Origin of the sequence: Nonomuraea cavernae, from assembly GCF_040655715.1 — a bacterium.
In the GTDB taxonomy this organism is placed as follows: domain Bacteria; phylum Actinomycetota; class Actinomycetes; order Streptosporangiales; family Streptosporangiaceae; genus Nonomuraea; species Nonomuraea cavernae_A.
In genome coordinates this window covers 1-195,168 of the sequence record NZ_JBFAKL010000016.1, presented here as the reverse complement: position 1 = coordinate 195,168, position 195,168 = coordinate 1, and the positions used below count along the sequence as shown (strand labels likewise).

The following is a 195,168-nucleotide window of genomic DNA, read 5'->3' as shown; positions in this document are numbered from 1 at the left end:
CGTCTACCAGGAGCTTCTTTGCGTCATCGGCCGAACATCAGCATCGCGATCATGCTGTGATCAGGACACGCGTCCAGGAGGTTGAAAAACGTTCAGTGTGACGCCGAATGGGGTGGAAGCCGAAACACCCCGTAGAACCGCTGAATCCAGCGAATAGCGACGTTAGTCGGCTGCCCGCCGCGCAGCTCCTCTAGCGTTTCTCCATATGCTGATAGCGCGACATCCGACATTCATTTTCAAGGCTCTTTCCGGCATATGTCTGGGCGCGGTGATGATCGCGGGCTGTTCGGCCGGCGGGGCCGCCGAGCCCGTCGCCGATTCCACGCCCTCGACGCCCTCGACGCCCTCGACGCCCGCCACGCCGGTCGCTTCCTCGGCGCCTCCCGTCGAGGCGGGCCGGCTCCGCCTGGCGCTGCTGCCGGCGCCCCAGGGCATGCGCGTGGTCCATGGCCCCGAGACGGGGGCGTTCGGGTCGCTCGAATCGACGAAGAAGGGGCTGGCGGCCGCGCGCCAGGTCAGCCTGGCCCGGCCCGAGTGCGCCGGCGCCGCCCAGCTCGACGCCGGCGAGCCCGCCCTCGCCAACGCCCCGGCCGCCGTCGTCGCCTACGCCTCCGACCGGGGATCGATCACCCAGGCGCTGGTCGCGATGCCCTCGCCGGTCTTCCCGCCGCCGCTGCCCGCGCAGTGCGCCGACTACGCCGCCGACGTGGAGGGCACCCGGGTGACCTACGGCACGCGGCAGCTGACCATGCCCAAGCAGGGCGACGAGTCGCGTGCCTACCTCACCACGGCCGTGGGCGGCGGCCAGAACGCCCAGGTCGGGTCCGTGGTGATCAGGCGCGGCAACGTGATCCTGAGCCTGCTCGTCGTGGGCCGGAAGGTGAAGTCCGGGGGCCTGTTCGAGCTCGCCCAGGTGGCCGACCGGCAGCTGGCCAAGATCAGCCGGTAGCCGTCGGGCCGGCCGGTGGCCGTCGGGTCGGCCGGTGGCCGTCAGGCCGAACGGTTGCCGTGGGGTCGGCCGGTCGCCGTCAGGTCGGCCGGTGGCCGTCAGATCAGCACGTGGTCGTCGGGCCGGCCGACGAAGGAGAACTGCGCGTTCCTGGTCAGCTTGATGTGGTCGGCCTGCCAGGTGTGCATGCTCGCGTCCGCGCCGCGCCAGTAGACGAAGTTGAAGCGGTCGGCCGAGTAGATCTTGACGCTGTCCTCCTTCAACCTGCGCACGAGGTGGGTGTCCTCGCCGCGGGTGAGGTCGGGGAAGCCGTAGGACCGGAACATCTCCGCCTTGCCGAGGAACGTGCCGCCCTGGACGAGGAAGGAGTAGCGGTGCTCCAACCCGGGCAGGCGGAGCATCGTGGTGTTGCGGCCCTCGAAGTAGGCGTAGTGCGCGCCCTTGCCGACCAGCTCCGCGTCCGTGTAGTCGAAGGCCCGGGCCAGGTCCGACAGGTAGTGCTCGCCGTACAGGTTGTCGTCGTCCATCTTGGCGATCAGCTCGCCCTCGGCGGCGGCGATGCCGAGGTTCATGCAGGCGCCCAGAGACAGCTCGGCGGCGGCGGGCAGCACCACGACGTCGGAGATGCCTGCCATGCGGGCCTTGTCGGCCACCACGACGGGGTCGATGTCGAGCCCGTGCAGCACCATGACGAGCTGCAGCGGCCGGTGGATCTGCTTGGCCACCGAGGAGATCGCGTGCTCGATGTGGGAGGCGCGGTTGGTCGGCAGCACCACCGAGATCGAGCGTGAGCGAGGCTGCACCGGCCGGCCGAGCAACTGGAGGATCTGGTCCACCCGGTGCGAGAACAGGTGCTTGTCGAACACCTCGCGCATGGCCAGGTGGCCCATCCGGGCCCGCAGCTCGGGGCTGTTGATCAGGTGCAGCACCTGGTTGTACGACTCGACCGGCTCGCGGGCGATGGGCACCAGGTCGCCGAACGTCTCCTCGATCGCCCGCGACCAGCCCGAGACGACCGGGGTGGAGCAGGCCGACAGCTCGAAGACGCGGCGCGCGCACATGGTGGGCGAGTCGAGCACCGAGTTGACGTTGAGGAAGACCTTGTACATCCGGTAGGCGGCGAGCATCTGGTCGTAGGGGAGCTCGCCCACGACGTGCGGGCGGTACTTCTCGGGCCAGGCGTACTTCTCGTCGACCTCGCCGTTGCGGGCGAAGATGTGCAGGCCCAGCTCGCGCACCGGGTCGAGGACGACCTCCATCTGCTCGCGCCGCTCGGGGTGCTTGTCGCGGAAGTACATCCCGGCGAAGACCACGTCGTGCAGCCGGCCCTGCTTCTGCTGGATCGGGTTGTGCACGCGGGGCTGGGCGGCGAACTGCAGCACGTCCACCCGGTCGTGACCCAATATTTCCCGATATTTCGAGACCATGTCACCGTCGCAGGTGAACACGTAGTCGAACAGCTTGGCCGTGTCGATGAAGAAGTCGAAGTTGGGCGGGTCCTCCTTGTTCCAGAAGACCGTCGGGATGCCCTCGGCCCGGCACCAGGCCACCAGGTCGCGCAGCGGCTCCTTGGGCGCGTTGGTGCCGGTCATCTGGTAGCGCCAGCGGCCCTGGTTGCCGTGCCAGGCCGACTCGCAGAACAGCAGGTCGGGCCGCTTGTCGGCGAAGATCTCCGGCCAGTCCTTGAGCCCGAACTCGATCTGGTCCCACTCGTACCGGAAGGCCATCCGGGAGAAGTCGTCGAGGATCACCGCGACGCGCAGGCCGGGCCGGTTCACCGGGCCGGCCGGCCACTTCACCGCGGGCACCTCGACCGGCGGCGGCCGGTGATTGGCCACCTCGACCGCCTCGCTGACCGGGATGGGCGGCTTGGGCGCCTTGTCCTTGGACCGGACCGCCTCCAGCACCTTGGCGGGCTTCTTGGAGCCGATCGCCTCGCCGAGCTTGAACGTCCGCTTGGCCTGGGTGGCCTCCAGCTTCCAGGACGCGTAGGCGGCCCGCGCCTCGGAGATCTCCAGGCGCCGGCGCAGCTCCCTGATCTCCGCCTCGTACCTCTCGACGAGCTTGCGCTCCTCAGGCAGCCAGTTGACGGGGCCGAGCCGCTGGTACGTGGGCTCTTCGGGGGTTTCGGCCATGAGGATGCACGCCTATCGCTAGCGGAGGTATGTCATGGTACGGCGTGACCCGTACGGAATGGGGGGTTATTCGGAACGCGTGCCCTGGGCGGCCGGCGAGAGGTTGTCCCCCTTGAGCCAGGCCGAGATCACCCGGGCGATGCGCGGACCGGCGGCCCCGTCCCAGAGCGGCGGCAGGTCCCCGGACGGCGTCGAGGCCCCGTCGGCCAGCGCCTTCTCCGCGGCGGCGGGCAGCAGGGCGGGGGTGACCAAGCGGTTGGTCCCGTGCGTGATCGTGATCGGCCGCTCGGTGTTGGGCCGGACCGTGAGGCACGGCACGCCCAGCATGGTCGTCTCCTCCTGGACGCCGCCCGAGTCGGTCACGACCAGCGCGGCCCCGCGTACCAGCGACAGGAAGTCCACGTAGCCGAGCGGGTCCACCACCCTGACCGAGGCCCCGTCGACCAGCCCGGCCTCCGCCAGCCGGGTGCGCCCGCGGGGATGGATCGGCACCACGACCGGGATCTGCCGCGCGACCTCCAGCACCGACGAGACCAGCTCGCGCGCGGCCTCCGGGGTGTCCACGTTCGCCGGCCGGTGCAGCGTCGCCACGGCGTACCGGGCCGGTATGCCCAGCCGCGCCACCACGGGCGCCGGGTCCAGCGACGGCAGCGCCGAGACCAGGCTGTCGATCATGGGGTTGCCGACCAGGTGCACCTTGGCGGCCGGCACGCCCTCGGCCGCCAGGTGCGACAGGGCGTCGGGGGAGGTGGCGAAGAGCAGGTCGGACAGGGAGTCGGTGACGATCCTGTTGACCTCCTCGGGCATGCCCCGGTCGAACGAGCGCAGCCCCGCCTCCACGTGCGCGGTGCGGACGCCCAGCTTGGCGCAGACGAGGATGGCCGCCAGCGTGGAGTTGACGTCGCCGTAGACCACGACCAGGTCGGGGTCCTGCCCGAGGACGATCTCCTCCAGGCCGACCAGCAGGGCCGCGGTCTGCTTGGCGTGGGTGCCGGAGCCGACCCCCAGGTTCGCCACGGGCTCGGGCAGGCCGAGGTCGGCGAAGAAGACGTCGGACATCAGCGCGTCGTAGTGCTGACCGGTGTGGATGATGCCCTGCCGAACGCCGAGCTCGCCGAGGGCCCGCACCACCGGGGCCGCTTTCACGAAGTTGGGACGCGCTCCCAGCACGTGCAGGACCAGGGGGTTCTCCCTCATTGACCTCGCCTTTCAGAGCGGAAGGGAAAAAACGCTGCCTATGGTACGGTCACCGCGTGCCATCCGACGCCAGTCGTCCAGACTCCCCCAAGGTTTCCGCCAAGTCCGCGCGTGCCGGTGTCAGTGGGCTTCTGAAGGGCTTCGTCCAGCACCCGATCATCGTCTCCCGGGTGGTCTTCACCAAGGTGAAGTCCGATCCGGTGCGGGTCGCGCAGGCCGCCGCCGACGCCCTCCCGCCACGGCTCCGCCCGATCGTGGGCCGGGTCGCCTGGCCGGCCGCCCGCCAGGCGAGGCTCGTGGTCCGCAGGCTCGGCATGCGGGTGATCAAGGCGCCGTGGAACGAGGCCAAGGTGCACTGGGACGCCGGGCGGGTCAGCCAGGCGGCCGAGGTGCTCGACGCCCACGCCAAGTACCCGTTCGTCAAGCGCCGGGCCGCCTACTACCGCGGTGAGCTGGCCGCGATCAGCCCCGACCCCATCCCGCCCGGCCCCAAGGTGGCCGTCGGCGAGCGGGTCGAGGGCCGGGTGCTCCACTGCGTGACCAACGCCCTGCCCTACACCCAGGCGGGCTACACGGTCAGGACCCACCGCATCGTCACCGCGCAGCGGGCCCTCGGCCTCGATCCGCACGTGGTCACCAGCTGGGGCTGGCCGATGTTCCAGGGCCACGCCGACGCCCCGCCGTACGAGGAGATCGACGGCACCCCCTACCACCGGCTGCTGCCCGACGGGCACGGCGAGATGCCGTTCGAGATGCGCGGCCGGATGGTCAAGGGGGCCGAGGCGGTCACCAGGCTGGTCGCCGAGCTGCGGCCGCAGATCCTGCACGCGGCCACCGACCACCGCAACGGCTCCGTGGCCCACGCCGTGCGCGAACGCACCGGCACCCCCTTCGTCTACGAGGTCCGCGGCTTCCTGGAGGAGACGTGGGCCTCGCGCGACCCGGTCCGGGTCGGCAGCCAGCGGCACGTGCTGCAGCGCGAGCGCGAGGCGTTCCTGATGCGCGAGGCCGACGCGGTCGTCACGCTGGCCGAGACGATGGCCACCGAGATCGTCGAGCGGGGCGTGCCGAGGGAGCGGGTCTTCCTGGCGCCCAACGCGGTCGACGACACGCTGCTCACCGCCCACTACGACGGCGCGTCGTTCAGGTCGGCCATGGGCATCGGCGCCGACGAGATCGTGGTCGGCTCGGTGTCGAGCATCGTGGCGTACGAGGGGTTCGCGACGCTCCTGCGCGCGGCGGCGCTGCTGCGTGACGACGGCGCGCCGGTGCGGGTGCTCATCGTGGGCGACGGCACCGAGCGTGACAACCTGCTGGCCCTCGTCGAGGACCTGGGGCTGAAGACCGCCATCCTGCCGGGCCGGGTCGGCCCCGACGAGGCGCTGCAGGCACAGGAGGCCATCGACATCTTCGCCTGCCCGCGTGAGGACCTCCGTGTCTGCCGGCTCGTCACGCCGCTGAAGCCCGTCGAGGCGATGGCGCTCGGCAAGCCGGTGGTGCTCAGCGATCTGCCCGCGCTGTCCGAGCTGGTCGGTTCCGATGGTGCCGGCCTGCTGGTGGCGCCGGGTGACCCGGCCGCGCTCGCCAAGGCGATCGCGGGCCTGCGCGAGGACCCTGCCCGGCGCGCTGAGATGGGCGAGGCCGGACGGGCCGAAGTGGCGGCCAAGCGCACGTGGAGCCGCGTGGCCGAAACTTATCGATCCCTGTACCGGGACCTTGCCGAACGATGACCTCCTGTTTGGCTGTCTGTTGTGACATGTTCAGTCGCATTAGGCGTGAGCTAGGTGGACTTGAGATAACCTTTGCCACCATGAAGTGTTGTTTCCGGCCCTCCAAGGTACAGCTGTGACAGAAATCGACTTGGCTGTCATCGGCTTGGGGTACGTCGGCATGCCGCTCGCGAAGGAAGCGGTGGCCGCCGGACTCCGAGTCGTCGGCGTGGACGTCGACCCCCGCAAGGTCGACGCGCTCAACGCCGGGCAGTCCTACATCGATGACCTGACCGACGCCGACCTCGATCACATGCTGGTCAGCGGTTTCCGCGCCACGCTCGACGAGTCGGTGCTGGCCGCGAGCAACACGATCGTCATCTGTGTGCCGACCCCGCTGGACGAGGATCACCGACCGGACCTGTCCTCGGTCGAGGGGGCGACCTCCACCGTCGCCCGCAACCTGACCAAGGGCACGCTCGTCGTGCTCGAGTCCACCACCTGGCCCGGCACCACCGACGAGGTGGCCCGCCCGCTGCTCGAAGCCTCGGGCCTGGTCGCGGGCGTCGACTTCCACCTGGCCTTCTCGCCCGAGCGGATCGACCCGGGCAACCCCAAGTTCGGGCTGCGCAACACCCCCAAAGTGGTCGGCGGCTACACCGCGACCTGCCGCGACCGGGCGACCGCCTTCTACGGCCAGTTCATCGAGCAGGTCGTGCCCGTCAGCGGCACCCGCGAGGCCGAGATGGCCAAGCTGCTGGAGAACACCTACCGGCACGTCAACATCGCGCTCGTCAACGAGATGGCGATCTTCTGCGACGAGCTCGGGATAGACCTGTGGGAGTCGATCGAGGCCGCGGCCACCAAGCCGTTCGGGTTCCAGAAGTTCCTGCCCGGCCCCGGGGTCGGCGGGCACTGCATCCCCGTCGATCCGTCCTACCTGTCCTACACGGTGCGCAAGCTCGGCTACCCGTTCCGGTTCGTCGAGCTGGCCCAGGAGATCAACGAGCGGATGCCGTCCTACGTGGTGGCCCGCGTGCAACGATTGCTGAACAGGCATAAGAAGCCCGTGAACGGCGCCAGAGTCGTTATGCTCGGCGTTACCTACAAACCGGACATCGCCGACGAACGCGAGACCCCGGCCCTACCTGTGGCGCGTGCGCTGCTGGAACTGGGCGCCGATCTCTCGTTCGCCGACCCGCATGTCAAGGAGTGGTCGGTCGACGGCACACCAGTGCCGCGTGAAGACGATCTGGCCGAGGCCGTGGCCGGTGCCGACGTGACACTGCTGCTCCAGCAGCACGCCGCGTTCGACCTGGACATGGTGGAGGCAAAGGCCCGGCTCGTGCTCGACACCCGCGGTGTTCTCACCGAGGGTGAACGCGTCGAGCGGCTGTAGCGACGGAGGGCTGCGCGCAGTGCACGTGCTCGTCATGACGGTGGTGCATAACCCCGAGGATGCGAGGATCTTGCATCGGCAGATCCGCGCCCTCGTGGATGCCGGTCATGAGGTCACGTATGCCGCTTCTTTCACGGCTCACGGGGTCGTGCCCAGGCCGTGGGTCACCGGCGTCGATCTGCCCCGGGCCGCTCAGCGCAAGCGCGTCGCGGCCGTCCTGGCCGCCCGCCGGGTGTTCAAGCGGATGCGCGGCAAGGTCGACCTGGTGCTGATCCACGACCCGGAGCTGCTGTTCGCCGTCTGGGGCGTGCGCAACAGCCCGCCCGTGGTGTGGGACGTGCACGAGGACACTCCGGCGACGCTCTCGCTCAAGCCGTGGCTGCCCTCGCTGCTTCGCCCGCCCGTCCGCTTCCTGGCCCGCATGCTGGAAAGCACGGCCGAGCATCGCATGCACCTGCTGCTGGCCGAGACGGCCTACGCGGGCAGGTTCAAGCACGCCCACCTGATCGTGCCGAACGAGACGTGGGTGCCCGACTCGGTCACCCCGCCGGGCGACGACCGGGTGGTCTACCTGGGCTGGCTGTCACGGGCGCGGGGCGTGCTGGAGGCCATCGAGGTGGCCCGGCTGCTGCAGCCGTACCGGGTGGCGGTGGAGCTGATCGGCTACGCCGACCCGCAGAGCCGCCCGCTGCTCAACCAGGCGGTGGCCGAGGGCCTGCTGGAGTGGCGTGACTTCATGCCCAACGACGAGGCCCTGAAGCGGCTCGACGGCGCGCTGGCCGGGCTCTCCCTGCTGCACGACGAGCCCAACTACCGGCACTCCATGCCCACCAAGATCATCGAGTACATGGCGCACGGCATCCCCGTCATCACGACTCCGTCGCCCCGCGCGGTCGAGCTGGTCGAGCGATACGAAAGCGGCGTCGTGGTGCCCTGGGAGGACCCCAAGGCCGTGGCGCAGGCCGTGCTCACCCTGCGGGACGACGTACGGGAGCGGCGGGCGCAGGGCGCGCGCGGCTACGCGTCGGCACGTGCCAACCACCACTGGCCGAACTCGGCCAAGCGGTTCGTGGCCCAGCTCGAAGACTGGGCCGGGGTGCTGAAATAGCGGCTTATCTCCGGCAGATCCCGAGGGCGGTAGGTTCTTCAACGTGCGCTGGCTCTTTGTGTTCCTGGGCGCAGTGATCCTGGCCGCCGTAGCGGCCGTGATCGTCGTCCTTCCCGATGACCCCCCGTCCAAGCCCGTGAGCCGGCAGGTCAGCGCCACACCGACCCGCGACGACCCCACACCCCAGGTGAGTGAGTTCACCGACCCGTGCGGCACGTTCGACACCGGCGAGAAGGCCCCCTACGCCGTCACCGGCTACTGGGTCACCCCCAAGTCCAACCCCTGCACCTGGCGCAAGCAGATGCAGGAGATCCACAGCCTCGGCGGCGACACGGTGATCAGGATCGGGTACGGCCTGCAGTACCGGGAGCTCGACTCCCAGGGCCGCGTCCGGGCCAAGGACGGCAAGGTCGACTCGCTCTACGAGCCGTGCGAGGAGGACGGGCTCAGCTGCCACGACGCGGCCGAGCGCGACCTCAAGGCGGCCAACCCGGGCAACCGGATCGCCCGCACGTACGTCTACCGCACCGACGAGGCGTTCGGCCCCGACCTGTTCCGCTGCGCCCAGATGGAACGCTCGATTCCGGCGGGCAAGCGCGTCTACTACCGGGTGCTGGCGCCCATGGACGGCTCCGACGACGCCACCTGCGACTTCGGCAAGGCCAAGCCGTACGACCTGATCCTCATCGCGGGCGCGGCCAATGACAGCCTGACCGAGCTGCTCGACCTGGGCGACCGGTTCGGGCTGAGGGTCTTCCCCGCGCTGCCGCTCGCGCCGCGCGACCCGGAGGTGCCGATCCGGGCCAACCCCAAGCACCTCGGCACGCTGACCACGCTGACCCGCCGCATCCTGCAGGACTACGGCGTGCGCTTCGCCGACCGCGCCTCGCTCGGCGGCGTCTACCAGCCGTTCGAGGTGCAGATGTCGAGCACGCTGGTCTCCAACCCCACGCTGAGGGTCTACGCCGACCAGCACACGATCGTGGAGCAGGAGCTGCCCGACAAGCCCATCCTGATCAGCCCCTACCTCGACGCGCGCAAGCGGGTCCCCTTCGGCCAGACGCCCAAGCAGGTGGCCGAGGGCTTCAAGGCGCTGGCCCAGACCGGGGTCGGCATCATCGCGCCGCAGGACAGCCGCGGCACCGGCAAGGTGGGCCTGTTCTGGCCGGACGAGCGCGGCGAGGAGGTGGACGAGCGGCTCCGCCCGGTCGTGGGGGAGAGCACGTACGGCACCGCCTACCACGGCTCGACGCGCGACTACTACCGCGAGATGTCGCTGGTCCGCGAGGAGATGCTGGAAGCCGGCCACGAGGTGCAGCTGTGGGCCAACGTCGAGGCGTTCGAGCCGTCGGGCGACCAGCCGTGCGCCGCCAGCGGCACGCGCGGCAAGACCGACAAGAAGCGCCTCGACCAGGCCGTCACCATGGCCGGCCGATACGTCCAGAAGATCGTCTCGTACATGTGGAGCGACTTCATGACGTGCGGCTCGCCGTCCCTGGAGACCGAGGTCATGAAGGACTGGGGCCGGCCGATCGCGGTGGACGCGATCCGGCACGCGCGCGACGTCCAGGACGGCATCGAGGTGCGCGGCTACAACCTCACCGACGGCACGGTCACCGTCGAGTGGCCGGGCGGCTCCGTCGATCTCGACGTGGCCACCGCCGGCTGGCTGGACGAAGACCCGCTGGAGGAGCTGCCAGAGGGCATGCGGACCGCCTGGGTGCCGTTCGACTGGGGGCAGGCGAAGCCCGGCGACTGGCTCAGGATCGGCGTCCGGCTGCCCTCGGGGCAGGAGACCACGGAGCGGCTGCACGTCCGCGTCGGCGCGTGAGCGGCCGCTGAGTGTAACGTGCGTGCCATGGTTCCGTGCGTGCCGGTCAGCGTCGACCTGGTCGTGCTGACCGTGCGCGGACAGGCGCTCTGCGCCCTCGTCTGGCGGCGCGACAACCCGCCGTTCCTGCGGCGCTGGTCGCTGCCGGGCGGATTCGTCCAGCTCGACGAGGACCTCCCTGCCGCCGCCCACCGCCTCCTGGGCGAGCGGGCCGGCCTGCCGGGCGCCCCGGTGCACCTGGAGCAGCTCCAGACCTACGGCTACCCCGACCGCGACCCCCGCCAGCGGGTCGTGAGCGTCGCCTACCTCGGGCTCGCGCCCGACCTGCCCGCCTCCGAGCAGGCCCACATGAGCTGGCGCCCGCTCGACGAGCTGGCCGTGATGGCCTTCGACCACCGCCGCATCATGCTCGACGGCATCGAGCGGGCCCGGGCCAAGCTCGAATACACCCCGCTGGGCGCCGCCTTCTGCCCTCCGGAGTTCACGGTGGCCGACCTGCGCAGGGTGTACGAGATCGTCTGGGGCCGCTCTCTCGACCCGCGCAACTTCCACCGCAAGGTCACCAAGGCCGAGGGCTTCCTGGTGGAGACCGGCGCCACCACCACCCGCGACGGCGGCCGCCCCGCCAAGCTCTACCGCCGCGGCCCCGCCGACCTCCTCCACCCCCCGATGCTCCGCTCCCTCAAGGTCTGAGTTCCGCACCGCCACGACCCCCGCCACATCCAGATGCTCGTCCCGTGGGGCACGCTCGCCTTCCGTGAACGGCGTCGATGCGGCCGGGGTGAGGATGCCGCTGGGCCCGGCTTTTCATAAGGTGAGGACATGCCTCGTTTTCGTCCGATCCTCGACACGATGCCGGCCTACCAGCCGGGCAAGGCCGTCGCCGCCCCTGACGGTCGCTCGTACAAGCTCTCCTCCAACGAGTCGCCCTATGACCCGCTGCCGTCGGTGCTGGAGGCGATCGCCGAGGGGGCGCGGCAGATCCATCGCTACCCCGACCCCGGCGCGACCGGGCTGACCGAGGCCATCGCCGCGCGGTTCGGGGTGCCGTACGAGCACGTCGCGCTCGGCGCGGGCTCGGTGACCGTGGCTCAGCAGCTGTTCGAGACCGTGGGCGAGCCGGACGTCGAGGTGGTCTACGCCTGGCGGTCGTTCGAGGCCTACCCGCTGCTGGCCGACCTGGCCGGGGTGCGGTCCGTGCGGGTGCCGCTGGCCGGCGAGGACCACGACCTCGACGCCATGGCCGAGGCGATCACCGACCGGACGCGCATGGTGTTCGTGTGCAACCCCAACAACCCGACCGGCACCGCGATCCGCGGAGCGGAGCTGACGGCCTTCCTCGACCGGGTGCCCGGCGACGTGCTGGTGGTGCTCGACGAGGCCTATCGCGAGTACGTACGCGACGCGGACGTGCCCGACGGCCTCACCCTCTACCGCGACCGGCCCAACGTCTGCGTGCTGCGCACGTTCTCCAAGGCGTACGGGCTGGCGGGGCTGCGGGTCGGCTACCTGATCGGGCACGAGCCGGTGGCCGCGGCGGTGCGCAAGACGATCATTCCGTTCGCGGTCAACCACCTCGCCCAGGTCGCGGCCGTCGCCTCGCTGCGGGCCGAGGACGAGTTGCTGGAGCGGGTCGACCTCGTGGTCAAGGAGCGCACCCGGGTGCGTGAGGCGCTGATCGCGCAGGGCTGGACCGTCCCGCCCACCGAGGCCAACTTCGTCTGGCTCAGGCTGGGCGAGCGCACCCTCGACTTCGCCGCGGCCTGCGCGGTCGAGGGCGTTGCGGTGCGGCCGTTCGCGGGGGAGGGCGCCCGCGTCTCGATCGGCGACCCGGAGGCCAACGACACGTTCCTCGCCGCGGCGGCCGCCTTCCGCGGCTGACGACGCCTGTCTACACGCCGCGCTGTTCGATCACGGGCTCGGCACGCTGGCGCGCGGGCGGTGGTGTCCCTCCATCGCCCGCAGCGGCGTCGGGCGCACGCGTCGTTCCCTTGCGCTCGGTCGAGATCACCAGGGCGACGCCGACCAGGATGACGAGGCCGCCGACGATCACCTGGACGGTGATCGGCTCGCTCAGGACCAGCGCGCCGAGCGCGACGGCGACGGCCGGGTTGACGTACGCGTAGGTGGAGACCAGCGAGATGGGCGCGTTGCCCAGCAGCCACGAGAACGCGGTGAACCCGATCAGCGACCCCGCCACGATCAGGTAGGCCAGGGCCAGCCACGACCTGGTGGTGACGGCCGAGACGTCGAGCCGCTCGCCGAAGCCGGTGCCGAGCACCAGCAGCCCGGCGCCGCCGACGATCATCTCGACCGCGCTGGTGGCGAGCGCGTTGGCGGGCATCGCGATCCTGCCCGACACGAACGAGCCCACGGCCCACGACACCGACGCGAGCAGCACCACGACGATCCCGACCCCGCTGCCGTCCTCGGCGCCGGTCAGCGACAGCGCGCCGACCCCGCCGATCCCGACCAGCACGCCCGCGAGCGTGAGCGTCTTGGGACGGTCGCGCACGGCGAACCTGAACACGACCAGCCACAGCGGCACCGAGGCCACCAGCAGCGCCGCCAGGCCCGTGGAGATGTACTGCTCGGCCACGGTCAGCATCCCGTTTCCGGTGGTCAGCAGCAGCACGCCCACGAGGGCCGCGCCGAGGAACTGGCGGCGCGACATTCTGAAGGCCGCCGGCCCCGACCGCACCAGCAGGAACCCGGACAGCAGGGTGGCCGCGACGATGAACCGGATGGCCGCGCTGAGCATGGGCGGGATCGACTCGATCGCGATTCCGATGCCCAGATAGGTGGATCCCCACACCACGTACACGATGGCGAGGGCGCCCCAGACCATGAGGGAGGTCCGGCGGTCAGCAGTGTTCGGTCCCATGGCTAATGACAATAGTGGTCGGGTCCGACAGATTCCGGATAAGGGCCGACACTGCGAAGTTGGCGGAATCTTAGCGATGAGCGGCATTCGCCCCACTGTCCGCCTCACCAGCCGGATGTCACGATTTTTCCAGTCATCTCGTGAAGGGAGTCACATGTCCGCAGTTACCGACATCCCAGCCGCCGGCAACGCCGCCGCCCTCGCCCACTTCGCCGCCCGCCTGTCCTTCGGGGATCATCCACCACCCGAAGGACGCCCTGACGGCGCCGATTACCGACATCGCCTGCGCCTGTTGACGCAGGGAGAAGAATTGGTGCCCCCGTCCGAATCCCGTCGATCGGGGGCGAGGGAGAACATACCCCCTTCCACAAGGGCCAACCAAGAACTCGGCAGAACTGGTCGCGAAAGTTCACGCCAATCTTCCACCGAGTTCACATTTCGGACACTTGGTAGCGCTCCCAACGTCCGTAACGGAGAGCTACGGCCCGCCGCCCAAGAAAGGGAAGGGGGACGGCGGACCTGTACGGGGGATCAACGCGGGCCCAGCTTCTCCACGATGAGGCGGTAGAGCTGCCGTGGCCGACCGGGTTGGGGCGTGCGGTTCGGCGGAAGCGGCCACGCGAGTCCCTCGTCAACCAGCGTGCGCAGCAACCGCCGAGCCGTACGCGGCGTCACCCCGAGCATCTTCCCCGCGCCCTCCGCGTCGACCACCGTGTCACCTCCTTCGAGTTTGGCCGCCAGCCTGGCCAGCACCTCGACGCCCTTGGGCTTGAGCGCGCCGGAGCCGGTGGGCGGCATTCGGGGAGCGGGTACGAGGGTCCGGCCCTCGCGGTCCACGGCGAAACCCTGGGCCTGCTTGCCCGCCTGGGTGCGGGCCAGCGCGGCCCGCGCGTGCGACTCGGCGTCGTGCGTCGTGCGCCCCATCCCCACGCCCACCTCGACGGCCAGCCCCAGCTCGTCGCGGATTCTGGACGCGAACGGCAGCACCCGGAACCCGTCGGTGGCGGTCGCGATCGAGCCCCTGGTCGCGGTGACCAGATAGCTGTGATCGTCGATCGGCCACACGGTCGCGTTGATCCGGTTGGCCTCCTGGACCAGCAGCCGGTGCAGCGACAGCCGCAGCTCGTCGCGCCAGTAGCGCGGCGCGGCGCGTCGTACGGGCTCGCGGAGCGTCGGGACCTCCACCAGCACGACGGTGAGCTGTGACTCCTCCAGCCGGTGGTGCGCGCCCAGCAGCGCCGCGGTGTGCAGCGCGGTGCGCACCGCCCCCGAGGTCGGCCTGATCCTGATCACCGCCACCCCGGCCGCCTGAAGCCGCTCGGCGACCGCCGGCAGGCACGTCAGCGCGCCGGTGGTGGCGCCCTGGCGGGCCAGCCGCTCGTGGTAGGCCGCGATCGTGCCGGTGGCTCCCGGCTCGTCGCGGCTGTGCACGTCCGCGGCCGGGATGCCGAGATCTGTGTACGCCTCCTCGACGTCGGCACGTGACACCACGTCGACGCTGACCCGCTTGGGGTCGATGCGCGGATCCAGCGCAGCCTTGGCCAGCGCGGCGACCAGTGCGGCCCCGCCGAGCTGGACGTAGGTCGCCGGCATCGTCAACACGCCGGAACGCCGGGCCAGGTCGTAGGGGACCGGGCTGGCGAACAGGCACGCGTCGACGCCGGGACCGAGCCGGGTCACCTTGTCGGGCGCTTCCTGCTCGTCGCGGTACGCGGCCGCCACAAGGCGACAGGGCAAGGGCGCGGCGGCGTGCCCCATCAACATGACGCGCTCGACCAAATCGTGGGGTCCGACCACGCCGATGGTGAGGTCCGGTGTCATAGCGCCCGGGCGTGACACTCGGGTTGTTTCTTCGGCCCTCTCGACCAATGTTCGTCCCATCCTGCCGTAAGTTGCAGTGCTCTCTTTTGGAACGATCGCTCGCGAGGGCCGTAATGTCACGCCCGACTTTTCCGGAAAGCCGTTCTGGTTGGCCATCCGAGAAGTCATTTCAGCAGTTCAGATGGGTTTACCTGACGATTGTCAGCGTCTTGAAATCTCTCGTGTAATGTCCGCTCCGAGTGCCCGCATTCGGTCGGCGAGATGCGCGTGCCCGCGGTCGATCAGGTATCCCGACTCGATGACGGTCTCGCCCTCCGCGGCGAGTCCGGCGAGCACCAGAGCGATGCCCGAACGAAGATCGTGAGCGGTCACCTGGGTGCCGGTCAGCGGGGTGGCGCCGCGCACGATCGCTCGGCTGCCGTCGACCTCCACCTGGGCGCCCATCTTGTTCAGCTCGCCGGCCAGGGCGAAGCGGCCGTCGAAGATGCGCTCGTGGATGTAGCTGGGGCCGTCGGCCAGCGCCGCGACCGTCATCATGGGCGACTGCAGGTCGGTGGCGAAGCCGGGATAGGTGTCGGTGATGATGTTGATCGGCCGGAGCGTGCGGTCGCGGCGTACGTGCAGCACCGCGCCCTGCCGGGCGAAGTCGACGCCCATCTGCTCCAGCTTGTAGCGGACGACGCCGAGGTCGAGGCCGGTGCCGACGAGGCTGAGCTCGCCGCCGGTGATCGCCGCGGCCATCGCGAAGACGCCCGCGTCGAGCCGGTCGGGCATCACGGTGTGCTCGACGGCGTGCAGCTCGTCGACGCCCTCGACGGTGATGAACCCGGTGCCGCCGCCGCTGATGCGCGCGCCCATCTTGGTGAGCATGTCGATGACGTCGAGCACCTCGGGCTCGAGCGCGGCGTTCTCGATCACGGTGACGCCGTTGGCCAGCGCCGCGGCCATGATCAGGTTCTCGGTGCCGGTGTGGGACGGGGTGTCGAGGTAGAGGGTCGCCCCGGTCAGGCCGGAGGCCTTGACGTGGATGACGGTCTCGCCCTCGTCGACGACCGCGCCCAGCCGCTTGTAGCCCAGGTAGTGGAAGTCGAGGTTGCGGCTGCCCAGGTTGCAGCCGCCGACGCCTTCGACGATCGCCTCGCCCAGCCGGTGGAGCAGCGCGGGGGTGAAGAGCACCGAGCCGCGGAAGCGCCGGGCGATCTCGGCGGGCAGCACCGGGCTGTGCAGGCGCGAGGCGTCGATGACCAGCGTGCGCTCGGCCTCGTGCAGCTCGACGTAGGCGCCCACCGTCTCGGCGAGCTCGACCGCGCGGCGGACGTCCTCGATGATGGGGACGTTGCGCAGGACGGTGCGGCCCTTCGCGGCGAGCAGAGCGGCCCCGATCATCGGCAGCACGGCGTTCTTGGCGCCCTGGATGAAGGCGGTTCCACGTAGTGCGTTGCCACCGCGCACGCGGTAACGGACCATTCCTGGGGCTCCTCGGGGTTCGCGGTCTGGCTCGACCGGCCCAAGAGTAGTCGGTCATACCAACTGCCCCAGCCGAATCATCCGTTAAAGGATGCTCCAGTGAGGCGTTCGTAGGCCTCCAGATAACGGCGCCTGGTCTGTTCGACTACCTTGTCGGGCAGGCGGGGCGGGGGTGTTTCGGAGGATTTGTCCCACCCGGATGCTGGAGAAGTCAACCAATCCCGGACATATTGCTTATCGAAGGAGGGTTGCGGATGTCCCGGCTCCCAGGCGTCCGCCGGCCAAAATCGTGAGGAGTCGGGCGTAAGGACCTCGTCACCCAGGGTCAGCACTCCCTCGGAGTCCCAGCCCAGCTCGATCTTGGTGTCGGCCAGGATGATGCCCCGCTCCCGGGCGATCTCGGCGCCGCGAGTGTAGACGGCGAGCGTGACGCGCCGGAGAGCCTCGGCCGTCTCCGCGCCGACCTCCTCGATCACCCGTTCGTAGGGGATCGGCTCGTCGTGCTGCCCCACCGGTGCCTTGGTCGACGGGGTGAAGATCGGCTCGGGCAGCCGTGACCCGTCTTCGAGCCCGTCGGGCAGCCGGACACCGGAGACCGTACGGTCGCGCCGGTAGTCGGCCAGCCCCGACCCCGCCAGATAGCCGCGCGCCACGCACTCGATCGGCACCATCTTGAGCGGTTTGCACACCATGCTGCGCGCGTCGGGCCCCGGCGCCGCGATGTGGTTGGGCACCACGTCCGCCAGCTGGTCGAACCACCACAGCGACAGCTGCGTAAGGATGGCCCCCTTGTCGGGGATGCCGGGCTCCAGCGCGTGGTCGAAGGCCGAGATCCGGTCGGAGGCGACCATCAGCAGCAGGCCGTCGTCGGTCTCGTAGAGGTCGCGTACCTTGCCGGAGTGCAGGTGCTTCATCGGGCGATGTCCGTCCTGTGGAAGGAGCCGCGCAGCTCGACCCGTGCCACCAGCTCGTAGGCGTGGCGCCGGGCGCTCTCCTGGTCGGGCCCGGTCCCCACGACATCGAGCACCCGCCCGCCGTCGGAGACCACCTCGCCGTCGACCCGCCTGGTGCCGGCGTGGATCACGTAGGCGTCGGCGGTCGGCTCGATCCCCCTGATCACGTCGCCCTTGACCGGGGCGCCGGGATAGTCCTCGGCCGCGATCACCACGGTCACCGCGGAGCCGTCGCGGAAGACCGGCCGGTCGTGCTCGTCGAGCGTGCCGGTCGCGCAGGCCAGCAGCAGCCCGCCGAGCGGCGTCTCCAGCCGGTCGAGCAGCACCTGGGCCTCCGGGTCGCCGAAGCGCGCGTTGAACTCGATCACCTTGGGCCCCTTGGCGGTCAGCGCCAGGCCCACGTAGAGCACGCCCTGGTAGGGCAGGCCGCGCCGGGCCAGCTCGCCGATCGTCGGCTCCACGACCTCGCGCATGACCTGCTCGGTCAGCCCCTCGGGCGCCCAGGGCAGCGGGGTGTAGGCGCCCATTCCGCCCGTGTTGGGCCCCTCGCCGCCGTCGTAGGCGCGCTTGAAGTCCTGCGCCGGCTGCAGCGCCACGGCCGTGCGCCCGTCGCACAGCGCGAACAGCGACACCTCCGGGCCGTCGAGGAACTCCTCGATCACCACCCGCTCGCAGGCCCGCGCGTGCTCCAGCGCCGCGTCGCGGTCGTCGGTGACCACCACGCCCTTGCCCGCGGCCAGCCCGTCGTCCTTGACCACGTAGGGGGCGCCGAACTCGTCGAGCGCGGCGGCCGCCTCCTCCGGGGTCGTGCACGTCCTGGCCCGCGCGGTCGGCACGTCGGCGGCGGCCATGATCTCCTTGGCGAACGCCTTGGACCCCTCGATCATCGCCGCCTCGGCGGACGGCCCGAAGCACGGGATGCCGGCCGCCCGCACCGCGTCGGCCACCCCCGCCACCAGCGGCGCCTCCGGCCCCACGACGACCAGGTCGGCTCCGAGCCGCGTGGCCAGCTCGGTCACCTGCCCCGGGTCCGTGGGCGTGACGGCGTGCAGGGTCGCGATCTCCTCGATGCCCGGATTGCCCGGGGCGCAGTGGAGCTCGCCGACCCGAGGGTCGAGCTTGAGTGAACGGCACAGGGCGTGCTCACGCCCACCGGATCCGATGACTAGAACGCGCACGGGGCCCATTGTCGCAGCTCCCGCCACCCCGCCCCGCATCGGTGCCCGCACGCCTCACGGCACCACCGGAGGGCATTCCTTGGCGAACTACCAGCTGCAGCGGGTGCCGCTCTACGGGTATCGTCGGATAGGTTCACCCGCCTGTGATAACTTGAGGCGGCTTTGCGGCGTCTTGCGTGATTGGAGGTGGTCCGGGATGAAACCTGGTGATCCCAGCAGTACGTGCTCGCTCACGTACACCCCATATGCCCCCGACCACTCCAATCCGGCAGCCTGATCGTGCCTCCATGCATACGTGTTGATTGAGGTGACTTTTCATCGCGCATGGAGCGTGCCAGGTCGGGCGGAAAGGGACTGCCATGCGCTCGTCCACTATTTTCCGTCGTATCAACCGTCACCCCGTCCAGCCTCGGGCCACGCGTCAGCCGATCTGGCCGGCGCCTGAGGTCCGGGTGCCCGATTCCATCGTCGAGTACGGCGCCTACATCGAGGGCCGGCGAATCTCCGCCCAGGGCATCGCCGAGTCGCTCGACCTCGTCCGCAAGCACAACAGCGGATTCGAGGGCGCCAAGGCCTTCCTCTGGGTGGGGCTGCACGAGCCGGCGGCCCCCGAGGTCGAGTGGCTGGCCGAGGTGTTCGACCTGCACCCGCTGGCCGTCGAGGACGCCGTCAAGGCGCACCAGCGGCCCAAGGTCGAGCGCTACGGCGACTCCCTGTTCATGGTGCTCAAGACCATCGCCTACCTGGATCACGACGAGCTGACCGCCACCAGTGAGATCATCGCGGCGGGCGAGATCATGGTGTTCCTGGGTGCCGACTTCGTGGTGACCGTGCGCCACGGCGAGCACTGCCCGCTGACCGAGGTGCGCGAGCGGCTGGCGGACCAGCCCGAGTTGCTGGCCCGCGGTCCGGCCGGCGTGCTGCACGCCATCGCCGACCACGTCGTCGACCGCTACCTCCAGGTGGCCGACCTCATGCAGATGGAGCTGGAGGAGGTCGAGGCCACCGTCTTCGCCGACGTCAGCTCGCGCGACATCAACCGGATCTACCAGCTCAAGCGGGAGATGCTGGAGATGAAGCGGGCGATCACCCCGCTGCAGAGCCCGCTGGCCGCGCTGCCGCAACGCCGGGTGATCCCGTCCGAGATGCGCGAATACTTCCGTGACGTCGGCGACCATCTCTCCCGCGTGTGCGAGCAGGTCGAGTCGTCCAACGAGCTGTGCAGCTCGATCCTCCAGGCCGCCCTGGCCCGGTCGAACGCCCTGGCCAACGAGGACATGCGCAAGATCTCGTCCTGGGTCGCCATCCTGGCCGTGCCCACGATGATCGCCGGTGTCTACGGGATGAACTTCGACTTCATGCCCGAGACCAAACAGGTCTGGGGCTATCCGGCCGTGCTGGCCGTCATGGTCACGGCCTGCGTGCTGCTGCACCGCGGCTTCCGCCGTAACGGCTGGCTCTGACCGCTCCAGACACCGACCGCTCCGGTGGACCTTGCCGGTCTACCAGGAGTGAACCCTCAGGCGCATTCGGTGATCTCCACTTCGTGCGGATCTAGCCAAATTTGGCTATTGAGAAGGTTGGCGGTACTGTCCTCGAAAAGAAACCGGCGGCGGAATCCTCGGCGAGTGTCGGCGGTGGTCAGCCATAGAGACAGGACCTCGCCTACCGGCCCCAGGTGTCCAGATCGGTATCCGCGGGCAGGTGCGAGGTGACGCTCGCGCGCCACTCGTGCATCGCGCGGGCCCGCTCGCGCAGCATCCGCAGGGCACGCTCCCGGGTAAGGTCCTCGATCAGGCTGACGGCGGCGCCCAGCACGTCCAGGCTCGGCTCGCGGTCGGCGAGGGCCCGGCTCAGGAGCGTGAAGTACCACCGGCCCTGACGACGCCCGATCGCTTCGGACGCCGATCGCTTCGGACGCCGGCCGCTTCAGACGCCGACCGGCCTGAGCGGCTCGACGCGCGGGGGCAGTGCCAGCCCTCGCTCCCGCCACAGCTCGCGCATCCGGTCGGGGTAGTCGGTCACGACGCCGCTCACCCCGAGGTCGAGCATCCGCGCCGCGAGCCCGGTGTCGTTGACGGTCCACACGGCCACGTCCAGCCCCGCCGCGGCGGCCTGCTCCATCAGCAGGTCGTCCACCATCACGTGCTCGGGCGACAGCGTGGTGGCCCCGGCCTCGCGGGCGGCGGCCGGGATGTCGTCGCCCAGGCCCTCGTGCCAGTGGAGGGTGTCGAGCTCGATCAGCGCGAACCGTCGCGTACCGGGCGCCATCGTGGCGGCGTGAGCGATGATCCGCCAGTCGAAGCTGAGGAGCGCCACGTTGCCGAGCCGCTCGTGACGGTCGAGCTCGTCGACCACCAACTCGGTGAACAGCTCGGGATCGGGCGTCAGCTCCGGCCTGGTCGGGTCGGACTTCAGCTCGACGTGCAGCCGCACGCTCTCCGCCTCGTAGGCGTTGACCAGGCCGAGCACCGCGCCGAGCGTGGGCATCCGCGTCTCCGGCAGCGTGACCTGGGTCAGCGCGAACGGGTCGTCGGGGTGGCGCGGCAGGCGGGTGCCGACGTCCAGCATGCGCAGCTGCGCCAGGGTGAGGGAGTTGATCGGCTTGCCGACGTAGGGGAAGTGCGGATCATCCGGCTTGGCGGGCCGCGTGTCGGCGCTCGTCACGGCCGAGACCGTGAGGTCGTGCGTGAGCACGAGGCGCCGGTCGGCCGTGAGCGCGACGTCGAGCTCGAGCGCGTCCACGCCGAGCTCCATCGTGCGGCTCAGACCCGGCAGGGTGTTCTCGGGCCACAGGCCTCTCGCCCCCCGATGACCATGTATCTCAACGCGCACAACCGGGACCCTACCGGGCGCGCGTCACTATCCCGCACTCCCACGCCGTGCCCTTTTTGTGGGGGTACGCCCTAGAGCTGCCGATCGAGCGGCCCACACCGCTCCACATTGTCCGCTCGTGAACCTCTTGCACCCATATATGCCTCGATAAACGTAATCGTCTGGCAATAAACTGATCCCCATGAGGCAGGCTCTCACCACAGCCCGCCCGGAGACCGTGCGGGCATGGGTCGACGGATGGGTGATCTCACGCCAGGCCCCCGCCCCGGTGCCCGAGCCCTGGGGCCTCCGCGTCGACGTCGGGCTGCCGGACCACCGGGCCCGCCACATCCTCCCGGACCCCGCCCCCGCCACGCTCCGCCACCTGACGGCCTCGGTGACCACCCCGGGCACCTGGCTCAAGCTCTGCGCCCCCGTGGAAGCCGTCGCCCCCTGGCTGCCCGCGCCGTGGTCCGTCGAGGAACCGGAGTTCATGATGACCGTCGCGCTGGAGCGGGCGGCCTTCGCGGCGCCGCCCGGCTACACGATGGCCACGACGACCCGCGCCGGGGTCACGGTCGCCCGCCTGCTCACGATGGCCGGCGAGATGGCGGCACGCGGCCAGGTCGTCATCACCGGCCGCACCGCGGTCGTCGACCAGGTCGAGACCGCTCCCCAGCACCGTCGGCGCGGCCTGGGCAGCGTCGTCATGACGGCTCTGGCCGCCACGGCCGCCGCCTCCGGCGCCCGCACCGGTGTCCTGGTCGCCACCCCGGCCGGCCGGTCGCTCTACGAGAGCCTCGGCTGGGCCCTCCACACGCCCGTGACGGCCGCCGTACTGAGAGGCTGACGGCGGGCGTCACCGGCGAGGCGGACGGGTCAGATCAGCGGGCGCAGCACCAGCGTGGCGTCGCGGGCGGGGCCGACGCCGACGGCGGAGATCGGAGCCCCGCTCATCTCCTCCAGCGCCCGCACGTACGCCTGCGCGTTGGGCGGCAGGTCCTCGAAGGTCTTGGCCTCCGTGATGTCCTCCTGCCAGCCGGGCAGCTCCTCGTAGACGGGCTTGGCGTGGTGGAACTCGGTCTGCGTCATCGGGATCTCGTCGTGCCGCACCCCGTCGACCTCGTACGCCACGCAGACCGGGATCCGCTCCAGCCCGGACAGCACGTCCAGCTTGGTGAGGAAGAAGTCGGTCACCCCGTTGATCCGGGTCGCGTAGCGGGCGATGACGGCGTCGAACCAGCCGCAGCGGCGGTTGCGGCCGGTGGTGACGCCGTACTCGCCGCCCGTCTGCCGCAGCCACTCGCCCATCTCGTCCTCAAGCTCCGTCGGGAACGGCCCCGAGCCCACCCGCGTGGTGTAGGCCTTGAGGATGCCGATCACCCGAGTGAGCCGCGTCGGCGCGATGCCCGAGCCCGCGCAGGCGCCGCCCGAGGTGGGCGAGGAGGAGGTGACGAACGGGTAGGTGCCGTGGTCGATGTCCAGCAGCGTGCCCTGGCCGCCTTCGAGCAGCACGAACTTGCCTTCGTCCAGCGCCCGGTTGAGCACCAGCGAGGTGTCGGCGATGTGCGGCCGCAGGCGCTCCGCGTAGCCGAGGTACTCGTCGACGACGGCGGTGGTGTCGATGCCGCGCCGGTTGTAGACCTTGGTGAGCACCTGGTTCTTCTCGGTCAGCGCGACCTCGATCTTCTTGGCCAGGATGCCGGGGTCGAGCAGGTCCTGGACCCGTACGCCCATCCGGTAGATCTTGTCGCCGTAGGCCGGGCCGATGCCACGACCGGTCGTGCCGATCTTGGCCTTGCCCAGGTAGCGTTCGGTGACCTTGTCCAGGGCCTTGTGGTGGGGCATGATCAGATGCGCGTTGGCGGAGATCAGCAGCCGCTCGGCGGAGATGCCGCGCGCGGCCAGCCCCTCGATCTCCTTCAGCAGCACCGCGGGGTCGATCACCACGCCGTTGCCGATCACCGGCACGACGTCGGGCGACAGGATCCCGGTGGGCAGCAGGTGCAGAGCGTATTTCTGGTCGCCGATGACCACGGTGTGGCCCGCGTTGTTGCCACCCTGATAGCGGACGACGTAATCGACATCGCCACCGAGCAGGTCGGTGGCCTTGCCCTTGCCCTCATCGCCCCACTGGGCACCCACGAGAACGACAGCCGGCATGGTTCTAGTCTCCCGAGCACAAAACGAAACCCCTGGCGCAAGCGCGACAGGGGCTCTTGCGTGCAGAGACTACCTGAGTCGACCCATTCGTCCCAAGCGCTAGTTCTTGGTCAGCGCGTCATACGCCGCCTCGTCGCTGTCACGGAGGAACTGCATGCACCGCTCGGCCTCGTCCTTCTCGCCGATGGCCTGGGCCGCCCTGGCGAGGGAGTAGAGGCAACGCAGGAAGCCGCGGTTGGGCTCGTGGTCCCAGGGCACGGGCCCATGACCCTTCCAGCCGCTGCGGCGCAGCTGGTCGAGCCCGCGGTGATATCCGGTGCGGGCGAAAGCGTAGGAGGTGACGGCGTGACCCTGCGCGAAGTACTCCTCAGCGAGTGTCGCCCAGGCCGCCGGATAGGCGGGGAAACGGGCCGCGATGTCGGCGGCCTTGACCCCGGACTCGAGCGCCTCCCTGGCCTCGGGCAGGTCCGGCAGGTGAGTCGGGGGAGGCCCGGCGAGAAGGTTATCCATAGGACAAGTCATACCCGCCGGGCCCCGAGCGTGGCTAGGAGATCTTCGTCCCAGTGCTCTGGAGGTTGGCGCACGCCTCCACGATGCGGGCGGCCATCCCGGTCTCGGCCGCCTTGCCGTAGGCCCGGGGGTCGTAGGCCTTCTTGTTGCCCACGTCGCCGTCGACCTTGAGCACCCCGTCGTAGTTGCGGAACATGTGGTCGGCGATCGGCCGGGTGAAGGCGTACTGGGTGTCGGTGTCGATGTTCATCTTCACCACGCCGTAGGAGATCGCCTCGCGGATCTCCTCCAGCGTCGACCCGGAACCGCCGTGGAAGACCAGGTCGAACGGCTTGTCCTTGCCGTACTTGGCGCCGACCGCGTCTTGGATCTCCTTGAGCACGCTCGGCCGCAGCTTGACGTGGCCCGGCTTGTAGACGCCGTGCACGTTGCCGAACGTGGCGGCCAGCATGTAGCGGCCCTTGTCGCCGAGGCCGACCGCCTCCGCGGTGGCCAGGGCGTCGCCCGGCGTCGTGTAGAGCTTCTCGTTGATCTCGCCGACGACGCCGTCCTCCTCGCCGCCGACGACCCCGATCTCCATCTCCATGATGATCCGGGCGCGGGCGCACTTCTCGACGAGCTCCGCGGCGATCTCGAGATTCTCCTCCAGAGGTACGGCGGAGCCGTCCCACATGTGCGACTGGAAGAGCGGGTCGAGGCCCTTCGACACCCGCTCCAGCGAGATGTCGATCAGCGGCCGCATGAACCCGTCGAGCTTGTTCTTGGGACAGTGGTCGGTGTGGAGGGCGATCGTCACCGGATATTTGGCGGCCACCACCCTGGCGTACTCGGCCAGAGCCGTCGCGCCGATCACCATGTCCTTGACCGTGGTGCCGGACAGGAACTCGGCTCCACCGGTGGACACCTGGACGATGCCGTCGCTTTCGGCCTCGGCGAAGCCGCGCAGCGCGGCGTTGAGCGTCTGTGAGGAGGTCACGTTGATCGCCGGATAGGCGAATCCGCCGGCCTTGGCCCTGTCGAGCATCTCGGCGTAGACCTCTGGAGTAGCTATCGGCATGACTCATCTCCCTGAAGAGTGCGGGCTTCGCACAGCCCAGTATCCCGACTTCGCTACCCCAGACGGTAATGACGACGCGCCTTGACCCCGGTCGCCGCCCGCCTCTCCCTCCGCCGGCCCCACCTGATCCGGGTAGGCTCAGCCCGTGGACTGGCTCTTGAATCTCCTCGACCCGACATGGTGGCTCACCATCCTCGGCGCGTTCGCGACCGTCGGTGTGCTGGCCATCATCTTCGCCGAGACGGGTCTGTTGCTCGGTTTCTTCCTGCCGGGCGACTCGCTGCTGGTGGCCGCGGGGATCTTCAGCTCGGCCTCGGTGGCTAAGGGGATGGACATCGAGCCCCTCTCGCTGCCGGTGCTGCTGATCGGCACTCCTCTCTGCGCGATCGCCGGCGCCCAGCTCGGCCACTGGCTCGGTGCCAGGTTCGGCCGCAAGCTCTTCGACAAGCCCGACTCGCGGCTGTTCAAGAAGGAGCACGTCGTCCGGGCGGAGGTGTTCTTCGAGAAGTTCGGGCCGGCCAAGGCCGTGGTGCTCGCCCGGTTCGTGCCGATCGTCCGCACGTTCATGAACCCCGTCGCGGGCGTGCTGGAGATGTCGCCCAAGCGGTTCTTCCTCTGGAACGTCGTCGGCGCCGTGGTGTGGGTCGAGAGTCTGGTCCTGCTCGGCCACTTCCTCGGCAGCAGGGTCGATCCCAAGCAGATCGACAAGTACATCCTGCCGGGCGTCTTCCTCATCGTGCTGATCTCGCTGATCCCCATCTTCGTCGAGGTCATCAAGGGCCGCCGGACGGCCAAGGCCGTGCCCGTGCCCACCGGCAAGCATCACCGGGTCCGTCCGGGCGCTGACGGCCCGTAGCCGAGCACCGGCCGACCAGCGCGGTACCCTCCCTGTGTGGGACGCCACAGGTCAGATCCGATGGGCATCGCCCGCCTCGCGCTCGCCGTCCTGGCGGTCGTCGGCGTGGTCGGGCTCCTGGTCCTCGGCGGTCGCGCGCTGATCACCTCGTTCGACACGCCCCAGGAGCCGCCCGAGGCGCTGCGCGCCACCGCGAAGGCCTCGGCGAGCGTGCCGGTGCCGACCGTCCACATCGTGTGCGCGGCCGACACCTGCCCGCTGGTCACGGTCCGCGTGCCGGGCGGCGACGTGCTGCAATACCGCGACATGACGAGGGGCGAAGAGGTCAGCTACTTCGAACCCGAGCTGGACGTGGTGCTCACCGACGCCTCGTCGGTCCGCGTCACCGCCAACGGCGAGCCGCGCGCCCCGGGAGAGCCCGGCAAGCGGGAGGCGTTCACAGTCCGAGATCGGTGAGCGTGAAGGCGGTGCGGTAGGTCAGCCCTTCCTCGGCCAGGCGCGGGGCCGCCCCGCGCTCGACGATGGTGGCGACGCCCACCACCTCGGCGCCCGCCTCGCGCAGCGCCTCGACGGCGGTCATCACCGACCCGCCGGTGGTCGAGGTGTCCTCGACCGCGAGCACCCGGCGGCCCCGCACGTCGGGCCCCTCGACCCGGCGCTGCAGGCCGTGCTGCTTCTGCTCCTTGCGGACCACGAACGCGTCGAGCACGCGCCCGCCTGCCGCGGCGGCGTGCAGCATGGCGGCGGCCACCGGGTCGGCGCCCAGCGTCAGACCGCCCACGGCGTCGTAGTCGAGGTCGGCCGTGATGTCCAGCATCACCCTGCCGACCAGGGGTGCCGCCACGCCGTCGAGTGTGATCCGGCGCAGGTCGAGGTAGAAGTCGGCTTCCTGCCCGGAGGAGAGCACCACTTTGCCGTGAACGACGGCCTTCTTGTTGATCTCGGCCAGGAGGTTGTCGCGATCCGTCATGCCTTCCAGCCTAGGGGGCCTGATCAGGTGAGACTCGCGCCGCCCGGAGGTAAAGCCCGGCCATCGGTTTAGCCGGTGCGGTGGGTGCGGAATGATTGCGCCGGACAACTCTACGTAATGACGAGGTAACGATGAGTGCGCAGTCAGACCGGAGCGACGCGGATCTGCTCCATGCGGTCAAGGAAGGTGACGCCGCCGCCTACGGAGAGCTCTACCAGCGCCACGTCATGGCGGCCCGCTCGCTCGCCCGCCGGCTCGTCAGGGGTGAGGCGGAGGTCGAGGACGTGGTGGCCGAGTCGTTCACCAAGATCCTCGACCTGGTCGGCCGTGGGGGCGGGCCGACGGCGGGCTTCCGCACCTACCTGCTCACGGTGGTGCGGCGCACGGTCTACGACCGCACCCGGATAGAGAGCCGTCAGGTGACGACGGGCGAGATCGAGAGCTTCGACCCCGGCGTGCCGTTCGTCGATCCGGCGGTCGCCGGGCTCGAAAGATCGCTGATCGCGAGGGCGTACCAGTCCCTGCCGGAGCGGTGGCGGGCGGTCCTCTGGCACACCGAGGTCGAGCGCGCCAAGGCGGCCGAGGTCGCGCCGCTGCTCGGCCTGTCGCCCAACGGCGTCGCGGCGCTCGCCTGCCGGGCCCGTGAGGGGCTGCGCCAGGCCTACCTCCAGATGCACCTGGCCGTCCCGCCGCGGCCGGTCTGCCGGCCGGTGCTCGGCAAGATGGGCGCCCACGTCCGGGGCGGACTGGCCAGGCGCGACTCCAGGGTGGTGGCCCAGCACGTCAGCCACTGCCCCGACTGTCACGCGGTGATGACGGAGCTGTCCGGTGTCGACCAGGGGTTGCGCACGGTCATCGGGCCCCTGATGCTCGGCACGGCCTGCACCGGCTATGTCGAGGCCATGACCGGGGGCATCGCGCGCACGCGCGGCCGGACCCGGTGGCCGCCCGCGGGCCGGTCCGCGGCTCTGGCCGGCGGCACGGCCCTGGCCGTCGTCGCGGCCGTCGCGTTACTGCCGGTCTCCGGCGAGCAGCCGGAGGATCGGCTCGCCCAGCCCATGGCCGCCCTCCAGCCGCCGCCCATCCCCCGGGTCGCGGAGCTGGCCGAGACCACGCCGGTGCCGCCGCCCGCCCCCGGCGCGGAGGCGGCGAGGTCCGGCCGGCCCCGCCTGCGCGCGGCGGTCGGGCCGCTCGGCGCGCTGGTACGCGACCGGCCGGGCATCGTGGGCGTACGCCTGAGCAACACCGGCGAAGGGCCGAGCCAGGCGGTCGAGGCCGTGGTCGGCCTGCCCTCGGGCGTCACTCCGGTCCCGGCGGACAGGCGCGGCGGCGGGGCCGGTCTGCTCCAACCGGCGGGGCCGGCCGACGGCTGGAGGTGCCGCCCGGCGGCCGAGGGCGCCCGGTGCGTCAGGGGCCCGATCGAGGCCGGCCAGACCACGGCCGTGTTCCTGCGCGTCCAGGTCGCCGCCATCGCCCCGGCCGGCGCCGGGCCGTCCCTGTCCATACGGTCGGGTTCGCTGCGCGTCAGCGGGCAGAGCGCCTCGGGCGTGCGGTCCACCGGGGCGCCCGCCAGGTTCGCCGCCGACGGCCAGGTGACGGTCAGGGCGGTCGGCAACTCCCTGCTGAGCTGCCCCGCCGAGCTCTACGGCTGCGCGGAGGCCGCCGCCCGGCGCGGCGACCGGCGCGACGACGATCAGTGGCCGATGGCGGCGGTCGACCACGACGGGTCGGCCTCCACCGCGGCCTCCAGCGCCGCCACGCTGCGCCTGCCGGGGGCCGGGCGGGTGGCGTGGGCCGGGCTCTACTGGTCGGCGAGCGCCGCGGTCGCCGGGCCGATCAAGATCAGACCGCCGGGGCGCCGAGGCTACGTCCCGATCCGGCCCGACGAGGTGCTGGCCCGGGAGCTGCCCTCGGGGCCCGTCTACCAGGCGTTCGCCGACGTCACCGGGCTCGTGGGCGGCGCCGCGAAGGAAGGGGAGTGGTGGGCGGCCGACGTGCCGTCGCAGCCGGGGATCGCGCGTTACGCGGGGTGGAGCCTGGTGGTCGTCACGACGGATCCGGCCCAGCCCCACAGCCGGACCGTCGTGCTCGATCCGGCCACGGTGGCCGGCGGCGAGCAGCGGCTGGTGCGGATGCCGTTGAGCGGGCTGGGCCGGCCGGCGGCTCCCGTCCGGATCGAGCTGGTGGCCTGGGAGGGTGACGCCGGGCTCGGCGGCGAGGCCGTCTCAGTGGGGTCGGGGCCGCTCGTGCCTGCGGGCGGTGACCGCGATCCGGCCAACGTCTTCGACGGCTCGGCCAACGGCGCGCGGGGGATGGCGTTCGGTGTCGACGTCGACTCCTTCAGCGCCCGGTTGGGCCGGGCTCCCGCGCTGACGATCGCCACGAAGAAGGACGCGGTCCTGCTGGGGGTGGCCGCCATAAGCGTTCGGGTAGACCAGTGACTTTAAACGGGACAAACTGGTACGGTCCACCTAAATGGGCGGGCGTAATGTCAATCGTCGGGATTAACCCTCGCGCGATCACCCCCTTTCATTACTCTGAGAGAGGGCCGCCGAGTCCGGCTCTGACGGTGACAGAGCCAGTGAGGTCGGACCCATCAGGAAAGGGGCGGTGTCAGTGGATCGCTGCGCGCTGTTCGTGGACGCCGGCTATCTGCTGGCTGACGGCGCGATGGCCGTGCATGGGACCCGCCATCGCGAAGCCGTCGCCTGGGACTATCCCGGGCTGCTGCAGTTGATGACCAACCTGTCCCGCGAGCGCACCGGTCTGCCGCTGCTGCGCTGCTACTGGTACGAAGCGACGGTCGAAGCCCGTCGCACTCCCGAGCACGACGCGCTGGCCGACATCCCCGGCCTCAAACTGCGGCTCTCCCGCATCCGGCCCGGCCGCCGCGAGGGCGTCGACGCCCAGGTCCACCGCGACCTGATGACCCTGGCCCGCAACAACGCCATCTGCGACGCGGTCGTGGTCAGCGGCGACGAGGATCTCGCCCAGGTCGTCTGCGACGCGCAGGACCTCGGCATCCGGGTGACCGTCGTGCACGTCACGGCCGAGGGCGGCTGGGCGGTCTCGCGCACGTTGCGGCAGGAGGGCGACGACCTCATCGAGCTGGGCAGCGCCCAGCTGCGCCCCTACGTCAACCTGGTGACCGGTGTCACCGAGGTGTCCAACGGCCACCACCACCAGCCGCTCGGCAACGGCCATGCCACCCACTCACTGCCGCCGGCCCCCGCGCCCCAGCAGAGCACCGGCAGCCACGCCCTGCCTCCCGGATCGGGCTCGGCGACCCAGAGCAGGTCCTCGACCAACGGCTCGTCGCCCGACCGAGGCCAGGGGGCGCAGCCGCCCGCGCTGCCCACCTACACCAGCTACCAGATGGACATCCCGCCGTCGCAGCCCCCTCTGTCCCCGGCGACCGGCCCCCTCCCGCAGCAGCCACAGCCCCAGGCGCAGTCGCCGACCACCGGGCAGTTCGCCTCGCCGCCGTCCGGCGGCTCCTACCAGCAGTCCCAGCTCGGCGCCTTCACCGGCCCGCAGGCGGCGCCGGTCCCGCCGCCCTCCGCCGCCACCGCCGGGGCCACCACGCTGGCCGACGCCGTCAAGGCCGCCCACCGTGAGGGCCACGACTTCGGCGAGTCGGTCGCCCGCGACGCCCCGGCCCTCTGGCTGGAGGCCGTGCTCGCCCGCAAGCCCCGGATGCCGTCAGACCTGGAGGCCCGGCTGCTGCAGGGCTCCTCGCTGCCGATCGACTTCCTGCTGCACGACGAGGTCCGCCACGCGCTGCGCCGCGGCTTCTGGGACGCCCTCGAACGCGCCCGCCAGTAGGCGGTCACCAGCGCAGCAGTGCGGCCACGCCATCGTGTTCGGCCAGCTCGGCCGCTGCCTCGCGCTGCAGGATCGTGACCTCGGCGCTGCTCTCCAGGGCGCGCTCGATCATCCGCTCGCCGAGATCCGGCTCGTCCACGGCCTCGACGGCGGGCGGCACCTGCCCGGCGGGATAGAGCCGGCCGTCCGGGCCGCGGCCGCCGCGCCATGCGCCTGTCTCGTCGAGCAGCAGGCAGTCGACCCGGCCCTCGTTCAGCAGCGACAGGGTCTGGCCGAGCCCGAGCGAGCCGCGCCCGCCGGCGAGCGCGGCGTCCTTGGCGCGCTCGATCAGCGAGACGTCCCTGCGGACACGGACGTGGGTGAGGGCGTCGGAGATGTAGGTGACCACCTCGGGAGCCGTCAGCCCATCGATGATCTTGTCGATCTGGACCGCCTCCAGCGGGTGCAGCGCCTCGGCCAGCTTCGCGGTCACCTTCGGGTCGCCGACGAGGAGCACGTCGGTCCAGTGCAGGCTGAGGACCCGACCGCTGATCTCGGGGGCGACCGAGTGCAGGTAGCGGGTCAGGTTCTCCTCGACGCGACGCTGGAACTTGTCGACCTGCATCGACGACTGCTGGGCGGTGTTGGAGGCGCCCGGACCGCGCATCCGCCGCCAGTCGTCGGTGTCCAGGGCGAAGGTGGACTCGTAGACGTCCTCGGTCTGGCCGTACCTGTGGTCGATCAGGCGCACGCCGTCGCGTGAGACCACCGCGATGCCGGCGGGGGCGCTGGTGGCCATGGCACTGATCATGGGGCGTACGTACGCGGTCGACTCGAACACCGCGCTGGTGCCGACCGGCACCTGCAGCGTGGTGCGGTGGACCTCGTCGGTGCACACGGGCGCGAACAGTGCCCGGCCCAGCCCCGACAGGCTGGGATCGACGAGCTGCTCGATGTCCGGCTCCAGCCCTTCGAGATGCTCCAGCACGGTAGCGCGCCGCATCCGGTCCGGCCAGCCGGACACCTGCTCGCGCAGGGAGTCCAGCTCGTTGCGCAGCAGGATCTCCCAGCCGGGCTTGACCGAGGCCTCCAGACGAGGGTCGGCGGTCACGTACAGCGACACGACGCCAACCTCGTCCTTCACGGCTACGAGTTCCCGCAGGAAGGCATGATCGCGTATCACGATGTTCTCCTCTGTCGTCGGGCCACTACGACTCTAGAGAACCGGAAATACCCCAAATCACCCTCTTAATGGACAATGGCCCCAGTTTTACCTCCAAGGGGGCCGCGTCAGGAGAGGGCGTCGAACCCGGCGCGAAGGGCGGCCAGCCGTTCGTACAGCTCGGAGAGCGGGATCGACAGCGCCGGATCGGGCGACTTGCGCGCCAGCTCCCGCACCCGATCCAGCTCCTCCTCGACCGCGGCCAGCCGCCTCGACAGCTCCGGGAGCACCGACGCCTGGTCGCCCGAGCCGGGCGGCAGCTCGCCGGTCAGCCGGTCGCGCAGCAGCGCGGCCTGCTCGGTCAGCCGCCGGTTCATGTTGTAGAGCTCGGTGAACACCGACACCTTCGCCCGCAGCACCCACGGATCGAACGGCTTGGTCAGATAGTCGACGGCACCCGCCGCGTAGCCGCGGAAGGCGTAGTCGGGAGCGCTGTCGATCACGGTCAGGAAGATGATCGGGATGTTCTTGGTCCGCTCGCGCCGCTTGATGTGCGCGGCCGTCTCGAACCCGTCCATGCCCGGCATTCGCACGTCGAGCAGGATGAGCGCGAACTCCGTGTTGAGCAGTGCCTTGAGCGCCTCCTCGCCGGACCTGGCGCGCACCGGCACCAGGTCGAGCGAGCTCAGGATCGCCTCAAGAGCAATCAGGTTCTCCTCGCGATCGTCGACCAGGAGGATCTTGGCTCGGTCCGGCATTGATCACGCCCCTTCGGCTGATTCCGTCGTGGACACCCGCCCACGGCTCAGCCAGCCGCGCAGACGTTCGAGCAGACGGTCCACATCGACCGGCTTGGGCACGTAGTCCGACGCGCCCGAGGCGATGCTCTTCTCGCGATCGCCCCGCATGACCTTAGCGGTCAACGCGATGATCGGCAGATCGGCGAACTGAGGCATCCGGCGGATGGCCGAGGTCGTGGCCCAGCCGTCCATCTCCGGCATCATGATGTCCATCAGCACCAACGCGACGTCCTCGTTGCGTTCGAGCTGCTCGATGCCCTCACGGCCGTTCTCGGCGTAGACGACCGTCGCGCCGTGCCGTTCGAGCACGCTGGTCAGCGCGAACACGTTGCGGATGTCGTCGTCGACGATCAGGATCTTCGCGCCGTTGAGCGGGTCGTCGCCCTGCCACTGGGTGGCGGTCTCGGAGGAGGACTCGCCGAGCTCGGGCAGGTCCAGGTCGAGCGGCGGCTCGGCCGAGGGCTCCTCGACCGGCACGGCCATCAGCTGCCTGCGGGCCGCGCCGCCGTCGCTCGCCGCCAGCGGGCCGCTGTAGGTGGCCGGCAGGTAGAGGGTGAACGTGCTGCCCTTGCCCAGCTCGCTCTCGACGTGGATCTCGCCGCCCAGCAACCGGGCGATCTCGCGGCAGATGGACAGGCCCAGCCCGGTGCCGCCGTACTTGCGGCTGGTGGTGCCGTCGGCCTGCCGGAACGCCTCGAAGATGACCTCGCGCTTGTCGAGCGCGATGCCGATGCCGGTGTCGATGACCTGGAAGGCCAGCAGGTCATGGGCGTCGTGCAGGGTCTCGTCGTCGAACGCGACCCCGCGCGGCGCCGGGACGACGCGCAGCTTGACCTCGCCCTTCGGGGTGAACTTCACCGCGTTGGAGAGCAGGTTGCGCAGCACCTGCTGCAGACGTTGCTCGTCGGCCCGCAGCTCCAGGGGCACGGCGCTGTCGACGTCGACGGTGAACGCCAGGCCCTTGTCGGCGGCCAGTGGCGCGAACGCCGCCTCCACGAGATCGACCATCTTCGGCAGCGACACCTGGATCGGGTGGATGTCCATCCGGCCGGCCTCGACCTTGGACAGGTCGAGCATGTCGTTGATCAGCTGGAGCAGTGACGAGCCCGCGCTGTGGATCGTCCGGGCGAACTCGACCTGCTGTGAGGTCAGGTTGCCCTCGGCGTTCTCCGTCAGCAGTTTGGCCAGCACCAGCAGGCTGTTGAGCGGCGTGCGCAGCTCGTGGGACATGTTGGCGAGGAACTCGTTCTTGTAGCGGGAGGAGACGGCGAGCTGCTCGGCGCGCTCCTCCAGGGTGCGGCGGGCCTGCTCGATCTGGAAGTTCTGGATCTCGATCGCGCGGTTCTGCTTGGCCAGCAGCGCCGCCTTGTCCTCCAGCTCGGCGTTGGACCTGCGCAGCTCCTCCTGCTGGCGTTGCAGCTCGTCGGAGCGTTCCTGTAGCTCGCGGGTCAGGCGCTGCGACTCGGTCAGCAGGTCCTCGGTGCGCGAGTTGGCGATGATGGTGTTCATGGTGACGCCGATGGTCTCGACGAGCTGCGTCAGGAAGTCGAGGTGCACCTCGCCGAACGGCGTGAAGGAGGCCAGCTCCAGCACGCCGAGCACGCGGTGTTCGAACAGGATCGGCAGCACCACGATCTGCGCCGGCGTCGACTGGCTGAGCCCGCTGTCGATGGTGATGAACTTCGGCGGCACGTCGTCGAGGACGATGTGGCGGCCCTCGGCCGCGGCCTGCCCGACGATGCCCTCGCCGACCGCGAAGCGCTGGCGCGGCCCCCGGTCGGGGCGCACTCCGTAGCCGCCGATCAGCAGCAGCTCGTGGTCGCCCTCGGGATCGACGCCGTAGAAGGCGCCGTAGCGGGCCGACACCAGGGGCGTCAGCTCGCTCATCGTCAGCTTGGCCACCTCGAACAGGTCGCGGTGGCCCTGCATGAGCCGGGAGATGCGGGCCAGGTTGGACTTGAGCCAGTCCTGCTCCTGGTTGGCCTGGGTGGTCTCGCGGAGGTTGGCCACCATCGAGTTGATGTTGTCCTTCAGCTCCGCCAGCTCGCCCTGCGCCTCGACGGCGATCGAGCGGGTCAGGTCACCGCGCGCCACGCCGCTGGTCACGGTGGCGATGGCGCGCACCTGGGTGGTGAGGTTGCCGGCCAGCTCGTTGACGCTCTCGGTGAGCCGCTTCCAGGTGCCCTCGACGCCCTCGACGCGGGCCTGGCCGCCGAGCCGGCCCTCGGAGCCCACCTCCCGGGCGACCCGGGTCACCTCGGAGGCGAACGACGACAGCTGGTCGACCATCCGGTTGATGGTGGTCTTGAGCGCCAGGATCTCGCCCTGGGCGTCGACGTCGATCTTGCGGGTGAGGTCGCCGTTGGCGACCGCCGTGGTCACCTCGGCGATGTTGCGCACCTGGTACGTCAGGTTGTTGGCCATGAAGTTGACGTTGTCGGTCAGGTCCTTCCAGACCCCGGACACGCCCTGCACGCGGGCCTGGCCGCCGAGCTGGCCCTGCGTGCCGACCTCGCGGGCGACGCGGGTGACCTCGTCGGCGAAGGACGACAGCTGGTCGACCATCGTGTTGAGGGTGTCCTTGAGCTGGAGGATCTCGCCCTGCGCGTCGACGGTGATCTTCTTGGACAGGTTGCCCTGGGCCACGGCGGAGGAGACGGCGGCGATCTGGCGCACCTGACTGGTCAGGTTGTTGGCCATCGAGTTGACGTTGTCGGTGAGGTCCTTCCAGACCCCGGACACGCCGCGTACCTGTGCCTGGCCGCCGAGCTGGCCCTCGGTGCCCACCTCGCGGGCGACCCGGGTCACCTCGGAGGCGAACGACGACAGCTGCTCGACCATCGTGTTCATCGTCGACTTGAGCTCCAGGATCTCGCCCTGGGCGTCGACGTCGATCTTGCGGGTGAGGTCGCCGTTGGCGACGGCCGTGGTCACCTGGGCGATGTTGCGCACCTGGTAGGTGAGGTTGGCGGCCATCGAGTTGACGTTGTCGGTGAGGTCCTTCCAGACGCCCGACACGCCCTTGACCTCGGCCCGCCCACCCAGCTTGCCCTCGGTGCCGACCTCGCGGGCGACGCGGGTGACCTCGTCGGCGAAGGACGACAGCTGGTCGACCATCGTGTTGAGGGTGTCCTTGAGCTGGAGGATCTCGCCCTCGGCGTCGACCGTGATCTTCTTCGACAGATTGCCCTGGGCCACGGCGGTCGCCACGGTCGCGATGCTGCGCACCTGCGAGGTCAGGTTGTTGGCCATGAAGTTGACGTTGTCGGTGAGGTCCTTCCAGACGCCCGACACCCCGGTCACCTGTGCCTGGCCGCCCAGCTGGCCCTCGGTGCCCACCTCGCGGGCGACCCTGGTGACCTCCTCGGCGAACCCGGAGAGCTGGTCCACCATCGTGTTGACGGTGTTCTTCAGCTCGAACATCTCGCCCACGGCGTCGACCGTGACCTTGCGGCTCAGGTCGCCCTTGGCCACGGCGGTGGTCACGACGGCGATGTCACGCACCTGCGCCGCCACGCGCGAGGACATCGTGTTGACCGCCTCGGTGAGGTCGCGCCAGCTGCCCGACATGCCGCGCACGTTGGCCCCGCCGCCCAGCCGGCCCTCGGTGCCGGCCTCGCGCGCCACCCTGGTCACCTCGGAGTTGAACAGGGCGAGCTGGTCGACCATGCCGTTGATGGCCTTGCCCAGGCGGCGCACCTCGCCACGGGCCGAGCGGTCGAGGTCGATGCGCCGCGACAGATCGCCCTTGGCCACGGCGTCGATCACGTCGGCGGCGCCGCTCACCGGGCTCACCAGGGCGTCGATCAGGATGTTGACCGACTCGACGCTCTCGGCCCAGGCGCCCACACCGGGCCCGGGAGTCAGCCGCTCACCGAACCTGCCCTCCTTGACGACTTCCTTGCGTACCCTCACCAGCTCGTTGGCCAGGTGCTCGCGGCGGTCGGCCACCTCGTTGAGCAGCAGTCGGACCTCGCTGAGGATGCCCGGCGGCGCGTGGGGGACCCGGCGCCGGAAATCGCCGTCACGCCAGGAGAACAGAGTCTCGAGGATCGGGACGAGATCTGACTCGGTGTAGGTCCTCTCCTCGGAACCCGGCGCGGTCTTGGCCGATGGCATGGCCCCTCCTTCAACTCGCGGGGTACCGCCGTGAGTGCTTGAAGTCTGTCACGTTGTGTAGCTTGCAGTCCTGCCCTTGGATTTACCCCAAGTCAACGGAAGTGTGGTAGGCACGGTTGGATGACTGCTCCTCCTCACGCGGTGCTCGCCGCGACGTTCGCGCCTGGTGAGACCGCTGTGCCGGCTGCGATCAGGTTCACGCGCGAGGTGATGACCGCGTGGGCCGTCGGCGGCATGCTCCAGATCGCCGAGCAGGTGGCGGGCGATCTTACGGAACAGGTGGTGTACGAGCCGTTCGAAGTCATCTGGAAGCATTTCGGCGATGCCATACAGGTGGAGCTGAGGCAGCGGAACACCTCACACGGCGATCCGAAGGCTCCTTCCGTGGGCGTGGAGGAATGGGGAATCACCTATTCGGGCGACTCCCGTGTCCATTGGGCAAGACTCACGCTACCTGGCTCTGTGGACAGAGTCGTATCCGAATGGCAGGAGGAGACCTCCAGGGGCCCCCACTGGCTGGGGTTCCTCGCCGACGCGAGCGACCTGCTGGCGGGCACCCTCAACCCCGACATGGTGCCCGCGATCATCGCCCAGATCGTGGTGCCCCGGCTGGCCGGCTGGTGCGCCGTCTACACCGCCGACACCGTGTCCGGGCCGCTCCGCCTGGCCTATCTCTGGCACGCCGACGAGGCCAGGATCGACGGCCTGCGCCAGGAGCTGGCCGAGGTGGACGTGAACCCGGCCGACCACCAGATCACGTCCTCCATGCACCTGAGCGACTCGCAGGTGCTCGCGGTGCCGTTGACCGCCCGGGGGCGCGGCCTCGGCCTGATGTGCCTGGGCAGGTCCGACCGCTTCGGCGACGACGTCATCCAGTTCGCCGAGGACATCGCCCGGCGGGCCGCGCTCGCCATGGACAACGCCCGGCTCTACGCGCAGCAGGCCGCCGCCAACCGGGCGCTCCAGCGCAGCCTCCTGCCGCCGAACGAGCCGGAGGTGCCCGGTCTCGACTACGGCGTCGTCTACGATCCCGCCGGCGAGGCCAACGAGGTCGGCGGCGACTTCTACGACCTGTTCAAGGCGAGCGACGACTCGTGGCGGTTCGCGATCGGCGACGTCTGCGGCACCGGCCCCGAGGCCGCCGCCGTGACCGGCCTCGCCCGTCACACCCTGCGACTGCTCGCCCGAGAGGGGTACGGCGTCGCGGCCGTGCTCGGCCGGCTCAACCAGGCGATCCTGGAAGAGGGCGAGCGGGCCAGGTTCCTGACCCTGCTGCACGGCGACATCACGCCGGTGGAGACCGGCCTGGAGCTGCGGCTGGTGTCGGCGGGCCATCCCGAGGCGCTGCGCCTGAAGCCGAGCGGCGTGGTCGAGACGGTGACCACCCCGCAGTCGCTGCTCGGCGTCTTCACTGAGGTGGTGTTCGAGTCGGACACGGTCCACCTCGACCACGGTGACGTGCTGCTCGCGGTCACCGACGGGGTGACCGAGCGGCGGTCGGGCAGCAGGCTGCTCGACGACGACGGCGGGCTGGCCAAGCTGCTCGCCGAGTGCGTGGGGCTGTCGGCCCGCGCGGTCGCCGAGCGTATTCGCCGGGGTGTGGCCGACTACGCCCCCGAGCCCAGCGCCGACGACCTGGCGATCGTGGTGCTCCGCGCCCGCTGACCGACGCCCGCTGACTGCTGACCACCGCCCGCTGACTGCCGCCCGGCTGCCCGACGTTCGCTGACCGCCGCCTGACGACGATCGTCGGCGGGGGTCAGAAGGCGTAGACGTGCTTGCGGGCGAACTCGAGCTGCAGGGTGATCTGCGCGATCCGCTCGGCGACGACCAGGGAGCCGCGCACCGCGTCGTAGGTGTAGACCTCGTGCTCACGCCCGTGCTCGGCCAGCTGGGCGACGTACTTCTCGATCTGGCGCAGCGGGCAGCGGGTGTCGTTCTCCCCGGCCAGGATCAGCACGGGGCTCTCCACCTGGTGGACGTAGGTGATCGGGGAGCTGGCGGCGTAGCGCTCGGGCTGCTCGTCGGGCGAGCCGCCGAGCAGCGCCCGGTGGTAGGCGCGCAGGCTCTCGGCCTCGTCCTCGTAGGAGGTCTGGTGGCAGGCGATCGGCACGGCCGCGATGCCCGCGGCCCACAGCTCGGGCTGGGTGCCGAGGCCGAGCAGCGTGAGGTAGCCACCCCAGGCCGTGCCGGACAGCACGATGCGGTCGGGGTCGGCGATGCCCCGCTCGACCACCCACTCGCGTACGGCGGCGACGTCCGCGAGCTCGATGTGCCCGACCTCGCCGTGCAGCGCGTCGCGCCAGGCCGAGCCGTAGCCGGTGGAACCGCGGTAGTTGACGCGCACCACCGCGAAACCGGCGTCGACCCAGGCCGCGGCCTCGGGGGAGAAGGCGTCGCGGTCGTGCGCGGTCGGGCCGCCGTGCAGCAGGAAGACGGTGGGGAACGGCGCGGAGCCGGACTCGGGCCGCGAGACGAGCGCGTGGATGAGCCCGCCCGGGCCCGGCACGTCGAGGTCCTCGACGGGCACGCTGGGCGGCGCGGCCGGGCCGCCGGCGTTGAGCACGACCTGGCCGTTGCTCGACCGGATGACCGGCGGACGGGACGCGCTCGACCAGGAGTATTCGACGTGGCCGCTGGGGCGCGGCGCGGCCTCCTCGATCACGCCGTGCGGGGTGTCGATCAGGGTCAGCCCGCCGCCCCCGAGGTCGTAGCGGTGGAGGTAGCTGCGGGCGCGGTTGTCGCGCACCAGCATCAGGCCGCGGCCGTCGTGGTACCAGTCGGCCGCCAGGTCGCCGGAGTCGCGCAGCCAGATCTCGCGCTGCTCGCCGGTCATTGGGTCCCACACCAGCGGCTCCTGGCGGCGGCGGCGTTCGTGCAGGGCGAGCATCCGCCGGTCGCCGGTCACGGGAGCGAACCTGAGGCCGAGCACGCCGCGCTCAGGGCCGTCGTAGAGCTCGCCGACGGGCTCGCCGAACTGGCCGACGACCCGCAGGGCCGGGTGACGGAAGTCGCCGTACTCGCCGTGGTTGATGGCGATCAGCCGGCCGTCGAGGGACATGTCGGCCACCCAGGCCGCCTCGGCGTGCTCGTAGAGCAGGCGGGACGTCTCACCGGCGCGCGCCACGTGGATGCGGAACGTGCCCTCGCTGGCGAGGCTGATCGCCGCGGCGCCGTTGATGGACAGCGCGATGCCGCCCGGCTGGCCGGGCGGCAGATCGGGGGCGACGAGCTCGTCAGGGCCGCCGTTGAACGGCTGGCGCCACCACTCGCCGAACTCGTCACCCTCGGTGTCGGCGAACCAGTAGATCCACTGGCCGGTGGGGTCGATGGTGGCGTGGGCGGTGCCCTTGACCCGGTCGGTGACCTGGCGGGTGGAGCCGGTGGTGCGGTCCCAGGCGTAGACCTCCCACGTGCCGCTGGCGTTGGAGCGGTAGATGGAGCGGTTAGGGGCCTGGCGTGCCCAGAGCGGCAGCGTCATGCGCGACGCTCGGAACCTGGCTTGCCAGCGTTCCTCGGCCTTCATTCGGCGCGCTCCCTCCCTCTGAATCCCCGCCGCCGGGCGTGGGTTGTCGTCCAGTATTACGCCTGATTCGCGGAAATACTCGGGGAATGTGGGGGAATTTCGGGCCAAATGCCCCATCAATAACATCAGCCCCACCCGTCCGTCAAGGAACAACGCTTGATCGCGGCGATGCCTCAAAGATAGACAGGTGGAACGCGGCGCGCACTACCACTTTTTCCCGATTTTTCGTGACCCGTCGGGAGATATATCCCGAGATTTGCTTCTCCAGTTCGGATGCTTCAGTGTGCCACGCACTCGGCCCCATCCTCACGACCTCGACGATGTCGTCACGAGACAGATGGAGATCGAACGCGATGGTCCGCCGGTCGGCCTCGACGAACCCGTCCAGGCTGCGGGCCACCCGCCGCTCCTTCTCCTCGTCGACCGAGAGCAGGCCCAGCTCGCGCACCAGCGGGCTCAGATGGGACTGAGCCGGCGTGACGACGGCCACCACGCCTCCGGGCCGCAGAACGCGCCGGAACTCGGGCCCGTTCCTGGGCGCGAACACGTTCATCACCACGTCGGCCACCCCGGTCCGGATCGGCAGCGGACGCCACACGTCGGCCACGAACGCCCCGATCCGGGGATGCGCCCGCGCCGCCCGCCGGACGGCATGCTTGGACACGTCGAACGCCACCCCGACACCGTCGCCGATCGCCTCCAGCACGGTCGCCAGGTAGTGGCCGGTGCCCGTTCCCGCGTCGACGACCACCGGCGCGTGACCGGCCCGCGTCGCCACGCTCTCGGCCAGCGCCTCGGTGAGCGGCGCGTAGTGTCCGGCCTCCAGGAACCCGGCCCGCGCGGCCACCATCTCGGCGCTGTCGGCCGTGCCCGGCGCCCGCGACCCGACGAGCAGGCTCACGTATCCCTGCCTGGCGATGTCGAAGGCGTGGCCGTGCGCGCAGCGCAGCGCACCGCCCTCGATCGCGAGGTCGCCCTGGCAGACGGGGCAGGCGAGCAGGTCGACGATGTCAGCGAGCATGACCCCATTCTCCCGCCGGGCAACCGGCCGGGGGCCGATCAGCACAGCTCAAGGAAGGTAGTGGAAAGGGCTCAGGCTGCGGCAGCGTGCAGGAAATGAGCATTTGTCGGAGTCTCGCGGAGCTTGTCGACCAGGAGTTGCATCCCCTGCCGTCGATCCAGCGAGCCGAGCATGCGGCGCAGCCGCCACACCACCTGCCGCTCCTCGGCGGGCAGCAGGATCTCCTCGCGCCGGGTGCCCGACGCGTCGAGGTCCACGGCCGGGAACAACCGGCGTTCGGCCAGGTCCCGCACCAGGTGCAGCTCCATGTTGCCGGTGCCCTTGAACTCCTCGTACAGGAAGTCGTCCATCCGCGACCCGGTGTCCACCAGCGCGGTCGCCAGGATGGTGAGGGAGCCGCCGCCGAGCACGTTGCGGGCGGCGCCGAAGAAACGCTTGGGCGGGTAGAGCGCGGTCGCGTCCAGCCCGCCGCTGAGCACCCGGCCGCCGCCCTTCGCCAGGTTGTTGTACGCCCGCCCGAGCCGCGTCAGCGAGTCGAGCAGCAGCACCACGTCCTTGCCGTCCTCGACCAGCCGCCTGGCGCGTTCGGCGGCCAGCTCGGCGATGGTGGCGTGGTCGCGGTCGGGGTGGTCGAAGGTGGAGGAGAAGACCTCGCCCTGGATCGACCCGCGCATCTCGGTGACCTCCTCGGGCCGCTCTCCGACGAGCAGCACCATGAGGTGGACTTCGGGGTGGTTACGGGCGATGGCGGCGGCCAGTGCCTGCAGGACCATGGTCTTGCCGGCCTTGGGCGGGGCCACGATGAGCCCGCGCTGGCCCTTGCCGATGGGCGCGAACAGGTCGATGACGCGGGTGCTCAGCGACTCGGTCTCGATGCGCAGCCGCTCGGTCGGGTGGACGGGGACCAGGTCGGCGAAGTGCGGCCGGTCCCGCCGGCCGGTGGACCCGTTGACCGAGTCGACCTGGACCAGCTTGCCGCCGGCGACGTCGGCGACGACGTGGTCACCGGGACGCAGGCCGAGCTGCCTGGCCTGTTCGGGGCGCACGCGGACGTCCCCAGGGCCGGGAAGGTGCCCCGCGCGGATGAAAGCGTCCTTGTCCCGCAGGTCGAGCAGGCCGCTGACCTGGCGTACGGGAGTTCCGGTGCGCTGTTGGGGGATGGTGTTGACAGACATGATGAGGCCCCTCTCAAGGGCAGGCCGAAAAGACGGCCGAGGTGAAAAGCGAGCCGGCCCTCATCAAGGGGCGGGCTGCGGGGGATCCGGCGGAGCTTGAGCTCAACGCCGGTGGCAACGTATCACACGTCCCGATGGCTGGAACGCCTAGCCCTGATGGACTATTCCCGGGCGGTTCTCGTGTCTTCGCCCGCGAAGCGGCCCGTGCGGCCGAGACAATCTTCCTTTGAAAACACCGTCGTTCTACCCATGACCGGTGTGCCGAACGGCATGGAAGGCCCATCAACGCAGCGGCATCCTGTCAAGCGTGATGCAGGGCTTCTGCAATCCGAAGAGGCTTTCATACAAGCAATCACTCAAGGGGGATCTCATGAAGACCAACACCTGCTGCCCGCGGTGCCACCACGAGCTCGACGAAGGCCCGATCATCTACCGGTGCTCCAGCTGCCGCCGCGCCGTCTACGCCGCGGATGTCGAGAACGAGTACATTCCGCGCCAGCCCGTCGCCGCCTAGTCTGGACGGATGCCGCACCAACCCCGCATCATCGCGGGCGTCGAAGTGACGCCGCTCTGCGACGCCGTAGGCCCGATGGGCGAGACGATTCGCCGCCCGCTGGCCGAGATGTTCCCTGGAGCAGCCCTCCGGGAAGAGCCGTGGATCCTCCACTTCCACTGCTACCTGCTGAGAGACCCGGCAGGCCGCCTCACGCTCGTGGACACCGGCATCGGCCCCGCCGACTCACCGGCGTCCAGCTGGGCGCCGGTGCCGGGCACCCTGACCGCTGAGCTGGCCGCCGCCGGCGTCGCGCCCGCCGACGTCGACACCGTGATCCTCACCCACCTGCACAGCGACCACGCCAGTGGAGCGGTCGCCGACGGCCGGCCGCTGTTCGAGAACGCCCGCCACGTCCTCCAGCAGGCCGAGTTCGACGTGGCCCAGGGCGCGATGCTCGACCGGATCCTCACCCCGATCAAGGGCCAACTGCACGTGGTCGACGGCCAGGCCGAGGTCTCACCGGGCGTCCACGTGCATCTCGCGGCGGGCCACACCCCGGGCCACCAGATCGCCAGGGTCGGCGAGCTGGCCATCACGGGCGACCTGGTGCTCCACCTCGCGCAGCTCTCCGATCCGAGCGTCCGTTACCTCTACGACGACGACCAGGACCAGGCCGCGGCCACCCGCGCCGAGGTGCTCGACGCGTTGCGCGCCGAGCACGCCGTGCTCGCGACGGCTCACTTCAGCGACCCGTTCGTGCAGCTCTGACGCAACGGCGCTAACGGCCGCTGAGGGCCGGCTGCTCGGCGAGCAGCGCCGAAGGCAGGGCGACCACCGCGGTCAGCCCTCCGTACGGCGACGGGCCGAGCGTCACCCTGATGTCGTGCCGGGCGGCCAGCCGGCCCACCACGAACAGGCCGAGCTGGTCGCTCTGCGCCAGGTCGAACTCCGGCATCTCCGCCAGCCGCTCGTTCAGCTCGTCGAGTTCGGCCCGGGTCAGCCCGAGCCCGCGGTCCTCGATCTCGATCGTGAGCCCGTGCGGGGTGGTCGAGGTCCGCAGGTCCACCCGGGTCTTCGGCGGCGAGAACAGCGTGGCGTTCTCGATCAGCTCGGCCATCAGGTGGGCGACGTCGGTGACGGCGTTGCCCACGAGCGCGACCGGCGGCGGCTGCAGCACCTCGACCCGCTGATACTCCTCGACCTCGGCGACGGCCGAGCGGAGCACGTCGACGATCGGCACCGGGTTGCGCCAGCCGCGCCCCGGCGCCTGGTCCGACAGGATGATGAGGCTCTCGGCGTGCCTGCGCATGCGGGTCGTGAGATGGTCGAGCTTGAACAGGTCCTCGAGCATCTCGGGCTGCTCGGTGTCGCGCTCCATGCCGTCGAGCTGCAGCAGCTGACGGTGCAGCAGCGTCTGGTTGCGCCTGGCCAGGTTGACGAAGACCTTGCTCACCCCGTGCCGGAGCCGGGCCTGGCTCACCGCGGCCTCCACGGCCGTGGCCTGGACGTTGTTGAAGGCGCGGACGATGTCCTGGATCTCGGCCGTGTCGGTCCTGACCTCCAGCGGGGCGACCTCCTCGGGCAGCGGCCCGCCCTCCGCCTTGCGCAGCCGCTTGACCAGCCCGGCCAGCCGTACCTCGGCCAGCTCGGTCGCGGCGTCGCGGAGCCCGGCGAGCTCGTCACCGAGCCGGCGGCGGAAGCGGAGCGACACCAGCACGGAGGCGATCACCGCGAGCAGGCCGACACCGCCCGCGATGCCGACCTTGACCAGCACGCTGTTGGCGGCGGGGGTGACGCGCTGGAAGATGTCGCGCACGGCCTTCGACTGGTTGCGTTCGACCGCCGCCCACAGGTTGGCGCCGTCGATGGGCCACGTGGCGGCCTCGGCGGGCAGCCCCTTCATCGTGGCCTGCCCTCTCATGGTGTCCTCCGCCTGGAGGAACTCCCGGTAGGCGGCCGAGGAGACGAGCTGTTCGTACGGCCCGCGCAGCCCGGAGTCGAGATGGGAGAGCGCCTGCGCGTAGAGGAGGCGCCGGGTGGCGACCATCCCGGTGAACGCCTCGCGCTCCGCCTCGGTCACCCTGCCCCTCGCCAGCACCACGGTGATCAGCGCCCGCTCCCTGGACAGGATGTCCTTCGCCTCGCCCATCATGGTGACGGCGCTGGCCTGCCGGTAGAGCGCCGTGTCGGGCACCAGGATCATGGCGTCGTACATGCGGAACGTCGCGTCCACGATCTGGCTGTAGCCGTCGATCACGGCGAGCGGCTCGGGGCCCGGGGCGTCGACCTTGCGACGGGTGTCGGTGAGTTGGTCGAGCTTGCCGTACAGGGCGGTGAGCTGGGTGGTCATCTGCGGAGAGAGGTCGTGCTGCTCCTCGGCCCGCTGCCGGAATTCGGCGACGGTCCGATCGGTCAGCGCGCGCTGGGTGGTCAGGCGTTCGGTGCCCTGACCGCTGGTCAGGAAGTCCACCGAGGCCAGTCGCTCGTTCTGCAGCTGGATGTTGATCTGCTCGGCGGGAGTGGCCAGGTTGGTGACGAGTTCGTTGGTCTGCAGGAGGCGCAGTCCGTCGACCCCGGTCAGGCCGGCCGCGAACGCCCACAGGCCCACCAGGGACAGCAGCGGGACGAGCAGCAGGACGAGCAGCTTCAGCGCGATGGGGCGGCCACGTGTGGGGGGCATGCGACCTCCAGGTGCATGATGAGATCGCCTCGCAGAGTACACCCCTCTTTGGTGGGATTTCCGGGCTCTGGCGCGAGGGCCCGTCGCCCTCGCGCCAGTGGGCTACGGCCTCGTGTCGTCGGAGGAGCCGCGCGCGACGAGCTTGTCGCCGGAGGCGTGCCGCGGCTCGGGAACGGGCTCCGGCTCGGGAGCCGGAGCCGGTGCCGGCTGCGTGTCGGCGCGCTCGCGCTCCAGCTTCCGCTCCAGGTCGCGCTTCTCGTCCTCCAGTTTGGCCAGCCGACTCGACTCCTCGGCCCTGGCGCTGCGGATCCGGCGGCGGCGCCTGGCCGACCGGCGCGAGCCGGAGCCGAGCATCCACAGGCCCGCCAGCAGGACCGCGGCGGTGACAGCGCCCGCGAGGAACATCTCGACGTGGTCAGGCTGGAACGTGTAACCGAACAGGATGTACCTGGCACTCTCCTCGGTGGCGACCATGTAGACGGCGCCGCCGGCGAGCAGAACCAGAACCAGACCAAGTAAGACCATCCAACTCACCCCTTGTCATCTGAGCGAGTCACCATCTGCCCTCAGGAGGGCGTGGTATGCCGCGAACGCTCGTCGATGAGCGCGACCAGCTGATCCAGCGGCATGGAGCCGGGCGGCGCCTGTTCGCGCGCGAACCGGTTGGCCTCGGCCTGCAGCACCTCATTGACCGGGGTGGCGATGCCGTACTCGCGGCCGAGCAGGACGATCTCACCGTTGAGGTAGTCGGCCTCGATCGAGCCGCTGGACCTGGCCAGGCTCTGCCACGACGAGCTGCCGCCGCGTTCGATGCCCTCGATCGGCAGGACATCGACCTGGCGGCCGCGGAACTCCCGCTCCTCGCTGGTGGTCGAGTAGGGGATGCCGGCCTCCTCGAGCACGGCGGCGCCCTCGGCCCGTACGCGTTCGTACAGGGAGTCGACGCCAGTGGCCTGCCCGCAGAGCGCTTCGACGGCGTTGGCCAGGTTGCCGAGCAGCTTGCCGTACTTCCAGCGCATGACGTCGGGCGTGGCCAGCGCGACGAAGCCGCTCTTGGCCAGGTCTGCGGCTAGCTGCTGGGAAAGTTCGTCCACACCCTGTGGATAACGTCCGACGTGCAGCATGCCCGAGTGGGGATGCCCGTGTGCGGCCACCGTGCCGGGCTCCACGTGGAGGGCGGGCAGCCACACGCACATGCCGTAGACCCGCTCGAACCTGCGCAGCACGGCGCGTTCGTTCTCGACACCGTTCTGGGCGCACACGACCGGCAGGTGCCGGGGCCACGGGTCGAGGGCGGCGATCGTGTCCTGTGACTTGGTCGCCAGGATCAGCACGTCGCCGTCACGCGGCGGGACGGGCGCGTCGGTGGCGGGGATGGTCAGCGTCTCGGCGGAGCCGGGAGTGAACAGGCGCAGCCCGCCACTCTTCAGTGCCTCGTAGTGGGCGCCTCGCGCGATCAGCAGCACCTCGTGCCCGCCCTGGAAGAGACGGGCACCGATGGTGCCCCCGACCGCGCCGGCTCCGATCACGATGTAACGCATGATCCGAGGATGTCATCCCCTACTTCGCGAGTGCCACCTGGGCCTGCGGGACGGTCGCGCCGCGGAACCGCTCCCGCATGATCGTCTTGAGCACCCGCCACCCGTCGCGTACGGCGTGCAGGTTGCTCTCGCCGTGGATCCGGCTGCGCTCGTGGCTGGGCACCTCGGCGATGACCAGCCCGGCCTGGGCGGCGCGGACGTTCATCAGCGTCTCGATCTCGAATCCGTCGCAGTCGAGCGCCATGGCGTCGAGGTGGCGGGCCCAGAAGGCGTTGTAGCCGTAGCACAGGTCGGTGTAGCGGGTGCCGTACAGCAGGTTGGTCAGGCCGGTCAGCACCTTGTTGCCGAGCGAGCGCACCGGGCTGATGTCGTCGGAGCCGCCTCCAGGGGCGTACCGGGAGCCCTTGGCGAAATCGGCGCCGTCGACCAGCGCGGAGACGAAGGAGAAGATCTCCCGGCCATCGGTCGAGCCGTCGGCGTCGATCATGACGATGATGTCGCCGTTGGCCGCCGCGAAGCCCTCGATCAGCGCGTTGCCCTTGCCACGCCCGCTCTGCACGACGACCCGGAGACCGGGACGCAACCTGCGGGCCACGGCGACGGTGTCATCGCTGGAGTTTCCGTCGACGAGGACGACCTCGTCGATCCAGTGGGGGAGAGTCGCGAACACGTGCGGCAGATTGTCCGCCTCGTTCATCGCGGGGACGACAACGGTGACACTGGGGGCGAACTGCTGCTTGGTCATGCCAAGAAGATGCGCCGGTCCACATGCAAGCCGCTTTACGCCGCCTTGCATCGATCATGGGCCATGCGCTCCACCAGCGGCTGTTAATAATCCTGTGACCTGCACCGTTGGAACTCCAGGGCCTTGTCCCGGCACGGGGACCTTGACGCGGGGCCCCCGTCAACCACCGGCGAGCTTCCGCACCGGGTCGGCGCCCACGGCCAGCAGCAGCGTCGGGAGCCGCGGCCCGGTGTCGCGGCCCACGAGCAGCCGGTAGAGCAGCGCGAAGAACTCCCGCTGCGCGGCCTTGACCTCGGGCGTGGGCTTCGCGTCGGGCGGCAGCCCCGCCCGCACCTTCGGCACGCCGTAGACCAGCGTGGTCAGCCCGTCGAGCGACCAGTGCTCGTCCAGGCCGTCGAGCAGCAGCCGCAGCGAGTCGCGGTCGTCCTGCCCGAGCGAGCCCAGCAGCTCCTCGTCCGGCGACTCGCGCACGCGGGTGCGCTGGTCGGCGGCCAGCTGGGTGTCGACCCAGCGCTGCGCGCGGTCGAGTCTCGGCCGCGCCTCGTCCAGCGCGCTGATCGCGTCGAGGTCGCCGAGGATCCGCAGGGTCTGCTCGGTGTCGCCCGTCGTGATGTCGACGATCGAGGCCAGCGTGCGGTAGGGCACCGCCCGGGGGGTGACCGGCAGCGGCCCATCGGCGGTGCGGACGGCCCGGTCATAGGCGGCCCGGTCGGCAGGCAGGGCGTTTCCGCCGGCCACCTTGCGGCCGAGGGCGTCCCACTCGTCGTACAGCCGCTGGATCTCCTGGTCGAAGGCGACCTTGAAGGACTGGGACGGCTTGCGCCGCGCGTACAGCCAGCGCAGCACCGGCGCTTCCATGATCTCCAGCGCGTCGGCCGGGATCGGCACGTCGCCCTTGGAACTGCTCATCTTGGACATGCCGGTGATGCCGACGAAGGCGTACATCGGGCCGATCGGCTGCTCGCCGCCGAACACCTCGCCCACGATCTGCTCGCCGACGATCCAGGCCGAGCCGGGCGAGTGGTGGTCGACTCCCGACGGCTCGAACACCACGCCCTCGTACGCCCAGCGCATCGGCCAGTCGACCTTCCACACCAGCTTGCCGCGGTCGTGCTCGGCCAGCCGCACGGTCTCACCGAACCCGCACACGCAGGTGTAGGCCAGCTCGGTGGTGTCGTCGTCGTAGGCGGTGACCGTGGTGAGGTCGCGTTCGCACAGCTCGCAGTAGGGCTTGTAGGGGAAGTAGGCGTCGACCTGCTTCGTCCGGTAGCGCGCGAGGACCTCGTCGATCCGCCCGCGCTCGCGCATGGCGAGCAGGATCTGCTCGCGGTAGGCGCCCGAGGTGTATTGCTCGGTCTGGCTGATCGCCCGGTATTCGACGCCCAGCTCAGCCAGCGCGGCGGTCATCGGCGCCTTGAAGTGTTCGGCCCAGCTCGCGTGTGAGCTGCCGGGAGGCGCTGGCACGGAGGTCAGCGGCTTGCCGATGTGCTCCTCCCACGACGGGTCGACGCCCGCGGGAACACGGCGGAAGCGGTCGTAGTCGTCCCACGACAGCAGGTGCACGCAGTCGAGGCCGCGCCGCCGGATCTCGTCGGCGACCAGATGGGGGGTCATCACCTCGCGCAGGTTGCCCAAGTGGATCGGCCCGGACGGGCTCAGCCCGGAGGCGCAGACGATGGGTTCGCCCGGCGCGCGCCGCTCCGCCTCGGAGATCACCTCGTCGGCGAACTTGGAAACCCAGTCGTTCTCCGTACTGTCAGCTGCGCTCATCGCGCCATTGTCGCGGCTCCCCGGTGCTGAGGCCAACGCGACCGATCAGCCCCATGTCTTCTGCCTCCAGTAGAGGGTGGCAGTCCACCGAGATGTCGCTTGAGGGGATCGGGCCATCGCCCTCTGATCGTCTCGACGAGGCGAGATGGTCCGGCACGGAGTGTGACGCACGCCATACTGTCCGCATGCGTGCCCCCAAACGTAAGCGTCCGCTCCTCCGTGCACCGCAACCGCCGCCGACCGGAGTCTCCCTGGCCGATCTGGCGACGCGGGTCTCTTGTGTGGGCAGTGGCGAGCACAAGTCGTATCCGTCCTTCGCCGGGCAACCTCGCCTGCGAGCAGACGCCAGCAAGTGTGATCCCAGCCTCAGCGATGTGGCGCAGATCACTGCCTGGCTGCGTCAGGCCGTGGCCTGTGGGATGTGGGCACGCCATGGGAGGGAGAGTTTCCTCGCTATGCCTGGCACAACGTGGACAATGTGATGTACGAAGCGAGCTGGTCAATCGCGAACTCGGGCAGTACAAGGGATACCCGCTCGATCAGGGTGAGTGGCCGGACAGGCTCAACGGGATCGGCAAGGGGGACGGGGGATGACATCGGTTCCCGGGCTGAGTTTCCGATGGGAATGGGAGCCTGCGCCATCGGTCAGGGCTCCCGAGCTTCGGAAGACCTGGGCGCGGATCGAGATCAGTGTCGGCGCCGAGTATGTGACGCTGCTGGAGGACCTGGAGTCGGGTAGTTCGAGGCGGTCGATCTACTGTCCTCTCTATCCGCTGGCCGAGTGGGCCGCGTACAACTGGTGGTTTCTGCGGGCTGACGCGAGGTTGGCGCGGTATGCCGATCTCAGTCGCCCGGATCGCCTGGACCCGCGACGGCTCCGCCGGCACTCGCTGCGTGGTAGCGGTGACGGTTTCGTGTGGCCAAACCTGCTGATTCTGCCGGAAGGAATCGGTAAACGCCTGATCTGGTGCCGGGATCGCTCGCACCTGACCGCTCAGCGCCCCGTCCGGTTCATCTCTGACGGGGAGGTGCTGCTTGATCGCGTGTCCGTGGAGCAGGAACTGGTGCGTCTCATCTCGGCGGTGCTGACCAGGCTCGCCGAGCAAGGCATTACAGGCACTCCGCTGGAAAAGGAGTGGACGGCGATCCAGGGGGCCGAACCGGATGAGGTGGAGTTCTGTCTTGCCTCTGCACGCCTGGGCCTCGACCCCTACTCCGAAGCGGAGCCGTACCAGCAACTGATCGTGCGGGCGGCGAGCGAACTACGGGACGATCTACTCGGAGACTTCTACGACGCCGTCGAACCGGCACTGCTCGGCAGCGCGTTGGAATGGATCCGCGAGGCACGCTCCGACATAGAGCATGTTAGTGCTCGTACGGACGCGGCCGCCTTGCGTGAGGCCGTGTGGCAGGGACCGCAACGTACGTCGCTGTCGTCGGCGAGCCTGGCTTGGGAGAAGGGCTGGGAGCAGGCGAGGGCCGTCCGTCGGGCACTCGGCCTTGCTGACACCGCTGAGATCGCGCTCGAGCCCTACATCGCCCATGTGACCCGCCAGCCCGCCGACTCCGGACTCCTAGCGCTCGGTGGCGCTACTGAAGGATTCGGGCCTGTGGCGGTCACCAAGCCAGGCCTGCCGATGACCGCGAGCCGATTCACCCTTTCTCGTGCGCTCTGGCACTACCTGTGGGAATCCGAGCCCTTTTTTCTGGTTACCACGGCCTACACCGATCGTCAGCGGGTGGAGAGGGCCTTTGCCACCGAGTTGCTCGCTCCGGCGTCTGGCATTGGCACGTTGTTGGATGGTTCGCCTGAGATGGCTATATCGGATGACATCGAGGAAATTGCAGCCCGTTACCGGGTATCACCCATGGTGATCAAGCATCAGGTGGAGAATCAGTTGCTCACGGCGTGATCATGGTGGGGGCTCCGCGTCTTGTCCGTCAAGGGCTTGCGTCAGCGGCGCCAAGCCAGTCGATCAGCCCAAAGGGCGCAACGGTCTGTCCGATGCCGACGGGCGGGGCGAGGTCATGAGCCGACATCCGAAGGGGCGGGTGTTCAAATGAGATGGCGGCACCGGCGGCGGCGGGCATCGTCGGCCGCGGCGAGCTCGGCCGCGTCACCGAAGGTGTCGAGAGCCGCAAGCCATTCATCGAGTACGGCGCCGATCTGATGATCGAGCTCGCGGTAGATACGCCGGGCCTCCTGCCAGTGGTTCCGTGCGGTGACCGGATCCTCGTGGGCAAGAGCTGAGGCGAGGCTGTCGTGAGCGGAGGCCCTCCGCAGCGGATCGCCGATCTCTTCGGCGAGTCGCAGTTGGCGCTCGGCGTGTCGACGGGCCGTGACCTGATCCCCCTGACGTAGCGCGATTTCGGCCAGGTTGTGATGGGCGTAGCACGCTTGCTGCGTGTCGTCGGCGATGTCGGCGAACGTGAGCGCCCGCTGGAGTGCGTCCCCCGCCGCCGGATACCTCTCCAGGTCGATCAACGCGCACCCCAGGTTGATGTAGGCCGCGACGGCGTACTGGGGGACCTGCCCGTACTCCGGAATGGACAGGGCGGTCCGCAGGTGGCGCAGGCCGCCTTCGAGATCGCCTTCGTTGATGGCGAGTCCACCCAGGTTCGCGTTGAACGCGGCGACCATGCGCATGTCGCCCGCCTTCGTGGCCAGCTCGATCGCCCGTCCGTAGTGCTCGCGTGCCGTGGCGTACTTGCCGATCTGCTTGTGGACCACCCCCAGGGCGTTCTCCATGTGCGCCATGGCCTCCGGCCGGCCGCTTCGCTCGGCCGAGAGCAGGCCTGTTCGCAGCACGGACAGCCACTCCGGCCAACGCCGCCGAATGATGAAGTAGGCGAGCAGATCGGCGGCCAACTGCCACGCGCGGCGATGCCAGGCGTGTGCGCCGGTGAGAGCGACGACACCGACCAGGTTCTCGAGCTCCTGATCGTGCCAGTCCAGCGCGGACGCCCTGTCGGCGAAACGCAGGGGCTCGCGCGGGGGATAGATCACCTCCCTGTCGCCCGGCAGCCGGCGAGGCTGTAGCAACGGGTAGGCCTCGAAGACGGTCTCCGCGTAGAAGTCGACCAGGCGCCGAGCGGCCATCGTCCGATCGGCCTCCGGCTCGTCGCTCTCCAAGGTGCGAACGGCATAGCTGCGCAGCAGGTCGTGCATCGTGTACCGGCCGGGACGATGCTCGCTGACCAGATGGCCTATGCACAGCTCTTCGAGCCGGGGGCGCACCTCGGCGAGGGTGACGCCGAGCAGGGCGGCCGCCGCGACAGGCGTGAAGTCCTGCCCGGGCAGCAGGCTCAGCAGCCGGAACAGGCGTCGCGTCGCGGGAGGCAGGGCCTGGTACGAGAGACGGAACGCGGTGCTGACGGCGCCGTCCAGGTCGCCGTGTTCGTCGAGCACGGCCAGTGTGTCCCCGGTCGTCAACTGACGGGCGTAGTCCGCGACCGTCAGGTGTCGCTGGCCGGTGAGTTGCGCCGCCGCCAACCGCAGTGCCAGCGGCAGGTAGGCGCACCGCAGGGCCACCTGCCTGGCGGCGACGTCGCTGTCCTCGTCACTTCTTCCGGTCAGGGCGACGCGGAGCAGGTCGCTCGCTTCGTCCTCGGTGAGCGGGCCGAGCGGGAGCAGGCGGGCGCCTTCGCGGGCCACCAGCCCGCGTAATCGGTTCCGGCTGGTCACCAGGACGGCGCAATCCGCCGAGCCGGGCAGCAGCGGTCGTACCTGGTCGGCGCTGCGGGCGTTGTCCAGCACGATCAGAACACGGCGTCGTGAAAGCAGCGATCGCAACAGGGCGGCGGCCTCGTCCACGTCCTCGGGTACGGCGTCGGGACCCACTCCCAACGAGGACAGGAAGCGCCGCAGGATGTCATAGGGCGCCAAGGGAATCCGGTCCTCGTCGAATCCCCGCATGTTCACATAGAGCTGCCCGTCTGGGAACCGGTCGCGGTGACGGTGAGCCCAGCGGACGGCCAGCGCGGTCTTTCCGACTCCAGGTGAGCCCACGAGCAGCACCACGGGTGGCGTGTCCCGCACGTCAGCCAGGAGATCCAGTTCGGCGAGTTCCCGATCACGACCGGTGAACCCCCACGTGTCCAGAGGCAACTGGGCCGGTGCGGTGTCACTGGGCGGCGCCGAGATCGTGAGGGTTCCAGGAGTGAGGTCCAGTGCCGGATCGGCGTTGAGGATCGCCTTCTCCAGCGCCAGGAACTGTGCGCTGGGATCGAGTCCTTGCTCCTCGACCAGCCGGGTGCGCAGGCGCCTGGCCGTCAGCAGGGCTTCGGCCTGCATGCCGGCCCGATACTGGGCGAGCATCAGATGGCACACCATACGCACTCGTAACGGGTGTTCCTCGACGAGCTCGCCCAGCACCGGAAGCACGGCGTCGTGATGTCCGAGTGTGAGCTCGGCGTCGGCCAGCGACTCGTACGCGCTCAGCCGGTGCTCGTGCAGTGCCTGCCGTGCCGACGACGCGTACGCCGCGCTGATGTCGGCCAGGGCGTGACCGCGCCACAGCCCGAGTGCCGCCCGCAGCGTCCGGGCGGATTCCTTGAGCTCGTTGCGTTTCCGCAGGTCCCGCGCCGCCTCGACGTGGTGTCCGAACACGTCGGCGTCCAGCTCACCGTTGGCCAGAGCCAGGAGGTATCCACCGGGTCTGGTGGCGATGACATCGTCCAGCCCCAGCTTCCGCATGGCTCGGCGCAATTCGGAGAGCGCCACGTGGATCTGCGAACGCGCGGAGCTCGGCTCGGCGCCACCCCAGATCGCTTCAATGAGCTGGCCGGGCGCTATCACCTGGTTGGCATGGAGTAACAGGTAGGCGAGCAGCGCACGATGCCGGGGCCGGGCTACTGAAGCCGGTCCGTCATCCGTTGCCACCTCGACCGGACCGAGGATGAAGAACCGCAACGCCTGCCCCCCGCAGCGCCAGCAAGATCTTGAGTCCCGTTGTGTGATCTTCGACAAGTGTATCGATAGCCGATCACAAGCCGCTGTATAAATCACCTTACTTATTCTTCGGACAGGTTCGCCGAAACCCTGTTGAACAGGCTGAAAACCCCCTTCGGGGCGCGCTCGGCCAAGGTTCGCGGGGGTCTGGAGCGGTGCCCGGACGGGTGCCGCACCGTGAGAGGAGAGTCATGGGTTCGAAGATGAAACGGGCACTGCAGGTGGCCGCGATCGGCGGGATCATGGCCGGCGCCATGGTCCTGCCCGCGACGGCCGCGCAAGCCACACCCAGCAACTGCAGCAGCGTCCCCTATGGCAATGGCTGGTCCGGATGGTGCGGCAAGGGCACTGGCACGTACCAGGTGTGGGCCAGGTGCTACAAGATCAATACGCTCAAGTACACGATCAGGCACGGCCCTTGGCGGAGCCCTGGAGGCGACAGGTCCAACGTCAGCTGTCAGAGCACGGAAGAGGTGGGCGGGGGCGGCATAATCCTCTCCTAGTCCGGGTCCGCGCTGTCTGAAGCGGCGCCCGGACGGGGTGCCGCCCGTGAGAGGAGAGTCATGGGTTCGAAGATGAAGCGAGTACTGCAGGTGGCCGCGATCGGCGGGATCATGGCTGGCGCCATGGTCCTGCCCGCGACGGCCGCGCAAGCCCAACCCACCAACTGCGCCACAACGTCCACCTCTCGTACCTTCACCGTGGCCTGCCATGCCGGAACGGGGGAGTACCAGGCAGAGGCCCGGTGCTACAAGCCCGGTAGTTCCCTGCCGACGCTCAGGTACGGACAATGGCGGTCTGGGGGCGAGACGTCCATCGCCAGCTGCCAGTTCGACGAAGAGATGAGGGACGGCCGCGTTCGCTTCAGGTAGCCGGAGCCTGACCTAGATATCGCTCCGGGCGGAGCGTCTTCGCATCACTCGAACGGGCGACAGGGCTAGGGCAGGGGGCCTGCCCTGTCGCCGAGTGCTGAGGTCAGCGGCGGTAGGCGGCGCAGTCGATCAGGCTGAGGTCACGCTTGTGCTTCTTGGCGAAACGGAAGGCGTCGTCCCGGTGCTTGAAGCCGTGCACTCGTACGAATCCGCTCTCGTCACGGAGATGGACCCGCCACTTCTTGCCGTGCTTGACCGGCCCGGCCACGCACTCCGACCCCTTGTGCTTGCGTCGGCAATCGTCACGCCTCTCCTGCACGATGTATCGCCCGCCGTCCTTCAGCAGGACGACGCGCTCGTCACACTTGAGGGCGGGGCTGAGCTGGTCGCTGGTGATGACCAGGGGCTCGTCCGAGCTGGTGGCGGCGAATGCCGGGGCCGAAATCGCGGCGGTGCCTCCGATGGTCGCCAACGCGATGATGGCGGCGCTGAGCGCGCGTCTCATGGTGCCTCTTTTTCCGAGAGAACGGGGGTTTCCGGGCGTACGGGTGATGACGACCGGCTGATCATCTTCGATAGTGCAGGAAAGCCTGTTAAGTCCGTGTAATGCGGGCTTTGACGGACGGTTCGCTGGAGGAGGCGGCTCCGGAGGCGTCTCGGGAAGACGGACTGTAGGGTGGAAATGGTGCGCCGGGAAGTCTGGTCGGCAACGTCCGACCCGACCCTGAAACCGGAGCACTCATGAACCTCGCACCACGACCTGCCCCTGACCTTCTCGGCCGGGGGTCGTGGCACGAGGCGCGCCGCATCGCCGACATCCTGCGCAAGGAGACCGTCGGCGGCACGTTGCTCCTGGTCGGCGCGGTGGCGGCGATGCTGTGGGCCAACTCGCCGTGGGCCGACGGCTACCAGACGGTACGCGATCTCACCTTCGGTCCCGCGGCGCTGCACCTCGATCTCAGCCTGGCCGCGTGGGCCGCCGACGGGCTCCTGGCGATCTTCTTCTTCGTCGCCGGGCTCGAACTCAAACGGGAGTTCGTCGCCGGCGACCTGCGAGAGGTCCGCCGGGCCGCGGTGCCCGTGGCGGCGGCGCTGGGCGGCGTGATCGTTCCGGCCATGCTGTACCTGCTGGTCGTCGGCGGGGTCGAGGGCGCCGCCCGGGGGTGGGCGATCCCGACGGCCACCGACATCGCCTTCGCCCTGGCCGTGCTCGCGATCGTCGGCCGCCACCTGCCGACCGCACTGCGCACCTTCCTGCTCACGCTGGCCGTGGTCGACGACATGGTGGCCATCGTCATCATCGCCGTCGTCTACACCGACCAGCTCTCCCCGATCCCGCTGCTGGCGGCGCTGGTGCCGCTGGGCGTCTTCGCCATGCTGGTGCAGCGACGGGTACGCGCCTGGTGGCTGCTGCTGCCGCTGGCCGTCGCCACCTGGGCGCTGGTGCACGCCTCGGGGGTGCACGCCACGGTCGCCGGAGTGCTGCTGGCCTTCGCCGTGCCGGTGCTGCGCAGCGAGAAGGCCGGCGGCCCCGATTCTGGGCCCGGCCTGGCCGAGCACTTCGAGCACCGCTTCCGGCCGCTCTCGGCGGGCCTGGCCGTGCCGGTGTTCGCGTTCCTGTCGGCGGGGGTCGCCCTGAACGGCCTGGACGGCCTGGCCGACGCCCTGACCAGCCCCGTCGCCCTGGGTGTCCTGGTCGGCCTGATCGTGGGCAAGCCGCTCGGCATCATGGCCGCGACCTGGCTGGTGGCCCGCTTCACCCATGCCCGCCTGGACAAGGATCTGGGTTGGATCGACCTGGCCGCGCTGTCCATTCTGGCCGGGATCGGCTTCACCGTCTCGCTGCTCATCGGCGAGCTGTCCTTCGGCGCCGGCACCGCGACCGACGATCACGTCAAGGTGGCGGTCCTGGCCGCGTCGATCATCTCGGCTCTGCTCGCCACCGTGCTCCTTCGGTTGCGCAGCCGTGCCCACCGGCGCGTCCACGAGGCCGAGACCATCGACCGCGACCACGACGGCATCCCCGACCTGTATCAGAACGCCGATGAAGTCGCCGGTGAGCCCCGGCAAGGATGACCCCGGACCACAAGCTCTTCGCCCGTACGGTTCGAGTGTCACCGCACGGTCGCGGGCGTCGAGTTGACCGCGAGAGCGGGCCTGCTGGAGCTCGCGGGAGCGATTTCTATCGGGAATTGTTCGTGCGCTGCAGCCACACGCCGACATGCTTGTAGAACGACTCGTATTTGATCTTGCTTTTGCCGTGCCGGCGGGCGAAATGTTCGATTAACTTCAGTGCGTGGCCGAGAGTTTCTGAAGCGCCCCAGCCGTTGAAAACCGTCAAGCCTGATTTGACGATGCTCCATGGCGGGTGCTCGCCGTACTTGTGGACCCGCCCCTCATAGGCCAGAACAACTTCACAGATCTCCTTTAATTCGGTCTTCTCGGCATCATTCAGATGTTTCCACTTGAGCTTCCTGCCCATCGTCACCTCGTCTCTCGCACTTACGAGAAGAGCACGAGGCAGGACCCGAATCAACGGCTACAGAGCGATTGACTCCGTGACAGGACACCGATCGGTCAATCGGCCGCCGAGTCGCCCGGGATTGACAGTGTTGCTTTCCCTCCGCGTCGCATCGGGCGATTGCCGCCATCCAGATGGCGGCAAATGCCGGGCCCCCGTCGCGTCCGAATTTGATCGACGAGTACGTCGAGACCACGACCACGTCGGCGAAGGCGATCCCACACCGGTGCTGAACGTGCGGTATCGCCCCACCACCACGGTGAAGGACCCGCGTCCGCTGGAGGGGTGACATGAGATCACCCGAGTGACGGACGCGGAGCCGGTCGCCGCTCGCCTACCTTGCTTGCTGCCACGGGGCGCATCAGGTGCCCCGTACGGGAAGAAAGGGCAGATACGCATGAGCAAGACGCGTACCACGCTGGACGACATCGCGGCTCTCGGTCCGGAGCTGGATGAGGGGCAGCTTCTTCAGGTGAGCGGCGGCGCCAAGAGCCAGGTCATCGTGATCCACGGTGGCCACAGCCACACCTCCGGCGACAGCAACTAGTTCGCGCGGGGGCGCGACCGCGTCGCGCCCCCGTCCGGAGCCACTCCGATGATTCTCGTCTTGACCTCTGACGGAGATGAGCACGCCGACCGGGTCGTGAAACCGCTCATGGCCGCGGGCGCGGACGTCGTCGTCTTCGATCCCGTCTCCTTCCCGACCGCCGCCACCCTTGAGATCAGCCACTCCGGCGACGGCTCGACCTGCCGGGTGCTCGGCCGCGGTGGCCGCCGCATCGCGCTCGACGAGCTGACCGCGCTCTGGTACCGCCGTCCGCTCGACCCGGTGGCGCATCCGCGGGTCGCCGCCCGTGACTACGTGGAGGAGGAGTGCCGCCTCATGGCCGAGGGCCTCTGGGACAGTCTTGGCTGTCTCACGGTTCCCGCCTCGCGGCCGGTCATCGACCGCGCGGCGCGCAAGCCGTACCAGCTGGAGCTGGCCGGGCGGCTGGGCTTCGAGCTCCCGGCGACGCTGATCACGAACGATCCTGAGAGCTTTCTCGACTTCTACGACCGGCACGAGGGCCGCGTGATCACCAAGCCCGTGCACGGCAACCGGCTTGAGGCGGGCGACGAGCGGTTCGGCCGGTTCGCGGCCCCCGTCACCCCCATGGACGTCGCGCACGCGGACGCGCTGCGCCTCTGCCCGATCATCGTTCAGGCGTATGTGCCCAAGCGCGTCGAGATACGCGTGACCGTGGTCGGGAGCGTGATCTTCGCCGCGGAGATCCATTCCCAGGTGAGCAACCACACGAGGTACGACTGGCGGCACTACGACCCGGGGGCGACGCCCGTCCGGCCGCACGAGCTGCCCACCGAGATCTCGCGACGCTGCCTGGAGCTGGTCGGACGTCTCGGGCTCGCCTACGGAGCGATCGACCTGATCCGCACGCCGGACGGCCGGTACGTCTTCCTGGAGATCAATCCGAACGGCCAGTTCCTCTGGATCGAGGACGCGGCCGGGCTGCCCATCAGCGCGGCCATCGGCGAGCTGCTCATGCGCGGTGCCACGTGACGGCGGACGGGCGGATGCTCGCCCAGGCGGTCGACCTGCTCAGCACCGGTACGGCCGAGCGGGACCTGGCCGCGTTCAGGGCGGAACACTCGTCGGCCCGGGTGCGGCTGGTCAGGCAGCGCGAGGAGTACGACGGATCGCTCCACCACGCCCTGCTCATCAAGGAGGGTGACGGCGCCACGATCTCCCTCTCGTGGTGCCCCGACCGGGCACTGCCCTGGCCGCTGCGCGGCGTGCACCGGGCCGGAGAGCATCTGCTGCTCCGGGTGAACGGTGTCGAAACACCGGTGGCCAGGGCGATCGCCTGCCTGGACTTCATCTGGGACGAGTCCCGGCTGACCGACCGCCTCATCACCGACAGCCTGGTGCGCGAAACGCTGGAGGAGGCGCCGGAACCGCTGACCGACGCCGAGCTGCAGGCGGCGATGGACGCCTTCCGCCGGGCGCGTGGACTGCTGACCGGAGGCGCGGTCCGGGCGTGGATGGATCGCAACCACATCTCCCACCCCGAGCTGGAGGAACTGGTCGTCGCCGAGGCGTCCGTGGCCCGGCTCCGCTCGCGGGTGGCCGACGGGCAGGTCGAGGAGTGGCTCGCCGAGCACGGTCACGAGCTCGACGTCGCCCGCGTCGCGCGGGTCGAGTTCACCGCCGGGGCGGGGCCGCGCGTGCTCGACGCCGACGGGTTCCTCGACGCCGCGGAACGGGCCTTCGCCGACGGTACGGCCCGGCCGGGCGAGGTGTTCGCCACCCTGCGCAGGGGAGAGCTGGATGGGGAGACGGCCGAGCAGGTGTTCGGGGCCGCGCCGGGGACGGTCGTCGGGCCCTTCACGACAGAACACGGTCACCTGCTGATCAAGGTGCTGGCGGTGGAACCGGCCGTTCTCGACGCCACCGTCCGAGACCTTGCCGAACGCCGGATCTTCGCCGGCTGGCTCGAACGGCGCCGGAGCGCGGCCAAGATCGAGTGGTTCTGGGGAACCACCGACCGGACCGGCACGTGAACCCGCTTCCGTACCGGGAACAGGCGGTTCACCACCACATCGCCTCCCGGCGGCACGTCGAACGGCCGTACCAGATCTCCAGAAAACTCCTGATCGGCCTGTGGGCCTACGCGGGACTGCTCGCGCTGTCCATGGTGGGCGTGCTGCTGATCGGCATCCTGCCGGCCCTCGGGGCGGGGCGATGAGGCGCGGGCGGGTGCCGGTCATCAGGCAGAGCACGATGGCCGACTGCGGCGCGGCCTGCCTGGCGATGGTCCTCGGGCATCACGGACGCCGCGTGACCGTGCGCGAGATCGGCGAGCACGTCCAGGTGTCGCGGGACGGGCTGAACGCGTTCGCGATCGCGGCGGCCGCCAAGTCGTACGGCCTGCGCGCCAAGGCGTTCTCGCTCGCCCCCGCGCAGCTCGGCGCGGTGCCCGGGCCCTTCATCGTGCACTGGGAGTTCAACCACTTCCTCGTCGTCGAGCGCTGGCGTCCGGACGTCGTCGAGGTCGTCGATCCCGCCTCCGGGCGGCGCAGGCTCACGGCGGAGGAGTTCGACGTCGGGTTCACCGGGGTCGTCCTGGCCTTCGAGCCCGGCCCCGATTTCAGCGTCGAGGGTCCTAAGCGCCCTCCGTGGCGCCGGGACCTGGTCAGCGCTCTCCTGACGCGCCACCGCGGCCTGCTGCTTCAGGCGGTGCTCGCGTCTCTGCTGCTACAAGGACTCGGTCTCGTCCTGCCGTTGTTGTCCGGGCTCGTCATCGACGAGATCCTGCCCGGCGGGAACCGTTATCTGCTGCGGATCCTCCTGGTGGGCCTCGGCTTCGTGGTGCTCACCCAGGCGATCCTCACCTACCTCCGTACGGCCGTGCTGCTCATGTTGCGGGCGCGGGCGGACACCGAGTTCACGGCGGGGGTGGTCGGACACCTGTTCGCGCTGCCCTACCGGTTCTTCACCCTCAGGGGCACGAGTGACCTGGTCATGAGCACGCAGAGCGCGGCCAGCCTGCGTGCCATGCTGTCCGGCCAGGTGCTTTCGGCGCTGCTCGACGGGCCGCTCGCCGTGGTCCTCATGACCCTGGTCCTCGTGGGCGATCCGGTGCTCGGCGGCTGCCTGGCGGCCGTGGCGGCAGTCCAGGTCGGGCTGCTGCTGGTAACCCGCAGGCGGATCACGGACCTCACCGGGCGCGGGCTGACCGCCGCGGCCACGACCCAGGGCAGGCTCATCGAGTCCATCGGGGGCATCGAGACGATCAAGGCATCCAGCGCCGAGTGGCGTGCCGTGGAGCGGTGGTCGGGGATGTTCACCGCCCAGATGAACACCGACCTGCGCCTGGGGCTGACCCGTGGCGTCCTGGATTCGGTCCTTTCGGGGGTCAGGATTCTCGGTCCCGCGCTGCTGCTGCTCGTGGGCGCGTCACGGGTGCTCGACGGCGAGCTGAGCCTGGGCACGATGATCGCCCTCAACGCGCTGGCCGTGTCCACGCTCACTCCGCTGACCTCGCTGCTGACCAGCCTGCAGGAGCTCCAGGAGGCCGGCGCGCACTTCGAGAGGCTGGCCGACATCGTCGAGGCCGAGCCCGAGCGGAAGGGCGGGAAGCGACCGCGCCTGCGCGGCGAGGTCGTGCTGCGGAACGTCGGATTCCGCTTCGACCCCCGCTCCCCGTGGACGCTCAGGAACGTGTCCCTCGCCGTGGGCCCCGGCCAGAAGCTGGCGCTGGTCGGAAGCTCGGGGTCGGGCAAGAGCACGCTGGGACGGATCCTGCTGGGCCTGTACCAGCCCGTCGAGGGCGAGGTCTGGTACGACGGGACGCCCTCGCGGGACATCGACGTGAGCTGGCTGCGCAGCCGCTTCGGCGTGGTCACCCAGGATCCGCACCTCTTCACCGGGACCATCAGGGACAACATCGGCCTGGCCGTCCCCGACGCCTCGCTGGAGCAGGTCGTGGCGGCGGCCAGGCTGGCCTGCGTCCACGACGACGTCATGGCCATGCCGATGGGATACGAGACGATGCTCACCGAGGGCAGCGGCCTGTCCGGTGGCCAGCGGCAGCGGATCGCGCTCGCCCGCGCGCTGCTGCCCCAGCCCCGGGTCCTCCTGCTCGACGAGGCGACGAGCCATCTCGACACCGCCACCGAGGCGGCGATCGAGCAGAACCTCGCCCGGCTGACCCAGACCCGCATCGTGATCGCGCACCGGCTGAGCACCGTACGCGACGCCGACCAGATCCTCGTCATCGAGGCGGGTCGTGTCGTCGAGCACGGCACTCACGACGAGCTGATGAGGTACGGCGGCCGGTACGCCGCCCTGAGCGAGCACCAGTCCATCCGTTAGCCAGGCCGTCCGCGGCGGAACCCAGGCGGGTTCCGCTCAGGAGCCGGTATGGGACTGATCAGCGCGATTCAGTGCCCTGTGCCTGCGTCGCGTTGATCCAGTCGGTGAGGCGGCGCAGGAAGGCCATGGCGATGGGGGGAGGATCCTGCGCCATCACGCTCGCGTGGAAGGCGTGCGGCATGCCCTCGTACAGGTCGAGGGTCACGTCGACGCCGGCGGATGAGGCCGCCGCGGCGAAGCGGCGGGCGTCGTCCAGCAGCACCTCCTTGGTCCCGGCCACCAGCAGGAGCGGCGGCAGGCCGGACAGGTCGCCATGGAGTGGAGACTGGGGTGCCCGGTCGGCCGGGGCTCCGGCCAGGTACTGGGTGACGACGTGTTCGGCCACGGGGCGGCTGATCACGTCCTGGCCGTCGTTGGTGTCCAGGGACCGGCCGGCCAGGGTCAGGTCGGTGAGCGGGGAGATCGCGATGGCCGCGCCGGGCAGCGGGACGTCCGCCTCTTTGAGCGCCAGCAGGGCCGACAGGACGAGCGTGCCACCCGATGATTCGCCGGACAGGATGACGCGGTCGGCGGGAACACCCTGTTCGAGCAGGCTCCGGTAGACGGCCACGACATCGTCGAGGGCGGCGGGGTACGGGTGGGCGGGGGCCAGGCGCTGGTCCACCTTGAAGGCGGGGCGGCCGGTGGCCTGGGACAGGCGGTGGGCCATGAGAGGTTCCAGCGCGGGCTGGGTGTGCTCGAAGCCGCCTCCGTGCACGTACAACGTGACGCCGGACTCGGTCGCCGAGCCCTCGGTGGCGGAAACCCACTGTCCCGGCACGCCGCCGGTATGGGCCAGCGCGGGCGTCATGTCGCCGGCGAGCGGTGGCGTCTGGGAGACCAGGCCCTGCATCTCGGCCATCACGGCCGCGTGGTCGTCGGGGGTGCTGGGGATGCGTGTGACGTTCAGGTGATCCTCGTTTCGGGACGGTAGCGCGTTCATCAGGGGGACGAGGTGCCGTTCTTCGTAGGCGAGATGGTCTTCGATCTCGGCGATGAGCCGGTCGATCTCGGTCGGCAGGTCGGCCGGCTCGCCTGAGAGCAGCGTTTGCAGGTCGTCGAGGAGGCGGGCCAGGACGGCGTGCTCGGCGTACAACCGGTCCAGGACCGCGTCGAGCTCAGGGTGGCGGTCACGCAGGTGGGGGAACAGCCCGCCGCTTTCGTTGGTGTGGTGGTGGTGCAGTCCGCCGCACAGGGTCAGGCAGTTGATCCGCAGTTGCGCGCCCAGGCGCGGACCCGAGGCGGTGGCCTCGGCGCGGATCAGGGCCAGCTCTCGCCGGAAGGCGTCGTGGATCGCCTTCAGCACATCGCCTTCCGGCAGGTCAGGAAAGGAGTGGGAGACAGGGGTCAGGGCGACGACGGGCAGGATGCGGCCCGACTTGACCTGGTAGTCGGCCCAGCCGGCGTCGGCTTCCACGGCATTGGCGAACAGCCGGTCGCGTTCCTCGCCGTGCAGGACGACGGCCTCGGCCTCGATCGTGAAGACGCCGGTCTCCACCGTGACCTTGGGGTTGGCCCGCAGGTTGTGGAACCAGGCAGGGTGGTGCGGCGCGCCGCCGGCCGAGGCGATGACCAGCATGCGGCCTCCGCCATCGTGCAGGTAGCCGAGCGGGACGGTGTGGCGGGCTCCCGAGCGGGATCCCGTGGTGGTCAGCAGGAGCAGCCGGGCTCCCTCGAAAGGCCCGCCCACCTCCCCGCGGTTGGCGCGGAATTCCTCGATGATCTGCTGGTTGAAGTCGTACGGCATTCTTTGCTTTCTTGCTGGAAATGGCTCCGTAGCGCGTTTTCGGGCATGACGAATCGACCACGTCGCCACATGAAGGCCAGTGGTTCGAAGTAATGACGAAAACGCGCGCGGCAACGGCCCGGCGTGACGGCGATTTCGCCGACGCCGTGGGAGCGCGCGGAAGCGCGATGAGAACGATGCTTCAGATCAGGGAGGCAGGAGACGCGGCGGACCTCGCGCCCGCCCGGCGCTCACGCCGTGGCCGGGTGCCCCACTCGCTCTTGGCCCATGGCCGACCCGGCAGTCACGATCTTTACGTTATCGCCACTCAGCAGTGCGGGCAACACTGTATTTACGTGATGCGGCATTTACGGTGACGCGCCGGGTCCCGCTTGGCTTTGCGCAGTGCCCGGCCGAGCTCGGGTGAGCGGGCCGACAGCAGCGCCACCGTCTTTTCCGCATACCGCCACGCGGTCGCGGTGGAGATCCCGAAGCCGGCCCCGAGCGGTGAACGTCTCGCCTTTACGCAGGTAGACCAGCACGAGTAACGCCCTGCCGGGGGTTGATCCGCCGCCAGACCGACCCGATCGCCTTACGGTGGCGGCGGATCATCCCGGCGACGTAGTTCAACGTCTGAGGCGACAAATCGTCGGCAGCACGATAGAAAAGCATCCGAGGCCCCTGGTTGTGACGGATCTGGTTGTGGTGATCAATCCATCTACCAGGGGTTTCTTGCGTCGTCAGGCGAACATCAGGCTCGCGATCATGCTGTGAGCCAGCGATCCGCCGCCAGGAGGATGCAAAGGCTCAATGTATGGTTCTACGCACATCGGACGTGACACGTTAGACATGAGCATCATCTCGGACATCCGGTGGAGGCTCGCCTTGGCCGTCGCCGGATGTGCGCTGCTGTTCGGGTGCGGCACCGCGGAGGCGCCCGGTGGTGCCGCCAGTCCCCGGGCCGCGGTGGACGCCTATGTGCTCGGGCTGAACCAGCATGATGCGCAGGGGCTCGCTCTGCTGGCTCCGATCGGGAACGATCCGGCAGCCGATATCCGGCGCCGGCTGGAGACGTATGGCGGCCGGCAGATCCGGCTTGAGAATGTCGACATCAGCAGTGAGATCTCGCCGGAGATGGCGACTGCCCGGCTCGTGGGGCGCGGCACCTCTGGGCACTATCACGAGACCCTGGTGCTCACTCGCCAGGACCGGCGCTGGCATGTCGCCTTGGGGGCGCATCCCAGTCCGGCAAAGACCCCGGCCTCGACGGCTCGCCGTACAGGCTGAAGTCCTGTAATCACACATATGCCGACGGGTTGAGTCCGAGTGAGATGGCTCCCCGATTGGCTCCCATCGACTCCCAGAAACGGAAAAGGGCCTGACCCGCTTAGCGGATCAAGCCCTCTACCTGGTCAAACAGCGTCGGGGTGGCGGGATTTGAACCCACGACCTCTTCGTCCCGAACGAAGCGCGCTGCCAAGCTGCGCTACACCCCGGTGCACGCCGTCTTGCACGTGCTTGGGAAAGTCTAGCGGACTTCGAGGGCGCTTGTGACCGCGTCCACCCCCGCGTCAGCGCCGGGGAAGCAGCGTGAGCAGTGTGGCCTCGGGGAAGCAGGCGAACCGGGCCGGCGCGTACGGGGAGGTGCCGAGGCCGGCCGAGACGTGCAGCCAGGCGGAGTCATGGCGGCTCAGGCCCTTGACGCGGGCCCGGTCGATGCCGCAGTTGGTGACGAGGGCGCCGTAGAACGGGATGCAGAGCTGCCCGCCGTGCGTGTGGCCGGCCAGCAGGAGCTGGTAGCCGTCGGCGGCGAAGCGGGTCATGTTGCGGGGCTCGGGGGAGTGCATGACGCCGAGGCGGAGGTCGGCGTCGGCGGGAGCGGGGCCGGCGACGAGGTCGTAGCGGTCGCGGTCGATGTGGGAGTCGTGGATGCCGGCCACGGCCACGTCGAGGTCGCCCACCTTGACGCGGGCCGTGGTGTTGTTCATGTCGAGCCAGCCCTCGGCCGCCATGCCCGCGCCGAGCTCCTCCCACGGGAGCGTGGGGACGTGCTGGCGGCGTTCGCTCTTGGAGGTGCGCCACAGGTAGCGGAAGGGGTTCTTCGGCTTGGGGGCGTAGAGGTCGTTGGACCCGTACACGAACAGGCCGGGGCGCGAGAGCAGCGGCTCCAGGGCGTGCAGGAGCGAGGGGACGGCGTCGGGGTGGGCGATGGAGTCGCCCGTGTTGACGACGAGGTCGGGCCGCAGGGCGCCGAGCGAGCGGACCCAGTTGATCAGCATGCTGCGCCGGGGCGTCAGGTGCAGATCGGTCAGGTGCAGGATGCGTACGGGACGCTGCCCGCGCGCCAGGACCGGCACGTCGAAGCGGCGCAGCCGGAAGGAGTTGCGCTCGACGACCGAGGCGTAGCCGACCCCGGCCAGGCCGAGACCGAGCATGGACAGTGGCACCGCGACGGCTTTCCTCACGTACTCATGATGCCCGACATCCGGCGCGAGCCGTTCGCCCAGACGGCAAGATGGACCGCATGAGTGCATTGAAAGACAAGCTGAAGGCCGATCTGACGGCTTCGCTGAAGAACCGGGACGAGGTGCGTCTCCGGACTGTTCGGATGGCACTGGCCGCGGTGAACGTGGAGGAGGTCGCCGGCAAGCAGGCTCGCGAGCTCTCCGACGACGAGATCATCAAGGTGCTGACCAAGGAGGCCAAGAAGCGGCGCGAGGCGGCCGAGGCGTTCGGCAACGCCGGGCGCGCCGAGCAGGCCCAGGCGGAGCTCGACGAGCAGGCCGTGCTGGAGGAGTACCTTCCGGCGCAACTGTCCGACGAGGAGCTGGGGCGGCTCGTGGACGAGGCGGTCGCCGAGACCGGCGCCTCTGGCCCGCAGGCCATGGGCCAGGTCATGAAGGTCGTCAACCCGAAGGTCGCGGGCCGGGCCGAAGGGGGACGGGTCGCCGCCGCCGTCCGCGCGCGGCTCGCCGGTTAGCGGCCGGTGAGGCCTCCGCGTCGACGCGGAGGCCTCGCGGGAGTCAGCCGCGGCCCCGGCCGCGGTTGCCGCGCTGGAACGGGTTGTCGTCGTTCATGTCGAACTGGTCGTTGAGCTGGTCGACGAGGTCGGGCCCGTCGTCCTCGCGCTTCTTCTTGGGCTTGGGCGCGCAGACGTCGGTGCAGCCGCCGAAGCGTGCGTGGTTGACCGGGGTGAACTTGGCGGGTTCGATGCCCTTCAGCGCGCCGATCATCGAGTATTTCCAGACGGCCCCGGAGATGGTCGCGCCGTAGACGTAGTCGTAGTGGCGCCCCTTGATGATGACGTTGGTCAGGTCGTGGCCGAACGCGCCGCGTGGGTCGCCGAGGCTGACCGCGGAGGCCAGATTGGGGGTGTAGCCGGCGAACCAGGCGGCCGTGTAGCCGTCGGTGGTGCCGGTCTTGCCCGCCGCGTCACGGCCGATGCCGCCCACACCGGTCATGGTGCCCTTGGTGAAGACACCCGAGAGGATGCCGCTGACCGCGTCGGCGACCTCGGGGTCCATGACCTTCGAGCACTTGGGCTTGAACTGCTTGGCCTTGCCGTTGCGGTCCTTGATCTCGGTGATGGCCAGCGGCGTGCAGTACTGGCCGCGGGAGGCGAAGACGGCGTAGGTGTTGGCCACCGTGACCGGGTCGACCTCGTTGACGCCGAGAGTGAACGTCTCGACCTCGCGGAGTTTTCCGCCGTCGGCCCGCTTGAGCCCGAGGCGCTTGGCCAGCTTGACCACCTTGCAGAGGGTGACCCGCTCCTCGAGCTTCATGAAGAACGTGTTGACCGAGCCCCAGGTGCCGGACTGCAGGGTCTTGAAGCCGCCGCCGCCCTCACTGGAGTTGCGCACCTCGTGGGTGGGGTCGCCGACCCGGTTGCCCTTGCAGTCGCGGAAGGAGCCGTAGCCGGCCGCGGTGTAGCCGGCGGGCGAGGGGAAGCCGTCGTTGTACTTCATTCCCTCCTCCAGCGCCGCGGCGAGAGTGTACGGCTTGGCGGTGGAGCCCTGCTGGAAGCCGCTGCCGCCGCCGTGCTTGGCGTCGGCGACGACGTTGTAGCTGATCTCGTTCTTCTTCTTGTTGCCGCCGAACTTGCGGGAGGCGGCCATGGCCTTGATCTCGCCGGTGCCCGGCACGATCATCGCCTGCGCGGCGACCGGCTTGTCCTTGGTGCTGACGTACCTCTTGATCGCATTGTCGGCGGCGGCCTGCATCTTCGGGTCGATCGTGGTCTTGATCGTCAGACCGCCGCGCTGGAGCAGGCGCAGGCGCTCCTTCGGAGTCTTGCCGAACTCCTCGTTGGTGAGGATCTCGTTCTGGACGTAGAGGCAGAAGTACGGGTACTTGCTGACCTCGCAGCCGCCGGGCACCTTGACGTCCTTGAAGCCGAGCTTCTTGGCCTTGGCCTCGGTGGCCTCCTGCGGCGTGATCTTCTCCAGTTCGGCCATCCGGTCGAGCACGACGTTGCGCCGTTCGAGCAGCGCGGCCCGGGACTTCTTGTTCACGTTGGGGTCGGTGCGTGCGGGGTTCTGGACGGCTCCCGCGAGTGTGGCCGCCTCGGCGAGGTTGAGCTCGGAGGCGGATTTGCCGAAGAAGCGCTTGGACGCGGCCTGGATGCCGTGGGCGCCGGCGCCGAAGTAGGCGATGTTGAGGTACTTCTCCAGGATCTGGTCCTTGGAGTACTTCTTCTCCATGGCCATGGCGTAGCGCAGCTCATTGAGCTTGCGGGAGACGGTCGGCGCGATGGCCGCCTGCTGCTCCTCGCGCGTCTCGGCGGCGTTGACCAGCACCTGCTTGACGTACTGCTGGGTGATCGAGGATCCGCCCTGCGTCACGCCGCCGGTGGTGAGGTTCTTGGCCAGGGCTCGGGCCGTGCCCTCGATGTCGATCGGTCCGTGCTGGTAGTAGCGGAAGTCCTCGATCGAGATCAGCGCCGTCTGCATGATCGGGGCGACCTTGTCGAGCACCACCGACTGGCGGTTCTCGTAGTAGAACTGCGCGATCTGCTTGCCGTTGGCGTCCTGGAGCACTGTGCGCTCGGGCAGCGGAGGCTCGTTGAGCTCCTCCGGTTTGAGGTTGATCCCCTCCATCGCGGATTTCGCGGTGACGCCCGCTCCGCCGACCGCGGGCAGCGCTACCGCGGCCGTCAGCACCCCTGCGGCCACACCCGCGGCGATCAGCCGCGTGACGTTCAAGAACGGCGATGATCGATCTTTGCCCTGAGCTTGCACAAGGAACAGGGTACGTCGAAAGAGTGACCTTATCGGCAACTCGTCACCATTTCGCCTTGACTGACGGGGGTGACTAGTCATTCCCGGTCAACACTCCACCTAGAAATTGGTCCTCTGGGGTCTGTCGGCCCGAACGTCTAGTTGCGTACGTTCTCCTCTGCGGCAACTGAATACGGAGGCTCGGCGCCCGCGCCCGTCGGCCCCAAATGACGACTGACCACCTAAGGGGAGTGGGGTCGAAATGTGGATCACGGATTGGACCTCCCGTGCCGCCTGTCGGGGTGCGGACCCGGACGCGCTGTTCGTCCAAGGTGCCGCCCAAAACAGGGCAAAACTGATCTGCCGAGGATGCCCGGTCCGTACCGAATGCCTCGCCGATGCGCTGGACAACCGCATCGAGTTCGGGGTGTGGGGCGGTATGACCGAACGTGAGCGCCGGGCTCTCCTGAGGCGGCGACCGGATGTGGACTCGTGGCGTGAGCTGCTCGAGTCCGCCAAAGAAGAGTACGAACGGACCAACGAGCTGATCGCGGGCTGATCCAGCCCGGAGCGTACGGCCGGCGACCTCGCCGGCCGTACTCTCATGCGCTCGCCAGGAGCTCCCCGATCTCGCGCAGACCCGCCAGGTCGTGGACGTCCTCCGACATCGCGCGCACCTGTGCCACCGGCACGGTGGGATGTGCGGTGACGAAGTGCTCCTGCTCTCGGTGCTCGCGGGCCGCGAGTTGCATCCGACCGGCGTGCAGCCGCAGCACGGCGGCGGTCAGCTCGTGCTCGCCCCGAGACTCCAGCTCCTCGGCCGCGGCGGCGCTCCGTGCCGCTGAGAGCTTCGTGACGGGTGACTCGTGCACCCGGTTGACCACCAGCCCCGCGAGCGGCATGCGCTCTTCGGCGAGCCGTTCGACGAAGTAGGAGGCCTCGCGCATCGCGTCGCGCTCGGGCGCGGCCACCACCAGGAACGCGGTGCCGGGCGCCTGCAGCAGCTTGTACGTCATCTCCGCGCGCTGCCGGAACCCGCCGAAGACGGCGTCGAGGGCCGACACGAACGTCTGCAGGTCCTTCAGCACCTGCGCGCCCAGGAGCTTGGTCATCGCGCCGGCGACCAGCCCGAACCCCGCGTTGAGCAGCCTGAACGCGCTACGCCCGCCGGCCTTGGCCGGGGCGGTCAGCAACCGGATGAACCGGCCGTCGAGGAAGCGGCCGAGCCGTTCGGGCGCGTCGAGGAAGTCGAGCGCCGAGCGCGAGGGGGGCGTGTCGACGATGATCAGATCCCACTCGTCCGACCGGCGGAGCTGGCCGAGCTTCTCCATGGCCATGTACTCCTGGGTGCCGGAGAAGCTCGACGACAGCGACTTGTAGAAGGGGTTGGACAGGATCTGCCGGGCGCGCACCGGATCGGCGTGGGCCTCGATGATCTCGTCGAACGTACGCTTCATGTCGAGCATCATCGCGAACAACTGCCCGCCGCCCTCGGGCGAGCTGATCAGCCGAGGCGTGTTGTCGAGCTCGCTGAGGCCCATCGACTGGGCGAGCCGCCTGGCCGGGTCGACGGTCAGCACGACCGCGCACCGGCCGCGCTCGGCGGCCCGCAGCCCCAGCGCGGCGGCCGTGGTGGTCTTGCCCACCCCGCCCGCGCCGCAGCAGACGATGATCCGGGTGCCCTTGTCGTCGAGGATCGCGTCGATGTCGAGAACGGGGGGCTTCTTCACGCGGCTCCCTGGGTGCGGATGGTCTCGGCCAGCTCGTACAGGCCGGCCAGGTCGACGCCGTCGGCCAGCAGCGGCAGCTCGTAGCGCGGCAACGGCGCCTCGGCCAGAGACTCGCGCTCGGAGTCTTCCAACTCGGCGCGGCGGGCGTGCTCCGTGATCTCCTCGGCCAGCGCCTCGGCCATCGCGGAGGCGTCGGAGCCGTCGGCCAGCCCGGCGGTCTTGAGGCCCAGCGCGAGCTCGGCCGGGTCGAAACGGCCCTTTACCGCCATGTCAAGGACGGACTGCGGGAGCTGTGACTCGCGGACCATGTTGATGAAGATCCCGCCGGCCGGCAGGCCCGCCTCTCGAAGCTCACCGATGCCGTCGAGCGTCTCCTGCACCGGCATCTCCTCGAGCACCGTGACGAAGTGCACGGCCGTCTCGGGAGACTTCACGACCCCGTTGACCAGCTCGGAGTGGTTCTTGATCGGCCCCATCTTGGCCAGGCCCGCCACCTCCTGGGTGACGTTGAGGAAACGCGCGATGCGGCCGGTCGGCGGGGCGTCGAGCACGACCGCGTCGTACACCCGCTTGCCCCGCTTGTCGCGCCTGCGCACGGCCTCGGTCGTCTTGCCCGTGACGAGCACGTCGCGAAAGCCGGGGGCGACGGTGGTGGCGAAGTCGACGATGCCCATCTTGGTCAGCGCCCGGCCCGCGCGGCGCATCCCGTAGAACATCTCCATGTATTCGAGCATGGCCTCTTCGGGGTCGACGGACAGCGCGTAAACGTCACCGCCGTCCGGTGCCACCGCGATGCGCCGCTCCTCGTAAGGCAGGGGCGGCAGGTCGAAGATCTGCGCGATGCCCTGCCGGCCTTCGACCTCGACGAGCAGCACCTTGCGCCCGCCCGACGCCAGCGCGAGAGCGAGAGCGGCGGCGACCGTCGTCTTGCCGGTGCCGCCCTTGCCGGTGACGACGTGCAGGCGCACGCCATCCCAATCGGTGTCCCGAGAGTCCACGATTCGAGGCTACCGAACGGTCACTCGACGCAAGTCGATGGGCAGCCTTGACATACCTCACACTACGCTGATCCCCATGAAGAAATGGGAGTACCTCACGGCGCCCGTGCTCATCCACAACACAAAAATGATCTTGGATAATTTCGGCGCCGACGGCTGGGAGCTGGTTCAGATCCTGCAGGGTGCCACGCCCGAGCAGCTGGTCGCCTACTTCAAGAGGGAGAAGCAGTGACTCCGGAGGAGAAGCTGGCCGAGCTGGGCCTGACCCTGCCGGCGGTGGTCGCGCCGCTCGCCGCGTACGTGCCCGTCGTCCGCACCGGTGACCTCGTCTACACCTCGGGACAGCTCCCGATGGTCGACGGCAAGCTGCCCCTGACCGGCAAGCTGGGGGCCGAGGTGAGCGTCGACGAGGGCAAGGAGATGGCCCGTCTCTGCGCGCTCAACGCCCTGGCCGCGCTCAAGTCCGAGGCCGGTGACCTCGCCGCCGTCAAGCGCGTCGTCAAGGTCGTCGTCTTCGTCGCCAGCGAACCCGGCTTCACCCAGCAGCCGCAGGTCGCCAACGGCGCCAGCGAGTTCCTGTCCGAGGTGCTCGGCGACGCGGGCAAGCACGCCCGCAGCGCCGTCGGCGTGGCCGTCCTCCCGCTCGACGCTCCGGTGGAAGTGGAGTTGGTCGCCGAGGTGGGCTGAGTGTCGGATATGTCACGATGACCCGAGTGATGTTCTAGAGGAGGTCATGTGACTGGTCTGTCGCTCCCCGCTGAGTTCGCCACCCGGGCACGGGACATTATCGCCGGACGTGTCGCACCGGTCCCCGCCCGGGACTCCGCCACGGTGGTGGTCCTGCGCGAGGGCCCACCGGGCGGTCTCCAGGTCTACCTGCTCAGGCGCAAGTCCACGATGGCCTTCGCGGCAGGCGCGTACGTCTTCCCCGGCGGCTCGGTTGACCCACGCGACAGCGACCACGCCGTCGCCTGGGCCGGGCCGTCGCCGGCGGAGTGGGGCCGGATCCTCGCCGCCGACGAGCGGGTGGCGCGCGGACTGGTCTGCGCGGCCGTCCGCGAGACGTTCGAGGAGTCGGGCGTGCTGCTGGCCGGCCCCGGCCCCGACTCCGTCGTCGCGGACACCACCGGAGACGACTGGGAGGCCGACCGGCTGGCGCTCATCGACCGCAGTCTGGCCTTCGCCGACTTCCTCGCCAAGCGCGGCCTCGTGCTCCGCTCCGACCTGCTCAAGGCCTGGGCCCACTGGATCACCCCGGAGGTCGAGCCGAAGAGATTCGACACCCGGTTCTTCGTCGCCGTGCTCCCCGACGGGCAACGCACCCGTGACGTGGGCGGCGAGGCCGACCAGGTCGTCTGGCAGCGACCGGAGGAGGCCATCGAGCTGGCGCACCAGGGCGCCATCTTCCTGATGCCGCCGACGCACAAGACCCTGACCGAGCTGACCGCGTACGACAGCGTGGGGGCGGTGCTGGCCGCGGAGCGTGAGATCGTCACGATCCTGCCGAAGGTGCTGGAGATCGACGGCGAGTGGCGGCTGGTGACCTCATGAGCGGCCTCCACATCCCCCTCGGCAGCCCCGACGGATCCCGTACGACCCATGCCGAGAACCTGCTGGCGCCCAACCCGTCACCCATGACGCTCGACGGCACCAACACGTGGATCATCGGCGACCGGGAGACCGTCGTCATCGACCCGGGGCCCGACGACGAGCGCCACCTGCGCAGGGTCGCCGGCCACCTGGGCGAGCGCCGGGTCACCCAGATCCTGCTCACCCACGGCCACCACGACCACAGCGGCGGCGCCAGGCGCTTCGCCGAGTTGGTCGGCGCGCCGGTGCGGGCGCTCGACCCCAGGCATCGGCTGGGTGAGGAGGGGCTGGGTGAGGGTGACGTGGTGACCGCGGGCGGCGTCGAGATCCACGTGTACGGCACGCCGGGCCACTCGTTCGACTCGCTCTGCTTCTGGCTGCCCGCGGACCGGGCCATTCTCACCGGCGACACCGTGCTCGGCAGGGGCCCCACCGTGATCGCGTCCGACGGCGGCGACCTGGGCGACTACCTGCGCACCCTCGACCGGCTGAGGTCGGTCGCGGAGAGCCTGGAGGCGGAGGCCCTGCTTCCCGGGCACGGCCCGGTGCTGCCCGACCCGATCGGCGCGCTCGACGGCTACATCGCCCACCGCCGCGAACGGCTCGACCAGATCAGGGCCGCCCGGCAACAGGGCGCGCGGACACCCCGAGAGGTCGTCGAGATCGTCTATGCCGACGTCGACAGGTCGCTCTGGCCCTTCGCCGAGATGTCGGTGCGGGCCCAGCTCGACTATCTCGAACGGTTGTAGAGCCGGTCCATGTCGAGGATGACCACGGCCTTGGCCTCGATGCGCAGCCAGCCACGCTGCGCGAAGTCGGCCAGGGCCTTGTTGACCGTCTCGCGCGAGGCGCCGACCAACTGGGCCAGCTCCTCCTGAGTGAGGTCGTGGTGCACCCGCGTGCCCTCGTCGGTCTTGCTGCCGAACCGCTCGGCCAGGTCGAGCAACTGCTTGGCCACCCGGCCGGGCACGTCGGTGAAGACCAGGTCGGCCAGCACGTCGTTGGTGCGGCGTAGCCGCTGGGCGAGCGCCCGCAGCAGGTGGAGCGCCACCTCAGGGCGGCCGGTGAGCCAGGGGCGCAGGTCGTCGTGGCCGAGCCCGGCCAGCCGCACGTCGGTCAGCGCGGTCGCGGTGGCGGTGCGGGGTCTGGGATCGAACAACGACAGCTCGCCGAACATCTCACTCGGACCGAGGACGCTGAGGAGGTTTTCGCGGCCGTCCGGAGACTGGCGGGAGAGCTTGATCTTGCCTTCGAGAACGACGTAGAGCCGGTCACCGGTCTCGTTCTCGTGGAAGAGCGTCTGCCCCTTCGACAGCTGGACTTCGGTGATGCTGGTCCGCAGCGCCGCGGCGCTCTCGCGGTCGAGCGCGGCGAACAGGGGGGCCTTGCCCAGCACATCTTCGGTGTTCAACTCTGCCTCCTCTGCTGCCCATTGTGGCTCACCCCACCCCAGGCGGCGCACATAGGCTATGGGAATGCCCACTGAGTCAAGGCTCGCCCTTGTGCGGCGTGCTCGCCGGATGAACCGCATTTTGGCGGAAACCTATCCCGACGCTCACTGCGAGCTTGACTTCGGCAGCCCGCTTGAGCTGCTGGTCGCCACCATCCTCTCGGCGCAGTGTACGGACAAACGGGTCAATATGGTGACTCCTACCCTGTTCGCCAAGTACCCCACCGTGTCCGACTATGCGGCGGCAGACCGGGCCGAGATGGAAGACATCATCCGTTCCACCGGCTTCTTCCGCGCCAAGACCAACAGCATCATCGGCATGGCCCAGGCCGTCTGCGACCGCTATGGCGGCGTGGTGCCCGCCAAGCTGAAAGACCTGGTCACCCTCCCCGGCGTGGGCCGCAAGACCGCCAACGTCGTGCTCGGCAACGCCTTCGACGTCCCCGGCCTCACCGTCGACACCCACTTCCAGCGGCTGGTCCGCCGCTTCGGCTGGACCGACGAGACCGACCCGGTCAAGATCGAGCACGTCGTGGGCGAGCTGATCCCCAGGCGCGAGTGGACGGTCTTCTCCCACCGGGTGATCTGGCACGGCCGCCGCATCTGCCACGCCCGCCGGCCCGCCTGCGGCGTCTGCCCCCTGGCCACCCTCTGCCCCTCCTACGGCACCGGCCCGACGGGCGCCGACGAGGCCCGCAAGCTCGTAAGATCGGGTCCCTTCTCCTGACCGGGAAGTCCCGGAGGGCCTGGCGTGTTGGAGATGGCGTGACGGTGATCCCTGACTGGCTCGACAGACTGGCGGCGCGGGCCGTGCACCTCCCCGCTCCCCACAGCCTGCGCCCGCCCGCCGTGGGCGGCAGGCGGGCGGCGGTGCTCATGCTCTTCGGCGAAGGGCCGCTCGGCCCCGACGTGCTGCTCATCCAGCGCAGCAGGCTCGGCCGCAGGCACGCGGGCCAGCCGGCCTTCCCCGGCGGCGGCATCGACCCCGAGGACGACGGCCCCATCGAGGCGGCCCTGCGCGAGGCCAAGGAGGAGACCGGGCTCGATCCGCGCGGCGTGCGCGTCCTCTGCACGATGTCCGAGCTCTACCTGAGCCGCAGCGACAACCGGGTCACCCCGGTCGTCGGCTGGTGGCACCTGCCGTCCGCCGTGCACGCGGCGTCGCCCGACGAGGTCGACTCCGTCGAGCGGGTGCCGATCGCCGAACTGGTCGATCCGGGCAACCGGTTCACGCTGTGCCACCAGGCCAGGTTCATGGGGCCGGCCTTCCGGGTTCGCGGCATGCTGGTGTGGGGGTTCACCGCGATGGTGCTCGACCGGGTCATGCGCGAGGGCGGGCTGGAGCGGCCCTGGGATCCGGCGCGGGTGGAGCAGCTGCCGCCGGACGTGCTACAACTCGCCACCCGTGGTTAGCGCCACGCCGAGCGAGGCCCAGCCGGACACGTCGGCGTCGCCGTCGGCGGCCAGCCGGCGCAGCGCTTCCAGGCCGGCCCGGTCGGGCGGGTTGCCCAGCACGTGCTGGAGCGCGTAGGCGGCGCCGTACCTCACCCGGGCGTCCTCGTGGGCGGCCAGGTCGATCACCGAGGGCAGCGACCGCGGGTCGGCCAGATGGCCGAACGCGATGAGCACCGCGTAGAGCACCATGGCGTCCTCCTCGCTGGCAGCCAGGTAGCGCAGCACGGGCAGCGCGCGGTCCACGAACCTGCCGAGCATGCCCATGATGTCGATCCCGAGCAGGCGCTCGCCGACGTCGTCCGACGCGCACAGCCGTCGCGCCTCGATGAACGACTCCATGTCGCCGCGCCGCCGCAGCTCGGAGATCACGTGCCAGCGCAGCGGACCGTCGGGATCGGGATCGCCCAGAGCCACCTCGACGAGGCAGCGCGCTGTTCCCTCGGTAGGCGACATAGGCCTCAAGGTAGTCATCCGCGAAACGCCGTCATGGACGAAGACGTGCACGCTTGACCGTATCGCTGGTTACCTTTGAACCGTGCGCGGTGATCTGCTTGACCTCATATTGATCGGCCTCGTGATCGCCTTCGGCGTCTCGGGTTACCGGCAGGGCTTCATCATCGGCGTCATGAGCTTCGTGGGTTTCGTGGGAGGGGCGGTTCTCGGCGTCTTCATCGCGCCGCCGATCTCCAAGGCCGTCGTCGACGGCGACACCCCCCAGGCCCTGCTCGCCATCGTGATCGTCTTCCTGGCCGCCACGATCGGCCAGTTCGCGTCCTCGACCATCGGCGCCGTCGTGCGCAGCCACGTGACGTGGGAGCCCGCCAAGGTCGCCGACGCGGTCGGCGGCACGTTCGCCAGCGCGCTGTCGGTGCTCGTGATCGCCTGGCTGATCGGGTCGCTGATCGTCTCGACGTCGTTCGCGCCGCTCGTCGAGCAGGTGAAGAACTCCATGCTGCTGACCACGGTCGACGACGCCATCCCACAGGCCGCGCGCAACTGGCAGCAGCCGTTCAAGAAGTTCATCGACCGCTCGGAGTTCCCGCCGGTCTTCGACGCCATCGGCGCCGACCGGCTGGTCGACGTGCCGCCCGCGCCGCGTAGCGTGCTGCAGGGGGCCAAGCTCGGGCGCGCGCAGCGGGCCATCGTCAAGGTGCAGGGCAACGCGGAGAGCTGCAACAAGCACATCGAGGGCACCGGCTTCGTCTACGCCAAGGACCGCATCATGACCAACGCGCACGTGGTCGCCGGCGTGACGCGCGACCTGCAGGTCCTCGACTCCACCAACAAACGCCACAACGCCACGGTGGTGCGCTACAACCCGCAGCGCGACATCGCCATCCTGTACGTCCCCGGGCTCGGCCTGCCGCAGCTGGCCTTCAAGAACGACGGCGGCAAGGGCGACAACGCGATCATCGCCGGGTTCCCCAAGGGCCACGGCTTCACCGCCGAGCCGGCCCGCATCCGCAGCCGGCTCGAAGCCCAGGGCCCCGACATCTACCGCAGCTCCAACGTCGAGCGCGAGGTCTACTCGATCCGCGGCAAGGTGCTGCCCGGCAACTCCGGCGGCCCGCTGCTCACGGTCGACGGCCAGGTCTACGGCGTGATCTTCGCCGCCGCGGTCAGCCAGGAGGACACCGGCTACGTGCTCACCGCCGCCGAGGTCAAGCCCGACGCCGACCAGGGCCGTAACGACACCACCCCGGCGGGCACGCAGGACTGCGACTAGCCGGGCAGCGCGGCCAGGACCAGCGCGATGGCCTGCCCGGGGTCGCTGTCGTCGCTCAGGCCGGAGGCCGCCCGGCCCACCTCGTCGTACGGCAGGCCGTACGCCTGCACGCGGGCCGCGCCGCGGCCGAAGAGGGTCAGGGCCCCGCGCCCGTTGCCGCGTTGCAGGTGGGTGAGGCCGACGCAGATCTGCGCGAGCCCCTGCCACAGATCGCGTTCGTCGTCGGGCGCGCACTTCCAGCGGCCCTCGAACACCTCGTGCGCGTTGAACGGCAGACCCTCGGCGAGGAAGCGGCGGCCGTCGGCCAGCGCCTGCTCGGTGCTGGGGGCGTAGTCGTCGGGCACCCGGTCCACCCCCGGCGCGCCGTGGGGCAGCGGCCTGCCGAAGGCGTCGCGGGGCCGGGCGCTGCGCGGCCTGCCGTCGGGGTCGCGGTCTCTCATCGGTCGGGCTCCGGATCGGACAGCCAGCCGATCAGCTCCGCGTCGAACATCTCGGCCACCTCCTCATGGGGATAGTGTCCCGCCCCTTCCATCAGCCTCCACCGGTAGGGGGCGGCGACGTAGCGGCTCGAACCCTGCGCGGTGCGCGGCAGCACGCGGCGGTCGAGCGCGCCGTGCAGTTGCAGGGTCGGCGCCTCGATCTGGGTGCGCATGGTCCGGGCGTAGCGCCGCCCGTCGGGCCGGAACTGCGAGCGGCCGAACCAGCGGTGGTATTCGAGCGCGAGGTGGGCCACGGCCGGGATGCGGAACGCCTCGCGATAGGTGCGGGCCGTCTCGGGGTCGGGCCAGCCGGGGACGGACCACCGGTCGAGCAGCCGGCCGACCAGCGACGCGCCGTCGCGGGTGAGCCGATGCTCGGGCAGCAGCGGCAGTTGGTAACCCAGCGCGTGGGCGCTCGCCCTTAACTGGCCGAACGGCTCGGTGAGCAGGGCGCTGCGCAGCCGCAGAGGGTGCGCCGCCGACACCGTCACCAGGCGGTAGACACTCTTCGGTTCGAGCACCGCCATCGTCCAGGCCAGCAGGCCGCCCCAGTCGTGGCCGACCACGATCGCCCCGGTCTCGCCGAGCGCCCGGATCAGGCCGGTCGCGTCGCCCGCCAGCGTGGGCAGGTCGTAGCCGCGCGGCGGCTTGTCGCTGCCGCCGTAGCCGCGCAGGTCGACCGCCACCGCCCGGTAGCCGGCCGCCGGGAGCGACTCGAGCTGGTGGCGCCAGGTCCACCAGAACTGCGGGAACCCGTGCAGCAACAGCACCAGCGGGCCGTCGCCGGCCTCCACCACATGGAAACGGGTGCCGCCCGCGTGCACCTGCCGGTGCTGCCAGGGGCCCTCGATCTGGACGACCGACTCGTCAGGCGCCATCTCGGCTCACCGGCTCACGATGCAGACCGACCAGGCCGGCCGTCGACTCCTCCGGCGTGGCGATCTCCTTGAGGTCCTTGATCGACTGGGTGGTGCGCTTCATGCCGGACAGCCCCTTGAGACGCTTGATCCCGAGGAACACCGCCAGCCCGGCGAGCAGTAGGTAGATCACCGTCACGATGAGGAAGGACACCCAGGTGGGCAACCACTGAGCCAGGAAGTAGGCGCCGGCGAACGAGACGAGGATCAGGCACAGGTGCGCCATGAAGGCGGCCGCGGCGAACATCCCGCCCGCCGTGCCGACCCGCTTGGCATCGAACCTGAACTCGGCCTTGGCCAGCTCGATCTCCGAGCGGACCAGGGTCGAGATGTGGCTGCTCGCCTGGGCGACCAGTGAGCCCAGGGATTCTTCCTCGGGAGTCTGCGGCATGAACGTCTCCTATCGAGGCCTGGTGGCCGTGTCAAACATCATCCAGTTCATCGCGCCCCTTGAGTACCCGTATGGAAGGCGGCGACGCCCCGACCTCGGACGGTCTCGCCAGGCCTGGCCGTACGGACTGTCAGGCGCCCCCGAACACGCCGGGGAACGTACCTAGGGTCCCGGCATCCCTTCCACACCTACCCGATCGACGAAGATACCGCCGCGAGGGTAGGCGTGCGCTTTTGCCCTGCCCCCACACGAACAGACCGCTCATCCCGAAATTTCGGGATGAGCGGTCTGTCGATGCCGGGGGTCAGTCCTCCGACTTGGCGCTCGGCAGCTTCTCCGAGATGAGGTTCATCACCGTGCTGTCGGCCAGCGTGGTCACGTCGCCGATGCTGCGGTTCTCCGCCACGTCGCGCAGCAGCCGCCGCATGATCTTGCCCGAACGGGTCTTGGGCAGCTCGGGCACGATCAGGATCTGGCGCGGCTTGGCGATCGGGCCGAGCGTCTTGGCCACGTGGTTGCGCAGCTCGGCGGCGATGTCGGCGTCCTCCTCGGCCGAGCCGCGCAGGATCACGAACGACACGATGGCCTGGCCGGTCACCGGGTCGGTGGCGCCCACGACGGCCGCCTCGGCCACCTTCGGATGGCTGACCAGCGCGCTCTCCACCTCGGTCGTGGAGATGTTGTGACCGGAGACGAGCATGACGTCGTCGACGCGGCCGAGCAGCCACAGGTCGCCGTCATCGTCCTTCTTGGCGCCGTCGCCGGGGAAGTACATCCCCTCGAACCTGCTCCAGTAGGTGTCGATGTAGCGCTGGTCGTCGCCCCAGATCGTGCGGAGCATGGCCGGCCACGGGTCGCGGATCACCAGGAAGCCGCCGCCGCCGTCGGGGACGCTGTTGCCCTGGTCGTCGACCACGTCGGCGGTGATGCCGGGCAGCGGGCGCATCGCGGCGCCGGGCTTGCCGTGCGTGATGCCGGGGAGCGGGCTGATCATGATGGCGCCGGTCTCGGTCTGCCACCAGGTGTCGACGACGGGGCATCGGTCGCCGCCGATGTTGTGGCGGTACCAGACGTACGCCTCGGGGTTGATCGGCTCGCCGACCGACCCGAGGACGCGCAGGCTGGACATGTCGAACTTGGCGGGGATCTCGTCGCCCCACTTCATGAACGTCCGGATCGCCGTGGGGGCGGTGTAGAGGATGCTGACCTGGTACTTCTGCACGATCTCCCAGAACCGGCCCCGGTGCGGGGTGTCGGGAGTGCCCTCGTAGATGACGCTCGTCGCGCCGTTGGCCAGCGGGCCGTACACGATGTAGGAGTGGCCGGTCACCCAGCCGATGTCGGCGGTGCACCAGTAGACGTCGGTCTCGGGCTTGAGGTCGAAGACCGCGTCGTGGGTCCAGGCCGTCTGGGTCAGGTAGCCGCCGGTGGTGTGCAGGATGCCCTTCGGCCGGCCGGTGGTGCCGCTGGTGTAGAGGATGTAGAGCGGGTGCTCGGCGTCGTGCGGCTCGGGGGTGTGCTGGTCGCTCTGGCGGTCGACCAGGTCGTGCCACCAGACGTCCTTGTCGCTGACGGCCACGTCCTGGCCCGTCCTTCGTACGACGAGGACGTTCCCCACCTGCGGACACTGGGCCACGGCCTCGTCCACGGTCGGCTTGAGCGCGCTCGGGGCGCCGCGACGGTAGCCGCCGTCGGCGGTGATGACCAGCTTGGCGTCGGCGTCGTCGATGCGGTTCTGCAGCGCGGTCGCCGAGAACCCGCCGAACACCACCGAGTGGATCGCTCCGATGCGGGCGCAGGCCAGCATCGAGATCGGCAGCTCGGGGATCATCGGCAGGTAGATCGCGACGCGGTCGCCCTTACCCACGCCCAGCTCGCGCAGCGCGTTGGCCGCCTTGCTGACCTCGCGCTGGAGGTCGGCGTAGGTGAGCGTGCGGGTGTCGCCCTCGGGCTCGCCCTCCCAGTGGTAGGCGATCTTGTCGCCGCGGCCCGCCTCGACGTGGCGGTCCACGCAGTTGTACGCGACGTTCAGCTCGCCGCCGACGAACCACTTGGCGAACGGGGCGTTCCACTCCAGGGTGGTGTCCCACCGTTTGGCCCAGGTCAGCCGGTCGGCAGCGCCCTCCCAGAAGGCGAGGCGATCAGCGGCCGCCTCGGTATAGGCCGCCTCTGTCACGTTCGCGGCCGCCGTCAGCTCGGCCGGGGGTGCGAAGCGACGGTTCTCCTGCAGCAGGTTGGACAGGGCCTGCGGCTCGGTGCCAGGGGTTTCCGGGGCCACGTCGTGCTCCTCCTATGGCCAGATTACGTAGGTCATGTCCCACTCCACCAGCTCACGGCCTCCCCACACAAGAGGTCTAGACAGGTCTGTACCGTCAGATGATCTGGTTGGCGTGCTTATCGGATCACATGACAAACGCTATTCAACCGTTGTCCGTTCGAAATGGAACTAACCTGGAACGCGCCAATTCCAGTGCTTCTCGAAGCGCGCTGCGACGGTTTATGGGCTCCCCGGCGACCCCGCAGCCGGGCGCGGTGGTGGGCGGAGCCGTACCCGCAGGTAAGGTCGGGTTCCGTGAGTGACCCTTTGGCCGTGATCGCGCGGCTCCCCGGCGTCTCAGAGGCGGTGGAGGAGGCCAGGCAGGCCGTCGACAGGCTCTACCGCCACCGCGTCCTGCGCCGCGCCAGCCCGGCGGTCTCCACCGAGTCGTCGCTGCGGGGCGCCCGCGCTTCGGCCGCGATCGAGGGCGTCGATGTCCCCCTCGACGCGCTGCGCCGTGACGAGGTGCACGATCCGGTCGTGCAGGGCGCGCTGCGCGCCTCGGCCGAGATGGGCCGTCTCGGCTCGACCTGGCGAAAGGCGCCCCGGCAGGTGCTCGCGCGGCTGCACACGGTCGCCGCCGCCGGTCTGGCCGACGAGCCCGCGCTGGGCCGTCCCCGTGTCCACGACGACGCTCCCGATCCGCTCGGGCTGGGCCCCGGGCCGAGCGCCGGGGAGACGGCGGCGCGGGTGGACAACCTGCTGCAACTGCTCGAGAAGCCGACGAAGGCGCCCGCGATCGTGCTGGCCGCCGTCGTCCACGCCGAGCTCGCCGTCCTGCGTCCGTTCGGTACGGCCGACGGCGTTGTCGCCCGCACGGCCGAGCGGCTCACGCTGGTCGAATACGGTCTCGATCCCAAGTCACTGGTCGCCGTCGAGGTGGGGCACCTGGAGCTGCCGTACGCCGACGGCCTGCGTGCCTACCTCACGGGGAGCCCCGAGGGCGTGGCCGAGTGGGTCCGGCAGTGCGCGTCGGCGGTGGCTCTCGGCGTGCGCGAGACGACGGCGATCTGCGAGGCGCTGCAGCGGGGCTGAGGGGGCGAGGGGTCACGACATAGCGGACGGCGTCTCACTAATGAGACGCCGTCTCACCGGTACACCACACCGGGTTACCAAGCGTGCACCTCAATTCGTCGGAGCGGGTCAAGCCCGTCTCGACGCGCCTCCCGCGGCTGGTCGCGCGTGGGTACCCGGTTGATGCACCCGGACAACTCGTCCGTAGCCCCTTTCTACGACGGATTCACCCTGATGGGAACCCCCAGGAACAAGACCTTTGCCAATACGGGGACCGGAGGGCGCGGACGCCGTCATACCGGGGCCTGGTGGCGCGGTTACCAACCTGTGACGATTACACAGAGTGAGTATCTTTATGTGATCGTTATGGGATGACGAAAAAAACTTGGCGAAAATACGAGATTACTCCTCGACGAAACTCGAGTTGATCGGGCAGCATACGGTGGTATCACCTGAAACTGGAGCGACTGCGCATCGGATTGGTTTCCCGGCCTCTTGCCAGGCTCTGGTCAAGTGATGAAAGCTTTCTTCTGAATCGGGCCCGGCTCTACCCCCCCGGAGCCGGACCGATCAGGCGACCCCCGCTCTCCCCCCCCGGCGGGGGTCGCCCCATTTCTCCCATCAGCCCCGGACCTCTGAGTGATGCTCGTCCACAGGCCGGGTCCGGCCGGGCGGTTCCGTCCACAGAACCCTGTTCGGATCCTCGGCGCGGTCCGGCACTGGAGCATGGTTGGCCTCCCCGACAACAGGGAGGCCCCCGATGAACCGCCCACTGGTCATCACCGAGGATCGCGAGCTGCTCGACGACCTCGTCCGCACAGCCGCCGCAGCCGGAGCCCAGCTCGACGTGGCCCACGTTCCGGCACACGCCCGCCCCTACTGGAACCTCGCCCCGCTGGTCGTGATCGGCAGTGACCTGGCCGACGCGGTGGCCGCCACGGCGCCGCCGGCCCGCGAGCGGGTGCTGCTGGCGACCCGGGATCCAGAGGACCACGACACGTGGCGGCGCTGTGTCGCGGTCGGAGCCCAGGCCGTCGTGAGTCTCCCCGACGGCGAGCGCCGCCTGATGGAGGAGTTCGCCGACGCCATGGAGCCCGAGCCGCGGTCCGGCGCCGTGCTGTGCGTGATCGGCGGCCGGGGCGGTGTGGGAGCCAGCGTGCTTTCGTCCTGCCTCGCCCTGCGCGCCTCCCATGACCACCTGCGCACCCTGCTGATCGACGCCGACCCGCTGGGCGGTGGCATCGACGCCCTGCTCGGACACGAGGAGGCCGCTGGTGCCCGGTGGGCCGACCTCGTCGCCCGTGAGGGGCGGGTCAGCTCGACGGCGCTCCGGGCGGCCCTGCCGGCCTTCGGTGATCTCGCCGTGCTCTCCTTCCACCGGGGTGACGTGCGCTCCATCCCTCCCCAGGCCATGCGCTCGGTCCTCGAAGCCGGCCACCGCGGGTTCGACCTCGTCGTGGTCGACCTGCCCCGCTACCTCGACCCTGCCGCGACCGAGGCGCTCGGCCGGGCGACCGGCGCCGTCCTCGTGGCCACCGCCGACGTACGAGGCGTCCTGGCCGCCGCCCAGGTGCTGTCCGAAGCGGCTCGCCACACCTCCGACATCCGCGCGGTCGTCCGGCCGGGTGTGCTCGACGAAGCGGTCGTGGCGTCCTCGCTGGGCGTCCCCGTGGTCGGCCAGCTGCCCGACCAGCCGCGCCTCACCGCCACGCTCAACCGGGGCGAGTTGCCGAAGCTGGGGCCGCGCACCGCGCTCGGCACCTTGTGCACGTCCCTCCTGCGCGATCTGCTGCCGTCGTGACCTCGGCCAACGCCGGACCTCCGGCCCACCCGTCTGCCGCTCCGCCCGGTCGCCCGTCTGCCGCTTCGCGCGGTCGCCCGGAGCAGGTGAGCGTCTCCCCGGAGCTGGTCGAAGCCGTACGCGTGCGGCTCGCCCGTGCCGGTGTCGAGCCCAGCGCCGCGCAGGTGGCCGTCGCGCTGCGGGCGGAGAAGTCCGTCTACGGCGACGCCGAGATCCTCGCGGTCGCCAGAGCCCTGTGCGCCGACCTGATCGGAGCCGGCCCGCTCGAGCCGCTGCTTGCAGCGCCTGACGTCACCGATGTCCTGGTCAACGGCCCGAGAGACGTGTGGGTCGACGACGGCCAGGGGCTCCGGCGCACTCCGGTGACCTTCACCGACGAGGCCGCCGTACGCAGGCTGGCCCAGCGCCTGGCCGCCGCGGCGGGCAGGCGGCTGGACGACGCCTCGCCCTACGTGGACGCCAGGCTGGCCGGAGGCGTGCGCCTGCACGCCGTCCTGCCGCCGATCGCGTCGGGCGGCACCTGCGTCTCGCTCCGGCTGCCCCCGAGGCGCACGTTCACCCTGCCGGACCTGGTGGCGGCCGGCACCGTCACCCCCGAGGCGGCCCAGGTCCTGACCGCGATGGTGTCGGCCCGGCTGGCCTTCCTCGTCACCGGTGGCACGGGCACGGGCAAGACGACGCTGCTCTCGGCGTTGTTGTCGCTCGCCGGGCCGGGCGAGCGGCTCCTCCTCGTCGAGGACTCCGCCGAGCTCCGGCCCCTTCACCCCCACGTGATCCGCCTCGAGTCGAGACCGGCCAACCTGGAGGGCGCGGGAGGGGTGGGCCTGCGCGATCTCGTCCGTCAGGCTCTGCGGATGCGCCCCGACCGGGTGGTGGTCGGCGAGGTCCGAGGCGCCGAAGTGGTCGATTTGCTGGGCGCCCTCAACACGGGCCATGAGGGCGGCTGCGGCACCCTGCACGCCAACGCGGCGGCCGACGTGCCGCCCCGGCTGGAGGCGCTCGGCTGTGCGGCAGGGTTGAGCAGGGAAGCCGTGCACAGTCAACTCGCCGCCGCCCTCGACGTGGTGGTCCACTTGACCCGCGGCCGCTCGGACGGCCGTCGCCGCGTCACCGAGATCTGCCTCCTGTCGCGGACCGCCGCGGGCTTCGTGGAAGCCGTCCCGGCCCTGGCCGTCGATGCCCACGGCCGCACCAGCCTCGGCCCCGGTTACACCACCCTCACCGACCGGATCTCGCTGTGAGCCCGCCCATCCGGCACGCCTGTGCCGATCTCGATCGTGTGCGGTGCTGCCCTGGGGGCATCGCGGTGGTCCGCGGTGGCGACCCATGCCTGCAGGGTGATCACGCGGTGGGCTCATGACGGCGGCACTTCTGGCGGCGATGTCCACAGCCACGGCCCTATGGCTGTGGACAGGTCCCGATCTCGCGATGGCCCGCCTGCGCGTGCTTACCTCGGACGAGCGGACCTGGCCACGGCCGTCGTTGCGCCGCTACGTCGTGCGTCCCAGCCCCGCGCGACGAGCCGACGCGTGGCGCCGCGACACGATCGAGCTGTGCCAGTCCCTGGCCGCCGAGCTCACGGCGGGCCGCACCCCTGGAGAGGCGCTGACCCGAGCGGTCGCGGCGGTCGGCTTCCCCGATCCCGACGCCCTGCGTCCGCTGGTGGCGGCGGCCAAAGACGGTGGTGACGTGTCGGCGGCCCTGAAAGCCGTCGCGCCTGCCCAAGGCGGCGAGGGTCTGTGCCGACTGGCCGCGTGCTGGGACATCGGTGTGACGGCAGGCGCGGGTTTGTCCGCCCTCGTCGAGCGGGTCGGCAGCACGTTACGAGCCGGTCAGGCCCATCGCCAGGACGTCGCCGCGCAACTGGCCGGCCCTCGCGCCACCGCCCGAATGCTGGCCGCCCTCCCTGCCCTCGGGCTCCTCATGGCCGGAGCCCTGGGCATGCACCCGCTCGACTTCCTGTGCGGCAGCCTGCCCGGCTTCGCCTGTCTGGTAGCGGGACTCGCCCTCGACGCCTGCGGCCTGTGGTGGACACACCGCATGGCCCTACACGCCCAAGCCTCCTGAACCGTGCCCCGTAGGAGGTCGTCGTGCACATCAGAAATGACCGGTCCGTACCACCTGGACACCTCGCCGTGCCCGCGTCCCAGCACGGGTTTCCGTGCGCGGCTGCGTAGATCGTTGGCTCCGCATACGGCAAGGAGCGCTGTACGGCAGCAGCGTTCCACAACCTCAGGTCTGCGGTCGAGAAGGACAGAGGACGGAACCTGACAATGCTCGAACTGCTCTCGGCCCTCTGCGCCGCCCTGGCCGCGTGGCTGTGCGTGCCACCGACGACGCAGGCGGACCGCTTGGCCCGCCTGCGTCCTCCAGTCAGCCGAGCCAAGTCGACGCTCCGCACCGCGGAAATGACAAGGCTCTCCCTACGTGCGCCCGCTCCGGCTCCCTCAGCCGGCGCCGTAGACACGCGACACTCGCGGGCAATGAGTTCGCCACGTCGCGGTCTTCAAGCCAGGACTGCGCCCGGTGCTCCGTTCAGGAGGCTTACGTCCGCACCGGCGGCCTCGCCTCATGCGCATGGGATCAGGCCAGAAGCCACGGCCGTCAGGGCCGCCATCGGCGCAAACGAAGCCCGGCCCTTGGGTCATCCGGTCACGAGTGAAGACGGGTTGCCCACGCCTGGCTGGCTCCAGTCCGGTGGCAAGGGGCCGAGGCGGCTCGACCGCCGGACGGTAGTCGGCTCAGCCATCGCAGGACTCCTCTCCGGCCTGCTGGTCGGTGGGGTGATGGGGATCGTGGCCGGCCTGCTGGTCGTTCCGGTGGTCGGTGTGATCCTGCACAGGAGAGATGATCCCGCCGATCAGCAAACCCGAAGACGGATCAGCGCCGATCTCCCGTTCGCCGCCGACCTGATGGCCGCCTGCCTCCTCGCGGGTCAACCGGTCAGCGCGGCCATCGAATCCGCCGCATCCGCTGTGGAAGGCCCCCTCGGAGAACGCCTCTCCTGGGTGAGCAGCCAACTCCGCCTGGGGGCGGACCCCGAACCCACCTGGGCCCACCTCGCCCGTGACCCGGCAACGGGCAGCCTGGCCAGAGCGATGAGCCGTGCGGCCCAAAGCGGGGCGCCCGTGGCGGATGTTCTCACCCGTCTCGCCGATGACGCCCGAGACGCCGCCCACGCCGCTTCGGTGGCCGCCGCTCGAAGCGTCGGAGTCAAGGCGGTGGCACCTCTCGGGCTGTGCTTCCTGCCGGCCTTCGTGCTGCTCGGGATCATCCCCGTCATAGCGGGCCTCGCCGCCACCATCGTCCTCCCATAGCCGTCCTCCCGCAGAGGTCACCTCCGCCGTCCTCCCCGCAGACGTCACCCCTCCGCCGCGACCGCACCCCACCTTGTCGATCACCAAACGCGGCGGTTTCCTCGACGGCCGCTTTCTCGGCCCCACGGCTGCCCTAAGCGCCCCTCTACCGGCGTTCGAGCGCCTCTCCGGTGGCATCCGTGGATAAGCGCACTTCCAGTGGCGTCCGTGGACTTCCATGTCTCTCTGCGGCGCGGTTTCCACCGTCTCCACGGCGCGGTTTCCACCATCTCCACGGCGTGGTCCACCGTCTCCACGGCGTGGTTTCTACCGCCATGTGTTGCCTCGTCTTCGCGAGATCCTCAGTGCCCTTCCGCGCTCTCTCAGGACATCGCCTATGCGTCGTGTCAGCAGTCCCGACCTGACTTTGCAGCGGCCCATACGGACTCGAAGGCACTCGCATGTGTGTTGGCGGCCCACCTGGCGTTTCGGCGCTCTTGAGGACAGCCGTCACGTCCTCAACGCATGCATCGGTCAGGCGACACACTGTCCACAGCCTGTGTCCCGGCCTTCGGGTTATCCACAGAACGCGACTCGGCCGCTCGGCGTAAGGCCGGATTGGGGGACGCTAACGCTCGCCAGGCCGGACAAGATCCCGGCTAACAAGCACCTGGAGGCATGATGCGGATTGTCGCAACCACCCCGGATGAGCCGAGCACGTCCCCGGAAACGCCATGGACCTCCACGTCAGCAGCTCTGATCAACCGCTGCCGACGCTGGTGGACCTCCAGGTCGTCCGTTGCCACGACGGCGTACAGGGAACGTGGCATGTCCACAGCCGAATACGCGGTGGGCACCATAGCGGCCTGTGCCTTCGCGGCCCTGCTCTTCAAGGTGGTCAGCAGTCCTGAAGTGCAGGAGATGCTCTCGTCGCTGATCGATCGCGCGCTGAAGACGGGCGGATGACGTCGCATCACTCGCTACGTCCGCGGGTGGAGAGCGAGCAAGTCCAGGGTGAGCAAGTCCATAGGAGAAGCGAATTGCCTCTCGACGGAGAGGCCTGATTCTTGGTGCAGAGATCCGATTCCAATGAGTAGAGACCCGCTCCTGACGAGCAGAAAGTCGCTTCTCTGAGGTCGCTTCCCCCTTGGAAAAGTCGCTTCCCCCAGGGAGCACGGGAAGTCCCATCCTCCAAGGAGGAGGCAACTTCCCCGGGAGGGGACTTCCCCGGGAGGGGACTGCTTCCCCAGGAGGGAGAGCTGCCTCCCAGGGAGGAGGTCTGATTCCCAGGAAGCAGCCCCCTCTTGTCAAGTAGCGAACCTCCATGGGTGAAAGGAAGTCGCCTGCTGTGACGGATGTATCGACGCCTAAGACGGCGATCGCGGTTGCCCGGGGCAGGAAGTGGTCGGCGTGTCGAGGCTCGGTGACGGCTGAGACGGCGGCGATGCTGCCTGCGCTCACGATCGTGCTGGCCGCGGCGCTATGGGCGATCCAAGCCGTTGGGGTGCAGCTCGAATGCGTGGACGCGGTTCGTGCTGCGGCGCGGGCCGCGGCCAGAGGCGAGCCCCTGGATCGGGTCGGTGATTACGTTCGTTCGGCAACCCGCCCGGGAGCACAGGTGATCGTGAGTCGCGACGGGGAGCGCACCACGGTGAACGTTTCGGTGGAGGTGCGACCCGCCTGGGGCTCGTCACTTCCGGCCGTCCGAGTTTCGGCCTCTGCGGTGGCCGACACCGAATCCTGATCGGCGGTCATATCGGTGCTCAGTCGTATCCGTTCGAAGAGCATGGTGTCGCGACTCTCCAAATCGCCTCATGTGTAGAACGAACCCACCGCCGCGCAAACCCCCTGGGGTGAGTGCTTCACATATCTGCGCACGTGGTACGTGCTGTCGTGGTCCATAACGTCATCATGCAAAAGGATGCGTCTCCCGTGAGTGGTCTATGCCGTGGTGGCCACGCCGCCATGCGAGATGTGCCTTTGGAAACCGGCATCGGGTTTTGCTTCGCCGGTCACAGCGCCGTCAAGAAAGGTTGACAATGTCTGCCGCGCGTAGAGATCGCGGCTCCGCGACGCTGTGGGGAGTCGCGTTCATGGGGCTCGTGATGGCGGTGGCCTTGAGCGTGGCCACGGTGGGTGCCGCGCGCGTCGCTCGCCATCGCGTGAACGATGCCGCCGATCTGAGTGCGTTGGCCGCCGCCAGACTGGTGATCGTCGATCCTGAAGGAGCTTGCGGGAGAGCGGCGGCCGTGGCCCTGGACAACGGCGTTGAACTGGTCGAATGCGCGATCTTCGACGAGGTGGTGGATGTCCGGACATCACTTGCGATCACCTTGCCGGTCGTGGGCTCCCGCACTTTGACCGGTAGGGCGCGAGCTGGTCCGGGGCGGGCTGATTCGGGCGCGCCAAGCGGCGGGCAGGGGGCGGGGCAGGGGGCGGGGCAGATCAGGGAGAGTCCGACTGAAGCGACTCGGCTCGTCCAGGTGAAGTCGTGTGGTGAGACGACAAAGCACCAGGTGACCCAGGTTCAGGTGAAAGGGGTCACGGTCCAAGCGGAGTGTGTCGGCTCAGGGCCGACGTGCTGAGACGGCTGATGGAGGGACGCGCCATGACAGTGGTTCGCTTCCGTGCTTCGGGCTGGTGAACGGCTGTGATCGGCGGTGGACGAAAAGCGGTTCTGTCTGGACGAAATGGTGGATTAAGGCTGGTCAAAAGACTGTGGCTTATGAGGTTCGTGGTGCTAGGTCGCAATCGAATCACGAGTTCTTGGACGTGGTGTCCAAGAGTTGGATATCTCACATAAGGTTCCGCTTACCTTCGGTTCCATGCCGACTACGACGGAATTCTGAAAGCTCCAGAATCGAGTCGCCAAGGAGGTATCCGGGGGAGCGGTTGATGATCGTGGTCGGCCGGCGGATCGCACTTCCGGTGGCCACGTGAGCGCCTCGGGCGGTCACGCGGCCCGAGGCTCTCGTTGGAGGGACGCGTCGTGACGGTGGTTGGCAGAGTTGTGGCCGCGGTAGTGGTCGTGGCAGGAGCCACCGTGTTCGGTGGATCCGCTCAGGCGGCCGTGGTGACGGAACACGCCGGAGCCGCGGGGCAGATCACGTCGCCGGCCGACGGGCAGGTGGTGTCGAGCGGATCCGTGCTGGTCTCCGCACGCACCGGCGTGATTCAGCTGAAAATGGGCCTGTACGTCGAGGGGTCCTCCACGGGTCGGCAGCAGGTCGCGAGCGGTGGGGCAAACCAGACGATCTCCGGGACCTTCGACGCGGAGGGCGCTCCCAACGGCACCTTCTCCGTGATCCTCAAGGGAGAGATCACCGGCAGGACTTACGCGACGAGCACCTTCAAACTGAGGAGACCGGCCGCGGCACCGAGCAACGTCGACGCCGCCCTTCAGGGCACCAAGAAGATCCAGGTGACCTGGAACAAGGGCACGGAGCCGGACCTCCAGGCCTACGAGGTGTCCACCAGCCAGTCCGGCGTGGTCGGCAGGGTGTCCGCCGACAGCGCGTGCTCGGGCTCCTCGTGCAGGGCGGTGCTCGCCGTTCCGGCCAAAGCCGTGGGACACCGCGTGGGGTTCACGGTCAAGGCGTTCAGAGGCGACGGTGACGGCGGAGCGGTCGGGTCGGGCAATTCGGGTGCCGCGTACGTGACGGTTCCGGCCCCGAAGGTCGTTCAGCCCGTGAAGACCACGAAGCCCAAGAGCGACAACATCACGACGGGCACTGAGGCGCTGCCTACGCTGCCCGGCAAGAAGCAGGCGAAGATCGTCACCACGCCGACCCAGAAGCAGGCCACACCGAAGAACAACGACAAACTGCCCGCGATGCCGGACACCGACAAGCAGGGCAACCTTCCGATCCCCACTGCGGACACCGATGCGGGCACGAACGACAGTCTCACTCCCGAAGGCACCAAGGCCGCCACGGACTCCGAGCCGGTCGACACGAACGTGACGGCTCAGTCCGCGGAGTCGCCGTTCGGGACCATGGGGCAGTACGGCCTCTACCTCGCCGCCGGAATCCTCCTGCTGTTGCTTGCCGCGCACGTCGGAGCATGGGCTCGTCGCCGTTCCCTGATCGCCGATGGCGGTGCCGCTTCCGCGCCCGTCGGCACGCCGCCATCCGGTGGCGGACCCGCCCAAATGAACACGGACAGCATCCCGCCGACCGCGACCGCGACCGCTCCTCGCCGCCCCGCCATCGTCCTGGCCGTCGCCAAGACGCCTCCGGCGGGTGAGGAGCCCCGTCTGAGGACGTCCGGTCAGGCCGGTACGGCCCAGGGGTCTCCCGGCACGCAAGGTCACGAGCGCGTTGTGGGCACCACTCAGGAGCCCCTCGTAGGGCAGGCGCCGGCACGCCCCCAGGTGCCCGCGAAGCCGCGCACCGAACTCCCCGTCGCTCTCCCGTACTACCGGAGCGCCGACGACATGCGGGGCGCCGGGCAGGAGACCGCCCGCCAGGAGCCGTTACGGCTCACCCTCCCCAGCTCGGCGGTCACCGACGTGCCCGCGTCGTCAGCCTCCGCCACCCCGCCCCCCGTGCACATTGAGGACCGCTGGGACGACTACCTTCCCCCAACGCCCAGGTCCATGGAGGACAGTGGGTTCTGGGAGCGCCCTCAGCCGGGAGCAGGCGACTTCTGGTCGGCTGACGAGGAGGGGAGCGCCTACGCCGGTCGGCGCCACCAAGGAGGCGACAGCTGAGCGGACTTCCCGCGGTCCTACAGGGCTCAGTGCTTCTCTGCGGGTGGTCTGGAGCGCGCTTCTCCCCGGGCGAACCGGAGCGCGGAACCTGTGAGAACCGGAGCGCGGAACCTGCGAGAGGACGGGTTCAGGAGGTCAGGAACGTGTCCAGGAGGCGGATGGCGCCGCGCTTGTCCAAGGGGTCGTTGCCGTTGCCGCACTTGGGTGACTGGATGCAGGAAGGGCAGCCGCGCTCGCATTCGCAGGAGTCGATGGCCTCACGGGTGGCCGTCAGCCAGTCGGCCGCGCGGGAGTAGCCGCGTTCGGCGAATCCGGCGCCTCCCTCGTGGCCGTCGTACACGAAGACCGTGAGCAGGCCGGTGTCGGCGTGGAGCTCGGTGGAGACGCCGCCGATGTCCCAGCGGTCGCAGGTGGCGAAGAGCGGGAGCAGGCCGATGGCGGCGTGCTCGGCGGCGTGGGCGGCTCCTCCGAGGTCGAAGCCCTCACCGGCCAGGGCGGCGACCGCCGATGTCGGGAGGGTCCACCAGACCGCGCGGGTGCGGAGGGTCCGGGGCGGCAGGTCCAGTGGCTCGTCGCCGAGCATCTCGCCTGACTGGACGCGGCGCTTGAGGTAGGAGACGACCTGCCTGGTGACCTCCACCTCGCCGAAGTGCAGGCGGCCGGGACCCAGCTCCCGGGAACGCAGGGAGGCCAGGATGGTGATGTCCGTTACATCGCGCGCGAACGTCGTGTAGTCAGGCTCGGCGTCGCTCACCAGGGCCACGCCGGCCTCTAGGTCGAGCAGCTCCACCAGGAACGACTCGCCCTGGTGCAGGTAGACCGCGCCGGTGTGGACGGTGGTGTGCGCGGAAGGCTCGTCCACGCTGCCGAGCAGGCGGCCGGTGGACGACTCGACGACCTGGATGGGGGCGCCGCCCCCGCCGCGGATGTCGGCCAGGTTTGTGGCTCGCTCGCGTCTGGTCCAGAACCAGCCCGCGGGGCGTTGCCGGAGGAGACCTTGGGCGACCAGTTCGCCGAGGACGTTCGGCGTGGTGGGGCCGAAGATCGGCAAATCATCTCCGGTCAGCGGGATTTCCGCGGCTGCCGCGCAGAGGTGTGGGCCCAGGACGTACGGGTTGTCGGGGTCGAGCACGATCGCCTCGACGGGCTGGCCGAACAGGGCGTCGGGGTGGTGCACGAGGTAGGTGTCGAGAGGGTCGTCCCTGGCGATGAGCACGGCCAGCGCGTCCTGGCCGTCGCGGCCCGCGCGGCCTGCCTGCTGCCAGAGGGAGGCGCGGGTGCCCGGCCAGCCGGCGATGAGCACGGCGTCGAGTCCGGAGACGTCGACGCCCAGTTCGAGGGCGTTAGTGCTGGCCAGGCCCATGAGAGAGCCGGAGCGCAGTGCCTTCTCGAGCAGCCTCCGGTCCTCGGACAGGTAGCCGGCGCGGTAGGCGGCGATCTTGTTCGGCAGGTCCGACCAGTCGGCCGAAGAGGCCACGGGTGAAGTGCCCGTGGGGGTGTCGTCGCCGGCGTGCGAATCGCCCCACGAGGCTCCGGCCGGGCCTGAGTTGCCCGTGTGGGATTCGCCACCGCGCGTGGTGTCCGGGGAAGGGGCGCCGACGGCCGAGTGGGGATCGGTGGCGGGTGGGGTGCCTGACAGGGAGAAAGCGACGTCGGCGAGTTTGGCGCGGGCCGACAGGGCGACGGTCTCGGCGCCGCGGCGGGACCGTACGAAGGCGAGGGTGCGGACGTCCGCCAGGACGAGGTCGGCAAGGAGGTCGGCCGCCTCGGCTGTGGCGGTGCGTCGCACGGGAGCCCCTCCCTCGCCCCGCAGCTCTGTCAGAGGCGGCTCCCACAGCGCGACGGTCGTTGAACCCTTGGGTGAGGCGTCCACGGTCACCTCGGCCATCTCAAGCCCCGTCAGCCGCATGGCGAACGCCCCCGGCTCGCTGGCCGTCGCCGAGGCGAGCAGGAAGACGGGTTGTGAACCGTACCGGGAGCAGACCCGGCGCAGGCGCCGCAGGATCTGCGCCACGTGCGAGCCGAACACCCCCCGATAGCCGTGGCACTCGTCCACCACCACCATGCGAAGGCGGCGGAAGAAGGGCGACCACTGGGCGTGCCGGGGCAGGATGCCGCGATGGAGCATGTCCGGATTTGTCAGGACGTAGTTGGCGTGCTGGCGGACCCAGGACCGTTCCTCGAACGGCGTGTCCCCGTCGAAGCACGCGGCCCGTACCTGGGTCAGCCGCAGCTCACGGAGGGTGCGGAGCTGGTCGGCGGCCAGGGCCTTGGTCGGCGTCAGGTAAAGGACGGTGCCGCCGTCAAGGCAGGAGGTGACCGCCGGGGTGAGGTACGCCAGGGACTTCCCCGAGGCCGTGCCTGTGGAAATGATCACGTTTCGGCCACGATGGGCCAGGTCAGCCGCCTCGTACTGGTGCGGCCACAATCCTGTGACGCCTTGGTTCGCCAAGCGCGTAACCAGGAGTTCGGGGGCCCATTTCGGCCATCTCGCTTCACCCGCCTGACGTGCTGGAACATGCTCCACATGGGTGACACGCTCGTGACGTGCGGGAACGCCGAGCAGGTGCTGGAGGAGTGGACCTGGCCGGTGTGGGGAGGAAGCGGAGGAAGTCACTGTTTCCAGTTTGCATCTGTGGGCAAAGTCGCCGGGAATCGTGATTTCGTATAGACACAAGCGAGACGCATGGTTGAATGCCGCGCGTCGGGGTCGGACAGTCTGGAGCAACCTCCAGACTGCCAGGCCAGCAAGGGTACTTTCGCAGGCGAGGCGCTGGAGGATCTGTGGATCTGAAGTTGGATCACCGCACCGAAGACCGACTCACCATTGTGGAGGTCGAAGGTGAGATCGATGTCTACACGGCGCCGAGATTGCGTGAGCTCCTCATCGACCTGGTGAACAAGGGCAACTTCCACCTGCTCGTGAACATGGAGAAGGTGGACTTCCTCGACTCGACAGGGCTTGGTGTCCTGGTCGGGGGGCTCAAGCGAGTTCGGGCGCACGACGGCTCCTTGGAGCTCGTCTGCACACAGGAGCGCATTCTGAAGATCTTCCGGATCACCGGACTGACCAAGGTCTTCGGGATCTACGCTTCGGTCGACGAAGCCAAGGAAGCTCACGGCAAAGACAAGTAGTCATGGCTACCGTCGAGCTGACGTTCAGCGCGCTTCCCGCGCATGTCCGCACCGCCCGGTTGGTGGCGACGGCGATCGCCCGCCGCACCGGCGTGGAGGAGTCGCTGCTGGACGAGGTCAGGCTCGCCGTGGGTGAGGCCTGCTCCCGGGCGGTGGAGGCGCATCGCGCTCACTGCCCGGGCGAGCCCATCCGCATCGAGCTGCGCGACGACTCGGGGCGGTTCGAGGTGACCGTGAGCGACCAGGCCCCCAGTGACGAGCTGCAGCACGAACAGACCTACGAGCTGGGTATGCTCGCCGACCCGTTCATGTCCAGCTTCGGCATCGCGGTCATCGCGGGCCTGGCCGACGACGTCGAGGTCTTTCCCAGTCCCAAGGGCATGCGCATTCGCATGAGCTGGCCCGCCGCGCACAACGGTCACCTGCCGGTCTGACGGGTCCCGTCCACCAGGGGCGGCCGGTGCTGTGAGAAGACGTGTCAAGTCCCTCAGGGAGTCGCCTGGGGGACTTGTCGTGTTCCGCCACGGCCGCCGGCCGACCTGAGGGGCAGGCCCAGGACCGTGCCGACGAGTCGTGCCTGGTGGCCGGCTGGTCTCCGGCGGTGCCGGACAGGCCCGGTGGGTGGTTCGTGGGTGGAGTCCGGTCGGTCACCGGTGTGTCCGTGGTCGTGCTCGCCGACCGGCCCAGTCAGGTGGCGGGCGGGCCGGCATCCACCTCGCGGACAGGTTTAGGGCGTGTCGTAAGGGCATCTAGTCAGGGCCGTAAACCACCGGAAATATGCCTTGTCAGATCCCAAACCGGGCCGCTGTCAGCGGATTACTGGACTCGCGCATAATTGGCCGCCCGCAGAGCCTTCATATCGGCGCAGACGCTGCGTAGACTCCCGGCACCGGCCAAGGTGATCCGGCGAAACTGCGGACTCAACCGGAAGCGGCACCCACAACCCGGATGGTGCCGCACCGCCCGCCGATATTCGCAGCACCGCCCGGGCAGGACGACCGGTCTTGCCGAGGAGAACGATGTCTAGGCACATGCTGGCCGCGGAGCCAGCGTCCAATCTGGCCCTCAGCGGTAACAATCTCACCATCGTGATCGTGGTCGCCGCGGTCGCACTGATCGCCCTAGCCGTCGCCGGCGGCCTGGTGCGCGAAGTGCTGTCCGCGGACCAGGGTACCGAACGCATGCAGAACATAGCCCGTGCCGTGCAGGAAGGCGCCGCGGCGTACCTGACACGGCAGTTCCGCACGTTGGCGATCTTCGTCGTCGTGATCCCGTTCCTGCTGCTTCTGCTACCGGGCGAAACCGACGTACGGATCGGTCGCTCGATCTTCTTCGTGGTCGGTGCGGTCTTCTCCGCACTGACCGGTTTCATGGGTATGTGGCTGGCCGTACGCGGAAACGTCCGCGTAGCCGCCGCGGCCCGCACGTCCGGCGAGAAGCTCGCCATGCGCATCGCCTTCCGCACCGGCGGCGTCGCCGGCATGTTCACCGTGGGCCTCGGCCTGTTCGGTGCGGCGGTCGTCGTCTTCGTCTACCAGGGTGACGCGCCGGGCGTGCTCGAAGGCTTCGGCTTCGGCGCGGCGCTGCTCGCGATGTTCATGCGAGTCGGCGGCGGCATCTTCACCAAGGCCGCCGACGTCGGCGCCGACCTGGTCGGCAAGGTCGAGCAGGGCATCCCGGAGGACGACCCGCGCAACGCGGCGACCATCGCCGACAACGTCGGCGACAACGTGGGCGACTGCGCCGGCATGGCCGCCGACCTGTTCGAGTCCTACGCGGTCATGCTGGTCGCCAGCCTCATCCTGGGCAAGGTGGCCTTCGGTGAGCAGGGGCTGATCTTCCCGCTCATCGTGCCCATGATCGGTGTGCTCACCGCGATCATCGGCATCTTCCTCACGGGGATGCGCGACCGCGACCGCAGCGGCATGGCGGCCATCAACAGGAGCTTCTTCCTCTCGGCCGGCATCTCGGCCGTTCTGGTCGCGGCGGCGGCGTTCTGGTACCTGCCGAGCAGCTTCAGCGGCCTGACCGGCTCGGCCGTGCAGTCCGACTCCGACCCGCGGCTCATCGCCATCGGTGCGGTGCTCATCGGCCTGGTCCTGGCCAGCGCCATCCAACTGCTGACGGGCTACTTCACCGAGACCACCAGGCGTCCAGTCCGCGAGATCGGCGAGAGCTCGCGCACCGGCCCCGCGACCGTCATCCTGGCCGGCATCAGCGTCGGCCTGGAGTCGGCGGTCTACTCGGCGTTGATCATCGCCGGCGCGGTCTACGGCGCGTTCCTGCTCGGCTTCGGCAACGTGACGGTCGCGCTGTTCGCGGTCGCACTGGCCGGCACCGGCCTGCTCACCACGGTCGGCGTCATCGTGTCGATGGACACCTTCGGCCCCGTCTCCGACAACGCGCAGGGCATCGCGGAGATGTCCGGCGACGTCGAGGGCGAGGGCGCCCAGGTGCTGACCAGCCTCGACGCCGTAGGCAACACCACGAAGGCCATCACCAAGGGCATCGCCATCGCGACGGCCGTGCTCGCGGCGACCGCGCTGTTCGGCGCGTTCCGGACGGCGGTGGAGACCGAGCTCGCCGTGGCCAGCCAGGCGGCCAAGGACGCGCTCGGCTCGTTCGCCAGCTTCAGCCTCAGCATCGACCAGCCCAACGTGCTGGTCGGCCTGGTGATCGGCGCGGCGGTCGTGTTCCTCTTCTCCGGCCTGGCGATCAGCGCGGTCGGACGGGCCGCGATGCGGGTGGTCTTCGAGGTACGAGAGCAGTTCCGCAGCAAGCCCGGCATCATGGACGGCACGGAGACGCCCGACTACGGCCGCGTCGTCGACATCTGCACCCGCGACTCGCTGCGCGAGCTGGCCACGCCGGGCCTGCTGGCGGTCATGACCCCGATCGCGGTGGGCTTCGCCCTCGGCTACGCCCCGCTGGGCGCGTTCCTGGCCGGGGCGATCGCCTGTGGCACGCTGATGGCGGTGTTCCTGTCCAACTCCGGTGGCGCCTGGGACAACGCCAAGAAGTTGGTCGAGGACGGTCACCACGGCGGCAAGGGCTCCGAGGCCCACGCCGCGACCGTCATCGGCGACACGGTCGGCGACCCGTTCAAGGACACCGCCGGCCCGGCCATCAACCCGCTGATCAAGGTGATGAACCTGGTCGCCCTCCTGGTGGCGCCCGCCGTGGTGCTCTACGCGGGCAACCCGGCGCTCCGCATCGGCATCACGGTGCTGACGGTGGGCGTGGTCGTCGGGGCCATCATCGTCTCCAAGCGCCGCTCGGCGACGAACGAGCCGTCCAACGACAAGGACCGCGAGCACGCGCCCGTCGCGTCGTAGTCCTGCCGCACACCGGACGCCCGCTCCTCCCGTACGGGAAGGGCGGGCGTTCCGCGTTCTCCACGGCCGGTTCCGCGTGTCCACGGCCGGTTCCCTGTCTGTACGGGCCGCTTCCGTGTCACCGTGGCCCGTTGGCGGCTCCGAGGCCGGGCGGTGGGAAACTGTGCGGATGGCAGACAAGCGGACCAACGGCGGAAAGTCGCTCGCCATCATCCTGGTGGCGATGCTGGTCATCCTGGCGGCCATCGTCGCCCTGGCCATGTGGGCATCGAGGGGAGCGTGACCCGGTGCGCACACTGATCGTTCTCCGGCACGCCAAGGCCGCTCACGTGGCGGGTCTCGCCGACCGGGATCGGCCGCTGACCGGCCGGGGCGAGCATGACGCCGAGCGGGCGGGGAAGCGGATCCGGGAGATGGGGCTGGCGCCTGATCTGGTGCTGTGCTCGCCGGCCCTGCGCACCCGGCGCACCGCCGAGCTGGCCTTCCCGGGTCTCGAGCCGAGCTACGAGCGGGAGATCTACGAGGCCTACCCCGACGAGCTGCTGGAGCTGCTCAGGCGGACCGACGCCGACGCCGGAACCGTGGTGCTGTGCGGCCACAATCCCGGCGTGCACGAGCTGGCCGTCGAGCTGGCCGGGGGCGACTACGTGTTCCGGCCGGGGGCGTTCGCCGTGATCCGCACCGACTCCGCGTGGACGGACCTGGGCCCGAGCGAAGGCGACCTGGTCATGAGGTGGGATCCCAAGGAGGACTGACCGGGGTCACCGGCTGAGCACGCCGTCCTCGGCGTCGGCCGCCTCGACCTCGTCGCGGGTGATGCCGAGCAGGTAGAGGATCGAGTCGAGGTAGGGCGTGTTGACGGCGGTGTCGGCGGCCTGGCGGACGACCGGCTTGGCGTTGAAGGCGATGCCGAGCCCGGCGGCGGCGATCATGTCGAGGTCGTTGGCCCCGTCGCCGATGGCCACGGTCTGGCTGATGGGCAGCCGCGCCTCGCTGGCGAACCGTTCGAGCGCGCGGGCCTTGCCCGGCCGGTCGACGATGTCGCCGACGACCTTGCCGGTGAGCCTGCCGTCGACGACTTCGAGCACGTTGGCCGCGGAGTAGTCGATGCCCAGGTCCTCGACCAGGGCGTCGGTGATCTGGGTGAAGCCGCCGCTGACGATGGCGAAGCGATAGTCGAGCCGCTTGAGGGTGCGCACCAGCGTGCGGGCGCCGGGCGTGAGCACGACCTCCTGGCGGACCCGCTCGAACACCTCCGCCGGCAACCCTTCGAGCAGCGCGACCCGTCGGCGCAGCGACTCGGCGAAGTCGAGCTCGCCCCGCATGGCCTCCCCGGTGACTCGTACGACCTCCTCCAGGCAGCCGGCGTGCGCCGCGAGCAGCTCGATGACCTCGCCCTGGATCAGGGTCGAGTCGACGTCCATGACGATGAGCCGTTTGGCCCGCCGGGACAGGCCGGTGCGCTGCACGGCCACGTCCACCTGCTGGGCGGCGGCCTCGGCGGCCAGCTCGACGCGGAGGGCGGCGGGGTCGGCGCCGGAGACGGACAGCTCGATGCAGGTGACGGGCCACTGGGCGAGTCGCTCGATGCGGTCGATGTTGGCGCCCGCGGCGGCGATGCGCCCGGCGATGCCGGCGATGGCGGCGGGCTGGAGAGTCGCGCCGAGCACGCTGACGGACAGGCGGCCGCGCCGGCGCTGCTCCTTGGCCTGCGAGCCGGTGGCCAGCTCGACCTCCATGCCGAGGTCCTCGGCGACTCTCTCGACGGCGGTCCACATGGCGCCGAGGGTGCTGCCGGTGCCGGTCGAGGGGCCGCCCGCGTAGGCGACGAGCACGCCGAGCGTGAGCCTTCCCCGGATGACGACCTGCTCGATGTCGGCCACGGTCACCGGGAAGCCGGACAGCACGGAGAAGAGCCGTGAGGTGACGCCGGGTCGGTCGGGGCCCGTCAGAGTGATCAGGAGGGTGCGCTGGTCCACATCAGGTCACGGTACTGCGCCCGGCCCGGTGCTCGGGTCGCAGGGTGGGGGTAGGCCTCGAACAGAGCGAGGACTGGGCGTCGGGTGAGGGAGGGCGTCGAGCGAGGGCGGACTAGGCGGCGAGCAGGAGGTGGGCGTCGCCGAACTCGTGCCACAGATAGCCCTCGCGCAGCGCCTCCTCGTAGGCGCGGACGAGCGGCCCGGGCCCGGCGACCGCGGTCAGCATCATCAGGTGGCTGGAACGCGGCTCGTGCAGCCCGGTGATGAGCCCGGTCACGGTTCTGACGCCGGTCTCGGGGGTGATGACGCGCGTGGTCCAGCCGGCGGAGGCGGTGACCCGGCCGTCGTCGCCGGTGGCCGTCTCCAGGGCGCGGACCACGGTGGTGCCGGCCGCCACCACCCGGCCGCCGTTCCTCCTGGTCAGGTCGACCAGCTCGGCGGTCGGGGCGGGCACCACGTACCTCTCGGCGTAGGGAGGCTCGTCCTTCTCGGGCGAGGCGACGCCGGTGTGCAGGGTGATCGGCGCGATCTGGATGCCGCGCGCCACCAGCGCCGTGACCAGGGCGGTGCTGAACGGCCGGCCCGCGCTCGGCATCTCGGCGCTGCCCGGCACGGTGGCGAACACGGTCTGGTAGGCGTCGATCGGCCAGTCCCGTTCGACGTAGGAGTAGCGGATCGGCACCCCGTGGGCGTCGAGGTAGGCGGGTACGTCCCGGTCGAGGGCGGCCCGCCACAGCCGGGGCGTCTCGCGCCCGATCAGCCGCAGCGTGGCCTGTCCCGGCATGGGCAGCCACTCGCCCGGCTCGCCCCCGCCGTACGGCTCGGTGGCCCTGGACGTACGGCGGCGCAGCTCGACCAGCCAGGTGCCGTCCTCCCGCGCGGTGGAGAAGTGCACCGCGAGCCGGTCGAGCCGGACGGCGGCGGGCAGCGTCGCCGAGTTGTTGACCACGACCAGGTCCCCGGGATCGAGCATGCCGGGCAGGTCGGTGAAGCGGTGGTGCTCCGGCGCCTCGGAACCGCGCGAGACCAGCAGCCGGACCGCGTCGCGCGCCAGGCCCCTGGCCTCGGGCGGCGCGTCCGCGGAGAGCGCGGGCGGCAGGGCGAAGTCCAAAGGCAGGGTCAAGTCGAGAGGCTGAGCGAGGTCGGAAGGCTGGGGCAAGTTGGGAGGCTGGGCGAGGTAGGGAGGCTGGGCGAAGTCGGGCGTCGCGCTCATTGCAGGCTCACCCTGCCGCTCGCGGGCCGGGATGCGACGAGGTCGCGCAAGGAGGCGGCGACCTTGGCGGGGTCGGTGGCCCCGGCCGCCTCTTCGGCGCCGACGGCGTCGGCCAGCATCCGGGTGTTCATCTCGCCGGGGTCGGCCCACCAGACCGCCAGGTCGGGCTCCTCGGCGGCCAGGACGTTCGACAGCTGCTCCAGGGCGGCCTTGGTGGCCCCGTAGCCGCCCCAGCCCGCGTAGGCGCCGGTGGCGGCGTCGGAGGTGATGTTCACGACGGCGCCGCGCCGGGCGCGCAGGGCGGGCAGCGTGGCCTGGATCAGGGCGAGGGGCGCGGTCACGTTCGTGTCCAGCAGCACCTTGAACGCTTCCAGCGGGTAGCCCGCCAGCGGCGGCAGTGGTGTCACGCCGAGGTCGCTCGCGTTGTTGACCAGCAGGTCCAGCGCGGGCGCGGCCAGAGAGAGCCGCTCGATGTGCGCGGGATCGGTCACGTCGCCGGGGATGGCCACGGCGTCCAGCTCGGCGGCCACCTGCCGCAGGCCGGCGGCGCCGCGGGCGGTGAGGACGAGGCTCCAGCCCGCGTCCGCCAGCGACCTGGCGAGCGCCAGGCCGAGGCCGCGGGAGGCGCCGGTGATGAGTGCGGTGTTCGTCATGCTCCGACGGTAGGAACGCGGCGCCGTTCGGACATCGGGCGTAGGGCCCGGCCGGGCCTGAGCACTTCGTCCTAGGACCATAGAGTGGGCTCGTGACGGCCGACAGAGACGAGATCCTGCAGGCGGTGAGCAGGGCTGTGCTCGCGGTCACCCGTCACCTGTCGGTGCGCGAGGTGTTGCAGGTGATCGTTCGCTCGGCGCAGCGGCTGCTCGACGCCCGTTACGCGGCGCTCGGGGTGCCCGACGAGGACGGGTCGTTCGCGGAGTTCGTCGCCGAAGGGCTCACCGACAAGCAGTGGGACGCGATCGGGCCGCTGCCCCGCCAGCACGGCATGCTCGGGGCGATGCTCCGCGACGGCACTCCGGTGCGGCTGCCCGACCTGCGGGAGGACGACAGGTTCGAGTGGTGGCCGAAGGCGCACCCGGTGATGAAGGACTTCCTCGGGGTGCCGATCCACGACGGCGACGAGGTGCTGGGCATCATCTTCCTGGCCAACAAGCGCGCCGAGGGCGGCTTCACGCAGGAGGACCAGGACCTGCTCACGCTCTTCGCGGCGCACGCCGCGATCGCGCTGACCAACGCGATGCTCTACGAACGCGGCCGCGAGCTGGCCATGCTGGAGGAGCGCAACCGGATGGCCCGTGAGCTGCACGACGCCGTCACCCAGAAGCTGTTCTCGCTGCGGCTGTCCGCGCAGGCCGCCGCGACCATGCTGGAGCGCGATTCCGGCACGGCGGCGGCCGAGCTCCAGAGGGTGCAGCGGCTGGCGGGCGAGGCGCTGTCCGAGCTGCGCGCGGTGATCGTGGAGCTGCGCCCGGCCGAGCTCGACCGGCACGGCCTGGCCGAGACGCTGCGCAAGCACGTGCGCCTGCTCGACCGGCTGCATCCCGTGCGGGTCGCGTTCGGCGGCGACGCGCTGCCGCCGCTCGACGCCGCGGTGGAGGTGGCCGTGCTGAGGGTGGCGCAGGAGGCGCTGCACAACGCGCTGCGGCACGCCGCCGCCGCCGAGGTGTCCGTACGGCTGGACCGTCAGGACGGCAAGCTGGTGCTGTCCGTCGCCGACGACGGCAAGGGGTTCGAGCCCGGCGAGTCGCGCGGCCTCGGATTGATCTCGATGGGCGAGCGGGCCGAGTCCGTGGGAGGCGTCATGACCGTGGACACGGCGTGCGGCCGGGGGACGACGGTCCGCATGGAGGTGGAAGTGTGATCCGGGTGCTGATCGCCGACGATCATCCCGTGGTGCGCCAGGGCCTGCGCACCTTCCTCGACCTGCAGGACGACATCGCGGTCGTGGGCGAGGCGGCAGACGGGGCGCAGGCCGTCGAGCTGGTCGGCAAGCTGGCTCCAGACGTGCTGCTGCTCGATCTGCGGATGCCGGTGCTCGACGGCCTCGGCGCGCTGGAGAGGCTGGCCGGGTCCGACACCCGCGTGGTGGTGCTCACCTCGGTGAGCGACCCGTCGGACGTGGCTCCGGCGATGCGGGCGGGGGCGGCCGGCTTCCTCTACAAGGATGTCGATCCCGGCGCGCTGGTGCAGGCCGTGCGCGCGGTGCACGGAGGGCAGGTGCTGCTGGCGGCCGAGGCGGCCGAGGCGGTGCTGGCCGGCAACGGCCCGACGGGGGTGCCGGGGCCGGTGCCGCTGACCGAGCGCGAGCGGGAGGTGCTCGCGCTGATCGCGGGGGGACGTTCCAACCGTGAGATCGCGAGGAGCCTGGCCGTCGCCGAGAAGACGGTCAAGACGCACGTCTCCAACGTGCTGATGAAACTCGGTGTCCAGGACCGCACCCAGGCCGCTCTCTACGCGGTGCGGCACGGGCTGGCCTGACCGGTCAGGGGCCGGCGCTCGGCTGGGTGGCCAACCCCTGACCGATCAAGATCGGCGCTCGGCTGGGTGGCCAACCCCTGACCGATCAAGGGCCGGCGATCGGCTGGGTGAGCTGCGGCCGACCCGTGACCGGTCAGGGGTTGCGGACCGGCTCGAAGATCGCGTGGTGCGCGGCCACGATGGCCTGTCGCACGGCGTGGTCGAGGTCGCGCAGGGCGGTGCCGCGTACGGCGATCTGCCCGGAGGTGAGCCCTCTCTCGCCGGCCAGTCGCAGCACCGCGGCCAGCCGGGTGGCCAGGGCGGAGACCCGGTGGGCCCGGGCGGGATAGCCGGGCGCGAGGGTGGCGTCGGCGTCGGAGTCGGCGAGCCGGTCGGGGCGGCCCTGCGCGGGGCCGTCGACCGAGCTGAGGGCCTCGGTGGCCGCCCGCATGGCGGCCGACAGCAGCTGCTCGGCCTCGGCCACCGACGGCAGGTCGGGCCGGACGGGCCCCGAGTCGTGCACGGTGAGGCGTACGCCCACGTAGGAGGAGCCGCGCAGGTCTGGCGAGGGGACCAGGCCGAGGCACCGGTCGGCGAGCACGGCGATCACCGCCTGCCCCGCGTCGACGGCGGCCGAGTTGAACGCCGGAGGCCCGGAGAGCCCGAGCGGGTCGCCGGGCGCGGGCAGCGCCAGCCGGAGCTCGCGCAGGCCGTCGGCCCGCAGGTCGGCGAGGTGGGCACGGAGCGGCACCTCACCTACGACGGTGGGGCCGGAGATCTTTTCGACGCGGTCGGCGGCCTCGTCGAGCCCGGCGTGGCCGGACAACCAGGCGTTGCCCCAGGCGACCAGGATGGCTGAGACAGGTGATTCAGGGCGCACCGATCCACGATATGCGCTCGCCCTGCAATAGGTTTGTCCACGAGCGTTCTCCAAAGGGAGGGATCCGGGGATGGGTGGTCAGGTGCTGCGGCTCCAGGACGTCGCCGTCAGGCGTGACGGAGCGGCTCTGCTGCGCGGCATCGACTGGACGGTCAACGAGGATGAGCGTTGGGTCGTGATCGGGCCCAACGGCGCGGGCAAGACCACCTTGTTGCAGGTCGCGGCCACGCTGCTGTATCCGAGCGAAGGCGTCGTCGAGGTGCTGGGCGAGCGGCTGGGGCAGGCGGACGTGTTCGAGCTGCGGCCGCGCATCGGGCTGGCGAGCTCGTCGCTGGCCGAGCGCATCTCGGCGGAGGAGAAGGTCATCGACCTGGTGCTGACCGCCTCCTACGGGATCATGGGCCGCTGGACCGAGGAATACGACTCCAACGACGTCACCAGGGCCGTCGAGCTGATCGACATGCTGGGGGCGGCCCATCTGATCCGCCGCCGGTTCGGCACCCTGTCCGAGGGCGAGCGCAAACGCGTGCAGATCGCCCGCGCGCTGATGCCCGACCCCGAGATCCTGCTGCTCGACGAGCCGGCCGCGGGGCTCGACCTGGGCGGTCGCGAAGATCTGGTGCGCCGCCTGACGGCGCTCGCCGGCGACCTCCGCTCACCCACGCTGGTGCTGGTCACGCACCATGTGGAGGAGGTGCCGAGTGGCTTCACCCACGGGCTGCTGCTGCGCAATGGCTCGGTGGTCGCCCAGGGGCCGCTCGATCACGTGATGACGGCCGAAAACCTGTCGCACACGTTCGGGGTGCCGCTCACGCTCGACCGGAGCGGCGAGGGCCGCTGGTACGCCCGCGCCTACTAGATCCCTTTTGTCTGTTCAGGGCCGCTTCGAGGACAAACCACATACCATTTGCGAGGTCGATACCTACGGCTTCGGAGCGTTGCCATGAACGCCGAATGTGGAGCCGGTGTAAGACCTCAACGAGAGTCCTCCCGGGCGGGCGACCGGCGGTGAAGCAGGAAGCCCAACCGGCGACGGTTGGAATCCCGGCCCTTCAGAGCCGGGAGGATGTCAACTACTTCCAGGTCACCAACCCGAGGGCCGCCACCTACGAGATCGCCAACTTCCTCATCGGCGTCGAGCAGCTCACGGTCACCACGCTGCGCAACGTGGTCGGCGGCATGGATCTCGAACGCACGCTGACCTCCCGCGAGGAGATCAACACCGAACTGCGCGGCGTTCTCGACGAGGCGACCGGCAAGTGGGGCATCCGGGTCAACCGGGTCGAGCTCAAGGCCATCGACCCGCCGGCCTCCATCCAGGACTCGATGGAGAAGCAGATGCGCGCCGATCGCGACAAGCGCGCCGCCGTCCTCACGGCCGAAGGGCAGCGGCAGGCGGCCATCCTGGCGGCCGAGGGCGAGAAGCAGGCGGCCGTCCTGCGGGCCCGGGGCGACGCTGAGGCGGCGGTGCTGCGCGCTCAGGCCGAGGCCGAGGCCCAGGCCATGCGGGCCAAGGGGCAGGCCGACGCGATCGGCATGGTCTTCAGGGCGATCCACGACGGCAAGCCCGACCAGCACCTGCTGGCCTACCAGTACCTCCAGACGCTGCCCGAGATCGCCAAGGGGCGACTCCAACAAGATCTGGATCGTCCCGTCCGAGATGGGCAAGGTGCTGGAGAGCCTGGGCGGTCTGTTCCCGCCTCCCAAGGCGCCAGACCTCTGACCTGGTGACCTGGCCACCCGCTGTGATCACGCGGCGGCGCTCCCTCTAGGCTCGTGCGGATGATGCTCTGGGAGACGCTCGCGGTCTGTGCGGCGGGAGTGGCGGCCGGCGCGATCAACGCGATCGTCGGCTCGGGGTCGCTGATCACGTTTCCCACCCTGGTGGCCGTGGGGGTCGAACCGGTGGTCGCCAACGTGTCCAACACCATCGGACTGGTGCCGGGCTCCTTCACCGGCGCCTATGGCTACCGGCGGGAGCTCGCCGGGCAGCGCGACCGGTTGATCCGGATGGGCGTGGTCTCCGCACTGGGCTCGGTCATCGGCGGGATCCTGCTGCTCTACCTCGACCCCGGCGTGTTCCAGGTGGTCGTTCCGGTGCTGATCGGCGTGGCCTGTGTGCTGGTCGTGGTGCAGCCCAAGCTCAACGTCTGGTTGTCGGCCCGGCGCGAGCACGCCCATCCCGACGGCGGGGTGCTGCTCCTGCTGGGCGTGTTCGCCTCGGGAATCTACGGCGGCTACTTCGGTGCCGCCCAGGGTGTGCTGCTGATCGGGTTGCTCGGCAGCTTCCTCAGCGACGGCATCCAGCGGGTCAACGCCGCCAAGAACGTGCTGGCGCTGATCGTCAACGGCGTCGCGGCGGTGTTGTTCATCCTGATCGCCGAGGTCGACTGGTGGGCGGTGCTGGCGGTGGCCCTGGGGGCCATCGTGGGTGGGTTCGTGGGGGCGAAGGTGGGGCGCCGGGTCCCGGCGCCGGTCCTGCGGGGCGTGATCGTGGTGGTCGGTGTGCTGGCGATTATCAAACTGGTGTACGGATAAATACCAGGCTTTAGGGGTATGAATCCGTACATGAAGGGTGATCGGGTGGAGATCGTCATCGATGCGGGCGGCACCCCGCGCACCTACGAGGTCATCGCCACCCGCGCGGGTCGCCGCGTCGAGGTGGCCACGCGGCGGGGGCTGGTCGAGGTGACCGAGGTCACCCGGAGCGGCACCGCCGTACGCACCGCGCGGTTCATGTCGAGCCGCATCCTCGCCCTGGTGGAACATCCGGCGGACGAGCACCCGAGCTAGTGCCCGGGCGCTGTCGTCCCCGTTTTCAGCGGAAGTCGGCCGCGTGGTCCTCCGCCCACTGGCGGAAGGTCAGCGCGGGCCGGCCGAGCAGCGTCCGCACGGTGCCGGTGACCTTCTCCGGCTCGGTCACGAACGACGCCCACCCCCGCAGGGCGCCGTCCACGAACGTCGCGTCACCCCATGCCGCCAGCAGCTCCTCACGGGCGACCTCCGGCGGCAGATCCTCCCAGCGCACCTCGCGCCCTACGACCTCGCCGATGACGCGCACCTGCTCGGCCTGCGTCAGCCGCTCCGGCCCGCTGAGCACGTACGCCGCGCCGCCGTGCCCGGCCGAGGTGAGCACGTGCGCGGCCACCGCCGCGATGTCCTTCTCGTGGATCAGCGACCGCGAGGCCTCCCCGTACGGCCAGCGCACCACGCCCTGCCGGATCTGGTCGGCCCACCCGAGCGTGTTGGTCGCGAAGCCGCAGGGCCGCAGGAACGTCCACGTCAGCCCGCTGTGCCGGATGAGCCGTTCGACGTCCTGGTGGAAGATCGTGGACTGCTCGCCCTCCTGGAGGTCGGCCACGTCCGCCGACAGGTAGACGATGCGGCGCGCCCGCCCGGCGATGGTCTTCACCACGGCCGCGGCCGTCTCGGCGGAGAAGCCCGGCCAGACCAGGAAGACGGTCTCCACGTCCTTCAGCGCCGGGCCGAGAGTGTCGGGCACCGTCAGGTCGCCGCGAATCGCCTCGACTCCCGCGGGAAGGGTGGCCCTGGACGGGTCGCGGACCAGCGCCCGGACGTCGAGGCCGGCGTCGGCGAGCTGGTCGGCGACGTGCTTGCCGACGTTACCGGTAGCCCCGGTCAGCAGAATCTTGGTCATGGGGCCGACCGTATGACCTCAAGTAAACTTTAGGTCAAGCTTGGGCGCACCTGGATCGTGCCGTCACGGCGGATCCGCGTCTCGAAGACGGGGGCGGGCGCGGTCGCGGGCCCGTGCTCCACCGCGCCGTCGTCCAGCCGGAACGTGCTGCCGTGCCAGGGGCAGACCACGCACACCTCGCCGTCCTCCACGACGAGTCTGCCCTGGTGGAGCGGGCCGGCCAGGTGCGGGCAGCGGTCGGCGAGCACGGTGACGCCGTCGCCGTGCCGGAGCACGAAAAGCTGGATGTAGCCGAGCCGCCGGGCGACCGGCCGGCCCTGCGGCAGGTCGTTGAGCATGCACAGGTCGTGCCAGCCCAGCGGCACCAGGTGGGTCACCTGCGGGGCGTGGTTGGCGCCCGCCGCCAGCCGGTAGGCCAGGTGGCCGCCGAGGTAGGCTCCGAGGCCGCCCACGGCGAGGCCGGTGAAGGAGAGCATGCGCCCGGCGCGCTCCCGTCCCGACGTGCGTGACAGCACCGAGGCCGTGAACAACCCGAGCGCGGTCAGGTTGGCCAGCATGTGGACGAATCCCACGCGCTGCTGCTCGCGGTGCAGGGAGGACCAGTCGGTCAGCCCGGCGGCCGCCGTGGGCAGCGCGTTGCCGATGCCCACGGTCAGCAGCAGCCGCGCGGCCCGGGGATCGATGGATGTGAGGTCGAGCACGGCGGCGGAGAGCCAGCAGCCGAGGCTGACCGTGGCCAGCGGCGGGTGCAGCGGCTTGCCCGTGGGCACGCCGTGCAGCAGGTCCCGCAGCTTTCCCGGTCGCAGCTTGGCGCGTACGGCCGTGGCCAGCGACTTGATGGGTTTGTCCATGACTGTGGACTTCTCAAGCCGTACGGCGAGATCGACCGGTCCCGCGAAACCGTGCATTTGCTTACGTCTCGGTCGTACTGTCTCTTTCACGACAAGTCACCTACCCCGCGGGTAAGGGGGTCATTCGGATAGGTGTCCCCTGGTGACGGAGAGTCGTACCAGCTCCTGGGCGTACGCGCCGAGTGACGGCGACCCCTCGGCGATGAGCCGGACCTTCTCCTCGACCTGCGTGGCCGTCACCTTGAACAGCGGCCACGTCCCGCCTTCGGTGTTGTGGTTGGCCAGGATCGGCGCGAACCGGTCGAGCGCCCTGGCGAACCTCGCCTCCGGCGTCTCACGGGCCTCGAACTCCTCCCACAGCTCGCGCATCGGCTCGGCCTGGCCGGCGGGCAGCAGGGCGAAGATCCGGTCGGCGGCGGCCCGCTCGGCCTCGGCCTGGGCGCTCACCGCGACCGGATCGTAGATGAACGTGTCACCCGCGTCGATCTCGACCAGGTCGTGCACCAGCAGCATGGCCGTGACCCGCTGGAGGTCGGTGCCGGGTGGAGCGTGCTCCCCGAAGATCATCGCGAGCATGGCCACGTACCAGGAGTGCTCTGCGTCGTTCTCCCGCCGCGAGCCGTCCATCAGCAGGTTGCGGCGGATGACCCGCTTCAACTTGTCGATCTCGACGGCGAAGGCGATCTGGGCGGTCAGGCGGTCCTCTGCTGGTGCGGTAGTCACGCGCGCCACCCTAATGCGCGATGATCACATCAGTGGCCGAAATCGTGACCGGAACCCCGTTGAACACCGCGTTTCCGGACGGAACATCGATAGCGGTCTCATCGGTCAGGGCGTTCGCGTTGACCCCGGCGTGCTCGGCGGCCACCGACTGGGTGCTGTCCGTGTGCCCCCAGCCGTGGGGCAGGGAGACGACCCCGGGCATGATCGTGTCGGTCGGCTCGATCGGCACCCTGAGCTCGCCCTTGGCCGAGCGCACCACGGCCTCGCCGTCGAGCCCGAGCCTGGCCACGTCGGCCGGGTTGATCTGCAGCGTGCACCTGTTGCTGCCGCCCACCAGCGGCCCGACGTTGTGCATCCAGCTGTTGTTGGACCGCAGGTGCCGCCGCCCGATCAGCACGATCTCCGCGGGCTCCCGCTCCAGGCCGGCGCGCAGCCGTTCGACGTCCTCGACGAGCTGCGGCGGGGCGAGCTCGATCAGCCCCGAGGCGGTCTTCAGCACCTCGGGCAACCGGGGCTCCAACGCCCCGAGGTCCAGCCCGTGCGGGTTGTCGAGCAGCTTGCGCAGCGACAGGTCGCCCTCGCCGGACCACTCGCCGTAGGGGCCGAGCCTGAGCATGAGGTCGAGCCTGCGCTCCGCTCCCGACTCGCCGTCGAGCGCCGCCCGCAGCTCGGCCACGTCGCGCCCTTCGACGCCCGATCCGGGGGTGTCCACGGCCTTGGTCAAGGTCTGGCCGATGACGAACTCGTCGAGGTCGCCCTCCAGCCCCGACGCGATCATGGCCAGCCTGGACAGGATCTGCGCCTCGGACGGCCGTCCGTCCAGCGGCAGCGCCGGCGGCGAGTAGCGGGTGTAGTTGCGCACCGCGAACCCGAGCAGCGCGAAGTCGTAGTGCCCCGACTGCAGCACGCGCGGCGGCGGCAGGATGACGTGGGCGTGCCGGGTCGTCTCGTTCAGGTAGGGGTCGACGCAGACCATGAAGTCGAGCCCGGCGAAGGCCGCGTCGAGCCGCGGCCCGTTGGGGGCCGACAGCACCGGGTTGCCCGCCACGGTGACGAGCATCCTGATCTGCCCGTCTCCCGGCGTCTCGATCTCGTCGGCGAGCGTCGCCACGGGCAGCTCGCCGTTCGCCTCCGGCAGCCCTCTGACGCGGCTCCGCCACCGCCCCACTGTGTACGGCCTGCGCCTGCCGCCGGACTCCGTGGCCGATTTGGGGAACATGGCGCCGCCCGGCCGGTCGAGGTTGCCGGTCAGTACGTTCAGCACGTCGACCAGCCACTGGGCCAGCGTGCCGAACTCGGCCGTACAGGTGCCCATCCTGGCGTAGACGGCGGCCCGGCGCGCCCCGGCCAGCTCACGCGCGAGCCGTACGATCACCTCGGCGGGCACGCCCGTGCGCCGGGCCACCACGTCCGGCGGGAAGTGCTTGGCCGCCTCGCGCACCTCGCCGAGCCCGTTGACCTCATGTGAGAGCCGGACCAGATCCTCGGCGAACGTGGTGTTCACCAGGCCGAACAGCAGGTAGGCGTCGGTGCCCGGGCGGACGAACACGTGCTCGTCGCCGAGCACGGCGGTGCGGGTGCGGCGCGGATCGACCACCACCAGCCGGCCGCCCCGCGCGCGCAGCGCCTTGAGCCTGCCGGGGAAGTCGGGCGCGGTGCAGAGCGAGCCGTTGGACTCCAGCGGGTTGGCGCCGAGCATGAGCAGGTAGTCGGTCCGGTCGAGGTCGGGCACCGGGATGGCGAGCGGGTGGCCGAACATCAGCCCGCTGGCCACGTGCTTGGGCATCTGGTCGGACGTGCTCGCGGAGAAGATGTTGCGGGTGCCGAGCGACTTGATCATCGGCCCGGCGTAGAGGGCTCCGGCCATGGTGTGGGCGCTGGGGTTGCCCAGGTAGACGGCGACGGACTGGCGGCCGTGCCGCTCGGTGACCCCTTTGAGGCCCTGCTCGACGGCGGCGAACGCCTCGTCCCAGCCGGCTTCGCGCCACAGCTCGCCGTCCCTGATCAGCGGCTTGCGCAGCCGGTCGGGGTCCTCGTCGAGGCGGCCGAGGCTGGCGCCCTTCGGGCAGATGAATCCCTTACTGAAGGGATCGTCGCCGTCTCCCACAACGCGCGTGACGTGCCCGCCCTCGTCGAGGGTGAGCGTCAGGCCGCAGACGGCCTCGCACAGGGGACAGGTCCGGTGAACGGTCGACGTCATCACGACTCCTGGGTTCGGAAGTTGAACTCATCTTGTCTCGTACGGCGCGCATGCGGAAGCCCCGGAGCCCCCGCGGTCTCCGGGGCTTGGCCGGCGGGCCGCCCGGCCGGTCAACCGGCAGGGGGGCGCCGGCCGATCAGCCGACCTGCGGCAGCACGAGCTTGCTGGACAGCTCGGGCAGCGTCAGCAGATCAGGCGGCTCCTCGACGTCGGGGCGCATCGAGATCCAGGCGCGGCGGCCATAGAGCCGGTCGAGCCCGGGGGAGACGGCTCCCGGGATCTCGTCACGCCGGACGATCTCGACGATCACCAGGTGAGCCCAGGCGCGGTGCTTGTAGACGTTGACGGTCCTGGCCCAGCAGGCCGCCGCGATCTCCTCGGCGTACGCCTCGAACTCCGCGGCCGAGATGCCGGCCCTGGTCAGGATCAGCGCCTTCTCGCCCGTACGGGTCGGCGTGATCCAGAGCACCAGCGGGATCCGGCCCGACCGGGTGTGCATCGTGGTCTCCAGGCAGGTGCGCTGCAGGCGGTGGCGGGAGACCACGCACCAGATGTGCGCCGTCACCCAGTTGCGGCCCGCCCGGGTCGCGGCCGGCACCGAGATCGCGCTGGTCAGCACAATGAACGGCATCCAGTGGCCGTGTTGCGCCGCGCTGAGGAAGGTGAGGGTGAGCAGGCCGAGCGCGGCGGTGAGCAGTAGTTCGGTGCGGATCCGCCACAGTCTCGCCGGCAGGCTCCCGCGGCCGGCGGCCGGCAGGTCCTCGTTGGCCGGATACATCTGGTTCCGTGGGTTCCTCGGCATCTCACGACACCTCCTCTGGCACTCTCGGCATGATCCTGAGCTGGTCGAATCGGGGATCCCGATAGGTGCGGGCGCCGAATCCGGTCTTCGAGACCGTCCAGTCTCGCCGGAAGGCGAACTCGTCCGGCTCCATGCAGATCTCCCGATCCGCCCAAGCGATGAGTTCCCGGATCCGGGACTTGATTCGACTGAGTCCCTTGGTACCTTGTGAGTACATAGAAGACCCCTTTCGCGGCATTATTCGAGGTGGCTTCTTTCGCCGGACTGATGGCTTACGACCGGCGTCGTCGCAGGGTGGCAGCCCATATGCGGCGATCAGGTGGTCGGCCTCGGTCCGGCTTTCCCGTTTCGATTCCGGTGTTCGTTCCCGGTGATCGCGGTGCTCGATCGAGCGATGGTCGCGTCGGTTCGTCAGGTGGTGGCGGGGTCCTTCCGGCAAACGGCCTCCCTGGGGTCGAGATACATATCCGGGACGGCGACGTTGCCGATGGAGCGGCCCGCGAGGCCGCGCGTGTACGTGGACGGAATCCCCCGTGTGTGCGGCCGTTCGGTCATCACGGCCTCCTCGTCCTTCGGGATCCTCCTGTGCACGATCGTCTCCCCGTCACCCTGATGCCGCAATACTTTGCGCAAGAGAAGATTTAATTTTCTTCGTACCTTGCTTGCTAGTTTGCAGTGCATCTACATGTGCAACTTGCACGCGAACACTCGGGAGCACGTGTGGCACATGGCAGTGAAGGAAATCAACGCCCCGTCCCCGGCCCCCCGGAGAAGCTTCGCTTGCCCCCTACCGTCTCTCCGTGAAAGCCTTATGGCAAGGCTGAGTGGCACTACACATGCAAGTTGCAGTGTAAGATTGGACCAACGGCCCAAACGGCCAGAGTTCAAACAGTCCTTTCCGGCTACACCTTCCTTCCCGACGAGGAGAGTGGACGGTGCCATCGCAGCAGGGCAGCCCGACTGTCCGAAGGCTTCGACTGGGTCAGGAGTTGCGTCTTCTCCGCGAGCGGCAGAAGCTGACGGGGGCCAAGGCGGCGCGAGAGCTCGGCTGGTCGCCCAGCAAGGTCAGTCGCATTGAGGCGGCCAAGACGATGCCCGGTGCCGATGACATCAAGGCGATGGGCAAGCTCTACCGGATCGACGGTGACAAGCTTGACGAACTCTTCGGCCTGTTGCGGGATGCGGATCAGCGTGGCTGGTGGGAAGATTACGAAGACTCTCTGCCTGAGGAGTACACGAAATTCCTCGGGCTGGAGGCGGAGGCTACGTTCCAGCGCAACTGGGAACCCCAGATCGTGCCAGGGCTTCTGCAAACTGAGGATTACGCACGAGAAGTCATCTTGGCCACCCGTGGCATCGCACTCATCACGCACAGCGGTGTCCGGAGTCGAGTCGAGGCGCGTATAGACCGGCAACAGCGTGTTCTGCGCAGGTCGGATCCGGCCGTACTGCGCTTCGTGCTGGACGAGGCGGCCTTGATGCGCCGTTTCGGCGAACCCTCGGTGATGCGGGCGCAGATGGAGCATCTTCTGGAGGTGTCTCTACAACCGCATGTCAGCGTTCGCGTGCTGACCTTGGACTCGCTCCATCCGGTCAACACGGGTGCGTTCATCCATCTCAAGTTCGCTGCGTTCGACGATGTTGTGTACCTGGAGCAGCTCTACACGGCTCACTTCGTCGAGGATCTTGAGCGGGTGGCTGGATACGAGACGGCCTTCGAACACATCAGGTCCGAAGCGCTGGATGAGGGAGAATCACGCGTCCTCATACAGCGCAAGGCCATGCTGTGGAGAGGTTAGCGACAAAGATCTCAACAAGGGGCAATGGCGCCCCTTCGCCTATTTGAGGACAAAATGTACATTGGTGCCAAGTCGGCGACATGGCAGAAGAGCACGTTCTGTAACGGCGCGAGTGGCTGCGTCGAAGTCGCCTCCCTTGCGGACGGGAACGTCGCGTTGAGGGACAGCAAGGATCAGGATAGCCCCGTTCTGGTCTTCACGCCGTCCGAGTGGGCCGCCTTTACGGCCGGCGTACGTGATGGCGAGTTCGACCTGACCGCGCTTACTGCCAGCGCATGACGAACGGCCCTGGCGGGTTGCTAGCACAACCTTCAGGGCCGTTCTAGAAGAGGTTAGACCAGCAACCTCACGGTGACATGGAAGAGGGATCTCCGTCCCCGTGAACGCAGGCCGTTTTCACGCGGCGTCGCCGTACCAGGAAGAGGGAGCAGGTGCCGGCGAGGACGGTCAGGCCCGCGAGGGCGGCGGCGGTCAGCATGGTGGCCGGGCCGGTGCCCTGGTAGGAGATGAACAGGGTGCCCACCGTGGACACCCCGATGACCTGGCCGAGCTGGATCACGGTGAGCAGCGCGCCGCTCGCGTCGGCGGCGTGGGCGTCGTCCACATGGGCGGTCGCGATGTTCGTCACCGCCACCTGCACGCCGAGCCCGGCGCCGATCAGCGCGCTCATCAGCGCGTACGCCACCCCGCCACCGTCGGCGAGGCCGAGGCCGAGATAAGCGGGGGCGGCCACCGCGTACCCCAGGGGCACCAGCGTGCGCTGCTGACGGGCGGGCAGGCGGGGCCAGCCGAGCCCGACGACCGCGAAGGCCAGCGCGCACGGGATCATCATCATGCCCGAGGCCAGCGGCGACAGGTGGAGGTCGTTCTGCAGGTGCAGGGCCGAGGTGAAGAGGAAGGCGCCCCAGGTCGCGGGCCCGAAGAGCAGCACGCCGAGACCCGGCCGCATGCCCGGGGCGCGCAGCACGCCGGCGCTGATCAGGGGCCGCCCGCCGCGGGCGGTCACCTGGCGTTCGACGGCGACGAAGATCCCGAAGACCGCGACGCTCAGGCCCATCGAGACCCAGCCCCACGGCGGCCAGCCCAGATCCCGGCCCAGCACGAGCGGCACCACGAGCAGCAGCACCGCCGCCGACAGGCTGATCAGGCCCCACGGGTCGAGCCCACCCTGGCCGCGTTCGGTGTCGGGGGGCAGCACCTTGATGCCGGTGATCAGTAACAGTGCCCCGATCGGCACCACGACCAGGAACACGACCCGCCAGCCGGCGCCGAAGCCCAGCAGGATGCCGCCGAGCGCCTGGCCTGCCACGATGCCGCCGCTCACGACCGCGGACCACAGGGCGATCGCCCGGCCCCGCGCCGCGCCGTGGTAGTTGCGCTGGATCAGGGTGAGCACCTGCGGCATCATCAGCGCGGCGCCGGCGCCCTGGCCGAAACGGCACCCGATCAGCCAGCCCGTCGAGGTCGCCAGGCCCGCGCCCAGCGTCATGAGGGTGAACAGGGCCAGGCCGCCGAGGAAGGAGTTGCGGTAGCCGAACAGGTCGCCGAGCCTGGCCCCGGTGATCAGCAGGACGGCGTAGACGATGGTGTAGCCGGCCACGATCATCTGCAGCGCGGCGCCGGACGAGCGCAGGTCGGCCTCGATGGTGGGGGTGGCCACGTTGACGATGTTGACGTTCAGGATGGCCAGGAACTGCCCGACGAGGATCACCGTCAGGAGCAGGCCGCTGGGCCGGGTCCGCTCCGGCGGGATGACCGGAGCGGTGGGAACGGCGGTGGCACGCGTCATGGCCTCCAGCATGAGGCCAGACTAATACCAGTAACGAGAGCCCATTTATACTGGTACTAGCGCTACCTGGCTAACCAGGTGCCTCCACAGTGGAGTGGTGACGGTGACAGAAACTCGGCGGTCGGACCTGGCGGCGTTCCTGCGCAGCCGTCGCGAGCGGATCACGCCCGAGATGGTCGATCTGCCGCCCGGCCCGCGCAGGCGTACGCCCGGCCTGCGCCGCGAGGAGGTGGCGCAGCTCGCCGGGGTGGGTGTGACCTGGTACACGTGGCTGGAGCAGGGCCGTCCGATCAACGCCAGCCCCCAGGTGCTCGACGCCGTCGCGCGCACGCTCCGCCTCGACCCCGTGGAGCGGCAGCACCTCTACCTGCTGGCGGGCCGGCCGGAGACCGCGCTGACGGCCGACGTGACCCGGGTGACTCCGGAGATGCGGGAGATCCTCGACCGGCTCGACCCCCTGCCCGCCTGCCTGGCCAACAGCCGTTGCGACGTGCTGGCCTGGAACATCGCCTACGGCGCGCTGTTTCCCGAGGTCGTCGCGGCCCCGGAGGGCGAGCGCAACACCCTCTGGCAGGGCTGCCTCAACCCCAGGATGTCGGCCACGCCGGCCGACCGCGACCAGGATCTGTCGCGGGCCGTGGCGATTTTCCGGGGCGCCTACAGCCGCCACTCCGACGATCCCGGCTGGCAGGACTTCGTCCGCCGGCTGAGCGCGGAGAGCGCCGAGTTCGCCAGGCTCTGGGCGCGCCAGGACGTGGCCGAGCGCGGGCCGCGGGACAAGAGGTTCAAGCACGAGGTGCTGGGTGAGATCGGCTTCCGCATCACCAGCTTCGACCTGGCGTCGGCGCCCGAGACGCGCCTGGTGATCTACACGCCGCTCGGGGAGGAGAGCCGCGCCGCCGTGGAGTGGCTCATGGCCGTCGGTTAGCGACGCGCACAAACCGGTCGCACATGGCATGCTCGTGGGCTGAACGTCTGGATCGAGCGGAAGTGCCAACAAGTGAGACTCCCCCGTGCCCTCCTCGCCGTGGCCGTCGTCGGCGCCCTCACCGCGGCCTCCGCGTGCTCCACTGCCGAGCCGGAGCCGCAGAGCCAGGAAGTGGTCGAGAAGCCCACGACCGCCTCGGCCAAGCCGTCGCCCGTGCGGCGGCCGTTCACGATCTCGTTCGGCGGCGACGTGCACTTCGAGGGGATGCTGCGGCCCCGGCTGAACGACCCGCGCACGGCGCTGGGGCCGATCGCGCAGGTCCTGCGCAAGGCCGACCTGTCCATGATCAACCTGGAGACCGCGATCACCACGGGCGGCACCCCCGCGCCGGGCAAGCAGTACACATTCCGGGCGCCGGCCAGCGCGTTCACCGCGCTCAAGGCCGCCGGCGTGGACGTGGTGTCGATGGCCAACAACCACGGCATGGACTACATGGACACCGGGCTGGCCGACTCGCTGGCGGCCATCAAACGGTCCAGGTTCCCGGTGGTGGGCATCGGAAAGAACGAGGCCGAGGCGTACAAGCCGTACCGCAAGGTCGTCAACGGCAACCGGGTGTCGATCATCGGGGCGACCCAGGTGCTCGACGCGGAGTTCATCGCCTCGTGGACGGCCGGCGGCGACAAGGGCGGGCTCGCCTCGGCCAAGAATGAGGACCGCCTGCTGAAGGCCGTACGCCAGGCGCGCAAGAACTCCGACACCGTGATCGTGCACCTGCACTGGGGCACCGAGATGCAGAAGTGTCCCAACCCGGCGCAGCTCTCGCTCGCCCCCAAGCTGGTCAAAGCGGGTGCCGACGTGGTGGTCGGCGGCCACGCGCACATCCTGCTCGGCGCCGGATACCTGGGCAACGCCTACATCAGTTACGGCCTGGGCAACTTCGTCTTCTACAACTCCAACCCCGCCACCACCGGCCGCACCGGCGTGCTGACCCTCACCATCAACGGCCGCAAGGTGCTCAAGGACAGCTGGACTCCCGCCACCATCCAGGGCGGCCTGCCGGTGCCGATGACCGGCTCGGCCCGCACCCAGGCGGTGGCCGACTGGCGGGCGCTGCGTTCCTGCACCGGTCTGGCCTCGCGCCCCTGACCCGCTCTATGTTTGGACGAGTCGTCCAATAGGAGGTCGCGATGCGATGGATCGAATCCGGTGACGTGCGGCTGGCGGTCTTAGAGGAGGGCGACCCGGACGATCCCACGATCCTGCTGATCCACGGCTATCCGGACACGCACCGCGTCTGGGACGAAGTGGCCGGCCTCCTGCGCGACCGGTTCCACGTGGTGCGGTACGACGTGCGCGGCGCGGGCGACTCCAGTGCCCCGCGCGACACCGGCCACTACACCCTCGACCACCTGGCGGCCGACCTGGTGGCCGTGCTCGACGCGATCGGCAAGCCCGCCGTGCACCTCGTCGGTCACGACTGGGGCTCGGTGCAGGGCTGGGACGTGGTGGCCAGGCCCGGCCTGCGCGACCGGATCATCTCCTTCACCGGCTTCGGTGGCCCGGGCGTCGCCCAGACGACGAGTTTCGCCAGGCGCGGCAGGCGTCGCGACGTCGCCGGGCAACTCGCCAGGTCGTGGTACATCGGCGCGTTCCAGACCCCCTACCTGCCCGAGCTGGCCTGGCGTACGGTCATGCCCGGCCTGCTGGAGCGCACCCTGCGACTCGACGGCGTCCAGCCCCGCCCCGGCCATCCCGCGCCCACGCTGGAGAAGGACGCCGCCAACGGGCTCTGGCTCTACCGGCGGAACATAGGCGACCGGTCGGGCGGCGAGGCCGAGCCGGACATCGATGTGCCGGTTCAGCTGATCGACGCGACCCGTGACCGGTTCGTGTCCCCGGCCCTGGTGGCCTGGCTCGGGCGGGGGGTGCGGAGGTTCTGGCACCGCCGGATCGCCGCCGGGCACTGGGCGCAGCGCACCCACCCCGCCGTGGTCGCCCGGATGATCGCCGAGTTCGCCGAGCACACCGGTGGCGGCCCGGCCGCGAGGAGTCTGCGCGCCGCGCTGGTGAAGGAGGGGCGCCGGGCGTTCCAGGATCGGCTGGTGGTGATCACCGGCGCGGGCAGCGGGATCGGCCGCGCCACCGCGCGGGCCTTCGCGGCGCACGGGGCCGAGGTGGTCTGCGCCGATCTCGACGCCGACGCGGCGGCGCGCACCGCCGACGGCATCGCCAAGGACCTCGCGGGGACGGCGCACGCCGTGCGGGTCGACGTGGCCGACGCCGCACAGATGGAGGACTTCGCACGAAATATCCGGACTGAGTACGGCGTACCGGACATCGTGGTGAACAACGCGGGGATCGCGGTCAGCGGCGGTTTCCTGGACCACTCGGTCGACGACTGGCGGCGGACCATCGACGTCAACCTGTGGGGCGTGGTCCACGGCTGCCGCCTGTTCGCCGCGCAGATGGTCGAGCGCGGAGAGGGCGGCCACATCGTCAACATCGCCTCGCTCGCCGCGTTCGCCCCGTCGAGGGTGCTGCCCGCCTACTCCACCTCCAAGGCGGCGGTGAAGATGCTCAGCGACTGCCTCCGGGCCGAGCTCGCCGGCAAGGGCATCGGCGTGAGCGCGATCTGCCCCGGCTTCGTGTCCACCCGCATCGCCCGCAACGCCACGTACGTCGGCGCAGGCGACCTGCGTGAGGCCGCCGAACGCGGGCTGGAGCGCCGCGGCTATCCGCCCGAGCGGGTCGCCGCGCACATCCTTCGCGCCGTACACCGTGACCAGCCCGTCGTCCCGGTCAACGCCGAGGGGAAGATCGGCTACGCGCTGTCCAGGATCTCCCCGGGCGCGATGCGAGGGCTGGCCCGGTTGTCCGGTGTTTCTGAGAGAGCGGTCTCCCGGAGAAATAAGCCCATTGACCGGTAACGATCGCCCGGATGGGGGGAGGATGGAATTCGTGCCGTCCCCCCAAATTGACGAAGACTGCTCGCAGCGCCAGCCGTTACGACGGCGGCCCACACAGCGCCGTAGCGCGCGTCGCGTCGAGCGGATGCTCGACGCCTGTGCCGAGCTTCTCGACGAGATCGGCTACGAGGCGCTCTCGACCACTCGCATCGCGGACCGGGCCGGTGTCGCGATCGGGTCGGTCTACCAGTTCTTTCCCGACAAGCGAGCGATCACCCAGGAGCTGACCCGGCGCAACGTCGAGCTGTTCGTCTCCCGCGTCGGTCGCAGGTTCCTCGAAGAGGACTACGACGGCTGGTGGGAGGCGGTCGACGCGATCATCGACGAGTACGTCACGATGCATCGGACCGTTCCAGGTTTCAAGAGCCTGCACTTCGGCGACGTGGTCGACCTCAACCTGCTCGACTCCGACTCCGACAACAACACGGTGATCGCCGGGCGGCTGCGCGGGCTGTTGCTCAGTGAGTTCGGGCTGGCCGACAGCCACGAGCTCGACGTGGCCGTGCTGGTCGCCGTCGAAGCCGGCGACGCGGTCCTCAAGCTGGCGTTCCGGCGCCTGCCCGAGGGGTCGCCCGAGATCATCGAGGCGGCCAAGCAGCTCGTCCGGGGCTTCCTGTCGCGCCAGCTCAACGCCTGGTCGCCCACTCCCGCTTAGGGGCCTGTACGAGGTTCGGAGCTCCCTGAGTTCTTCGTGCACCTGACAAGCACTGTTGATAGGTTTGGCCGCTTTGGTGCCGAAATATCGGGAGGCGGTCTTGATGCGGCGATTTATGTGCATGGTTGGGTGGTTAGCGGTGGCAGGATGCTCCGTCCTGCCGGGAGGCGGCCCGAAGCAGGCGGCGCCCGCAACGGCCACCGCCACCCCGACACCCTCGGCCGCTCCGGTCACCGCCCAGGAGACCGCCTCGGTCCTGGAGGACTACGTCAAGCGCAACAACGCCGCCAACAAGGCCAAGAACGACAAACTGCTGGCGGGTTACGAAGGCGGCTCCAGCCTCGTCATCGACAAGGCGGCCTACGCCTCCAGTCGCAAGCTCGGCCGCCGCGACGGTTACCAGCCGTTCGGCTACACCAAGCCCACCTACACCGTGCCGGCCGTCAAGGAGGGGCGCTGGTTCCTGACCACGGCGTACTGGAAGAGCAAGATCGGGACCGCCGAGGAACCGACCTACCTGGTGTTCGCCAGCGCCGGAGACTCCTGGCGGCAGATGTACGCCACCGATGCCTTCGAGGGCCAGGTCGCGGCCGGACTCCCTGAGATCGCGACGGACGCCTCGGGAACGGCCGAGGCGGTGGCGCACTCCGACTCCAGCGGGCTGATCATGTCACCCGCCACGTTCGCCAAGAGCTACGCCGCCCACCTGGCAGGCAAGGGCACCGAGACGTCCAAGAGTCGCTTCGCCGCCGACTGGCTCACCACCGACGCCTCGTCCAACCGCGTCAAGATGAGCCAGTACGCCAAGCTCACCGAGAGCGCTCGTCCGGCCACTGTGTACCCCTCCTACGCCCTGCGCACGGCCGACGGCGGAGCGCTCGCCTTCACCACTATCGAACGGACCCGCCGCTACGACGTACACCAGGGGCCGCAACGCAACTACGTCTTCCGGAAGGACAACGGGCTCCTGCCCGGCAAGTACTACACCTACATGAAGACCACCGAGCTGATCCAGGTCGTCGCGCGCATCCCGCCGAAGACCGCCGACCTCGGCCAGGTCGAAGTGATCGGTTCCCAAGGAGGCATCACCTCGGGCAGCGGTCGCTAGTCGGCTTGAGCCCCACCGCGGTGGCACCGCCCGGCCTAGTGCGCCTCGACCAGCTGGGGCAGCCAGTCCGACAGCTGCGCCGGCCGGTGGTCCCTGCGGTGGTGCCGGTCCTCGGTCCGCAGCGCCGTGGCCGGTGGCTCGGCCGTCGTCGATGGGGACACGCAGTGCTCCGGGAACGACACGGAGCCGCCCTCTCTCGCCTCGCGGGCCATCCTGACGTCCAGCCTGACCTCGACCGCGCGCAGCGAGCGCTCCGCTGTGCGGATCGCCTCCAGGCGCGCCGACAGGTATCCGGCCGTGCCCGGCACCAAGGCCGACAGGGCCACCGCACAGGCGAGCGTGAAGGTCATCTGCTTGGACATGCTCATCGCAGCCCCTCCCGCCCGCGCGCGTGTTACCGGAATATGCCCTTCGAGCTGCCGGGACACGCCGAGCGTAGTCAGGCTTTACCAGAACGTCGGCAAAACTCGTGCTGCATCGGCGATGTGCATTGACCGGGCAAAGCGGCATGGGGCTCGGTAGTCTCGCGTTGTGGCGCATGTGACCCGTGAGCACCTTGATCGCCTGCTTGAGCAGGCACTGCTGGCCGACGACCACAGCTCCCTGGCCAGGCGGCTGTACGACGTCGCGCTGAGTTATTCCTCAGGCGATGTCTCCAGGGCGTCCATCCTGGTCCTCGCGGCCGAGGAATGGCGAGCGGCCGGGCAGCCGGCGCGCGCGCTGGAGTGCTTCCAGCGCGCGATGGAGGACGGTGGCGAGTCGAGCATCGACCCGCGCGCCGGCATCGCCGACACGCTGTTCGAGCTCGACAGACCCGCTGAGGCGAGGGAGGTCATCGAAACCATCCGCACCGAGGGCCGGGCGACCCCGGCGACGTCCCACACGATCGCCGAGACCCTGGTCGCCTACGGCGACCTGAAGGCCGGACTCGAGTGGGCGACCCAGGCCGTGCTGGCCTGCGACGAGGACGACCCCGAGCACCTGGCCCTGTTGCGCACCCGCTATCGCATCAGGGTCGACCTGGGCCTGCCCGAGGACGAGATCGACGCGCTGATCTCCTGAGCGCGGCGCGAAGAGGCCGCGGCCGGCCGGCCGCGGCCCCTTCACCTATGGAAAGCCGTGGGCGGGCGGCGCGGCCCGCACACGGGCGTGGTGGGCGTCAGCGCCGGACCGGCGCCCGCCCAGCGGCCGTGGTCAGTCGAGGTCGAGATCCTTCAGCAGATCGCCGACACCGCCGACCTCAGCGACGTCGGTCCGCGGCAGCTGGGTGGCGTCCACCGCCTTGGGCACCGTGGCGAGGGTTTTCGTCGCGACCCTGCGCGGCAGCCTGTGCACCGGCCGGCGGAAGACCTCGGGCCGGGGGAGGACCACCGGCCGCTCGCCGTCGGTGAGCTCGCCGAAGGACGTCGCGACGGGCAGCGCGAACGGCACCGTCGGAAGCCCGGGAAGGTCGGGCGTCGAGGTCATCGTCGACACGTCCTTCAGCCCCGCCGGGTTCTGGACCCCGGACGGCAGCGCGGGCCGGCCCGAGGCGGCGTCTCCGGCCAGGTCGGCCGCGGCCGTGTCGGATCCGGCCGTCGCCAGGCCGGTCAGGCCGAGCCGCTTGGCCGTCCGCGTGACGACCTCGGACACCTCCTCGCCCTCCTGCCCGGCGAGGTCGTACACCTCGCCGCCGGGCGTCTGGACGCCGAGCGGCCCGTCACAGAACGTCGTCGTGGTCGCGGGCAGGTTCGGCGTCGCCGACCGGTGGGCGCAGTCGTCCGCAGCCGCCGGGCTAGCCGCGAACCAGGACACCCCCGCGGTCAGAGTGGCCACCGCAATGACGCTTCGGATGTTCCGAGATGACACTTCACGTCCCCCTGATCGTTCTCGGTGATCTGACGAACGCTGAAGCTAGCCAGGCGGGCGTCGCGCGGCAGGCGGCTTGCCTGAAGGGTGGGCCAGACCTTACCGAGAGGGACGCCGCCTGACCCTCCCGTGAGACGCCGACGCCCGGAGACCGATCGGTCTCCGGGCATCGGCCGGGCGTGTGATCAGGCCCGCTGGATCGTCAGCTCGTCGTCGCCGAGGTCGACCTTGACCCCGTCGCCGTCGACGACCTCGCCGGACAGCACCGCCTTGGCCAGCTTGTCGCCGATCGCCGACTGGACCAGGCGGCGCAGGGGACGCGCGCCGTACATCGGGTCGTAGCCGGTGAGCGCCAGCCACTCGCGGGCGGCGGGCGTGACGTCCAGCGTCAGCCTGCGGTCGGACAGCCGCTGCGCGAGCCGGTCGACCTGCAGGTCGACGATGCGGGTCAGCTCCTCGGTGCCGAGCGCGTCGAACAGGATCACGTCGTCGAGCCGGTTGAGGAACTCGGGCTTGAAGGAGCCCCGCACCGCGCCCATGACGGCCTCGCGCTTGGCGCCGTTCTCCAGCTTCGGGTCGACCAGGAACTGCGAGCCGATGTTGGAGGTGAGGATCAGGATCGTGTTGCGGAAGTCGACCGTGCGGCCCTGCCCGTCGGTCAGCCGCCCGTCGTCGAGCACCTGCAGCAGGATGTCGAAGACCTCGGGATGCGCCTTCTCCACCTCGTCGAGCAGCACCACGGTGTAGGGCCGGCGCCGCACCGCCTCGGTGAGCTGGCCGCCCTCCTCGTAGCCCACGTAGCCGGGAGGCGCGCCGACCAGCCGGGCGACGCTGTGCTTCTCGGAGTATTCGCTCATGTCGATGCGGGTCATCGCCCGCTCGTCGTCGAACAGGAACTCCGCCAGCGCCTTGGCCAGCTCGGTCTTGCCCACGCCGGTGGGGCCGAGGAACAGGAACGAGCCCGTCGGCCGGTCGGGGTCGGAGATGCCCGCGCGGCTGCGCCGTACGGCGTCGGAGACGGCTTGTACGGCCCGCTGCTGCCCGATGAGACGCCTGCCCAGCTCCTCCTCCATGCGGAGCAGCTTGGCCGTCTCAGCCTCCAGCAGACGCCCGGCCGGGATGCCCGTCCAGGACGAGATGACCTCGGCGATGTCGTCGGGGCCGACCTCCTCCTTGACCATGGCGTTGTCGGACGGCGCGGCCTCGGACGCGGCGCGCAGCGCCTGCTCCAGCCTGGGGACCTCGGCGTACATGAGTTTGGAGGCCGTCTCGAAGTCGCCGTCGCGCTGGGCCCGCTCGGCGCCACCGCGGGCCTCGTCGAGCTGCTTCTTCAGCTCGCCGACCTTGTTCAGGCCGGCCTTCTCGTGCTCCCAGCGGCCGACCAGGGCGTTGAGCTCCTCCTGGCGGTCGGCCAGCTCCTTGCGCAACCGCTCCAGCCGCTGGACGGAGGCCTCGTCGGTCTCCTTGGACAGCGCCAGCTCCTCCATCTTCATCCGGTCGACGTTGCGCTGGAGCTGGTCGATCTCCACCGGGCGGGAGTCGATCTCCATGCGGAGCCGGGAGGCGGCCTCGTCGACCAGGTCGATGGCCTTGTCGGGGAGGAAGCGGTTGGTGATGTAGCGATCGGACAGCGCGGCGGCGGCGACCAGCGCGCTGTCGGCGATCTGCACCTGGTGGTGGGCCTCGTAGCGGCCCTTCAGCCCGCGCAGGATCGCGATCGTGTCCTCGACCGTGGGCTCGCCCACGTACACCTGCTGGAAGCGCCGCTCCAGCGCGGGATCCTTCTCGATGCGCTCGCGGTACTCGTCGAGCGTCGTCGCGCCGATCATGCGCAGCTCGCCGCGGGCCAGCATGGGCTTGAGCATGTTGCCCGCGTCCATCGAGCCCTCGGCCGCGCCCGCGCCCACCACGGTGTGCAGCTCGTCGATGAAGGTGACGATCTGCCCGTTGCTCTCCTTGATCTCGGACAGCACGGCCTTGAGCCGCTCCTCGAACTCGCCCCGGTATTTCGCGCCCGCGACCATCGCGCTCAGGTCGAGCGAGATCAGCCGCTTGTTGCGCAGCGACTCGGGCACGTCACCGGCCACGATGCGCTGGGCGAGGCCCTCGACGACGGCGGTCTTGCCGACGCCGGGCTCGCCGATCAGCACCGGGTTGTTCTTGGTGCGCCTCGACAGCACCTGCACGACCCGGCGGATCTCGGAGTCGCGGCCGATGACCGGGTCGAGCTTGCCGCTGCGGGCCTGCTCGGTCAGGTCGACGCCGTACTTCTCCAGCGCCTGGTAGGTGTCCTCGGGGGTCGCGCTGGTGACGCGGGCGTGGCCGCGCACCTTCTCGAACGCGTCGAGCAGCGCCTGCGGGGTCGCCCCCTGCGACTTGAGCAGCTCGGCCGTCTGGCCGCCGTCGGTGGCCAGGCCCACGAGCAGGTGCTCGGTGGAGACGTACTCGTCCTCCAGCCGCTTGGCCCGCTGGGCCGCCGTGTTGATCACGGTCAGCAGCTGGCGCGAGCTCGACGGCGCGCTCACGGTGGAGCCCTGCGCCTTGGGCAGCGCGGCCAGCTGCTCCTCGGCCTTGGCCCGCAAGGTCTTCCAGTCGGCGCCCACGGCTTCCAGCAGGGGCATGGCGGTGCCGCCGGTCTGGGAGAGCAGTGTGCTCAGCAGGTGGACCGGAGCGATCTCCGGGTTGCCCTCGGCGGCGGCGCGCCGCATGGCCCCCGAAAGAGCCTCCTGACTTTTCTGGGTGAGCTTGTAGTCCATCTTTCTAGGCCCCCGGTGGCAGCTCGTATCGGATCAGCGCCCTGACCATCTGCATCTCGGAGCGGAGGCGGTGAACCTCCTCACGCAGCCGCAACGCCTCGTTCTCGAGCTCGAGAATCCGCTTGATGCCGGCGAGGTTGATGCCCTCCTCCTGGGAGAGCCGCTGCACCTCGCGCAACTGGACGATGTCGCGGGTCGAGTAGAGGCGGCCACGTCCCGCCGTACGGCCTGGGCAGACCAGCCCGAGCCGGTCATACTGCCGCAACGTCTGCGGATGCAGGCCCGACAGCTGGGCGGCCACCGAGATCACATAGACAGGAGTGTCGTCTGACAGGTCGAAATAGTTGGCGTCCATCGGCTACTCGCTTCTGGCTCGCAGAATGAGATCGGCCCGCGGGTCGTCACCCGCGGTCGCGGTGTTGAACTCCGACAGGAGATCACGCGACTTGTCGTCGAGCGTCTTGGGAACGACCACCTCGACACTGGCGAGCAGGTCTCCCTTGGTGCCGTCCTTGCGGGCGACACCCCTGCCGCGCACCCTGAACGTACGGCCGTTGGGCGTGCCCGGCGGAATGCGCAGCGTGACCGGCATTCCCTTGAGGATCGGCACCTTGATCTCGGCGCCGAGCGCCGCCTCGGTGAACGTCACCGGCACGACGATCGTGAGATTGTCGCCCATCCGGCCGAACACCGCATGCGGCTTGACGTTGGTCTGGATGTAGAGGTCTCCGGCGGGACCGCCGTTCTCGCCCGGCGCGCCCTTGCCCTTGAGCTTGACCCGCTGGCCGTCGGCCACCCCGGCGGGAATGCGCGCCTGGATGGTGCGGGTGCTCTTGGCCCGGCCGCTGCCCTCGCACACGGGGCACGGGTCGTCGACGAGCAGCCCGCGGCCCTTGCAGTCACGGCAGGGCTCGGAGAAGGCGAAGTTGCCCAGGTTGCGGCTCGCCGCGCCGGTGCCCTCGCAGGTCGGGCAGACCCGGGGGGTCGTGCCGGCCTTGGCTCCCGTGCCGGTGCACGCCGCGCAGGCGGCCGAGCTGGTCAGGCGGAGTGACACCGTGCTGCCCTCGACCGCCTCGGTGAACGTCAGCGTGACCTCGGACTCGACGTCCTGGCCACGGCGCGGACGCGTCGTGCCGCTCGTACGCGTCGAACCGCCGCGGTTGAACAGCCCGCCGAACAGGTCGCCGATGCGCTCTCCCGCACCGTGACCGCCCTGCTGGCCGGCCGTGCCGCCGAACAGGTCACCGAAGTCGAACGGAAACCCGCCACCGCCGGGACGCTGGCCGCCGACACCCGACCCGAACAGCGTGCGCGCCTCGTCGTACTCCTTGCGGCGCTTGCTGTCGGACAGGATGTCGTAGGCCTCGGAGACCTCCTTGAACTTGGTCTCCTTGGCCGGGTCGCCCTGGTTGGTGTCCGGGTGATACTGCCTGGCCAGCTTCCGGTACGCCTTTTTGATCTCATCGGCGGTGGCGGACTTGGGCACACCAAGGACGGCGTAGTAGTCCTTCTCCAGGTAGTCCTTGGTGCTCATCTACAGGGCCCTTCGCTCTTTGTCAGTTGTCGTCGTCTGCGGACGCCGGGGGGGCGTCCTCGGGCTCGGCCACGGCCACCCGCGCCGGGCGCAGCAGCCGCTCACCCATGCGGTAACCCAGCTGCAACACCTCGATCGCGGTGGGCTCGGTCACGTCCGGCGAGTAGCTGTGCATCAGCGCCTCGTGGACGGTCGGGTCGAAGGGGTCGCCCTTCTGGCCGAACGCGGAGAGCCCGAGCTTGGTGAGCGTCGCTTCCAGTGACTCTGCCACCTTCGCGAAGCCCCCGTTGAGCTCGCCGTGGTCGCGGGCCCGTCCGATGTCGTCGAGCACGGGAAGGAGCTCCATCAACGCGCCCGCGACGGCCTGCTCGCGGACCGCGATCCGGTCACGCTCGACCCGCTTGCGGTAGTTGGTGTATTCGGCCTGGAGGCGCTGGAGATCGGCGGTCCGCTCGGTGAGCTGTGCCTTCAGCTCGCCGTCCTGGGCCTTGGCCTCAGGAGCGGCGGGCTGCTCGGCCTTGCCATCTGAGGGCACGCGCACCTTTCCCGTCTCGGGGTCGATCTTGCGGTTGTCGCGGATCACCGGCTCCTCGTGCCCGTTGTCGCGCGGCAGCATCACTTGTCCTTCTTAGCCTGGTCGTCGTCCACGATCTCGGCCTCGACGACGTCGTCGTCGGCCTTGTCCTGGGTCTGCTGGCCCTGCGCGGCGTCCTGCGGGGCGCCCTCGCCGCTCGCGCCCTGGCTCTGGGCGTAGATCGCGGAACCCATCTTCTGGCTGACCGTGGCGAGCTTCTCCGCGGAGGTGCGGATGAGGTCGGTGTCGGTGCCGTCGAGAGCCTTCTTCAGCTCGCTCAGCGCGTCGTTGACCTCGGTCTTGATCTCGCCCGGGACCTTGTCGTCGTTCTCGCGGAGGAACTTCTCCGTCTGGTAGGCGAGCCCGTCGGCGTTGTTGCGGACCTCGGCCTCCTCGCGGCGCTTCTTGTCCTCCTCGGCGTAGGACTCGGCCTCGCGCATCATCCGCTCGATGTCGTCCTTCGGCAGCGCGGAGCCGCCGGTGATCGTCATCGTCTGCTCCTTGCCCGTGCCCAGGTCCTTGGCGGAGACGTTGACGATGCCGTTGGCGTCGATGTCGAAGGTGACCTCGATCTGCGGGATGCCGCGCGGCGCCGGCGCGATGCCGGTCAGCTCGAACGTGGCGAGCTTCTTGTTGTAGGAGGCGATCTCGCGCTCGCCCTGGTAGACCTGGATCTGCACCGACGGCTGGTTGTCCTCGGCCGTGGTGAAGACCTCGGAGCGCTTGGTCGGGATCGTCGTGTTGCGCTCGATGATCTTGGTGAAGATGCCGCCCTTGGTCTCGATGCCCAGCGACAGCGGGGTCACGTCGAGCAGCAGGACGTCCTTGACCTCGCCCTTGAGCACGCCGGCCTGCAGCGCGGCGCCGATGGCGACGACCTCGTCGGGGTTGACGCCCTTGTTGGGCTCCTTGCCGCCGGTCAGCTCCTTGACGAGCTCGGTGACGGCGGGCATGCGGGTCGAGCCGCCGACGAGCACCACGTGGGCGATGTCGGCGAGCTTGATGCCGGCGTCCTTGATGACCTGGTGGAACGGGCCCTTGGTCCGCTCGAGCAGGTCGGCCGTCAGCCGCTGGAACTCGGCGCGCGTCAGCTTCTCGTCGAGGTGTAGCGGGCCCTCGGCCGAAGCCGTGATGTAGGGCAGGTTGATGCTGGTCTCGGACTGGCTGGACAGCTCGATCTTGGCCTTCTCCGCCGCCTCACGCAGGCGCTGGAGGGCCATCTTGTCCTTGGACAGGTCGACGCCGTGGGCGTTCTTGAACCGGGTGACCAGCTCGTCGACGACCCGCTGGTCCCAGTCGTCGCCACCGAGGTGGTTGTCGCCGGAGGTGGCCTTGACCTCGACGAAGCCGTGGCCGTCCTCCTGGCCGACGTCGAGCAGGGACACGTCGAAGGTGCCGCCGCCGAGGTCGAAGACGAGGATCGTCTGGTCCTGGTCCTTGTCGAGTCCGTAGGCGAGCGCCGCGGCGGTGGGCTCGTTGATGATGCGGAGCACGTTGAGGCCCGCGATCGTGCCGGCCTCCTTGGTGGCCTGCCGCTGGGAGTCGTTGAAGTAGGCCGGAACCGTGATCACCGCATCGGTGATCTTCTCGCCCAGGTAGGCCTCGGCGTCCTGCTTGAGCTTCTGCAGCACGAAGGCGCTGATCTGCTGGGGGGAGAACTTCTTGCCGTCGATCTCCTGGGACCAGTTGGTGCCCATCTCGCGCTTGACGGAGCGGATGGTCCGGTCCACGTTGGTGACGGCCTGGCGCTTGGCGACCTCGCCGACCAGGACCTCGCCGTTCTTCGCGAAGGCGACCACGGACGGGGTGGTCCGCGAGCCCTGCGCGTTTGCGATGACGGTGGGCTCACCGCCCTCGAGGATCGAGACGACGGAGTTGGTCGTCCCAAGGTCGATACCTACCGCACGTGCCATGAGTACGTCCTTGTAGTCAAAGTTGAGTCGGTCAGACTCAACCTACGAATGCCTGGAAGGTTTGTCAAACGACTTGAGCCTACTCGACTCAAGCTAACTGACGCGCCACGCATTCCCGCCCTCTTGCACGCGAAACCCCGGCACGGAGTCCATGCCGGGGTTGTCGGAAGTCTCGCCCGGTCGGCTCAGGACTTGCCGCCGTCCACGAGCTTGCGCTTGCCGAGCGGCTTCTTGAGCTTGACGGTCGTGGTCTTCTCGATCGCGATCATGATGCAGGAGACGTCCTTCGCCTGCGGCGCCGTCCCCTCGTACAGGGTGATGGTGACCCGCTTGCGGGTCTCCTTGACCTTCACCCGGTCGAGCACGGTGCAGGGGGCCACACCCGACGTCCAGACCAGCCGGATCTTGGTGCCCTTCGACAGGCGTTCGGCCTTGGTCCAGGGGACCTTGCGGGTGTTGATCGCGTCGCCGATCGGCTTGACCGGCTCGGGGCCCTTGGGGACGGAGGTGGTGGGGGTCGTCGACACGGCCGAGGCCGACACCGGCGTGTCCGGAGCGGAGGACGTGGTCCGTCCCTCGGACGACGCCGTGCCACAGCCCGTCGCGAGCACCAGACACCCGGCCAGAAGAGTCGCTGTCATCGTGCGCATACCCATACGACGGACGGGGCCGTCCACAGGTTCATCGGGACAGAGCCAGCGGTCGCCGCTCCGGTGAAGTTAGGGTTGGACCCGTGCTCCGTCAGGCCCTGCTGGCCGTCTCCAGAAGCGAGCGCGCCGAGCGCCTCGTGTCCACCTCGCCGCTGACCAAGGACGTGGTCAGGCGCTACGTCGCCGACGACATCGGCGCGGTCGTGTCAGAGCTGACCCGCGAGGGCCTGCTCGTCTCGGTCGACCACCTGGGCGAGGAGGTGACCGACAGGGCGCAGGCGGAGGGCGCCGTCCACGCCTACCTCGACCTGCTCGGCCGGATACCCGAGGGCGCCGACGTGTCGGTCAAGCTGACCGCGCTGGGCCTGCGGCTGAGCGAGCAGACCGCGCTCGACAACGCGGCCACCATCTGCGAGCGGGCCGCCCTCCGGGGCATCACGCTCACGCTCGACGCCGAGGAGCACGACACCATCCCGGGGCTGCACTCCGTGCACGCGATGCTGCGCAAGGAGCATCCCGGCGTGGGCGTCGTGGTGCAGGCCTACCTGCCCGGCGCGCAGGAGCGCTGCGCGCGGCTCGCCGAGCTCGACGGCGCCCGGGTGCGGCTCTGCAAGGGCGCCTACACCGCCCCGGGGGCCTACACGTCCACGTCCGACATCGACCGCTCGTTCGTACGCTGCCTCAGGGTGCTGATGGACGGCGCCGCCTACCCGATGGTCGCCACGCACGACCCGCGGCTGGTGGAGATCGCCTCGACGCTCGCCGTGCTCCACGGGCGCGACACCTCGTCCTTCGAGTACCAGATGCTCTACGGCGTACGCCCCGACGAGCAGCGTCGGCTGGCGGCGCTGGGCGGCCGGATGCGGGTCTACGTGCCCTACGGCTCCGACTGGTACCCCTACCTCATGCGCCGCCTCGCCGAACGGCCCCGCAACCTGGCCTTCTTCCTGCGGTCACTGCTGGGCAGACGTTGAGCGGTCGGTAGGCTGCTGACGTGATTGCGATTCTGGGCACCGGCAAAATGGGCGAGGCCCTGCTGTCCGGGCTGCTGCGCGCCGGGTTCAAGCCGGGCGACATCCTGGCCACCACCCGCAGGCCCGAGCGGGCGCAGGCGCTGCGCGAGTCCTACGGCGTGCGCACCGTCACCAACGCCGAGGCCGCCAAGGCCGCCGACACGCTGATCCTGGCCGTCAAGCCGCAGGACATGGCGACGCTGCTGACCGAGATCGCCCCCTACGTGCCCGCCGACCGCCTGGTGATCACCGCCGCGGCCGGCATCACCACGTCCTTCGTCGAGCAGCGGCTCGGTGTCGAGGTGCCCGTGGTCAGGGTCATGTCCAACACGCCGATCCGCTTCGACGAGGCGATGAGCGTCATCTCGGCGGGCGCCCACGCGGGCGAGGAGCACCTCAGGCACACCGAGGGCCTGCTCAAGCCGGTCGGCAAGGTGCTGCGCATCCCCGAGTCGCAGCAGGACGCCGCCACCGCGCTGTCGGGCAGCGGCCCCGCCTACTTCTTCTACCTGGTCGAGGCCATGGTCGACGCGGGCATCCTGCTCGGCATGCCGAGAGCCGCCGCGCTCGACATGGTCACCCAGTCCATCGTGGGCGCGGCCGTGATGCTGCGCGACTCGGGCGAGCACCCGGTGATCCTGCGCGAGGCCGTCACCTCGCCCGGCGGCACCACGATCGCGGCCATCGCCGAGCTCGAACGGCACAGCGTGCGCGCCGCCTTCCTGGCCGCCATCGAGGCCGCCCGCGACCGGGGCCGCGAGCTCGCCGCCGGCTGACCGCGAAGGGCCGCAAGCGCCTGGAGTGCCGTCGATGGATGGTTTCTCCGTCACCCGCGTGACCAGATCCTTACGATGGGCCGGGTGACGATTCGTCGCGGCATCCCCCCGCTGCTCGTCTTACTCGCTCTCACCGGCTGCACCACCGAAGAGCCGGCGAACATCGCACTCGCCGAGGTCGGGCGAGCCCCGGTCGTCGAGATCGTCGAGGCCCCGGCCACGATTGGTGCCCGCGCCACGGCCACGCTGCGCTCGCCCGCCCAGGGCACGATCGCCGAACTGTACGTCCGCGAGGGCCAGCAGGTCGCCAAGGGCCAGACCCTGGTCAAGATCCGCTCACCCCAGGCCGAGGACCAGCTCAAGCAGGCCCGCGCGGCGGCCAAGTCGGCCACCCGGGCCGTCCCGAGCATCGGCCGCCCCACGGTCCGGCTCGCCTCCTTCGACACCAGGGCCTTCGATGCCAAGGTGCGCAAGCACTTCGCGAAGGCCCGCCGGGAGGCCAGGAAGATCCGCGACACCGAGGCCCGCAAGCAACTGCTCGGCGCGATTGACCTGGCGCAGGCCCAGCACCGGGCGCAGACCAGGGCGCTCGCGTCGATCACCGCGCAGCTCAACCGCTCCGTCAACAGCGTCCTGTCCGGGGTGACCAGCGGGCTCGGCGGGCTGACCTCCTCGATGGCCTCCCTCCAGGCCGCGTCCAGTTCGCAGGCGAAGGCCGCGGTCAAGGCGGCGGAGGGCACGGTCAGGTCGCTCACCGTCAAGGCGCCGTTCGCGGGCGTGGTCACGCTCGGCCGCGCGTCGGGCGACGGGGGCACGGCCGGGCTGGACGGCCTGCTCAGCCGGCTTCCCGGCGGCGGCGGGCAGCTGCCCTCGGTCTCGTCCGGTGGCTCAGGCGGCGGCAGCCCGGTGGCGACCGGCGTGCCCGTGTCGGCGGGCGACTCGATCGTGACCGTCACCGACGTCTCGAAACTCACGCTGTCCGCCGACATCGACGAGACCGACGTCCTGCTGGTCAAGAAGGGCACCAGGGCCACGGCGGAGCTCGACGCCGTGCCCGGCGCGGGCTACCCGGCCCGCGTGACCGGCGTCGGCGTCACCCCCAAGGAGGGCACGACCGGCGGCGTCAGCTACCCGGTGCAGCTCTCGCTCGGCGCGGGCGCCTTCGACGACGGCACCGACGCGCCCACCCCCAAGCCGGGGATGAGCGCGGTGGCGCGGCTGACCGTGCGCGAGTCGCCGTCGGCCATCGCCGTCCCCGCCTCCGCGATCGTCACCAGCGGGCGCGAGAGCGTGGTCTGGGCGGACCGCAACGGCGTCGCCGAACGCCGCGTGGTCAAGCTGGGCGCCCAGGGCGAGGCGGTGGTCGAGGTGCTCGGCGGGCTGTCGGTCGGCGACCGGATCGTGGTCAAGGGCGCCGACTCCGTACGGCAGGGCCAGAGCCTCTCATGACGCCCGCGATCGAGGCGGTCGACCTCACCCGGCGCTACCAACTCGACGGCGTGGCCGTCGAGGCGCTGCGCGGGGTCTCGCTCCGGATCGGCCAGGGCGAGTTCGCCGCCATCATCGGCCCGTCCGGCTCCGGCAAGTCCACGCTCATGCACCTGCTCGGCTGCCTCGACCGGCCCACCTCCGGCGTGCTCCGGGTCAACGGCGTGGAGATGTCGGGCCTGTCCGAAACCGCGCTGGCGGAGCTGCGCAACCGGACCATCGGCTTCGTCTTCCAGTCCTTCCACCTGCTGGCCAGGACCACCGCGCTGGAGAACGTCGCGCTGCCGCTGGTCTACCGGGGGCTCGGCAGGTCCGAGCGGCGCGCCCGGGCGAAGGACGCGCTGGAGTCCGTCGGGCTCGGCCACCGGATGGAGCACCGGCCGTCCCAGATGTCCGGTGGCGAGCAGCAGCGGGTGGCCATCGCCCGCGCGCTGGTGGGCGAGCCCAAGGTGCTGCTCGCCGACGAGCCCACCGGCAACCTCGACACCCGCAACGGCGCCGAGGTGATGGCCATCCTCGACCGGCTCAACGGCGAGAGCGGGGTGGCCGTCGTGCTGGTCACGCACGAGCCCGAGGTCGCGGCGCACGCCAGGCGGCAGATCCACGTCCGTGACGGGCTCATCGAGCTCGACACCGGCACCGCAAGCCGAACGCCATGAACCCGCGAGGGAGCGCCGTCGCCTGGACTGAGGAGCGCCGGGAGCGGAGCGACCGGAGTGACGAGGGAAGGCGGCGGATCTCGGTGACCGAGCCGCCGAACGGAGTGAGGCCATGAACACGCGTGAGGCGTTCGCCATGGCGCTGGAGGCGCTGCGGGTCAACCGGTTGCGCAGCGTCCTCACCATGCTCGGCGTCATCATCGGCGTGCTGGCCGTGGTGATCCTCGTGGCCGTCGGCACCGGCGCGAAGGACGCGGTCGAGAAGCAGATCTCGGGTCTCGGCACCAACATCATCCTGGTCGTGCCGGGCCGGCTCAGCGTGGGCGCGGCGCCGACGCAGAGCAGGCTCAGCCTGGCCGACGTGGCCTACGTGCGCCGCGTGGTCGGCGACCCGGCCAAGGTGACGGTCTCGCTCCAATCGGGGGAGACCGTACGGGTGGGGCGAAACGAGGCGTTCGTCACGATCCTCGGCACCGACCAGAACCTCACCAACATCTTCGAGCGGCCGCTCGCCAGGGGCCGCGCGCTGAGCGAGACCGACGTCGACACGCGGCGCCGGGTGGCCGTGCTCGGCGCGGAGGTGGCGACGGAGATGTTCGGCGACATCGACCCCATCGGCCGCCAGGTGTCGATCGCGGGGGTCAGGTTCCGGGTGATCGGCGTCTACGCCACGGTCGGTCAGACGTTCGGGCTCTCGCGGGACCAGGAGGTGCACGTCCCGGTGACCACGGCCCAGCGGATGCTCGGCATCGACCGGGTCAACGGGCTCGCGGTGGGCGCCTCAGGGCCCGACGAGATCGAGCGGCTGCAGGCGCGGGTGGTGGCCGCGCTGGTCGAGAGGTATCCGGGGGAGAAGTTCTCCGCCGTCACCCAGACTCAGCTGCTGGGCACGATCGGCAGCGTCCTCGGCATGCTCACCGGCGTGCTGGCGGCCATCGCGGGCATCTCGCTGCTCGTCGGCGGGGTGGGCGTGTCCAACATCATGCTGGTCAGCGTGCGTGAGCGGACCCGCGAGATCGGGCTGCGCAAGGCGCTCGGCGCGAGGCAGCGGGACGTGCTGGCCCAGTTCCTCATCGAGGCGGTGCTGCTGACCACGATCGGCGGCGTGATCGGCATCGCGCTGGGCGTCGGCGGCGCGCTGACCATCAGGTCGCTCACCGAGGTGCCCGCCTCGATCACCTGGTGGTCCATCGCGCTGGCCTTCGGGGTGTCGGTCGTGGTGGGCGTGTTCTTCGGGGTCGCGCCGGCGCGCAGGGCGGGACGGCTCGATCCCGTCATCGCCCTGCGCGCCGAGTGAACCGACCGGTCACGCGTCCCGGCGTCGCATCAGGACGGCCGCCGCGACCAGGGTGACCGCGATCCAGGCCAGGTAGACGCCGAACCCACTCCACGGGCCCAGCGGATTGCTTTCCACGGGCATCGCGATCTGCAGCCCCGCGTTGGAGGTGAAGTGGTCGTGCACGGCCGCGCCCCACTCGCCGGGCAGCACGTTGGTCAGCTGCGGCAGCACGAGGATGAGGGCGATGGCCGCCACGATCGCGCCGGGCGTGTGCCGTACGAGCGCGCCGAGCGCCAGCCCGAACAGGCCGGACGCCGTCAGGTAGAGGCCGGTGCCGGCGACCGTCCGCAACGTGCCGGGCTCGCCGAGCGCGGGCCCGTCGAGGATCGCCTGCGAGATGAGGAAGGTGGCGAACGAGGAGGCCATGCAGACCACCAGCGCCACCGCGGTGAACACCACGATCTTGCCGGACAGCAGCCGCAGCCGCCTGGGCACGGCCATCAGCGAGGTGCGGATGGCGCCGGTCCGATACTCGCTGGAGACGACCAGCACGCCCAGCGTGGCGATGGACAGCGAGGCGAACGTCAGCCCGGCCATGCTGACCCGGGTGGCCTCCGCGCCGTTCACCGGCCCGTCGGTGGAGCCGGCCACCGCGATCGACAGCAGGACACCGATGGCCAGCATCAGCAGCGCCGTGCTCGCCAGGGTCCAGACGGTCGAGCGGACCGAGCGTATCTTGGTCCACTCGGAGGTGAGGATCTCCATCATGACGAGAACTCCAGACTGTCCTTGGTGAGCTCCATGTAGGCGGCTTCGAGCGAGGGCTGGACGAAGGTCAGCTCCTCCAGCGGCAGCCCCGCCCGCGCGGTGATCGTGCCGATCTCCAGGGGGGTCATCCCGGTCACGCGCAGGTGGCCGGCGTGCGGCTCACCGATCTCGATCAGCTTCGCCACCTCGTCCAGGCGGGGCGAGCGCACCCGTACGTAGCCCTGCGAGCTGCGCCCGATGAACTCCGCCACGCTGGTGTCGGCGATCAGCCTGCCGCGGCCGATCACCACCAGGTGGTCGGCGGTCTGCGCCATCTCGCTCATCAGGTGACTGGAGACGAAGACCGTGCGGCCCTCGGCGGCCAGCTCGCGCATGAGCGTGCGGATCCACAGGATGCCCTCGGGGTCGAGCCCGTTGACCGGCTCGTCGAAGAGCAGGATCTCCGGGTCGCCGAGCAGCGCGGCGGCGATCCCGAGGCGCTGCGACATGCCGAGCGAGAAGCCGCCGATCCGCCGCCTGGCCACCTCGCGCAACCCGACCAGCGCCAGCACCTCCTCGACCCGGCTCGCTGGGATGCCGTTGCTCTGGGCGATGGCCAGCAGGTGGTTGCGGGCGCTCCGGCCGCCGTGCACGGCCTTGGCGTCCAGCAGCGCGCCGACCTTGCGCAGCGGGTGGCGCAGCTCCTGGTAGGGCAGCCCGTCGACGAGCACCGAGCCGCCCGAGGGCCGGTCGAGGCCGAGGATCATGCGCATGGTGGTGGACTTGCCGGCGCCGTTGGGTCCGAGGAACCCGGTCACCTGGCCGGGTTCGACGTCGAAGGACAGGTCCGACACGGCGACGGTCCGCCCGTAGCGTTTGGTCAGGCTCGTTGCCCGGATCATGGTCATGACTCCAGCGTGACCCAGGCGGCCGCCGATCTCGTCCTGCCAGAGAACCGTTCGGGCGGCGTGTCTCTGGGACCTGGGTCCTACTCTCCAGGAGTGATCAGGCCCGCCTCATAGGCGATGATCACGGCCTGTGCCCGGTCCCTGACGTCGATCTTGGCGAACAGGTTCGTCACGTGGTTCTTCACGGTGGACGACGACACGCCCAGTTCGCCGGCGATCTCCCCGTTGGACCGGCCGCGGGCGATCAGCTTCAGGATCTCCCGCTCGCGTTCGGTCAGCGCGGCCAGCCCGGCCGGGGGCGTGGGGGTCGCCGACCGGCGCTGCCGCGAGGCGCGGACGAACGTGCCGATCAGGCGGGTGAGCAGGCGCGGCGCGACGGCCGACTCGCCCCGGTGCACCACCCGGACGCCCTCGACCAGCTCCTCCGGCGAGATGTCCTTGGGCAGGAACCCGCCCGCCCCGGCCCGGAGCGCGGCGACCACGTTCTCGTCCAGGTCGAACGTGCTCAGCGCCAGCACCCGCACGTGGGGCAACTCGGCGGTGATCAGCTCGGTCGCCCGCACCCCGTCCAGGCCGGGCATGTGCAGGTCCATCACCACCACGTCGGGTCGCAGCCGCCTGCTCAGCTCGACCGCCTCGGCCCCGTCGCCGGCCTCGCCGACCACGCTCACGTCAGGCTGGGCGTCGAGCATCAGCTTGAACCCCATGCGCACCAGCGCGTGGTCGTCCACCAGCAACACCGTGATCATGACTGCTCCAAAGGGATGAGGGCGTGGACCCGGAAGCCGCCATCGGGACGCGGCCCCGTCCGCAGTTCGCCGCCGCACAGCGCCACCCGCTCGGCCATGCCGTTGAGCCCGAACCCCGGCGTGCCGCCTGGTGGCACGGCGACGCCGTCGTCGACCACCTCGACCTCGACGGCCGATTCCCGGTAGGTCAGCAGGACACTGGCCCGCGCGCCCGAGGCGTGCCTGCGGGTGTTGGTCAGCGCCTCCTGGACGATGCGGTAAACGGCGTGGTCCACGGCCGTGGGCAGCGGGGCGACCTCGCCGGTCACGGTCAGGCTGGTGGGCAGCCCGGCCGTCATGGCCTCCTTGATCAGCGCTGACAGCCGGGCGGCGCCGACCCCGGTCGAGGCGTCGGCGTCGCCGCCGTCGTCGGCCCTGAGCACGTAGAGCAGCTGCCGCATCTCCGCCAGCGCCTGGCGGGCCGTTCCCTCGGCGCCGGACAGGGCCTCGCGGGTGACCTCGTGACCCGGCGGGAGCGTGGCCCGGGCACCGCCGACCAGGGCGTTGATCACGCTGAGGTGGTGGGCCACGACATCGTGCAGCTCCCTGGCGATGCGCCGCCGCTCGGCGCGGACGGCGTTGTCGGCCGTCTCCCGCCGCTCCCGTTCCCTGAGCTCGGCGCGGGCCCTGACGAACTGACCCAGGCCGACGAACACCAGGACGTAGACCACGGCCGGCACCAGCGCTCCCGGCCCGGGGGCGGCCGGCTGGGACGCCGCGCCGTACGCCAGGGCGGCGACCCCGGCGGTGAGCGCCGCCGTCCGGCCCGGGGTGTAGCGGCCCACGCTGTAGAGGGCGATCGCCCCGGGCAGGCTGTTGGCCGTGACGACGCCGAAGCCGATGCCGAGGATGTCGAGCGTGATGACGACCGCCGCGACGTGGACCGGCCTGCTCCGCCGTACGAGGAGGGGGAACGAGGTGATCATGAAGAGCGCCGCGCCCATGGCGACGTCCAGGTGATCCTGGAGCAGCACCGAGATCATCCCGGCGCACGCGCCGCCGGCCAGCACGATGACCAGCGCGGTGTCGAAGACGCGGGGGCGCATGAGGAAACGCCATGCGGCTGTGACCCGACGCACCAAGCGCATGAGCCGACCTTACGCGGAAAAGCGGCCGTATTTCGCTGAGGTAACCAGCCTTCCCGTGTGGACGGCGGCAATTGACGCTGCGGTAACGTCGCCCTGAGGGCGAGTGACGGGAGCACGCATGAGTCGGACGGCACGGGTCATCTGGGACGACGCCCTGACCACGTACAACTTCGGGCCCAGCCATCCGCTCGCTCCCGTCAGGGTGGAGCTGACGATGGCGCTGGCGCGCGAGCTGGGTGTCCTGGACAAGGTCGAGCTGGCCGGCTGCGTGCCCGCGAGCGACGACGAGCTGGCCATGGTGCACAAGCGTGGCTACATCGAGGCGGTCAAGGGAGTCTCCGCCACGGGCGCCCCCGACCTCTCGGTGGGGCTCGGCACCACCGACAACCCGGCGTTCACCGGGGTCCACGAGGTGTCCGCGCTGATCGCCGGTGCCTCGCTGGCCGCCGCCCGCGCGGTCTGGGAGGGCACGGCCGAGCACGCGGTCAACGTGGCCGGCGGCCTGCACCACGCGATGGCGTCCGCGGCCAGTGGTTTCTGCGTCTACAACGACCCGGCGCTGGCCATCGCCTGGCTGCTCGCCCAGGGCGCGAGCCGGATCGCCTACGTCGACGTAGACGTGCACCACGGTGACGGCGTGCAGGCGATGTTCTACGACGACCCGCGGGTGCTGACGATCAGCCTGCACGAGAGCCCGCGCACGTTGTTCCCCGGCACCGGGTTCCCGTCGGAGACCGGCGCCGACGGCTCGGCGGTCAACGTGGCGCTCCCGGCGGGCTGCGGCGACACGGGCTGGCTGCGGGCCTTCGACGCGGTGGTGCCGCCGCTGCTGCGCGAGTTCCGGCCGGAGATCCTGGTGACCCAGCACGGCTGCGACAGCCACGCGCTCGACCCACTGGCCAACCTGATGCTCAGCCTCGACGCCCAGCGCGTCTCCTACGCCGCGCTGCACCGGCTGGCCCACGAGACGGCCGGCGGGCGCTGGATCGTGACCGGCGGCGGTGGTTACGAGCTCGTCCAGGTGGTGCCGCGGGCCTGGACCCACCTGATCGCCGAGGTCGCCGGGCATCCTCTCGACCCGGCCACGCCGACCAGCCAGGCCTGGCGGACCATGGCCAGGGAACGTACGGGTGAGATGCCGCCGCTGACGATGACCGATGGCCGCAATCCGGAATTTCGTGACCTTTCCCATGGTTATGACCCTGCGGACCCCATAGACCGTGCGATCATGGCGACCCGGAACGCGGTCTTCCCGTTGCACGGCCTCGACCCGATGCCCTAGCGAGGAAAGCTGTGCTGAGCCGCGATCAACTCCGCGAGCACCTGATTCGAACCCGCATCGCCGGTGAGGTCGCGACCCCCCGCGAGAACAACCTCGACCACTACAGCTCGCTGGCCAACGACGACCCCTACTACATGCTGGGCCTGACCTTCGAGCAGCCGTGGTCCTTCCGCGACATCCTCGCCACGATGGCCAAGTCCGCCGGCGTGGTCGCCGATTCCGGTCACCGCTGGGGCCAGGACACCATCGACCCCGAGCGGACGATCGACGCGCTCGACGCCATGGCCGACCGCATCGCCGCGGCCCTGTCACGCGATCAGCCCAAGCTGCTGTTCGCCACCGGCCACCCCACCGGTCTGCTGGCCGTCCACCAGCCGCTCGCCAGGTTCGCCGCCGCCCACGGAGCCACGCTGCTGACGCCCGCCGAGGGCTGGATCTACTCCGGGTCGGGGTACGGCCGCCAGCGCCGGATCCGCTACCTCGACGACGTGGCGATGCTCGATGACAAGGGCGGGTTCGTGCACACCCATGACTCGGCCCCGATGGAGCGGATGCTGAGCGAGCTCGGCGACCTGCAGCCCGACCTGGTGATCGCCGACCACGGGTGGGCGGGTGCGGCGGGTGAGGCAGGGGTGCCTACAGTGGGCTTCGCCGACAGCAACGATCCGGGGCTCTTCCTGGGCGAGGCGGAGGGCAAGCTGGACGTGGTCGTGCCCCTCGACGACAACGTGCTACCCCGCTATTACGGGCCACTGACCGACCATCTGGTCACTCGCGTCTCACGAGCCCTTCGCGTCTAATTCGGTCCTCCCGATACCGTCTTTTCGCGCCTGCATTCCAAGAGGCTCGCAGTCCCTTTGCCAACTTTTGATAGGGCCTGGGCGACTCTTATGTGTGACATGTTGGACAGTTCCAACGTGTCGGCGAGGTGTTCGGCCATGCTGCTGGCCAGCGATTTCGTTGGTCCGGCTGACAGGTGGCTCCGCCTACTGAGAAACTAGGGGGTTTGCGCACTCGGAGTCCCGACTTACGCTGACGGCAGTACACGTGCGTGAGCAATGGCACCAGTGGGGATAACCCGGAAACACGTGCGGAAGAGGCGTCCGATGGCTGCAGGCGAAAGACCTCTCAGCGAGGTGAAGTTCCTGACTGTGGCGGAAGTGGCCACGGTCATGCGGGTCTCGAAGATGACCGTGTACCGGCTGGTGCACTCTGGCGAGCTGCCGGCGATCCGAGTAGGCCGGTCGTTCAGGGTGCCTGAGCAGGCGGTCCACGACTATCTCCGGGAGGCCTACATCGAGGCAGGATGATGCTGGAGTAGCGGCGTGGACCGTACGCCGTGAATACCGTCGCGGGAGAGGTCCGGCCGGCGCGACGCGGCCGGGCTCTCACCCCAAGGGGCGATCTACCACCGATCGCCGGTAGTCTGTGACGCGGTGTGCGCTCGCACATCGCTTTCAGCCTTGCTACCAGTACCTGGGGGTCCCGTGGGCTCTGTGATCAAGAAGCGCCGCAAGCGGATGGCCAAGAAGAAGCACCGCAAGCTGCTCAAGAAGACGCGCATCCAGCGGCGCAACAAGAAGTAACAAGACGCAGCTGTGAGGCGCTGATGACCCACACCGTGCTGGTCACCGGGGTCTCGCGCCACATCGGCGCCCGGGTGGCGAGTGTTCTCGCGGCGGACCCGGACGTCAGCCGCGTCATAGGAGTCGACACCGTGCCGCCGCCCTCGCTGACGCGAGCTGGCGGCGTCTCTCTGGGCCGGACGGAGTTCGTCCGGGTGGATCTCCGTAGCCCCGACATCGCCGAGGTGATCGCGGTCGCGGACATCGACACCGTTGTGCACATGAGTCTGGTGAGCGCCCCGTCCAGGGGCACGGGCCGGGCGGTGATGAAAGAGCACAACGTCATCGGAACCATGCAGCTGCTCGGCGCCTGCCAGCGGTCGGCGACCGTGCGGCGCGTGGTGGTGCGCTCTACCACCGCGGTCTACGGCTCGTCGCCGCACAACCCGGCGGTGCTGACCGAGGACATGGAGCCGCACGACGGCCCCGTCCACGGCTACGCCAAGGACGCGGCCGAGGTCGAGGGCTACGTGCGCGGGTTCGCGCGCCGCCGCCCCGACGTGGCCGTGTCGCTGCTGCGTTTCGCCAACTTCGTGGGGCCCGGCGTCGACTCGCCGCTCACCCGCTACTTCACCCAGCCGGTGCTGTCGACCGTGTTCGGCTTCGACCCCCGTCTGCAGTTCGTCCACGAGGACGACGCGGTCGAGGTGTTCCGGCGGATGGCGAAGGAAGACCACCCCGGCACGTTCAACGTGGCCGGGGCCGGCGTGCTGCTCCTGTCGCAGTGCGCGCGCCGGGCCGGGCGGCCGTCGCTGCCGCTGTTCTCGCCGGTCTTCCGCGCGCTCGGCGACGTCGTACGCCGGGCGGGGCTGGTCGACTACTCGCCCGAGCAGGTGCGGCTGATGAGCCACGGCCGCGCGGTCGACTCCAGCAGGCTGGAGTCCGAGCTGGGCTGGAAACCCAAGTTCACGACCGGCGCGGCCTTCGACGACTTCCTGCGCTCGCGCGGGCTGCATCCGTTCGGAGGTGCTCGGTGAGTGTTCCCGGCCAAGAGGCGCGCGTGATCCCGATCAGCGCGGCGCCCTCCTACGACGAGCCCGACGGGCCCGACCCCATGGCCGAGGCGCTGGCCTTCCTCCGCAGGCGGATCAGCGGCGACTACGAGGTCGACGAGTTCGGCTACGACGCCGAGCTCACCGACAAGGTCCTGCTGGAGCTGATCCGGCCGATCTACCACCACTGGTTCAGGGTCGAGACGTCCGCGCTGAAGCACGTGCCCGAGGAGGGCGGCGCGCTCATCGCGGCCAACCACTCCGGCACGCTGCCGGTCGACGCGCTGATGATGCAGGTGGCGCTGCACGACGAGGTGGGCCGGCCGCTCCGGCTGCTCGGCGCCGACCTCGTCTACCAACTGCCCGTCCTCGCCCACCTGTCGCGCAAGAGCGGCCACACGCTGGCCTGCCCCGAGGACGCCGACCGGCTGCTGCGCAAGGGCGAGCTGGTCGGGGTGTTCCCCGAGGGGTACAAGGGCGTGGGCAAGCCGTTCTCCGAGCGCTACAAGCTGCAACGGTTCGGCCGGGGCGGGTTCGTGGCCTCGGCCATCCGCGCGGGCGTGCCGATCGTCCCCACCGCCATCGTGGGGGCCGAGGAGATCTACCCCAAGATCGGCGACCTGCCGTTCCTGGCCAGGCTGCTCGGGCTGCCCTACGTGCCGATCACGCCGTTCTTCCCGCTGCTCGGGCCGCTCGGGCTGGTGCCGCTGCCGTCGAAGTGGCTGATCGAGTTCGGCGAGCCGATCCGCACCGACGGCTACGATCCGTCGGACGCCGACGATCCCATGCTGGTGTTCAACCTCACCGACCACGTCCGCGAGGTCATCCAGCACATGCTCAGCGAGCTGCGGCTGCGCCGCGGGCATGCGTTCCCGCCCTTCGCCTGAGCCGCTGAGGCGGTTTCCTGCGATGTGAACCCGTTCGGCGGGTTGTGGCGAGACATGCGTGACCGACTTCCCCACAGAAGGGCGGAGATGATCACGCAACCCGCCACCAGGGACGCGGACGCCGACCTCGTCAGCGCCTCCTGGACCCAGCCGGAGGCGTTCGCCGAGCTGTTCGACCGCTACTCCGCCATGCTCTACCGGTACGTCTCCAAGCGGCTCGGCCCCGAGCCCGCCGAGGACCTCGTCGGCGAGACGTTCCTGGTCGCCTTCTCCCGTCGCAGGAGCTACGACCTGGCCTACACCGACGCCCGGCCGTGGCTCTTCGGCATCCTCACCAAGCTCATGTCCCGCCACCACCGCACCGAGGCGGCCCGTTACCGCGCGCTGCTGCGGGCGCCGGTCGACGGGCACGTGGAGTCGCCGGCCGACCGGGTGGCGGCCGGGGTGACCGCGCGGGCCGCGCGCCCCGACCTGGTCAGCGCGCTCGCGGCGCTCCCGGCCAAGGACCGCGACGTGCTGCTGCTGATCGCCTGGGGCGATCTGACGTACGAGGAGGTCGCGCGGGCGCTCGGCATCCCGATCGGGACCGTGCGCTCCCGCCTCAACAGGGGCAGGCGGAAGGTACGCGCGGCGCTCGGCGACAGCAACCCGATGATCGAGGAGGAGTGACGATGGACGACCTGCGGCTGCTCCGCGATCTCGGCAGCGAGCTGGAACACGAACCACCCGCGATGCTCGTCAGGCAGCGTGAGCGCATGCTGCGGGCCGGGTCGCGGTTCCGGCCGGCTCGCCGGTGGACGGGCCGATGGACGGGCTGGTGGGCGGCCGGGCTCGTCGCCGTGGCCACCGCCACCGCGGTCGCGGTGCCGGCCGTGCTGGTCGGCGACCGCCACACGGCCGCGCCTCCGGCGGGCGCGCGTGTCGTGGACGTGTCGGGGGCGCTCAACGTGCTGCTGATCGGCTCGGACACCCGCGAAGGCGCCGGCAACGAGGTGTACGGCCCGCGCGCGGCCAGGGACAAGGTGGGCAAGCGGTCGGACACCATCGTGCTCCTCCACCTGCCCGCCGACAGGAGGCGGGCGACCGCGGTCAGCGTGCCGCGCGACTCGATCGTGCGGATCCCCCGCTGTTCCGGCCGGCCCGCCAGGACGGACCTGATCAACTCCGCGTACGACCAGGGCGGGTCCGCCTGCCTCGGCGCGACGCTGGAACAGCTCACCGGCCTGACCATCGACCACTCGGTGGAGGTGGACTTCACCGGGTTCAAGGCCATGGTGGACGCGCTCGGGGGCGTGGAGGTCAGCCTGCCGAGGGCCGTGAACGACAAGGCGTCGAAGCTCGTCCTGCCGGCCGGCAAGAGCCTGGTGAACGGCGAGCAGGCGCTCGGCTTCGTCCGGCTGCGGCGCTACGGCGACGGCTCCGACGTCCAGCGCGTCAAGCGGCAGCAGCAGCTCATGCTGGCGATGCTGAAGAAGGCGCAGAGTCAGGCGGCCGAGCCCGCCAGGCTCAAGGCGTTCCTCGGCGCGGTGTCCAGGTCCGTACGGACCGACCTGGACCCGCAGTCGATGTTCGAGCTGGCCAGGAGCCTGTCGAAGGCCAAGGTGAGCTTCCTCACCGTGCCCTGGGCCCCCCATCCCGACGACCGCAACCGGATCCAGTGGAAGCAGCCGGAGGCGAGCCGGCTCTTCGAAAACCTGAAGTAGCCGCCCGTCGTCCGCCCTCGCGGAGACCAGGTCCAGCTGCCTGGCCCCGCGAGGGCGGACCGCGCCGAAGATGACCCGGGCCCTGCACGCGAGGGCCGCGTACCGTCCTCATGGGCTCTGCGGCCCGGCGTCTCGCGGCGCGGTGTCACTGGACGGAGCGGTAGTGCCTGCGCAGTGCCACGCCCGCGGCGACCCCGCCGGCCACGGCGCCCAGACCGGCGGCGATCGGCAGCGCGGCCAGCGTCGCCTTGCGGCCGGTGCGGAAGTCCTTGATCGGCCAGCTCTGCTGCCTGGCGTATTCGCGCAGCTCGCTGTCGGGGTTGATGGCCACCGCGTGGCCCACCAGCGAGAGCATGGGCAGGTCGTTGGCCGAGTCGCTGTAGGCGGTGCACCGGGTGAGGTCGAGGCCCTCACGGCGGGCCAGCGCCCGCACCGCCTCGGCCTTGGCCGGGCCGTGGAGCAGGTCGCCGACCAGCCGCCCGGTGTAGACGCCGTCGGAGCTCTCGGCCACGGTGCCGAGCGCCCCGGTCAGGCCGAGCCGCTGGGCGATGACCCTGGCCAGCTCCACCGGCGTGGCGGTGACCAGCCAGACCCGCTGGCCCGCGTCGAGGTGGCTCTGCGCGAGGGCCCGGGTGCCGCCCCAGATGCGGTCGGCCATCACCTCGTCGTAGATCTCCTCGCCCAGCCGTACGACGTCGTCGACCTTGGCGCCGGCGACGAACGCCAGCGCGGTCTCGCGGGCGACGGCGATGTGCTCGGGGTTCTCGTTGCCGCGCAGCCGGAACGCCGCCTGGCCGACGGCGAACTTGAACAGGTCGGACGTGGTGAACATGCCGCGCGTGGCGAGACCCCTGGCGAAGTGGTAGATGGAGGCGCCGCGCATCATCGTGTTGTCGACGTCGAAGAAGGCCGCCGCCTGCAGGTCGGGCTCGGCCGGGGGCGCCGTCACAGCCGCCGCCGCCGCGGCCTCGCCGGCGATCTCCGCCTCTACCTGGTGCCGTCGTCGCATGAGCCGCCACATGTGCGCCAGCTTACCCAGAAGGGGCGACGAGACCTTCGATGTAGTCGAGGTACCCCGTGGCCTGGTCCTGGTGGACCTCGTTCAGCTGGTCGAGCATCGGCTCGACCATGTCGCGCTGGTCCTTGGCGAAGGAGTCGATCTTGGAAGAGCGCGGCTCGGCCCGCTTCAGCCTGCTGATGCCCGAGCGGGTCGACTGCTCCATGTCCTCGAGCGTCCTGGAGACCAGCGGTCCCTCGCCCGAGGAGCCGAGGAGCTCGGCGACCTCGGCGGCGCGGTTCCTGGCCGAGTGGAGCTCACGCTCGCCCCGTGCGACGTCGTCGGTGCTGAGGCGGACCAGCGTGCTCTCCGCGGCGCGCTTGAGCGGGTACAGCGTGTCGCCCGGCACCGCCTGGTAGGTGGCGAAGGCCGACAGCATCATGCCGGCGGCCAGCCCCAGCGTGGCCACCTGGGAGAACCATGAGATCCGCCGGGAGGGTCGCCGGTGGCCGCGCCGCGCGGCGCGCGGCGCCGGCTCAGGAGGCGGAGGGGCCGTCAGGAGCTCGCGGCGGAGCCGGGCGCGGAAGCCGGCCTCCGGCCCGCCGCCCAAGGGGAGCCTCCGCAGCTCCGTGAGGTGGTCCAGCATCTGTTCGCGCGATCTGCGCGACCTACCCATGACCGCTCCCCTGACGCCCCCGGCTAATGATCCTGTCGTGACACATGCCTAACGAAGGGATGCGGTGCGAGGTTACGCGAGGTCGTGACGGAGAGCCCTCGCGAGTGCACGGATCGCACGGAACTGCAGCGCTTTGATGGCTCCACTCTTCTTCCCCATGATCAGCGCCGTCTCCGCCAGCGACAGTCCGTGCAGGAACCGCAGCACCACGCATTCCTGTTGTTCTGGATTGAGGTCTCTGACCGCCCGCAGGACCCGGTCGTTGATGATCGCCGTCACCACCGCGTTCTCCGGGATGTGCGGCCCGTCGAGCGGGACGTCGATCACCTCGCCCGTCGGGATCTCCAACCGATAGCGCCCGGACTTGAAATGGTCGGTCACCAGGTTGCGCGCGATGGTCACCAGCCAGGCGCCGAAATCGCGGCCCTGCCAGGTGAAGTCGGTGATGTGCCGTAACGCCCGCAGGAACGTCTCGCTCGTGAGATCCTCCGCGAGCGGGTGGGAGCCCACCCGGAAATAGATGTAGCGATAGACCAGATCCACATAGCGGTCATAGAGCGTGCCAAAAGCCTCCGAGTCGCCGGTCTTGGCATGTAAGACCAGCGTACGGAGGTCGTCCGGGATCTCTTCCCGCACAGCAGGCTCGGTCGTCCGGGCGGGGCCAGCGACCGCTGGAGTGAGCAGCCCGGCGAACGGCCACGAGTCAGGCATCCGGTATCCCTACGGGTAAGGGGTGCGGCGTGCTCGAACACTCTAGAAATCAACTGGAAATTCCACAATCCGCTTCCCCGAGGCATGACTTGCCGTAATCGGCGGATAGCGTGTGGACCGCCCCCGTTCCCTCTTCGGCTACCGGCTGGGAGGCATAGTCCGGCAGCATTGGAGTCACCATGGAGATCCTCGTTGCTGTCATCGCCTTCGCCGGTGCTCTCCTGGCCGTGATCGCGGCCGTCGCACTGGGCCGCCGGCTGCGTGACGACCCCGAGGGGTGGTTGATCGCCTGGACCGTCGCAGTGGCCTCGCTGGCGGTGTCACTCGCCATGGTCGCCGTCGGCCACCTTCTGGGATTCGGGTCGGTCACCTTCAAGCTCTACCAGCTCACCGGGTCGTTCCTGGCGCCGCTCTGGCTGTCGATCGGCCTCATCCAGTTGCTCGCCGAGAAGGTGCCGCCGAAGTTCGCGGCCTGGTTGTTCGGCATCGCCTTCACCATCGTCGTCGGCGTGATCCTGCTGGTCGACCCGGTGCGCAAGAGCGACGAGATGACCAAGGCGCTGCCCACGGCGGCCGGGCACTGGGGACTCATCCCCGACAAGCTGCTGCTCGGCGCCCACGTCATCATCGCGCTCATCCTGCTGGGCGCCCTGGTGGTCGGGGCGCTGCGGTGGCGCAACGGCGACGACTACGACACCGACAACCTGCACGCGACGATCGTCATCGTGCCGTCCGGCCTGGCTCTTCTGGGGGCGATGCGGTTCGCGGTGCCGGGCCTGTTCGCGGTGGCGCTGCTCGTCGTGGCCGCCGCCGCGATCTGGTATTCCGTGCTGCGCCCGCTGGCGCCGTACGAGGACGAGGACGAGGACGACGACGAGGTCCCCTCCCGGCGCGGTGAGCGGGCCCAGGGAGCGGGCCACCGGGCCGCCGCCCCCGTGTCCCAGCCACGGCCGGATCCGGTCGTCGCGAACGAGATGCCGCCGGCCGTCCAGCCGCGCAGGTCGTCGGGGCTGGGGGATCTGGTGGCCGAGTACCGAGCGGGCGACCGCGAGATCGACTACGCCGCGCGCATGGCGCCGCCGCCCGAGTCGGGTCCGTCCACCGGCTACATCATGAACGGCAGGCACGGCGCGCCCGAATACGGCATGCCGGCGACCGGCGCCGTCTATCCCGGGGCCGACATGTTCGCCACCGGCGCCTACAGTGCGCAGCCGCAGGTTCCGCAGTCACCTCAGCCGCCGCAGAGCCATCCGCACCTCCAAGCGCAGTCCCAGGCGCAGCCGCAGCCCGTCTCCAGCAAGCCCTCGCCGAGCATCTACGGGATGCTGACCGTCTTCTCGCTCATCGACGGCTCGGGCGAGGCGTTCGACCGGCTGGCCGAGCAGACCGTCGAGGCGGTGCGGCGCGGCGAGCCCGACACGTTGATCTACGCCTGCCACGCGGTCAAGTCGGCGCCCCTGCAGCGCATCGTCTACGAGCTCTACCGCGACGAGGTGGCCTACCGCGACCACCAGCGCCAGCCGCACGTCGAGAGGTTCGTCAACGACCGCCAGGCGCTGGTGCTGGCCACCAACATCATCGAGCTCAACGTCAACGCCGCCAAGGTCGTGCCGCTGCCCACCGCGATGTTCTAGGCGTCCGACTCGCGGGTCGCTCCGGTCCCAGGTCGCTCTGGTTTTAGGGGCGCTCCGGTCTAGGGCTCCCGGTCGCCGAGCGCGGCTCGCAGGCGCTCCTCCGAGACCCGCCAGAAGTCGTGCTGGACGCCGTCCACAAGTGTGACGGGAATCATCTCCCAGTATTTCTCGCGCAGTTCGTCGGAGGAGTCGATGTCGACCTCCTCCCACGGCATGCCCAGCTCTGCCGCCACGCGGACGATGATCGCGCGGGCGTCGTCACACAAGTGACAACCGGGTCTGCTGAGCAAGGTGATGTGATGCATGCACTCCTCCGTAGCGCCACACTTTGTGCGTCGGTTCACAAAGGGATTAACCTGAAAGACGGTTCTACCCCATCGCGGTCTCCGACCGCCCGTTCCTCTGGAGCCCCGGCACGTGAAGAGCCCGTCCCACCCCCGTGATCGCGGCATACCCGAGGCAACGGTCGCCAGGCTCCCGTTGTACCTGCGGGCGCTGAACGGGATGGCCGAGCGGGGCACCGCGACCGTGAGCTCCGAAGATCTCGCGGTGGCCGCCGGAGTCAACTCCGCCAAGCTCCGCAAGGATCTGTCCCATCTCGGCTCGTACGGTACCCGCGGCGTCGGCTACGACGTCGAGTACCTCGTCTACCAGATCTCCCGTGAGCTCGGTCTGACCCAAGACTGGGCCGTCGCCATCGTCGGAGTCGGTAACCTCGGCCGTGCGCTCGCCAACTACGGAGGGTTCGTCTCCAGAGGTTTTCGGGTGGCCGCGCTCATCGATGCCGACCCCGAAGTGGTGGGCGACGACATCGCGGGGTTGAATGTTGAGCACATTGACGAACTGGAAGCCGTGATCCAGCGGCGGGGAGTCTCGATCGTGGTCCTGGCGACTCCGGCGGCGGCAGCGCAGAAAGTCTGCGATCGGGTCGTCGCCGTCGGCGTGACCAGCATCCTGAACTTCGCTCCCGTCGTACTTTCTGTACCTGAGAGCGTAGATGTCCGTAAAGTCGACCTATCAATCGAACTGCAGATCCTTGCGTTCCACGAGCAACGCAAAGCAGGGGGGCCACTGATGGCCGTGGACAGCCAGTGAGCATTCTGGCTATCGGACTCAGCCACCGGACAGCGCCGGTGGCCATGCTGGAGCGTGTGTCGGTGACCGGCGACGCGCTCGTCAAGCTCTTGCACGACGTGCAGAAGGACATCTGCGTGGCGGAGACCATGGTGGTCTCGACCTGCAACAGGGTCGAGATCTACGTCGCGGTCGACCGCTTCCACGCCGCCGTCACCTCGATCAGCGACCTGTTGAGCGTGCACTCGGGCGTGCCAGGTGACGAGCTGAGGCCGCACCTCTACGTCCACTACGAGGACCAGGCGGTCGAGCACCTGTTCTCCATGGTGTGCGGCCTCGACTCGATGGTGGTGGGCGAGGGGCAGATCCTCGGCCAGGTCCGCAGGGCGCTCAAGCTGGCGCAGAAGCAGGGCACCGTCGGCGCCTCGCTCAACGAGCTGGTGCAGTCGGCGCTGCGGGTGGGCAAGCGCGCCCACACCGACACCGGCATCGACCAGGCGGGCGCCTCGCTGGTCAGCGCCGGGCTGGCGCTGGCGGGCGAGCTGCCCGGCCGGCGGGCGCTGGTGGTCGGCGCGGGCTCGATGAGCTCGCTGGCCGCCACCACCCTGGCGCGGGCGGGCGTGACCGACATCGTCGTGGCCAACCGCACCTTCGACCGCGGGCTGCGACTCGCCCAGTCGGTCGGCGGCAGGGCGGTCGAGTTCGCCGCGGTTCCCCGAGAGCTGGCGGCGGCCGACATCGTCATCACCTGCATCGGCGCCGGTCACCATGTGATCACTCCCGGCATGCTGTCCCGCGAGGCGTTCCTCCTCGACCTGGCGCTGCCCCACGACATCGACCCGGACGTACGCGCCGTGCCCGGCGTCACGCTGGTCGACCTGGAGACGATCCAGGAGTCCGGCATCGGCTCCCACGAGGACGACGCCGTCCAGGCGGTCCGCGAGCTCGTCACCCGGGAGCTCACCGCGTTCCTCGACGCCGGCCGCGCCTCCAGGGTCACCCCGACCGTGGTGGCGCTGCGCGGCAAGGCGGCGGGCGTGGTGGAGGCCGAGCTGGGCCGGTTGCTGATGCGCATGCCCGACCTCGACCGCAAGACCAGAGACGAGGTCACCCAGACCGTGCAGAGAGTCGTCGACAAGCTGCTTCACGAGCCGACCGTGCGTGTCAAACAGCTCGCCACCTCCCCCGGAGGCGATCATTATGCGGAAGCGCTGCGCGAGCTGTTCGACCTGGATCCGAAGATGCCCCGAGCCGTGAGGGAGGTGGAGTTGTGACGTTGCGGTTGGGGACCCGGCGCAGCCTCATGGCCACCACCCAGTCCCAGATGGTCGCCGACGCCTACACCGAGCGCACCGGGCGGGACATCGAGCTGGTCGGCATCACCACCTTCGGTGACGTCAGCAAGGCCCACCTGGCGCAGCTGGGCGGCACCGGCGTGTTCGTCAGCGCGCTGCGCGACAAGCTGTTCGAGGGCGAGATCGACTTCGCCGTCCACTCGCTGAAGGACCTGCCGACCAAGCCCGACCCCAGGGTGACCCTGGCGGCGCTGCCCACCCGCCACGACCACCGCGACGCGCTGGTCGGCCCGGTCGCGTTCGCCGACCTGCCCGCCGGGGCCAAGGTCGGCACCGGCTCCCCGCGCCGGGTCGCGATGCTCCGAGCGCTGCGCCCCGACCTCGAGTACGTCCCGATCCGCGGCAACGCGGACACCCGGATCGCCAAGGTAACCTCAGGTGAGCTCGACGCCGTCGTGCTCGCCGCGGCCGGCCTGAACAGGATCGGCCGCACCACCGAGATCGCCCAGATCTTCACGGTCGAGGAGCTGACCCCGGCGCCGGGCCAGGGCTCGCTGGCCGTCGAGTGTCTGTCCGGTCGTGACGACCTGATCGACTTTCTCGGTGTGCTCGACGACGCGCGGACCCGCTCCGCGGTGTCGGCCGAGCGCACCATTCTGTCCGCTCTCGAGGCCGGATGTTCGGCGCCCGTGGGTGCGTTCGCCTTCGATGACGGGCAGACTCTCAACCTGACCGCGGTGGTCGTCGCACTCGACGGCCAACGGGCGGTCCGCAAGTCCGCCGCCGGTTCTCCTTCGGAGGCTGTCGATCTGGCCCGCGTCCTCGCGGCAGAGATGATCGCCGAAGGGGCCGACAGATTGATGGGGGAGCAGTCCCATTGAGCTCCGATAGTCCAACCTTCGGATTCGTCGCCTTCGTGGGCGCGGGCCCGGGCGACCCCAACCTCCTCACGCTTCGCGGTGCCGAGTTGCTCGGCAAGGCCGACGTGGTCGTCGTCGACGAGGAGCGCTACGGCGCGCTGCTCCGGCACTGCCGCACCGGTGTCGAGGTCGTGTCCGGCGACGTGGTCGGCCACGCCAAGCGGGGCCGGCTCGTCGTACGCGTGTCGGAGGGCGACCCCATGTTGTTCTCCTCGATCACCGAGGAGGTCGCGGCGTGTGTCGCGGCGGAGGTGGACTTCGAGATCGTGCCCGGCGTGCCGCCCGCGACCGCCGTGCTCGCCTACGCGGGCATCCCGCCCGCGACGTCCGTGCCCGAGTTCAGGGTGGTCGACGCGGCGCAGGACCAGGACTGGTCCTCGCACGCCGGCTGCGCGGGCACGCTGGTGATCTACAACGGCGTCGCCGAGGCCGTGCCGATCGGCAAGGCGCTGATCGCCGGGGGCAAGCCCGACCACACCCCGGTCGCGGTCAGCAGCGGCGGCACCACCACTGAGCAGTACACCGTGGTCTCCACGCTCGGCAGGCTGCAGGCCGACCTCAAGCACGCCGGCATCACCGAGCCCGCGCTGATCGTGGTCGGCGACGCCGTGGGGCAGCGCGACAAGCTGTCGTGGTTCGAGACCAAGCCGCTGTTCGGCTGGCGGGTGCTGGTGCCGCGCACCAAGGAGCAGTCCAAGAGCCTCACCGAGCAGCTCATCTCCTACGGCGCGGTGCCCGAGGAGGTGCCGACCATCTCTGTCGAGCCGCCGCGCACCCCGCAGCAGATGGACCGCGCGATCAAGGGCCTGGTCACCGGCCGCTACGAATGGGTGGCGTTCACCAGCGCCAACGCGGTCAAGGCGGTGCGCGAGAAGTTCGAGGAGTACGGCCTCGACGCCCGCGCCTTCGCCGGGCTCAAGGTCGCGGCCGTGGGCGACGCCACAGCGCAGGCCCTGGTCGACTTCGGGGTCAAGCCCGACCTGCTGCCCTCGGGCGAGCAGTCGTCCGAGGGCCTGGTGGCCGAGTGGCCGCCGTACGACTCGATGCTCGACCCGATCAACCGGGTGCTGCTTCCTCGTGCCGATATTTCCACTGACACCCTGGTGGCCGGGCTCACCGAGCTAGGCTGGGAATGCGACGACGTCACGGCCTACCGGACCGTGCGCGCCGCTCCGCCACCCGCGCCGATCCGCGAGGCGATCAAGGGCGGCGGGTTCGACGCCGTTCTCTTCACCTCGTCGTCGACGGTGCGCAACCTGGTGGGCATCGCGGGCAAACCGCACAACGTCACCGTGATCGCTGTCATCGGGCCGCAGACCGCCAACACCGCAGAGGAGTTTGGGCTGCGCGTCGATGTCATGGCCGACAAACCTTCGGCTTCCGCCCTCGCGGCCGCGCTGGCCGAGTACGGTGCGAAGCAGCGTCAGGCGGCCGTGTCCGCCGGCGACACCCCGCGGCGTCCTTCCCAGAACCGTAGAGGAGCCAGGAGGAGAGCCAAGTGAGTGCCGAGTTCCCTGTCGCCCGTCCCCGCAGACTGCGTCGCAACGCGGCCATGAGGCGGATGGTGTCCGGCACCAGGCTGCATCCCGCAGATCTGATCCTGCCGATGTTCGTCAAGGAGAGCATCGACGAGCCCGCGCCGGTCGCCTCCATGCCCGGTGTGTTCCAGCACACCCGCGACTCGCTGCGCAAGGCCGCCCACGAGGCCGCCGAGGCCGGGGTCGGCGGGCTGATCCTGTTCGGCATTCCGGCGGTCAAGGACGCGCGCGGCTCGGCGGGCGACGACCCGGACGGCATTCTGCAGGTGGCCCTGCGTGACGTGAGCGCCGAGGTGGGCGACACCCTCGTAGTGATGGCCGACACCTGCCTCGACGAGTTCACCGACCACGGCCACTGCGGCATCCTCACCGACGCGGGCGACGTCGACAACGACGCGACCCTGGAGCGCTACGCGTCCATCGCCGTCGCCCAGGCCCGGGCCGGCTCCCAGATGGTCGCGCCGAGCGGCATGATGGACGGCCAGGTCGGGGCCATCCGCGCCGCCCTCGACGCCGACGGGTTCGCCGGCGTGCCGATCCTCGCCTACTCCGCCAAGTACGCCTCCGCCTTCTACGGGCCGTTCCGCGACGCCGCCGAGTGCGCGCCCCGGTTCGGTGACCGCAGCACCCACCAGCAGGACCCTGCCGGGCCGCTGGAGGAGGCGCTGCGCGAGGTGCGTCTCGACCTGGCCGAGGGCGCCGACGCGGTCATGGTCAAGCCCGCGCTCGCCTACCTCGACGTCATCAGGCGGTTCCGCGACACGGTGGATGTGCCGGTCGCGGCCTACCAGGTCAGCGGCGAGTACGCGATGATCGAGGCGGCCGCGGCCAACGGCTGGGTCGACCGCGAACGCATGATCATGGAATCCCTCGTCGCGATCAAGCGGGCGGGCGCCGACCTCATCCTGACCTACTGGGCGACCGAGGTGGCGCGCACCCTCTAACGAGGGGGTTTCCCGTCAACTCCTGGGGCCTGTGCGTTAGAGTGCGATAACAAGTGCTGGTGTGCCCCGCATGCGCTAATGGCCAGGAGCCGGGGCCGCTTCAGGCGCGGTAACTCGACGGGAGACACCATGGTGGGGGTACCACTCGCTCGGCGTACCAGAAAACGGTCGCGCCCGACGCGGATCGACTCCGTGCTGGGCTACGCCGCTCTCGGTTGGCCGGTGGTGCCCGGTGCTCACCCCCTGCGTCACGGCTCCCGCGCGTGTTCCTGTGACCGGCTCGGCTGTCCCGATCCCGGCGCGCATCCCGTCTCGCCCGCCTGGCACGTACAGGCCACGACGGACCCCACGCAGCTGACCCGCTGGTGGCAGCGCGAGCCCGAGGCCAATGTGATCCTGCCCACCGGGCGGGTGTTCGACGTGTTCGACGTACCCCTTCCGACGGGCCTCGCGGCCCTGACCCGCATCGACGCGGACGGAGCACACTCGGGCCCGGTCGCCGCCAACGGCGACCGGGTCCTGTTCTATGTCGCCACGCGCGGCAATCCCGAGGACGAGTACGAGTGGTGGTCCTGCCAGCTCGACTGCGACCCGGCCACCATCGACGACACACCGGGGCTGCGCTGGCACTGCCGCGACAGCTACGTCCTCGCCCCGCCCTCCACGCTGCCCACCGGTCAGCCCGTCTCCTGGCTGCGCCCGCCCGACGGCCGGCCGCTGCCCGACCCGCTGCGCATCCTGGACGTGCTCGCCGACTAGGGTGCCTTTCCCGCCGAAGGCGGCACGGCGTTCCCGGACTAATCTGGACGCGTGAGCCGTACAAAGAAGTCCGAGGACCTGTTCGCCCGCGCCCGCGCCATCGTGCCGGGAGGCGTCAACTCACCCGTCCGCGCGTTCGGCGCGGTGGGCGGCACGCCGCGGTTCATGGCCGCCGGCCAGGGCCCCTACATCACCGACGTCGACGGCAACCGCTACGTCGACCTGGTCTGCTCGTGGGGGCCGATGATCCTCGGTCACCGTCACCCCGCGGTCGTCGAGGCCGTCGCCCAGGCGGCGTCCCACGGGTTCGGCTACGGCACGGCCACGCCGGGCGAGGTGGAGCTGGCCGAGGAGATCGTCGGCCGGGTGGCGCCCGTGGAGAAGCTCCGCCTGGTCAGCTCGGGCACCGAGGCGACGATGAGCGCGGTGCGCCTGGCCCGCGGCTTCACCGGCCGATCCAAGATCGTCAAGTTCGCCGGCTGCTATCACGGCCACGTCGACGCGCTGCTCGCCTCGGCCGGGTCCGGGGTGGTGACGTTCGGCCTGCCCGACACCCCCGGCGTGACGGGCGCCTCGGCGGCCGACACGATCGTGCTGCCCTACAACGACGTGGCGGCGGTCGAGGAGGCGTTCGCGTCGGCCGAGATCGCCTGCGTCATCACCGAGTCGTGCCCGTCCAACATGGGCGTGGTGCCGCCCCGCGACGGTTTCAACGCCCGGCTGCGCGAGCTGTGCACGGCCAACGGGGCGTTGCTGATCGTCGACGAGGTGCTGACGGGCTTCCGGGTCTCGCCCGCCGGCTGGTACGGCCTCGACCCGGTCGACGCCGACCTGATGACGTTCGGCAAGGTCATGGGCGGCGGGCTGCCGGCGGCGGCCTTCGGCGGCCGAGCCGAGGTGATGGCCCACCTCGCGCCCGAGGGGCCCGTCTACCAGGCCGGCACGCTGTCGGGCAACCCGCTGGCCTGCGCCGCCGGGCTGGCCACCCTGCGCGCGCTCGACGCCGACGCCTACGCGAGGGTGGACGCGGCGGCGCTGGCGGTCGGCCAGGCCGCCTCCGAGGCGCTCGCGGCGGCGGGGGTCCCCCATCGGCTGCAGCGAGCGGGCAACCTGTTCTCGATCTTCTTCACCGACGACGAGGTGACCGACTTCGCCGGGGCCCAGACGCAGAACACCGCGGCGTTCCGGGCGTTCTTCCACGCGATGCTCGACCAGGGGGTCTACCTGCCGCCGTCGGCCTACGAGGCGTGGTTCCTGTCGGCGTCCCACGACGACGAGGCGCTGACCCGGGTGGCCGAAGCGCTGCCGTCGGCCGCCAAGGCCGCCGCCTCGGTCCGCTGAGCCCTGCCGCGGGTGCCGGCCCACAGCACTCCTGACACGATGAGGGCTCCGGAGACGAGGCTGACCCAGGAGATCGGCTCACCCGTCACCAGGGCCGCCGAGGAGATGCCGAAGACCGGCACCAGCAGCGTGTACGGAGCCACGATCGAGGCGTCGTACCTACGGAGCAGCCAGCCCCACAGCCCGAACCCGCCGAGCGTGGAGATGAAGGCCACGTACCCCAGCGACAGCCAGCCCTCCACCGGGGCGGCCAGCGAGGGCGGCCCCTCCACCAGCAACGACATCGCCAGGAGCGGCGGCGCGGACAGGGCGCTCACCCACACCATGAAGCGCAGCGAGTCGGGCGGCGCGGCCTTGCGCTGCACCACGTTGCCCAGTCCCCACGCCGCTGCGGCGGCCACGCACAGGGCGAAGGCGCCCACGGGGCCCGACAGGCCGAAGTCGTAGGCGACCAGGGCCAGGCCGGCGAAGGCGACGGCCAGGCCGGTCACCCGGGGCGCGCTGAGCCGTTCGCCCAGCAGTGTCACCGCGAACAGCACGGTGAACAGGGCCTGCACCTGCAGGACGAGTGAGGTGAGCCCGGCGGGCATGCCGGCCCGCATGGCCACGAGCAGCAGGCCGAACTGTCCCGCGCCGAGTGTGGCCGCCACCCCCACGACCCACCGCCACGGCACGGCCGGTCGTCCCACGAACAGCAGGGCGGGGAAGGCGGCCAGGGCGAACCTGAGTCCCGCGTACTGCAGGGGTGGGAAGTGGCGCAGGCCCACTTCCATCACCACGAAGTTGAAGCCCCACACGGCCGCCAGCCCGATGGCCAGCGCCAGGTGACGCGGGGTCACGCAGCGCGCGTCTTCTGGTAGCGGACGCGGATGTCGCGGGCCTGCTCGGCCAGCGTCTTGAGGTAGGAGACGGAGGAGGACTGCTGCTGCTTCGGCTTAATGTTTCGCATGCATATATTTTCGTCCGCTACAGAGTGGAGGACAAGCGAGACTTTCTACGCTTAACCCTTTAGGCTGGCTTACATGTTGGATCTGAACCGGCTCAAAGCCCTTCACGCCGTGCACGTCTACGGCTCCGTAGGGGCCGCGGCCGACGCGCTCATGGTCACCCCGTCGGCCGTGTCGCAGCAGATCGCCAAGCTGGAGCGCGAGACCGGCGCCCGGCTGATGGAGCGCAACGGCCGCGGTGTCCGGCTCACCGACGCCGCCGGGCTGCTCGCCGAGCACGCCGAGCGCATCCTGGCCCTGGTCGAGACCGCCGAGGCCGACTTCGAGGCGCTGCGCGGCCAGGTCGTGGGCCGGCTGAGCGTGGGCGCGTTCCCGACCGCCGCGCGCGGACTGCTGCCCAGTGCGGTGGCCGGGCTCAAGGAGCGCCATCCCGACCTGCTGGTCCAGCTCGACGAGCGCGAGCCCGAGCGCGTGATGCGCGAGGTCCACCGGGGCGAGCTCGATCTGGGCGTGGTCCAGGACTGGCTGAACCGGCCGATCGCGCTGCCCGACGGGCTGTCCAGGTCGACGCTGCTCGACGACATCGCCGACGTCGTGCTGCCCGTGACGCATCCGCTGGCGGGCCGCAGGGAGATCGAGCTGGCCGAGCTGCACGGGGAGCGCTGGATCAGCTCCAGGCCCGGCACCGTCTGCCACGACTGGCTGGTCTTCACGCTGCGCAACGCCGAGCTCGAACCCGAGATCCACTGCAGAGCCGACGAGTATCCGACCCAGATGGCGATGGTCGCCGCCGGTCTCGGCTGCGCGGTCGTCCCGAGGCTGGGGCGCGACTGCGTGCCCGACGGCGTGCGCATCGTGCCCATCCGGCCCAGGCAGTCGCGCCGCATCTACACGATCTGGCGCACCGACGCCGCCCGCCGCCCCGCGATCAGGGCCGCGGTCGAGGCGCTCGCCGAGGTCAGCCGCACGCAGGAGAACGCCTGGGCGGTCAGCTGAGTCAGCCGCACGCACGAGAACGTCTGGGCGGTCAGCTCAGCGCGATCGCCACGATCCCGCCGAGGATCACGCAGGCGGCCACCAGCCGGCGCGGCAGGTCGCCCTCGGCCAGCAGCCGGCCGCCGAGCAGCACCGCGATCAGCACGCTGACCTCGCGAGCAGGGGCCACCACGCTGACCGGCGCCATCGTGAAGGCGAACAACACCAGCAGGTACGACAGGAAACTGAGCACGCCCGCCCCCAGGACCGGCCTCCAGTGCTCGCGCCAGGTGGGCAGGATCAGCCCGCGCCTGGCCAGCACCACCGGAGCGAGCAGGAGTGCCCGCCCGGCCTCGCCGAGGTAGACCAGCATCAGCGGCGCCACCGCGAAGGCGCTCACCACCTGGGAGTCCCAGATCGTGTAGCCCGCGATCAGCACGCCCACCACCAGCCCGAACGCCACGCCCCTGAGGTCGCCCCGGCCGCCGCCGCTCATCAGGAACACGCCCACCCCGACCAGGACGATCCCCGCCACGCCCACCGGACCGGGGCGCTCGCCCAGTGCCAGCACGGCCACCAGGCTCGCCAGCAACGGCCCTGTGCCGCGCGCCACCGGGTAGACGACCGACAGGTCGCCCTTGCCGTACCCCTTCTGGAGCAGCACGAAGTAGCCGAGGTGGATGACCGTGCTGACGGCGATCACCCAGAGGTCGCCCAGATCGGGCCGGGTGCCCGTGACCAGCAGGAAGCCGACGAACAGCGGGGCCCAGACGACGGTGGAGGCGACCGCGACCAGCCAGACGAACACGATGCCGTCGGCCCGCGCGGCGCGCTTGCTCAGCACGTTCCACGAGGCGTGGGCCACGGCGGCCACGAAGACGAGGAGGAGAGCCCACGGACTCACGCGGGCGACTCCCTCGGGACACCACGGGATCTGATCAAGATGACCCCGACTTTACCTTCCGGCCTTGATCCGGACCAGGGTGGCCACTCGCCGCGACCAGCAAGTGAGCGGATAGGCTGAGGCACACCATGGCTGAAACCACTGTCGTTCATCTGATGCGTCACGGCGAGGTGCACAACCCCGGCGGCATCCTCTACGGCAGGCTGCCCGGCTACCACCTGTCCGAGACGGGCCGCCTGATGGCCGAGACGGTCGCCAAGGCGGTGGCCGGTCGCGACGTCGTCGCCCTCTACAGCTCGCCGCTGGAGCGGGCCCTGGAGACCGCGGCTCCGCTGGCCGCGACGTTCGGGCTCGAACCCGAGGTGGACGACCGGCTGATCGAGGCCGGCAACATGCTCGAAGGCCGCATGGTCGGCCAGGGCCTGGCGATCCTGCGCAACCCCCGCAACTACCGCTACTTCTACAACCCGATGCGGCCCTCGTGGGGCGAGCCCTATCCGCTGATCATCGAGCGCATGCGGGCGGTGGTCGACGACGCCCGCAAGGCGGCCCGCGGCCACGAGGTGGTGCTGGTCAGCCATCAGCTGCCGATCTGGACGATCAGGATGGCGGCCGAGGGGCGCCGCAGGTTCGTGCACGACCCGAGGCGCAGGCAGTGCGGGCTGGCCAGCCTCACCACGTTCACCTTCGACGGCGACCGCCTGGTCAGCGTCGGCTACAGCGAGCCCGCCGGGTCGCTCGCCCAGGGGCCGACGATCCCGGGGGCCTGACCTGCCGAGCCAGAGGGCCCCCAGCGGGCTGGGCGTCCGGTTCCGCCGGTAGAGTTGAAAGCTCTACCTCTTGTAGTACAAGGAGATCTTCCCCGTGCGCGCGAAGTCCATCTCCCTCGTCCTCCTGGCAGCGCTCACCATGAGCGCCGCGGGCTGCGCGGGCAACCAGGGCGGACAGCCTCAGGCGGGCGACACGCGCTTCGTCGCGGGTGACGGGAAGATGCAGGTGTTCGCCGCGACCGAGCGCCAGGCGGCGCCCGCGGTCGAGGGCCCGACGCTCGACGGCGGCACCGCTTCGCTGGCCGCCCACAAGGGCAAGGTCGTGGTGCTCAACTTCTGGGCGTCCTGGTGCGGGCCGTGCCGGGCCGAGGCGCCGGTGCTGAAGGACGTCGCCGCCAAGACCAAGGGCACCGGGGTCGAGTTCATCGGGGTCGACTTCAAGGACCGCAAGGCCGACGCGCTGGCCTTCGAGCGCACCGAGCAGTCCGGCTACCCCAGCATCTTCGACCAGCCGGGCAAGGTCGCGCTGGCCTTCCAGGGCACGGTGCCGCCCGCGGCCATCCCGTCCACCCTGATCATCGACAAGCAGGGCCGCATCGCCGCCCGGGCGCTCGGCGCGGTCCGCTACACCGACCTGATGAACACGGTCACCAAGGTGCGCGATGAGTGACGTCGTGGCCTCCGGCTCGCTGCTGCTGGCCGTGCCCATCGCGGTCCTCGCCGGGATCGTGTCGTTCCTCTCGCCGTGCGTGCTGCCGCTCGTGCCCGGCTACCTGTCCTACGTGACGGGCATGAGCGCCGACCCCAGGCGGGGCCGGCTGGTGCTCGGGACGACGCTGTTCGTGGCCGGGTTCGCGGTCGTGTTCGTGCTCAGCGGGGCGCTCTTCGGCGGGCTCGGCTCGGTGATGCTGGGCAACGCCGAGATCATCACGCGGGTGCTCGGCGTGCTGACCATCCTGCTCGGGCTGGCCTTCCTCGGCGTGCTGCCGGGGCTGATGCGCGACGTGCGCATCCACCGGGTGCCCTCGGCGGGGCTCGCCGGGGCGCCGCTGCTCGGCGTGGTGTTCGGCCTGGGCTGGACCCCGTGCATCGGGCCCACACTGGCGGTCGTGCTCACGCTCGGGCTCAACGAGGGGAGCGCGTCCAGGGGCGCGCTGCTCGCCGTGGCCTACTCGCTCGGGCTCGGGCTGCCCTTCGTGATCGCCGCCCTCGCCTACAGCAGGGCGTTGCGTACGTTCCAGGTGATCCGGCGGCACTCCCGCCTGATCACCAGGATCGGCGGCGGGATGATGGTGGCCGTGGGCGTCCTGCTCGTGACCGGCCTGTGGGGAGAGATCATCGCGACCATGCAGGGGCTCATCGGCACGTTCAGGCCGGTGATCTGATGAGCGTCGACGAGTTGGAGAAGGAGCGGGCGGCCAAGGGGCCGGTCGGGCTCGGGGTCGTGGGCTGGCTGCGCTGGATGTGGCGCACGCTCACCTCGATGAAGACGGCGCTGATCCTGCTCTTCCTGTTCGCGCTGGCGTCCGTGCCCGGCTCGCTGGTGCCGCAGCGCGGGGTCGACCCCGACAAGGTGGCGCAGCTCTACCAGAACGACCCGACGCTGGCCGAGTGGTATGACCGGTTCCAGCTCTTCGACGTCTTCACCTCGGTCTGGTTCGCCGCCATCTACCTGCTGCTGTTCACCTCGCTGATCGGCTGCATCATCCCGCGCACCTCGACCTACCTGCGCGAGCTGCGCCGCCGCCCGCCGGCCGCGCCGCGCAACCTGTCGCGGCTCCCGCACTCGGCCGCCTTCTCCGGCGACCTGACGGTGGAGGAGGCCGCCAGGCGGCTGCGCAGGCGCCGGTTCCGGGTCGACACCGGCGACGGCTGGGTGGCCGCCGAGAAGGGCTACCTCCGCGAGACCGGCAACCTGATCTTCCACATCTCGCTGCTCGGCCTGCTGGTCGCCGTCGGTTTCGGCTCCCTGTACGGCTACCGCGGCAACGTCCTGGTCGTCGAGGGCGACGGCTTCGCCAACACCGTGGCCGCCTACGACCGCTACATCCCCGGCAGCCAGGTGTCCGCCGAGTCGCTGGAGCCGTTCGCGTTCCGGCTGACCGACTTCCAGGCCACCTACCAGGTCGAGGGCGAGAAGAAGGGGCAGGAGCTCGACTACTCCGCCTTCCTCCAGGTCAACGACTCACCCGGGGCGGCCGAGCGGCCCTACGAGCTCAAGGTCAACGAGCCGCTGGAGATCAACGGCACCCAGACCTACCTGATCGGCCACGGCTACGCGCCCGAGTTCCGGGTCACCGACGGCAAGGGCGAGGTGGCCTACGAGGGGCCGGTGCCCTGCCTCGTCGAGGACAAGCCCACGTTCACCTCCGGCTGCGTGGTCAAGGCGCCCGACGCCCAGCCGCAGCAGCTCGGGTTCCTGCTGCGGTTCCTGCCGACGAGCGTGCCGCTGGTCGACGGCTCCTACGCCTCCGCCTTCCCCGGCGCGATCCAGCCGGAGGTGCAGGTCATCGGTGCCTTCTCCGGCGATCTGGGGATGCGCTCGGGCAAGCCGCAGTCCGTCTACGAGCTCGCGCCGCCCGAGGCCATGAGCAAGCTCACCCCGCTGGTCATGGGCACCTCCGTGCCCAAGCCGCTCGCCGTCGGCCAGTCGATCGACCTGCCGCAGGGGGCGGGCAAGCTGGAGTTCACCGGCGTCAAGGAGTGGATCACTCTCCAGATCGCCTACGATCCGGGCCGGGTGCCCGCCCTGGTCTCCGCCGCGCTCGCCACCGTGTCCATCGCGCTCTCGTTGACCATCCGGCGTCGCCGGGTGTGGGTGCGGGTCAAGGACGGCACGGTCGAGGTGGGCGGCCTCACCCGCACCGAGGGCTCCGCGGCGGGCTTCGCCGAGGAGTTCGACGACATCGTCAAGGTCCTATCAGCAGGAGACAAGGATGTCCGCTGAGCAGCTAGCCGAGGTGAGCGACCTGTTCGTGGTCGCCGCCATCCTGCTCTACCTCTTTTCCATGATCGCGTTCGCGGCGGAGCTGGCCTTCGGGCGGGTCCGGGCCGACGCGCCCGCCGTGCCCGCGAGGCGGCCCGTCGCCGTGGGGGCGGGCGCCGGTGAGGCGCCGGACGAGCCGGCCGAGGCGCCGGCCGTGGGCGTCGAGCCGCCGAGTTGGGCTGCCAAGGCCGGCCTCACGGGTCTGGTGCTCGGCTGGGTGGGCTGGGCGGCCAACCTCGGCGCCATCCTCACCCGGGGCCTGGCCGTGGAGCGGTGGCCCTGGGGCAACATGTACGAGTTCGTCGTCGCGATCTGCTTCGCCGCGGTGACCGCCTTCCTCGTCACCCAGCTCCGCTACAACGTGCGTTTCCTGGGCGCCTTCGTCATGATCGCGGCGGCGGTGGGGCTCGGCGCCGCGGCCCGGCTGCTCTACACGTCCGCGGGGCCGGTGGTGCCCGCGCTCGACTCCTACTGGGTGGCCATCCACGTCTCCGCGGCGATCCTGGCCAGCGGCCTGTTCGTGGTGGCCGCGACATCGGGGGGCCTCTACCTGGTGCGAGGTGACGGGCCTTCGCGGCTGCCGTCGCGGGCCGACCTGGAGCGGGTGGCGCACCGGGCGATCGTCATCGCCTTCCCGCTGTGGACGTTCGCGGTCATCACCGGCGCCCTCTGGGCGGACAAGGCGTGGGGGCGCTACTGGGGCTGGGACCCCAAGGAGGTCTGGTCCTTCATCACGTGGGTGGCCTACGCGGCCTACCTGCACGCGCGGGCCACGGGCGGCTGGCGCGGGCGGCCGGCGACGATCATCCAGCTGGTGGCGTTCGCCTGCCTGATGTTCAACCTGATCGGTGTGAACGTCTTCCTCTCAGGGCTGCACAGCTACGCCGACATGTGAGCCGAGGGCCGTACACAACCTGCCGTGAGAGGCCTCCGTGCGAACGGGGGCCTCTTCGGCTGCGTGCGCTCAGTCGTCGCCGCGCATGCGGCGTTCGAGCTCGCGGAGGAACTCGGGGTCGTCGTCGGGCCCCTTGGGCGGAGTGGCCGGAGGAGGCGAGCCGGCCTGCGGTGAGGACCGCCAGGCGGATCCGGAGACCTGGGGGCGGCCGCGAGCCAGCCAGAGCAGCCCACCGACAATCGGGATCAAAGCCACGATCAGCATCCAAAGCGGCTTTGGTACGTTCCTAACCTCGTCTTCCGGACTGGTGATGACGTCGAAGAGTGAGTAGAGCCAGAAGGCCAGCAGCGCCAGGCCGACAAGGACACCTGCCATGCCCGAACTGTAAGCCATCCGCGACGTGATCGTGTCGGCTACATGCACCATTTCGGGTGACTAGGCATGATCGGCGTCGTACGGTAGAACACGATTCAGCGGAGTCCGCCTTCCCCGGGGCAGCCCTTCCCGCCGCCCGGCGGCTCGCGTGGAGAGGTGCGATGGCCTTTTCTAACGACAAGGGCCGCCATCGGCGGGGTCGTTGGTGGCGGCGCGGGTCATACCTCTTCTCCCGTCGCAGGGAGGCGCCTCCGGAGGCGGACCGTTCCGTCTGGGTGAACGACCACCCGTCCCGCAACGGCGCCGACCGCCGCTTCGGCGGACAGGAGACCCAGCGCCCGCGTCCCGTCTCGCGCGAGGGCGTCCGGCCGCGCGAGCGCCGTCAGCGCTGGGAGGGCGGCGAGCGGCTGTCCGTGGCCGAGCGCCCCCAGTACACCTGGCACGACTTCGAACTGGACGACACACCTTTCCGGGCCCAGCCCAACCGGCCCGACGCGCCCTCGATGGGCGACGGGCTGCGCCACTGCGGCAAGCTGGAGGCGATCCTGCACCGCCAGTGGGACGCGCGCCTCGGCCCACCTCCGGCCGACGTCGTACGGGCCGTGGAGAGCCTCGCCAGGCTGCCCGACCGGCTGAAGGAGCTCCTGGCAGGCGGGCTCGAAGGCATCTACGTCGGCCCCGGCGGTGTGCCGGACCTCGACGACATGGGCTACCTGCGCGGCGCCCCGCTGCCGTCGGGACGGGCCTCGTGGGACATCTGCGCGGGCGCGTACGGCGATCGCAAGATCGTCGTGGGCGACCGGCCCTCACCCACGCCGGACGTGATGATGCACGAGGTCGGCCACGCCATCGACGACGTCGACTCGGCCTACGGCGACTGGGTCTCCGACTCGCCCGCCTTCGTGGCGCTGTACGAGGAGGTCACGCCGCTGCTGACGTCGGCCTTCCATCGCCAGGGTGGCGGGCTGGGCCGCAAGGAGTTCTTCGCCGACGCCTTCGCCGCGATCGCCTCGCGCCAGCGGCCGGCACTCGTCGACATGCTCAAGGGCGACACGCGGATGGCCCTGAACGTCATGCTCTTCTTCAACCGGCGCTACGGAATCTAGGTGATCAGCCATGCACGTCATCCGGCTCGCTGACGGGACCCTGCGCGTGCCGCGGAGCCTGACGAGCGAAGACGGGCGGCTCATCGGAAACGCGTACGTGGAGCTCGAACCTGGTGACCCCGAATACGACCAGTGGCTGCCGGAGTCGCTGACGGAGGAGGAACTGGCCGAGCGGCGGCGGTTGTGGCAGGCCGGCAACGACGAGTTGGAGCAGGAGTTCCTCGCGTTCAAGGCGGAGCAGGAAGAGGCCTAGCGGTCACGAGGAGACCCTGACGGCGGGAGAAGGCACATCGGGGTCGGCGCGGCGTGGGGCGGGCTGGAGGGGGCGTCACAGGCATGGAGAGGCGCCAGCCACGATCGGCGGTTGGCGCCCTCCCATGCCATGCACATTCGAGGACGGGCATCCCGTCGCGGTGATCCTGACTCGCAGGATCACCGATGATGACGGAACGTCAGACGCGCGGGGACTCACCTGCCGGCCTGTCGGCCGTAAGAACGTCCTCGCCTCGGAGAAGGGCGTGCACTTCCGACTCGCGGAACCGCCGATGCCCTCCGGGGGTGCGGATACTACTGATGCGGCCTGCCGCAGCCCAGCGCGTCACCGTCTTTGGGTCTACCCGGAAGAGGGCGGCAACCTCTCCCGGGGTCAGCAGACGCTCGCTGCTACTCTCCACCAATCTCTCCCCCTCGCATCCCGCTTCCTGCCAGCGGGCGGACAGGTAACTAGTGTGTCGAGCGAAGCCTGATTTATCCGTGGTTTCGACAAAGATCACGGGTTGTTATCAGCTGACTGCCCGATTGTTATATGATAGAGCCTCTTTGGGGCTCTCGTGGGTGTTTCTTTACGAAACTCCCTAACTGGGCACAGTAGCAGCGCAAGCGCCGGATGCGAAGACCGACCGCACTGTCGGGCGAGTAACCTCGACGTGTGCGTCCAGTTCTCGTTTACACCGCGTCGCGGATCGCCCTGTTCGTGGTGACCGCTGCTGTCCTTCGCCTGCTCGGTCTGCAAAACCCGCTGCTGCTGATCGGAGTGGCTTTCTTGGTCAGCGGTATCGCCAGCTACGTGCTGCTGTCGAAGCAGCGTGACGCCATGAGCGCGCGAATCAGCGGCAAGATCGACCGACCGAAGCCGCAGAGCGACTAGGGCAGGGGGAACATGCCAATCCGGGCATGGTACTCCCCGCCGAGTCTCGTTGTGTCACTACCAACCAGTAGGCCACCCGGGTGGGCAAGAAATGCCTTGATCCCGATCCCGCGCGTCCGCCCGGGATTCCAGCTGAGCGCCTTTCCCGTACGCGGATGAATGGCGCCGATGCCTTCACGGGGCACCGCTCCCGGCCCGGCGGAGTCACGGCCACCGGGGTTGTCCAGCCACCGCAGATGGCCCCCGACGTAGACCGCGGCCCCCGTCACCGACACCGAATAGAGCGAGTCGCCGCCGGTGTGGTTGATCCACGTCGGTTTGACGTTCTCGCTCCTGGTGAGCGTTTCGAACCTGGTGGCCGTATCGCACATCCGCTTGCTGCCCAGGGGGCCGCCCGTGGTCACCACGACGAAGTAGGACCCGTCCGGTGAGACGTCCAGCCCGCGCACGTAGTAGGGGAACTCGGGCTTGCACGCCGTGGTGTAGGTGGCGGTCCGCCAGGGGGCGACCGTGGGCGTGGGCCGGCTGATGTCGATGACCCCGAGCTGGTGCCTCGGCTTGCCGTCCAGCGTGGTGAAGCTGCCGTCGACCACCAGCCGGTCGGGCGTCGCGGCGATGGCGTGAACCCTGGTTCTGGGCGTCAGTGGCGAGCCCGGCTTGATGGTGAACAGCGGATCGGCCGCGCCGGTCGTGGCGTCGAGCCTGGCCAGCGCCGTCCGCGGCTTGGTGAACTCACCGCCCGCGTACAGCTGCGAACCTCGCCTGGCCAGCGTGGTCACCATGCCGCCCGCGATGCCGGGCTCGAAGGCGGCCACGAGCGAGCCGTTGAGCAGGCGGAGCCGCGCCAGCGCCTTCGCGGGCCAGCCGTTGATCTCGGGGAAGTCGCCGCCCACGTAGACGGTGCCGTCGTCGCCGGCCGTCAGGCCGTAGACCGTCCCGTCGACCTGCGGTGCGAAGTCCGGCAGGATGCGGCCGGTGGCCAGGTCGTAGGCGAACAGATTGTCGCGCGTCACCGAGAACGACCGTGCGGAGTCGGCCACCTCGGTGAACGAACCGCCCACGACGACGGTGCCGTCGACCAGGGCGATGCTGTTGACGATGCCGTCGAGCACGTGGGGCGTGGTGTCGACCGGGTCGGCCGACACCACACGCGAGTGTGCGACGGGAGCGAGGGCGATGAACGCCGCAAGGGCGGCACGGGCAAGCATTCGCCAAGTTCTAGCAGACCTAGAGTAGTCGAGTGACTACTTTCGGTTGATTGTCGGGATAGCCCGTAGGCTTGGGCCCATGACGCGCGCTCAATTGGACAAGCAGCCGGACCAGGTCGCCGCGATGTTCGATCGCACGGCCCGGCGCTACGACCTGGTCAATGACGTGATCTCCCTGGGGCAGGTGCGGTTCTGGCGCAAGGCGGTGGCCGCCGCCGTCGACGCGGGGCCCGGCGAGGTCGTCCTCGACCTCGGAGCCGGCACCGGCACGTCCACCGACGCGTTCACCACCCTGGGCGCGCGCGCGATCGCCTCCGACTTCTCGCTGGGCATGCTCCGCACCGGCGTACGACGCCACGGCGGCAACGCCCTGAGCGGCCAGGGCGTGCCCTTCATCGCCGGTGACGCGATGCGGCTGCCGTTCGCCGACGACAGCTTCGACGCGGTGACGATCTCGGTGGCGCTGCGCAACGTGCACGACACCTCGCAGGCGCTGCGCGAGATGCTCCGCGTGACCAGGCCCGGCGGGCGGCTGGTCATCCTGGAGTTCTCCCATGTGACGGTCCCCATGTTCGACCGCGTCTACCGCGAATATCTGATGCGGCTGCTGCCGAAGGTGGCCCAGGTGTTCGGGTCCAATGACGACTCCTACGAGTATCTCGCCGAGTCGATCAGAGACTGGCCCGACCAGCCGACCCTCGCGCGCGCGATCCAGGACGCCGGCTGGCGGCGGGTGGCCTGGCGCAACCTCTCCATGGGCATCGTCGCCGTGCACAGGGGGTTCAAGCCCGCCTAGGTCAATGGTGAGTCGAGCGCGGCGTGTCGAGCGGTATACGGCCCTCCGTCCTGGACGGGGGGCCTACTTTTGTTACGGGACCTGTCCCTGACTGCCACTTTGTGCTCGAAAAGGGTTAGACTGCTGGCCGACCAGTTTGTGAAGAGGTTCACAAAGGAACGAAGGCGCCACACCCCAAGGTCTTCGCCCCGTGTAGGACAGGACAGTCCAGTGACCGTGCCAACAGCCGAACTCCAAGCGCAGGAGCTCGCCGCTAGAGAGCGACCCAGGAGCCGACGAATGGCGAAGCGGGCGCGACCATGAGCACACCTGACGCCGACGTCATCGTCGTCGGCGCCGGTCCCGCAGGCTCGGCGACCGCCTTCTATCTCGCTCGGGCCGGGCTCGACGTGCTGCTCCTCGAGAAGACCAGGTTCCCCCGGGAGAAGGTCTGCGGAGACGGGCTCACCCCCAGGGCGGTCAAGCAGCTGATGAACATGGGCGTCGACATCGACGCTCCCGGCTGGGTCAGGAACAAGGGGCTCCGGGTCGTCGGCGGAGGGTTGCGGTTCGAGCTCGACTGGCCGCGGCTCGACCGGTTCCCCGACTTCGGCCTGGTGCGCACCCGTAAGGACTTCGACGAGATCGTCGCGGTCAACGCCGTCAAGAAGGGCGGCGTACGCCTGATGGAGGGCGTCAACGTCACCGCGCCGGTGCTCGACGACCGCAGCGGTCACGTGGTGGGCGTGACCACCAAGGACGGGACGACCTACCGCGGCCGGGTGGTGGTGGCCGCCGACGGCAACAGCACCCGCCTGGCCCTCGGGATGGGATTGCACAAGCGCGAGGACCGCCCGATGGGCGTGGCCGTACGGACCTACTTCGAGAGCCCGCGTCACGACGACGACTACCTCGAGACGTGGCTGGAGCTGTGGGACGACGACACGCTGCTGCCCGGCTACGGCTGGGTGTTCGGCGTCGGCGACGGCACCTCCAACGTGGGGCTCGGCCTGCTCAACACCAGCGCCCACTTCGGCAACATCGACTACCGCGACCTGCTGAAGCGCTGGTGCAAGGCGATGCCGGCCGAGTGGGGCTTCACCGAGGAGAACATGCGGGGCCCGATCCGCGGCGCCGCGCTCCCGATGGCCTTCAACCGCCAGCCGCACTACACCCGCGGCCTCGTGCTCGTGGGCGACTCGGGCGGGGCGATCAACCCGTTCAACGGCGAGGGCATCGCGTACGCCATGGAGACGGGCGAGATCGCCGCCGAGGTGATCGCGAAGGGGCTCCGTGCGGGCACCCCCGCGGCTCAGGAACGCATCCTGCGGACGTACCCTCAGGTGCTGAAGGATGTTTACGGCGGATATTTCACTCTGGGCAGATGGTTTGTCGAGGCGATCGGGAAGCCCGGTGTGATGAGTTTCGGCACCAGGCACGGGTTGCCCCATCCGAGGTTGATGCGCTTCGCTCTCAAACTCCTTGGTAATCTCACCGACCGGCGGGGCGATGCGTCGGACAAGATCATCAACGCACTCTCGAAGGTCGCGCCACCAGCATGAATCTCAGACTTGCCAGGCAAACGCATAGATCAGGCCGCCCGCCCGCGCGCGCGGCGGCTCCGGAGGAGGCGTAGCGATGGACCTTTACGTGCCCATCCTGGTGCTCGCCGTTCTCGCGGGGGGCTTCGCGATCTTCTCGGTCGCCATCGCCCCCTTCACCGGTCCCAAGCGCTGGAACCGCGCCAAGCTTGACGCCTATGAATGCGGCATCGAGCCGACGCCCCAGCCGGTCGGTGGCGGACGGTTCCCGCTCAAATACATGGTCACCGCGATGCTGTTCATCGTGTTCGACATCGAGATCATCTTCCTCTACCCCTGGGCCGTCTCCTTCGCGCCGCTGACCAACGACGCCGGCAGCGTGCTCTCGTCGGGCCTCGGGGTGTTCGCACTGGTGGAGATGCTGCTGTTCATCCTCACCGTGCTCGTCGCGTACGCGTACGTGTGGCGTCGCAAGGGTCTGGACTGGGACTGAAAATGGGACTTGAAGAGAAACTCCCCAGCGGGTTCATCCTCAGCACGGTCGAACAGGCCGCGGGCTGGGCGCGCAAGAACTCCGTGTGGCCGGCCACGTTCGGTCTCGCCTGCTGCGCCATCGAGCTGATGGCCACCGGCGGCCCCCACTACGACCTCGCGCGCTTCGGCATGGAGCGCGCTTCGGCGTCTCCGCGTCAGGCCGACCTGATGATCGTGGCGGGCCGCGTGTCACAGAAGATGGCGCCCGTGCTGCGGCAGATCTACGACCAGATGGCCGAGCCCAAGTGGGTCATCGCGATGGGCGTGTGCGCCTCCAGCGGCGGCATGTTCAACAACTACGCGATCGTCCAGGGCGTCGACCACGTCGTGCCCGTCGACATCTACCTGCCCGGCTGCCCGCCGCGGCCCGAGATGCTGATCGACGCGATCGTGAAGCTGCACGACAAGATCCAGAACACGAAGTTCGGCGCGCACCGGGCCAAGCAGATCGACGAGCTCGAGCTGCGGGCGCTGCGGACGCTGCCGCCGATCGACCAGGGGGCCGCGAAGTGACCTCGCCAGACAATCTCCCCGAGGTCCCCGACTCGGCCGAGGGACCTGAGGTCGCCAAGGTGCCCGGCGCGGCCGACGCGCCGGTCGCCCGGCGCGGCATGTTCGGGGCCGCCGACTCCGGCGACACCTCCGGCTACGGCGGCCTCGTCGTGCGCCGGGCGCCCCAGCTGTCGACGCCCCGGCCCTACGGCGGCTACTTCGACGAGGTGGTCGACACCCTGGGGCTCGACGACGCCATCGAGCGCGTCGTCGTCGACCGGGGCGAGCTCACGCTGCACGTCAGGCGCGAGCGCCTGGTCGAGGTCTGCCAGAAGCTCCGCGACGACCCGGCCCTGCGCTTCGAGCTCTCGCTCGGCGTGACCGGCGTCCACTACCCGCACCTGGCGGGGGAGGAACTGCACGCGGTCATCCACCTCTGCTCGATCACGCACAACCGGCGGGTCCGCGTCGAGGCGAGCTGCCCGGACGCCGACCCGCACATACCATCGACGGTCGGCGTTTACCCTGGTCACGACTGGCACGAGCGCGAGGCGTACGACTTCTTCGGGATCGTCTTCGACGGTCACCCCGGACTGACCCGGATCATGATGCCGGACGACTGGGACGGCCACCCGCAGCGCAAGGACTACCCGCTCGGCGGCATCCCGGTCGAGTACCGCGGTGCCACGATCCCCTCGCCCGACCACAGGAGGTCGTACGCGTGAGCGAGCATGTCGAGCGATGCGTTGACGAGCGAAGCGAGGACCACTGATGACCACCGGCTACGACGAGGCCACGGAAGGCAAGGTCTACTCGGTCAACGGTGGCGACTGGGACGAGGTCGTCAGCGGGGTCCGCGACTCCGGCGAGGAGCGCCTGGTCGTCAACATGGGCCCGCAGCACCCGTCCACGCACGGCGTGCTGAGGCTGGTGCTGACTCTCGACGGTGAGACGGTCACCGAGGCGCGCAGCGTCATCGGCTACCTGCACACCGGCATCGAGAAGAACATGGAATACCGGACGTGGACCCAGGGCACCACGTTCGTCACCCGGATGGACTACCTGTCGCCGATCTTCAACGAGACGGCCTACTGCCTGGGCGTCGAGAAGCTGCTCGGCATCGATGACCGGATCCCCGACCGCGCCTCGGCCATCCGCGTGATGATGATGGAGCTCAACCGGATCTCCTCGCACCTGGTGGCGATGGGCACGTTCGGCATGGAGCTGGGCGCGACCACGCCGTTCCTCTTCGGCTACCGCGACCGCGAGATGGTCATGGACCTGTTCGAGTACATCACCGGCCTGCGCATGAACCACGCGTACGTGCGCCCCGGCGGTGTGAGCGTCGACCTGCCCGCGGGCGCGGTCGACAAGGTGGGCGAGTTCCTCAAGCAGATGCCCAAGCGGATCAAGGACATCCGCAAGCTCCTCGACGAGAACCCCGTCTACGTGCGCCGCACCCGTGACGTGGCCTACCTCGACCTGACCGGCTGCATGGCGCTCGGCATCACCGGGCCGATCCTGCGGGCCGCGGGCCTGCCGTGGGACCTGCGCAAGTCGCAGCCCTACTGCGGCTACGAGACCTACGAGTTCGACGTGGCCTCCCAGCGCGGCTGCGACGTCTACTCCCGCTACCTGGTGCGCATGCAGGAGATGGAGGAGTCGCTCAAGATCATTGAGCAGGCTCTCGACCGGCTCGCCGGTCCGCTCAAGGGCGACCCGGTGATGATCGAGGACAAGAAGATCGGCTGGCCCGCGCAGCTCGCGCTCGGCCCCGACGGGTTCGGCAACTCGCCCGACCACATCGCGCACATCATGGGCAGCTCCATGGAGGCCCTCATCCACCACTTCAAGCTGGTGACCGAGGGCTTCAGGGTGCCGGCCGGGCAGGCGTACGTGCCGATCGAGTCGCCCAAGGGCGAGCTCGGCGCGCACGTGGTGAGCGACGGCGGCACCCGCCCCTACCGGGTGCACTTCCGCGAGCCGTCCTTCACGAACCTGCAGGCCGTCCCCGCGATGTCCGAGGGCGGCCAGGTCGCCGACGTCGTCGCCGCGGTCGCATCTATCGACCCCGTCATGGGAGGTGTGGACAGGTGAGTGAGCGCACCGAACGAACAATCGGACACAGCACGCATGTCACGTGTCCGACGGAGGAGGACGCGTGACCTATACACCGGAAGTCCGGGAGCGTCTTGAGCGGGACGCCAAGGAGCTCATCGGCCGCTACCCGAAGGCACGGTCGGCCCTCCTCCCGCTGCTCCACCTCGTGCAGTCGGAGGACGGCTACGTCTCCGACGCCGGGCAGGAGTTCTGCGCGGAGATGCTGGGCCTCAGCAAGGCCGAGGTCGTCGGGGTCTCGACGTTCTACACCATGTACAAGCGCAGGCCGGCGGGCGACTACCACGTGGGCGTCTGCATCAACGCGCTCTGCGCTGTCATGGGCGGCGACGAGATCTGGGACGAGCTGAGCGAGCACGTCGGCGTCGGCCACGAGGAGACCACCCCCGACGGCAAGGTCTCGCTGGAACGCCTCGAGTGCAACGCGGCCTGCGACTTCGCCCCGGTCATGATGGTCAACTGGGAGTTCTTCGACAACCAGACGCCCGAGTCGGCCAAGCAACTCGTCGACGACCTGCGCGACGGCAAGGACGTGCGGCCCACGCGCGGCCCCAAGAAGCTGTGCACCTTCAAGGACGCCTCGCGAGTGCTCGCCGGGCTGCCCGACGACCTGGCGGGCGACGGCCCCTCGGCCGCGGGCGCCTCGCTGGAGGGCCTCAAGGTCGCCAAGGCCAACGGATGGAAGGCCCCCGAGGCATGAGCACCACGCTGACACCGGTCCTGACCGCCAACTGGGACCAGGCCGACTCCTTCACCATCGACGGCTACGGGCCCTACGAGGCGGCCAAGAAGGCGCTGGGCATGGACCCCGACGCCGTCATCCAGGCCGTCAAGGACTCCGGTCTGCGCGGCCGAGGCGGCGCGGGCTTCCCGACCGGCATGAAGTGGGGCTTCATCCCGCAGGGTGACGGCAAGCCGCACTATCTCGTCGTCAACGCCGACGAGTCGGAGCCGGGCACCTGCAAGGACGTCCCGCTGATGATGGCCAACCCGCACTCGCTGGTCGAGGGCGTCATCATCACGGCCTACGCGATCCGGGCCAACCACGCCTTCATCTACGTGCGCGGTGAGGTGCTGCACGTCATCCGCCGGCTGCACGCGGCCGTGCGGGAGGCGTACGAGAAGGGCTACCTCGGCACCGACATCTTCGGCACCGGCTACGACCTCGAACTCGTCGTGCACAGCGGCGCGGGCGCCTACATCTGCGGCGAGGAGACGGCGCTGCTCGACTCGCTGGAGGGGTTCAGGGGCCAACCTCGGCTCAAGCCTCCCTTCCCGGCCGTGGCGGGCCTCTACGCCTCGCCCACTGTGGTCAACAACGTCGAGTCCGTGGCCAGCGTTCCCTCGATCGTGGCCAACGGCGCCGACTGGTTCGCCGGGATGGGCACCGAGAAGTCCAAGGGCTTCGGCATCTTCTCGCTGAGCGGCCACGTCACCCGGCCGGGCCAGTACGAAGCCCCGCTGGGCATCACGCTGCGTGAGCTGCTCGACATGGCGGGCGGGATCCGCGAGGGGCACGAGATCAAGTTCTGGACCCCCGGCGGCTCGTCCACACCGATCTTCACCAATGAGCACCTCGACGTGCCGCTCGACTTCGAGGCGGTCGGCGCCAAGGGGTCCATGCTCGGCACCCGCGCGCTGCAGATCTTCGACGAGACCACCTGCGTGGTCCGCACGGTGCTGCGCTGGACCGAGTTCTACGCCCACGAGTCGTGCGGCAAGTGCACGCCGTGCCGCGAGGGCACCTTCTGGCTCAAGCAGGTGCTCAAGCGCCTGGAGAAGGGCCAGGGCACCGAGGAGGACCTGTCCACGATCACCGACATCGCGGACAACATCCTGGGCCGTTCGTTCTGCGCCCTGGGCGACGGCGCGACGAGCCCGATCCACTCCTCGGTGAAGTACTTCCGCGACGAGTACCTGAAGCATTTCGAGGTCGGCGGCTGCCCGTTCGACGCGAAGAAGTCCACTCTCTGGGGTGACCAGTGACGACAACCGCTGTAGAGACCAACCTGGTGACCCTCACCATCGACGGGTTCCAGGTCAGCGTCCCCAAGGGCACCCTGATCATCAGGGCGGCCGAGCTGCTCGGCATCCAGATCCCCAGGTTCTGTGACCACCCGCTGCTCGACCCGGCGGCCAACTGCCGCCAGTGCCTGGTCGACATCCCCGACGCGGGCAACGGCCGCGGCTTCCCCAAGCCGCAGCCGTCGTGCGCGATCGAGGTCGCCGAGGGCATGGTGGTGCAGACCCAGCTGACCTCCCCGGTCGCCGAGAAGGCGCAGCGGGGAGCCATGGAGTTCCTGCTCATCAACCACCCGCTCGACTGCCCGGTCTGCGACAAGGGCGGCGAGTGCCCCCTGCAGAACCAGGCCATGTCCAACGGGCAGGGCGAGTCGAGGTTCCAGGAGCAGAAGCGGACCTTCGCCAAGCCGGTCCCGTTGTCCACCGGGGTGCTGCTCGACCGCGAGCGCTGCGTCCAGTGCGCGCGGTGCATCCGGTTCTCCGACCAGATCGCCGGTGACCCGTTCATCGAGTTCTTCGAGCGGGGCGCCAAGGAGCAGGTCGGCATCGCCGACGGCGAGCCGTTCCAGTCCTACTTCTCCGGCAACACGGTGCAGATCTGCCCGGTGGGCGCGCTGACCGGCGCCGCCTACCGGTTCCGGGCCCGCCCGTTCGACCTGGTGTCCACGCCGAGCGCGTGCGAGCACTGCGCCTCCGGCTGCTCACTGCGTACCGACCACCGGCGCGGCCGGGTCACCCGCCGCCTGGCGGGCGACGACCCGCAGGTCAACGAGGAGTGGAACTGCGACAAGGGCCGCTGGGCGTTCAGCTACGCCACGCAGCCCGACCGCCTGCGGACGCCGCTGGTCCGTGACGAGGAGGGCGTGCTGGTGCCCGCCTCGTGGCCCGAGGCTCTCGACGTCGCCGCCCGGGGGCTCGCCGCCGCCCGTGGCAAGGCCGGCGTGCTGGTCGGCGGTCGCGCCACGGTCGAGGAGGCGTACGGCTACGCCAAGTTCGCCCGGATCGCGCTCGGCAGCAACGACATCGACTTCCGCGCCAGGCCGCACTCCGCCGAGGAGACGCGGTTCCTGGCCCACGCGGTCGCGGGCCGGGGCATCGACATCTCCTACGCCGACCTGGAGAGCGCGCCCGGCGTGCTGCTGGTCGGGTTCGAGCCCGAGGACGAGTCGCCGATCGTCTTCCTGCGGCTGCGCAAGGCGTGGATGAAGCGGGGGCTCAAGGTCACCGCGATCGCGCCGTTCGCCACCAACGGGCTGGCCAAGATGGGCGGCACGCTCATCCGCACCGCGCCCGGCGGCGAGGCCGACGCGATCGGCGACCTGGTCGGCTCGCTCGCGGAGGGCACGATCGTGCTCGCCGGTGAGCGGCTGGCCACCGTCCCCGGCGCCCTGTCCGCCCTGGTACGCCTTAGCGCCGCGTCGGGCGCCCGGCTCGGCTGGGTCCCGCGCAGGGCCGGCGAGCGGGGCGCGATCGAGGCCGGCGCGCTGCCCAACCTGCTGCCGATCGGCCGTCCGGTAGACGACGAGAGCGCCCGCGCCGAGGTCGCTCGGGCATGGAACGTGAGCTCCCTGCCCGCCACGCCGGGCCTCGACACCGCGGGCATCCTCGCCGCGGCCCATGAGGGCGAGCTCGACGCGCTGGTGGTGGCCGGGGTCGACCCCTACGACCTGGCCGATCCCGCCGCCGCGCTCGACGCGCTGGAGCGCACGCCGTTCATCGTCAGCCTGGAGATCCGGGCCAGCGTCGTCACCGACCGCGCCGACGTGGTCCTGCCGGTCGCGTCCGTCCAGGAGAAGGGCGGCACGTTCGTCAACTGGGAGGGCCGCGGACGCTCGTTCGAGGCGCCGTTCAAGGTGCCGGGCCTGCAGAGTGAGCTCGCGGCGCTCGGCGCCATCGCCGACCGGATGGACGTCCACCTGGGCCTGCCGGACGCCGCGGCCGCCCGGCGCGAGCTGAGCGCGCTCGGCGCGTGGCGCGGCACCCGGGTCGCGGCGCCCAGCGCCGCCACCCGCTCCCAGGCCGCGCCCGCCCAGGGCGAGGCGCTGCTGGCCACCTGGCACCTGCTGCTCGACGACGGCCGCCTGCAGGACGGCGAGCCGTACCTCGCGGGCACCGCCCGGCCCGCCGAGGCGCTACTCTCGGCGAGCACGGCGGCGGAGATCGGCGTCGTCGACGGAGACAAGCTCGTCGTCGGCGGGCCTGGGCCCAACCCCGTCACGCTGCCCGTCAGGGTCGCCGACCTGCCCGATCGGGTGGTCTGGGTGCCGTCCAACTCCGGCGGCTGCTCGGTCACCCGTGATCTCGGCGCGGTGGCCGGCGACATCGTCACGATCGGGAGCGCTTCATGATCCACGTTCTCGCGGCCGATCCGACCCTTGCCGACTTCGGCAAGGATCCGCTCTGGATCACCATCATCAAGGCCGTGCTGCTCTTCATCTTCCTGATGCTGGGCATCCTGTTCGGCGTCTGGTTCGAGCGCAAGCTGATCGCGCGGATGCAGCACCGCTACGGCCCCAACCGGGCCGGCACGTTCGGCCTGCTGCAGTCGGTCGCCGACGGCATCAAGATGGGCCTCAAGGAGGACCTCTTCCCGAGGACCGTCGACAAGGTGCTCTATCTGCTGGCGCCCGTCATCATGGTGATCCCGGCCTTCCTGGCCTTCTCCATCATCCCGATGGGGCCGATGGTCAACCTGTTCGGCGTCGAGACGCCGCTGCAACTGGTCGACCTGCCGGTGGCCGTGCTGTTCATGCTGGCCATGGGCGCCATCTCGGTCTACGGCGTGGTGCTCGCCGGCTGGTCGTCCCGCTCGCCGTACGCGCTGCTGGGCGGTCTGCGGTCGGCGGCCCAGGTGGTCTCGTACGAGATCGCGATGGGTCTGTCGTTCGTCGGCGTCTTCCTGCTCGCCGGGACGCTGTCCACCTCGGAGATCGTCGCGGCGCAGGAGCCGACCTGGTACGCCGTGCTGCTGTTCCCGTCGTTCCTCATCTACGTGATCTGCATGTTCGGTGAGGCCGCGCGCATCCCGTTCGACCTGCCCGAGGGCGAGGGCGAGCTGGTCGGCGGGTTCCAGACCGAATACTCCTCGTCGCTGAAGTTCGCCCTGATCATGATGGGCGAATACCTGCACACGTTCGTCGCCTCCGGGATCGCGGTCACGCTCTTCCTCGGCGGCTGGCGGGCGCCGTGGCCGCTCACGATGTGGGACGGCGCCAACGACGGCTGGCTGCCCTTCCTGTGGTTCTTCGTCAAGTTCGTGCTGACCTTCTGCTTCATCGTGTGGGTGCGCGCGTCCCTGCCACGGGTGCGCTACGACCAGCTCATGGCCCTCGGCTGGAAGGTGCTGATCCCGCTCAACCTGGCGTGGATCCTGCTCGTCGCCGCCGTCCGGACCGTGATGTACGTCTCCAACGAGCGGTTCGACGGAAACCTCTACGTGGTCGCCGGGGTCGGCGTGGTCATTCTGCTTGGCGCGATCGCGGTCTGGCTCAGGTTCGACACGGTCAACCAGCGGCGCAAGGAAGCGAGGAAGGCCGAGGTCGAGGCCGAGTTCGAGGAGCTGTCCAACGAGCCGACGGCAGGTGGCTTCCCTGTGCCGCCGCTCGATCTGCCGCACTACCACGGGGTGCAGCACAAGGAGATTCCCAGTGGGACTAACTGATTTCCTGAACCCCGTCAAAGGCTTCGGGGTCACCTTCCACACGATGTTCAAGAAGCCCGTCACGATCAACTACCCGGAGGAGAAGAGGCCGACGGCCCCACGCTTCCACGGGCGGCACCAGCTCAACCGCTGGCCTGACGGGCTGGAGAAGTGCATCGGCTGCGAGTTGTGCGCCTGGGCGTGTCCCGCCGACGCGATCTTCGTGGAGGGTGCGGACAACACCGACGAGGAGCGTTTCTCGCCGGGTGAGCGCTATGGCCGCACCTACCAGATCAACTATCTGCGGTGCATCCTCTGCGGCCTCTGCATCGAGGCGTGCCCGACCCGGGCGCTCACGATGACCAACGAGTACGAACTCGCCGACAGCAACCGCGAGGGTCTCATCTACACCAAGGAGATGCTCCTCGCCCCGTTGACGCAGGGCATGGAGCAGCCTCCGCACCCCATGCGGCTCGGCGAGACCGAAGAGGACTACTACCGGCTGGGACGGACCAATGGGTGAGACCATCACGTTCTGGGTGCTCGCCGTCGTGTCGGTCGGCGCCGCGCTCGGCATGGTCTTCAACCGGAAGGCCGTCTACTCCGCGCTGATGCTCGGCACCGTGATGCTCTGCCTGGCGGTCATGTACGCCGTCCAGGACGCGCCCTTCCTGGCCGCGGTGCAGATCATCGTCTACACCGGCGCCGTCATGATGCTCTTCCTGTTCGTGCTCATGCTGGTCGGCGTCGACTCCACGGACTCGCTCGTCGAGACCCTGAAGGGCCAGCGCATCTGGGCCGCGATCGCCGGGCTCGGCTTCGCGGCGCTGATCGTGCTGGCCGTCGGCAACGTGGTGTTCGCCGAGCCGGCCGGGCTCGCCGCGGCCACGGCGCAGGGCGGCTACATCCGCTCGATCGCGTTGCTGCTCTTCACCAAGTACGTGTTCGCGTTCGAGGCCACCTCGGCGCTGCTGATCACCGCCGCGCTCGGCGCGATGGTGCTGGCGCACCGCGAACGGCTGACCGAGAAGGTCACCCAGAAGGACCTCTCGCGCGCCCGGTTCCTCAGCGACCAGCCGTCGCCGCTGCCCGGCCCCGGCACGTACGCCGGCGGCAACGCCATCGACATGCCGGCCCGGCTGCCCGACGGCACGGTGGCGGAGAGCTCCGTCAACCGTTACATCGCGCGCTTCGACGTCGAGCAGGGCCGCCTTCCGGAGGACCCCGCGCTGGCCGAGGCCATCAAGCACTCGGCTGAGGAGGAGTCCAAGTGACCACCCAATACCTCATCCTGTCGGGCCTGCTGTTCGCCATCGGCGCGATGGGTGTGCTGATCCGGCGCAACGCGATCGTGGTGTTCATGTGCGTCGAGCTCATGCTCAACGCCTGCAACCTGGCGTTCGTCACGTTCGCCCGGCAAGTCGGCAATCTTGAGGGCCAGATCATCGCGTTCTTCGTGATGGTGGTGGCAGCGGCCGAGGTCGTGGTAGGCCTGGCCATCATCGTGACGATCTTCCGAACCCGCAGGTCGGCGTCCGTGGACGACGCCAACCTGCTGAAGTACTAAGAGGTGACTGGTGGAATCTCCTGTTGAGATCGTCCAGCACACCGCTGGTGGCGTGATCGGGGTCTCCTGGCTCATGATCGTGCTTCCCCTGCTGGGCGCGGCGATCCTGCTCGTCCTCGGGCGGAAGACCAACCGGTGGGGCCATCTGCTGGGCGTGGCCATGTCCCTCGCCTCGTTCGTCGTGGCGGTGCTGGGGTTCTTCGCGCTGATCGGCCTGCCGGACGAACAGCGTCGGCAAGCCGTACATCTGTATGAGTTCATTCCCGGCATGGTCGACATGGGGTTGCTCATCGACCCGCTGTCGATCAGCTTCGCGCTGCTGATCACCGGTGTCGGATCGCTGATCCACATCTACTCGATCGGCTACATGGCGCACGACCCCGACCGGCGCAGGTTCTTCGCGTACCTCAACCTGTTCATCGCCGCGATGCTCCTGCTGGTGCTGTCCGACAACTACGTCGGACTGTTCATCGGCTGGGAGGGCGTCGGCCTGGCCTCCTACCTGCTGATCGGGTTCTGGCAGTTCAAGCCGTCGGCAGCGGTCGCCGCCAAGAAGGCGTTCATCGTCAACCGGGTCGGCGACTTCGGGCTGCTGGTCGGCATGTTCATCATCTGGACCTCGTTCGGCACCCTCGCCTTCGGCGACCTGGGCGCCAAGGTCAACGGCGTCCAGGACGGCACCACGCTGGCCATCGGCCTGCTGCTGCTCCTCGGCGCGTGCGGCAAGTCGGCCCAGCTGCCGCTGCAGTCCTGGCTGCTCGACGCGATGGAGGGCCCGACCCCGGTCTCCGCCCTCATCCACGCCGCGACCATGGTCACCGCCGGCGTCTACCTGGTGGTCCGCTCGGGCGCGTTCTTCTTCCCCGAGGGCTCGACCGCGGCGCTCGCCGTCGCCATCGTCGGCGCGGCCACGCTGCTCGCCGGTGCGATCATCGGTAGCGCCAAGGACGACATCAAGAAGGGCCTGGCCGGCTCGACGATGTCGCAGATCGGCTACATGATGCTCGGCGCGGGCCTCGGCCCGGTGGGCTACGCCTTCGCGATCGGCCACCTGATCACGCACGGCTTCTTCAAGGCCGACATGTTCCTCGGCGCCGGCTCGGTCATGCACGGCATGAACGACGAGGTGAACATGCGCAAGTACGGCGGTCTCCGCAAGTACATGCCGATCACCTTCGTCACCTTCCTCGTCGGCTACCTGGCGATCATCGGCTTCCCGCTGCTGTCCGGCTACTTCACCAAGGACGGCATCATCGAGACCGCGGTGCACCACCAGCCCATCCTGGGCTGGCTGGCCGTGGCGGGCGCCGGCATCACCGGCTTCTACATGTCGCGCATGATCTTCATGACGTTCTTCGGTGAGAAGCGCTGGGACGCCGACGCGCACCCGCACGAGTCGCCGGCCGTCATGACGGTGCCGCTGGTCATCCTGTCGATCGGCTCGATCTTCCTGGGCGGCTACCTGATCCTGAGCAACCGGCTGCTGCTGTGGCTGGCGCCCGCCGTGGGCCGGCCGGTGGACCTGCCGGAGTTCCACTTCGCCAGCGTTCCCGGCCTCACCACGCTCGCGCTGGTGGCCGTCGGCGCGGGCTTCGCCTGGTTCAAGTACGGCCGGGCCGAGGTGCCCGTCGTGGCGCCGCGCGGCTCGTTCGTCACCACGTTCGCCCGGCGTGACCTGTACGGCGACGCGCTCAACGAGTCGCTGTTCATGCGCCCCGGCCAGTGGCTGACCCGGATCGCGGTGTTCTTCGACAACCGCGGCATCGACGGGGTGGTCAACGGGCTGGCAGCGGGCATCGGCGGGACCTCGGGCCGGCTGCGGCGGCTGCAGACGGGCTTCGCCAGAACGTACGCGTTGTCCATCCTGATCGGCGCCGCCCTGCTGACAGGCGCCCTGCTCCTCGTTGGGAACATCTGATGTCGTCACTCTGGCTTCCGATCCTCATGGTGGTGCCCGTGCTGGGCGCCATCGTGGTGGCGCTGCTTCCCAAGGGGAGCGACAAGCTGGCCAAGCAGGTCACGCTGGCGGTGTCGCTGGTCGTCCTGGTGCTGACGCTCGTCATGGCGTTCCAGTTCCCGTCGGCGAGCGGTGACCGGTTCAAGTTCGAGGCGGTCTACGACTGGATCCCGAGCTTCGGGGTGCACTTCGGCGTGGGCGTCGACGGCATCGCGCTCGTCCTGATCGCGCTGTCCGCGGTGCTGGTGCCGATCGTGGTGCTCGCCTCGTGGCACGACGCCGACGGGGTCAGGTCCGCCGACGGCACGCTGATCACGCCGAAGCGGTCGGTCAAGACGTACTTCTCGCTGCTGCTCGTGCTGGAAGCGATGATGATCGGCGTCTTCGCGGCGACCGACGTCTTCCTCTTCTATGTGTTCTTCGAAGCCATGCTGATCCCGATGTACTTCATGATCGGGTCGTACGGCGGCGCCCAGCGGTCCTACGCGGCCGTGAAGTTCCTGCTCTACTCCCTGTTCGGCGGCCTGCTCATGCTGGTCGCGGTGATCGGGCTGTACGTGGTCGCGGGCAAGGGCACGTTCATGTTCCCCGAGCTCGTCGGGGTCATCCAGGACCCGGCCACGCAGAAGTGGCTGTTCGCCGGCTTCTTCATCGCCTTCGCCATCAAGGCGCCGCTCTGGCCGGTGCACACCTGGCTGCCCGACGCGGCCGCGCAGGCCCCGGCCGGGGCCGCCGTGCTGCTCGTGGGCGTGCTGGACAAGGTGGGCACGTTCGGGATGCTCCGCTTCTGCCTGGAGTTGTTCCCCGACGCGGCCAAGGCGTTCACGATGCCGATCGTGGTGCTGGCGGTCATCAGCATCATCTACGGCGCGATCGTGGCCATCGGGCAGAGCGACATGAAGCGTCTGATCGCCTACACGTCGATCTCCCACTTCGGCTTCATCGTGCTGGGCGTGTTCGCCATGTCGCAGGTCGCTCAGGCGGGCGCCGCCCTCTACATGGTCAACCACGGCTTCGCCACCGGCGCGCTCTTCCTGGCCGCCGGGTTCCTCATCTCCAGGCGCGGCTCGCCGCACATCTCCGACTACGGAGGCGTTCAGAAGGTCGCCCCGATGCTGGCGGGCTTCTTCCTGGTCGCCGGCCTGGCCGGACTGTCGCTGCCGGGGCTCTCGTCCTTCGTCAGCGAGTTCATGGTGATGATCGGCGCCTACTCCAGCACGGCCTTCGGGTCGGGCGCGCTGAGTGTGGCCGCCGGCATCTCGGCGCTGGCCGTGATCCTGGCCGCCGTCTACATCCTGTGGATGGTGCAGCGCACCCTGAACGGGCCGACCGCCGAGCCGGTCAAGGCGTTCAAGGACCTCAACGTGCGTGAGATCCTCGTGCTGGCGCCGCTGGTCGCGCTGATCATCGGGTTCGGGTTCTACCCCAAGCCGCTGCTGGACGTGATCAACCCCACGGTGACCCAGACGCTGGTCAACGTACAAGTGGACAATCCGGCTATCGCTGAGAAGGGAGCCGGCCAGTGAACGGAGCCATCGAGGCGCCGACGATCGAGTACGGCCTGCTGGCGCCGCTGCTGCTGGTCTTCGGCGCGGCCGTGATCGGTGTGCTCGTGGAGGCGTTCGCGCCCCGCTACCTGCGCAAGTCGATCCACGTGCCGCTCACGCTGCTCTCCCTCGCCGGCGGGTTCGCGCTGGTGCTCGTACAGGTGCTGCGGGGCAGCCTGCCCACCACGGCGGCCGCCATGGGCGCGGTCGCGGTCGACGGGCCGTCGCTGTTCATCTGGGGCGTCATCCTCGTCCTGTCGTTCGTGTGCGTGCTGCTGATCAACGACGAGGGTCACTTCGTCACCTCGGCCGCGGCCGTGCCGGGCAGCGCCGACGAGGAGGAGGCCGAGACCGAGGGCGGCGGGCACACCGAGGTCTACCCGCTGGTGCTGTTCGCGGTCAGCGGCATGATGCTCTTCCCCGCCGCGCACGACCTGCTGACGATGTTCATCGCCCTTGAGGTCATGTCGCTGCCGCTGTACCTCCTGTGCGGCCTGGCCCGCCGTCGCCGCCTGCTCTCGCAGGAGGCGTCGATGAAGTACTTCCTGCTCGGCGCGTTCTCCTCGGCGTTCTTCCTGTACGGCACGGCCATGATCTACGGCTACGCCGGGACGGTGTCGCTGCCCGGCATCAACCAGGCGCTGTCCACCGGGGTGCTGCTCGACCCGCTGCTGCTGATCGGGATGGCGCTGCTCGGCGTGGGCCTGCTGTTCAAGATCGGCGCCGCGCCCTTCCAGGCGTGGAAGCCGGACGTCTACCAGGGCGCCCCGACGCCCATCACCGCGCTCATGGCCTCCGGCACCCTGGTCGCCGCCGTAGGCGCGCTGCTGCGGGTGTTCTGGGTGGGTCTGGGCAACCTCGACTGGGACTGGCGCCCGGTCATGTGGGGCGTCGCGGCCCTGACCATGCTGGTGGGCTCGATCCTGGCGATCACGCAGACCGACATCAAGCGGATGCTCGCCTACTCGTCGATCGCGCACGCGGGCTTCCTGCTCATCGGCGTCATGGCGACGTTCGACACCCCGGCCGGCAACTCGGGCTCGCTCTCGGCGATCCTGTTCTACCTGGTGGTCTACGGCTTCACCACCGTGGGCGCGTTCGCCGTGGTGACGATCATCCGCGATCCCGGCGGTGAGGCGTGGCACCTGTCGCGCTGGGCCGGGCTGGGCAAGCGGTCGCCGGTGCTGGCCGGCACCTTCGCCTTCTTCCTGCTGGCTTTCGCCGGCATTCCGTTGACGAGTGGTTTCTTCGGAAAGTACGCCGTGTTCACGGCGGCGCTCGGCAGCGGCTCCGAGGTGGGCGACTCGCTGGGCGGCTGGATGGTCGGCCTGGTCGTGCTGGGTGTCATCGCCTCGGCGATCGCCGCGTTCTTCTATGTCCGGGTCATCGTGCTGATGTTCTTCAGCGACGCGGCGGCGGACGGCCCGACGATCGCGGTGCCGAGTACGGGGACCGTGGCCGTCATTTCGGTCGCGATGCTGGTTACGGTAGGAGTGGGGCTCTTCCCGCAGCCCATGCTCGACCTCGCAAACCAGGCGGCATCCGGCCTGTTCATTAGATAAGGGGACTACGTATGTCTGCGCCTCCCGTTGTTGACCTTCCCATTGAGGACGCGCGGTTGGCGCAGGACGTGGCCAATGGGCTGGCCGCGGTCGAGAAGCTGCTGCGCTCGTCGGTGGAGAGCGAGGACGCCTTCGTCACGGGGGCGTCCAAGCACCTCATCGAGGCCGGTGGCAAGCGGTTTCGCACGTTGATGGTGCTGCTGGCCGCGCAGTTCGGCGACGCGTCGGCGCCGGGGGTCGTTACCGGAGCCGTGGTCATCGAGCTGACCCATCTCGGGTCGCTCTACCACGACGACGTCATGGACGAGGCTCCGGTGCGCCGGGGCTCGCCGTCGGCCAACGCCCGGTGGGACAACACCGTGGCCATCCTCACCGGCGACTATTTGTTCGCCCAGGCCTCCGACCTCCTGGCCGACCTCGGGCCGGAGCTGATCCGCATCCAGGCCCAGACGTTCTCCCGCCTCGTGCAGGGGCAGATCCGCGAGACCGTGGGGCCGCGCGACGACGAGGACCCGGTGGCCCACTACATCAACGTGCTGGCCGACAAGACCGGCTCGCTGATCGCCGCCTCGGGACGGTTCGGCGCGCTGCTGTCCGGAGCTCCGGCCGACGTGGAGGAGCGGCTCAGCAGGGCGTGCGAGGCGATCGGCGTGGCCTGGCAGCTCGGTGACGACCTCCTCGACGTGGCGTCCACCTCCCGGCAGTCGGGCAAGACGCCCGGCACCGACCTGCGCGAGGGCATCCGCACGCTCCCCGTCCTGTACGTGCTCGGCTCGGACCCGGAGTCGAGGCTGGGGCGGCTGCTGTCGGGGCCGGTGGGCGAGGAGGACGTCGAGGAGGCGCTGACGCTGCTGCGCGCGCATTCGGCGATGGACCAGGCCAGGGCCGAGCTGACCGCCTGGGTGGACCGGGCCCGGCTCGACATCTCCGGCCTTCCCGACATCCCCGCCAAGACCGCATTTTTGACGCTATGTGACTACGTGGTCGAGCGTTCGGGCTGACCTCCGGGTCCGCGCCGTGGCGCGAGCCGTACGGATGCTGTCGTACGTGAAGATCGCCAGGGCCAGCCAGACGATCGAGAAGCCGATCCAGCGGCTGGCCGGCATCGTCTCCTTCACGACCAGCACCCCGCACAGCAACTGCAGCACCGGCGCGATGTACTGAAGCAGCCCGAGCGTGCTGAGCGGCACCCTGATCGCGGACGCGGTGAAACACAGCAACGGGACCGCGGTGATCACGCCCGCGCCCACGAGGAGCAGCGCGTGTCCCGCGCCCGCGTGCCCGAACGTCGCCTGCCCCGCGCTCTCCAGATAGATCAGATAGCCGAGGGCGGGCGCCACCAGCACCAGCGTCTCCACGGTGAGGCTCTCTGCCGCCCCCACGTTCGCGTGCTTCTTGATCAGCCCGTAGACCCCGAAGCTGACGGCCAGCGTGAGCGCGATCCACGGCAACCGCCCGTAGTCGATCGTGAGCACCACCACGGCCAGCGCGCCGAACCCCACCGCCGTCCACTGCAACGGCCGCAGCCGCTCCCGCAGCAGGACCACCCCGAACAGCACGCTGACCAGGGGATTGATGAAGTATCCGAGCGCGGTTTCCACCACGTGGCCGCTGTTGACCGCGTAGATGTAGACGCCCCAGTTGACGGTGACGATCACCGCTGCCAGCGCCAGCAGTCCGAGCTCCCTCGGCTGCCGCATCATCGTCCTGAACCACGACCAGTGCCTTCGCACGGCCAGCACCACGATGACCGTTATCAGCGACCAGGCGATCCGGTGGGCCAGGATCTCGACAGCCCCGGAAGGCTTGAGCAGCGGCCAGTACAAGGGGAAGAGTCCCCACATGGTGTAGGCGGCGATCCCGAACAGAACGCCCCGCCGGAGGTCAGGCATGTAGCCCATAGTCGGGCATTACCATGCTTAAACACAAATGTGTATCGCTATACGGGATTATGTAGCCTCTCTAAAATGTTGCGGCCTATGTATGGTGAACAGAGGCTATGGAGGTGGCACCATGGGGTGGCTGTTCGGCGGCAACAAGACATCGATGGTCCGGCCCGAGGACGCCCTGCCGGGGCGCGAGACGGCCATGCCGGTCCCGGCGCGGCACGCGGTCCTCGACGCTCCGCTCGCCCCGCCGTACCCCTCGGGAGTCGAGATCGCCGACTTCGGGCTGGGCTGCTTCTGGGGCGCCGAGCGGAAGTTCTGGCAGACACCCGGCGTCGTGACCACGGCCGTGGGCTACCAGGGCGGCTACACGCCCAACCCGACCTACGAAGAGGTCTGCAGCGGCCAGACCGGCCACACCGAGGCGGTGCGGGTCGTCTTCGACCCCTCGAAGATCTCGTACGAGGAGCTCCTCAAGGTCTTCTGGGAGTCGCACGACCCCACGCAGGGCATGCGCCAGGGCAACGACGTCGGCACCCAGTATCGGTCGGCCATCTACTTCCACTCGCCGGAGCAGGAGAAGGCGGCCACGACCTCGCGGGACGCGTACCAGTCGGTGCTCAAGGAAGCCGGCTACGGTGACATCTCCACGGAGATCGCCCCCGCCGGCCCGTTCCACTTCGCCGAGGATTATCACCAGCAGTATCTTCACCGCAACAAAAACGGCTACTGCGGGATTGGAGGGACCGGGGTCGCTTGTCCGGTGGGCGTCGCGCCTGCCGGCGAGTGAACAAGGCGGTCTTCGATGAGGTCTGTGTGCTCTGGGCGGAGCACATGGGCCTGCCGTTCCCCGACGACCTGCGCGGCGTCGACATCTACGAGCAACCGGTCGCGTACCTGGACTTCTGCATGGCAGGCCCTCTGACCAGCTACGTTGGAAGCCAGAGGGGTGTGTTGGACGCTGATCAGCTTCGAGTTGTGAAGGAGTCCGCTCGTGATCTGCGGGTGCTCCTTCCGCGTCTACGACGTCGCGAAGGCCGAACGTACGTAGCTCGGCTGGTCCGAATCGGCGAGCTGATCATCGGCGATGCCCAGGGAAGTTCTGGCCGCCGCAAGTAGGTGTCAACCTTCAGTTGATGTTTGACGGTTCGGCATCGGCTGATGCTTTACACCGTGCCTAGATCTCGTAGTCGATATGGCCGCTGGCTCGCAGCCGGTTGACCTCCTTGACGATGGTGCGCGGGTGCACCGACAGCAGTTCGCCCTTGAACAGCACCCGCAGCTGGGTCTGCTCAAGGACGACGGTGACGACCTTGCCCCGGTGCGTCTGGCCGACCTGGATCTTGCAGCCGGCGACTTTGAGGCTGCCGTTGCTGGACACCACCCGCTCGACCCGCGGGAACGCCTCGGGCGCCGCCGGAGATGTGCTGGCCAGCCGAACCCCTTGCAGCCGGCCACGCTGAGCCGGAGCGAGCGGGCTCGGCTTGGTGCGCACCAGCACCCCGTCGGCGATCACCTGAACGGTCTGCGCGTCGATCCGCAGCGGATATGCGAGCGTAAGAGACGACCGGGACATTGATCATGTAACTCTCCTCGCATGAATTGTTGCGGAGAGTTAAGTTCTGCCACCAGCAGTACCTGTTCAAGGTGCCTGATGGCTATTGCGGGATTGTCGGCACCAACGTCAAGCTAGGTGACCCATCCGAGTGGGGCGCCTGCCAGACGGGCCTGGTTCCGACCGAGGAGTAGCGCCGACTTCACCGGGACGGCTCGCGCCGTGCTTCTGGGGGTAGGCCGTACCCGCTTGTGGGGCTCGCCTCTGCCTTCCTGGTCGTGAGCCGTGTCCGTCTGCGCGGCTTCGCCATTGCTCCTTCATCGAGCTGGGAACTGATTCAGGGCGACCTTCTAAGGGCTGCTGCGCGATTCATGCCTGTTTTTCGCGCTGAGAGTCGTTTGGCCGCTCAATCTGGCCTGTTTACTGCCAGGCGATCGTGTGAGGCTCCTTCCCCGGTTCACTAACTTCAGAATGTGTTCTGACTTACGATGGCAGGGTGAGCACTAGCAACGCCGACGCCGTCACCTTCTCGGACCTGTCGAGAAACCCCCGAGCCGTCGCCGAACGCGCCGCACGCCTCGGTCGGGTACGCGTCACCCACCGCGATGCCCCGGACTTCTACCTGATCGCCGCCGACCGTGAGGATCAGCGCGGGCAGACACTGGCTACGGCATCCCGTCTGTTCCTCGCCCTCATCAAGCAGGATCCGACCGCCCGCACGCTGGTCATCGCCATGCCCGAGGTCTTCCCCTGGGTCCGTCACCTCACCTCCGCCGAACTGCGTGCCTTCACCCTCGAACTGGTGGAGGCACTCTCCGACGCTGCGGAACTCGATGTCGATGTCACCACACAGGAGGTCATCGCGGGCTGGCGGGCGACCGCTCGGATCAAGGCCGACCCCGTGCACTACGCCCAGGCTCGCAAAGCCACAAGTGGCGACTTCGGGCCGGTAGAGGTTTCAGCATGAGTCCGAAGCGTGGCGACCGGGTCACGGTCCCGCCTTCGGATGACGACTGGGATATCCGGTTCGGTACCGGTGATGCGGTCAAGGGGTGGGAGGAGTTGTGCCGTCACGCCCTGGGCAACACGCGCCGATGTTTCGAGGCGCTGCGCGCCGATCCACGCTCACGGGCGGATCATGAGCGTCAACATCGCCTACGCGGTGACCTCGCGACTCACCGTCATAACGGCCAGGACCTGGAGCAATGGGAATTCGAGGTCACCAGTGGCGGACGCGTTCGCTATGCCATCGATGACGCCACTCGCACGGTCTGGGTCGTCTATGCCTCACCCCGTCACCCGAAGGACACCGACGGCTGAAACCGGAGGCGGGAATCCAACCAGGTGATCTCTCGTCCAGACCGCGGCAGCCTCCCGAACCTCGGTGGCCACTGCGGCATCGGCGGCACCAACGTCAAGCTAGGTGACCCGTCCGAGTGGGCCGCCTGCCAGATGGGCCTGGTCCCCGTCGAGGAGTAGGGTTATTAGCTGCTAGCGAAATCATCAGCGTTCCTCAGTCCTTATCTGCGACCATCAGTGTGTGAAGCTCTCCGAATGGGCCAGGCGGAACGGCGTCCACTACCAGACCGCCTGGAAGTGGGCGCGCGACGGGACCATGCCGGTCCCGGTCGTCAAGACCGCGACCGGCCGGTACCTGGTGCTCGAGCAGCCGGCCGATCGAGACGGCCGGACGGTGGCGTACTGCCGGGTCTCGAGCGCTGACCAGAAGGCCGACCTTGAGCGCCAGGCAGGGCGAGTCGTCACCGCCGCGACCGGGATGGGATTGACGGTCGCCGAAGTCGTCACCGAGGTCGGGTCCGGGCTGAACGGCAGGCGGCCGAAACTGGCCCGGCTGCTGCGCGACCC

At 69.8% G+C, this 195,168-nt stretch carries 186 protein-coding genes, 1 tRNA gene and 3 pseudogenes; 114 read left to right on the top strand and 76 right to left on the bottom strand.

Going from position 1 to position 195,168, the window contains the following annotated elements; genetic code table 11:
- Nucleotides 1–271 precede the first annotated feature (271 nt).
- Nucleotides 272–949, top strand: a complete 678-nt coding sequence (locus tag AB0I38_RS23835; RefSeq protein ID WP_358471562.1) for a hypothetical protein — start codon at nt 272–274, stop codon at nt 947–949.
- 98 nt (nt 950–1,047) lie between these two features.
- Here AB0I38_RS23835 and AB0I38_RS23830 read toward each other — a convergent pair whose 3' ends face one another.
- Nucleotides 1,048–3,084 (bottom strand): glycosyltransferase family protein, encoded by a 2,037-nt coding sequence (locus AB0I38_RS23830; protein ID WP_358471560.1) that lies wholly within the window; start codon nt 3,082–3,084, stop codon nt 1,048–1,050.
- A gap of 66 nt (nt 3,085–3,150) precedes the next feature.
- On the bottom strand, nt 3,151–4,281 hold the full coding sequence (gene wecB, locus AB0I38_RS23825; RefSeq protein ID WP_358471558.1) for a non-hydrolyzing UDP-N-acetylglucosamine 2-epimerase: 1,131 nt from the start codon (nt 4,279–4,281) through the stop codon (nt 3,151–3,153).
- A gap of 56 nt (nt 4,282–4,337) precedes the next feature.
- On the opposite strand from wecB, the gene AB0I38_RS23820 reads away from it, so the two are divergent.
- The 6 genes from AB0I38_RS23820 (at nt 4,338) to hisC (ending at nt 12,209) form a co-directional block, all read left to right on the top strand.
- Nucleotides 4,338–6,011, top strand: a complete 1,674-nt coding sequence (locus tag AB0I38_RS23820) for a glycosyltransferase family 4 protein (protein ID WP_358471556.1) — start codon at nt 4,338–4,340, stop codon at nt 6,009–6,011.
- Between the two features lie 115 nt (nt 6,012–6,126).
- Nucleotides 6,127–7,389: a nucleotide sugar dehydrogenase gene (locus AB0I38_RS23815; RefSeq protein ID WP_358471554.1), complete on the top strand. Its 1,263-nt coding sequence runs from the start codon at nt 6,127–6,129 to the stop codon at nt 7,387–7,389.
- A gap of 19 nt (nt 7,390–7,408) precedes the next feature.
- Nucleotides 7,409–8,497 carry a glycosyltransferase gene (locus AB0I38_RS23810; protein ID WP_358471552.1) on the top strand — a complete coding sequence of 363 codons (1,089 nt, stop codon included), beginning with the start codon at nt 7,409–7,411 and terminating at the stop codon, nt 8,495–8,497.
- A 43-nt stretch (nt 8,498–8,540) separates the two neighbouring features.
- Complete coding sequence (locus AB0I38_RS23805) at nt 8,541–10,328, top strand: DUF4434 domain-containing protein (protein ID WP_358471550.1); 1,788 nt, start codon at nt 8,541–8,543, stop codon at nt 10,326–10,328.
- A gap of 27 nt (nt 10,329–10,355) precedes the next feature.
- Nucleotides 10,356–11,021, top strand: coding sequence for an NUDIX hydrolase (locus AB0I38_RS23800; RefSeq protein ID WP_358471549.1), 666 nt, complete (start codon nt 10,356–10,358; stop codon nt 11,019–11,021).
- 129 nt (nt 11,022–11,150) lie between these two features.
- A complete protein-coding gene (gene hisC, locus AB0I38_RS23795; protein ID WP_358471547.1) occupies nt 11,151–12,209 on the top strand; it encodes a histidinol-phosphate transaminase in 1,059 nt (352 codons plus the stop codon).
- A gap of 10 nt (nt 12,210–12,219) precedes the next feature.
- Here the strand turns inward: hisC and AB0I38_RS23790 are convergent, their stop codons facing one another.
- From AB0I38_RS23790 to purD, 5 genes are all read right to left on the bottom strand, one after another.
- The gene (locus tag AB0I38_RS23790) at nt 12,220–13,212 is read right to left on the bottom strand and encodes an EamA family transporter (protein WP_358471545.1); all 993 of its coding nucleotides are present in this window, start codon (nt 13,210–13,212) and stop codon (nt 12,220–12,222) included.
- 531 nt (nt 13,213–13,743) lie between these two features.
- Nucleotides 13,744–15,033 carry a transcriptional regulator gene (locus AB0I38_RS23785; RefSeq protein WP_358471544.1) on the bottom strand — a complete coding sequence of 430 codons (1,290 nt, stop codon included), beginning with the start codon at nt 15,031–15,033 and terminating at the stop codon, nt 13,744–13,746.
- 201 nt (nt 15,034–15,234) lie between these two features.
- Nucleotides 15,235–16,500, bottom strand: a complete 1,266-nt coding sequence (gene murA / locus AB0I38_RS23780; protein WP_358471542.1) for a UDP-N-acetylglucosamine 1-carboxyvinyltransferase — start codon at nt 16,498–16,500, stop codon at nt 15,235–15,237.
- A gap of 77 nt (nt 16,501–16,577) precedes the next feature.
- Complete coding sequence (locus AB0I38_RS23775) at nt 16,578–17,414, bottom strand: phosphoribosylaminoimidazolesuccinocarboxamide synthase (protein WP_358471540.1); 837 nt, start codon at nt 17,412–17,414, stop codon at nt 16,578–16,580.
- Nucleotides 17,411–18,631: a phosphoribosylamine--glycine ligase gene (purD, locus tag AB0I38_RS23770; RefSeq protein ID WP_358471538.1), complete on the bottom strand. Its 1,221-nt coding sequence runs from the start codon at nt 18,629–18,631 to the stop codon at nt 17,411–17,413. The genes AB0I38_RS23775 and purD overlap by 4 nt, the downstream gene beginning before the upstream one ends.
- 452 nt (nt 18,632–19,083) lie before the next feature.
- Between purD and corA the strand changes: the two genes are divergently transcribed.
- A complete protein-coding gene (corA, locus tag AB0I38_RS23765) occupies nt 19,084–20,094 on the top strand; it encodes a magnesium/cobalt transporter CorA (RefSeq protein ID WP_358471537.1) in 1,011 nt (336 codons plus the stop codon).
- Between the two features lie 202 nt (nt 20,095–20,296).
- Here the strand turns inward: corA and AB0I38_RS23760 are convergent, their stop codons facing one another.
- Nucleotides 20,297–20,449, bottom strand: coding sequence for a hypothetical protein (locus AB0I38_RS23760; RefSeq protein ID WP_358471536.1), 153 nt, complete (start codon nt 20,447–20,449; stop codon nt 20,297–20,299).
- A 111-nt stretch (nt 20,450–20,560) separates the two neighbouring features.
- Nucleotides 20,561–21,466, bottom strand: a complete 906-nt coding sequence (locus AB0I38_RS23755) for a glycerophosphodiester phosphodiesterase family protein (protein ID WP_358471534.1) — start codon at nt 21,464–21,466, stop codon at nt 20,561–20,563.
- A gap of 181 nt (nt 21,467–21,647) precedes the next feature.
- Here AB0I38_RS23755 and AB0I38_RS23750 point away from each other — a divergent pair, with 181 nt between their 5' ends.
- Nucleotides 21,648–22,295, top strand: coding sequence for a GNAT family N-acetyltransferase (locus AB0I38_RS23750; protein ID WP_358471532.1), 648 nt, complete (start codon nt 21,648–21,650; stop codon nt 22,293–22,295).
- Nucleotides 22,296–22,324: 29 nt separating this feature from the next.
- Here the strand turns inward: AB0I38_RS23750 and AB0I38_RS23745 are convergent, their stop codons facing one another.
- The 3 genes from AB0I38_RS23745 to fbaA all read right to left on the bottom strand — a co-directional run bounded on the left by AB0I38_RS23745 (nt 22,325) and on the right by fbaA (nt 25,175).
- A complete protein-coding gene (locus AB0I38_RS23745; RefSeq protein ID WP_358471530.1) occupies nt 22,325–23,608 on the bottom strand; it encodes an adenylosuccinate synthase in 1,284 nt (427 codons plus the stop codon).
- Nucleotides 23,609–23,707: 99 nt separating this feature from the next.
- Nucleotides 23,708–24,118: a DUF3151 domain-containing protein gene (locus AB0I38_RS23740; protein WP_225262863.1), complete on the bottom strand. Its 411-nt coding sequence runs from the start codon at nt 24,116–24,118 to the stop codon at nt 23,708–23,710.
- Between the two features lie 34 nt (nt 24,119–24,152).
- Complete coding sequence (fbaA, locus tag AB0I38_RS23735) at nt 24,153–25,175, bottom strand: class II fructose-bisphosphate aldolase (RefSeq protein WP_358471528.1); 1,023 nt, start codon at nt 25,173–25,175, stop codon at nt 24,153–24,155.
- Between the two features lie 145 nt (nt 25,176–25,320).
- Between fbaA and AB0I38_RS23730 the strand changes: the two genes are divergently transcribed.
- Both AB0I38_RS23730 and AB0I38_RS23725 read left to right on the top strand, forming a co-directional pair.
- On the top strand, nt 25,321–26,031 hold the full coding sequence (locus AB0I38_RS23730; RefSeq protein WP_358471526.1) for a DedA family protein: 711 nt from the start codon (nt 25,321–25,323) through the stop codon (nt 26,029–26,031).
- A gap of 36 nt (nt 26,032–26,067) precedes the next feature.
- Entirely contained in the window at nt 26,068–26,487 is a 420-nt protein-coding gene (locus AB0I38_RS23725) for a hypothetical protein (RefSeq protein ID WP_358471524.1), read from the top strand.
- Here AB0I38_RS23725 and pyrE read toward each other — a convergent pair.
- Nucleotides 26,468–27,001 (bottom strand): orotate phosphoribosyltransferase, encoded by a 534-nt coding sequence (pyrE, locus tag AB0I38_RS23720; protein ID WP_358471523.1) that lies wholly within the window; start codon nt 26,999–27,001, stop codon nt 26,468–26,470. The two genes, AB0I38_RS23725 and pyrE, sit on opposite strands and share 20 nt — an antisense overlap.
- A 131-nt stretch (nt 27,002–27,132) precedes the next feature.
- Here pyrE and AB0I38_RS23715 point away from each other — a divergent pair, with 131 nt between their 5' ends.
- Nucleotides 27,133–29,442: a sigma-70 family RNA polymerase sigma factor gene (locus tag AB0I38_RS23715; RefSeq protein ID WP_358471521.1), complete on the top strand. Its 2,310-nt coding sequence runs from the start codon at nt 27,133–27,135 to the stop codon at nt 29,440–29,442.
- A gap of 169 nt (nt 29,443–29,611) precedes the next feature.
- Entirely contained in the window at nt 29,612–30,826 is a 1,215-nt protein-coding gene (locus tag AB0I38_RS23710; protein WP_436838771.1) for an NYN domain-containing protein, read from the top strand.
- A 4-nt stretch (nt 30,827–30,830) separates the two neighbouring features.
- On the opposite strand, the gene AB0I38_RS23705 is transcribed toward AB0I38_RS23710, so the two are convergent.
- From AB0I38_RS23705 to AB0I38_RS23695, 3 genes are all read right to left on the bottom strand, one after another.
- Nucleotides 30,831–31,988 (bottom strand): VLRF1 family aeRF1-type release factor, encoded by a 1,158-nt coding sequence (locus tag AB0I38_RS23705; RefSeq protein ID WP_358471519.1) that lies wholly within the window; start codon nt 31,986–31,988, stop codon nt 30,831–30,833.
- Between the two features lie 107 nt (nt 31,989–32,095).
- Complete coding sequence (locus AB0I38_RS23700; RefSeq protein ID WP_358471517.1) at nt 32,096–32,725, bottom strand: response regulator; 630 nt, start codon at nt 32,723–32,725, stop codon at nt 32,096–32,098.
- Nucleotides 32,726–32,728: 3 nt separating this feature from the next.
- On the bottom strand, nt 32,729–36,886 hold the full coding sequence (locus AB0I38_RS23695) for a HAMP domain-containing protein (protein ID WP_358471515.1): 4,158 nt from the start codon (nt 36,884–36,886) through the stop codon (nt 32,729–32,731).
- 120 nt (nt 36,887–37,006) lie between these two features.
- Between AB0I38_RS23695 and AB0I38_RS23690 the strand changes: the two genes are divergently transcribed.
- The gene (locus AB0I38_RS23690) at nt 37,007–38,551 is read left to right on the top strand and encodes a PP2C family protein-serine/threonine phosphatase (RefSeq protein WP_358471514.1); all 1,545 of its coding nucleotides are present in this window, start codon (nt 37,007–37,009) and stop codon (nt 38,549–38,551) included.
- Nucleotides 38,552–38,645: 94 nt separating this feature from the next.
- Here the strand turns inward: AB0I38_RS23690 and AB0I38_RS23685 are convergent, their stop codons facing one another.
- The 3 genes and pseudogenes from AB0I38_RS23685 to rho form a co-directional block, all read right to left on the bottom strand.
- Nucleotides 38,646–40,412 (bottom strand): S9 family peptidase, encoded by a 1,767-nt coding sequence (locus AB0I38_RS23685; protein ID WP_358471512.1) that lies wholly within the window; start codon nt 40,410–40,412, stop codon nt 38,646–38,648.
- A 142-nt stretch (nt 40,413–40,554) separates the two neighbouring features.
- A complete protein-coding gene (locus tag AB0I38_RS23680; protein WP_358471510.1) occupies nt 40,555–41,433 on the bottom strand; it encodes a putative RNA methyltransferase in 879 nt (292 codons plus the stop codon).
- Nucleotides 41,434–41,504: 71 nt separating this feature from the next.
- A pseudogene (gene rho, locus AB0I38_RS23675) lies at nt 41,505–42,557 on the bottom strand (transcription termination factor Rho); the annotation flags it as partial.
- A 421-nt stretch (nt 42,558–42,978) separates the two neighbouring features.
- Between rho and AB0I38_RS23670 the strand changes: the two are divergent.
- On the top strand, nt 42,979–43,122 hold the full coding sequence (locus tag AB0I38_RS23670; RefSeq protein WP_358471508.1) for a hypothetical protein: 144 nt from the start codon (nt 42,979–42,981) through the stop codon (nt 43,120–43,122).
- Between the two features lie 9 nt (nt 43,123–43,131).
- Complete coding sequence (locus AB0I38_RS23665) at nt 43,132–43,872, top strand: MBL fold metallo-hydrolase (protein ID WP_358471507.1); 741 nt, start codon at nt 43,132–43,134, stop codon at nt 43,870–43,872.
- Between the two features lie 10 nt (nt 43,873–43,882).
- On the opposite strand, the gene AB0I38_RS23660 is transcribed toward AB0I38_RS23665, so the two are convergent.
- The 5 genes from AB0I38_RS23660 to lysS all read right to left on the bottom strand — a co-directional run bounded on the left by AB0I38_RS23660 (nt 43,883) and on the right by lysS (nt 49,840).
- Nucleotides 43,883–45,784 (bottom strand): sensor histidine kinase, encoded by a 1,902-nt coding sequence (locus tag AB0I38_RS23660; RefSeq protein ID WP_358471505.1) that lies wholly within the window; start codon nt 45,782–45,784, stop codon nt 43,883–43,885.
- Nucleotides 45,785–45,886: 102 nt separating this feature from the next.
- A complete protein-coding gene (locus AB0I38_RS23655; protein WP_358471503.1) occupies nt 45,887–46,309 on the bottom strand; it encodes a hypothetical protein in 423 nt (140 codons plus the stop codon).
- A gap of 41 nt (nt 46,310–46,350) precedes the next feature.
- Nucleotides 46,351–47,325, bottom strand: a complete 975-nt coding sequence (locus AB0I38_RS23650) for a ketopantoate reductase family protein (RefSeq protein ID WP_358471501.1) — start codon at nt 47,323–47,325, stop codon at nt 46,351–46,353.
- A 19-nt stretch (nt 47,326–47,344) separates the two neighbouring features.
- A complete protein-coding gene (locus AB0I38_RS23645; protein ID WP_358471500.1) occupies nt 47,345–48,070 on the bottom strand; it encodes a glycosyltransferase family 2 protein in 726 nt (241 codons plus the stop codon).
- Nucleotides 48,071–48,229: 159 nt separating this feature from the next.
- Nucleotides 48,230–49,840, bottom strand: a complete 1,611-nt coding sequence (gene lysS / locus AB0I38_RS23640; protein WP_358471498.1) for a lysine--tRNA ligase — start codon at nt 49,838–49,840, stop codon at nt 48,230–48,232.
- A 590-nt stretch (nt 49,841–50,430) separates the two neighbouring features.
- Between lysS and AB0I38_RS23635 the strand changes: the two genes are divergently transcribed.
- On the top strand, nt 50,431–51,753 hold the full coding sequence (locus tag AB0I38_RS23635; protein WP_358471496.1) for an ImmA/IrrE family metallo-endopeptidase: 1,323 nt from the start codon (nt 50,431–50,433) through the stop codon (nt 51,751–51,753).
- Nucleotides 51,754–51,896: 143 nt separating this feature from the next.
- Here the strand turns inward: AB0I38_RS23635 and AB0I38_RS23630 are convergent, their stop codons facing one another.
- On the bottom strand, nt 51,897–54,722 hold the full coding sequence (locus tag AB0I38_RS23630) for an AfsR/SARP family transcriptional regulator (protein ID WP_358471495.1): 2,826 nt from the start codon (nt 54,720–54,722) through the stop codon (nt 51,897–51,899).
- Nucleotides 54,723–54,982: 260 nt separating this feature from the next.
- Between AB0I38_RS23630 and AB0I38_RS23625 the strand changes: the two genes are divergently transcribed.
- Nucleotides 54,983–55,294 carry a hypothetical protein gene (locus tag AB0I38_RS23625; RefSeq protein ID WP_358471493.1) on the top strand — a complete coding sequence of 104 codons (312 nt, stop codon included), beginning with the start codon at nt 54,983–54,985 and terminating at the stop codon, nt 55,292–55,294.
- A gap of 472 nt (nt 55,295–55,766) precedes the next feature.
- On the opposite strand, the gene AB0I38_RS23620 is transcribed toward AB0I38_RS23625, so the two are convergent.
- Nucleotides 55,767–56,168, bottom strand: a complete 402-nt coding sequence (locus AB0I38_RS23620; protein WP_358471491.1) for a hypothetical protein — start codon at nt 56,166–56,168, stop codon at nt 55,767–55,769.
- A gap of 236 nt (nt 56,169–56,404) precedes the next feature.
- Between AB0I38_RS23620 and nhaA the strand changes: the two genes are divergently transcribed.
- Nucleotides 56,405–57,739, top strand: a complete 1,335-nt coding sequence (gene nhaA / locus AB0I38_RS23615) for a Na+/H+ antiporter NhaA (protein WP_358471489.1) — start codon at nt 56,405–56,407, stop codon at nt 57,737–57,739.
- 106 nt (nt 57,740–57,845) lie between these two features.
- Here the strand turns inward: nhaA and AB0I38_RS23610 are convergent, their stop codons facing one another.
- Nucleotides 57,846–58,145, bottom strand: coding sequence for a hypothetical protein (locus AB0I38_RS23610; protein WP_358471487.1), 300 nt, complete (start codon nt 58,143–58,145; stop codon nt 57,846–57,848).
- Nucleotides 58,146–58,581: 436 nt separating this feature from the next.
- Between AB0I38_RS23610 and AB0I38_RS23605 the strand changes: the two genes are divergently transcribed.
- The 5 genes from AB0I38_RS23605 to AB0I38_RS23585 are packed head-to-tail and all read left to right on the top strand — an operon-like array spanning nt 58,582 to nt 63,057.
- A complete protein-coding gene (locus AB0I38_RS23605; protein WP_358471485.1) occupies nt 58,582–58,731 on the top strand; it encodes a hypothetical protein in 150 nt (49 codons plus the stop codon).
- A 60-nt stretch (nt 58,732–58,791) separates the two neighbouring features.
- Complete coding sequence (locus AB0I38_RS23600; protein WP_358471483.1) at nt 58,792–59,742, top strand: MvdC/MvdD family ATP grasp protein; 951 nt, start codon at nt 58,792–58,794, stop codon at nt 59,740–59,742.
- Entirely contained in the window at nt 59,739–60,743 is a 1,005-nt protein-coding gene (locus AB0I38_RS23595) for a TIGR04500 family putative peptide maturation system protein (RefSeq protein WP_358471481.1), read from the top strand. The genes AB0I38_RS23600 and AB0I38_RS23595 overlap by 4 nt, the downstream gene beginning before the upstream one ends.
- Nucleotides 60,740–60,928, top strand: coding sequence for a hypothetical protein (locus AB0I38_RS23590; protein WP_358471479.1), 189 nt, complete (start codon nt 60,740–60,742; stop codon nt 60,926–60,928). Before AB0I38_RS23595 ends, AB0I38_RS23590 begins: the two co-directional genes overlap by 4 nt.
- Nucleotides 60,925–63,057 (top strand): peptidase domain-containing ABC transporter, encoded by a 2,133-nt coding sequence (locus tag AB0I38_RS23585; protein ID WP_358471477.1) that lies wholly within the window; start codon nt 60,925–60,927, stop codon nt 63,055–63,057. Before AB0I38_RS23590 ends, AB0I38_RS23585 begins: the two co-directional genes overlap by 4 nt.
- Nucleotides 63,058–63,115: 58 nt before the next feature.
- On the opposite strand, the gene AB0I38_RS23580 is transcribed toward AB0I38_RS23585, so the two are convergent.
- Both AB0I38_RS23580 and AB0I38_RS23575 read right to left on the bottom strand, forming a co-directional pair.
- On the bottom strand, nt 63,116–64,843 hold the full coding sequence (locus tag AB0I38_RS23580; RefSeq protein ID WP_358471475.1) for a nitroreductase/quinone reductase family protein: 1,728 nt from the start codon (nt 64,841–64,843) through the stop codon (nt 63,116–63,118).
- 352 nt (nt 64,844–65,195) lie between these two features.
- Nucleotides 65,196–65,494 (bottom strand): annotated as a pseudogene (locus AB0I38_RS23575) (helix-turn-helix domain-containing protein); the annotation flags it as partial.
- 177 nt (nt 65,495–65,671) lie between these two features.
- Between AB0I38_RS23575 and AB0I38_RS23570 the strand changes: the two are divergent.
- A complete protein-coding gene (locus AB0I38_RS23570) occupies nt 65,672–66,109 on the top strand; it encodes a hypothetical protein (protein WP_358471473.1) in 438 nt (145 codons plus the stop codon).
- A gap of 135 nt (nt 66,110–66,244) precedes the next feature.
- Here AB0I38_RS23570 and AB0I38_RS23565 read toward each other — a convergent pair.
- Together AB0I38_RS23565 and AB0I38_RS23560 are read right to left on the bottom strand one after the other, a co-directional pair.
- Nucleotides 66,245–66,318 (bottom strand) — tRNA-Pro (locus AB0I38_RS23565).
- Nucleotides 66,319–66,393: 75 nt separating this feature from the next.
- Nucleotides 66,394–67,257 carry a metallophosphoesterase gene (locus tag AB0I38_RS23560; RefSeq protein ID WP_358471574.1) on the bottom strand — a complete coding sequence of 288 codons (864 nt, stop codon included), beginning with the start codon at nt 67,255–67,257 and terminating at the stop codon, nt 66,394–66,396.
- Between the two features lie 89 nt (nt 67,258–67,346).
- On the opposite strand from AB0I38_RS23560, the gene AB0I38_RS23555 reads away from it, so the two are divergent.
- Nucleotides 67,347–67,802, top strand: coding sequence for a GatB/YqeY domain-containing protein (locus tag AB0I38_RS23555; protein WP_358471471.1), 456 nt, complete (start codon nt 67,347–67,349; stop codon nt 67,800–67,802).
- Nucleotides 67,803–67,845: 43 nt separating this feature from the next.
- Here AB0I38_RS23555 and AB0I38_RS23550 read toward each other — a convergent pair whose 3' ends face one another.
- Entirely contained in the window at nt 67,846–70,023 is a 2,178-nt protein-coding gene (locus AB0I38_RS23550; protein ID WP_358471469.1) for a transglycosylase domain-containing protein, read from the bottom strand.
- A 277-nt stretch (nt 70,024–70,300) separates the two neighbouring features.
- Between AB0I38_RS23550 and AB0I38_RS23545 the strand changes: the two genes are divergently transcribed.
- Nucleotides 70,301–70,597, top strand: a complete 297-nt coding sequence (locus tag AB0I38_RS23545) for a WhiB family transcriptional regulator (RefSeq protein ID WP_148036282.1) — start codon at nt 70,301–70,303, stop codon at nt 70,595–70,597.
- A 43-nt stretch (nt 70,598–70,640) separates the two neighbouring features.
- Here the strand turns inward: AB0I38_RS23545 and AB0I38_RS23540 are convergent, their stop codons facing one another.
- Together AB0I38_RS23540 and AB0I38_RS23535 are read right to left on the bottom strand one after the other, a co-directional pair.
- On the bottom strand, nt 70,641–71,768 hold the full coding sequence (locus AB0I38_RS23540) for an ArsA family ATPase (protein ID WP_358471468.1): 1,128 nt from the start codon (nt 71,766–71,768) through the stop codon (nt 70,641–70,643).
- Nucleotides 71,765–72,766 (bottom strand): ArsA-related P-loop ATPase, encoded by a 1,002-nt coding sequence (locus tag AB0I38_RS23535; protein ID WP_358471466.1) that lies wholly within the window; start codon nt 72,764–72,766, stop codon nt 71,765–71,767. The genes AB0I38_RS23540 and AB0I38_RS23535 overlap by 4 nt, the downstream gene beginning before the upstream one ends.
- A gap of 76 nt (nt 72,767–72,842) precedes the next feature.
- Between AB0I38_RS23535 and AB0I38_RS23530 the strand changes: the two genes are divergently transcribed.
- The 4 genes from AB0I38_RS23530 to AB0I38_RS23515 are packed head-to-tail and all read left to right on the top strand — an operon-like array spanning nt 72,843 to nt 75,105.
- Nucleotides 72,843–72,998: a hypothetical protein gene (locus AB0I38_RS23530; protein ID WP_165959776.1), complete on the top strand. Its 156-nt coding sequence runs from the start codon at nt 72,843–72,845 to the stop codon at nt 72,996–72,998.
- Nucleotides 72,995–73,453: a RidA family protein gene (locus AB0I38_RS23525; protein ID WP_358471464.1), complete on the top strand. Its 459-nt coding sequence runs from the start codon at nt 72,995–72,997 to the stop codon at nt 73,451–73,453. The genes AB0I38_RS23530 and AB0I38_RS23525 overlap by 4 nt, the downstream gene beginning before the upstream one ends.
- 57 nt (nt 73,454–73,510) lie before the next feature.
- On the top strand, nt 73,511–74,317 hold the full coding sequence (locus AB0I38_RS23520) for an NUDIX hydrolase (protein WP_358471572.1): 807 nt from the start codon (nt 73,511–73,513) through the stop codon (nt 74,315–74,317).
- On the top strand, nt 74,314–75,105 hold the full coding sequence (locus tag AB0I38_RS23515) for an MBL fold metallo-hydrolase (RefSeq protein ID WP_358471462.1): 792 nt from the start codon (nt 74,314–74,316) through the stop codon (nt 75,103–75,105). Before AB0I38_RS23520 ends, AB0I38_RS23515 begins: the two co-directional genes overlap by 4 nt.
- Here the strand turns inward: AB0I38_RS23515 and AB0I38_RS23510 are convergent.
- Nucleotides 75,087–75,767, bottom strand: coding sequence for a Crp/Fnr family transcriptional regulator (locus tag AB0I38_RS23510; protein WP_229697594.1), 681 nt, complete (start codon nt 75,765–75,767; stop codon nt 75,087–75,089). The genes AB0I38_RS23515 and AB0I38_RS23510 overlap by 19 nt on opposite strands.
- A 109-nt stretch (nt 75,768–75,876) precedes the next feature.
- Between AB0I38_RS23510 and nth the strand changes: the two genes are divergently transcribed.
- Nucleotides 75,877–76,533 carry an endonuclease III gene (nth, locus tag AB0I38_RS23505; RefSeq protein WP_358471459.1) on the top strand — a complete coding sequence of 219 codons (657 nt, stop codon included), beginning with the start codon at nt 75,877–75,879 and terminating at the stop codon, nt 76,531–76,533.
- A 38-nt stretch (nt 76,534–76,571) separates the two neighbouring features.
- A complete protein-coding gene (locus AB0I38_RS23500) occupies nt 76,572–77,219 on the top strand; it encodes an NUDIX hydrolase (protein ID WP_358471457.1) in 648 nt (215 codons plus the stop codon).
- On the opposite strand, the gene AB0I38_RS23495 is transcribed toward AB0I38_RS23500, so the two are convergent.
- On the bottom strand, nt 77,196–77,714 hold the full coding sequence (locus tag AB0I38_RS23495) for a HEAT repeat domain-containing protein (protein ID WP_358471455.1): 519 nt from the start codon (nt 77,712–77,714) through the stop codon (nt 77,196–77,198). The genes AB0I38_RS23500 and AB0I38_RS23495 overlap by 24 nt on opposite strands.
- An 82-nt stretch (nt 77,715–77,796) precedes the next feature.
- Here AB0I38_RS23495 and AB0I38_RS23490 point away from each other — a divergent pair, with 82 nt between their 5' ends.
- Complete coding sequence (locus AB0I38_RS23490) at nt 77,797–78,987, top strand: MarP family serine protease (RefSeq protein WP_358471453.1); 1,191 nt, start codon at nt 77,797–77,799, stop codon at nt 78,985–78,987.
- Here the strand turns inward: AB0I38_RS23490 and AB0I38_RS23485 are convergent.
- The 4 genes from AB0I38_RS23485 to acs all read right to left on the bottom strand — a co-directional run bounded on the left by AB0I38_RS23485 (nt 78,984) and on the right by acs (nt 83,052).
- The gene (locus AB0I38_RS23485) at nt 78,984–79,427 is read right to left on the bottom strand and encodes a DUF309 domain-containing protein (RefSeq protein WP_358471451.1); all 444 of its coding nucleotides are present in this window, start codon (nt 79,425–79,427) and stop codon (nt 78,984–78,986) included. The two genes, AB0I38_RS23490 and AB0I38_RS23485, sit on opposite strands and share 4 nt — an antisense overlap.
- On the bottom strand, nt 79,424–80,344 hold the full coding sequence (locus AB0I38_RS23480) for an alpha/beta fold hydrolase (protein WP_358471449.1): 921 nt from the start codon (nt 80,342–80,344) through the stop codon (nt 79,424–79,426). The genes AB0I38_RS23485 and AB0I38_RS23480 overlap by 4 nt, the downstream gene beginning before the upstream one ends.
- Nucleotides 80,334–80,774, bottom strand: coding sequence for a phage holin family protein (locus AB0I38_RS23475; RefSeq protein ID WP_358471448.1), 441 nt, complete (start codon nt 80,772–80,774; stop codon nt 80,334–80,336). Before AB0I38_RS23475 ends, AB0I38_RS23480 begins: the two co-directional genes overlap by 11 nt.
- A 304-nt stretch (nt 80,775–81,078) precedes the next feature.
- Nucleotides 81,079–83,052, bottom strand: a complete 1,974-nt coding sequence (gene acs / locus AB0I38_RS23470; RefSeq protein ID WP_358471446.1) for an acetate--CoA ligase — start codon at nt 83,050–83,052, stop codon at nt 81,079–81,081.
- 294 nt (nt 83,053–83,346) lie between these two features.
- On the opposite strand from acs, the gene AB0I38_RS23465 reads away from it, so the two are divergent.
- The 9 genes from AB0I38_RS23465 to AB0I38_RS23425 all read left to right on the top strand — a co-directional run bounded on the left by AB0I38_RS23465 (nt 83,347) and on the right by AB0I38_RS23425 (nt 93,913).
- On the top strand, nt 83,347–84,126 hold the full coding sequence (locus AB0I38_RS23465; RefSeq protein WP_358471444.1) for an oxidoreductase: 780 nt from the start codon (nt 83,347–83,349) through the stop codon (nt 84,124–84,126).
- A gap of 739 nt (nt 84,127–84,865) precedes the next feature.
- Entirely contained in the window at nt 84,866–85,906 is a 1,041-nt protein-coding gene (ssd, locus tag AB0I38_RS23460) for a septum site-determining protein Ssd (protein WP_358471443.1), read from the top strand.
- Nucleotides 85,907–85,992: 86 nt separating this feature from the next.
- On the top strand, nt 85,993–87,147 hold the full coding sequence (locus AB0I38_RS23455) for a TadA family conjugal transfer-associated ATPase (RefSeq protein WP_436838770.1): 1,155 nt from the start codon (nt 85,993–85,995) through the stop codon (nt 87,145–87,147).
- 115 nt (nt 87,148–87,262) lie between these two features.
- Nucleotides 87,263–87,973, top strand: coding sequence for a type II secretion system F family protein (locus AB0I38_RS23450; protein ID WP_358471441.1), 711 nt, complete (start codon nt 87,263–87,265; stop codon nt 87,971–87,973).
- 719 nt (nt 87,974–88,692) lie between these two features.
- Nucleotides 88,693–89,223, top strand: a complete 531-nt coding sequence (locus tag AB0I38_RS23445) for a type II secretion system F family protein (RefSeq protein WP_358471439.1) — start codon at nt 88,693–88,695, stop codon at nt 89,221–89,223.
- 657 nt (nt 89,224–89,880) lie between these two features.
- Nucleotides 89,881–90,168: a DUF4244 domain-containing protein gene (locus AB0I38_RS23440; protein WP_358471437.1), complete on the top strand. Its 288-nt coding sequence runs from the start codon at nt 89,881–89,883 to the stop codon at nt 90,166–90,168.
- A gap of 457 nt (nt 90,169–90,625) precedes the next feature.
- Nucleotides 90,626–90,946 carry a TadE family type IV pilus minor pilin gene (locus AB0I38_RS23435; RefSeq protein WP_358471435.1) on the top strand — a complete coding sequence of 107 codons (321 nt, stop codon included), beginning with the start codon at nt 90,626–90,628 and terminating at the stop codon, nt 90,944–90,946.
- A 199-nt stretch (nt 90,947–91,145) separates the two neighbouring features.
- Entirely contained in the window at nt 91,146–91,787 is a 642-nt protein-coding gene (locus tag AB0I38_RS23430; RefSeq protein WP_358471433.1) for an Rv3654c family TadE-like protein, read from the top strand.
- A gap of 458 nt (nt 91,788–92,245) precedes the next feature.
- A complete protein-coding gene (locus AB0I38_RS23425) occupies nt 92,246–93,913 on the top strand; it encodes a hypothetical protein (RefSeq protein ID WP_358471432.1) in 1,668 nt (555 codons plus the stop codon).
- A 127-nt stretch (nt 93,914–94,040) separates the two neighbouring features.
- Here the strand turns inward: AB0I38_RS23425 and AB0I38_RS23420 are convergent, their stop codons facing one another.
- Nucleotides 94,041–96,290 (bottom strand): DEAD/DEAH box helicase, encoded by a 2,250-nt coding sequence (locus AB0I38_RS23420; protein ID WP_358471430.1) that lies wholly within the window; start codon nt 96,288–96,290, stop codon nt 94,041–94,043.
- Nucleotides 96,291–96,697: 407 nt separating this feature from the next.
- Between AB0I38_RS23420 and AB0I38_RS23415 the strand changes: the two genes are divergently transcribed.
- The 4 genes from AB0I38_RS23415 (at nt 96,698) to AB0I38_RS23400 (ending at nt 101,138) form a co-directional block, all read left to right on the top strand.
- Complete coding sequence (locus AB0I38_RS23415; RefSeq protein ID WP_043629845.1) at nt 96,698–97,048, top strand: STAS domain-containing protein; 351 nt, start codon at nt 96,698–96,700, stop codon at nt 97,046–97,048.
- Nucleotides 97,049–97,050: 2 nt separating this feature from the next.
- Complete coding sequence (locus tag AB0I38_RS23410; protein WP_358471428.1) at nt 97,051–97,482, top strand: ATP-binding protein; 432 nt, start codon at nt 97,051–97,053, stop codon at nt 97,480–97,482.
- 585 nt (nt 97,483–98,067) lie between these two features.
- Nucleotides 98,068–100,383, top strand: a complete 2,316-nt coding sequence (locus AB0I38_RS23405; protein ID WP_358471426.1) for a sodium-translocating pyrophosphatase — start codon at nt 98,068–98,070, stop codon at nt 100,381–100,383.
- 287 nt (nt 100,384–100,670) lie between these two features.
- The gene (locus AB0I38_RS23400) at nt 100,671–101,138 is read left to right on the top strand and encodes a SixA phosphatase family protein (protein WP_358471425.1); all 468 of its coding nucleotides are present in this window, start codon (nt 100,671–100,673) and stop codon (nt 101,136–101,138) included.
- 6 nt (nt 101,139–101,144) lie between these two features.
- Here AB0I38_RS23400 and serB read toward each other — a convergent pair whose 3' ends face one another.
- The 3 genes from serB to AB0I38_RS23385 form a co-directional block, all read right to left on the bottom strand.
- Complete coding sequence (serB, locus tag AB0I38_RS23395; protein ID WP_358471423.1) at nt 101,145–102,362, bottom strand: phosphoserine phosphatase SerB; 1,218 nt, start codon at nt 102,360–102,362, stop codon at nt 101,145–101,147.
- Between the two features lie 112 nt (nt 102,363–102,474).
- The gene (locus AB0I38_RS23390; RefSeq protein ID WP_358471421.1) at nt 102,475–103,575 is read right to left on the bottom strand and encodes an S-adenosylmethionine:tRNA ribosyltransferase-isomerase; all 1,101 of its coding nucleotides are present in this window, start codon (nt 103,573–103,575) and stop codon (nt 102,475–102,477) included.
- Nucleotides 103,572–104,228 carry an SDR family NAD(P)-dependent oxidoreductase gene (locus AB0I38_RS23385; protein ID WP_358471419.1) on the bottom strand — a complete coding sequence of 219 codons (657 nt, stop codon included), beginning with the start codon at nt 104,226–104,228 and terminating at the stop codon, nt 103,572–103,574. The genes AB0I38_RS23390 and AB0I38_RS23385 overlap by 4 nt, the downstream gene beginning before the upstream one ends.
- Before the next feature lie 92 nt (nt 104,229–104,320).
- On the opposite strand from AB0I38_RS23385, the gene AB0I38_RS23380 reads away from it, so the two are divergent.
- Together AB0I38_RS23380 and AB0I38_RS23375 are read left to right on the top strand one after the other, a co-directional pair.
- Nucleotides 104,321–105,436 carry a GAF domain-containing sensor histidine kinase gene (locus tag AB0I38_RS23380; RefSeq protein ID WP_358471417.1) on the top strand — a complete coding sequence of 372 codons (1,116 nt, stop codon included), beginning with the start codon at nt 104,321–104,323 and terminating at the stop codon, nt 105,434–105,436.
- Nucleotides 105,433–106,053 (top strand): response regulator transcription factor, encoded by a 621-nt coding sequence (locus AB0I38_RS23375; protein ID WP_358471415.1) that lies wholly within the window; start codon nt 105,433–105,435, stop codon nt 106,051–106,053. The genes AB0I38_RS23380 and AB0I38_RS23375 overlap by 4 nt, the downstream gene beginning before the upstream one ends.
- A gap of 133 nt (nt 106,054–106,186) precedes the next feature.
- Here the strand turns inward: AB0I38_RS23375 and AB0I38_RS23370 are convergent, their stop codons facing one another.
- Nucleotides 106,187–106,912, bottom strand: coding sequence for a hypothetical protein (locus AB0I38_RS23370; RefSeq protein WP_358471413.1), 726 nt, complete (start codon nt 106,910–106,912; stop codon nt 106,187–106,189).
- Between the two features lie 70 nt (nt 106,913–106,982).
- On the opposite strand from AB0I38_RS23370, the gene AB0I38_RS23365 reads away from it, so the two are divergent.
- From AB0I38_RS23365 to AB0I38_RS23350, 4 genes and pseudogenes are all read left to right on the top strand, one after another.
- Nucleotides 106,983–107,771, top strand: a complete 789-nt coding sequence (locus AB0I38_RS23365; RefSeq protein WP_358471412.1) for an ABC transporter ATP-binding protein — start codon at nt 106,983–106,985, stop codon at nt 107,769–107,771.
- A 203-nt stretch (nt 107,772–107,974) separates the two neighbouring features.
- A pseudogene (locus AB0I38_RS23360) lies at nt 107,975–108,635 on the top strand (SPFH domain-containing protein); the annotation flags it as partial.
- A 59-nt stretch (nt 108,636–108,694) separates the two neighbouring features.
- The gene (locus AB0I38_RS23355) at nt 108,695–109,450 is read left to right on the top strand and encodes a sulfite exporter TauE/SafE family protein (RefSeq protein WP_358471410.1); all 756 of its coding nucleotides are present in this window, start codon (nt 108,695–108,697) and stop codon (nt 109,448–109,450) included.
- Nucleotides 109,451–109,480: 30 nt separating this feature from the next.
- Complete coding sequence (locus tag AB0I38_RS23350) at nt 109,481–109,705, top strand: hypothetical protein (protein ID WP_358471408.1); 225 nt, start codon at nt 109,481–109,483, stop codon at nt 109,703–109,705.
- A gap of 25 nt (nt 109,706–109,730) precedes the next feature.
- On the opposite strand, the gene AB0I38_RS23345 is transcribed toward AB0I38_RS23350, so the two are convergent.
- From AB0I38_RS23345 to AB0I38_RS23315, 7 genes are all read right to left on the bottom strand, one after another.
- The gene (locus tag AB0I38_RS23345; RefSeq protein ID WP_358471406.1) at nt 109,731–110,570 is read right to left on the bottom strand and encodes an SDR family oxidoreductase; all 840 of its coding nucleotides are present in this window, start codon (nt 110,568–110,570) and stop codon (nt 109,731–109,733) included.
- 29 nt (nt 110,571–110,599) lie between these two features.
- On the bottom strand, nt 110,600–111,421 hold the full coding sequence (locus AB0I38_RS23340; protein ID WP_358471404.1) for a Rieske 2Fe-2S domain-containing protein: 822 nt from the start codon (nt 111,419–111,421) through the stop codon (nt 110,600–110,602).
- Between the two features lie 120 nt (nt 111,422–111,541).
- On the bottom strand, nt 111,542–112,153 hold the full coding sequence (locus tag AB0I38_RS23335; RefSeq protein WP_358471402.1) for an HD domain-containing protein: 612 nt from the start codon (nt 112,151–112,153) through the stop codon (nt 111,542–111,544).
- A 1-nt stretch (nt 112,154) separates the two neighbouring features.
- A complete protein-coding gene (locus AB0I38_RS23330; RefSeq protein ID WP_358471400.1) occupies nt 112,155–114,344 on the bottom strand; it encodes a molybdopterin-dependent oxidoreductase in 2,190 nt (729 codons plus the stop codon).
- 136 nt (nt 114,345–114,480) lie between these two features.
- On the bottom strand, nt 114,481–115,146 hold the full coding sequence (locus tag AB0I38_RS23325) for a hypothetical protein (protein ID WP_358471399.1): 666 nt from the start codon (nt 115,144–115,146) through the stop codon (nt 114,481–114,483).
- Nucleotide 115,147: 1 nt separating this feature from the next.
- Nucleotides 115,148–115,279 carry a hypothetical protein gene (locus AB0I38_RS23320; RefSeq protein ID WP_358471397.1) on the bottom strand — a complete coding sequence of 44 codons (132 nt, stop codon included), beginning with the start codon at nt 115,277–115,279 and terminating at the stop codon, nt 115,148–115,150.
- A 278-nt stretch (nt 115,280–115,557) separates the two neighbouring features.
- On the bottom strand, nt 115,558–115,737 hold the full coding sequence (locus AB0I38_RS23315; RefSeq protein ID WP_358471395.1) for a hypothetical protein: 180 nt from the start codon (nt 115,735–115,737) through the stop codon (nt 115,558–115,560).
- 344 nt (nt 115,738–116,081) lie between these two features.
- Between AB0I38_RS23315 and AB0I38_RS23310 the strand changes: the two genes are divergently transcribed.
- Nucleotides 116,082–116,945 (top strand): helix-turn-helix domain-containing protein, encoded by an 864-nt coding sequence (locus AB0I38_RS23310; protein ID WP_358471394.1) that lies wholly within the window; start codon nt 116,082–116,084, stop codon nt 116,943–116,945.
- A 54-nt stretch (nt 116,946–116,999) separates the two neighbouring features.
- The gene (locus AB0I38_RS23305; RefSeq protein ID WP_358471392.1) at nt 117,000–117,224 is read left to right on the top strand and encodes a DUF397 domain-containing protein; all 225 of its coding nucleotides are present in this window, start codon (nt 117,000–117,002) and stop codon (nt 117,222–117,224) included.
- Nucleotides 117,225–117,291: 67 nt separating this feature from the next.
- On the opposite strand, the gene AB0I38_RS23300 is transcribed toward AB0I38_RS23305, so the two are convergent.
- Nucleotides 117,292–118,734: an MFS transporter gene (locus tag AB0I38_RS23300; RefSeq protein WP_358471390.1), complete on the bottom strand. Its 1,443-nt coding sequence runs from the start codon at nt 118,732–118,734 to the stop codon at nt 117,292–117,294.
- Nucleotides 118,735–118,837: 103 nt separating this feature from the next.
- Here AB0I38_RS23300 and AB0I38_RS23295 point away from each other — a divergent pair, with 103 nt between their 5' ends.
- From AB0I38_RS23295 to AB0I38_RS23275, 5 genes are all read left to right on the top strand, one after another.
- On the top strand, nt 118,838–119,662 hold the full coding sequence (locus AB0I38_RS23295) for a helix-turn-helix transcriptional regulator (protein WP_358471388.1): 825 nt from the start codon (nt 118,838–118,840) through the stop codon (nt 119,660–119,662).
- A 72-nt stretch (nt 119,663–119,734) separates the two neighbouring features.
- Nucleotides 119,735–120,811 carry a CapA family protein gene (locus AB0I38_RS23290; protein ID WP_358471386.1) on the top strand — a complete coding sequence of 359 codons (1,077 nt, stop codon included), beginning with the start codon at nt 119,735–119,737 and terminating at the stop codon, nt 120,809–120,811.
- Between the two features lie 41 nt (nt 120,812–120,852).
- Complete coding sequence (locus tag AB0I38_RS23285) at nt 120,853–122,592, top strand: SDR family oxidoreductase (protein ID WP_358471384.1); 1,740 nt, start codon at nt 120,853–120,855, stop codon at nt 122,590–122,592.
- A gap of 124 nt (nt 122,593–122,716) precedes the next feature.
- Entirely contained in the window at nt 122,717–123,286 is a 570-nt protein-coding gene (locus AB0I38_RS23280) for a TetR family transcriptional regulator (RefSeq protein ID WP_358471382.1), read from the top strand.
- A 139-nt stretch (nt 123,287–123,425) separates the two neighbouring features.
- Nucleotides 123,426–124,394, top strand: coding sequence for a hypothetical protein (locus AB0I38_RS23275; RefSeq protein ID WP_358471380.1), 969 nt, complete (start codon nt 123,426–123,428; stop codon nt 124,392–124,394).
- A 35-nt stretch (nt 124,395–124,429) separates the two neighbouring features.
- Here AB0I38_RS23275 and AB0I38_RS23270 read toward each other — a convergent pair whose 3' ends face one another.
- Complete coding sequence (locus tag AB0I38_RS23270; protein WP_358471378.1) at nt 124,430–124,762, bottom strand: hypothetical protein; 333 nt, start codon at nt 124,760–124,762, stop codon at nt 124,430–124,432.
- 163 nt (nt 124,763–124,925) lie between these two features.
- Here AB0I38_RS23270 and AB0I38_RS23265 point away from each other — a divergent pair, with 163 nt between their 5' ends.
- Nucleotides 124,926–125,456: a tetratricopeptide repeat protein gene (locus AB0I38_RS23265; protein WP_358471376.1), complete on the top strand. Its 531-nt coding sequence runs from the start codon at nt 124,926–124,928 to the stop codon at nt 125,454–125,456.
- A 132-nt stretch (nt 125,457–125,588) separates the two neighbouring features.
- On the opposite strand, the gene AB0I38_RS23260 is transcribed toward AB0I38_RS23265, so the two are convergent.
- The 7 genes from AB0I38_RS23260 to AB0I38_RS23230 form a co-directional block, all read right to left on the bottom strand.
- Complete coding sequence (locus AB0I38_RS23260) at nt 125,589–126,209, bottom strand: hypothetical protein (RefSeq protein WP_358471375.1); 621 nt, start codon at nt 126,207–126,209, stop codon at nt 125,589–125,591.
- Between the two features lie 218 nt (nt 126,210–126,427).
- The gene (gene clpB, locus AB0I38_RS23255; RefSeq protein ID WP_358471374.1) at nt 126,428–128,998 is read right to left on the bottom strand and encodes an ATP-dependent chaperone ClpB; all 2,571 of its coding nucleotides are present in this window, start codon (nt 128,996–128,998) and stop codon (nt 126,428–126,430) included.
- 4 nt (nt 128,999–129,002) lie between these two features.
- Nucleotides 129,003–129,353: a heat shock protein transcriptional repressor HspR gene (locus AB0I38_RS23250; RefSeq protein ID WP_358471372.1), complete on the bottom strand. Its 351-nt coding sequence runs from the start codon at nt 129,351–129,353 to the stop codon at nt 129,003–129,005.
- A 3-nt stretch (nt 129,354–129,356) separates the two neighbouring features.
- Nucleotides 129,357–130,532: a molecular chaperone DnaJ gene (gene dnaJ / locus AB0I38_RS23245; protein WP_358471370.1), complete on the bottom strand. Its 1,176-nt coding sequence runs from the start codon at nt 130,530–130,532 to the stop codon at nt 129,357–129,359.
- 22 nt (nt 130,533–130,554) lie between these two features.
- Nucleotides 130,555–131,148: a nucleotide exchange factor GrpE gene (gene grpE, locus AB0I38_RS23240; protein WP_358471368.1), complete on the bottom strand. Its 594-nt coding sequence runs from the start codon at nt 131,146–131,148 to the stop codon at nt 130,555–130,557.
- A complete protein-coding gene (gene dnaK / locus AB0I38_RS23235; RefSeq protein ID WP_358471367.1) occupies nt 131,148–133,019 on the bottom strand; it encodes a molecular chaperone DnaK in 1,872 nt (623 codons plus the stop codon). The genes grpE and dnaK overlap by 1 nt, the downstream gene beginning before the upstream one ends.
- Before the next feature lie 185 nt (nt 133,020–133,204).
- A complete protein-coding gene (locus tag AB0I38_RS23230) occupies nt 133,205–133,660 on the bottom strand; it encodes a hypothetical protein (RefSeq protein WP_358471365.1) in 456 nt (151 codons plus the stop codon).
- 92 nt (nt 133,661–133,752) lie between these two features.
- Between AB0I38_RS23230 and AB0I38_RS23225 the strand changes: the two genes are divergently transcribed.
- The 5 genes from AB0I38_RS23225 to AB0I38_RS23205 all read left to right on the top strand — a co-directional run bounded on the left by AB0I38_RS23225 (nt 133,753) and on the right by AB0I38_RS23205 (nt 138,902).
- Entirely contained in the window at nt 133,753–134,643 is an 891-nt protein-coding gene (locus AB0I38_RS23225) for a proline dehydrogenase family protein (protein WP_358471363.1), read from the top strand.
- A gap of 20 nt (nt 134,644–134,663) precedes the next feature.
- Nucleotides 134,664–135,458 carry a pyrroline-5-carboxylate reductase gene (proC, locus tag AB0I38_RS23220; protein WP_358471361.1) on the top strand — a complete coding sequence of 265 codons (795 nt, stop codon included), beginning with the start codon at nt 134,664–134,666 and terminating at the stop codon, nt 135,456–135,458.
- A gap of 84 nt (nt 135,459–135,542) precedes the next feature.
- Complete coding sequence (locus AB0I38_RS23215) at nt 135,543–136,907, top strand: efflux RND transporter periplasmic adaptor subunit (RefSeq protein ID WP_358471360.1); 1,365 nt, start codon at nt 135,543–135,545, stop codon at nt 136,905–136,907.
- Entirely contained in the window at nt 136,904–137,605 is a 702-nt protein-coding gene (locus AB0I38_RS23210) for an ABC transporter ATP-binding protein (protein ID WP_358471358.1), read from the top strand. The genes AB0I38_RS23215 and AB0I38_RS23210 overlap by 4 nt, the downstream gene beginning before the upstream one ends.
- A gap of 112 nt (nt 137,606–137,717) precedes the next feature.
- Nucleotides 137,718–138,902, top strand: a complete 1,185-nt coding sequence (locus AB0I38_RS23205; protein ID WP_358471356.1) for an ABC transporter permease — start codon at nt 137,718–137,720, stop codon at nt 138,900–138,902.
- Nucleotides 138,903–138,911: 9 nt separating this feature from the next.
- On the opposite strand, the gene AB0I38_RS23200 is transcribed toward AB0I38_RS23205, so the two are convergent.
- From AB0I38_RS23200 to AB0I38_RS23185, 4 genes are all read right to left on the bottom strand, one after another.
- Nucleotides 138,912–139,652, bottom strand: coding sequence for an ABC transporter permease (locus tag AB0I38_RS23200; RefSeq protein ID WP_358471354.1), 741 nt, complete (start codon nt 139,650–139,652; stop codon nt 138,912–138,914).
- Entirely contained in the window at nt 139,649–140,533 is an 885-nt protein-coding gene (locus tag AB0I38_RS23195; protein WP_358471568.1) for an ABC transporter ATP-binding protein, read from the bottom strand. Before AB0I38_RS23195 ends, AB0I38_RS23200 begins: the two co-directional genes overlap by 4 nt.
- Before the next feature lie 86 nt (nt 140,534–140,619).
- Nucleotides 140,620–141,288, bottom strand: a complete 669-nt coding sequence (locus AB0I38_RS23190) for a response regulator transcription factor (protein ID WP_358471352.1) — start codon at nt 141,286–141,288, stop codon at nt 140,620–140,622.
- Entirely contained in the window at nt 141,285–142,415 is a 1,131-nt protein-coding gene (locus AB0I38_RS23185; protein ID WP_358471350.1) for a sensor histidine kinase, read from the bottom strand. The genes AB0I38_RS23190 and AB0I38_RS23185 overlap by 4 nt, the downstream gene beginning before the upstream one ends.
- Nucleotides 142,416–142,533: 118 nt before the next feature.
- Between AB0I38_RS23185 and AB0I38_RS23180 the strand changes: the two genes are divergently transcribed.
- The 8 genes from AB0I38_RS23180 to AB0I38_RS23145 all read left to right on the top strand — a co-directional run bounded on the left by AB0I38_RS23180 (nt 142,534) and on the right by AB0I38_RS23145 (nt 148,904).
- Nucleotides 142,534–143,697, top strand: a complete 1,164-nt coding sequence (locus AB0I38_RS23180; protein WP_358471348.1) for an acetoin utilization protein AcuC — start codon at nt 142,534–142,536, stop codon at nt 143,695–143,697.
- Nucleotides 143,698–143,708: 11 nt separating this feature from the next.
- The gene (locus tag AB0I38_RS23175; protein WP_358471346.1) at nt 143,709–144,497 is read left to right on the top strand and encodes a phosphatase; all 789 of its coding nucleotides are present in this window, start codon (nt 143,709–143,711) and stop codon (nt 144,495–144,497) included.
- 306 nt (nt 144,498–144,803) lie between these two features.
- Complete coding sequence (locus AB0I38_RS23170) at nt 144,804–145,007, top strand: helix-turn-helix domain-containing protein (RefSeq protein ID WP_043629748.1); 204 nt, start codon at nt 144,804–144,806, stop codon at nt 145,005–145,007.
- A gap of 177 nt (nt 145,008–145,184) precedes the next feature.
- On the top strand, nt 145,185–145,283 hold the full coding sequence (locus AB0I38_RS23165; RefSeq protein WP_018654693.1) for a 30S ribosomal protein bS22: 99 nt from the start codon (nt 145,185–145,187) through the stop codon (nt 145,281–145,283).
- A gap of 23 nt (nt 145,284–145,306) precedes the next feature.
- Nucleotides 145,307–146,299, top strand: coding sequence for an NAD-dependent epimerase/dehydratase family protein (locus AB0I38_RS23160; RefSeq protein ID WP_358471344.1), 993 nt, complete (start codon nt 145,307–145,309; stop codon nt 146,297–146,299).
- Nucleotides 146,296–147,201 (top strand): lysophospholipid acyltransferase family protein, encoded by a 906-nt coding sequence (locus AB0I38_RS23155; RefSeq protein ID WP_358471342.1) that lies wholly within the window; start codon nt 146,296–146,298, stop codon nt 147,199–147,201. Before AB0I38_RS23160 ends, AB0I38_RS23155 begins: the two co-directional genes overlap by 4 nt.
- Nucleotides 147,202–147,288: 87 nt before the next feature.
- Nucleotides 147,289–147,870, top strand: a complete 582-nt coding sequence (locus AB0I38_RS23150; RefSeq protein WP_358471340.1) for an RNA polymerase sigma factor — start codon at nt 147,289–147,291, stop codon at nt 147,868–147,870.
- Between the two features lie 2 nt (nt 147,871–147,872).
- Complete coding sequence (locus AB0I38_RS23145) at nt 147,873–148,904, top strand: LCP family protein (protein WP_358471339.1); 1,032 nt, start codon at nt 147,873–147,875, stop codon at nt 148,902–148,904.
- A 145-nt stretch (nt 148,905–149,049) separates the two neighbouring features.
- On the opposite strand, the gene AB0I38_RS23140 is transcribed toward AB0I38_RS23145, so the two are convergent.
- The 3 genes from AB0I38_RS23140 to AB0I38_RS23130 form a co-directional block, all read right to left on the bottom strand.
- The gene (locus tag AB0I38_RS23140) at nt 149,050–149,913 is read right to left on the bottom strand and encodes an HAD family hydrolase (protein ID WP_358471337.1); all 864 of its coding nucleotides are present in this window, start codon (nt 149,911–149,913) and stop codon (nt 149,050–149,052) included.
- A gap of 22 nt (nt 149,914–149,935) precedes the next feature.
- Nucleotides 149,936–150,577: a DUF5667 domain-containing protein gene (locus tag AB0I38_RS23135; protein ID WP_358471335.1), complete on the bottom strand. Its 642-nt coding sequence runs from the start codon at nt 150,575–150,577 to the stop codon at nt 149,936–149,938.
- Nucleotides 150,578–150,649: 72 nt separating this feature from the next.
- Complete coding sequence (locus AB0I38_RS23130) at nt 150,650–151,288, bottom strand: sigma-70 family RNA polymerase sigma factor (protein ID WP_358471333.1); 639 nt, start codon at nt 151,286–151,288, stop codon at nt 150,650–150,652.
- 179 nt (nt 151,289–151,467) lie between these two features.
- On the opposite strand from AB0I38_RS23130, the gene AB0I38_RS23125 reads away from it, so the two are divergent.
- On the top strand, nt 151,468–152,922 hold the full coding sequence (locus tag AB0I38_RS23125) for a putative quinol monooxygenase (RefSeq protein WP_358471331.1): 1,455 nt from the start codon (nt 151,468–151,470) through the stop codon (nt 152,920–152,922).
- A gap of 59 nt (nt 152,923–152,981) precedes the next feature.
- On the opposite strand, the gene AB0I38_RS23120 is transcribed toward AB0I38_RS23125, so the two are convergent.
- A complete protein-coding gene (locus AB0I38_RS23120; protein WP_358471329.1) occupies nt 152,982–153,227 on the bottom strand; it encodes a glutaredoxin family protein in 246 nt (81 codons plus the stop codon).
- Between the two features lie 112 nt (nt 153,228–153,339).
- On the opposite strand from AB0I38_RS23120, the gene AB0I38_RS23115 reads away from it, so the two are divergent.
- The 7 genes from AB0I38_RS23115 to hemL all read left to right on the top strand — a co-directional run bounded on the left by AB0I38_RS23115 (nt 153,340) and on the right by hemL (nt 160,793).
- Nucleotides 153,340–154,017: a redox-sensing transcriptional repressor Rex gene (locus tag AB0I38_RS23115; RefSeq protein ID WP_358471327.1), complete on the top strand. Its 678-nt coding sequence runs from the start codon at nt 153,340–153,342 to the stop codon at nt 154,015–154,017.
- Nucleotides 154,014–155,270: a glutamyl-tRNA reductase gene (locus tag AB0I38_RS23110; RefSeq protein WP_358471325.1), complete on the top strand. Its 1,257-nt coding sequence runs from the start codon at nt 154,014–154,016 to the stop codon at nt 155,268–155,270. The genes AB0I38_RS23115 and AB0I38_RS23110 overlap by 4 nt, the downstream gene beginning before the upstream one ends.
- Nucleotides 155,267–156,172: a hydroxymethylbilane synthase gene (gene hemC / locus AB0I38_RS23105; protein ID WP_358471323.1), complete on the top strand. Its 906-nt coding sequence runs from the start codon at nt 155,267–155,269 to the stop codon at nt 156,170–156,172. Before AB0I38_RS23110 ends, hemC begins: the two co-directional genes overlap by 4 nt.
- Nucleotides 156,169–157,713, top strand: coding sequence for a uroporphyrinogen-III synthase (locus AB0I38_RS23100; RefSeq protein WP_358471321.1), 1,545 nt, complete (start codon nt 156,169–156,171; stop codon nt 157,711–157,713). Before hemC ends, AB0I38_RS23100 begins: the two co-directional genes overlap by 4 nt.
- The gene (hemB, locus tag AB0I38_RS23095; RefSeq protein WP_358471319.1) at nt 157,710–158,693 is read left to right on the top strand and encodes a porphobilinogen synthase; all 984 of its coding nucleotides are present in this window, start codon (nt 157,710–157,712) and stop codon (nt 158,691–158,693) included. The genes AB0I38_RS23100 and hemB overlap by 4 nt, the downstream gene beginning before the upstream one ends.
- A gap of 129 nt (nt 158,694–158,822) precedes the next feature.
- A complete protein-coding gene (locus tag AB0I38_RS23090) occupies nt 158,823–159,452 on the top strand; it encodes a bifunctional DNA primase/polymerase (protein WP_358471317.1) in 630 nt (209 codons plus the stop codon).
- A 51-nt stretch (nt 159,453–159,503) separates the two neighbouring features.
- A complete protein-coding gene (gene hemL, locus AB0I38_RS23085) occupies nt 159,504–160,793 on the top strand; it encodes a glutamate-1-semialdehyde 2,1-aminomutase (RefSeq protein WP_358471315.1) in 1,290 nt (429 codons plus the stop codon).
- On the opposite strand, the gene AB0I38_RS23080 is transcribed toward hemL, so the two are convergent.
- Nucleotides 160,691–161,632, bottom strand: a complete 942-nt coding sequence (locus AB0I38_RS23080) for an EamA family transporter (protein WP_358471314.1) — start codon at nt 161,630–161,632, stop codon at nt 160,691–160,693. The two genes, hemL and AB0I38_RS23080, sit on opposite strands and share 103 nt — an antisense overlap.
- A 183-nt stretch (nt 161,633–161,815) precedes the next feature.
- Between AB0I38_RS23080 and AB0I38_RS23075 the strand changes: the two genes are divergently transcribed.
- A complete protein-coding gene (locus AB0I38_RS23075) occupies nt 161,816–162,736 on the top strand; it encodes a LysR family transcriptional regulator (RefSeq protein ID WP_358471312.1) in 921 nt (306 codons plus the stop codon).
- Between the two features lie 31 nt (nt 162,737–162,767).
- Here AB0I38_RS23075 and AB0I38_RS23070 read toward each other — a convergent pair whose 3' ends face one another.
- The gene (locus AB0I38_RS23070) at nt 162,768–163,619 is read right to left on the bottom strand and encodes a DMT family transporter (protein ID WP_358471311.1); all 852 of its coding nucleotides are present in this window, start codon (nt 163,617–163,619) and stop codon (nt 162,768–162,770) included.
- Between the two features lie 128 nt (nt 163,620–163,747).
- Here AB0I38_RS23070 and AB0I38_RS23065 point away from each other — a divergent pair, with 128 nt between their 5' ends.
- The 5 genes from AB0I38_RS23065 to ccsA all read left to right on the top strand — a co-directional run bounded on the left by AB0I38_RS23065 (nt 163,748) and on the right by ccsA (nt 168,270).
- Nucleotides 163,748–164,389 carry a histidine phosphatase family protein gene (locus AB0I38_RS23065; protein WP_358471309.1) on the top strand — a complete coding sequence of 214 codons (642 nt, stop codon included), beginning with the start codon at nt 163,748–163,750 and terminating at the stop codon, nt 164,387–164,389.
- Nucleotides 164,390–164,483: 94 nt separating this feature from the next.
- Complete coding sequence (locus AB0I38_RS23060; protein ID WP_358471307.1) at nt 164,484–165,059, top strand: TlpA family protein disulfide reductase; 576 nt, start codon at nt 164,484–164,486, stop codon at nt 165,057–165,059.
- Nucleotides 165,052–165,774 (top strand): cytochrome c biogenesis CcdA family protein, encoded by a 723-nt coding sequence (locus AB0I38_RS23055; protein ID WP_358471305.1) that lies wholly within the window; start codon nt 165,052–165,054, stop codon nt 165,772–165,774. Before AB0I38_RS23060 ends, AB0I38_RS23055 begins: the two co-directional genes overlap by 8 nt.
- Complete coding sequence (resB, locus tag AB0I38_RS23050) at nt 165,774–167,336, top strand: cytochrome c biogenesis protein ResB (RefSeq protein WP_358471303.1); 1,563 nt, start codon at nt 165,774–165,776, stop codon at nt 167,334–167,336. Before AB0I38_RS23055 ends, resB begins: the two co-directional genes overlap by 1 nt.
- Entirely contained in the window at nt 167,326–168,270 is a 945-nt protein-coding gene (gene ccsA, locus AB0I38_RS23045; RefSeq protein ID WP_358471302.1) for a cytochrome c biogenesis protein CcsA, read from the top strand. Before resB ends, ccsA begins: the two co-directional genes overlap by 11 nt.
- Before the next feature lie 69 nt (nt 168,271–168,339).
- Here the strand turns inward: ccsA and AB0I38_RS23040 are convergent, their stop codons facing one another.
- Complete coding sequence (locus tag AB0I38_RS23040; protein ID WP_358471300.1) at nt 168,340–168,645, bottom strand: PLD nuclease N-terminal domain-containing protein; 306 nt, start codon at nt 168,643–168,645, stop codon at nt 168,340–168,342.
- A gap of 275 nt (nt 168,646–168,920) precedes the next feature.
- Between AB0I38_RS23040 and AB0I38_RS23035 the strand changes: the two genes are divergently transcribed.
- Both AB0I38_RS23035 and AB0I38_RS23030 read left to right on the top strand, forming a co-directional pair.
- Complete coding sequence (locus AB0I38_RS23035) at nt 168,921–169,751, top strand: hypothetical protein (RefSeq protein WP_358471298.1); 831 nt, start codon at nt 168,921–168,923, stop codon at nt 169,749–169,751.
- A gap of 10 nt (nt 169,752–169,761) precedes the next feature.
- On the top strand, nt 169,762–170,004 hold the full coding sequence (locus tag AB0I38_RS23030) for a hypothetical protein (protein WP_189124913.1): 243 nt from the start codon (nt 169,762–169,764) through the stop codon (nt 170,002–170,004).
- 199 nt (nt 170,005–170,203) lie between these two features.
- Here the strand turns inward: AB0I38_RS23030 and AB0I38_RS23025 are convergent, their stop codons facing one another.
- The gene (locus AB0I38_RS23025; RefSeq protein WP_026214226.1) at nt 170,204–170,425 is read right to left on the bottom strand and encodes a BldC family transcriptional regulator; all 222 of its coding nucleotides are present in this window, start codon (nt 170,423–170,425) and stop codon (nt 170,204–170,206) included.
- Nucleotides 170,426–170,679: 254 nt separating this feature from the next.
- Between AB0I38_RS23025 and AB0I38_RS23020 the strand changes: the two genes are divergently transcribed.
- Nucleotides 170,680–170,898, top strand: coding sequence for a DUF4229 domain-containing protein (locus tag AB0I38_RS23020; RefSeq protein WP_358471296.1), 219 nt, complete (start codon nt 170,680–170,682; stop codon nt 170,896–170,898).
- On the opposite strand, the gene AB0I38_RS23015 is transcribed toward AB0I38_RS23020, so the two are convergent.
- Nucleotides 170,895–172,106: a hypothetical protein gene (locus AB0I38_RS23015; RefSeq protein WP_358471295.1), complete on the bottom strand. Its 1,212-nt coding sequence runs from the start codon at nt 172,104–172,106 to the stop codon at nt 170,895–170,897. The genes AB0I38_RS23020 and AB0I38_RS23015 overlap by 4 nt on opposite strands.
- Before the next feature lie 79 nt (nt 172,107–172,185).
- Here AB0I38_RS23015 and AB0I38_RS23010 point away from each other — a divergent pair, with 79 nt between their 5' ends.
- The 17 genes from AB0I38_RS23010 to AB0I38_RS22930 all read left to right on the top strand — a co-directional run bounded on the left by AB0I38_RS23010 (nt 172,186) and on the right by AB0I38_RS22930 (nt 190,862).
- Complete coding sequence (locus AB0I38_RS23010; protein ID WP_358471293.1) at nt 172,186–172,902, top strand: demethylmenaquinone methyltransferase; 717 nt, start codon at nt 172,186–172,188, stop codon at nt 172,900–172,902.
- A 299-nt stretch (nt 172,903–173,201) separates the two neighbouring features.
- Nucleotides 173,202–174,443, top strand: coding sequence for a geranylgeranyl reductase family protein (locus tag AB0I38_RS23005; RefSeq protein ID WP_358471291.1), 1,242 nt, complete (start codon nt 173,202–173,204; stop codon nt 174,441–174,443).
- 76 nt (nt 174,444–174,519) lie between these two features.
- A complete protein-coding gene (locus tag AB0I38_RS23000) occupies nt 174,520–174,915 on the top strand; it encodes an NADH-quinone oxidoreductase subunit A (RefSeq protein WP_189124918.1) in 396 nt (131 codons plus the stop codon).
- 2 nt (nt 174,916–174,917) lie between these two features.
- On the top strand, nt 174,918–175,469 hold the full coding sequence (locus AB0I38_RS22995; protein WP_358471289.1) for a NuoB/complex I 20 kDa subunit family protein: 552 nt from the start codon (nt 174,918–174,920) through the stop codon (nt 175,467–175,469).
- A complete protein-coding gene (locus AB0I38_RS22990; protein WP_436838769.1) occupies nt 175,466–176,173 on the top strand; it encodes an NADH-quinone oxidoreductase subunit C in 708 nt (235 codons plus the stop codon). Before AB0I38_RS22995 ends, AB0I38_RS22990 begins: the two co-directional genes overlap by 4 nt.
- A gap of 46 nt (nt 176,174–176,219) precedes the next feature.
- Complete coding sequence (locus AB0I38_RS22985; protein ID WP_358471287.1) at nt 176,220–177,545, top strand: NADH-quinone oxidoreductase subunit D; 1,326 nt, start codon at nt 176,220–176,222, stop codon at nt 177,543–177,545.
- Between the two features lie 64 nt (nt 177,546–177,609).
- Nucleotides 177,610–178,266 (top strand): NADH-quinone oxidoreductase subunit NuoE, encoded by a 657-nt coding sequence (gene nuoE / locus AB0I38_RS22980; protein WP_358471286.1) that lies wholly within the window; start codon nt 177,610–177,612, stop codon nt 178,264–178,266.
- On the top strand, nt 178,263–179,552 hold the full coding sequence (gene nuoF / locus AB0I38_RS22975; RefSeq protein ID WP_358471284.1) for an NADH-quinone oxidoreductase subunit NuoF: 1,290 nt from the start codon (nt 178,263–178,265) through the stop codon (nt 179,550–179,552). The genes nuoE and nuoF overlap by 4 nt, the downstream gene beginning before the upstream one ends.
- A complete protein-coding gene (locus AB0I38_RS22970) occupies nt 179,549–181,936 on the top strand; it encodes an NADH-quinone oxidoreductase subunit G (protein ID WP_358471282.1) in 2,388 nt (795 codons plus the stop codon). The genes nuoF and AB0I38_RS22970 overlap by 4 nt, the downstream gene beginning before the upstream one ends.
- Nucleotides 181,933–183,249 (top strand): NADH-quinone oxidoreductase subunit NuoH, encoded by a 1,317-nt coding sequence (gene nuoH / locus AB0I38_RS22965; RefSeq protein WP_358471280.1) that lies wholly within the window; start codon nt 181,933–181,935, stop codon nt 183,247–183,249. The genes AB0I38_RS22970 and nuoH overlap by 4 nt, the downstream gene beginning before the upstream one ends.
- Nucleotides 183,236–183,751, top strand: a complete 516-nt coding sequence (gene nuoI / locus AB0I38_RS22960) for an NADH-quinone oxidoreductase subunit NuoI (protein WP_358471279.1) — start codon at nt 183,236–183,238, stop codon at nt 183,749–183,751. Before nuoH ends, nuoI begins: the two co-directional genes overlap by 14 nt.
- Nucleotides 183,744–184,502 (top strand): NADH-quinone oxidoreductase subunit J, encoded by a 759-nt coding sequence (locus AB0I38_RS22955; protein ID WP_358471277.1) that lies wholly within the window; start codon nt 183,744–183,746, stop codon nt 184,500–184,502. Before nuoI ends, AB0I38_RS22955 begins: the two co-directional genes overlap by 8 nt.
- Nucleotides 184,503–184,549: 47 nt before the next feature.
- Nucleotides 184,550–184,795 (top strand): NADH-quinone oxidoreductase subunit NuoK, encoded by a 246-nt coding sequence (gene nuoK / locus AB0I38_RS22950; RefSeq protein WP_049559522.1) that lies wholly within the window; start codon nt 184,550–184,552, stop codon nt 184,793–184,795.
- Between the two features lie 73 nt (nt 184,796–184,868).
- On the top strand, nt 184,869–186,713 hold the full coding sequence (gene nuoL / locus AB0I38_RS22945; RefSeq protein ID WP_358471564.1) for an NADH-quinone oxidoreductase subunit L: 1,845 nt from the start codon (nt 184,869–184,871) through the stop codon (nt 186,711–186,713).
- Nucleotides 186,713–188,278: an NADH-quinone oxidoreductase subunit M gene (locus tag AB0I38_RS22940; RefSeq protein ID WP_358471275.1), complete on the top strand. Its 1,566-nt coding sequence runs from the start codon at nt 186,713–186,715 to the stop codon at nt 188,276–188,278. The genes nuoL and AB0I38_RS22940 overlap by 1 nt, the downstream gene beginning before the upstream one ends.
- Nucleotides 188,275–189,861 (top strand): NADH-quinone oxidoreductase subunit NuoN, encoded by a 1,587-nt coding sequence (nuoN, locus tag AB0I38_RS22935; protein WP_358471274.1) that lies wholly within the window; start codon nt 188,275–188,277, stop codon nt 189,859–189,861. The genes AB0I38_RS22940 and nuoN overlap by 4 nt, the downstream gene beginning before the upstream one ends.
- A gap of 11 nt (nt 189,862–189,872) precedes the next feature.
- Nucleotides 189,873–190,862 carry a polyprenyl synthetase family protein gene (locus AB0I38_RS22930; protein ID WP_358471272.1) on the top strand — a complete coding sequence of 330 codons (990 nt, stop codon included), beginning with the start codon at nt 189,873–189,875 and terminating at the stop codon, nt 190,860–190,862.
- Here AB0I38_RS22930 and rarD read toward each other — a convergent pair.
- Nucleotides 190,830–191,753 (bottom strand): EamA family transporter RarD, encoded by a 924-nt coding sequence (gene rarD, locus AB0I38_RS22925; protein ID WP_358471270.1) that lies wholly within the window; start codon nt 191,751–191,753, stop codon nt 190,830–190,832. The genes AB0I38_RS22930 and rarD overlap by 33 nt on opposite strands.
- Nucleotides 191,754–191,874: 121 nt before the next feature.
- Here rarD and msrA point away from each other — a divergent pair, with 121 nt between their 5' ends.
- Both msrA and AB0I38_RS22915 read left to right on the top strand, forming a co-directional pair.
- Nucleotides 191,875–192,537, top strand: coding sequence for a peptide-methionine (S)-S-oxide reductase MsrA (gene msrA / locus AB0I38_RS22920; RefSeq protein ID WP_358471268.1), 663 nt, complete (start codon nt 191,875–191,877; stop codon nt 192,535–192,537).
- On the top strand, nt 192,534–192,866 hold the full coding sequence (locus tag AB0I38_RS22915; RefSeq protein WP_358471267.1) for a hypothetical protein: 333 nt from the start codon (nt 192,534–192,536) through the stop codon (nt 192,864–192,866). The genes msrA and AB0I38_RS22915 overlap by 4 nt, the downstream gene beginning before the upstream one ends.
- Nucleotides 192,867–192,924: 58 nt before the next feature.
- Here the strand turns inward: AB0I38_RS22915 and AB0I38_RS22910 are convergent, their stop codons facing one another.
- Nucleotides 192,925–193,323, bottom strand: a complete 399-nt coding sequence (locus AB0I38_RS22910; protein WP_358471266.1) for a hypothetical protein — start codon at nt 193,321–193,323, stop codon at nt 192,925–192,927.
- A 475-nt stretch (nt 193,324–193,798) separates the two neighbouring features.
- Between AB0I38_RS22910 and AB0I38_RS22905 the strand changes: the two genes are divergently transcribed.
- The 4 genes from AB0I38_RS22905 to AB0I38_RS22890 form a co-directional block, all read left to right on the top strand.
- Nucleotides 193,799–194,269, top strand: a complete 471-nt coding sequence (locus AB0I38_RS22905) for a hypothetical protein (protein ID WP_358471265.1) — start codon at nt 193,799–193,801, stop codon at nt 194,267–194,269.
- The gene (locus AB0I38_RS22900) at nt 194,266–194,622 is read left to right on the top strand and encodes a hypothetical protein (RefSeq protein WP_358471264.1); all 357 of its coding nucleotides are present in this window, start codon (nt 194,266–194,268) and stop codon (nt 194,620–194,622) included. The genes AB0I38_RS22905 and AB0I38_RS22900 overlap by 4 nt, the downstream gene beginning before the upstream one ends.
- Nucleotides 194,623–194,646: 24 nt before the next feature.
- Nucleotides 194,647–194,781 (top strand): hypothetical protein, encoded by a 135-nt coding sequence (locus AB0I38_RS22895; RefSeq protein WP_358471263.1) that lies wholly within the window; start codon nt 194,647–194,649, stop codon nt 194,779–194,781.
- A 61-nt stretch (nt 194,782–194,842) separates the two neighbouring features.
- The coding region (locus tag AB0I38_RS22890) for a recombinase family protein (RefSeq protein ID WP_358471262.1) at nt 194,843–195,168 on the top strand (326 nt) is incomplete at its 3' end.

Coding starts and splice junctions, on each gene's coding strand:
- AB0I38_RS23835 (WP_358471562.1), top strand. CDS start 272: ATGATCGCGGGCTGTTCGGCCGGCGGGGCCGCCGAGCCCGTCGCCGAT.
- AB0I38_RS23830 (WP_358471560.1), bottom strand. CDS start 3,084: ATGGCCGAAACCCCCGAAGAGCCCACGTACCAGCGGCTCGGCCCCGTC.
- wecB (WP_358471558.1), bottom strand. CDS start 4,281: ATGAGGGAGAACCCCCTGGTCCTGCACGTGCTGGGAGCGCGTCCCAAC.
- AB0I38_RS23800 (WP_358471549.1), top strand. CDS start 10,356: ATGGTTCCGTGCGTGCCGGTCAGCGTCGACCTGGTCGTGCTGACCGTG.
- hisC (WP_358471547.1), top strand. CDS start 11,151: ATGCCTCGTTTTCGTCCGATCCTCGACACGATGCCGGCCTACCAGCCG.
- AB0I38_RS23790 (WP_358471545.1), bottom strand. CDS start 13,212: ATGGGACCGAACACTGCTGACCGCCGGACCTCCCTCATGGTCTGGGGC.
- AB0I38_RS23785 (WP_358471544.1), bottom strand. CDS start 15,033: ATGACACCGGACCTCACCATCGGCGTGGTCGGACCCCACGATTTGGTC.
- murA (WP_358471542.1), bottom strand. CDS start 16,500: ATGGTCCGTTACCGCGTGCGCGGTGGCAACGCACTACGTGGAACCGCC.
- AB0I38_RS23775 (WP_358471540.1), bottom strand. CDS start 17,414: ATGAAGCACCTGCACTCCGGCAAGGTACGCGACCTCTACGAGACCGAC.
- AB0I38_RS23750 (WP_358471532.1), top strand. CDS start 21,648: ATGAGGCAGGCTCTCACCACAGCCCGCCCGGAGACCGTGCGGGCATGG.
- AB0I38_RS23745 (WP_358471530.1), bottom strand. CDS start 23,608: ATGCCGGCTGTCGTTCTCGTGGGTGCCCAGTGGGGCGATGAGGGCAAG.
- AB0I38_RS23740 (WP_225262863.1), bottom strand. CDS start 24,118: ATGGATAACCTTCTCGCCGGGCCTCCCCCGACTCACCTGCCGGACCTG.
- fbaA (WP_358471528.1), bottom strand. CDS start 25,175: ATGCCGATAGCTACTCCAGAGGTCTACGCCGAGATGCTCGACAGGGCC.
- pyrE (WP_358471523.1), bottom strand. CDS start 27,001: ATGACGGATCGCGACAACCTCCTGGCCGAGATCAACAAGAAGGCCGTC.
- AB0I38_RS23715 (WP_358471521.1), top strand. CDS start 27,133: ATGAGTGCGCAGTCAGACCGGAGCGACGCGGATCTGCTCCATGCGGTC.
- AB0I38_RS23700 (WP_358471517.1), bottom strand. CDS start 32,725: ATGCCGGACCGAGCCAAGATCCTCCTGGTCGACGATCGCGAGGAGAAC.
- AB0I38_RS23695 (WP_358471515.1), bottom strand. CDS start 36,886: ATGCCATCGGCCAAGACCGCGCCGGGTTCCGAGGAGAGGACCTACACC.
- AB0I38_RS23690 (WP_358471514.1), top strand. CDS start 37,007: ATGACTGCTCCTCCTCACGCGGTGCTCGCCGCGACGTTCGCGCCTGGT.
- AB0I38_RS23685 (WP_358471512.1), bottom strand. CDS start 40,412: ATGAAGGCCGAGGAACGCTGGCAAGCCAGGTTCCGAGCGTCGCGCATG.
- AB0I38_RS23680 (WP_358471510.1), bottom strand. CDS start 41,433: ATGCTCGCTGACATCGTCGACCTGCTCGCCTGCCCCGTCTGCCAGGGC.
- AB0I38_RS23670 (WP_358471508.1), top strand. CDS start 42,979: ATGAAGACCAACACCTGCTGCCCGCGGTGCCACCACGAGCTCGACGAA.
- AB0I38_RS23665 (WP_358471507.1), top strand. CDS start 43,132: ATGCCGCACCAACCCCGCATCATCGCGGGCGTCGAAGTGACGCCGCTC.
- AB0I38_RS23660 (WP_358471505.1), bottom strand. CDS start 45,784: ATGCCCCCCACACGTGGCCGCCCCATCGCGCTGAAGCTGCTCGTCCTG.
- AB0I38_RS23655 (WP_358471503.1), bottom strand. CDS start 46,309: ATGGTCTTACTTGGTCTGGTTCTGGTTCTGCTCGCCGGCGGCGCCGTC.
- AB0I38_RS23650 (WP_358471501.1), bottom strand. CDS start 47,325: ATGCGTTACATCGTGATCGGAGCCGGCGCGGTCGGGGGCACCATCGGT.
- AB0I38_RS23645 (WP_358471500.1), bottom strand. CDS start 48,070: ATGACCAAGCAGCAGTTCGCCCCCAGTGTCACCGTTGTCGTCCCCGCG.
- lysS (WP_358471498.1), bottom strand. CDS start 49,840: ATGAGCGCAGCTGACAGTACGGAGAACGACTGGGTTTCCAAGTTCGCC.
- AB0I38_RS23635 (WP_358471496.1), top strand. CDS start 50,431: ATGACATCGGTTCCCGGGCTGAGTTTCCGATGGGAATGGGAGCCTGCG.
- AB0I38_RS23625 (WP_358471493.1), top strand. CDS start 54,983: ATGGGTTCGAAGATGAAACGGGCACTGCAGGTGGCCGCGATCGGCGGG.
- AB0I38_RS23620 (WP_358471491.1), bottom strand. CDS start 56,168: ATGAGACGCGCGCTCAGCGCCGCCATCATCGCGTTGGCGACCATCGGA.
- nhaA (WP_358471489.1), top strand. CDS start 56,405: ATGAACCTCGCACCACGACCTGCCCCTGACCTTCTCGGCCGGGGGTCG.
- AB0I38_RS23610 (WP_358471487.1), bottom strand. CDS start 58,145: ATGGGCAGGAAGCTCAAGTGGAAACATCTGAATGATGCCGAGAAGACC.
- AB0I38_RS23605 (WP_358471485.1), top strand. CDS start 58,582: ATGAGCAAGACGCGTACCACGCTGGACGACATCGCGGCTCTCGGTCCG.
- AB0I38_RS23585 (WP_358471477.1), top strand. CDS start 60,925: ATGAGGCGCGGGCGGGTGCCGGTCATCAGGCAGAGCACGATGGCCGAC.
- AB0I38_RS23580 (WP_358471475.1), bottom strand. CDS start 64,843: ATGCCGTACGACTTCAACCAGCAGATCATCGAGGAATTCCGCGCCAAC.
- AB0I38_RS23570 (WP_358471473.1), top strand. CDS start 65,672: ATGAGCATCATCTCGGACATCCGGTGGAGGCTCGCCTTGGCCGTCGCC.
- AB0I38_RS23560 (WP_358471574.1), bottom strand. CDS start 67,257: ATGCTCGGTCTCGGCCTGGCCGGGGTCGGCTACGCCTCGGTCGTCGAG.
- AB0I38_RS23555 (WP_358471471.1), top strand. CDS start 67,347: ATGAGTGCATTGAAAGACAAGCTGAAGGCCGATCTGACGGCTTCGCTG.
- AB0I38_RS23545 (WP_148036282.1), top strand. CDS start 70,301: ATGTGGATCACGGATTGGACCTCCCGTGCCGCCTGTCGGGGTGCGGAC.
- AB0I38_RS23530 (WP_165959776.1), top strand. CDS start 72,843: ATGAAGAAATGGGAGTACCTCACGGCGCCCGTGCTCATCCACAACACA.
- AB0I38_RS23515 (WP_358471462.1), top strand. CDS start 74,314: ATGAGCGGCCTCCACATCCCCCTCGGCAGCCCCGACGGATCCCGTACG.
- nth (WP_358471459.1), top strand. CDS start 75,877: ATGAACCGCATTTTGGCGGAAACCTATCCCGACGCTCACTGCGAGCTT.
- AB0I38_RS23495 (WP_358471455.1), bottom strand. CDS start 77,714: ATGTCGCCTACCGAGGGAACAGCGCGCTGCCTCGTCGAGGTGGCTCTG.
- AB0I38_RS23485 (WP_358471451.1), bottom strand. CDS start 79,427: ATGAGAGACCGCGACCCCGACGGCAGGCCGCGCAGCGCCCGGCCCCGC.
- AB0I38_RS23480 (WP_358471449.1), bottom strand. CDS start 80,344: ATGGCGCCTGACGAGTCGGTCGTCCAGATCGAGGGCCCCTGGCAGCAC.
- AB0I38_RS23475 (WP_358471448.1), bottom strand. CDS start 80,774: ATGCCGCAGACTCCCGAGGAAGAATCCCTGGGCTCACTGGTCGCCCAG.
- ssd (WP_358471443.1), top strand. CDS start 84,866: ATGAACCGCCCACTGGTCATCACCGAGGATCGCGAGCTGCTCGACGAC.
- AB0I38_RS23450 (WP_358471441.1), top strand. CDS start 87,263: ATGACGGCGGCACTTCTGGCGGCGATGTCCACAGCCACGGCCCTATGG.
- AB0I38_RS23445 (WP_358471439.1), top strand. CDS start 88,693: ATGGGGATCGTGGCCGGCCTGCTGGTCGTTCCGGTGGTCGGTGTGATC.
- AB0I38_RS23440 (WP_358471437.1), top strand. CDS start 89,881: ATGATGCGGATTGTCGCAACCACCCCGGATGAGCCGAGCACGTCCCCG.
- AB0I38_RS23430 (WP_358471433.1), top strand. CDS start 91,146: ATGCCGTGGTGGCCACGCCGCCATGCGAGATGTGCCTTTGGAAACCGG.
- AB0I38_RS23410 (WP_358471428.1), top strand. CDS start 97,051: ATGGCTACCGTCGAGCTGACGTTCAGCGCGCTTCCCGCGCATGTCCGC.
- AB0I38_RS23405 (WP_358471426.1), top strand. CDS start 98,068: ATGTCTAGGCACATGCTGGCCGCGGAGCCAGCGTCCAATCTGGCCCTC.
- AB0I38_RS23390 (WP_358471421.1), bottom strand. CDS start 103,575: ATGAGCGCGACGCCCGACTTCGCCCAGCCTCCCTACCTCGCCCAGCCT.
- AB0I38_RS23385 (WP_358471419.1), bottom strand. CDS start 104,228: ATGACGAACACCGCACTCATCACCGGCGCCTCCCGCGGCCTCGGCCTG.
- AB0I38_RS23365 (WP_358471412.1), top strand. CDS start 106,983: ATGGGTGGTCAGGTGCTGCGGCTCCAGGACGTCGCCGTCAGGCGTGAC.
- AB0I38_RS23355 (WP_358471410.1), top strand. CDS start 108,695: ATGATGCTCTGGGAGACGCTCGCGGTCTGTGCGGCGGGAGTGGCGGCC.
- AB0I38_RS23350 (WP_358471408.1), top strand. CDS start 109,481: ATGAAGGGTGATCGGGTGGAGATCGTCATCGATGCGGGCGGCACCCCG.
- AB0I38_RS23345 (WP_358471406.1), bottom strand. CDS start 110,570: ATGACCAAGATTCTGCTGACCGGGGCTACCGGTAACGTCGGCAAGCAC.
- AB0I38_RS23340 (WP_358471404.1), bottom strand. CDS start 111,421: ATGGACAAACCCATCAAGTCGCTGGCCACGGCCGTACGCGCCAAGCTG.
- AB0I38_RS23330 (WP_358471400.1), bottom strand. CDS start 114,344: ATGACGTCGACCGTTCACCGGACCTGTCCCCTGTGCGAGGCCGTCTGC.
- AB0I38_RS23325 (WP_358471399.1), bottom strand. CDS start 115,146: ATGCCGAGGAACCCACGGAACCAGATGTATCCGGCCAACGAGGACCTG.
- AB0I38_RS23320 (WP_358471397.1), bottom strand. CDS start 115,279: ATGGAGCCGGACGAGTTCGCCTTCCGGCGAGACTGGACGGTCTCGAAG.
- AB0I38_RS23305 (WP_358471392.1), top strand. CDS start 117,000: ATGTACATTGGTGCCAAGTCGGCGACATGGCAGAAGAGCACGTTCTGT.
- AB0I38_RS23300 (WP_358471390.1), bottom strand. CDS start 118,734: ATGACGCGTGCCACCGCCGTTCCCACCGCTCCGGTCATCCCGCCGGAG.
- AB0I38_RS23285 (WP_358471384.1), top strand. CDS start 120,853: ATGCGATGGATCGAATCCGGTGACGTGCGGCTGGCGGTCTTAGAGGAG.
- AB0I38_RS23280 (WP_358471382.1), top strand. CDS start 122,717: ATGCTCGACGCCTGTGCCGAGCTTCTCGACGAGATCGGCTACGAGGCG.
- AB0I38_RS23270 (WP_358471378.1), bottom strand. CDS start 124,762: ATGAGCATGTCCAAGCAGATGACCTTCACGCTCGCCTGTGCGGTGGCC.
- clpB (WP_358471374.1), bottom strand. CDS start 128,998: ATGGACTACAAGCTCACCCAGAAAAGTCAGGAGGCTCTTTCGGGGGCC.
- AB0I38_RS23250 (WP_358471372.1), bottom strand. CDS start 129,353: ATGGACGCCAACTATTTCGACCTGTCAGACGACACTCCTGTCTATGTG.
- dnaJ (WP_358471370.1), bottom strand. CDS start 130,532: ATGAGCACCAAGGACTACCTGGAGAAGGACTACTACGCCGTCCTTGGT.
- grpE (WP_358471368.1), bottom strand. CDS start 131,148: ATGCTGCCGCGCGACAACGGGCACGAGGAGCCGGTGATCCGCGACAAC.
- dnaK (WP_358471367.1), bottom strand. CDS start 133,019: ATGGCACGTGCGGTAGGTATCGACCTTGGGACGACCAACTCCGTCGTC.
- AB0I38_RS23230 (WP_358471365.1), bottom strand. CDS start 133,660: ATGACAGCGACTCTTCTGGCCGGGTGTCTGGTGCTCGCGACGGGCTGT.
- AB0I38_RS23210 (WP_358471358.1), top strand. CDS start 136,904: ATGACGCCCGCGATCGAGGCGGTCGACCTCACCCGGCGCTACCAACTC.
- AB0I38_RS23205 (WP_358471356.1), top strand. CDS start 137,718: ATGAACACGCGTGAGGCGTTCGCCATGGCGCTGGAGGCGCTGCGGGTC.
- AB0I38_RS23200 (WP_358471354.1), bottom strand. CDS start 139,652: ATGATGGAGATCCTCACCTCCGAGTGGACCAAGATACGCTCGGTCCGC.
- AB0I38_RS23195 (WP_358471568.1), bottom strand. CDS start 140,533: ATGATCCGGGCAACGAGCCTGACCAAACGCTACGGGCGGACCGTCGCC.
- AB0I38_RS23190 (WP_358471352.1), bottom strand. CDS start 141,288: ATGATCACGGTGTTGCTGGTGGACGACCACGCGCTGGTGCGCATGGGG.
- AB0I38_RS23185 (WP_358471350.1), bottom strand. CDS start 142,415: ATGCGCTTGGTGCGTCGGGTCACAGCCGCATGGCGTTTCCTCATGCGC.
- AB0I38_RS23180 (WP_358471348.1), top strand. CDS start 142,534: ATGAGTCGGACGGCACGGGTCATCTGGGACGACGCCCTGACCACGTAC.
- AB0I38_RS23170 (WP_043629748.1), top strand. CDS start 144,804: ATGGCTGCAGGCGAAAGACCTCTCAGCGAGGTGAAGTTCCTGACTGTG.
- AB0I38_RS23160 (WP_358471344.1), top strand. CDS start 145,307: ATGACCCACACCGTGCTGGTCACCGGGGTCTCGCGCCACATCGGCGCC.
- AB0I38_RS23150 (WP_358471340.1), top strand. CDS start 147,289: ATGATCACGCAACCCGCCACCAGGGACGCGGACGCCGACCTCGTCAGC.
- AB0I38_RS23145 (WP_358471339.1), top strand. CDS start 147,873: ATGGACGACCTGCGGCTGCTCCGCGATCTCGGCAGCGAGCTGGAACAC.
- AB0I38_RS23140 (WP_358471337.1), bottom strand. CDS start 149,913: ATGCGACGACGGCACCAGGTAGAGGCGGAGATCGCCGGCGAGGCCGCG.
- AB0I38_RS23135 (WP_358471335.1), bottom strand. CDS start 150,577: ATGGGTAGGTCGCGCAGATCGCGCGAACAGATGCTGGACCACCTCACG.
- AB0I38_RS23130 (WP_358471333.1), bottom strand. CDS start 151,288: ATGCCTGACTCGTGGCCGTTCGCCGGGCTGCTCACTCCAGCGGTCGCT.
- AB0I38_RS23125 (WP_358471331.1), top strand. CDS start 151,468: ATGGAGATCCTCGTTGCTGTCATCGCCTTCGCCGGTGCTCTCCTGGCC.
- AB0I38_RS23120 (WP_358471329.1), bottom strand. CDS start 153,227: ATGCATCACATCACCTTGCTCAGCAGACCCGGTTGTCACTTGTGTGAC.
- AB0I38_RS23090 (WP_358471317.1), top strand. CDS start 158,823: ATGGTGGGGGTACCACTCGCTCGGCGTACCAGAAAACGGTCGCGCCCG.
- AB0I38_RS23075 (WP_358471312.1), top strand. CDS start 161,816: ATGTTGGATCTGAACCGGCTCAAAGCCCTTCACGCCGTGCACGTCTAC.
- AB0I38_RS23065 (WP_358471309.1), top strand. CDS start 163,748: ATGGCTGAAACCACTGTCGTTCATCTGATGCGTCACGGCGAGGTGCAC.
- AB0I38_RS23055 (WP_358471305.1), top strand. CDS start 165,052: ATGAGTGACGTCGTGGCCTCCGGCTCGCTGCTGCTGGCCGTGCCCATC.
- resB (WP_358471303.1), top strand. CDS start 165,774: ATGAGCGTCGACGAGTTGGAGAAGGAGCGGGCGGCCAAGGGGCCGGTC.
- ccsA (WP_358471302.1), top strand. CDS start 167,326: ATGTCCGCTGAGCAGCTAGCCGAGGTGAGCGACCTGTTCGTGGTCGCC.
- AB0I38_RS23040 (WP_358471300.1), bottom strand. CDS start 168,645: ATGGCAGGTGTCCTTGTCGGCCTGGCGCTGCTGGCCTTCTGGCTCTAC.
- AB0I38_RS23030 (WP_189124913.1), top strand. CDS start 169,762: ATGCACGTCATCCGGCTCGCTGACGGGACCCTGCGCGTGCCGCGGAGC.
- AB0I38_RS23015 (WP_358471295.1), bottom strand. CDS start 172,106: ATGCTTGCCCGTGCCGCCCTTGCGGCGTTCATCGCCCTCGCTCCCGTC.
- AB0I38_RS23010 (WP_358471293.1), top strand. CDS start 172,186: ATGACGCGCGCTCAATTGGACAAGCAGCCGGACCAGGTCGCCGCGATG.
- AB0I38_RS23005 (WP_358471291.1), top strand. CDS start 173,202: ATGAGCACACCTGACGCCGACGTCATCGTCGTCGGCGCCGGTCCCGCA.
- AB0I38_RS23000 (WP_189124918.1), top strand. CDS start 174,520: ATGGACCTTTACGTGCCCATCCTGGTGCTCGCCGTTCTCGCGGGGGGC.
- AB0I38_RS22995 (WP_358471289.1), top strand. CDS start 174,918: ATGGGACTTGAAGAGAAACTCCCCAGCGGGTTCATCCTCAGCACGGTC.
- AB0I38_RS22985 (WP_358471287.1), top strand. CDS start 176,220: ATGACCACCGGCTACGACGAGGCCACGGAAGGCAAGGTCTACTCGGTC.
- nuoF (WP_358471284.1), top strand. CDS start 178,263: ATGAGCACCACGCTGACACCGGTCCTGACCGCCAACTGGGACCAGGCC.
- nuoH (WP_358471280.1), top strand. CDS start 181,933: ATGATCCACGTTCTCGCGGCCGATCCGACCCTTGCCGACTTCGGCAAG.
- AB0I38_RS22955 (WP_358471277.1), top strand. CDS start 183,744: ATGGGTGAGACCATCACGTTCTGGGTGCTCGCCGTCGTGTCGGTCGGC.
- nuoK (WP_049559522.1), top strand. CDS start 184,550: ATGGGTGTGCTGATCCGGCGCAACGCGATCGTGGTGTTCATGTGCGTC.
- nuoL (WP_358471564.1), top strand. CDS start 184,869: ATGATCGTGCTTCCCCTGCTGGGCGCGGCGATCCTGCTCGTCCTCGGG.
- AB0I38_RS22940 (WP_358471275.1), top strand. CDS start 186,713: ATGTCGTCACTCTGGCTTCCGATCCTCATGGTGGTGCCCGTGCTGGGC.
- AB0I38_RS22930 (WP_358471272.1), top strand. CDS start 189,873: ATGTCTGCGCCTCCCGTTGTTGACCTTCCCATTGAGGACGCGCGGTTG.
- rarD (WP_358471270.1), bottom strand. CDS start 191,753: ATGCCTGACCTCCGGCGGGGCGTTCTGTTCGGGATCGCCGCCTACACC.
- msrA (WP_358471268.1), top strand. CDS start 191,875: ATGGGGTGGCTGTTCGGCGGCAACAAGACATCGATGGTCCGGCCCGAG.
- AB0I38_RS22910 (WP_358471266.1), bottom strand. CDS start 193,323: ATGTCCCGGTCGTCTCTTACGCTCGCATATCCGCTGCGGATCGACGCG.
- AB0I38_RS22900 (WP_358471264.1), top strand. CDS start 194,266: ATGAGTCCGAAGCGTGGCGACCGGGTCACGGTCCCGCCTTCGGATGAC.